General features: G+C 60.3%; 219 protein-coding genes, 3 tRNA genes, 1 pseudogene and 1 riboswitch (2 of these 224 cut by a window edge). Of the genes and pseudogenes, 157 read left to right on the top strand and 66 right to left on the bottom strand.

Going from position 1 to position 226,870, the window contains the following annotated elements:
- The 5 genes in view from ICM05_RS01570 to fepB are tightly spaced (at most 48 nt apart) and all read right to left on the bottom strand, a layout consistent with a single transcriptional unit that may run on beyond the window.
- Window positions 1-378 carry the beginning of a siderophore-interacting protein gene (locus tag ICM05_RS01570; RefSeq protein WP_188022792.1) on the bottom strand. Its footprint begins 468 nt before the window's first position, so 378 of the gene's 846 nt are visible here — the first part of the coding sequence; its start codon is at window positions 376-378; the stop codon falls past the left edge of the window.
- A 48-nt stretch (window positions 379-426) separates the two neighbouring features.
- Window positions 427-1,254: an ABC transporter ATP-binding protein gene (locus ICM05_RS01565; RefSeq protein WP_188022791.1), complete on the bottom strand. Its 828-nt coding sequence runs from the start codon at window positions 1,252-1,254 to the stop codon at window positions 427-429.
- A 15-nt stretch (window positions 1,255-1,269) separates the two neighbouring features.
- Entirely contained in the window at window positions 1,270-2,316 is a 1,047-nt protein-coding gene (locus ICM05_RS01560; RefSeq protein WP_353055782.1) for an iron chelate uptake ABC transporter family permease subunit, read from the bottom strand.
- On the bottom strand, window positions 2,313-3,353 hold the full coding sequence (locus ICM05_RS01555) for an iron ABC transporter permease (protein ID WP_188022790.1): 1,041 nt from the start codon (window positions 3,351-3,353) through the stop codon (window positions 2,313-2,315). Before ICM05_RS01555 ends, ICM05_RS01560 begins: the two co-directional genes overlap by 4 nt.
- 3 nt (window positions 3,354-3,356) lie before the next feature.
- Window positions 3,357-4,355 carry a Fe2+-enterobactin ABC transporter substrate-binding protein gene (fepB, locus tag ICM05_RS01550; protein ID WP_188022789.1) on the bottom strand — a complete coding sequence of 333 codons (999 nt, stop codon included), beginning with the start codon at window positions 4,353-4,355 and terminating at the stop codon, window positions 3,357-3,359.
- Window positions 4,356-4,499: 144 nt separating this feature from the next.
- Here fepB and ICM05_RS01545 point away from each other — a divergent pair, with 144 nt between their 5' ends.
- The 18 genes from ICM05_RS01545 to ICM05_RS01455 all read left to right on the top strand — a co-directional run bounded on the left by ICM05_RS01545 (window position 4,500) and on the right by ICM05_RS01455 (window position 30,136).
- Window positions 4,500-5,966, top strand: a complete 1,467-nt coding sequence (locus ICM05_RS01545; protein WP_188022788.1) for a helix-turn-helix domain-containing protein — start codon at window positions 4,500-4,502, stop codon at window positions 5,964-5,966.
- Window positions 5,967-6,043: 77 nt separating this feature from the next.
- A complete protein-coding gene (locus ICM05_RS01540; protein WP_188022787.1) occupies window positions 6,044-7,189 on the top strand; it encodes an ABC transporter substrate-binding protein in 1,146 nt (381 codons plus the stop codon).
- A complete protein-coding gene (locus ICM05_RS01535) occupies window positions 7,170-8,279 on the top strand; it encodes an iron ABC transporter permease (RefSeq protein ID WP_188022786.1) in 1,110 nt (369 codons plus the stop codon). The genes ICM05_RS01540 and ICM05_RS01535 overlap by 20 nt, the downstream gene beginning before the upstream one ends.
- Window positions 8,272-9,081, top strand: coding sequence for an ABC transporter ATP-binding protein (locus ICM05_RS01530; protein WP_188022785.1), 810 nt, complete (start codon window positions 8,272-8,274; stop codon window positions 9,079-9,081). The genes ICM05_RS01535 and ICM05_RS01530 overlap by 8 nt, the downstream gene beginning before the upstream one ends.
- Window positions 9,078-9,725 (top strand): hypothetical protein, encoded by a 648-nt coding sequence (locus ICM05_RS01525; protein ID WP_188022784.1) that lies wholly within the window; start codon window positions 9,078-9,080, stop codon window positions 9,723-9,725. The genes ICM05_RS01530 and ICM05_RS01525 overlap by 4 nt, the downstream gene beginning before the upstream one ends.
- A complete protein-coding gene (locus ICM05_RS12585; protein WP_215401717.1) occupies window positions 9,722-10,963 on the top strand; it encodes a hypothetical protein in 1,242 nt (413 codons plus the stop codon). Before ICM05_RS01525 ends, ICM05_RS12585 begins: the two co-directional genes overlap by 4 nt.
- 430 nt (window positions 10,964-11,393) lie before the next feature.
- A complete protein-coding gene (locus ICM05_RS01510; protein ID WP_353055781.1) occupies window positions 11,394-12,230 on the top strand; it encodes an alpha/beta fold hydrolase in 837 nt (278 codons plus the stop codon).
- 71 nt (window positions 12,231-12,301) lie between these two features.
- Window positions 12,302-13,057, top strand: a complete 756-nt coding sequence (locus tag ICM05_RS01505) for a GTP pyrophosphokinase family protein (RefSeq protein WP_188022783.1) — start codon at window positions 12,302-12,304, stop codon at window positions 13,055-13,057.
- Window positions 13,054-13,872, top strand: coding sequence for an aminoglycoside phosphotransferase family protein (locus tag ICM05_RS01500; protein ID WP_251364427.1), 819 nt, complete (start codon window positions 13,054-13,056; stop codon window positions 13,870-13,872). Before ICM05_RS01505 ends, ICM05_RS01500 begins: the two co-directional genes overlap by 4 nt.
- A gap of 39 nt (window positions 13,873-13,911) precedes the next feature.
- Entirely contained in the window at window positions 13,912-15,054 is a 1,143-nt protein-coding gene (locus ICM05_RS01495) for a hypothetical protein (RefSeq protein WP_188022782.1), read from the top strand.
- Window positions 15,055-15,459: 405 nt separating this feature from the next.
- Window positions 15,460-17,067, top strand: coding sequence for an ABC transporter substrate-binding protein (locus tag ICM05_RS01490; protein WP_188022781.1), 1,608 nt, complete (start codon window positions 15,460-15,462; stop codon window positions 17,065-17,067).
- Between the two features lie 182 nt (window positions 17,068-17,249).
- Window positions 17,250-18,176 (top strand): ABC transporter permease, encoded by a 927-nt coding sequence (locus ICM05_RS01485; protein ID WP_188022780.1) that lies wholly within the window; start codon window positions 17,250-17,252, stop codon window positions 18,174-18,176.
- Entirely contained in the window at window positions 18,169-19,122 is a 954-nt protein-coding gene (locus tag ICM05_RS01480; protein ID WP_188022779.1) for an ABC transporter permease, read from the top strand. The genes ICM05_RS01485 and ICM05_RS01480 overlap by 8 nt, the downstream gene beginning before the upstream one ends.
- Window positions 19,119-20,837, top strand: coding sequence for an ABC transporter ATP-binding protein (locus ICM05_RS01475; RefSeq protein ID WP_188022778.1), 1,719 nt, complete (start codon window positions 19,119-19,121; stop codon window positions 20,835-20,837). Before ICM05_RS01480 ends, ICM05_RS01475 begins: the two co-directional genes overlap by 4 nt.
- Before the next feature lie 221 nt (window positions 20,838-21,058).
- The gene (typA, locus tag ICM05_RS01470; RefSeq protein WP_188022777.1) at window positions 21,059-22,963 is read left to right on the top strand and encodes a translational GTPase TypA; all 1,905 of its coding nucleotides are present in this window, start codon (window positions 21,059-21,061) and stop codon (window positions 22,961-22,963) included.
- A 202-nt stretch (window positions 22,964-23,165) separates the two neighbouring features.
- A tRNA-Pro gene (locus tag ICM05_RS01465) sits at window positions 23,166-23,239 on the top strand.
- Window positions 23,240-24,110: 871 nt separating this feature from the next.
- Window positions 24,111-29,522: a DUF4011 domain-containing protein gene (locus ICM05_RS01460; protein WP_188022776.1), complete on the top strand. Its 5,412-nt coding sequence runs from the start codon at window positions 24,111-24,113 to the stop codon at window positions 29,520-29,522.
- On the top strand, window positions 29,519-30,136 hold the full coding sequence (locus ICM05_RS01455) for a hypothetical protein (protein ID WP_188022775.1): 618 nt from the start codon (window positions 29,519-29,521) through the stop codon (window positions 30,134-30,136). Before ICM05_RS01460 ends, ICM05_RS01455 begins: the two co-directional genes overlap by 4 nt.
- Window positions 30,137-31,365: 1,229 nt before the next feature.
- On the opposite strand, the gene ICM05_RS01450 is transcribed toward ICM05_RS01455, so the two are convergent.
- Together ICM05_RS01450 and ICM05_RS01445 are read right to left on the bottom strand one after the other, a co-directional pair.
- Entirely contained in the window at window positions 31,366-33,009 is a 1,644-nt protein-coding gene (locus ICM05_RS01450) for a thiamine pyrophosphate-dependent enzyme (RefSeq protein WP_188022774.1), read from the bottom strand.
- Window positions 33,010-33,108: 99 nt separating this feature from the next.
- Entirely contained in the window at window positions 33,109-34,014 is a 906-nt protein-coding gene (locus ICM05_RS01445; RefSeq protein ID WP_188022773.1) for a LysR family transcriptional regulator, read from the bottom strand.
- A gap of 122 nt (window positions 34,015-34,136) precedes the next feature.
- On the opposite strand from ICM05_RS01445, the gene ICM05_RS01440 reads away from it, so the two are divergent.
- Entirely contained in the window at window positions 34,137-35,486 is a 1,350-nt protein-coding gene (locus ICM05_RS01440; RefSeq protein WP_188022772.1) for an MFS transporter, read from the top strand.
- Window positions 35,487-35,515: 29 nt separating this feature from the next.
- Window positions 35,516-37,147 (top strand): amidohydrolase, encoded by a 1,632-nt coding sequence (locus ICM05_RS01435; RefSeq protein ID WP_188022771.1) that lies wholly within the window; start codon window positions 35,516-35,518, stop codon window positions 37,145-37,147.
- A gap of 69 nt (window positions 37,148-37,216) precedes the next feature.
- Here the strand turns inward: ICM05_RS01435 and ICM05_RS01430 are convergent, their stop codons facing one another.
- The 3 genes from ICM05_RS01430 to ICM05_RS01420 form a co-directional block, all read right to left on the bottom strand.
- On the bottom strand, window positions 37,217-39,448 hold the full coding sequence (locus ICM05_RS01430; protein ID WP_188022770.1) for a zinc-dependent metalloprotease family protein: 2,232 nt from the start codon (window positions 39,446-39,448) through the stop codon (window positions 37,217-37,219).
- Between the two features lie 153 nt (window positions 39,449-39,601).
- Window positions 39,602-39,967 carry a hypothetical protein gene (locus ICM05_RS01425; protein WP_188022769.1) on the bottom strand — a complete coding sequence of 122 codons (366 nt, stop codon included), beginning with the start codon at window positions 39,965-39,967 and terminating at the stop codon, window positions 39,602-39,604.
- Between the two features lie 100 nt (window positions 39,968-40,067).
- Window positions 40,068-41,513, bottom strand: coding sequence for a 2-isopropylmalate synthase (locus tag ICM05_RS01420; protein WP_188022768.1), 1,446 nt, complete (start codon window positions 41,511-41,513; stop codon window positions 40,068-40,070).
- 189 nt (window positions 41,514-41,702) lie between these two features.
- Between ICM05_RS01420 and ICM05_RS01415 the strand changes: the two genes are divergently transcribed.
- Window positions 41,703-42,374 (top strand): FadR/GntR family transcriptional regulator, encoded by a 672-nt coding sequence (locus ICM05_RS01415; protein WP_188022767.1) that lies wholly within the window; start codon window positions 41,703-41,705, stop codon window positions 42,372-42,374.
- Between the two features lie 73 nt (window positions 42,375-42,447).
- Here the strand turns inward: ICM05_RS01415 and ICM05_RS01410 are convergent, their stop codons facing one another.
- The 3 genes from ICM05_RS01410 to ICM05_RS01400 form a co-directional block, all read right to left on the bottom strand.
- Window positions 42,448-43,467 (bottom strand): ABC transporter permease, encoded by a 1,020-nt coding sequence (locus tag ICM05_RS01410; RefSeq protein ID WP_188022766.1) that lies wholly within the window; start codon window positions 43,465-43,467, stop codon window positions 42,448-42,450.
- 14 nt (window positions 43,468-43,481) lie between these two features.
- Window positions 43,482-44,951 (bottom strand): ATP-binding cassette domain-containing protein, encoded by a 1,470-nt coding sequence (locus tag ICM05_RS01405; RefSeq protein ID WP_188022765.1) that lies wholly within the window; start codon window positions 44,949-44,951, stop codon window positions 43,482-43,484.
- 86 nt (window positions 44,952-45,037) lie between these two features.
- Window positions 45,038-46,012, bottom strand: coding sequence for a sugar ABC transporter substrate-binding protein (locus tag ICM05_RS01400; protein ID WP_188022764.1), 975 nt, complete (start codon window positions 46,010-46,012; stop codon window positions 45,038-45,040).
- A 276-nt stretch (window positions 46,013-46,288) separates the two neighbouring features.
- Between ICM05_RS01400 and ICM05_RS01395 the strand changes: the two genes are divergently transcribed.
- On the top strand, window positions 46,289-47,413 hold the full coding sequence (locus tag ICM05_RS01395) for a class II histone deacetylase (protein ID WP_188022763.1): 1,125 nt from the start codon (window positions 46,289-46,291) through the stop codon (window positions 47,411-47,413).
- 35 nt (window positions 47,414-47,448) lie between these two features.
- Here ICM05_RS01395 and ICM05_RS01390 read toward each other — a convergent pair whose 3' ends face one another.
- From ICM05_RS01390 to ICM05_RS01370, 5 genes are all read right to left on the bottom strand, one after another.
- On the bottom strand, window positions 47,449-47,982 hold the full coding sequence (locus ICM05_RS01390) for an Lrp/AsnC family transcriptional regulator (RefSeq protein ID WP_188022762.1): 534 nt from the start codon (window positions 47,980-47,982) through the stop codon (window positions 47,449-47,451).
- Between the two features lie 296 nt (window positions 47,983-48,278).
- Window positions 48,279-49,730 carry an ABC transporter ATP-binding protein gene (locus ICM05_RS01385; RefSeq protein WP_188022761.1) on the bottom strand — a complete coding sequence of 484 codons (1,452 nt, stop codon included), beginning with the start codon at window positions 49,728-49,730 and terminating at the stop codon, window positions 48,279-48,281.
- Window positions 49,727-50,575 carry an ABC transporter permease gene (locus ICM05_RS01380; protein ID WP_188022760.1) on the bottom strand — a complete coding sequence of 283 codons (849 nt, stop codon included), beginning with the start codon at window positions 50,573-50,575 and terminating at the stop codon, window positions 49,727-49,729. The genes ICM05_RS01385 and ICM05_RS01380 overlap by 4 nt, the downstream gene beginning before the upstream one ends.
- Entirely contained in the window at window positions 50,572-51,543 is a 972-nt protein-coding gene (locus tag ICM05_RS01375) for an ABC transporter permease (RefSeq protein ID WP_251364426.1), read from the bottom strand. The genes ICM05_RS01380 and ICM05_RS01375 overlap by 4 nt, the downstream gene beginning before the upstream one ends.
- Entirely contained in the window at window positions 51,544-53,199 is a 1,656-nt protein-coding gene (locus ICM05_RS01370; protein WP_188022759.1) for an ABC transporter substrate-binding protein, read from the bottom strand.
- Between the two features lie 113 nt (window positions 53,200-53,312).
- Between ICM05_RS01370 and ICM05_RS01365 the strand changes: the two genes are divergently transcribed.
- The 3 genes from ICM05_RS01365 (at window position 53,313) to ICM05_RS12580 (ending at window position 57,280) form a co-directional block, all read left to right on the top strand.
- Window positions 53,313-53,888 (top strand): TetR/AcrR family transcriptional regulator, encoded by a 576-nt coding sequence (locus ICM05_RS01365; protein WP_188022758.1) that lies wholly within the window; start codon window positions 53,313-53,315, stop codon window positions 53,886-53,888.
- 60 nt (window positions 53,889-53,948) lie between these two features.
- The gene (locus tag ICM05_RS01360) at window positions 53,949-54,734 is read left to right on the top strand and encodes an aspartate dehydrogenase domain-containing protein (RefSeq protein WP_188022757.1); all 786 of its coding nucleotides are present in this window, start codon (window positions 53,949-53,951) and stop codon (window positions 54,732-54,734) included.
- A 521-nt stretch (window positions 54,735-55,255) separates the two neighbouring features.
- Complete coding sequence (locus ICM05_RS12580) at window positions 55,256-57,280, top strand: hypothetical protein (RefSeq protein WP_215401716.1); 2,025 nt, start codon at window positions 55,256-55,258, stop codon at window positions 57,278-57,280.
- An 85-nt stretch (window positions 57,281-57,365) separates the two neighbouring features.
- Here ICM05_RS12580 and ICM05_RS01350 read toward each other — a convergent pair whose 3' ends face one another.
- The 4 genes from ICM05_RS01350 to ICM05_RS01335 form a co-directional block, all read right to left on the bottom strand.
- Window positions 57,366-58,601 carry a DUF4192 family protein gene (locus ICM05_RS01350; protein ID WP_188022756.1) on the bottom strand — a complete coding sequence of 412 codons (1,236 nt, stop codon included), beginning with the start codon at window positions 58,599-58,601 and terminating at the stop codon, window positions 57,366-57,368.
- 118 nt (window positions 58,602-58,719) lie between these two features.
- Complete coding sequence (sufU, locus tag ICM05_RS01345) at window positions 58,720-59,193, bottom strand: Fe-S cluster assembly sulfur transfer protein SufU (RefSeq protein WP_188022755.1); 474 nt, start codon at window positions 59,191-59,193, stop codon at window positions 58,720-58,722.
- On the bottom strand, window positions 59,190-60,506 hold the full coding sequence (locus ICM05_RS01340; RefSeq protein ID WP_188022754.1) for an aminotransferase class V-fold PLP-dependent enzyme: 1,317 nt from the start codon (window positions 60,504-60,506) through the stop codon (window positions 59,190-59,192). Before ICM05_RS01340 ends, sufU begins: the two co-directional genes overlap by 4 nt.
- A gap of 63 nt (window positions 60,507-60,569) precedes the next feature.
- The gene (locus ICM05_RS01335; protein ID WP_188022753.1) at window positions 60,570-61,841 is read right to left on the bottom strand and encodes an MFS transporter; all 1,272 of its coding nucleotides are present in this window, start codon (window positions 61,839-61,841) and stop codon (window positions 60,570-60,572) included.
- A 33-nt stretch (window positions 61,842-61,874) separates the two neighbouring features.
- Between ICM05_RS01335 and rsmI the strand changes: the two genes are divergently transcribed.
- The 7 genes from rsmI to ICM05_RS01300 all read left to right on the top strand — a co-directional run bounded on the left by rsmI (window position 61,875) and on the right by ICM05_RS01300 (window position 69,346).
- Window positions 61,875-62,723 carry a 16S rRNA (cytidine(1402)-2'-O)-methyltransferase gene (rsmI, locus tag ICM05_RS01330; protein WP_188022752.1) on the top strand — a complete coding sequence of 283 codons (849 nt, stop codon included), beginning with the start codon at window positions 61,875-61,877 and terminating at the stop codon, window positions 62,721-62,723.
- Between the two features lie 85 nt (window positions 62,724-62,808).
- Window positions 62,809-63,324, top strand: coding sequence for a hypothetical protein (locus ICM05_RS01325; RefSeq protein WP_215401715.1), 516 nt, complete (start codon window positions 62,809-62,811; stop codon window positions 63,322-63,324).
- 91 nt (window positions 63,325-63,415) lie between these two features.
- On the top strand, window positions 63,416-64,441 hold the full coding sequence (locus tag ICM05_RS01320) for an FKBP-type peptidyl-prolyl cis-trans isomerase (RefSeq protein ID WP_188022751.1): 1,026 nt from the start codon (window positions 63,416-63,418) through the stop codon (window positions 64,439-64,441).
- Between the two features lie 64 nt (window positions 64,442-64,505).
- Window positions 64,506-65,594 (top strand): 1-deoxy-D-xylulose-5-phosphate reductoisomerase, encoded by a 1,089-nt coding sequence (gene dxr, locus ICM05_RS01315; RefSeq protein ID WP_188022750.1) that lies wholly within the window; start codon window positions 64,506-64,508, stop codon window positions 65,592-65,594.
- A gap of 63 nt (window positions 65,595-65,657) precedes the next feature.
- On the top strand, window positions 65,658-67,031 hold the full coding sequence (locus ICM05_RS01310) for an RIP metalloprotease (protein ID WP_188023009.1): 1,374 nt from the start codon (window positions 65,658-65,660) through the stop codon (window positions 67,029-67,031).
- Between the two features lie 57 nt (window positions 67,032-67,088).
- The gene (gene ispG / locus ICM05_RS01305) at window positions 67,089-68,219 is read left to right on the top strand and encodes a flavodoxin-dependent (E)-4-hydroxy-3-methylbut-2-enyl-diphosphate synthase (protein WP_188023008.1); all 1,131 of its coding nucleotides are present in this window, start codon (window positions 67,089-67,091) and stop codon (window positions 68,217-68,219) included.
- A gap of 77 nt (window positions 68,220-68,296) precedes the next feature.
- The gene (locus ICM05_RS01300; RefSeq protein WP_188022749.1) at window positions 68,297-69,346 is read left to right on the top strand and encodes a TIGR00730 family Rossman fold protein; all 1,050 of its coding nucleotides are present in this window, start codon (window positions 68,297-68,299) and stop codon (window positions 69,344-69,346) included.
- 3 nt (window positions 69,347-69,349) lie between these two features.
- Here ICM05_RS01300 and ICM05_RS01295 read toward each other — a convergent pair whose 3' ends face one another.
- Window positions 69,350-71,716 (bottom strand): excinuclease ABC subunit UvrA, encoded by a 2,367-nt coding sequence (locus tag ICM05_RS01295; RefSeq protein WP_188022748.1) that lies wholly within the window; start codon window positions 71,714-71,716, stop codon window positions 69,350-69,352.
- An 83-nt stretch (window positions 71,717-71,799) separates the two neighbouring features.
- On the opposite strand from ICM05_RS01295, the gene ICM05_RS01290 reads away from it, so the two are divergent.
- Entirely contained in the window at window positions 71,800-72,717 is a 918-nt protein-coding gene (locus tag ICM05_RS01290) for a type II CAAX prenyl endopeptidase Rce1 family protein (protein ID WP_370566760.1), read from the top strand.
- A gap of 27 nt (window positions 72,718-72,744) precedes the next feature.
- Here ICM05_RS01290 and aroQ read toward each other — a convergent pair whose 3' ends face one another.
- Entirely contained in the window at window positions 72,745-73,188 is a 444-nt protein-coding gene (aroQ, locus tag ICM05_RS01285) for a type II 3-dehydroquinate dehydratase (protein WP_188022747.1), read from the bottom strand.
- A gap of 86 nt (window positions 73,189-73,274) precedes the next feature.
- On the opposite strand from aroQ, the gene trmB reads away from it, so the two are divergent.
- Together trmB and ICM05_RS01275 are read left to right on the top strand one after the other, a co-directional pair.
- Window positions 73,275-74,021, top strand: a complete 747-nt coding sequence (gene trmB / locus ICM05_RS01280; RefSeq protein WP_188023006.1) for a tRNA (guanosine(46)-N7)-methyltransferase TrmB — start codon at window positions 73,275-73,277, stop codon at window positions 74,019-74,021.
- A 197-nt stretch (window positions 74,022-74,218) separates the two neighbouring features.
- Entirely contained in the window at window positions 74,219-75,580 is a 1,362-nt protein-coding gene (locus tag ICM05_RS01275) for an MFS transporter (protein ID WP_188022746.1), read from the top strand.
- Between the two features lie 227 nt (window positions 75,581-75,807).
- On the opposite strand, the gene trxA is transcribed toward ICM05_RS01275, so the two are convergent.
- Both trxA and ICM05_RS01265 read right to left on the bottom strand, forming a co-directional pair.
- Complete coding sequence (trxA, locus tag ICM05_RS01270; protein WP_188022745.1) at window positions 75,808-76,191, bottom strand: thioredoxin; 384 nt, start codon at window positions 76,189-76,191, stop codon at window positions 75,808-75,810.
- Between the two features lie 81 nt (window positions 76,192-76,272).
- Window positions 76,273-76,458 carry a hypothetical protein gene (locus ICM05_RS01265; RefSeq protein WP_188022744.1) on the bottom strand — a complete coding sequence of 62 codons (186 nt, stop codon included), beginning with the start codon at window positions 76,456-76,458 and terminating at the stop codon, window positions 76,273-76,275.
- 176 nt (window positions 76,459-76,634) lie between these two features.
- On the opposite strand from ICM05_RS01265, the gene ICM05_RS01260 reads away from it, so the two are divergent.
- Window positions 76,635-76,707: transfer RNA gene (locus tag ICM05_RS01260), tRNA-Arg, on the top strand.
- Between the two features lie 148 nt (window positions 76,708-76,855).
- On the opposite strand, the gene ICM05_RS01255 is transcribed toward ICM05_RS01260, so the two are convergent.
- The 3 genes from ICM05_RS01255 to ICM05_RS01245 all read right to left on the bottom strand — a co-directional run bounded on the left by ICM05_RS01255 (window position 76,856) and on the right by ICM05_RS01245 (window position 79,082).
- A complete protein-coding gene (locus ICM05_RS01255) occupies window positions 76,856-78,166 on the bottom strand; it encodes a site-specific integrase (protein WP_188022743.1) in 1,311 nt (436 codons plus the stop codon).
- Window positions 78,166-78,546, bottom strand: coding sequence for a hypothetical protein (locus ICM05_RS01250; protein ID WP_188022742.1), 381 nt, complete (start codon window positions 78,544-78,546; stop codon window positions 78,166-78,168). Before ICM05_RS01250 ends, ICM05_RS01255 begins: the two co-directional genes overlap by 1 nt.
- Window positions 78,547-78,629: 83 nt before the next feature.
- Complete coding sequence (locus ICM05_RS01245; RefSeq protein WP_188022741.1) at window positions 78,630-79,082, bottom strand: helix-turn-helix transcriptional regulator; 453 nt, start codon at window positions 79,080-79,082, stop codon at window positions 78,630-78,632.
- Window positions 79,083-79,178: 96 nt separating this feature from the next.
- Here ICM05_RS01245 and ICM05_RS12875 point away from each other — a divergent pair, with 96 nt between their 5' ends.
- Genes ICM05_RS12875 through ICM05_RS01230 form a run of 3 tightly spaced genes read left to right on the top strand, consistent with a single transcriptional unit; the run spans window position 79,179 to window position 80,535 of the window.
- Window positions 79,179-79,541: a helix-turn-helix transcriptional regulator gene (locus tag ICM05_RS12875; protein ID WP_188022740.1), complete on the top strand. Its 363-nt coding sequence runs from the start codon at window positions 79,179-79,181 to the stop codon at window positions 79,539-79,541.
- Entirely contained in the window at window positions 79,427-79,732 is a 306-nt protein-coding gene (locus tag ICM05_RS01235; RefSeq protein ID WP_188023039.1) for a hypothetical protein, read from the top strand. Before ICM05_RS12875 ends, ICM05_RS01235 begins: the two co-directional genes overlap by 115 nt.
- Window positions 79,733-79,743: 11 nt before the next feature.
- Window positions 79,744-80,535 (top strand): Rha family transcriptional regulator, encoded by a 792-nt coding sequence (locus ICM05_RS01230; protein WP_215401714.1) that lies wholly within the window; start codon window positions 79,744-79,746, stop codon window positions 80,533-80,535.
- 5 nt (window positions 80,536-80,540) lie between these two features.
- Here ICM05_RS01230 and ICM05_RS01225 read toward each other — a convergent pair whose 3' ends face one another.
- Window positions 80,541-81,164 carry a hypothetical protein gene (locus tag ICM05_RS01225; RefSeq protein WP_188022739.1) on the bottom strand — a complete coding sequence of 208 codons (624 nt, stop codon included), beginning with the start codon at window positions 81,162-81,164 and terminating at the stop codon, window positions 80,541-80,543.
- A gap of 119 nt (window positions 81,165-81,283) precedes the next feature.
- Here ICM05_RS01225 and ICM05_RS01220 point away from each other — a divergent pair, with 119 nt between their 5' ends.
- The 12 genes from ICM05_RS01220 to ICM05_RS01170 all read left to right on the top strand — a co-directional run bounded on the left by ICM05_RS01220 (window position 81,284) and on the right by ICM05_RS01170 (window position 88,119).
- Window positions 81,284-81,523: a hypothetical protein gene (locus ICM05_RS01220; RefSeq protein ID WP_188022738.1), complete on the top strand. Its 240-nt coding sequence runs from the start codon at window positions 81,284-81,286 to the stop codon at window positions 81,521-81,523.
- Between the two features lie 38 nt (window positions 81,524-81,561).
- A complete protein-coding gene (locus ICM05_RS12650; RefSeq protein ID WP_255498877.1) occupies window positions 81,562-81,684 on the top strand; it encodes a hypothetical protein in 123 nt (40 codons plus the stop codon).
- Window positions 81,681-82,088, top strand: a complete 408-nt coding sequence (locus tag ICM05_RS01215) for a hypothetical protein (RefSeq protein ID WP_188022737.1) — start codon at window positions 81,681-81,683, stop codon at window positions 82,086-82,088. Before ICM05_RS12650 ends, ICM05_RS01215 begins: the two co-directional genes overlap by 4 nt.
- A 285-nt stretch (window positions 82,089-82,373) precedes the next feature.
- Window positions 82,374-83,270: a PD-(D/E)XK nuclease-like domain-containing protein gene (locus ICM05_RS01210; protein ID WP_188022736.1), complete on the top strand. Its 897-nt coding sequence runs from the start codon at window positions 82,374-82,376 to the stop codon at window positions 83,268-83,270.
- Window positions 83,267-84,118 (top strand): AAA family ATPase, encoded by an 852-nt coding sequence (locus ICM05_RS01205; RefSeq protein ID WP_188022735.1) that lies wholly within the window; start codon window positions 83,267-83,269, stop codon window positions 84,116-84,118. Before ICM05_RS01210 ends, ICM05_RS01205 begins: the two co-directional genes overlap by 4 nt.
- Before the next feature lie 254 nt (window positions 84,119-84,372).
- Complete coding sequence (locus ICM05_RS01200; protein WP_188022734.1) at window positions 84,373-84,906, top strand: hypothetical protein; 534 nt, start codon at window positions 84,373-84,375, stop codon at window positions 84,904-84,906.
- Window positions 84,903-85,118 (top strand): hypothetical protein, encoded by a 216-nt coding sequence (locus tag ICM05_RS01195; protein WP_188022733.1) that lies wholly within the window; start codon window positions 84,903-84,905, stop codon window positions 85,116-85,118. The genes ICM05_RS01200 and ICM05_RS01195 overlap by 4 nt, the downstream gene beginning before the upstream one ends.
- A 133-nt stretch (window positions 85,119-85,251) precedes the next feature.
- Entirely contained in the window at window positions 85,252-85,479 is a 228-nt protein-coding gene (locus ICM05_RS01190) for a hypothetical protein (protein ID WP_188022732.1), read from the top strand.
- A gap of 886 nt (window positions 85,480-86,365) precedes the next feature.
- Window positions 86,366-86,641: a hypothetical protein gene (locus ICM05_RS01185; protein WP_188022731.1), complete on the top strand. Its 276-nt coding sequence runs from the start codon at window positions 86,366-86,368 to the stop codon at window positions 86,639-86,641.
- A complete protein-coding gene (locus ICM05_RS01180; RefSeq protein WP_188022730.1) occupies window positions 86,638-87,069 on the top strand; it encodes a hypothetical protein in 432 nt (143 codons plus the stop codon). The genes ICM05_RS01185 and ICM05_RS01180 overlap by 4 nt, the downstream gene beginning before the upstream one ends.
- Window positions 87,066-87,554 (top strand): single-stranded DNA-binding protein, encoded by a 489-nt coding sequence (locus ICM05_RS01175; RefSeq protein WP_188022729.1) that lies wholly within the window; start codon window positions 87,066-87,068, stop codon window positions 87,552-87,554. Before ICM05_RS01180 ends, ICM05_RS01175 begins: the two co-directional genes overlap by 4 nt.
- A 133-nt stretch (window positions 87,555-87,687) precedes the next feature.
- Entirely contained in the window at window positions 87,688-88,119 is a 432-nt protein-coding gene (locus tag ICM05_RS01170; RefSeq protein WP_188022728.1) for an Hsp20/alpha crystallin family protein, read from the top strand.
- A 127-nt stretch (window positions 88,120-88,246) separates the two neighbouring features.
- On the opposite strand, the gene ICM05_RS01165 is transcribed toward ICM05_RS01170, so the two are convergent.
- The gene (locus ICM05_RS01165) at window positions 88,247-88,852 is read right to left on the bottom strand and encodes a hypothetical protein (RefSeq protein WP_188022727.1); all 606 of its coding nucleotides are present in this window, start codon (window positions 88,850-88,852) and stop codon (window positions 88,247-88,249) included.
- Between the two features lie 204 nt (window positions 88,853-89,056).
- Between ICM05_RS01165 and ICM05_RS01160 the strand changes: the two genes are divergently transcribed.
- A complete protein-coding gene (locus ICM05_RS01160) occupies window positions 89,057-89,248 on the top strand; it encodes a hypothetical protein (RefSeq protein ID WP_188022726.1) in 192 nt (63 codons plus the stop codon).
- 38 nt (window positions 89,249-89,286) lie between these two features.
- Here the strand turns inward: ICM05_RS01160 and ICM05_RS12645 are convergent, their stop codons facing one another.
- Complete coding sequence (locus tag ICM05_RS12645) at window positions 89,287-89,409, bottom strand: hypothetical protein (RefSeq protein WP_255498876.1); 123 nt, start codon at window positions 89,407-89,409, stop codon at window positions 89,287-89,289.
- A gap of 30 nt (window positions 89,410-89,439) precedes the next feature.
- Here ICM05_RS12645 and ICM05_RS01155 point away from each other — a divergent pair, with 30 nt between their 5' ends.
- The 3 genes from ICM05_RS01155 (at window position 89,440) to ICM05_RS01145 (ending at window position 90,925) form a co-directional block, all read left to right on the top strand.
- The gene (locus ICM05_RS01155; protein WP_188022725.1) at window positions 89,440-89,940 is read left to right on the top strand and encodes a hypothetical protein; all 501 of its coding nucleotides are present in this window, start codon (window positions 89,440-89,442) and stop codon (window positions 89,938-89,940) included.
- 193 nt (window positions 89,941-90,133) lie between these two features.
- The gene (locus ICM05_RS01150; protein WP_188022724.1) at window positions 90,134-90,472 is read left to right on the top strand and encodes a hypothetical protein; all 339 of its coding nucleotides are present in this window, start codon (window positions 90,134-90,136) and stop codon (window positions 90,470-90,472) included.
- Between the two features lie 138 nt (window positions 90,473-90,610).
- Window positions 90,611-90,925: a hypothetical protein gene (locus tag ICM05_RS01145; protein ID WP_188022723.1), complete on the top strand. Its 315-nt coding sequence runs from the start codon at window positions 90,611-90,613 to the stop codon at window positions 90,923-90,925.
- A gap of 5 nt (window positions 90,926-90,930) precedes the next feature.
- Here ICM05_RS01145 and ICM05_RS01140 read toward each other — a convergent pair whose 3' ends face one another.
- On the bottom strand, window positions 90,931-91,119 hold the full coding sequence (locus ICM05_RS01140; RefSeq protein WP_188022722.1) for a hypothetical protein: 189 nt from the start codon (window positions 91,117-91,119) through the stop codon (window positions 90,931-90,933).
- A 291-nt stretch (window positions 91,120-91,410) separates the two neighbouring features.
- Here ICM05_RS01140 and ICM05_RS01135 point away from each other — a divergent pair, with 291 nt between their 5' ends.
- Complete coding sequence (locus ICM05_RS01135; RefSeq protein ID WP_188022721.1) at window positions 91,411-92,046, top strand: hypothetical protein; 636 nt, start codon at window positions 91,411-91,413, stop codon at window positions 92,044-92,046.
- A gap of 297 nt (window positions 92,047-92,343) precedes the next feature.
- Here the strand turns inward: ICM05_RS01135 and ICM05_RS01130 are convergent, their stop codons facing one another.
- Entirely contained in the window at window positions 92,344-92,916 is a 573-nt protein-coding gene (locus ICM05_RS01130; RefSeq protein WP_188022720.1) for a hypothetical protein, read from the bottom strand.
- 504 nt (window positions 92,917-93,420) lie between these two features.
- Between ICM05_RS01130 and ICM05_RS12640 the strand changes: the two genes are divergently transcribed.
- The 17 genes from ICM05_RS12640 (at window position 93,421) to ICM05_RS01050 (ending at window position 104,140) form a co-directional block, all read left to right on the top strand.
- A complete protein-coding gene (locus ICM05_RS12640) occupies window positions 93,421-93,555 on the top strand; it encodes a hypothetical protein (RefSeq protein WP_255498874.1) in 135 nt (44 codons plus the stop codon).
- Window positions 93,552-93,896 carry a hypothetical protein gene (locus tag ICM05_RS01125; RefSeq protein WP_188022719.1) on the top strand — a complete coding sequence of 115 codons (345 nt, stop codon included), beginning with the start codon at window positions 93,552-93,554 and terminating at the stop codon, window positions 93,894-93,896. Before ICM05_RS12640 ends, ICM05_RS01125 begins: the two co-directional genes overlap by 4 nt.
- Before the next feature lie 24 nt (window positions 93,897-93,920).
- Window positions 93,921-94,283 carry a hypothetical protein gene (locus tag ICM05_RS01120; protein ID WP_188022718.1) on the top strand — a complete coding sequence of 121 codons (363 nt, stop codon included), beginning with the start codon at window positions 93,921-93,923 and terminating at the stop codon, window positions 94,281-94,283.
- 688 nt (window positions 94,284-94,971) lie between these two features.
- Window positions 94,972-95,190, top strand: coding sequence for a hypothetical protein (locus tag ICM05_RS01115; RefSeq protein WP_188022717.1), 219 nt, complete (start codon window positions 94,972-94,974; stop codon window positions 95,188-95,190).
- The gene (locus ICM05_RS01110) at window positions 95,129-96,673 is read left to right on the top strand and encodes a terminase large subunit domain-containing protein (protein WP_188022716.1); all 1,545 of its coding nucleotides are present in this window, start codon (window positions 95,129-95,131) and stop codon (window positions 96,671-96,673) included. The genes ICM05_RS01115 and ICM05_RS01110 overlap by 62 nt, the downstream gene beginning before the upstream one ends.
- A complete protein-coding gene (locus ICM05_RS01105; protein ID WP_188022715.1) occupies window positions 96,670-98,247 on the top strand; it encodes a phage portal protein in 1,578 nt (525 codons plus the stop codon). Before ICM05_RS01110 ends, ICM05_RS01105 begins: the two co-directional genes overlap by 4 nt.
- A gap of 21 nt (window positions 98,248-98,268) precedes the next feature.
- Window positions 98,269-99,462, top strand: a complete 1,194-nt coding sequence (locus tag ICM05_RS01100; RefSeq protein WP_188022714.1) for a hypothetical protein — start codon at window positions 98,269-98,271, stop codon at window positions 99,460-99,462.
- A gap of 12 nt (window positions 99,463-99,474) precedes the next feature.
- On the top strand, window positions 99,475-99,762 hold the full coding sequence (locus ICM05_RS01095) for a hypothetical protein (RefSeq protein ID WP_188022713.1): 288 nt from the start codon (window positions 99,475-99,477) through the stop codon (window positions 99,760-99,762).
- A 186-nt stretch (window positions 99,763-99,948) separates the two neighbouring features.
- A complete protein-coding gene (locus tag ICM05_RS01090) occupies window positions 99,949-100,485 on the top strand; it encodes a hypothetical protein (RefSeq protein WP_188022712.1) in 537 nt (178 codons plus the stop codon).
- A 9-nt stretch (window positions 100,486-100,494) separates the two neighbouring features.
- On the top strand, window positions 100,495-101,397 hold the full coding sequence (locus ICM05_RS01085) for a phage major capsid protein (RefSeq protein ID WP_188022711.1): 903 nt from the start codon (window positions 100,495-100,497) through the stop codon (window positions 101,395-101,397).
- A 5-nt stretch (window positions 101,398-101,402) separates the two neighbouring features.
- Entirely contained in the window at window positions 101,403-101,645 is a 243-nt protein-coding gene (locus ICM05_RS01080) for a hypothetical protein (RefSeq protein WP_188022710.1), read from the top strand.
- A 57-nt stretch (window positions 101,646-101,702) separates the two neighbouring features.
- Window positions 101,703-102,146, top strand: a complete 444-nt coding sequence (locus ICM05_RS01075) for a Gp19/Gp15/Gp42 family protein (RefSeq protein ID WP_188022709.1) — start codon at window positions 101,703-101,705, stop codon at window positions 102,144-102,146.
- Window positions 102,134-102,478 carry a hypothetical protein gene (locus ICM05_RS01070; protein ID WP_188022708.1) on the top strand — a complete coding sequence of 115 codons (345 nt, stop codon included), beginning with the start codon at window positions 102,134-102,136 and terminating at the stop codon, window positions 102,476-102,478. The genes ICM05_RS01075 and ICM05_RS01070 overlap by 13 nt, the downstream gene beginning before the upstream one ends.
- Window positions 102,471-102,860, top strand: coding sequence for a hypothetical protein (locus ICM05_RS01065; RefSeq protein ID WP_188022707.1), 390 nt, complete (start codon window positions 102,471-102,473; stop codon window positions 102,858-102,860). The genes ICM05_RS01070 and ICM05_RS01065 overlap by 8 nt, the downstream gene beginning before the upstream one ends.
- Window positions 102,861-102,888: 28 nt before the next feature.
- Entirely contained in the window at window positions 102,889-103,095 is a 207-nt protein-coding gene (locus ICM05_RS01060) for a hypothetical protein (protein ID WP_188022706.1), read from the top strand.
- Window positions 103,085-103,651 carry a hypothetical protein gene (locus tag ICM05_RS01055; RefSeq protein WP_188022705.1) on the top strand — a complete coding sequence of 189 codons (567 nt, stop codon included), beginning with the start codon at window positions 103,085-103,087 and terminating at the stop codon, window positions 103,649-103,651. Before ICM05_RS01060 ends, ICM05_RS01055 begins: the two co-directional genes overlap by 11 nt.
- Before the next feature lie 84 nt (window positions 103,652-103,735).
- On the top strand, window positions 103,736-104,140 hold the full coding sequence (locus ICM05_RS01050) for a hypothetical protein (protein WP_188022704.1): 405 nt from the start codon (window positions 103,736-103,738) through the stop codon (window positions 104,138-104,140).
- Here the strand turns inward: ICM05_RS01050 and ICM05_RS12635 are convergent.
- A complete protein-coding gene (locus ICM05_RS12635; RefSeq protein WP_255498873.1) occupies window positions 104,137-104,262 on the bottom strand; it encodes a hypothetical protein in 126 nt (41 codons plus the stop codon). The two genes, ICM05_RS01050 and ICM05_RS12635, sit on opposite strands and share 4 nt — an antisense overlap.
- Window positions 104,263-104,491: 229 nt before the next feature.
- Between ICM05_RS12635 and ICM05_RS01045 the strand changes: the two genes are divergently transcribed.
- Window positions 104,492-104,737, top strand: coding sequence for a hypothetical protein (locus tag ICM05_RS01045; RefSeq protein ID WP_188022703.1), 246 nt, complete (start codon window positions 104,492-104,494; stop codon window positions 104,735-104,737).
- A 30-nt stretch (window positions 104,738-104,767) separates the two neighbouring features.
- Here ICM05_RS01045 and ICM05_RS01040 read toward each other — a convergent pair whose 3' ends face one another.
- Window positions 104,768-105,241: a hypothetical protein gene (locus ICM05_RS01040; RefSeq protein WP_188022702.1), complete on the bottom strand. Its 474-nt coding sequence runs from the start codon at window positions 105,239-105,241 to the stop codon at window positions 104,768-104,770.
- Window positions 105,242-105,388: 147 nt separating this feature from the next.
- Here ICM05_RS01040 and ICM05_RS01035 point away from each other — a divergent pair, with 147 nt between their 5' ends.
- From ICM05_RS01035 to ICM05_RS01000, 8 genes are all read left to right on the top strand, one after another.
- On the top strand, window positions 105,389-109,396 hold the full coding sequence (locus ICM05_RS01035; RefSeq protein WP_188022701.1) for a peptidoglycan DD-metalloendopeptidase family protein: 4,008 nt from the start codon (window positions 105,389-105,391) through the stop codon (window positions 109,394-109,396).
- Window positions 109,397-109,406: 10 nt separating this feature from the next.
- Window positions 109,407-111,548: a fibronectin type III domain-containing protein gene (locus ICM05_RS01030; RefSeq protein ID WP_188022700.1), complete on the top strand. Its 2,142-nt coding sequence runs from the start codon at window positions 109,407-109,409 to the stop codon at window positions 111,546-111,548.
- Entirely contained in the window at window positions 111,545-112,600 is a 1,056-nt protein-coding gene (locus ICM05_RS01025) for a hypothetical protein (RefSeq protein ID WP_188022699.1), read from the top strand. Before ICM05_RS01030 ends, ICM05_RS01025 begins: the two co-directional genes overlap by 4 nt.
- Window positions 112,593-113,192, top strand: coding sequence for a hypothetical protein (locus ICM05_RS01020; protein ID WP_188022698.1), 600 nt, complete (start codon window positions 112,593-112,595; stop codon window positions 113,190-113,192). Before ICM05_RS01025 ends, ICM05_RS01020 begins: the two co-directional genes overlap by 8 nt.
- A 2-nt stretch (window positions 113,193-113,194) precedes the next feature.
- Window positions 113,195-113,491 (top strand): hypothetical protein, encoded by a 297-nt coding sequence (locus tag ICM05_RS01015; protein WP_188022697.1) that lies wholly within the window; start codon window positions 113,195-113,197, stop codon window positions 113,489-113,491.
- Between the two features lie 65 nt (window positions 113,492-113,556).
- Window positions 113,557-114,282 (top strand): N-acetylmuramoyl-L-alanine amidase, encoded by a 726-nt coding sequence (locus tag ICM05_RS01010; protein ID WP_188022696.1) that lies wholly within the window; start codon window positions 113,557-113,559, stop codon window positions 114,280-114,282.
- Between the two features lie 99 nt (window positions 114,283-114,381).
- The gene (locus ICM05_RS01005; RefSeq protein ID WP_188022695.1) at window positions 114,382-114,720 is read left to right on the top strand and encodes a hypothetical protein; all 339 of its coding nucleotides are present in this window, start codon (window positions 114,382-114,384) and stop codon (window positions 114,718-114,720) included.
- A gap of 8 nt (window positions 114,721-114,728) precedes the next feature.
- The gene (locus ICM05_RS01000) at window positions 114,729-115,025 is read left to right on the top strand and encodes a hypothetical protein (RefSeq protein ID WP_188022694.1); all 297 of its coding nucleotides are present in this window, start codon (window positions 114,729-114,731) and stop codon (window positions 115,023-115,025) included.
- 56 nt (window positions 115,026-115,081) lie between these two features.
- Here the strand turns inward: ICM05_RS01000 and ICM05_RS00995 are convergent, their stop codons facing one another.
- Together ICM05_RS00995 and ICM05_RS00990 are read right to left on the bottom strand one after the other, a co-directional pair.
- Entirely contained in the window at window positions 115,082-115,279 is a 198-nt protein-coding gene (locus tag ICM05_RS00995) for a hypothetical protein (protein WP_188022693.1), read from the bottom strand.
- A 222-nt stretch (window positions 115,280-115,501) separates the two neighbouring features.
- Window positions 115,502-115,720, bottom strand: a complete 219-nt coding sequence (locus ICM05_RS00990) for a hypothetical protein (RefSeq protein WP_188022692.1) — start codon at window positions 115,718-115,720, stop codon at window positions 115,502-115,504.
- Window positions 115,721-116,278: 558 nt separating this feature from the next.
- Here ICM05_RS00990 and ICM05_RS00985 point away from each other — a divergent pair.
- Together ICM05_RS00985 and ICM05_RS00980 are read left to right on the top strand one after the other, a co-directional pair.
- Complete coding sequence (locus tag ICM05_RS00985) at window positions 116,279-116,482, top strand: cold-shock protein (protein WP_188022691.1); 204 nt, start codon at window positions 116,279-116,281, stop codon at window positions 116,480-116,482.
- Window positions 116,483-116,645: 163 nt separating this feature from the next.
- A complete protein-coding gene (locus tag ICM05_RS00980) occupies window positions 116,646-117,767 on the top strand; it encodes an acyl-CoA desaturase (RefSeq protein WP_188023004.1) in 1,122 nt (373 codons plus the stop codon).
- 372 nt (window positions 117,768-118,139) lie between these two features.
- Here ICM05_RS00980 and ICM05_RS00975 read toward each other — a convergent pair whose 3' ends face one another.
- Window positions 118,140-118,403, bottom strand: coding sequence for a GlsB/YeaQ/YmgE family stress response membrane protein (locus ICM05_RS00975; protein ID WP_188022690.1), 264 nt, complete (start codon window positions 118,401-118,403; stop codon window positions 118,140-118,142).
- Window positions 118,404-119,282: 879 nt separating this feature from the next.
- Window positions 119,283-119,780, bottom strand: coding sequence for a hypothetical protein (locus ICM05_RS00970; RefSeq protein ID WP_188022689.1), 498 nt, complete (start codon window positions 119,778-119,780; stop codon window positions 119,283-119,285).
- 74 nt (window positions 119,781-119,854) lie between these two features.
- Here ICM05_RS00970 and ICM05_RS00965 point away from each other — a divergent pair, with 74 nt between their 5' ends.
- The 3 genes from ICM05_RS00965 to ICM05_RS00955 all read left to right on the top strand — a co-directional run bounded on the left by ICM05_RS00965 (window position 119,855) and on the right by ICM05_RS00955 (window position 124,146).
- Window positions 119,855-121,180: a deoxyribodipyrimidine photo-lyase gene (locus tag ICM05_RS00965; RefSeq protein ID WP_188022688.1), complete on the top strand. Its 1,326-nt coding sequence runs from the start codon at window positions 119,855-119,857 to the stop codon at window positions 121,178-121,180.
- A 131-nt stretch (window positions 121,181-121,311) separates the two neighbouring features.
- The gene (locus ICM05_RS00960) at window positions 121,312-123,198 is read left to right on the top strand and encodes an AMP-dependent synthetase/ligase (protein ID WP_353055778.1); all 1,887 of its coding nucleotides are present in this window, start codon (window positions 121,312-121,314) and stop codon (window positions 123,196-123,198) included.
- Between the two features lie 39 nt (window positions 123,199-123,237).
- On the top strand, window positions 123,238-124,146 hold the full coding sequence (locus ICM05_RS00955) for a DUF1295 domain-containing protein (RefSeq protein WP_188022687.1): 909 nt from the start codon (window positions 123,238-123,240) through the stop codon (window positions 124,144-124,146).
- A 178-nt stretch (window positions 124,147-124,324) separates the two neighbouring features.
- On the opposite strand, the gene ICM05_RS00950 is transcribed toward ICM05_RS00955, so the two are convergent.
- The 5 genes from ICM05_RS00950 to ICM05_RS00930 all read right to left on the bottom strand — a co-directional run bounded on the left by ICM05_RS00950 (window position 124,325) and on the right by ICM05_RS00930 (window position 129,468).
- The gene (locus ICM05_RS00950; RefSeq protein ID WP_188022686.1) at window positions 124,325-125,578 is read right to left on the bottom strand and encodes an Ig-like domain-containing protein; all 1,254 of its coding nucleotides are present in this window, start codon (window positions 125,576-125,578) and stop codon (window positions 124,325-124,327) included.
- A 160-nt stretch (window positions 125,579-125,738) separates the two neighbouring features.
- Window positions 125,739-126,050, bottom strand: a complete 312-nt coding sequence (locus ICM05_RS00945; protein WP_188022685.1) for a hypothetical protein — start codon at window positions 126,048-126,050, stop codon at window positions 125,739-125,741.
- Between the two features lie 50 nt (window positions 126,051-126,100).
- A complete protein-coding gene (locus ICM05_RS00940; protein ID WP_188022684.1) occupies window positions 126,101-126,289 on the bottom strand; it encodes a hypothetical protein in 189 nt (62 codons plus the stop codon).
- A 337-nt stretch (window positions 126,290-126,626) separates the two neighbouring features.
- A complete protein-coding gene (locus tag ICM05_RS00935) occupies window positions 126,627-127,535 on the bottom strand; it encodes a DUF1295 domain-containing protein (RefSeq protein WP_188022683.1) in 909 nt (302 codons plus the stop codon).
- 40 nt (window positions 127,536-127,575) lie between these two features.
- Entirely contained in the window at window positions 127,576-129,468 is a 1,893-nt protein-coding gene (locus ICM05_RS00930) for an AMP-dependent synthetase/ligase (RefSeq protein ID WP_353055777.1), read from the bottom strand.
- A 305-nt stretch (window positions 129,469-129,773) separates the two neighbouring features.
- On the opposite strand from ICM05_RS00930, the gene ICM05_RS00925 reads away from it, so the two are divergent.
- From ICM05_RS00925 to ICM05_RS00915, 3 genes are read left to right on the top strand one after another with little or no spacing between them, the layout of a single operon-like run.
- Window positions 129,774-130,382 carry an FG-GAP repeat protein gene (locus tag ICM05_RS00925; protein WP_188022682.1) on the top strand — a complete coding sequence of 203 codons (609 nt, stop codon included), beginning with the start codon at window positions 129,774-129,776 and terminating at the stop codon, window positions 130,380-130,382.
- Window positions 130,321-131,577, top strand: a complete 1,257-nt coding sequence (locus tag ICM05_RS00920; protein WP_188022681.1) for an integrin alpha — start codon at window positions 130,321-130,323, stop codon at window positions 131,575-131,577. Before ICM05_RS00925 ends, ICM05_RS00920 begins: the two co-directional genes overlap by 62 nt.
- A complete protein-coding gene (locus tag ICM05_RS00915) occupies window positions 131,574-132,785 on the top strand; it encodes a hypothetical protein (protein WP_188022680.1) in 1,212 nt (403 codons plus the stop codon). Before ICM05_RS00920 ends, ICM05_RS00915 begins: the two co-directional genes overlap by 4 nt.
- 91 nt (window positions 132,786-132,876) lie before the next feature.
- On the opposite strand, the gene ICM05_RS12870 is transcribed toward ICM05_RS00915, so the two are convergent.
- Window positions 132,877-133,173 (bottom strand): lactococcin 972 family bacteriocin, encoded by a 297-nt coding sequence (locus tag ICM05_RS12870; protein WP_188022679.1) that lies wholly within the window; start codon window positions 133,171-133,173, stop codon window positions 132,877-132,879.
- A gap of 279 nt (window positions 133,174-133,452) precedes the next feature.
- Between ICM05_RS12870 and ICM05_RS00905 the strand changes: the two genes are divergently transcribed.
- Window positions 133,453-134,076, top strand: a complete 624-nt coding sequence (locus ICM05_RS00905) for a hypothetical protein (protein WP_188022678.1) — start codon at window positions 133,453-133,455, stop codon at window positions 134,074-134,076.
- Between the two features lie 11 nt (window positions 134,077-134,087).
- Here the strand turns inward: ICM05_RS00905 and ICM05_RS12865 are convergent, their stop codons facing one another.
- A complete protein-coding gene (locus tag ICM05_RS12865; RefSeq protein WP_353055381.1) occupies window positions 134,088-134,282 on the bottom strand; it encodes an OsmC family protein in 195 nt (64 codons plus the stop codon).
- The gene (locus ICM05_RS12860; RefSeq protein WP_353055776.1) at window positions 134,279-134,563 is read right to left on the bottom strand and encodes a hypothetical protein; all 285 of its coding nucleotides are present in this window, start codon (window positions 134,561-134,563) and stop codon (window positions 134,279-134,281) included. Before ICM05_RS12860 ends, ICM05_RS12865 begins: the two co-directional genes overlap by 4 nt.
- Window positions 134,564-134,755: 192 nt before the next feature.
- Here ICM05_RS12860 and ICM05_RS00895 point away from each other — a divergent pair, with 192 nt between their 5' ends.
- Window positions 134,756-135,202: a VOC family protein gene (locus ICM05_RS00895; protein WP_188022677.1), complete on the top strand. Its 447-nt coding sequence runs from the start codon at window positions 134,756-134,758 to the stop codon at window positions 135,200-135,202.
- Between the two features lie 120 nt (window positions 135,203-135,322).
- Here ICM05_RS00895 and ICM05_RS00890 read toward each other — a convergent pair whose 3' ends face one another.
- From ICM05_RS00890 to ICM05_RS00875, 4 genes are all read right to left on the bottom strand, one after another.
- The gene (locus ICM05_RS00890; RefSeq protein ID WP_188022676.1) at window positions 135,323-137,101 is read right to left on the bottom strand and encodes an ABC transporter substrate-binding protein; all 1,779 of its coding nucleotides are present in this window, start codon (window positions 137,099-137,101) and stop codon (window positions 135,323-135,325) included.
- Window positions 137,102-137,266: 165 nt separating this feature from the next.
- Window positions 137,267-138,403: a C45 family peptidase gene (locus ICM05_RS00885; RefSeq protein WP_188022675.1), complete on the bottom strand. Its 1,137-nt coding sequence runs from the start codon at window positions 138,401-138,403 to the stop codon at window positions 137,267-137,269.
- Window positions 138,400-139,275: a polysaccharide deacetylase gene (locus ICM05_RS00880; RefSeq protein WP_188022674.1), complete on the bottom strand. Its 876-nt coding sequence runs from the start codon at window positions 139,273-139,275 to the stop codon at window positions 138,400-138,402. Before ICM05_RS00880 ends, ICM05_RS00885 begins: the two co-directional genes overlap by 4 nt.
- 134 nt (window positions 139,276-139,409) lie before the next feature.
- On the bottom strand, window positions 139,410-139,865 hold the full coding sequence (locus tag ICM05_RS00875) for an Lrp/AsnC family transcriptional regulator (RefSeq protein ID WP_188022673.1): 456 nt from the start codon (window positions 139,863-139,865) through the stop codon (window positions 139,410-139,412).
- Between the two features lie 226 nt (window positions 139,866-140,091).
- Here ICM05_RS00875 and ICM05_RS00870 point away from each other — a divergent pair, with 226 nt between their 5' ends.
- The 5 genes from ICM05_RS00870 (at window position 140,092) to ICM05_RS00850 (ending at window position 146,293) form a co-directional block, all read left to right on the top strand.
- The gene (locus tag ICM05_RS00870; RefSeq protein ID WP_188022672.1) at window positions 140,092-141,672 is read left to right on the top strand and encodes an APC family permease; all 1,581 of its coding nucleotides are present in this window, start codon (window positions 140,092-140,094) and stop codon (window positions 141,670-141,672) included.
- Window positions 141,669-142,448, top strand: coding sequence for an SDR family NAD(P)-dependent oxidoreductase (locus ICM05_RS00865; protein ID WP_188022671.1), 780 nt, complete (start codon window positions 141,669-141,671; stop codon window positions 142,446-142,448). The genes ICM05_RS00870 and ICM05_RS00865 overlap by 4 nt, the downstream gene beginning before the upstream one ends.
- A 51-nt stretch (window positions 142,449-142,499) precedes the next feature.
- Complete coding sequence (locus ICM05_RS00860; protein ID WP_188022670.1) at window positions 142,500-143,555, top strand: aromatic ring-hydroxylating dioxygenase subunit alpha; 1,056 nt, start codon at window positions 142,500-142,502, stop codon at window positions 143,553-143,555.
- Window positions 143,533-144,519: a PDR/VanB family oxidoreductase gene (locus ICM05_RS00855; protein WP_188022669.1), complete on the top strand. Its 987-nt coding sequence runs from the start codon at window positions 143,533-143,535 to the stop codon at window positions 144,517-144,519. The genes ICM05_RS00860 and ICM05_RS00855 overlap by 23 nt, the downstream gene beginning before the upstream one ends.
- Before the next feature lie 397 nt (window positions 144,520-144,916).
- Window positions 144,917-146,293, top strand: a complete 1,377-nt coding sequence (locus tag ICM05_RS00850; RefSeq protein WP_188022668.1) for an NAD(P)-binding domain-containing protein — start codon at window positions 144,917-144,919, stop codon at window positions 146,291-146,293.
- Between the two features lie 195 nt (window positions 146,294-146,488).
- Here ICM05_RS00850 and ICM05_RS12855 read toward each other — a convergent pair.
- Window positions 146,489-146,764: pseudogene (locus ICM05_RS12855) on the bottom strand (DUF3817 domain-containing protein); the annotation flags it as partial.
- 95 nt (window positions 146,765-146,859) lie between these two features.
- On the opposite strand from ICM05_RS12855, the gene argS reads away from it, so the two are divergent.
- The 8 genes from argS to ICM05_RS00805 all read left to right on the top strand — a co-directional run bounded on the left by argS (window position 146,860) and on the right by ICM05_RS00805 (window position 158,000).
- Entirely contained in the window at window positions 146,860-148,521 is a 1,662-nt protein-coding gene (gene argS, locus ICM05_RS00840; protein ID WP_188023001.1) for an arginine--tRNA ligase, read from the top strand.
- Window positions 148,518-149,285, top strand: a complete 768-nt coding sequence (locus tag ICM05_RS00835) for an LmeA family phospholipid-binding protein (RefSeq protein ID WP_188022667.1) — start codon at window positions 148,518-148,520, stop codon at window positions 149,283-149,285. Before argS ends, ICM05_RS00835 begins: the two co-directional genes overlap by 4 nt.
- Window positions 149,286-149,508: 223 nt before the next feature.
- Window positions 149,509-150,954, top strand: a complete 1,446-nt coding sequence (locus ICM05_RS00830) for an alanine racemase (RefSeq protein ID WP_188022666.1) — start codon at window positions 149,509-149,511, stop codon at window positions 150,952-150,954.
- A gap of 29 nt (window positions 150,955-150,983) precedes the next feature.
- Window positions 150,984-152,294, top strand: a complete 1,311-nt coding sequence (locus tag ICM05_RS00825) for a homoserine dehydrogenase (protein WP_188022665.1) — start codon at window positions 150,984-150,986, stop codon at window positions 152,292-152,294.
- Window positions 152,291-153,247: a homoserine kinase gene (gene thrB, locus ICM05_RS00820; RefSeq protein WP_188022664.1), complete on the top strand. Its 957-nt coding sequence runs from the start codon at window positions 152,291-152,293 to the stop codon at window positions 153,245-153,247. Before ICM05_RS00825 ends, thrB begins: the two co-directional genes overlap by 4 nt.
- Before the next feature lie 144 nt (window positions 153,248-153,391).
- Window positions 153,392-155,425: a hypothetical protein gene (locus ICM05_RS12850; RefSeq protein WP_188022663.1), complete on the top strand. Its 2,034-nt coding sequence runs from the start codon at window positions 153,392-153,394 to the stop codon at window positions 155,423-155,425.
- A gap of 48 nt (window positions 155,426-155,473) precedes the next feature.
- Complete coding sequence (gene prfA / locus ICM05_RS00810; protein ID WP_188022662.1) at window positions 155,474-156,541, top strand: peptide chain release factor 1; 1,068 nt, start codon at window positions 155,474-155,476, stop codon at window positions 156,539-156,541.
- Window positions 156,542-156,620: 79 nt separating this feature from the next.
- Window positions 156,621-158,000: a nitrate/nitrite transporter gene (locus ICM05_RS00805; protein WP_188022661.1), complete on the top strand. Its 1,380-nt coding sequence runs from the start codon at window positions 156,621-156,623 to the stop codon at window positions 157,998-158,000.
- Here ICM05_RS00805 and ICM05_RS00800 read toward each other — a convergent pair.
- Window positions 157,997-158,440: a MarR family winged helix-turn-helix transcriptional regulator gene (locus tag ICM05_RS00800; protein WP_188022660.1), complete on the bottom strand. Its 444-nt coding sequence runs from the start codon at window positions 158,438-158,440 to the stop codon at window positions 157,997-157,999. The genes ICM05_RS00805 and ICM05_RS00800 overlap by 4 nt on opposite strands.
- A gap of 101 nt (window positions 158,441-158,541) precedes the next feature.
- On the opposite strand from ICM05_RS00800, the gene ICM05_RS00795 reads away from it, so the two are divergent.
- A complete protein-coding gene (locus tag ICM05_RS00795; RefSeq protein ID WP_188022659.1) occupies window positions 158,542-159,957 on the top strand; it encodes an MFS transporter in 1,416 nt (471 codons plus the stop codon).
- 73 nt (window positions 159,958-160,030) lie between these two features.
- Here the strand turns inward: ICM05_RS00795 and epsC are convergent, their stop codons facing one another.
- A complete protein-coding gene (gene epsC / locus ICM05_RS00790; protein WP_188022658.1) occupies window positions 160,031-160,600 on the bottom strand; it encodes a serine O-acetyltransferase EpsC in 570 nt (189 codons plus the stop codon).
- Window positions 160,601-160,724: 124 nt separating this feature from the next.
- The gene (gene cysK, locus ICM05_RS00785) at window positions 160,725-161,660 is read right to left on the bottom strand and encodes a cysteine synthase A (protein WP_188022657.1); all 936 of its coding nucleotides are present in this window, start codon (window positions 161,658-161,660) and stop codon (window positions 160,725-160,727) included.
- A gap of 134 nt (window positions 161,661-161,794) precedes the next feature.
- Here cysK and prmC point away from each other — a divergent pair, with 134 nt between their 5' ends.
- The 14 genes from prmC to ICM05_RS00715 all read left to right on the top strand — a co-directional run bounded on the left by prmC (window position 161,795) and on the right by ICM05_RS00715 (window position 174,062).
- Window positions 161,795-162,700, top strand: a complete 906-nt coding sequence (gene prmC / locus ICM05_RS00780) for a peptide chain release factor N(5)-glutamine methyltransferase (protein ID WP_188022656.1) — start codon at window positions 161,795-161,797, stop codon at window positions 162,698-162,700.
- Between the two features lie 56 nt (window positions 162,701-162,756).
- A complete protein-coding gene (locus ICM05_RS00775) occupies window positions 162,757-163,584 on the top strand; it encodes an L-threonylcarbamoyladenylate synthase (RefSeq protein ID WP_188022655.1) in 828 nt (275 codons plus the stop codon).
- A gap of 2 nt (window positions 163,585-163,586) precedes the next feature.
- Window positions 163,587-164,801, top strand: coding sequence for an MraY family glycosyltransferase (locus ICM05_RS00770; protein ID WP_188022654.1), 1,215 nt, complete (start codon window positions 163,587-163,589; stop codon window positions 164,799-164,801).
- Window positions 164,798-165,277, top strand: coding sequence for a 3-oxoacyl-ACP reductase (locus tag ICM05_RS00765; protein ID WP_353055775.1), 480 nt, complete (start codon window positions 164,798-164,800; stop codon window positions 165,275-165,277). Before ICM05_RS00770 ends, ICM05_RS00765 begins: the two co-directional genes overlap by 4 nt.
- Window positions 165,278-165,469: 192 nt before the next feature.
- Window positions 165,470-166,294, top strand: coding sequence for a F0F1 ATP synthase subunit A (atpB, locus tag ICM05_RS00760; protein WP_251364425.1), 825 nt, complete (start codon window positions 165,470-165,472; stop codon window positions 166,292-166,294).
- A gap of 53 nt (window positions 166,295-166,347) precedes the next feature.
- Complete coding sequence (atpE, locus tag ICM05_RS00755) at window positions 166,348-166,572, top strand: ATP synthase F0 subunit C (protein ID WP_025133963.1); 225 nt, start codon at window positions 166,348-166,350, stop codon at window positions 166,570-166,572.
- Window positions 166,573-166,609: 37 nt separating this feature from the next.
- On the top strand, window positions 166,610-167,158 hold the full coding sequence (locus tag ICM05_RS00750; RefSeq protein ID WP_188022653.1) for a F0F1 ATP synthase subunit B: 549 nt from the start codon (window positions 166,610-166,612) through the stop codon (window positions 167,156-167,158).
- Window positions 167,158-167,934, top strand: coding sequence for an ATP synthase F1 subunit delta (atpH, locus tag ICM05_RS00745; protein WP_188022652.1), 777 nt, complete (start codon window positions 167,158-167,160; stop codon window positions 167,932-167,934). Before ICM05_RS00750 ends, atpH begins: the two co-directional genes overlap by 1 nt.
- Window positions 167,935-167,989: 55 nt before the next feature.
- Complete coding sequence (gene atpA / locus ICM05_RS00740) at window positions 167,990-169,615, top strand: F0F1 ATP synthase subunit alpha (protein WP_188022651.1); 1,626 nt, start codon at window positions 167,990-167,992, stop codon at window positions 169,613-169,615.
- Window positions 169,616-169,693: 78 nt separating this feature from the next.
- A complete protein-coding gene (locus ICM05_RS00735) occupies window positions 169,694-170,581 on the top strand; it encodes a F0F1 ATP synthase subunit gamma (RefSeq protein WP_188022650.1) in 888 nt (295 codons plus the stop codon).
- Between the two features lie 24 nt (window positions 170,582-170,605).
- Window positions 170,606-172,063 (top strand): F0F1 ATP synthase subunit beta, encoded by a 1,458-nt coding sequence (atpD, locus tag ICM05_RS00730; protein WP_188022649.1) that lies wholly within the window; start codon window positions 170,606-170,608, stop codon window positions 172,061-172,063.
- 3 nt (window positions 172,064-172,066) lie between these two features.
- The gene (locus tag ICM05_RS00725) at window positions 172,067-172,327 is read left to right on the top strand and encodes a F0F1 ATP synthase subunit epsilon (protein ID WP_188022648.1); all 261 of its coding nucleotides are present in this window, start codon (window positions 172,067-172,069) and stop codon (window positions 172,325-172,327) included.
- Window positions 172,328-172,399: 72 nt separating this feature from the next.
- Window positions 172,400-173,173, top strand: a complete 774-nt coding sequence (locus ICM05_RS00720) for a YaaA family protein (RefSeq protein ID WP_188022647.1) — start codon at window positions 172,400-172,402, stop codon at window positions 173,171-173,173.
- 52 nt (window positions 173,174-173,225) lie between these two features.
- Window positions 173,226-174,062, top strand: a complete 837-nt coding sequence (locus ICM05_RS00715) for a protein phosphatase 2C domain-containing protein (RefSeq protein ID WP_188022646.1) — start codon at window positions 173,226-173,228, stop codon at window positions 174,060-174,062.
- Window positions 174,063-174,158: 96 nt separating this feature from the next.
- Here ICM05_RS00715 and ICM05_RS00710 read toward each other — a convergent pair whose 3' ends face one another.
- On the bottom strand, window positions 174,159-175,499 hold the full coding sequence (locus tag ICM05_RS00710) for an aminotransferase class III-fold pyridoxal phosphate-dependent enzyme (protein WP_188022645.1): 1,341 nt from the start codon (window positions 175,497-175,499) through the stop codon (window positions 174,159-174,161).
- 109 nt (window positions 175,500-175,608) lie between these two features.
- Between ICM05_RS00710 and metG the strand changes: the two genes are divergently transcribed.
- The 7 genes from metG to ICM05_RS00675 all read left to right on the top strand — a co-directional run bounded on the left by metG (window position 175,609) and on the right by ICM05_RS00675 (window position 182,758).
- A complete protein-coding gene (gene metG / locus ICM05_RS00705; RefSeq protein WP_188022644.1) occupies window positions 175,609-177,195 on the top strand; it encodes a methionine--tRNA ligase in 1,587 nt (528 codons plus the stop codon).
- Window positions 177,192-178,061: a TatD family hydrolase gene (locus ICM05_RS00700; protein ID WP_188022643.1), complete on the top strand. Its 870-nt coding sequence runs from the start codon at window positions 177,192-177,194 to the stop codon at window positions 178,059-178,061. Before metG ends, ICM05_RS00700 begins: the two co-directional genes overlap by 4 nt.
- Complete coding sequence (rsmA, locus tag ICM05_RS00695; RefSeq protein ID WP_188022642.1) at window positions 178,054-178,935, top strand: 16S rRNA (adenine(1518)-N(6)/adenine(1519)-N(6))-dimethyltransferase RsmA; 882 nt, start codon at window positions 178,054-178,056, stop codon at window positions 178,933-178,935. Before ICM05_RS00700 ends, rsmA begins: the two co-directional genes overlap by 8 nt.
- A gap of 30 nt (window positions 178,936-178,965) precedes the next feature.
- Window positions 178,966-179,895, top strand: a complete 930-nt coding sequence (locus ICM05_RS00690) for a 4-(cytidine 5'-diphospho)-2-C-methyl-D-erythritol kinase (RefSeq protein ID WP_188022641.1) — start codon at window positions 178,966-178,968, stop codon at window positions 179,893-179,895.
- A 42-nt stretch (window positions 179,896-179,937) separates the two neighbouring features.
- Complete coding sequence (locus ICM05_RS00685) at window positions 179,938-180,606, top strand: DsbA family oxidoreductase (protein ID WP_188022640.1); 669 nt, start codon at window positions 179,938-179,940, stop codon at window positions 180,604-180,606.
- Between the two features lie 29 nt (window positions 180,607-180,635).
- Window positions 180,636-180,818, top strand: a complete 183-nt coding sequence (locus ICM05_RS00680) for a hypothetical protein (protein WP_188022639.1) — start codon at window positions 180,636-180,638, stop codon at window positions 180,816-180,818.
- 86 nt (window positions 180,819-180,904) lie between these two features.
- Window positions 180,905-182,758: an ABC-F family ATP-binding cassette domain-containing protein gene (locus ICM05_RS00675; RefSeq protein ID WP_188022638.1), complete on the top strand. Its 1,854-nt coding sequence runs from the start codon at window positions 180,905-180,907 to the stop codon at window positions 182,756-182,758.
- 253 nt (window positions 182,759-183,011) lie between these two features.
- Here the strand turns inward: ICM05_RS00675 and ICM05_RS00670 are convergent, their stop codons facing one another.
- The 3 genes from ICM05_RS00670 to ICM05_RS00660 all read right to left on the bottom strand — a co-directional run bounded on the left by ICM05_RS00670 (window position 183,012) and on the right by ICM05_RS00660 (window position 186,665).
- Window positions 183,012-183,326, bottom strand: a complete 315-nt coding sequence (locus ICM05_RS00670; RefSeq protein ID WP_188022637.1) for a hypothetical protein — start codon at window positions 183,324-183,326, stop codon at window positions 183,012-183,014.
- Window positions 183,327-183,599: 273 nt separating this feature from the next.
- Window positions 183,600-185,072, bottom strand: a complete 1,473-nt coding sequence (locus ICM05_RS00665) for an amino acid permease (protein ID WP_188022636.1) — start codon at window positions 185,070-185,072, stop codon at window positions 183,600-183,602.
- Between the two features lie 78 nt (window positions 185,073-185,150).
- Window positions 185,151-186,665: an aminotransferase class I/II-fold pyridoxal phosphate-dependent enzyme gene (locus tag ICM05_RS00660; RefSeq protein ID WP_188022635.1), complete on the bottom strand. Its 1,515-nt coding sequence runs from the start codon at window positions 186,663-186,665 to the stop codon at window positions 185,151-185,153.
- A 90-nt stretch (window positions 186,666-186,755) separates the two neighbouring features.
- On the opposite strand from ICM05_RS00660, the gene ICM05_RS00655 reads away from it, so the two are divergent.
- Both ICM05_RS00655 and ICM05_RS00650 read left to right on the top strand, forming a co-directional pair.
- Entirely contained in the window at window positions 186,756-187,697 is a 942-nt protein-coding gene (locus ICM05_RS00655; RefSeq protein WP_223160264.1) for a LysR family transcriptional regulator, read from the top strand.
- Window positions 187,698-187,789: 92 nt separating this feature from the next.
- Window positions 187,790-189,457 carry an amidase gene (locus ICM05_RS00650; RefSeq protein ID WP_188022633.1) on the top strand — a complete coding sequence of 556 codons (1,668 nt, stop codon included), beginning with the start codon at window positions 187,790-187,792 and terminating at the stop codon, window positions 189,455-189,457.
- Window positions 189,458-189,565: 108 nt separating this feature from the next.
- On the opposite strand, the gene ICM05_RS00645 is transcribed toward ICM05_RS00650, so the two are convergent.
- Complete coding sequence (locus ICM05_RS00645; RefSeq protein ID WP_188022632.1) at window positions 189,566-190,102, bottom strand: MarR family winged helix-turn-helix transcriptional regulator; 537 nt, start codon at window positions 190,100-190,102, stop codon at window positions 189,566-189,568.
- Between the two features lie 77 nt (window positions 190,103-190,179).
- Here ICM05_RS00645 and ICM05_RS00640 point away from each other — a divergent pair.
- The 8 genes from ICM05_RS00640 to mfd all read left to right on the top strand — a co-directional run bounded on the left by ICM05_RS00640 (window position 190,180) and on the right by mfd (window position 199,439).
- A tRNA-Gln gene (locus ICM05_RS00640) sits at window positions 190,180-190,251 on the top strand.
- A gap of 101 nt (window positions 190,252-190,352) precedes the next feature.
- A complete protein-coding gene (gene glmU, locus ICM05_RS00635) occupies window positions 190,353-191,795 on the top strand; it encodes a bifunctional UDP-N-acetylglucosamine diphosphorylase/glucosamine-1-phosphate N-acetyltransferase GlmU (RefSeq protein WP_188022631.1) in 1,443 nt (480 codons plus the stop codon).
- A gap of 5 nt (window positions 191,796-191,800) precedes the next feature.
- Window positions 191,801-192,778 (top strand): ribose-phosphate diphosphokinase, encoded by a 978-nt coding sequence (locus tag ICM05_RS00630; protein ID WP_188022630.1) that lies wholly within the window; start codon window positions 191,801-191,803, stop codon window positions 192,776-192,778.
- 226 nt (window positions 192,779-193,004) lie between these two features.
- The gene (locus ICM05_RS00625; RefSeq protein ID WP_188022629.1) at window positions 193,005-193,460 is read left to right on the top strand and encodes a MarR family winged helix-turn-helix transcriptional regulator; all 456 of its coding nucleotides are present in this window, start codon (window positions 193,005-193,007) and stop codon (window positions 193,458-193,460) included.
- A 91-nt stretch (window positions 193,461-193,551) separates the two neighbouring features.
- The gene (locus ICM05_RS00620) at window positions 193,552-194,346 is read left to right on the top strand and encodes an SDR family NAD(P)-dependent oxidoreductase (protein ID WP_188022628.1); all 795 of its coding nucleotides are present in this window, start codon (window positions 193,552-193,554) and stop codon (window positions 194,344-194,346) included.
- 158 nt (window positions 194,347-194,504) lie between these two features.
- The gene (locus ICM05_RS00615) at window positions 194,505-195,077 is read left to right on the top strand and encodes a 50S ribosomal protein L25/general stress protein Ctc (protein WP_188022627.1); all 573 of its coding nucleotides are present in this window, start codon (window positions 194,505-194,507) and stop codon (window positions 195,075-195,077) included.
- Between the two features lie 100 nt (window positions 195,078-195,177).
- Window positions 195,178-195,807 (top strand): aminoacyl-tRNA hydrolase, encoded by a 630-nt coding sequence (pth, locus tag ICM05_RS00610; protein ID WP_188022626.1) that lies wholly within the window; start codon window positions 195,178-195,180, stop codon window positions 195,805-195,807.
- Window positions 195,804-199,439 carry a transcription-repair coupling factor gene (mfd, locus tag ICM05_RS00605; RefSeq protein WP_188022625.1) on the top strand — a complete coding sequence of 1,212 codons (3,636 nt, stop codon included), beginning with the start codon at window positions 195,804-195,806 and terminating at the stop codon, window positions 199,437-199,439. Before pth ends, mfd begins: the two co-directional genes overlap by 4 nt.
- Before the next feature lie 84 nt (window positions 199,440-199,523).
- Here the strand turns inward: mfd and ICM05_RS00600 are convergent, their stop codons facing one another.
- Window positions 199,524-200,051 (bottom strand): hypothetical protein, encoded by a 528-nt coding sequence (locus tag ICM05_RS00600; protein ID WP_188022624.1) that lies wholly within the window; start codon window positions 200,049-200,051, stop codon window positions 199,524-199,526.
- A gap of 133 nt (window positions 200,052-200,184) precedes the next feature.
- On the opposite strand from ICM05_RS00600, the gene ICM05_RS00595 reads away from it, so the two are divergent.
- Window positions 200,185-200,883 (top strand): MazG nucleotide pyrophosphohydrolase domain-containing protein, encoded by a 699-nt coding sequence (locus ICM05_RS00595; protein WP_188022623.1) that lies wholly within the window; start codon window positions 200,185-200,187, stop codon window positions 200,881-200,883.
- Here the strand turns inward: ICM05_RS00595 and ICM05_RS00590 are convergent.
- Window positions 200,873-201,724 carry a LuxR C-terminal-related transcriptional regulator gene (locus tag ICM05_RS00590; protein ID WP_188022622.1) on the bottom strand — a complete coding sequence of 284 codons (852 nt, stop codon included), beginning with the start codon at window positions 201,722-201,724 and terminating at the stop codon, window positions 200,873-200,875. The genes ICM05_RS00595 and ICM05_RS00590 overlap by 11 nt on opposite strands.
- A gap of 105 nt (window positions 201,725-201,829) precedes the next feature.
- Between ICM05_RS00590 and hisS the strand changes: the two genes are divergently transcribed.
- The 6 genes from hisS (at window position 201,830) to ICM05_RS00560 (ending at window position 208,200) form a co-directional block, all read left to right on the top strand.
- The gene (hisS, locus tag ICM05_RS00585) at window positions 201,830-203,140 is read left to right on the top strand and encodes a histidine--tRNA ligase (RefSeq protein ID WP_188022621.1); all 1,311 of its coding nucleotides are present in this window, start codon (window positions 201,830-201,832) and stop codon (window positions 203,138-203,140) included.
- Between the two features lie 123 nt (window positions 203,141-203,263).
- The gene (gene eno, locus ICM05_RS00580; RefSeq protein ID WP_215401724.1) at window positions 203,264-204,544 is read left to right on the top strand and encodes a phosphopyruvate hydratase; all 1,281 of its coding nucleotides are present in this window, start codon (window positions 203,264-203,266) and stop codon (window positions 204,542-204,544) included.
- A gap of 25 nt (window positions 204,545-204,569) precedes the next feature.
- The gene (locus ICM05_RS00575; RefSeq protein ID WP_188022619.1) at window positions 204,570-205,061 is read left to right on the top strand and encodes a septum formation initiator family protein; all 492 of its coding nucleotides are present in this window, start codon (window positions 204,570-204,572) and stop codon (window positions 205,059-205,061) included.
- A 72-nt stretch (window positions 205,062-205,133) separates the two neighbouring features.
- Window positions 205,134-205,616 (top strand): DUF501 domain-containing protein, encoded by a 483-nt coding sequence (locus ICM05_RS00570; protein WP_188022618.1) that lies wholly within the window; start codon window positions 205,134-205,136, stop codon window positions 205,614-205,616.
- A 228-nt stretch (window positions 205,617-205,844) separates the two neighbouring features.
- The gene (locus ICM05_RS00565) at window positions 205,845-207,188 is read left to right on the top strand and encodes an FAD-dependent oxidoreductase (RefSeq protein WP_188022617.1); all 1,344 of its coding nucleotides are present in this window, start codon (window positions 205,845-205,847) and stop codon (window positions 207,186-207,188) included.
- Between the two features lie 10 nt (window positions 207,189-207,198).
- Window positions 207,199-208,200, top strand: a complete 1,002-nt coding sequence (locus tag ICM05_RS00560) for a glycerophosphodiester phosphodiesterase family protein (RefSeq protein ID WP_188022616.1) — start codon at window positions 207,199-207,201, stop codon at window positions 208,198-208,200.
- Here ICM05_RS00560 and ICM05_RS00555 read toward each other — a convergent pair.
- The gene (locus tag ICM05_RS00555) at window positions 208,190-209,194 is read right to left on the bottom strand and encodes an asparaginase domain-containing protein (RefSeq protein ID WP_188022615.1); all 1,005 of its coding nucleotides are present in this window, start codon (window positions 209,192-209,194) and stop codon (window positions 208,190-208,192) included. The genes ICM05_RS00560 and ICM05_RS00555 overlap by 11 nt on opposite strands.
- Window positions 209,195-209,288: 94 nt before the next feature.
- Here ICM05_RS00555 and ICM05_RS00550 point away from each other — a divergent pair, with 94 nt between their 5' ends.
- The 11 genes from ICM05_RS00550 to ICM05_RS00500 all read left to right on the top strand — a co-directional run bounded on the left by ICM05_RS00550 (window position 209,289) and on the right by ICM05_RS00500 (window position 223,381).
- Entirely contained in the window at window positions 209,289-211,862 is a 2,574-nt protein-coding gene (locus tag ICM05_RS00550) for an ATP-dependent helicase (protein WP_188022614.1), read from the top strand.
- A 121-nt stretch (window positions 211,863-211,983) separates the two neighbouring features.
- The gene (gene sucC, locus ICM05_RS00545; protein WP_188022613.1) at window positions 211,984-213,168 is read left to right on the top strand and encodes an ADP-forming succinate--CoA ligase subunit beta; all 1,185 of its coding nucleotides are present in this window, start codon (window positions 211,984-211,986) and stop codon (window positions 213,166-213,168) included.
- 33 nt (window positions 213,169-213,201) lie between these two features.
- The gene (gene sucD, locus ICM05_RS00540) at window positions 213,202-214,110 is read left to right on the top strand and encodes a succinate--CoA ligase subunit alpha (RefSeq protein WP_188022612.1); all 909 of its coding nucleotides are present in this window, start codon (window positions 213,202-213,204) and stop codon (window positions 214,108-214,110) included.
- A 113-nt stretch (window positions 214,111-214,223) separates the two neighbouring features.
- Window positions 214,224-216,293, top strand: a complete 2,070-nt coding sequence (locus ICM05_RS00535) for a DUF6350 family protein (RefSeq protein WP_188022611.1) — start codon at window positions 214,224-214,226, stop codon at window positions 216,291-216,293.
- A 7-nt stretch (window positions 216,294-216,300) separates the two neighbouring features.
- Window positions 216,301-216,410: riboswitch (TPP riboswitch) on the top strand.
- The gene (locus ICM05_RS00530) at window positions 216,407-217,498 is read left to right on the top strand and encodes a thiamine ABC transporter substrate binding subunit (RefSeq protein WP_188022610.1); all 1,092 of its coding nucleotides are present in this window, start codon (window positions 216,407-216,409) and stop codon (window positions 217,496-217,498) included. It overlaps the preceding riboswitch by 4 nt.
- Window positions 217,495-219,192: an iron ABC transporter permease gene (locus ICM05_RS00525; protein WP_353055774.1), complete on the top strand. Its 1,698-nt coding sequence runs from the start codon at window positions 217,495-217,497 to the stop codon at window positions 219,190-219,192. The genes ICM05_RS00530 and ICM05_RS00525 overlap by 4 nt, the downstream gene beginning before the upstream one ends.
- Window positions 219,192-219,902, top strand: coding sequence for an ABC transporter ATP-binding protein (locus tag ICM05_RS00520; RefSeq protein ID WP_188022609.1), 711 nt, complete (start codon window positions 219,192-219,194; stop codon window positions 219,900-219,902). Before ICM05_RS00525 ends, ICM05_RS00520 begins: the two co-directional genes overlap by 1 nt.
- Window positions 219,899-220,462, top strand: a complete 564-nt coding sequence (locus ICM05_RS00515; protein WP_353055773.1) for a hypothetical protein — start codon at window positions 219,899-219,901, stop codon at window positions 220,460-220,462. Before ICM05_RS00520 ends, ICM05_RS00515 begins: the two co-directional genes overlap by 4 nt.
- 77 nt (window positions 220,463-220,539) lie before the next feature.
- Window positions 220,540-221,136 (top strand): phosphoribosylglycinamide formyltransferase, encoded by a 597-nt coding sequence (gene purN, locus ICM05_RS00510; protein ID WP_188022608.1) that lies wholly within the window; start codon window positions 220,540-220,542, stop codon window positions 221,134-221,136.
- A gap of 28 nt (window positions 221,137-221,164) precedes the next feature.
- Window positions 221,165-222,844, top strand: coding sequence for a bifunctional phosphoribosylaminoimidazolecarboxamide formyltransferase/IMP cyclohydrolase (gene purH / locus ICM05_RS00505; protein ID WP_188022607.1), 1,680 nt, complete (start codon window positions 221,165-221,167; stop codon window positions 222,842-222,844).
- Between the two features lie 186 nt (window positions 222,845-223,030).
- The gene (locus ICM05_RS00500; protein WP_188022606.1) at window positions 223,031-223,381 is read left to right on the top strand and encodes a hypothetical protein; all 351 of its coding nucleotides are present in this window, start codon (window positions 223,031-223,033) and stop codon (window positions 223,379-223,381) included.
- 248 nt (window positions 223,382-223,629) lie between these two features.
- Here the strand turns inward: ICM05_RS00500 and ICM05_RS00495 are convergent, their stop codons facing one another.
- Both ICM05_RS00495 and ICM05_RS00490 read right to left on the bottom strand, forming a co-directional pair.
- Window positions 223,630-224,019: an META domain-containing protein gene (locus ICM05_RS00495; RefSeq protein WP_188022605.1), complete on the bottom strand. Its 390-nt coding sequence runs from the start codon at window positions 224,017-224,019 to the stop codon at window positions 223,630-223,632.
- 102 nt (window positions 224,020-224,121) lie between these two features.
- Window positions 224,122-225,153, bottom strand: coding sequence for an agmatine/peptidylarginine deiminase (locus tag ICM05_RS00490; protein ID WP_188022604.1), 1,032 nt, complete (start codon window positions 225,151-225,153; stop codon window positions 224,122-224,124).
- 225 nt (window positions 225,154-225,378) lie between these two features.
- Between ICM05_RS00490 and ICM05_RS12575 the strand changes: the two genes are divergently transcribed.
- Both ICM05_RS12575 and ICM05_RS00480 read left to right on the top strand, forming a co-directional pair.
- Window positions 225,379-225,735, top strand: a complete 357-nt coding sequence (locus ICM05_RS12575; RefSeq protein ID WP_215401713.1) for a cupin domain-containing protein — start codon at window positions 225,379-225,381, stop codon at window positions 225,733-225,735.
- A 234-nt stretch (window positions 225,736-225,969) separates the two neighbouring features.
- On the top strand, window positions 225,970-226,870 hold the 5' portion of the coding sequence (locus ICM05_RS00480) for an APC family permease (RefSeq protein ID WP_188022603.1). Its footprint extends 602 nt past the window's final position; only the first 901 of its 1,503 coding nucleotides appear in the window; its start codon is at window positions 225,970-225,972; its stop codon lies off the right edge, out of view.

The following is a 226,870-nucleotide window of genomic DNA, read 5'->3' as shown; positions in this document are numbered from 1 at the left end:
GAACACAAAGTGCGGGCGCGGGCCGCCAAACTCGACGGTGTCTCCGATGCTGAGGCTGTCGAGCCAGCGCATCATCGGGCTCGCGCTGCCGTGACGCACGACGTCAACATCAACGGTGCGATCTTCGACGTTGAACGAGCGCACTGTGTAGACCCGGGTCTCTGAATCGAAGCGCTCGTCGAAGTAGAACCGCAGGGCGGCGTTCGGGCGCTGCCACAGGGGCTCGTCGTCAAAGTTCGGGACGGCGAGCACTACGCGGGCAAGCTGTGGGCTCACCTCGATGATTGCGCGCACGGTTGCGGTATCGAGCTGGAGCCCGCGGTTGTGATCGTCTGACTGAATTGCGGCTGACTGCTGCAGCGGTGCGGTGGACTTCATTGGATGCTCCTGTGTTGGAATACGAAACGAACGGGAAGAAAACGCGGGTCAGGCGCCCGCTGGGGTCGTGACGAGCGCACTTGCACGTCGGTCACGGGGAATCACGAGGGGCCTGCCGGTTTCCGGGTCTGGAATCACGCGGGCCTCGAGGTCAAACACCGTGTGCAGCAGCTCCGGCGTGATCGTTTCTGCTGGTGCACCGGTGGCAATGATCCGCCCCTCCCGCATGGCAATAATGTGCGTGGCATACCGTGCGGCGAGGTTGAGATCGTGCAATACGGCGACCAGGGTGCGGCCGCCAGCGTGCAACTGTGAGCAGAGATCGAGCACATCGAGCTGATGCGCGACGTCGAGGTAGGTGGTTGGCTCATCGAGCAACAACACCGGGGTGTGTTGGGCGAGTGCCATCGCGATCCAGGCGCGCTGACGTTGACCACCACTGAGCTCATCGACGAAGCGGTGAGCGTGCTCGGTCATATTGACCTCGGCGAGCGCGGCCGAAACCGCTTCCTCGTCTGAGACGCTCCACTGGCGGAGCAACGTTTGGTGCGGGTTCCGACCACGCGCGACAAGATCGCCAACGGTGAGTCCGGCGGGCGCCATTGGCGACTGCGTGAGCATGCCGATGCGGCGAGCGAGTGCTTTCGGGCGAACCGCCGCAATATCTTCACCGTGGAGTGACACGTGACCTTGGAGTGGGCGGATCATGCGAGCGAGTGACTTTAGCAGCGTTGACTTTCCGCACCCGTTTGGGCCGATGATGACCGTAAAACTGCGGTCGGGAATCGACACATCAAGGTCGGTGATGATTGGCTCGCCGGCGTAGCCGAGCGAAAGGGATGCGGCAGAGAGCGCGACGGAATCGAGAGGAATCATGAGAGTGTTTCTGGATTAGATGCGGCGGGCGAGCAGCCAGAGCAGATAGAGTCCGCCGAGCACGCTGGTGATCAAGCCGACGGGGGTGCGCATGCCGATGTTCAGGTTCTGCGTGAGGAGATCGGCTGCCACGAGCAAGAGCGATCCGATCAAGGTTGAGAGGCCGACGAAGATGCCGGGGGCGCGCGTGAGGCGGCGCGCAATCTGGCCGGCAGCAAACGCGATGAATGCGATTGGGCCCGCGGCTGCGGTGGCGAGAGCGGCAGCCAAGACCGCAACGAGCATGGCGAAGAACCGAGTGCGTTCGACACGGAGCCCCAGGCCGGCGGCCGTCTCGTCGCCCATCTCGATGAGGGTGAGGCCGCGCGCGCACACGCTCAACAGCGGGAGGCACACGCACACCGCAAGTACGGTGACGAGGGCGTGCGGCCAACCCCGACCGATGAGTGATCCGGCTCCCCACAGTTGGGCAAGGGTTGCGTCACTCACATCAGCGCGGGCGATGAGGAGCGAGGAGATTGCGCTGACAACGGCACCGACGCCAATGCCGACGAGCACCAGTCGATAGCCGCCGGTCGTGCCATTGCGACGTGACAAAGCGTAGACAATGAGTGCGGTCAAGATGCCGCCAATGATCGAGGCAACAGCGGTGGCGAACAGGCCGCCGCGGAGCACGACGATCTGGAACACTGCTGCGGTCGCCGCGCCAGCCGTGAACCCGATGATGTCGGGGGAGCCAAGCGCGTTCCGAGAGATTGATTGGAAGGTGGCGCCGCTCATCCCCAGGAGCGCGCCCACCGCTCCTGCGGTGATGACGCGGGGGAGCCTGCGACCGAACACCGAACGAGTGAGTGATGGCTTGGCATCGCCGCTGAAGAGGGTGGCGAGTTCGCCCGCAGAGAGCGGCTTGGTGCCGATCACCAGGGTTGCGGTGATGAGCAGGAGCAAGACGGCGATCGCGATGGCGCTCACCCACATGGTGCGCGGATGTATGCGAACGGAGTATCCGTTTCGACGAAGGAACGTTCCCGTCACCGGGGCGAGTGCGGTGAGGTCAGTCACAGTGCAGACACCTTTCGAGAACGGACGAGTGCGATGAAGACGGGGCCGCCGAACAGGGCGGCGGCGATACCGGTCTGCAGCTCCGCAGGAGCGACAATCCAACGGCCAAGCGTGTCTGCAACAACGAGCAACGTCGCGCCAACGAGTGTCGCGAGTGGAAGCAGAAGTCGGTGCTCATTGCCCGTTGCAAAGCGAGCGATGTGAGCGGCCCCGAGACCGATGAAGCCGATGGGGCCAACAGCAGCCGTCGCGGCGCCAGCGAGGACGACGACGGCGATGGCTGCCGCGATCCGCGCCCCGGTGACGCTGGTGCCGAGTGACGCGGCAACGTCATCTCCAAGCGCGATGGCATTGAGTGGGGCCGCGAGAAACATGGCGCAAATCACTGCGACGAGAATGAACGGCAGCACGGTGAACAAGACATCGAAGCCGCGTCCCTGGAGTGAGCCGATGGCCCAGAACCTGAAGGAGTTGAACGCGGTTTCGTCGCTGAGCATCACGACCTGCGTGAGTGAGCCGATCACAATGCTCACTGCGGTACCGGCGAGGGCGATGCGTACCGGGGTTGCTGCGCTTCCGCGCGCGGATCCCAGCGCATAGACCACCACGGCAGCGAGGGCCGCACCGATGAACGCAAACCAGAGGTAGCCCGCGGGTGCGCTCACGCCAAAGACGCTGATCGCGATGACGACGCAAAGCGCGGCGCCAGCGTTAATGCCGAGAATGCCCGGGTCAGCGAGCGGGTTTCGGGTGACCGATTGCATGAGCGCGCCAGCAAGGCCGAGCGCGGCACCGACGATGATTCCGAGGAGAATACGCGGCAGCCGTGACTGCACGACGATGAGATGTTCGCTATTGCCGGGGTCATACGACACGAGTGCCGTGAGTACCGTGCGCGCTGGGAGTGGGTGCGAGCCGACTCCGATACCGAGCACAGCGGTGGCAAGGAGCAGCGCGAGCGTGAGGGCGAACACGGCCGAAGCCCGTCGGGCAGGGGAGGCCTGCCCGACGGGAGCGGTCGCTGGTGAAAGTGCCATGGCCTACTTGGCGAAGGCGTCGACGATGAGTGCAACCGTCTGCTTGGCGCTGTAATAGTCGAGGCGGAACGACTGCGAACCCAGGCTGTACACGCGATCGTTGGCCACGGCCGCCTGGTTTGCGAGCAGCGGGTCACCCGTGAAATCAGCGACCGGGTCGCCGCCGCCCATCGCGACGATGAAGATGCTCTGAGCCTGTTCGAGGCCTGCTGCCATGTTTTCGCTGGAGAGTACGTCGACATCGCGGCCGGCCTGGCCCTCAGCGGCAAATGCGTCGTTCGCGCGCTCGTAGGTGAAACCGAGCGACGACAGGAGCTGCGCCTGCGGGCTCTCAGGCAAGAACGACCAGGCGCCCTCGGCGCCCATGTAGACGAGCGCCGTAGCGGGCTGTTCGGGGAGACTGAGCTTTGCTGCCTCGCCGGCGACCCAGCTGTCGTACTCGGCAAGACGTTCGGTCGCGTTCGTTTCGAGGCCGGTGATCTCGCCAAGCTCCGTCGTGAGGTCCTGCCAGGTGACGCTGCTGTAGTCGAGCAGCACGGTGGGAGCGATCTCCGAGAGCTGGTCGTAGGCATCGCTCGTCGCGTCGCCGCCATTCGCTGAGCCGATGATGAGATCTGGCTCAAACTGATCGATCGCGTCGATGTCGAGCGTGAGGTTGGCGTAGGCGACCTCGACACCGCGCTCGTCAGCGACGTCTGCCCACTGCGTGAAGAACCCCTTGTCGTCAGTGAGCGGGGTGACGGTTGCGGCACCCGTGGCGACGAGCGGTGCATCGATTGCGAGGAGGCTGCCCGTCAGTGACGGCGAGGTCGACACGATGCGAAGCGGAGCCTCATCAATTGTGGTGCTCCCCGCTGCGTGTTCGATGGTGCGGGGCCAGTCGCCGCTTGCGGTGTTCCCTGCGGTGGTGTCGTCGGTGGTGGTTGCCGGTGTGCCCGAGCAGCCGGCGAGGAGCAAGATAGCTCCCATCGCGGCGATGAATGTGGGCAGTCTTCTGGCCATGCTGAGTGCAGCCTTTCAAAGAAATGTACGTGATTCTGCGCGGTTCAGTTGCCCGCGATAGCATCAAAGTTAGCCTTACCTAACCTAGATCTGTTGATAGGAAACGACATCGTGTTACCCGCTCCCCAAGGGGATCCTGTTCGAATGCGTGAATCGGTGCTGTTTGTGGTGCTCGCTGGGGCGGCCCGATTCCGTACGGCTGCTGGCGAGATCGTCGTGCGTGCCGGGTGCGGAATATGGATTGCAGCCGGTGACGTGCTTGCGATTCGAGTTGGGCGTGGAGACGTGGTGCTCCCGGTGCCTGCCGTGGGAATGGGGGCGACGTCCGGGGCGCGCGTGACCGTGGAGCAGCGGATCCTGCCAGAGCTCGTGCGTGCGTTCGGCGGCTCGCTTGGGTATCTCGACGCGTCGCCATCTCCCGTTGAAGTGCACGGTGCTGACGATTTGGCCATACCCGAACTCGTGTGGCCGTCATCGCGGGACCTCCGGGCATGTGCCGAGGTGCTTGCGGCGCGCCCGGAGCTTGACGTCGCTGAGTGGCTCGCGCGCTCCGGATTGGGGTGGAGTCAGCGCAATGTACAGAGAAATTTCCTCGCTGAGACCGGCATGACATTGGCTGGCTGGCTACGTCGCTCACGGGTGGTGGCCGCTGCGAAGCTCATTCAGGAGGGGCGTTCCCTCGGATGGGTGGCACACCACGTCGGCTATCAGAGCGTTGCTGGGTTTATTCGTGCATTCACGCGTGAGGTGGGTGCGACGCCGGGGCGCTGGCGCGAAGCAATGCTGAGTGGTGAGTCGCGGGTTCATGAGGCGCGTGTGGTCTTGCCACGTGTGGTGCGCGGGCACGCGCAGGGTACCTGGGTGCGAGCGAACGGAGCTCACGTTGCCGTCTGGGCGGCGGTTGGCGGATCGCGGCTGATGGTGTGCGGTCGGAGTATTGACCTGGCCGAGGGGCAGGCGGCGGTGATCCCTGCTGGAATGCCAAACTCGCTGGAGATTCCACCAGGATCTATGGTGCTTCCGGTTGGGTTCCGATCGGGCGCGGCAGGCGGGGTGGGTGAACCACTCGTTCCCGCGCAGTTGGGGGACATTTCGGATGTTCGCGTGCTGTCGATGATGCTTGCCGCCTACACCGCCGTTGGCGCCGTCGGGGTTGACGCAGAACAGGGGTTTCGCGAAGTGCTTGCCGGCGCCACCGTGGCCGAGGTGACCGCGGGAGACGCGGTGCTCGCGCGCTTCGCCAGTATGAGCGCGCGCTCGCCGCATCTGACCAACCTGGAGCTCTCGGGTCGTTTGGGGTTGGATGAGCGCATGCTGCAGCGTGCGGTGGGTGAGCGTGCCGGGGTCTCGCTGGCGGTGTTGCGCCGACTGCTGCGCATGACCGGCGCAAGGCACATGCTCGGTTCTGGAGCGAAGCCATCTGAGGTCTCACGTGAGGTGGGGTATGCGCATCTGCCTGCCTTTACGCGTGCATTTCGGGCTGTCCACGGTGCCCCTCCCGCTGAACTTGAGGTGCAAGACCTGCGGTTTGCACGATCGGTGTGGGGACAACGTGCGCAATGGAATCCAGAGTGGGGCAACGGTGGGCAGAAGGCTCGTTATGTTAGCTAATCTGATGTTAGTTAGGCAAACCTTACTAACGTCAGATATGGTTACGACGTTCATAGTTTCGCCACCGAAAGGCACGAATGTCCTCCCTGTCCAGAACCCACTCGTTCTCCGCCAAGCTCCGACGCACTGGACTTGGCGCGCTCGCAACCGTGAGTGCTGTCACGCTCCTGCTCACCGGGTGCACCTCGGAATCTGCAAGCGAAGCGAAGTCGAAATCTGCTGACAGCGGCATCGTTCTGACAGATCAGCGAGGCGAGACTGTCGAACTTCCGGCAAATGTCGAGAAGGTGGCGTTCACGGTGATGCCAGCGCCGTCGATCTTTGCAGCGGTAGACCGCTCGTACGATCGCATCGTTGGCATCAACGAGTCGACGCTGCAGGCGAACCAGGGCGGCATGTTTGCCACGATGTTCCCTGAGTCATCGAGCACGACCACGGTTGCTGGCGCAGACTTCGTACCGAACGTTGAGACACTGCTCACGTTGCAGCCCGACGTCGTCGTGCAGTGGGGCGATCGTGGTGACGACGTCATCGCACCGATCGAGAACGCCGGCATCCCGGTCGTTGGCCTGAAGTACGGCACGCAGGAGGACCTCGAGACCTGGCTCACGCTCTTCTCAGAGATTGCGGGTAAGCCAGAGCGAGGCGAAGCACTCGTTGCCTGGCAGCACGAGCAGATCGCTGACATGCAGGAGCAGGTTGCCGCGCAGAAGTCTGAGCGTCCGCGCGCAATCATGCTCTCCGCAGCGGCAGACAGCTACTCGGCGACGACCGGCAGCGGCTACGACGGCTTCCAGTTTGACCTCGTCGGTGCTGACCTCGTCTCGCAGGACTTCGTCTCGGATACCGGACAGGTGAGCCCGGAGCAGATCCTCGAATGGAACCCCGAGGTCATCTTCCTCAGTGCGTTCGACGAGTCGACCCCCGAGCAGATCATGGCCGACTCGCGCCTCGCATCAGTCCAGGCGGTGAAGGATGGCCGCGTGTACAAGACCCCGCTCGGTGGCTACCGTTGGCAGGTTCCCGGCTCGGAGTCGCCGCTCATGTGGGAGTGGATGTTCCACCTGCTCTACCCGGAGGCGGGCAACGTTGACCTGCGCGAAGACACGATCGACGCGTTTGATGACCTCTTCGCGTATGACCTCTCGGAGGACGAGCTCGATGGCGTCCTGCGCTTCGACGACAACGTGTCGGGTGCGAACTATGACCAGTTCCGCCGCTAACTCGGCAGCTGTGACGGGCGGTGCCGGCGCGACCGGCACTGCCGCAGCGCCGGTGCCTGCTGCCCGTCGCGTGATCCGCCCCGGCTCGGTCATTGCTGCGCTCGCGGTGCTGCTCGTGCTCGCGGTACTGGTGTCGCTCTCGGTCGGCCGCTTCGCGGTGCCGGTGACGGACACCGCCCGCATTCTGCTCGGAAGTTTCCTCCCGGTCGATCAGACCTGGACCGATCAGCAGGGCACCGTTGTGCTCGACGTGCGTCTACCGCGCGTCTTGCTCGGGGCACTCGTCGGTGCGGGGCTGGCGCTGAGCGGCGCCGCGATGCAGGCGGTCTTCCGTAACCCGCTCGCGAGCGCGCAGGTGTTGGGTGTCTCATCCGGCGCTTCGCTCGGCGGGGTGCTCATGATTCTCGCAGGGCTCGGCGGTGCCTACCTCGTCGGCGGCGCATTCGTCGGAGGGCTCGTTGCGCTGGTCCTCGTACTGCTCATCGCGCGGGTGACTCCCGGGTCGCCGCTCCTCATGGTGATCCTCGCTGGCACGGTCATCGGCGCGATGTTTAACGCCTTTGTCTCGATGCTCACGTACGTCGCTGATCCGAACGGTGAGCTGCCGTCGATCGTGTTCTGGCTGATGGGCTCGCTCGCGACCGCGAGCTACGCGAAGCTCGTCCTTGCCGCGTTCCCGATCGTGATTGCTGGTGCTGTGATCCTCGCGCTGCGCTGGCGCGTCAACCTGCTTTCGATGGGCGACGAAGATGCGCGGGCTTTGGGCGCGGATCCTGCACGCACCCGCATGGTCCTCCTGGTCGCAGTGGCACTCATTACCGCGGGAGCGGTCGCCGTCACCGGTGTGATCGGCTGGGTTGGCCTCGTCGTGCCGCACTTGGTTCGCATGCTCATCGGAGTCGATAACCGCTTTGTGCTCCCCGCGAGCGCATTGCTCGGCGCCAGCTACCTCGTGCTCATCGATACGCTCTCGCGCACTATCACCACCGCCGAGATTCCCATTGGCATTCTCACGGCAATCATCGGTGCCCCGTTCTTCGTGGGGCTCCTTATAAAGAATGGAAAGCGAATGTGGGGCGGCAATGATTAGGGCAACCGGGCTCGGGTACCGCTATGGGCGCTCAGCTGACTGGACGTTCCGCGACGTCAACGTCACCATCCCCGCCGGTGAAATTCTGGCGGTGCTTGGGCCGAACGCGCGCGGCAAAACCACGCTCGTCTCGACGCTCGCAGGACTGCGGGTTCCCGCCGCTGGCGACGTCGAGCGCGAGGGCCATGTCGGATTCGTCCCGCAAAGCCACGCGAGCGCCTTCGCCTTTCCCGTGCGCGAGGTCGTACTCATGGGACGCGCGCGTCACGTGCGTGCAATGTCTACCCCTGGTAAGCATGACCGGGAGATTGCAGACGCTGCCCTGGAGCGCATCGGCATCTCACATTTGGCGGATCGCAGCTACCCGCGCTTGAGCGGCGGTGAGCGGCAGCTTGTCTTGATTGCGCGTGCGCTCGCTTCTGAGTGCAGCAGCATGGTGCTCGATGAGCCAGCGTCTGCGCTCGACCTGCGCAACCAAGGACGCGTCCTGAGCGTGCTTCGGTCGCTCGCCGATGAGGGCATGGCCATTGTGATGACCACGCACCACCCTGACCATGCGTTCCATATCGCGGAACGCTCACTCCTCATCGTGGGCCCAGATGACGTGCGCGTCGGTGCCACGGGGGAGCTGCTCACCGAAGATCTGCTGTCTGAGCTGTACGGGCTCGGCATGCAGACCGCTGACGTGATGACCCCGAGTGCGTTGCGGCGCCTCATTGTTCCAGACTTTGGCCCGGCCGTTCCCGCGGCATGGTCTGCCGCGGTGCGATCCGCGCCCACAGAAGAAGGAGTGCGAGTGTGATTATTCGCGCAGTAATGCACGAGACGCCGCCGCTGCCCGCTGCCGCGTCTGACGAGCCGGTGGCGCTTGACGTGTACCGGCTGCCTGAGACCGATCTCAGCGAGGTGACCGGCATCATCATCGCGGGCGACGCCGATCAGGTGTTTCTCGCCGAGCAACAGCAATTACTCGATGGCTTCGTAGAGCGTGGCGGGCGTGTGCTCGTGAACGGGCACGTGCAGCGGCCGTTCCTGACGGGACTCGCGACCTGGTGCAAGCTCGCGTTCGCTGGGCCGCGCGACCTGCGGCTCACTCGGCTGAACGACCATCCGGTGTGGGAAGGTGCCGACCCTGACCTGTTCCTCTTTAGCACCGGCGAGCCCGGGCCGCAGTCGCTCGAGCGGCTGCGAGAGATCGGCGTCGCTGGATTCTACGGCCGCGGCTACCCCGCCTGGCTGCCCGAGCACGCCATGATCATTCACGGCCTGGGTGAGCTCCTGGCGCCAATTGACTATGAGTATCCGCTCGGTGCCGGTCGCGTGCTCGTGCACTGCGGCAACGACCTGACTCACTTCATTTCGGCGGATCGCGGTACCGCACACATGGGAGCACAGCTTACCGCATGGCTCCGCGCGGCAGACGAGCAGAAAGAGACTGCAGCATGACCCGGCGTATCGCCTTCGTTCACGGCGGATCGCACGCTCAGCTTGCGACGCTCGCCGATCCTGCGCTCGGCATCTACAACCTGATTCCGGTACACATTCGGGATCTCGCGCGTGAGCTCGGCGACGAGGTACTCCGGGCCCGTAATGCCAAGGCAGGGGAGTCCGCTGTGGACGTGCTGTCTGGCGCAGACGCGATCCTCGTGAGCGACCGCCTGCGTCAGGATCTGCTTGCTGCGGCTGGTCCCGCGCTGCTCGAACGATTTGCGGCGGGCGTTCCCGGCGTCGTGCTCGGGGAAAACCGCGTCGGTACGTGGTTCCCGCAGTTTGTCGAACACGAGCGACCCACCATCTTCTGGTGGTGGCGCACGGGGGAGCCGCACCGCAAGCGTCGCGTAGCGCTTGACCATCCCGCGCAGCGACACTTCTCTGACCGCTCGGTCATTTGGCACTCGCACGGCGTGCTCGAGCTTCCTACTGACGCGACGAGTCTCGTTGACTTGGATCACGTCGACGGCAGCATTGACGGCTCGATCCTTGCGGTGTGGGAGCCCGCCGACGGCGCGCGTGTGCTGGTCAGCACGATGGACCCCGTCTACCACCATGGCTCAGGGTTCATGCCCGGTGCGACGCAGCTGCTCTATCGATCGTTGGCGTGGTTGGCGGATGAGGTTGCCGCGGGAGACGCTGCGAACGAATCGACCGCACCCGGGCAGGGGGAGGCAAGCCGGGAGATCACGCTGTGGGAAAACGGTCTCGCCCACACGTTTACGTTTGCTGACTGCATGCGGTACCACGGCTCGGAGTTCCCCGGTGGCGTTGCGCACGCGTTTGCTGCCCTGGGCCGCGCGATTCCCGCGCTCGAAGCGCGACTCGAATCTGGTCGTGTGGATCGCCGAGCTTTGCGGATCCGCACCCCGTTCGGTGGCCCCGGTGCGCGCGATGCATTCGAACTCATGACGCGATCCGTGACCGGCGACCGATACGAGATCGTCTCTGAACTCGCTCGGCCAGAGCGGGGAAACACCCTGCAGCGGTACGTGTTCGAGTTCAGTGTCGGCGAGGTGACAGTGACGAGCGTGATTCGTGACAGCGATATCGTCGTGCCCGAGTTCATCGAACTCACCGCGCGTCCAGGGAAGGGCGACGAAGAACTCGCACGACTCGAGGTGCTGAAACGTGAGATGCGTGACCGAATTCTCGGGCTTCCCCCGGAAGGGGTGTACGACCTCGAAGACTGAGTGCAGGCATGGCGCCCCGTGAGTTGGAGCCGTCTCGGTACGACCGCTACTGATGACACGCCGCCGGAATGCGGTCTAGCGCGCCAGATTGATGTGCGCGCATGGAAAAACACGGGAGGCCGTGACACATGCTCCAGCCTCCCGTGCTTTCCCAGAATCTGTACCTAAGATAGTGGGTTGGGTGGGGCCGTTGCGGCTCCGGATCACGGCTGGGGAGCCGCGGTCCATTGCGAAGGTGAGTCCTGTGTGGCGCATTCTGCGTGACGCGATCTGACGCCAGTTTTGAGCGCGCAGATGGCAGTTATCCGCAGGGTTCACCTTCGCCCGCTGTTGCCTGATTCGCGCCACGGGTCGCCGAATTTTTTGATCGTTGAAGAAACGATACCTCGTCCATTTACTACTTTTCAGGATCACCGGGTAGCGTGGAACGGTGATCGAGAAGCTCTCAAGCCCCATTCGTTCCACCCTCATCTCTGGCGATCAGGACTCTGCTACCGCCACTGACGCGTCGGGTGGGCCGCGCCACCGAATCGTTTTTCTGCACGGGCTCTTTGGCCGCGGCAAGAACTTCACGAAGGTAGCTCAGGCGCTCGCGCCGAATGCTGACAGCCTGCTCATTGATCTCCCGAACCACGGCGCTTCTGGCTGGACCGAACACTTTGTATTCGAAGAAATGGCCGATCTTGTCGCTGCCCACATTCTCGAGAACTTCCCAGGTGAAGGTCCCGTTGACCTTATCGGCCATTCCATGGGCGGCAAGGTTGCGATGGTGCTCGCGCTTCGTCATCCGGGGCTCATCCGTCGCCTCGTGATCATTGACATTTCGCCCGTCGGCAGGGGCGCGGATCGCGGCAACTTCCGTCACCTCTTCGATTCGCTCCTGAAAATCGACCTGGCAACGCTTCCCGATCGTCGTCACGCAGAAAAGATGCTTGAGGAATCGATTGAGTCGGCATCGGTGCGATCCTTCCTGCTCCAGAACCTGAAGCGCACCGACGACGGTTTCGCTTGGCAGCCAAACCTGGAGTTGCTCAGCAATGAGCTGCCGACGATCATGGACTTCCCTGACATGACTGGTCGCCAGTTCCGCGGACCGGTGCTGTGGATGCGCGGTGAGAAGTCGAGCTACGTCACTGACGAGGATCTGCCGGCAATGCGTGAGCTTTTCCCACGAGTGCTTCGCGTCACCGTACGTGATGCGGGCCACTGGGTGCACTCGGAGCAGCCTGACGCGGTCATTGCATCGCTCACTCGCTTCCTGCTGTAATTATTTTCGCTCGCAGCTGACTCACCGTAACTTCCGGGTGCGATGTCAGTGGTCGGTTGTAGCCTGACCTCATGAACGAACACACGCTTCCATCGGGCAGTGAGTCGCTTGCGCTCCCCACCGATCTTGTCGGTGATGAGATTTCTATCTCGCCGAGTGAGCTGCGGAGTCTGGGTGACCGTTTCCAAAAGTTCCACCTCGAGTACCGCTTTGCGTTGCAAGAGGTCGAAACGAAGCTCGACATTCTTCGCGAAGAGTTTCTGCACATGCACGAGTACCACCCGATCGAGCACGTCTCGAGTCGTGTGAAGAGCATTGATAGCCTGCTCGCCAAGGTCGAACGTCGCGGTATCAGCCCCGATATTGACACCATTCGTCGCGAGGTTCGTGACATTGCAGGCGTGCGAGTGACCTGTGCGTTCCGCCGTGACGTGTACAAGCTGTTTGATCTGCTGACCCAGCAAGACGACGTGACGGTGCTCGAGGTTGAGGACTACATCGTTGATCCGAAGCCAAACGGCTATAAGAGCCTGCACGCGATCATCTCGGTGCCGGTGTTCCTCTCCAGCGGCCGCGTTGATGTTCCCGTTGAGGTGCAGTTCCGCACGATTGCGATGGACTTCTGGGCGAGCCTTGAGCACAAGATCTATTACAAGTATCAGCGCCACGTGCCAGACGGTCTGATCGACGAGTTGCGAAGCGCAGCAGTCACTGCATCTGAGCTCGACGAACGAATGGAACGCCTGCATACAACGCTGCACGGTGTGCCGACGGAGACCACCCCGATCCGATTGCCAGACCCCGACCAGCGTGAGTATCTTGCATGAACACCTCTCCTATGAACGAACCTGACATGGCGAACGATGCCGCGGTCGGCGTGCACCTGCCAGGCGGTTCTGGCGGAGTATGGAAGATCGTGACCGCATCTGGCGAGGTGCGCGTGCATCGGCCAACCGGGGCATGGACTCCTGCGGTGCACGAACTCCTCCGCCATCTCCATGCGCGCAATGTTGTCGGTGTTCCGCAGCTCTTTGGTATTGATGCTGACGGACGTGAGGTGCTTGAGTTTCTGCCAGGCAACTCGGTCGACCCTGACGGTCAGCCCGTGTCTGACAAGGTACTTGCTGAGGCTGCTGCGTGGCTTCGTACCTTTCACGATGCCGTTATTGACTTCACTCCGACCAGCGACGTCTGGCGTCCAGGTACGCGCGCGCTTGAACCGGGTGAAATTATCTGCCACAACGATCCAGGGCTGACGAACTGGGTGGTCACCGGCGATGAGTTCAGCGGAATGATCGATTGGGACCGCGCGGCCCCTGGCCGGCCAATTGATGATGTTGCGTTCCTCTGTTGGAGTGCTATTCCGCTGATGCGTGAAGCACCGGTTGTAGACGTCGCACGCCGAATCGAGCTCGTTGCACGCTCATACGGGGGCATCGATCCGCTCAATTTGCTCGACGCGGTGAGTGATCGCATGGAACTCATTAGCGAGCGCTGGCGTGCCGGAATTGCGGCGGAGGATCCCGGAACGATCGCCCTGCGTGACTCAGGAATCATGGCAAAGCACGAAGCTCGAGTGACTGGGTTTAACGCCAGAAAACCGGGAATTCGTGAGGAGCTATCCCAGCGTTTACCCGCCTGACCGTCAGCGTTTGTTCAGCAGTATGAGTAATCTTGAAGTGTGAGTAAGGATCCGCTCGAAGAACTGTTTGGCCTGTTGGATGAAGCCGCTGAGGCTGACGCGCAGGCAAATCAGCCCGTTTCTGCACGCGAACGACTTTCGCAAGAACAGTCGGTGCGCACGCACGAACGGCAGCCAGATATTCCCCGTGCAGACGCACAGCCGAAGCAGAAGCGACGCTCGAAGCGCGGCGCTGCAGCACTGATCGCCCAGGCCCAGACCGAGGCGCCCACTGCGGCATTGCCGACCCCAGCGCCCGCTGCGCCGACGACGCCAATTGCGCGCACTGCGCCAGCTGCAGCTCCCACCGCTGCAGCTGCAGCTCCGACAGCCCCGCTGCCGACGCAGGCTGCTCGCACAGCTGCTGCGCCGGCACCTGCGGCGCCCACTGTGCCGCTCTCGACTTCAGCGGCAGCTGCTGCACCGACCGCACCGATTCGTTCGTCAGCTCCCGCAGCACCCGCAGCGGCAGCGCCTCGGGTGCGCCCCGCGGCTGCACCTCGTGTGGCGGCGCCGGCACCTGCTGCTCCCGCTCCGGCATACGCACGAAACGGTGGCAATGGTGGGAGCGCTGGCGCCAGCACCCCCACCATTGACGAAAAGCCGCAGGATGCGCGTGCGAAGTTCATGCCATGGGTAGTCGTTGGAGTGGTCGCGCTCGTTGCGATCATCGGTGCGACCTTCTTGATTGGTGGCCTGCGCGGCGGTGCCGAAGAGGTAGCGCCCGCCCCCGTTGAGAAGGTCGAGCCCGTAGCTCCGACCCCCGAGACGAACGTCACTGAGGAAGAGACGCCTGAAGAGGTTGTCGAAGAGCCGAAGACTGATGAGGCGCCCACCGTCGAGGTTGGCGCGACCTACCCGATTCCCGTTCCCCAGTGGAACGCGAGCTTCGATCTTTCTGATCGTCTCGGCTCATCGTGCGGCTACAACATCGAAGGTGAAAACCTTGTGATGTGTACTGACCTTGTTGAATCGTTCCCGGAGAGCTGCTCTGCGCTCCGCACCGGCTGGGGCATCACTCGCCTCGCCGATGGCAAGTTCGAGCTGCTCCGTCCCGAGGGAACCTGTGACGACGCAAAGGCGCTCTACGACAACGTATGGGGTCTGATGCAGGCAGCTGCCGACAGCATGAAGACTGCATAACCACTCAGTACGAGAACTCAACGGCCGGACCCAAGCGGGTCCGGCCGTTGTGTTGTTTCAGCAGGTGGGATGTCGCCGACAAAGACGTGGGTGGCCGTCAACATTCGCCCGCCAAACCCGAAACTCACAGAACCAAGAAAATTCGAAATCCACCTCACATTTTGTATAACCCTGCATGAAAAACGAAGAAATGTGCAGGAAGATTCGTGGAAACGACAGTTTCTGTCACGACTCGATCACGCTTGGAACATCACTTGTCGTCGAAATTTTTCTATTCGATACGATGAAGGAGTCAACGGCTATTGACCGCACTGCTGCGGTTTGCCTGTGGGGGAGAACCTGGACGACCTCGATCTGCCCGTCACACGCACCAGATAGCCACCCAAAACAGAAAGAGAGAAGACTGTGAAGCGATCTCGAATTAGCCTGAGCTTTATTGCTCTGGCTGCAGCAGGCGCACTTGCGCTGTCGGGCTGCTCGTCGAACAGCGGCAGCGGAGCTGCTGGCGATGGCATCATCATTGCGAACGGTACTGAGCCGCAGAACGCACTGATCCCGACCAACATCAACGAGGTTGGCGGCGGTAAGATCGCCGATAACATCTTCTCGGGCCTCATCCACTACACCGAGACCGGTGCGGTTGAGAACGATATGGCTGAGTCGATCGAGACGACTGACTCGAAGACCTTCACCATCAAGATCAAGCCTGACGCAAAGTTCAGCGATGGCACCCAGGTCAAGGCTGAGAACTTCGTCAAGGCGTGGAACTACGGTGCTGCACTCGACAACGCTCAGCTCAACAGCTACTTCTTCGAGGACATCGAAGGCTTCAGCTGGGACGAAAACGTTGCAGAGCTCTCGGGCCTGAAGGTTGTCGACGACACCACCTTCACCGTGACCCTCAACCAGCCCGCAGCTGACTTCCCGATCCGCCTTGGCTACACCGCGTTCTCGCCGCTTCCTGACGTTGCGTTCGAGGACATGGAGGCATTCGGCCAGGCTCCCATCGGCAACGGTCCCTACAAGCTTGCTTCGGACAAGGCTTGGGCTCACGATGAGCAGATCGAGCTCGTCAAGAACGAGGACTACTCGGGCACCCGCGAGGTTCAGAACAACGGCCTGACCATCAAGTTCTACTCGACCCTCGACGCAGCATACGCTGACCTGCTCGCTGGTAACCTCGACGTTCTCGATGAGATCCCCGATACCCAGTACGCAAACTACGAGGCTGACCTCGGTGACCGCGCTGTGAGCCAGCCTGCTGCGCTCAACCAGACCGTCACCATCCCCGAAACCCTCGCGCACTTCGAGGGCGAAGAGGGCAAGCTCCGCCGCCAGGCGCTCTCGATGGCGATCGATCGCGATCAGATCACCGAGAAGATCTTCGACGGCACCCGTACCCCCGCAGTTGACTTCACTTCGCCCGTCATCGACGGCTGGAGCGACTCGCTCAAGGGCAAGGAAGTTCTCGAGTTCAACCCTGAAGAGGCAAAGAAGCTGTGGGCTGAGGCCGACAAGATCTCGCCTTGGAGCGGCACCTTCGAGATTGCGTACAACGGTGACGCAAACCACCAGGCTTGGGTTGACGCAGTCACCAACGGCATCAAGAACAACCTCGGTATCGACGCAGCGGGCAAGGTTTACCCCAAGTTCGACGTCCTCCGTGAAGAGGTCACCAACCGCACCATCGGCGCGGCATTCCGTACCGGCTGGCAGGCTGACTACCCCGGTCTGTTCAACTTCCTCGGCCCGATCTTCGGCACTAACGCTGGCGCAAACGACGGCGACTTCTCGGACCCCGAGTTCGACGCGCTGCTGAAGCAGGGTTCGACCGCTGACACGGTTGAGGACGCAAACAAGGCGTTCAACCAGGCACAGGAAATCCTCCTGCAGGATCTCCCCGCAATCCCGCTCTGGTACCAGAACGTGAACGGCGGCTACAGCGAGAACGTTGACAACGTAGCCTTCGGCTGGAACTCGGTTCCCCTCTACTACGAAATCACCAAGAAGTAGCTAAGAGTTCAGGAGAGGCCCCGAATCTTCGGATTCGGGGCCTCTCTCTGATAACAGCCCCAGCCGAACTCGACTCTCGGTTTATTAGGGTATTAATCTGTAGTAACACTGAACTTACGCATCAAAATTCTTGAGAGGATGCGCATTTTGGCTTTTCCAGTCATGCCGGAGAGGAGTAGCTCATGCTGAGATACATCCTTTTCCGGCTTCTTCAGGTGATCCCAGTCTTGCTGGGCACCACATTCCTGATCTACTTCATGGTCTTCGCTATGCCGGGCGACCCGATCCTTGCAATGTTTGGCGACAAGACGCCGAACCCCGCAGTGGTCGCGCAGCTCAAAGAGCAGTACCACCTAGATCAGCCCTTCATCGTCCAGTACTTCCTGTACCTCAAGGGCGTCCTCGTCGGTGACTTTGGCATGAGCTTCTCGGGCCAGCCAATTTCTGAGGTTCTTGCGCGTACCTTCCCCGTTACGGTGAAGCTCGCGATCATCGCAATCGTTGTTGAGCTCTTCGTCGCAATCGCAGTAGGCCTGTTCTCGGGTCTGCGTAAGGGTGGCATCTTCGACAACGTGAACCTCATCATTGGCCTGCTCCTCATGAGCGTGCCGATCTTCGTGATCGCCTTCGGTGCACAGTTCTTCTTCGGTGTGAAGCTTGGGTGGTTCAGCCCCACGGTCGGTGCTGGCGCTCCATTGCAGGACCTCTTGCTTCCTGGCCTCGTTCTGGGCATCAGCTTGTACGCGACGAGCATGCGACTGACGCGTGCGTCGGTTATCGACACGCTGAACCAGGACTTCGTGCGCACCGCGTACTCGAAGGGCCTGAGCCGCGGTCGTGTTATCCCCGTACACGTGCTCCGTAACTCGATGATTCCTACCGTCACGAACACGGCTACCGACTTCGGCATCCTGATTGTCGGCGCAACGGTCACCGAGGGCATCTTCAACGTCCCTGGCGTAGGTAACGCACTGTTCCAGGCAATCATCAAGGGCGAGAACGCGACCGTGGTGTCGTTTGTGACCGTCATGGTGCTTGTCTACCTCGGTGTAAACCTGCTCGTTGACCTCCTGTACGCAGTACTTGATCCGAGGATCCGTTATGCCTGAGTCCCAGAAGCCTAATACTGAGCACTACGTCGCTCCGTTCGAAGACACCCCGGTTGCTGCCGTCGATGCGGTTCGTATCGATGCCAAGCGATCAAACCTGTGGCTCGACGCGTGGCGCGATATGCGCGGCCGCCCGATGTTCTGGATCTCGGCAGTCGTCATCCTTATCGTGGCCCTCGTTGCGCTCTTCCCGACCTGGTTCACCAGCGTCGATCCGCGCGCGTGTGATCTCGCGTTCTCGAAGAACCCCGCTGCCGCTGGACACCCGCTTGGCTTTGATGCCCAGGGTTGCGACATCTACTCGCGTGTGGTCTGGGGCGCAGGTACTTCGGTATCCGTCGGTCTGATCGTGATTCTCATCACGTTCGTGATCGGCACGTTCATGGGTGCACTCGCCGGCTTCTTCGGTGGCTGGGTTGACACCGTGCTGTCGCGTCTGGGTGACATCTTCTTCTCGATTCCCTACATCCTCGCTGCAGTCATCGTGATGACCGTCTTCGCTGACTACCGCAACGTGTGGGTGATCGCGCTCGCGATCGGTGGCTTCTCGTGGCCGGTCTCCGCTCGTATTCTGCGTGGCGAGATCCTTCGTGTGAAGAACTCGGACTTCGTGATGGCGTCAGAGTCGATCGGCCTGTCGCGGATCCGCACCCTGATGTCACACGTCCTCCCCAACGCGATCGCACCGCTCATCGTGGTGACGACGCTGTCGCTGTCGGCGGCGATCGTGGCTGAGGCTGTGCTCTCGTTCCTTGGCGTGGGTCTGCCAGCTGCAGAGTTCATGAGCTGGGGCAACGACATCAGTGCGGCGCAGCGCGATCTGCGTAACTCGCCTGAGATTCTCATGTGGCCGTCTCTCGCTCTCGCGATTACCGTGCTCGGTTTCGTGATGATGGGCGAGGTCGTCCGCGACGCGCTTGACCCGAAGGCGAGGGCTCGTCGATGAACGAAAGGACCAAGTCGCAGATGGAACCGCTGCTGAGCGTACGCGACCTGCGTATCTCGTTTGGTGCAAAGAAGAAGCAGACCGAGGTCGTGCACGGCGTTGATTTCGACGTGTACCCCGGCGAGACCGTTGCAATCGTGGGTGAGTCCGGTTCGGGCAAGTCGACGACCATGCACGCAGTCATCGACCTGCTTCCTGGCACAGGTGCCGTCACTGGCGGATCGATCAAGCTCAACGGGCGCGAGCTCGTTGGTCTGAGCCGTCGTGAGATGGAGTCGCTGCGTGGCCGAGAGATCGGTCACGTTCCGCAGGATCCCATGTCGAACCTGAACCCTGTATGGTCGGTTGGCTTCCAGGTTGAGGAAGCGATCCGCGCAAATGGCGTTGCGAAGGGCCGCAAGGCAATTCGCGAGCGTGCAGTCGAGGTGCTCGAGCAGGCTGGCCTGAAGGATGCTGACAAGCGTATGCGTCAGTACCCGCACCAGTTCTCTGGCGGCATGAAGCAGCGTGCGCTGATCGGCATTGGTATGTCGGCAAGCCCGAAGCTGCTCATCGCTGATGAGCCGACCTCGGCGCTCGACGTGACCGTCCAGCGTGTGGTGCTTGATCACCTTGAGTCGCTGACTCAGCAGCAGGGCACCGCTGTTGTCTTCATTACACACGACCTTGGCCTTGCGGCTGAGCGAGCTGAGAAGCTCATCGTGATGTACAAGGGCAACATCGTCGAGGCTGGCCCCAGCCGCGAGATTCTGCAGCGCCCGCAGCACCCCTACACGAAGCGCCTCGTCGCTGCAGCACCGAGCCTCGCATCACGTCGTATTGGTGAGGCAGATGGCACCGGTGTTGCATCCGGTGACGCCGCGTTCGACCTCGCAGCGATGGCAACCGCTCGTGCAGAGAAGCTTGAGGTTTCGAAGACGCCCGTTATTGAGGTTCGTGATCTGACGAAGATCTACAAGCTCCGTAAGGGGAACTTCGGCACCGAAGATCTCGCAGCTGTGAAGAACGCAAACTTCGTGGTGAACCGTGGCGAGACCATGGCACTCGTTGGTGAGTCGGGTTCGGGTAAGTCGACCATCGCCAAGATGGTGTTGCAGCTTGAGAAGCCGACGAGCGGTGACATCCTGATCGACGGCAAGTCGACGGCTGGCCTGCACGGTCGTGAGCTGTTCAACCTGCGCCGTCGCCTGCAGCCGGTCTTCCAGGACCCGTACGGTTCGCTCGATCCGCTGCACAACATTGGCAACACGATTCTTGAGCCGCTCAAGATTCACGGTGTTGGCGATGCTGCAAGCCGCAAGGAACGTCTGAACGAGCTGCTCGATCAGGTCGCACTGCCGCGTGAACTCGCGACGCGTTACCCGAACGAACTCTCTGGTGGCCAGCGTCAGCGCGTAGCTGTTGCCCGTGGTCTTGCGCTCAAGCCCGAGATTCTCGTCCTCGACGAGGCGGTGTCGGCGCTCGACGTGCTGGTCCAGGCGCAGATCCTCGAGCTGCTCGCTGAACTCCAGCGTGATCTTGGTCTGACCTACCTGTTCATCACTCATGACCTTGCAGTGGTTCGCCTCATTGCTGATCGTGTCTGCGTGATGCAGCAGGGTCAGATCATCGAGCAGGCGACGACCTCTGAGGTCTTTGATAACCCGCAGCACGCGTACACGCAGAACCTGCTGAACGCGATCCCCGGTCGAAGCATCGAGCTGGGCATCAACTAAGCGGAGTTTCATACAAAAGTGGCTGATGGGCGTTATACGCTCATCAGCCACTTTTGTGATCGGGGTCGCCTAGACTGAGATTGAACAAGCCTTTTCCGTGAAAAGTTCAGAAATGCTTGTGTAGAATAGTGCGTCGGCTTCTTTCAGGCTGCTGCGATCCCTCGCACGGTCATAGGCACCCGCCGCCGACCCTCCGCATGTCTCGTTAGGATCCCACCTTTATGGCTCTCGCAACACGCGAAGACCTTCGCAATGTCGCTATCGTCGCACACGTCGATCACGGCAAGACCACCCTCGTCAACGCAATGCTGACGCAGACGAACTCGTTCGATGCGCACGAAGAAGTCGGCGACCGCGTCATGGACTCGAACGATCTCGAGCGCGAAAAGGGCATCACGATCCTCGCGAAGAACACCGCGATTTCTTACGAGGGCGACCACGCAACCAACGGCCCTGTCACGATTAACGTGATCGATACCCCGGGTCACGCTGACTTCGGTGGCGAGGTTGAGCGCGCACTCTCGATGGTTGACGGCGTTGTACTGCTCGTTGACTCGGCTGAGGGCCCCATGCCCCAGACCCGCTTCGTGCTGCGTAAGGCACTTGAGGCTCGCCTGCCGGTGATCCTCGCGATCAACAAGACCGACCGTGGCGATGCTCGCATCGAGGGCGTCGAGAGCGATGCTCAGGACCTCCTCCTCGGCCTGGCTTCGGACCTCGCAGAAGATCACCCCGACATTGACATCGACTCGGTGCTCGAAGTTCCCACGGTGTACCTCTCGGGCCGTGCAGGCGTTGCTTCGCACAACCGTCCCGCAGACGGCACCCTGCCTGACAAGGAAAACCTTGAGGACCTGTTCCAGGTCATCCTCGAGCGCGTTCCTGCTCCCACCTACGATGACGAGCACGTTCTTCAGGCACACGTCACCAACCTTGACTCGTCGCCGTTCCTCGGCCGTATCGCACTGCTTCGCGTGCACCACGGCGAGATCCACAAGGGTGAGAACGTCGTCTGGATCAAGCACGACGGCACCACTCAGAACGTGCGCATCACCGAGCTCATGCTCACCAAGGCGCTCACCCGTTACCCTGCTGAGAAGGCAGGCCCCGGTGACATCGTTGCAATCGCTGGTATCGAGGACATCACCATTGGTGAGACCATCGCTGACGCGAGCAACCCGATCGCTCTCCCGACCATCACCGTCGATGAGCCCGCGATCTCGATGACCATCGGTGCAAACACCTCGCCCCTCGTTGGCAAGGTCAAGGGTCACAAGCTCACCGCTCGCATGATCAAGGATCGCCTTGACCGCGAGCTCATCGGTAACGTGTCGCTTCGCGTTCTCGACACCGAGCGTCCCGACGCTTGGGAAGTACAGGGTCGTGGCGAGCTCGCTCTCTCGATCCTCGTTGAGAACATGCGACGTGAGGGCTTCGAGCTCACCGTTGGCAAGCCCCAGGTTGTGACCAAGCAGGTCGACGGTAAGACTCACGAGCCTTACGAGCACCTCACCATCGATACTCCTGAGGAGTACCTCGGTGCAATCACCCAGCTCCTCGCTGCTCGTAAGGGCCGCATGGAGAACATGGTGAACAACGGCACCGGCTGGGTCCGTATGGAGTTCATCGTTCCGTCGCGTGGCCTCATCGGCTTCCGCTCGGAGTTCATGACCGAGACCCGCGGCACCGGTATTGCGAACGCAATTGCACACGGTTACGCAGAGTGGGCTGGCCAGATCGTTACGCGTCACAACGGCTCGATCGTTGCTGACCGTGCGGGCGTTGTTACCCCGTTCTCGATGATCAACCTCCAGGAGCGTATGTCGTTCTTCGTCGAGCCGACGCAGGAAGTCTACGAAGGCATGGTCATCGGTGAGAACTCGCGTTCGGAAGACATGGACGTGAACATCACCAAGGAGAAGAAGCTGACGAACATGCGTTCGGCATCGGCTGACAACTTCGAGTCGATGACTCCTCCCCGTCGCCTCACCCTCGAGGAGTGCCTTGAGTTCGCTCGCGAGGACGAGTGCGTCGAGGTGACCCCTGAGCACGTTCGTATCCGCAAGCTCGTACTTGATTCGACCATGCGTGCACGTACCGCTTCGCGTAACAAGAACCAGAAGTAATTCGCTTCTGCGCTTGAGCGCTTTGGCCGGCTAGCTGCCGGCTGGCACGGTGCCCGGTCTCCCGTTTGGGGGATCGGGCACCGTGCGTTTGTGGGCGAGTGCGGCGGATCGTCGCGGATCGCCCGGGTTTGCATGAAACGCGGCCTCGTTTTCGTGTTTTGGGCGTCGACCACTAAACTAAAACCTGCGTGCAAACGCAAATCGGGATGTGGCGCAGCTTGGTAGCGCACGTCGTTCGGGACGACGGGGTCGCAGGTTCAAATCCTGTCATCCCGACTGCTAACCCCCGGAACTTCATTGAAGTTCCGGGGGTTTTCTAGTTTCCTCGTCTTTCCTATCTTTAACGATTCCTTTCTTATGGAGCAGGCCGCTTCGTGAGGCCGATACGGGTCTTCTCGCAGGAACCCCTCGATCTCTTTTAAGTGAACAGTGGCGCTCGACGCGCCTCTCGCTCGCCTGCCCCCACTACAACGTCGGTTCGCCGCAAGTTGTATTGAATAGTGCAGCCGTAGCCCGCGTGCTCTTGTCGAGGAGGCATCCCAGTATGTGCACATAAGTGCAACTCATTGGGAGCCGCGGTATTTGCTGATGTTGGACAGACGCCTGGGGCGGTTCTGTGACCTTTATGCCTCGTCGTAGTTCGGAAGCCAGTTTCTCTGCGCGGCAAAGCTTGCGCGAACGGTGATCTAATGTGAGCTATTTCTACCTGGATTCGCGAAGTCGTGATTGGAAGTCTTTGTCAGATCAGGCTTCAACTCGTGGAGTTGTTCTAGAGGCATCTCGCCTGGCTAAGAGAATAGCTGCTTTGTGTGCTTGTAGAAGCGAGCAGAAAACTGCGTTACAAGCTGTGCGTGTGGCCGCTGTTGCCTAAACTTAGTCTATGAGTAGACGGGTTTCGAATTTGATGCCTAGCTGTCGGCGGCGAAGCGGATCTTGGTCGAATCGCGCCTGGTAGGTGGAACCAGCACTGCAATGACCGACCCTTTCGTTCTTCGAAATAGGATATCGAAAGAATTTGCCTAACCCCATCAGCAACACATGGGCCTACCAAAGGTTTCGCTAAGGCCCCAGTAGACTATTGCAATTGGGAATGTCGTTAGTGACCGATGGACTGGTCTCGCAGTGACGCAGAAAAAGAGGGTATTACGTGACGAGCAACAACGCTACATCAAATGCGCTAAAAACCTGGCGTGAAGGTCTTGTAGGGCTCGATCGACGTAGTCGTCTTATTCGGTTCAATCCACCGAAGTCTTCGTCGTTAACCTTTGACGTTCCAGAACCTGATGATGTATTCTCGCTGCTCCACACGGGGCGCGCATTGGATCTCGTTGGCAACTTCACCGAGGAAGCTGAGTCGGGTGATTCTCGTTCCTTGCGACCACCAGTCCGTCCAGGGGTTCTTTATGTTAACCGGCAAGACAAGGAAGTCGGTCCTGTCGCTCGCACATTGATGCGGAAAGCAAATGAAGAATTCATGGATCGCGGTTTGTCCGTACTCTATGTTGCATTCGGCATGCTTCGTTGGAAAGATATTGATAGATGGGACATGGCGAGCCCGCTTTACTTATTGCCTGTGGAGTTGGTTCCTGAGGGACCACGTGCTACGCCGAAGCTACAAATTAGCGAAAACGACCCACTCCTCAATTCTGCACTTCCGCTACGACTCGCGGAATTTGGAGTGAGCTGGCCGGATCTTGAAGACTTCGAAGACCTAAGCATCACCGCGATTCTGGAGAAATTCCGGACTGTGCTTTCGCAAGCTCCTGACTTCAAAGACTGGGAAATTAGGCCTGAGGTTCATCTTGCAACCTTTTCGTTCACTAAAGAAGCGATGTACAAGGACCTTCGGGACAACGAAGACGCAATCTCTAGCCACCCAGTGGTGCAGGCACTAGCATGTAGCGACCCGACAGCACAGACTGATTCATTTCAGTTTGAACCAATTGACCCCTCTGTAATCGATGAGATCGCGCCTGCGGATAAGCTTCCGCTAGTGCTCGATGCTGACTCTTCTCAGCGTGCTGCGATCGCTGCAGCTGTTGCAGGACGCAGCTTTGTCATGGACGGTCCGCCTGGTACCGGGAAATCGCAGACTATCGCGAACATGATCGGTGCACTGATGCATGCCGGAAAAACAGTGCTTTTCGTGTCCGAAAAAATTGCCGCGCTCGACGTCGTTCGTAACCGTCTTGAAGGGGCTGGACTGGGCAGCTATCTCTTGGAGCTTCACTCCCACAAGACCAATCGACGTGAAGTCGCAGCAGAGTTAGTGAAGACCCTCGATAATGAGGTTCTCTCGCCGAACGGCATGAACGCCACTTCGCGGGCTGCGCTTGAAGCGCGACGACGAAAGCTCACTGAATACGCATTTGCAATGAACGAGTTGCGACAGCCACTCTCAACATCTCTGCATGAAGTTCTTGGCCTGTTATCAACTTTGGTTGAGGTTCCCGCTGCTCCGGTTCCTGATCGCTCAGTACTCGAACTCGATCAGGCTGGGCTTGCAGAAATATATGAATCATTGCGTCGGTTGCAGCGGGTTTGGAGGCCTGCCGCACAAGGCGGCTCGTACCTCTGGCGAGATGTGGTTGACCCCACCTCATTAGAAACTCGGCTTTGGAACGCTAAGAGTGTACTCAACGAGCTTCAGGGTACGATGCATCTGAATTCTGACCTTCTTACATCGTTCGAATTGGACAAACCTTCTGGTGCTGGCTCTCTGGCAAGATTGCTTGCGAATTGGCACACGTCGCAACCCGAGCACGTCAAGCCTGAGTGGCTGACTCGCGTTGATTTGAGTTCACTCGAAGTGGACCGCGACGAGCTTTTGGGCCTTCTCGACTCCTACAAGACTAAGTCGGATGCAGTAGAGGCTTTGAGCGGAGTTGCTTACACTTCTTTCCCATCGAGCTCTCATATAACACTGCCCACTATCCAAGCTAAGGATCCCGTCGATCTATCACCTTTGGGAATCTCGCACCTTCGTGCACTTGCTGAGTATCTAGATCATTATGACCGAGAGTTGCAAAGCGCTCTGACGACGATTAGAGGCCTTGCTGACCTTGCAGGTTTTGGCGAGCCTGCTACTTTTACGGAGGCCGACCGGCTATTCCGTATTGCCGAGCTTCGCGCAAGCGGGATCCGAATCGAAGCCTCCTGGTTAAGTCCTGCCGGGCTACAAGCAGCAAGAACGTCTGCAGCTGAGGTACGCCTAAAAATGATGGCGTTGGAAGCGGCCGAGGCAAAAGCTCTGAGCGTGTATCGTCCGGAGGCACTTGAGGCTCCGTTGCAAGATCTACAAGACCGATTCAAAAATCTGCATAGAGGGCTTCGAAAACTTTCTGGAACATATCGAGCTGACAAAAGCGTCATTTCTTCTTTGCTAGCGGATGCTTCGCAAGTGAAGTCGGGCATTTCGCGCTTGTCAGATGCAATTGCTTGGTCAGATGCTACCAAGACTTTTAACTCTGTAGCGGTTGTGCATAGCCAGCTTCTCGGGAGCCATTGGCAAGGGCGAAGCAGCAACTGGGAGAATCTAGACCGAGCCTTTTCGATCGCTGATGAACTCATTCGGCTGTATAACGGTGAAGTGCCGCTACAAACACAGATCTATTTCAACAGTGAGAGTCCGGATAAGAACCACCAGCAGATGGCAGAGTCTGCGCGGAACACTATGGACGCCTGGAGGAATACACTTGCGTCGGCCCCCGCTCTAGCTGGAAGACCTGAGTTTTCTGTTGGACCAATTGAGCAGTCGATTCGCTGGATCCAAGCGCATCAGAATCCTGTCAAGGCAGCGATCGAGCTAGTCGAATCTGCAAATACCGTGTCTCAAAGAGACCACACTCTTTTGGGTGCCGTTGAAATCTTAAACGCCGTTGTGGATACTCAGCAATCAGCGATGCGCTTGGAGGAGTCGCGAGAGCGGTTTGAGCGCCAGTTCGGAGGACTTTTCCGCGGTACGGCGACGGATGCAGCAGATTTAGACGCTGCAGTTGCTTGGGTTCATGAAGTGCGCAATGAATCGAAATTGGGCATGCTTTCAGAATCGCAGTTGGAATCTCTGCGCGCGTCAACGCCTGTGGACGTTTTGCCTCAGTCGATTGCGAAATGGGAGAACGCACGTGATGCAGTTGCGAACGCTTTTGCCCCGACAAGACAGAATGAATTGCTTACTGAATTCGCAGAGTTTGATTCTGCATTTGGATTAATTGAGGACTTTGGCGAGGACCCTGTTGGCCAACAGGAGTGGTTCGACTATTTGAGTGTCCGGGAAGAGCTTCGCGCGTATGATCTCGACGACACTGTTAATTTCTGTATCGACCAACGTATTTCGGCGGCTGACGTTTCAAAGGTGGTGGAGCGAGCACTTCTTCGCGCTTGGGCCGATGCGCACATTCGGGAAGACAGTCGACTTCATCCATTAACATCCGTTGACCGGAGCGCGCTTGTTGAGGAATTCAGAGCACTTGACCTCGAAGTAATCTCAGCGGCCACCGGTGACATCATTCGTGCTGCAAACCTCAGGCGTCCTGCCAACTCAGCATTGGGAGAACCAGCGCTGATTAGACGCGAAGGAATGAAGCAACGACGCCATATGGCTGTTCGAAGTCTCATCTCGCAAGCCCGTACAGCTGTTCAAGCGATCAAGCCCGTATTTATGATGTCGCCACTGGCTGTATCCCAGTATCTTCCGTCAGACATACGGTTCGACGTTGTTATTTTTGATGAAGCGTCACAGGTAACTCCCGGTGACTCTATTAATTGCATCTACAGGGGACGTGCTTTCATTCTGGCGGGCGATGATAAACAGCTTCCTCCGACCCAGTTTTTCGAACGTGCCACAGAATCAGACGATGATTCTGATGTTGAATCTGATGTGGAAGATTTCCAGTCCATTCTTGAGCTGGCAAAATCTGCAGGTGCGTTCCAAAACATAGGACTCCGCTGGCACTACCGATCACGACACGAAGCACTGATTGCGTTCTCAAATTACCGGTTCTATGAAGGAAAACTGATCACCTATCCGTCGGCTCAGGAAGATGGACCGGATGTGGGCGTGGAGTTCTTCCCAGTAGATGGCACGTATCGTAGAGGAGGGGGTGCAGACAACCCGAAGGAAGCACGTGCTGTAGCCGAGCGAGTTATCCATCACTACCGAACACGACCAGGAGCCTCTCTCGGGGTTGTAACGTTCTCAGTTGCGCAGGCTACAGCTGTTTCGGCTGCTGTTGATGAGCTACGCGAACTGAACCGGGATCTGGACGGTTACTTTGACAAGAGTGATCGGCTCAATGGTTTCTTCGTGCGGTCGCTTGAATCAGTGCAGGGCGATGAACGAGACGTGATCATCTTTTCTATCGGCTATGGCCCCGATGAAGCAGGCAAAGTATCTACAAACTTTGGTGTGTTGAACAAGGAAAAGGGATGGCGTCGCCTGAACGTTGGCATCACGAGAGCCCGGCAGCGTATTGAGGTGGTTTCCTCTATGGAAGCCCACGATATTCCGGCTTCGCAAAATGAGAATGTTGAAGCACTGCGAGCCTACCTTGACTACGCAAAGCATGGCATTCCGATACTTGGAACACAGTCTTCGGCTACAGGATTGATGCCTGAATCCCCATTTGAAGAATCCGTAATCCGCGTCATCGAGTCGTGGGGATATCGAGTCGAGCCACAGGTAGGTGCGGCAGGCTTCCGAATTGACATGGCCGTGCGTCATCCCGTCAAAACCGGAGTTTTTGCATTGGGTGTTGAGTGCGACGGATACCAGTACCATTCGTCGCCGGCGGCGCGAGACCGAGATAGGCTTCGTGACCAGGTTCTCGAAGGCCTCGGCTGGACACTCCATCGAATTTGGGGAACCTCCTGGTACCGCGACAGAGCGACGGAAGAGCGTAGGCTTCGTACCGCAATCGAAGAAGCGATTGCAGAGAAGTCGGCTACCTTCGGACGTGGTCACGCTGAGATCACACGGCCAGAAGTTGAGACAGTTCCAGTGTCTGGTGGTACGAAATACGTTTGGGCGGAGCCTTACAAGCCCGCGACTCCCCAGCATCTACCTGGTTGGGTAGATGCCGGTGAGCCAGGCAGCCACATCTATATGAAGGATTTGCTATTTAATCTTGCGCGTGAAGAAGGTCCAGTCCATATGGATCTTGTTTACGAGCGGGTGCGCGAGTGGTGGTTTATTGGACGGGTGTCGGCTCGAATCAAACAAAATATTGATTTGGCCATTGAACATTCATCTGCTCACCGGGATGGCGATTTTATCGATGCTCCAAATCGCACGGAGATTAGAGTTCGCCCAATAGATAACCGACGAAAACCGGAACAAGTCCCGATCGGGGAGTTTGCGCGCGCAATTGAGCTTCTATTGAGCGACGTGGGTAGTGCTGCCCGTTTGGACGTGATTACCCATGTTGTCCGCCTTTATGGTTGGGCGCGAAACGGATCGATTCTTGAGAGCAGAATGCAAGACGCAATCAACTGGGGAATCGCAGCTGGAACCATTGCCGAAGACGGCGAAAACTTGAAAATCATTGATGAGATTAAATGATCCGGGCAGGAGAATTTGAAATGCGTGCATTTCGAGAAGATGGAAAAGCTTTAGAAATTAAGGACGATGGAACGTGGAGAATCGCGGCTAACTCAGATCCCATAGGTGAAGGCGCTTTTCGCGGATCGACGTGGGGAAGTAATTCAGCGGCAGTGAAAAGCAATGAGACAGGTAATCCAGAAGTAGGCGATAGCATTCTGGTCTGGAACAACTTTTCTCTCGGCACTCTTAATTGCGATGTAGTGTACATCTTTACCCATGACCTTCTTACCCGGGGTAAGTACATGGTCACAGAGGACTGGGTGGACGAGAGGCGATACCTAGACGAATATGCGGCTTTGAAAGCGCTGCTCGTTAAGAAATACGGGGATCCAGTTTCAGACGAGAAGTTCTGGAGCAACACTCTTTGGCAGGATAATCCAAATGAATGGGGGCTCGCGGTTGCGTCGGGACACTTGTCTTTATATGCTCGATGGGAAACTGGAGATACCCGCGTTTTCCTTTACCTCTCAGGGGAGAACTACGAGTCTTCACTGGGTATCGAGTACGTCAGTGTAAGCTTTGAAGGGCTTGAGAACAGCGTGCGCGAAACCGCTGTGCTTGACAATCTTTAACTGTGTGGAGAGACGTAAACCATCTCCAATGTGGGTATTGATGTTCGACGATTTCGAATCCCGAGATCGATTTTCGAACCTAGATCAATTGCTGACATGCTCTGGTGCGTGGCTTCCCAATCGGCTTCTGGCGTTGAGCATCTTTAGCACACGAATTTGCCTTTGGAATCCCTAGGGCATGTCTGTGGAGAATTCAAAATGGCATGAGCAGGTCTTTGCGAATTTGTCTTGAGCTAACTTTTTGAAAGTTTCCCGTGAATGTCACCCAGGGGGATCCTGTAAGAGCTGCCATTGGTATTTCGCTCAGACTTCTGGGGTACTTCTATTTATCCTCAGACTCTCTGAGTGTAAAGAAGGCTGCTGGGGGCTAAATTCAGTCATGTATAGGGCTAAGTCTTATTGCTACCGATAGAATCGCGTATATCGAGAACAAGTCACGGCACAACGTTCCTGTGTAGATTTCGCTGATGCTGAACGTCATCGAGGAAAAGCCAACTCGCACTCTGGGTCTGGCTCTAGTGATGGAGCTGGATACTCAGAGGACATGCTCTCTGCTGTCGAGCCGGCACTCTCTGAACCTGAGTTTTGTCTAAAAGCTATATGAATGCCTTGTTTGGCGGGTGACGCTGGTAAGGCAGCCCCATCAACGGTGAGCGCGCAACCATTAAGAAGCACGGCGACGTTTCTCTGAGATATGCGGTGGCTCTGCTTCCCAGCCCCAGCCTTCGAAACTACCTGCTCCGAGTCGTAACCGAGAATACGGAATTAGGTTGTCTTGGCTATGTGGAGAGGTTGGCTAGGGACGAGTGGCAAGGCCATCTCCATCTAAACCTCGCGAAACGATGAAAGTCCAGTTTTGAGGAAACGCTGTTAGCTGTTGAAAGCGTGCGGCTAGCAACGCCTATAGCAGCATATGTATATGCAGAGTGGTGATATTTAGGCTTATACCGGTGTTTGCTTAGGCAAACACCGGTATAAGAAGTCCGCCTCGCTACGTAAAATGCGCTCGCCAGCGGTGTTTCGACGCAGGTTGTGCACTGTCGTCTTTTATCGCACGACCATAGCTATGGCGGAAACTGTGGTTCTGTAATGATCCAACGCTTTTCCAGAGCTCTCGCCTCACCTGCGCGGTTATGAAACGAGGAATTTGGTTTGATAATTGAGCGTTAAGTGAGAATTAGACGGACCGTGGGGAGCCGTTCCGGTATCAGACGAGTGAAGCTGCCAGCTTACTCGGGGAGCAGCACCGCAGGGTCGACGTGTACGTGCAGCAATGCCACACGGCCAGCCGCCACTGCGGCGATTGCGCGGGTCACCGCACCCTCGATCTGGTCGTCAGTCGCGACGTCTTCGGCGTGTGCGCCATACGCCGCCGCGAGGCCAGCGAAGTCGGGGCTCGTCACCTGCGTACCGGAGACGCGGCCGGGATATTCGCGTTCCTGATGCACGCGGATCGTACCAAACTGTTGGTTGTCCATCACGACTGCGAGGAATGCGGCGCCCTCCTGGACCGCGGTAGCAAGCTCCTGGCCGTTCATGAGGAACTCCCCGTCACCCGCGAGCGCGAGCACGTTGCGGTTCGGTCGGGCGAGGGCCGCCGCGGTTGCCGCGGGAATCGAGTAGCCCATGGAGCCATTGCGGGGGCCGAGCTCCGACTGTGGGCTCGTCGTATGCACGAGTGCACCCCATGCGCCGTGGTTGCCAGCGCCCATGGTCACGATGGGGTCGGCGAACTGCGCAGCGACCTGTGAGATCACGCGGGTCATGCTTGCGTAGCCAGCGGGTGCAGCAGGGGCCTGAACTTCGCGGCTTGCGAGGTAGGCGGTGCGGAGCGAAGTGGACCAAGCCGTGCGCGACTGCGACGCGGGGACGCCGAGCGCCGAGATACCTGCAAGCGCCGCGGGTACGACCTCTGGGGTTGCGAGGTAGTGGCGGTTGACACGTCCCATGTGACCGCGCAGCGCTGCGTCACCGCTCACGATGATCGTCTGTGAGCCAGCCGCGCGGGTGATGCGGAACGAGTCGGTCGGCGTATCAGTGAGCGTGCCGCCGAGGCACACGATGAGGTCTGCCTCTTCGAGCGCCTTGGTCGCGTGGGGAGCGGTGCCGAATGCGCTCTGGCCGATGCACGCCGGCGAGGTGGTGGGGATGCGCCAGGTGCCATGCCAGTCGTTGATGACGGGCAGCTCGTGCTGCTCGGCGAAGGTGCGTACGGCGGTCGCTGACGCGTCAGACCAGCCTTCGCCTGCGAGGAACAGTAGCGGCCGCTCGGCGCCCGCGATGCTCGCCTGGAGCTCGGCGATGTGTTCGGGCGCGATTGCTCCGGTTGCCGTGGCGTACGGTTCAACGAGCTCGCCCGCGAAGCCGCTTGCGACAACGTCCTCCGGCAGGCCGACAATGACCGGGCCGGGTCGACCGCTGCGTGCCGCGTGGAACGCTTCTGCCACGACCTCGCTTGCGCGATCCGCGTTATCGAGAATCAGTACGCGCTTGGCCTGGCTCCCAAACCAGGCGCGCGGATCGAATTCCTGGAACGCTTCGCGGTCACGGTCAGGTACGGGAACCAGGCCGACGAACAGTACGAGGGGAGACGCATCCTGCCACGCGGTGTGCACGGCGACAAACGCATTCGCTGCGCCCGGTCCACGCGTGACCATTGCGACGCCAACGGAACTCGTTGCGCGGCCGTAGGCGTCGGCCATGTATGCGGCGCCACCCTCCTGGCGGCAGACCACGTTGCGAATTCCGGTGTCGCGGAGTCCGTCGAGTACCGCGAGGTAGCTTTCGCCGGGAACGGTAAAGACCCGGTCTACTCCGTGCAGTTCGAGTGAGCGAGCAATCGCCAGGCCAACATGGCCCTCGTGAGTCGACATCCTTGTCCTTCCAGTCGATCAGTGGTCACAGATTCGTGCCAACGATCAGGAGCCTAGGTGGACAAAGCTATGACAACAACGACCAAAAAGGTTGCCAGATTATGCGCTTTTGTTATGCCAAGGGAGGACGTAGTTTCGCATGAAGTGCGCGAGCCGGGTGGCGAGACCCGCGAGCTGATCGGCCGCATAGTGCTCGCGCTGCCAGCACGCATACAGGGTGATGCGCAGTTCGGCGCCATCGGCCGTGGTGACCGGCGCAACCCAGAGCGGAGCGTCAAGCACTGAGGTGGTGATCACTAGGCCCCGCCCCGAGGTGGCGAGTGCCAGGGCGGTCATGTCTGAGGCTTCAACGGTGTGGGTGCCGAGTGAGATACCGTCCCGGCGATAGGCCCGGTCAAGTTCTTGTCTGCTCATGCTCGTGCTCGGCGGCAAGATGAGGAGTTCCTTGGTGAGATCAGCGATGCGGATCGAGCCGGGGTTTCCCTTGGCGATCGGGTGATCTGGGTGCGCAGCGGCGATCACCGGGAACGAGCCAAGGGGGAGCGATGCGACCTGGTCGGAGGGCGGTGCGGGCGAAACAGCCAGATCCGCGCCCTTGAAGAGTGCGCTCTCGACTTCCGCATGGTCGACCTCCCTACAGAGGAAGATGGGGTCATCTGGCTCGAGGGACTCGATGAACGGTGCGAGCAAGCTGTCTGCGGTGGCGCGAGCGCTGGAGCACACGAGCTGTTCCAGGTGGCCTGCGCGAAGGCTTTTGGTGGCGCGTTCCGCAAGACTTGCCTGGTCGAGGAGGGTGCGGGCGATTGTCTCCAGGCGATGTGCCGACGGGGTTGGCCGGAGCCGCCCACGCTCGCGGTTGAAGAGCACGAGTCCGAGCTCGTCTTCAAGCGTGCGAATCTGACGACTCAATGCTGGCTGCGCCACATGCAGCGCATCTGCAGCTGCCATGAGGGTGCCATGATCGATGACCGCCAGGAAATAGGTCAGACGTCGCAAGTGCAGCATAACTATCGCAATTCGGTATAGAGACCATGCGTTAATGGTCGTAGACAGTATGGGGTGTAGCAGGAATTCTAGTCTGGAACACTGGCGACGTCGCCAGCGCAAGACACCCAATGGAGGGAAACATGGGGAAAACCGAGATCACCGCCGATCAGAGGCGACGCAGAGCCGTCGTAGGGGCGTTCGTTGGCACCGCAATTGAGTGGTACGACTTCTTCATCTTTGGAACCGCAGCGGCACTGGTGTTTGGGCCGGTGTTCTTCCCGGTAGCTGACCCGGCCATCGGCGTGCTGGCGAGCTTTGCCACCTTCTGGGTCGGCTTCCTCGCCCGTCCCATTGGCGGAATTCTCTTCGGTCACCTTGGCGACAAGATCGGGCGCAAGAAGGTCCTGGTGACCACCCTGTTCCTGATGGGTATTGGCACGACCGCGATTGGCCTGCTGCCTACCTACGCCCAGGTCGGCATCCTGGCACCGATCCTGCTCATTCTCCTGCGCGCAATGCAGGGTCTCGCCGTCGGCGGCGAATGGGCTGGCGCAACGGTGATGGCAACCGAGAGCGCTGAAGGTGGCAAGCGAACTGGCGCAGGCATGTGGGTACAGCAGGGTTCGCCCGCTGGCTCGATCCTCGCGACGCTCGTCTTCCTGCTCGTTGGAAACCTGCCTGACGAGGCGTTCATGAGCTGGGGCTGGCGCGTGCCGTTCCTGCTGTCGGCTGTGCTCCTCGTGGTAGCCCTCGTGATCCGCTCACGCGTGGAAGAATCGGAAGACTTCACTAAGACTCAGCAGCAGAAGCAGGTCGTGAAGGTGCCGCTGTTCGAGGTGTTCCGCGAGATGCCGGGCATCGTTATCTTCGGTATCTTCGCCAGTGCGCTCGGCATTTCTGCGGCATTCTTCCAGAACACTTTCCTGGTTTCGTGGTGGACGAACGAGCTCCAGGGCGATCGCCAGACGATTCTCCTGCTCGTATTCATCATGGCCGTTGGCCAGTTCATCTGGCAGCCGATCTCGTCGCTCATCGCGACCAAGATTGGTCGCGACCGCGTGATGTACTACGGCGTTCTACTTTCGATTGCCATCACGATTCCCTACTTCTTCGCGATCCTCAGCGGAAACATGGTGTTCCTCGTCATCACGATGTTCATCCTCATGATGGGTGGCGCGGCATACTACGCAATGCTCGCCGGCTTCCTCTCGTCGATGTTCCCACCGAACGTTCGATACACCGGCGTCGCGCTGGCGAACGGCCTCTGTGCAGTGCTCATCGGTGGCGCAACTCCCGTCATCGCCCAGGCCATTCTCACCGCCTCCGGTCCGTGGGGAGTCGCAGCGTTCTACATTGGCATTTCGGTGCTCACGATCATCGGCATTTGGGGCGCGACCCGTTCGCTTGCCCGATACCAGGCCCGCGTCGGCGCCGCGGCTGATGCAGACGACGCCAATGCAACCGACCCAGCGCAGCCTGCTGCCCGGTAACCCCTCCGCCACACTGAAAGGACATCAACATGCGCGTAGATGCGATTTATGAAAACGGACGAATTTGGACCGGTGACGCGGATCGCCCAGAGGCCACCGAACTCGGTGTCTTGCACGGCCGACTCGTGTGCGTCGGAGACGTGTCGGAGCTTGAATCCGACGTGCGGATCGACCTGGGTGGCAAACGTGTCATCCCTGGCTTGCACGACGCACACCACCACCTCGGCCTGACCGGTCGTCGACTGCTGAACGTCAACGTGCGACCTACCGAGATTTCTTCACTCGCAGAACTGTACGAGCGGATCGCGGAGCGTGCGGCCGAGACCCCCGCTGACGGTTGGGTCTTTGCAAGTGGGTATGACCAGAACTTCCTGGGTGGGGAGCATCCCACTGCTGAGGGCCTCGACCGTGTTGCCGGTGGCCGTCCCGTATTGCTCGAGCACGTATCGGGCCACATGATCGTCGCAAACACTGCGGCGTTCGAGCGCGCGGGATACCCCGGTCGCGAGAACTACCCTGAGATTCCCGGTGGTCGAGTTTTCCGCGATGCGTATGGCCTTCCCGAGGGACTGCTGCAGGAAACTGCGATGGACCCCGTACGTTCGGCCGGTGCTGCGGCTTCTCGTGATCCCGAGGTGGTTGCTGAAGCGCTCCGTCTCGCGAGCGAGCAGGCCGTGCGCTACGGCTTGACGAGTATCACCGAGCCCGGCGTTGCAATCGATGGCGCGATTGGTGCTGGCACGATTGAGATGGACCACTATCTCCGTGCGGTCGCGAACGACACAATCCTGCCGCGCATGACGGTCATGCCGTTCCACACCGCGTTGCACTCAATCGCTGAGGCCCCTGACGGCATGAAGTCGTTTGACTGGGGGATCCGCACCGGACTCGGCGATGACCGCTTGCGCATTGGACCGGTCAAGATCGTGTCTGATGGCTCACTCATCGGCCGTTCGGCGGCGGTGCACGAGTGCTACTGCGGCGAACCTGACAACTACGGCGTGCTGCAGGTTACGCCTGAAGAGCTGCACGAGGCGATCCTCGCGTACCACCGTGCAGGTTGGACGGTCGCAACCCACGCGATCGGCGACCGGGCGATCGACAACGTACTTGACGCCGTGGCAGAAGCGCAGGCGGCGGTACCGCGTGACGTGCGTCACCGCATTGAGCACTTCGCGATCGCGACCGACGAGCAGGTGGCTCGCGGTGCGGAGCTTGGACTCATCCCCGTGCCGCAGGGCGTGTTCATCTCTGACTTCGGCGATGGCATTCTCGACGCCATCGGCGAGGATCGTTCGGCCGGTACCTACCGCATGCGGTCGTTCCTCGACGCTGGCATGGTGGTGCCCGGCTCGACTGACTCGCCGGTGTCTGACGCGAATCCGTTCGTCTCGATCCACGATCTCGTGAACCGCGTGACAAGTGGTGGCAAGCCGTTTGGGCAGCACGAGTGCGTCACCGTGGAAGAAGCTGTCGTGGCCTACACCTACGGCTCGGCGTACGCGGTTGATGCTGAACACGAGCGCGGCCGAATCGTAGACGGTCAGCTTGCTGACTTCATCGCTCTGAGCGATGACATCTTCGCAATCGATCAGACGACGATCCGCGACCTCACGGTTGAGACCACCGTCATCGGCGGCAAGGTGGTGTACTCGGCGTAGCGCTGAGACCACACGCAGGAGGGCTGGTTCCAGAGCACGGAACCAGCCCTCCTGCGTGTGTACGCGCGCCTATGCCGTGCGACGTCGGCTTGCTGCGATCGTGATGGCTGAACCGAGTGCGATCAGCACTGCGGCCAATGCGCCGTAGGGTGCTGGCCCGGTTTCCGCGCCAGTGTTTGCGAGCCGTTGCTTCGTGGGGCCGCCGGTGCCTTCGACGGTCACGGTCACGGTTGCGGTGCCGTCAATCGGCTGGCCATCCACTGCCTGTCGTGCTTCGATCGTGAGTTCACCCAGATCATCGGCGCGGATCGTTGCCGACCACGCACCTGCAGCGTCAGCCTCTACCCGAGCAACGGTCTTGTCGCCAGCGATCACCTCGACGTCGGCATTCGCGATTGCGAGACCGGTGACGACGAGGTCGCCCTGGGGGATCTTGGAACCGTTCGAAGGGCTCGTGATCGAGATGTCGTGTACGGCGAACTCGCGGAGGTCGGCGGTGAGGTTGTAGTTTCCGATGCTGCCGTAGTCGGTGAATGCGTTTGCCTCGTCTGAGGTAACGGTGCTTGGGTCGTCCCAGCCCGCACCACTCACCTCAAGGAAATAGGTACCCGAGTGTAGGAAGGTGTTGACTGTCGCATTCATGCCGGTGAGTACATCGCCGTCCCACGCGAGTTCGTTCGCGGAGTCAGCCACAATGTTGCCTCCCGCATCGATCACGCGAAGCGAGCTGAATAGGTTCGGGGCGATTGCCGCTGCGGCGACGCTGGCCGACACATATCCGCCCGACGTCTCAAACGTGTAGACGTCGACGTCTTCTGCGCTGGTGATGACGTTTGCTGTTGATGCTTCGCCGGCGGACAGGTCAAATGTGGCAGCGTCTTCGAGGGTGTTGCCCACGGTGTCCGGGGTGGCATCAGCGCGGCCACGGAAGTCCCACTCCAGGGTGAGTGGTTCTCCCGGTACGTTGCACCCCTCAATGGTGTCGGCGACATAGAACACGTCGCCGCGTTTCGGGTCATCGGGGTCAGCGTCACCTGCCGGGCACATCGTTCCGGTGTAGCGGGTGCCGTTAGGTAGACGAGCCAGCGTGAAGTACTCTGCGTCCTCGTCGCGGTCGGTAATGACGAGCAAATCGTTCTCGTCGTTCGTGGAGTTCGCGTACTCACCCATTGACCAATGTCCGAGCGGTACAAAGTCAGGGGCGCCCATGATGGGACCCCAGACACCCGATGTTGGCGTGTAGTATTCTTCGTCGGCATAGCCGTCGTGTTCAAGCCCGAAGTTGTGACCGACCTCGTGACTGATAGTCTCAGCAACATTCTTTGGGTCAACTTGTGCTGGGTCATTCGAAGACATGGGCGAGGTGAATGTGAAGGCACCGGTTTCGAAGCGTGAACCTGCCCCGTACAGCTGGGCAAGGCCGACGGCACCGTCGGCCGAAGGAAGAACGTCTGTGTATGAATCGGTGATGATCGCGTGTGATCCGAAGCTGTTGTCGTCGAGCGAGGTCTTATAGAGATTTGCATCGCTCGGCCTCGTAGTCGTGACATTGACATCGAATGGGGCGTAGTCCTCTGCGACAAGTGCCCACACCTCGTGGACGAAGTCAGGGTTTCCCGTGGCCGCGCTCGCGGGTGCAAAATCGAGCGACTCGACCTCCTCGTCGTAGTTCCAGGCGGTGTCAACGAGTGTTTCACCGTCGAAATCAAGGTAGATCGTGACTGGGGCGTCGGGTCGGGAGCCATCTTCTGGGTTGCCCGGAATCTCTGCTCCACCGGGGTTGACCGAGAGCGGATTCGTCCCTGAGGTAGATTCGTCTGCCATTTCTGAGTCTGGCTCGGCCGAACGCAGGCCGGAAATTTCTTGGCCGAAATGGTGTGCGCGCTGATCGGTGAAGCGGATCGAGCCGTTCGCAGAGACATAAATGGTCCCTGCAGCCTCAAGCTGGCGGAGTTCGTCGGCGCTCTTGCCGGAGTTGTTGGCGGCGAGTACGAACTTGTCAGGCTCGATCGCCTGGGTGGAGTTTGCTCGCGGCGTCCGGGCAGGCGTTGATGGCTGCTGCTTCGGACTGGTCGACTCTTCGTTGATGCCGTCCTGCGGGGTTTCGGTGTGTCGTGCCTCATCTGTGAGCGGAACATCGGGTGTACTCTCAGTCGCGGGCGCACCCGCGGTGTCACTCCCGTTACCGGCTGGGCTGTTTCCGGATTCCGTGCTTTGCTCGACGGGCGCAGGAGCGTCTTGTTCTTCTGCGGCTGAAGCGGGAAGCACCGCTCCGCTTACCGTGAGTGCGCAGATGCCCAATAGGGCAGCAGCGCCTCGGAGAGACGCGCGGTGACTAGATTTCATTGATTCCTCGGCCTTCACGGTTTCTTCGAGTAGGACACGCCTGAGAAAACGGTATCAATTTGCTTTGCCTTTGTGAAGATACTGCCGTGGGAGGTCGCATAGGGTGGTCTACACTTCTTTGGTCTCGATGAGGTATCCGTCCACATAGACCCGCAGGTAAATAGGGCAGTTCTTGTAGTTCCACACTTCGCGGTCGTACTCGTAGCGGACGTGGTGCTTCTCATGTACACCGACCATGAGTTCGAGTACGTGTACCTGCACGTAGTGGGTGCGCATTGGCTTAGTGACGACGAGCGTGCGGTCAACGTAGACGCGTTCGATTGACTCCCAGTAGTTCAGGTCGTACGTGACCTCGTGCTGCTCCTGATATCCGACGATGATCGTGGAAGTCAGCCGCCTTGCCTCGGGGTTGCGCTGCTGACCAATGAGGTGCTGGGCGAGATTGATGTACGGCATGATCGGCTGGTAGTTCAAGGTGCCCCTTTACCCGGTGGATCGATCGCGCGAGTACGCTCGCCCCTCAGTCTATGGGTGCTGGGTATGTAATGGACTGAGGGGCGAGCCGCGAGTGAATCTAGGCGCTGACGGCACCGGCGCCAGCGAACGTCTCTTGGTGGATCCGCCAAATGTCAGCCGCGCTCACCTCGGCACCGGTCGCCTCAGTGAACCTCTGCACCGCGCGTGCCAATTGCACCTGCTCGCCGCGGGAGAGTGAGACGCCGTATTCGCTTTCGAGGAGATAGGCGATGCCTCCCTTTCCTGACTGCGAATTCACGCGGATCACTGCGTCGTAGCTCCGACCAATATCTGCGGGATCGATGGGCAGGTACGGAACGCGCCATGCGATCTCGCTCTCGGGGGCATCGGTCGCCAGTGCGCGCGCCCGGTGCTCGGCGAAGCCCTTCTTGATAGCGTCCTGATGGGTTCCGCTGAAAGCGGTGTGCACGAGCGATCCAACGTAGGGGTGGCGCTCATGAACCTCCAGTTGATTGCAATACTCAACGGTTCGACGCACTTCATCGATATCGGAGAAGTCGATCATCGGATCCACGCCCTGCGCGTGCAGGTTGAGCGCGAGCACCGCGAGATCGACATTGCCCGTGCGCTCGCCGTTGCCAAAGATGCAGCCCTCGACGCGCTGCGCCCCAGCAATTACAGCGAGCTCGGCGCAAGCGATTCCCGTCCCGCGATCGTTGTGCGGATGCACCGACAAGATCACGCTGTCGCGTCGGGCGAGGTGTTTGTGCATGTATTCGATCTGATCCGCGTACACATTCGGGGTCGCGATTTCGACGGTCGCAGGTAGGTTCAGAATCACCGGGCGCTCGGGGCGCGCGTCCCAGAGCTCGGTCATCGCGTTGCAGATGTCGAGCACGTAGTCGGGCTCGGTGAGGTTGAATACCTCTGGCGAAAACTGGAAGCGCACGTTCGGCATACCGCCCGCGAGCTCGAGCAGGTCGCGACCGGCATCCAGGATGAGTTCCTGCAAGCTCTCGCGGCTGTGCCCGAGCACGTGCTCGCGCCAGGCCGGCGCGGTCGCGGTGTAGAGGTGAATGACGACGTTATTGCGGATCCCCTGAATCGACGCCACTGTTCGCTCAATGAGGTCCCTGCGGGCGGCCGTGAAGACGACGATCGTGACGTCTTCGGGGGCGATGTCAGTGTCGGCGATCAGTCGCACGAAGTCGAAGTCTGTTTGTGACGCCGAGGGGTAGCCGACCTCGATCTCCTTGTACCCCATCGCGACCATCAGCTCGAAGAAGCGGCGCTTGCGCGCGGGATCCATCGGCTCGGCCAGCGCCTGGTTGCCATCGCGCAGATCGACCGGCACCCAGAGCGGGGCTGCGGTGAGGCGTTGGTTTGGCCAGTCGCGCTCGGTGAGTGGAACGTCGACGCGGGAAAACGCATCGGTGTACCGGTGCGATGGCATCTGTGACTGGCGCTGGGTGTTCCAGTCGGGCGCATTGGCCGGCACCGGGCCAGCGGGGGTGGAAATCGTGGGGAACGTGTTGGTGTGCATTTTTCTGAGTCCTTCGTGCGCGGATCGCCAGACCGGCCCACGGCTCAACCCCACGACGGGGAGCCGGTCTTGGCTACGCCCCGCCGTGGCGGCGAAGAAGAAGGAAACTCATGCGGGTCATGTGAACACCGTACCACAACTGCTCAGACAAGTAGACAGGTTGACAAGCTGACAAGATATGCTGGACACATGGCACAGGTAACGCGCGTCTCGCTCGCAGATCAAGCAGCCGATCTGCTCCTCGAGCGCATTCGCGGCGGTGAATGGGAGATCGGCGCAAAACTCCCGAGCGAAATGACACTCGTCCCTGAGCTTGGCGTCGGCCGGTCCACGGTGCGCGAGGCGATCCGCCAACTCGCAGGTCGCGGAATTCTTACCTCCCGCCAAGGCGCCGGTGTCTTCGTCACCGCGCTCGAAGCGCCGGAAGATCTTTCTGATGTGCTTCGGCGTTCCGATATTGCTGCCGTACTTGAGGCGCGGATCGCGATCGAAACCGAAGCTGCCGCGCTCGCCGCAGAGCGACGCACGGGCGCGGATCTCGAAGGCCTGCGTGCGGCCCTCGCCGAACGCGAGCGCGACTTCCCTGACGTGGTGAGCCTGGTCGCTGCCGACACGGCGTTCCACCGGGCCGTGATTGTTGCCTCGCACAACCCCGTGCTCGTGGAGCTCTTTGACAGTTTCGCTCCCCGGCTGCGCGACGCGATGGTGGAGATGCTTGAGCTGCCGCGCGCAGGCAGGATCGAGCAAGACGACGCCACGCACACCGCACTCGTCGACGCGATCGGAGCGGGAGATACTGTTGCCGCGGCCCAGGAAAGTCGCGACCACTTGGAGGCTCTGCAGATTCGGATAGCTGGCTGAATTCTTGTATACATACGGAAGGGTCATGCGCCACTCCAAATTGGATGTGACGCATGACCCTTTCGTGTAGGGGCTAGCTTCTTTCTGGAGCGTTGTTCGCTGGTTCTTCTGCGACCGCTCGTTTGCCAAGGTTCGCCCACGACTTGCGAATAATGCGTTGAACGGAACTGTCGAGTGCGACAGCAACAATCAGGGTCGCGCCAACAAGAATCGTCTGCAGGAATGGCGAAGCCTGCATGAATACGAGGCCCGCGCGAAGTACGCGGAAGAAGAGCAGGCCTGCCACAACGCCACTAATCCGACCAACACCGCCTTCGAATGCGACGCCACCGAGAAGAACCACAGTGAGGACCTCGAGTTCAAGGCCTGAGCCAATGTTCGGGTTCGCGGACTGCACCTTTGCGGACAAGAAAAGACCCGCGAGCGCGGCGAATGCACCGGTCGCAACGAACAAGAGGAATCGTGAGCGCTGGACGTTGACGCCCATGAGTCGTGCAGCACGCTCGTTGCCACCGATTGCTTTCACCTCCTTGCCAAACTTTGTGTGGTTCAGCACGTACCAGCCCAAAGCAATTACCAAGACCAGAGCCACAATCTGGATCGGCACAGGACCGATCTTGAAAGTGCCGATCGCCCGGAATGTCTCTGGAAGTTCCGCTCGGGGGATGGTTTTGCCCTCAGACATCAGCAAGGCGAGGCCGCCCCAGACGCTGAGCGCTCCGAGCGTCACCACGAACGAGTTCAAACGAAGATACGAAATCAGGAAACCGTTGATCGCGCCGGCAAGTGCGCCGGTAAGAATTGCGACGAGAAATCCGAGCATTGTTGAACCAGTGCTGCTCATCGTCATACCGCCGGAAATTGCGGCGGCGGAAGCAACCGATCCAACCGAAAGATCGATGGAACCAGACATGATGAGGAATGCTGCTGGGATAGCAATGAGGCCCAGCTCAGAAGCCTGAAGCAGAATGCTTTGGCCGTTCGCGAAGGAGAAGAAGTTCGGGCGAAGAATGGAGAATACAGCGATCAGTACGATCAGCGCCAGGAAGATGCCGTTTTTCGCGGCGAAGATTTTGATGCGTTCAGTGTTCATGGGTTGTCTTTCGGTCAAGCACTTGCTGCTTCGGCAAGTGCCAGAAGGGAAGCGAGAAGATCTTCGTTAAAGGTTGCTGAGCGGGGCAGCTCAGCAAGGGAATCGCCGAGCACTGTGTACGAACGGTCGCACATGCTTGCGATTTCATCGGATTCGCTTGAAGCGACGATGACGGCTGCGCCGTTCGCCGCTGCGGTTCGGGCCGCCTCCACAATGTCGAGCTTTGCGCCAACGTCGACACCCTGGGTTGGTTGAGAAAGGATGAGTAGTTTTGGTTTCGAGGGGTAGAGCCATCGAGCCAATAGGTGCTTTTGTCGGTTGCCGCCTGAGAATTGTGAGACTTCTGCGTCGGAGCCGGGGCCACGGATGTCCAAAGCTTCCCTGGCTTGGGCGTAGACGCCTGCGCCAGAAGAACCATTTACCCACCAGCCGTGTGCTTTTGTCTCGCCGTACCAGGGGAGCATCACATTGTCGAGGGCGGTCTCTGAGCCGATGAGGCCATCAGTGTCGCGATCCGGGGGGACAAAGAACACGCCCCTTCGTATGGCCTGCCTAGGTGAAGACACCCGCAGAGAAGCGCTATAGAAGTCATAGATGCACACCCCCTTTGCCCCACCGATACTGGCTGCGATATCGAATTGCTCACCGCCGGCCATTCCGAAAAGTCCGACAACCTCGCCCGCCCTTGCGGTAATCCTCCCACCAGACGTTTCGTAGCCGAGTACCTCCTTACCTGGCGCGACATGCGTGAAATCTAGGGAGCGAAGGTCTGGCACCAACGCCTCTGCAAGTTTCGCCGGAGTGAAATCATCAGTTGGACCGTCGACGACTACCGTGCCTCCGCGAAGAACGATGATGCGCGTGCAAACTTCCAAGATGTCTGGGAGTCGATGGGATACATAGAGCACCGACACACCTCGCGCGGCGAAGCTTCGGATGAGTGCATGGAGGGCATCGGTTTCCGCCTTTCCGAGCGCAGCTGTCGGTTCATCAAGTAGGAGTACCTTCATCTCGCCAGACAGCATGCCCCGGGCAAGATCAACAAGCTGGCGTTCGCCGAGACCTAGCGCTTCAACAGGCATGTCGAGCGGAAGTGAGGCGCCGACTGCTGTGAGGGCTTCTGTGGCAAGGCGTCGCTGCTCCGCCTGAGAAGGAGTCTGTCGAGCAAGGAAAAGGTTCTCCTGAATCGACATGTTCGGCGCAAGTGCAGGCTCTTGATGGATTACGGTGATGCCGAGCGCCGCTGCCTCTTTCGGGCGCAAGCTCCGTTCAATTGTTGTGCCATCCACTGAAAAGCCACCGGAGGTGGCTGGAATCACGCCGGTAGTGACATTAAAGAGAGTGCTCTTTCCGGCCCCGTTGTGACCGAGTAGTCCAACGATCTCACCGGGTGCGACAGAGAAGTTTACGTCTTCGAGTGCTCTGGTTGCACCGAAATCTACGGTGACGCCATTGTAAACAAGGCGTCGGTTTTCGTGGGTCATGTGTGCCTTAGTCCTCTTGCAGCTGAGCGAATTGCAGGGGTCAGATGCTGAAAATTGGGGGAGGCCATAGGCCACCCCCAATTCCGTTACTGGTTCTTCAGCAGGAACTGCTCCGCGTTTTCGCTAGTTACTTCAGTGACCGGTACGGTCTGGTCGCTGACCGGCTTGCCTTCTGCTGCGTCGATGAGCATCTGTGCAGTTGCGTCTGCGAGCTGGCGGGCAGGCGCAATGTAGGTGTACCGCCAGAAAGAGCCGGGCTCCATGATGATCTCGAGTTCCGCATCGGTAGCGTCGAGGTTGAGGAGGAGCATGCTTTCGTCAGTCGGCGACACACCTGAATCGGTGAGTGCCTGATAGGCGCCGAGCGCCGGATCGTTCGCGATAGCTAGCCAGACTTTGGTGTTCGGCACGGCATTGAGCTGGTTCTGAACTGCGGCGTAGCCGTCGTCGAGGCTCAGAGTCTTGTGTTCGGTAATATCGAGGTTGAGGCCTGAGCTTGCGAGTGCGTCGGAGATACCTTTGCCGCGAAGCCGGCCAAGGTCGGTATCGGGCCAGCCAAGGAAAGCAACTTCAACCTTTTCGTTGCCGTACTTTTCCTTGATCCATTCGGCGGCACGCTCGCCGGCTTCCTTGCCGTCTTTTTCGTGGTCGAGGGCAACTGCGGCCTCCACACCTTCCCAGCTGCTGCCGTATCCGACAACGGGGATGCCCGCATCATTTGCCTGAGAGGTCACAGCAACCATCGCGTCAGACTGGACTGGGTAACCCATGATCGCCTTGATATCGCCGCGTACGATCCAAGACTCCCAGTCCTGGACCTGGGTCTGAGCGTTCCACTTGGGATCGTCGGTGACGAACTCGTAGCCAGCCCCGGTGACTTTCTCCTCCATGAAGGGGAGCATGTCGTTCCAGATCTGGATGTCGAGTCCGGCAAAGCTCATCGCGACAGCGCCTTTCTCTGAGCTGGCTGATCCGCCATCAGTTGAAGAGCAGCCGCCAAGCGTGAGCGCGGCGGCAGACGTCAAAGCGATCGCGCCCAAGATTCGCTGCATTCGTTTCATAACGTGTGACTCCCTTGTCTCAGTGCGTGGGCCTCATCTTTGAAGCTCTGTGAACGCACGCCACGGTATCGACCATCCGACCATGTCAAATTCGAATAGTCAATAAAACCTTGTTTTCTTTCTTGATACGTCATCAAAACGTAATTTTGATTCGTTATGCGTGATAAAAATATGAATTTTGTTTGTGAATGATGAATGCGAGCAGCTATCGTGGGTCGAACCTCGATGGATGGCACTGACGCCACCATCAAAAGGACACTTGAGAGGAACAACGCAATGGCGCGTAAGACCGGTTATGTCTGGCATGAGTGGTATGGATGGCATGACACAGGAACTCATGCGGGAATATTCCCGTCAGGTGGATATGTGCAGCCCTACCAAAACTTCGAGAGTCCGGAATCAAAAGCTAGATTTGCAGGCCTCGTAGAGGTATCTGGACTGCTCGAGTCACTTACCCGAGTCGCCCCGCGTCAAGTCAGCGACGAAGACTTGCTGCGCGTACATACAGCAGCGCATGTCGAACGTATTCGAACACAATCCGAGGCAGGTGGAGGAGACGCTGGTGACGGGTTTTCCCCATTCGGCAAAGGAAGTTTTGAACTCGCGAAGTTCGCTGCCGGTGGCACGCTCGCAGCAGCCGAAGCGGTGCTCGACGGAGTAGTGGATAACGCCTACGCATTGGTTCGCCCGCCGGGGCATCATGCGGAGCCAGATCAAGGTCGTGGCTATTGCCTATTTGCCAATGTTCCGGTGGCAATTGAGGCCTTGCGTGCACAGGGTAAGGTGAACAAGGTCGCGATCTTTGACTACGACGTGCATCACGGAAACGGGGCGCAGAAGATCTACTGGGAGGACCCAAATGTCCTCACTATTTCGGTGCACCAGGACCGGCTTTTCCCTCAGGATTCTGGTCTCGCCGATGAACGTGGTGAGGGTCCTGGTTTTGGTACCAATCTCAATATTCCTCTGCCTGCCGGTTCTGGTGATGAAGCATATTGGCGAGTTGTGGAGAAAGTTGCGGCCCCTGCGATCAAGTCATTTGCGCCTGACATCATCATTGTTTCGAGTGGATTTGATCCTTCGGCATTCGACCCGCTTGGTCGGATGAGCGTCACTTCGAATGGCTTCCGCGGTGTCGCCGAGCGCTTGCTTGCAATTGCTGATGAGGTCTGCAGCGGGCGGATCGTCTTTTCCCATGAAGGTGGCTACTCGGCAGTGCATGTTCCATTCTGCGGAATCGCCGTCTTAGAAACGCTCAGCGGAATCAAGACCGACGTCGAGGATCCCTTCAACGAGTCGGTTGGGAATTCGCCAACGAAAACGCTCACTAGCATTCAGGAAGACGTAATCGGGCAATCTGCGGAGCTCGCAAAGCAGCTTGGTATGACCTACGGGCACTGAGACTCAACAGTAGTACGGTCGCTAGCGCACAATTGTTAGCGACCGTACTGCTGTTTCGCGGGGAAGAACGGCTCATGCGTGTGAACGCTGTCGTACACGAATGTTTCAAGACGACTGATTCCAGAAACCTTGCGGATCTTACGGTTAATGATTGAAAATAGCTCGGAATGATTTGCGGCATAAACCTCGACGAGCATGCTGAATCTGCCAGACCCGAGCACGATGTACCGCACGCCTTCAAACTGTGAAATGGTGTCTGCGATCTCATCAATGTCACCGCTTACCTCGATTTGCAGACTTGCGATCGAGTTGAGGCCAACGGCGGCAGGGCTTGGGACGCCGATCACTTGAATGACGTTGCGTTCGCGCAATCGTTTGACCCGGGCACGAGCACCTCCGGGAGTGAGACCGACTGCCTCGCTGAGATCGGCGTAGCTCATGCGACCGTCTTGCTCAAGCAATCGAACGAGCTTCAGATCAACCTGGTCGAGTCCTGACGCGGAGTCAAAAGTTGGGTCAACGTTCGACACGAGCGCTTCTGTTTTTGACGTTGGCGGTTGATTGTCCATGTTCGAAGTATTACATGCCGTGCACAGCTCATCGCGGACTCACTGAATTCGGAATGTCGTACTTCGGCTTATGGCCGTGACGGTCGTTGCTTGTGAATGATGCCTTGCCTATATCGCCGCTTGACGTTCCTTGCCGGGCTGCAGATCACGCTTAGGACGCTGCCGCGCCGGAATGCCATGCTTGCCGCATCAACACATGACCTTCCCACACGGCAGGAGCTTTCATACGCATAAAAGTCACCTTTGTCAGAACCACCCTTTTCGCGGGGTCAATCCATGGTGGCGGGGTTGGATCTTCAGCGCCCAGAGACCACCCCACCGCTCACCTGTACTTCGCGATCGCACAGTGCCTGTACGGCCTCGCGGTCGTGCGAGATAAACACAATCCCGTGGTCGTCGCGCAGCCCCGCGAGCAGCGCGAGCACGCTTGCCCGATGGTGTGGGTCCAGCGCCGAAACCGGCTCATCACACACCAGCACGTCCGGCGAAGCCGCCAGTGCCCGCGCAATCGCCACTCGCTGACGCTCACCACCGGACAACGTCTTGGGGGAGCGCTTGAGCAACCCGGGCGTCAAGCCAACGCGAGCCAGCAAAGACACCACGGTGTCAGTCGAGCCGGGTCGCAGGGAGGTGCGGATGATCCGCGCAACACTCCAGCGCGGGTCGAACGTTGCAAGTGGGTCCTGCGGAATCAATCGCACCCGCACCGGCCCACTGGGTGTTGAGACCGTGCCGCTGTCGATCTTTTCCGCGCCAGCAATGATTCGCCCGAGCGTGGTTTTGCCGGCACCGGAGGGGCCGGTGAGTCCGATGATCTCACCGCGGTGAATGTCGAGTGACGCGTTATGCAGGCCAACCGGCCGACCGTCGCGCTTTCCAAACTCACGAGTCACTCGATCGAGCGACATGAGTGGCGCGGCAGAGCCAGCTTCGGCCCCGGACACACCACCACCAGAACCTCCACCCCGAAGCTCGGGCAGCCGCAACCCCGTCATCAGCTTTGCCGCGGGCCGGGACCGCGCATCGGCCAAGACTCGGGCGGTTGGCCCGCTGTCGACGATCCGCCCCCGTGCGAGCACGGCGACGCGGTCAGCGATGCGAGCGACCGCGGCAAGGTCGTGGCTCACGATGATGAGCGCGGTTCCGGCGTCGCGCAGCCGTGCGAACTCGTCGAACACCTCGACCGCGGTGTCACTGTCGAGCGAGGCAGTGGGCTCGTCAGCAATGAGCAGCGGCGGCTTGCCAATCATTGCCGAAGCGATGAGCGCCCGCTGTCGCATGCCGCCCGAGAGCTGCGGTGATCGCAGTCCAAGCAGCGCCTCGGGCTCGGGGAGCCCCGCGCGGGAAAGCGCATCGATGATGGCGGATCGGCGATCCGCACCACGTGGCCCGCCGTGAATGGCGAGCGTCTCGCCGACCTCATGCTCGATGGTGCGCAACGGATCGAGCGACTGGAGCGCGTCCTGGAGTACGAGGCCAACCTCGCGGCCGCGGATACTGCGCCAGGTGCGCTCTGAAGCGGCTGACACATCTTGTCCGCCAATGCGGAACGCCTGCGAAGTCTGTCGCCATGCCCCGTGCCGCGGAGTGAAGCCGAGTAGGGTGCGGGTAAGGAGTGACTTGCCCGCACCAGATTCGCCGATGATTGCGAGACATTCGCCAGGGGAGACCGCGAGTGACACGTCATCCACCAGCGGTACGCCGTGCAAACGGACAGAGAGGTTTTCGATGTGGAGGGCGTGGGTCATGACGGGTTCCGTTCGGCAAGGCGACGGCCGAGTACGGTCAGCGTCGTAGCGGTGAGCACGATCGCGAGGCCGGGGAAGACTGTCATCCACCAGGCCGAGCCGAGGTAGACACGGCCGGCGTCGAGCATCGCACCCCACTCTGGCGCTGGCGGCGCTGCGCCGAGGCCAAGGAAGCCGAGCGCCGAAACCCACACGATGGCCTGGCCGACACCGAGCGTCGCCGCCGAGGCGAGCGGCCAGAGCGAGTTTGGTGCAATGTGGCGGACGAAGACCGTGAGCCGCGGGACCTCATCGAGGAGTGCCCATTCCACGTAACCGCTCGCGGCGATCTCTCGCACGCGAGCCCGAAGCATGCGCGCGTATCCGGGAATGGTGGCGATGCCGATGGCGAGGATCGCGGGCGCGGATCCGCCCCCAAACACCGCAATAAACAACAGCGCGAGCACGAGCGTTGGCATGGCGAACATGACCTCGAACAGTCGGGAGAGCGCGCGATCGAGCCAGGCTGGGCTCAGTGCAGCAGCGAAGCCAAGTGCGGCCCCGATGCCCACGCCGATTGCGGTTGCCGCGACACCGATACCCACGGAGTCGCGGGCACCGTGCACCACACGGGTGAAGATGTCTCGTCCTGACTCGTCCGTGCCAAACCAGTGTTCGAAGGATGGCGGTTGCAAGCCGGCGGCAGGGTTGATGCTAAGCGGGTCACCTGGCGCAACAATGCTCGGCCAAGCCAAGACGAAAGCAACGACGCCGAGAACGGCAAGCGCAATCCACTCGACCACAGAGAACCTGGCCTGCGGAGCCACAGCAAGTAGACGCGTCGACTGGGATTCAGCCTGGCTCATGCGATCACCTCCCGTGGACGAACGATCCACTCGGCCACATCAGCGAGGATCATCACCGCAACGTAGAACAACGCGATCACCACGACCGCGCCAACGACGACGGGCACATCCCGCACGGCTGCGGCCTCCTGCAGTAAGCGTCCAAGGCCTGGTCGCGCGAACAGTACTTCAACGACGACCGCACCGCTGAGCAGTGAGCCGTATGCCCAACCCGATAGTGCAATTGCGGGCAACGCAGCGTGCCGCAACGTGTGTGAGAAAAGTACCCGCGTCTCGGAAGCGCCGCGCGCTCGCGCAGTGGTGGCAAATGGTGAGTTCGTTGCTTCGGTGAGCGGGCCGTAGAGCACGTGCGCGAGATATCCCGCGACCGGAACGGCGAGCGTCACCGTTGGCAACACGAGCCCGCCAGGTCCGGTACCCGTTGCTGGTAGCACTTTCCAGGTCATGGCGAACGCCAAGATGAGGAGTGCCCCGAGGAAGAACTGTGGGGTGACGCTCGCAATCGTTTCGATCGCGGTGAGCACGGCGCGGATCGCCCCACCAAACCGACCCCGCGCGTTCACCGCAATGACGACGCTGACAAGCGCCAAGGCCCAGGCCAACACAAAGCTCAGTGAAGCCAGGACGAGCGTGGGTGGAACGTGTGCGGTGAGGAGATCAGCGACTGGCTGCTTGCGGGCATACGAGTCGCCAAAATCGAGGGTCGCGATCCGCCACAACTGCAGGAAGTACTGCACGAAGATCGAACGGTCGAGACCGTATTCGGCTCGCGCCTGTGCGGTGGCCTCGGCTGATGCTTGCGAGCCGGGCCCACCCATGATCGCCTCGAGGGGGTCGCCCGCCGCGCGGAGCGCGAAGAACACGATGGTCGCGGTTGCCCAAACGACGAGCACAGCCGAGAGCAGACGGCGAATCACCGCGCGAACAACACGGTGTTCGCGCGGTGAAGCTGCCAGCTGACTAGTCAATTACTGAGTGAACTCCGTGTTGATGAACGTCGGCGTACTGATGGTGCCGAGCGTGGTGACTCCCTCGACCCCGTTGGTGAGGAAGTGGTTCTGCTGATCATAGAGCGGCAGAACGGCGAATGACTCGAGCACGCGCTGCTGTGCATCTGCATAGATTGCTGCGCGCTCGGCTTCGTCCTGAGTTGCTGCGGCCCGTTCGAGGAGCGCGTCGACTTCTGGGTCTGTGATTTCTGCGAGGTTTGAGAAGTAGCCGGAGGGGGCCGGGACAGTGTTGCTTGAGTGGAAGATCGTGCGCAGCACGTCAGGTCCGACCTTCGTGTACGGTGCGCTCACGGCCTCGTACTCGTGCGCGGCAAGCTTGCCGTACCAGGTCGACAGATCGACCGGCTCGAGCACAACGTTGAAGCCGACCGCTCCTGCGTTCGCCTGGATCTGTTCGAACAGCGACTGTTCTGCCGCGGTCGACTGGTTCGTGCTGACCGGGAATCGGACGGTGAGTTCCTTGCCATCCTTGGCGCGGATCCCTGCTGCTCCGGCGGGCTTCCAGCCTGCATCGTCGAGCAGCTTGGCAGCCTTGGTCGCATCGGTCTTGAAGAGCTCGGGCAGTGAAAGGCCTGCGGGTTCAACACTCGACAGTGCCGAGTATGAGCGGGTGGCCGTGCCCTGGAAGAGGGATTCGATGCCGGGTGACGGATCCGCCGCTAAGACGAACGCCTCACGGACTCGAATGTCATCGAACGGCGCCTGCGCCGAGTTGAGCTCGATGCGGTTCGATGCGCCGGGGCGAGGCGCATCGATGTGACCGAAGTCTGCGGCCTTCGCAGCGACGATGTCTGCTGGGAGCGGGTTGTCAATGACCTGCACTTCGCCAGACGTAAGGGCAGCGTAGCGGGTTGCGGCATCGGGGATGAAGCGCCAAACGATCTTCTCGAGCTTGGCAGCGCCGTCGTGGGTTGCCTCGGGGATGGTCGAGACATAGTCGTCATTGCGCACGAGCGTGATGCTCTCCTGTGGTTCCCAGCTTGAGACCTTGAACGGACCAGTGCCTACTGGCTCAGCGCAGTTCACGTCTTTACCGCGCTCCATGCCCGCGGGCGACTGCATTGCGGTCCACTGCTGGCTGAGCGACTCGAGCAGTGCCGAGTCTGGGGACGAAAGCGTGAAGCGAACGTGAGTGGCATCGACGGCCTCAGCCTTCACAATCTTCTGTACCGCGAGGTAGCCGGTTGAGGAGCCGGTGTCTGGGTCTTGCAGGTGTGCAATGTTCGCAATGACGGCTTCCGCGTCGAACGGGGTGCCGTCGGTGAAGGTGATGCCACTCTGCAGCGTGAAGTCCCAGACGAGGCCGTCTTCGCTCGTGGTCCAGCTCTTCGCGAGCCACGGGGTGATTTTGCCATCAGCGGTGCGGCCAGTGAGCGGCTCGAGGTACTGCGTCGAGATGAGCGCCTGCGGGTAGTTGCCGCCAACGTGGGGGTCAAGGCAGGTCGGCTCCGCGTCGCCGGTCGCGTAGGTCAGGGTTGAAGTGTTGGTCGCGGTTGACGTTCCGCCTGCGCAACCTGTGAGCAGTAGCGCGGGGATCGCAATCAGGGCAACGGCGCTGGTGCGGACCGCATTGCCCGGACGGCGTGACGCAGAATGGAGAACATTGTGAAGCATTTGGTGGGCACGCTTTTCGTATTGTTGGACTGAGTGCAATTAAGTAGCTTACGGGATCCGTGAGAGAACACAAATTGGTGCGGAAATCTGATTGCTCGCTAAGCTCAAGCACTATGAGTGCACCAGTTTCTCGAGGCCGCCCGCAGGCTTCCACCCGCGAGGTTCTCGCAGAGGCGGCGTGTGAACTGTTTCTCGAACGTGGGTACGATGCCACCTCGGTTACTGATCTCGCGAAGCGTGTGGGGGTAAGCCGCTCAAGCTTTTTCAACTACTTTGATGGCAAGGGTGCAATTCTCTGGTTTGCACTCGACGAACGCATCACGCACCTGCTTGATGCCCTTGCTGATGATGCTGGCACGCTTGATGATGCACTTGGAATGTTCGGTACTGGCGCAGCCCCCGAGAGTCTGCTCATTGCGATCGTGAATGCTGACGCAATGGGGGTTGGGAATGAGCTTGCGCAGGGACGAGCGGTGCGGCAAATGCGCATCGCCGATGCGCTCGTACGCAAGCTCAGGCGTACGGGAGTCGAAGGTCGAAAGGCTGAGATTATTGGTGCCGGAATTGCCGGCGCCCTGCTAGCTGCTGTCTGGGAATGGGCGAAAAGTGGATCCGCGCGCCGTGGGCTTGATGAAGTACTGGCCGAGTCTTTGAGAATCGTGCGCGAGATATTCGCTGGAGCAATCTGATTTCTTCTCTACGGCGTACGGATTTCCGGCTAGCCTGAATGGAAACCTCAGGAGGAACCAATGAGTCTTCGCGTAGCCGTATTTGGACATGGCGCAATCGGTGGCCGCATCGCTTCCGAACTCGCCGCTGGAAAAGTTCCCGGCGCTGAACTGGCTGGAGTCATCGTGCGACGTTCGGGCTCAGGCGGTGGGCACCTCGAGATCACGCTTGACGATGCGCTCGCCGCGGGTGATCTGATCGTAGAAAGCGCAGGAATCCCCGCGGTGGAGGAGCATGGTGAGCGCATCATCGCCGCCGGAGGCGACCTTCTCCTCGTGTCTCTTGGCGCGCTCGCTGACCCAGCGCTCCGGGCGGCGCTCTACGCGGGTCCAGGCGAGCTGTATCTCAGTACCGGTGCGATTGGTGGACTCGATTTACTTGTCGCTGCGAGCCGTGATGGCGGTGTGAGTGAAGCAAGCATCACCTCTACGAAGAAATCATCAACCCTTGCTCAGCCTTGGATGAGCAATATGGAGCGCACGCGTCTCGCAACTGCGACTGAACCATTCACGCTTTTCGAGGGCAGTGTTGCAGAGGCAGTGCAGCTCTTTCCGACCTCGCTCAACGTTGCATGTGCACTCGCCACTGCCGTTGATATGTGGGACACAGTATCGGTGAGATTGGTTGCGGATCCGCAGGCCAAACTCACCCGGCACTCGATTGCAGCGCGTGGCTCAGCGGGCTCCTACTCTTTCGATATCGTCAATGAGCCGTCGCCCGCAACACCGACGACGAGCGGTGTGGTTGCGGAAGCGATGCTCGCTGGAATCCGGCGGCTTGCTGGCCAGAACGGCACATTCATTTAGGGAAAATGTTCGATTTCTTGTGAAAAGCCTGTGCGTTGCGCGACACTTCGTCTTGGTATTTGTAGAGCCTGGCGTTTAAGCTTTTCTCACAGGGGGGCATTCATTTCACTCGAAAGATGGTGAACGCCTTGAAGAACACATCAGGTCGGTTTGGGAAGAAACCGACCAATTCCGCTCTGCGCGCGACCGCAACGACACTTGCAGTCACGCTGTCATGCAGCGCATTTGGGCTTTTGGCCGCAGCAACACCCGCACAAGCGTCCGTCTATGGTGAACGACTTGTCACAACCATAGGTTCTTGGGGTGCTACGCCCGGTTTTGGCCCCGAAAACTCCAATGGACAAGTACGTGCCGGACGCGACCTGCCCAACGCATTGTTTGAAATTCCGGCAATTGATAAGACGGGTCCCATCACGTACAGCGATGCTCACCGTTCTCGCACGTACTGTCTCGCAGCAGATCAGACTGCTGTGGGCGTCGAACTCACTTGGGCTGAAGTTGGCACTCGCAAGTGTGAGAATGTGAAAACCGTCCGCCGCGGCAAGCTCAATCAGTTTGGTTTTGTTGGCGCGGTCGGCTCGAACTGGGGTAAGAAGCTCGGGGTGCTGCCGGGCAGCGATGGAATCGGTTGGACCGGCAATCAGCAGTACTTCAATATCGAAGCTGTGTCTGACCCGAAGACTGTGACTATTCAGGGACCAGTCTCCACGAGTCTGTCGCAGAAGCCGGAGATCTTTGGTCGTGGGACGATACGCGCAACGATCCAAGTGTGGAACTCGACGACTGGTGTGCTGCTTGGCACGACGACAGTGCGCGATGACGGCTATTGGTTCCTTGACGCTGGGACGGTGTTCCAATCAGGACAGACCGTCGAAATTACGGCGAAGCAAGTTGCTCGATACAGCGTCAAAGCTTCTGAAGCTCACGCCACCTTTACCGTGTCGCAGCCCGTGACGATTCGGCTACGTTCTATTAGTACCCAGAAACAGCAAGCGGTGGTCTTTGGCACGGCGACACCGAATGCAAAGGTGCATGTGCGCGCAGACTCGACGGGCGAGGAAGCCTTTATTCTGGCGGACGCCCAAGGAAAATGGCGGGATCACACCTTTACTGGTCTGCCAAGCGGCAAGACCACCTTTACGGTTGTGCAGTACATCGATACGGTGAGGCCAGTACAGGGCGGATCGGCATCGATTGGGTTCAGTATTGAGGTGCCTGCTGTCGCAGAAAAGCCGGTGTCACCTGTTGCGCCAGAGAAGCCGGTTGAGCCGGTGTCACCTGTTGCGCCAGAGAAGCCGGTTGAGCCGGTGACGCATGTTGCACCAGAGAAGCCGGTCGATCCTGTCGATCCGGTCGTCCCAGGCTCGTCCGTTGTTGAAACGTTTGATCACGATCCAGGAGATATCACCACGGAGACAAGCGAGGAAGACGAATCCAGCGTCGAAGCAGTGACTGACGATGCAGTAGAGCAGTTGCCGCTCGGCCCCTCCGCCAAAGCTGTGGAGGAAGCTCGCCTTGAAGAGGCGCGTCTCGCGGCGCTCGCCGAGCTTGAAGAGAAGCGCCTGGCCGCCGCACGGGAAGCCGAAGCGAAGCTTGCCGCTGAACAGCGCGAACTTGAACAGAAGCAGCGCGAGCTTGAGAAGCTACAGCGAGAACTTGCCGAAAAGAAGCCCGAGACCGAGCCTGATCAACCTGCCGAAAGCGAGACGAAGCAAGACGTTGAGATCGGGTCTCATGCTGCCACTCAACCGGAGCCAGATGACTCGCCCGAGACTGAGGACTCAAAGGCTGCCACTGGCGTGACGGCTGATGTTTCTGCCGAGGCAGATCGCCTTGAAGAGGCGAAACGAGTGCTTGAAGCCGAAAAGCGTGCCCTTGAAGAGCGCGCGGCTGCTGAAGCAGCCCAGCAAGAGGCGGGTGAGCAACCGCACGACACCGCACAAACCGTCGCAGAAGTCGATGTTGTGGCAGAAACGGTGCTTGTCGCTGAAACACTGCCTGCCGCCGAGCCTGTGCCCGCTGAGCCTGTGCCCGCGCAGGTCCCAGCGAACGACGTGGTCGAAGCAGTACCCGGAGTAGACAAACCCGTGTATTCGCCTGACAACACAACATTGCCGGCAGTAGGTCGCGTAGAGTTAACGGCCCCCTTGGAGCAGGCCGGTGAACGAGTCACGATAAACGTTCAACCGGCAGAGGTTCAGAATGTCGCTCCCGCTCCCCAGCCAGTCACCACGCTCGTGCGAGCTCAGGCTGAAGCCGCGCCGGTTGCCGCGCCGCATACACGCGAAACGGCACGTTCGGTGGCTTTGCCGGTGGCAGCCTCGGCCCCGACCGCTCCGAAACCCGCGGCGGTTCCGATGAAATCTGTTGTCGCAGACAAAAGTGCCGCAATCGCGAGTGTTCGAGAGTCTGAAAGCGTGAACCTGGGCGGCATATACGTGCTCGGCTTCGGCGTGCTGGCAGCGGCTGGTGCGGCCGCATGCTCGCGCGAGGTGCTACGTCGACGCAATACTGCCGTAAACCAGGAAAATGTCTCAGCCGCATAGCGTCGATCTCGCCTGAGGGTGAAAGGTGGGCAGGCACAATCCTGCCCACCTTTCATCATGAGCTATCGATTCTGGTCAGTTGAGCTCAAGCCACCCGACAGTCGCTCGCCTCAGACTCAACTGAGGCATACGACTCGCGGCCGAACAGTGGTACGTCTACGAGCTCTTGCACCATTTGACTGACCTTGTGCTCCGGCTCGATTCGAAGCGCCTCAGAAATGTGCTGAAGTGCAATTGACTGTAACCCCGACGTCCACCAAATCCAGCTACTGAGTGCGAGCACCCGCGGCCGATCAGCTTCGGCGATTGAGGGGAGTACTTCAGTCATGCGTTTTCGCAGGCTCACGAAGATGTGTGGGTGCTCACATTCAGGTGAGAAGCTCGCCAGTATGGCGAACACGGTCCATCGATGGTTATCAACATCGTGTGGTTCATCTTGGCTGCCCAAGGGTACAAAGTCGAATGAGGTGTGGCCCCCGCCACGTACGATCTCCTCCGGGGATTCTGGCCGGGTGAGTAGCGCGAGCGCGAGTGCAAACCATAGGTCAGAGTCAGCTGAGAGCCGCAGCAAACGGGCGATCATGCGCGGCGGCATTGGGGTATCAAACTGCAGAAGCGCTCTGGTGACAGCGCATACTTCGCGCATGCGGCGATGAGTCTCGGGCACTGACCCGTGCTTTGAGCCAACGGCCGGAAGCTCCTTGAGCTCGCGCCTGACTGAGGCAACCAACGCGACCTTTGACTCATTTGGTGCTGGAATATCGCCCATATCTGTGAGGCTCGGCGGCGAAGAATCGCATGACGCGCGTTGCGAACTACCTGGCCCGCCAGTGCCGGTGTTGTGCGAGGAGCCACGCAAATCGTCGCGCACTTCAATGGCTGAAAGTGGTCGACCACTGAGCGGGAGCTTCGGGTCGTCATACGCGCCCCAGCCATCGGCAGCAACGACGCACAGGTCACGCAGTACTACTCCGTCTCGCATGAGGCAACGCTGCAGGCGGTTCGCGAAACCGCGGTGCGGAGCACCCCCACTGCCAGCGAAGGTCGCCGTAGTTGAAATGACGAGAACTGGTTCAGACGTCGCGTCAAAGCGGCTGCTGAGCTCGCGAATCATGTCGCTCACCCCTTCAACATATGATCGCTCAATGGCGCCGCCGAATGACTCTGGGAGATCAAGCCGTGCTGATCGCTTTGCGCGCTTCCCGGAGAAAAAGACAATGAACAAGCAGTTTGTTGCGGTGAACCCTGTGAGCTGGGGGAGTACTCGAAGGAAATCTGCGGTGCTACTGCATCTGATGGTTTCTGAACTGTTGGATGTCATGCACTGATCATTGCGAGCTCGACGAAGTGACGATCAGTTGTGCACAACGCGTAGGCGAGAAACGACAAAATCGGCGCCCACAGAAGCCTGTGAGCGCCGATAGTCGGAAAAGCGAAACCTATACGGCTTGCTGCGCCTCAACCTTGGTGAGGTCAGCTTCGAGCGCAACCCAACCAAGCATCGCGCACTTCACACGCATGACGAACTTTGAGACGCCCTGCAGTGCAACAGCGTCGCCGAGCAGGTCTTCATCGGGTTCGCCTTCGCCGCGTGCCTGGATCATTTCGCGGAACGCAGCGATGCGGGTACGAGCCTCGTCCATGGTGAGCTTCTCGTCGCGCACGAGCTGCGCGAGAATCGACACCGAAGCCATCGAGATCGAGCAGCCCTGGCCTTCCCAGGAGAGCTGCGAGATGTGGCCGGTCTCGGGGTCGACCGCGATTGCGAGGTCGAGCTCATCGCCACAGCTCGGGTTGAACTCGTGGTGCGACGCCGTAAGCGCACCCTCAGCCGGCGTTAGCTCGCCCTTACCGATGGGTCGCTTCGAATGATCGAGAATGACCTCTTGGTACAGTCCGTCGAGCGAATTCACGCGGACACCTCCACTCCAAAGTACCGCTGAGCGCCGCGGAGCGCGTCAAGGAATCGATCGACCTCGTCCTTGGTAGTTGTCATGTGCACGCTCGCACGCGTCGATGACGCAATGCCGAACGCGCGGTGCAGGGGCTGTGCGCAATGGTGGCCGACGCGCACAACGACGCCCTCCTGATCGAGGAACTGGCCCACGTCGTGCGCGTGCAGATTCTCGACGGAAACTGCTGCGAGCGAAGTACGCTGCGCAGTTGAGTTCGATGCCGGGCCGAGCAGGCTCACGCCGGGGATTTCTTCGATGCCTGCGACGAGGTGCTCGACGAGCAGGTCCTCGGTTGCCGCGATTCGCTCCATGTCGGCAGCGACCAGGTAGTCGACAGCCGCGCCGAGTGCCACGATCTGCGAGACGGGCTGCGTGCCAGGCTCGAAGCGGAGGGGCGGCGGCATGAACTCGGCACGCTCCATGGTGACGCGGGTGATGGCGGATCCGCCAGTGCGCGACGGGGGCAGCGCTGCGAGCATTTCTGGGCGACCGTACAAGACGCCGATGCCGTTCGGGCCGAGCATCTTGTGGCCGGAGAACGCGGCGAAATCAACGCCGAGCTCTTCGAAGTTCACGGGGATGTGGGGGACCGCCTGGCAGGAGTCGAGCACGGTGACCGCACCGACCGCGCGTGCGAGCTCGACGAGCTCTGCGACGGGCGCAATGTAACCGGTGACGTTCGAGACGTGGCCAAATGCGAATACGCGAGTGCGCTCGTTGAGTGCCTCACGGGCGTCATCGACGGTCCAGGTGCCATCGGGGCGAACCGGGATGTACTTGAGCGTTGCACCGGTCTTTGCTGCAAGGCGCTGCCACGGGATGAGGTTTGCGTGGTGCTCTGCCTCGGTCACGAGGATCTCGTCACCTGCGCCGAGTGCGAAGCGCTCGCTGCCCTCGGTGAACGCGCCGAGCGCGGTGCTCGCCTCGCCCATGCCCAAGGCCACGGTGTTGAGCGCGCCGGTCGCGTTGCCGGTCCACACGATCTGTTCGGGGGTTGCTGCGCCAACGAACGCGGCAACCTTTGCACGTGCGCCCTCGAACGCCTCGGTCGCGGCACCAACGGCACCGCTCGTGCCGCGGTGAACCGCGGCATTGAGGTTCTCGAGGAAGTAACGCTCGGTATCGAGAACCTGCGTCGGACGATGCGACGTTGCTACGGAATCGAGGTACGCAGCGCCGCCCTCGCGGTCCTGCGTAACAAAGTACGGGAAGTCAGCACGGAACCCGGCGACCTCTGCTGGCGAAAAAGGCTCTCTGGACATGTTCTCCATTCTTCCATTGAACCCAACCACGGGGAAACGGTTTCTATTCCCCGCGTCACGGTCCGTAAAGACTCAGTCGTCGGCACCCGCGCGAGCGGGTGCAGGCGTTAGGAACCAGTTCACCGCGCCGAGCACCAGGCCGAACGCCCCAGCGAAGAGGGGCAGCATGAGTGAGAATCGCACCTCGCCGGTTGCCTGCAGCTCATTCTCTGAGATGGTTCCGGTGAACGCGGCAGCGAGCGACTGACCGAGGATGATGCCCGAACCGAGCATCGTCATGACCGTTGCCGAGCGACCGTGTGGGCTGCGGGCGGTGCCAAAGGTGTAGAGCGTGACGAGCAACGGGCCGACACCGATGCCCATGATGCTGAGTGCGAGGATGATCCGCGGCATTCCAGCATCGTGCGCGGTGGCGAGAATCACGCCGCCCACGGTGACAAAGATCGAGAATACGAGCCAGCGCGCACGGAGCGTGAAACGGGGCGAGAAGAGCGAGACCGCGAGGGCGAGAATGGCGGATCCGACGCCCATTGCGCCATACACGAGACCTGCGGCCTCAGGGTCGCCGTGCTCCTGCATGTATGCGGTGAGCGAGGTGAGGGTCGTACCGAAGACCAAACCAACGCTCGCGATGCCGAGCACAATCACGAGGAGGCGCGGGCGGAACAGCTCGCTGACGGGAGCGGCTGCTTCCTTTTCTGTGCTTGCGGTCGGGGCGAGCTTCGCCGAGGGATGCAGTGCGAACGCAGTGACGCAGAGCAGCGTGAGCACTGCAGCAGCAATGATCGGGGCGCCGGCGTTGAACGTCGTCGCGAGGAGACCGACGATGACAGGGCCGAACACGAAGACGACCTCATCAGCCGCCGACTCGTACGCGAGCGTGCTCGACGTGACTTTGCCCTGGCGATCAATCGGCAAGAACCGGCGAATGATCGCAACCAGGCGGGCACGCGACATGGGGGAGGTCTGTGGGCTTGTCGCGCCAACGGCAAACGCTGCGGCGAACACTGCAACGTTTGGCAGTTCGCTATATGCCACCCACACCAGCGAGACGAGGGCCGCGCTGTGCAGGACAGCGGTAATGAGGAGTACCGGGCGCTGGCCATAGCGATCCGCCGCCGCACCAATGAGTGGCCCGATCGCGGCAGAACCGATGCCGACCATTGCGGAGCCGAGACCACCAAGCTGCATCGATCCGCGCGCGGACACTACGATCGTCAGCACGCCGATCACCATCATGGCGAACGGCAGGCGCGCGATGAGCGCGAGTGGGAAGTAGGTGAAGCCGGTCTGAGCGATCAGGCCGGGCCCCTGAGACGACGAGGAAGCGTTGGTGTTGGGCATAGCCTGCCCAGACTAACAGCGTACGATGGGAGCATGATCGTCCTTGCTGCGACCCCTATTGGAAACCTCGGGGACGTCTCGCTCCGTTTGCGCGAAACCCTGTCGAATGCGCGGGTGATCGCTGCTGAAGATACGCGAAAGACCATCCAGCTCATGCGTCTGCTCGAGATCGAGAACCGGCCAGAGCTCATCGCGCTGCACGACCACAACGAGCATGAGCGCGCTGCGTCGCTCGTGGAGCGTGCCCGCACCGAGGACATCGTCCTTGTGAGTGACGCAGGTATGCCCACGGTCTCGGACCCCGGGTTCCGTGTCGTGCAGCTCGCAGCCGAACAGGGCGTCGATGTCACCGTGATCCCCGGCCCCTCGGCCGTCGTCTCGGCACTCGCAATCGCGGGCCTGCCGACTGACCGCTTCGCCTTCGAGGGCTTCCTCCCTCGCAAAGCAGGCGAGCGCGAGCGCATGATCGCCGAGCTCGCTGGCGAGCGTCGCACCCTCGTCTTCTTCGAATCACCGAACCGCATCGCCAAGTCGCTTGCCGATCTTGCAACCGGGTTTGGCGCGGATCGCCCAGCAGCGGTCTGCCGCGAACTCACGAAGATGCACGAGGAGGTCCGCCGGGGTGGGCTCGCAGAGCTCGCCACCTGGGCAGAGGACGGCGTGCGCGGCGAGATCGTACTCGTTGTCGGTGGCGCCCCCGAGATGGTCATTGATGAGGCATCCGCGCTCGACGCCGTGCTCGCACGCGCAGAAGCCGGCATGCGCCTGAAAGACGCCACCCGCGAGGTGGCGGCAGAGACCGGCCGTTCCGCCAGGGAGCTGTACGAAGCAGCGCTCGCAGCGAAGCCAGCTGGCAGCAAGCCAGGCAAGGCACGTAAGTAGTGTGAGGGGCGCGGGCTTCACACCGAGCCCGGGCTTGTCCAGACGATATCCGTACGACCAGCAGCCGTAGGAGGCACGAAGCACAATGGGACGCAATTCAAAGCAGCAGACACCCAAGGTACCCGCGGTTCCGGTTGGGCTGATCCGCACGGAGCTGTGGCGCTTTGCCATTCCCGTCCTCTGGCTCGGCATGGTGCTCGCGATCTCGTTCCTCGAAGCACCGCTGAAGTTCCAGGCAGACGGCATCACGATTCCGCTCGGTCTCGGCATTGGCCGCCTGGTATTCGCCGCGCTTAATACCGCAGAGGGCATCCTGCTGCTCGCCTACACCGTGCTCGCATTCTGGCCAGCGGCCTACCGCGCCGTTGGCGTACGTGTCTGGGTCTGGCTCGCGCTCGCCGCCGTATTCGTGTTTAAGGTGTCGGTCGTTCGCCCGCCGCTCAACGCGCGCACCGATCAGGTCATCGCAGGCGCTGAGCCAGGCCAGTCGCCGTGGCACTACATCTACATCGGTGCTGACATTGTGACCGTGCTGCTCTTGCTGCTGCTCACCGCCCTGTCCGGAAAGGCGCTCATGCAGCGCGTGACCCGGGCCGCATAGAGGTTTCTTAAGTTTCTCAGCCACTTCGCCACTCAATTACGAGAGAATAGCGAAGGCGCCCAATTCTCTACGAGTAAGGACACTCAATACTGTGAAGCGCAAACACGTCATCGTTCCCGCTGTGGTTGCGACCGCGGCACTCCTGCTGACCGGCTGCTCGTCGTCGAACGGCCCGAGCAAGGATGCACGCGGCGAAGCCTGCATCGCGGCAGGCTCCGTCAGTGACTCGATCAAGGTCAAGACGAGCGAAGATACGCCGTCGCTCGAAACCAAGACCCCGATCAAGGCCACCTCGGTAGAACGCACCGTTCTCAAGGCAGGCAAGGGCGACGTCGTTGCAGACGGCGGATCGATCAACATCTCGTTCCTCGTATACAACGGTGCTGACGGTGCGGCAATCAACGGCGCAAGCGAGACCCTCGTGCAGAACACCGCCGGCCTTTACACCGGCACCGAATGGGTAGACGACCTCATTCGCTGCGCCGTACCTGGCCAGCAGGCGGCACTCACCATGCCCGCAACCGACTTCTTCGGCGACGACCTCGCAGCAGCAGGCGCACCCGAGGGAGTGAAGAAGGACACCGCGATTGTGGTCGTCGCAGACTTCACCGCAGCGGAAGACGCCGAGCCTGACACCGGTGGCAGCTCGGACTCGCTGAGCCCCGACCAGCTGCTCAAGAAGGCAGAAGGCACCGCACAGGCAGCGCCCGAAGGCTTCCCCAAGGTCGAGCTCGCTGAAGACGGCGAACCCACCATCACCATGCCTGAGGGCGCAGCAGCTCCCACCAAGCTCGAGATCGCAACGATCATTGAGGGTGAGGGCGACGTCGTCAACCCCGGCGACACCGTGTACGTCAACTACAAGGGCGTGATCTGGAGCACCGGCGAAGAGTTCGACTCAAGCTGGAGCCGTGGCGAGCCCACCCCGTTCCCGACGACCGGCGTCATCCCCGGCTTCCAGAAGGCACTCGAGGGCCAGAAGGTCGGCTCGCAGATCATCTCGATCGTGCCGCCCTCGGAAGGCTACGGCGCAGACGGCCTCCAGCAGATGGGCCACGAGCCTGACGCGGTCATGGTCTTCGTCCTCGACATCGTCGGAGTACTTCCCGCGAAGTAGTCAGGTCTGACCCCGCCCAGGCGGGCGTCACGCAGACGAGAGACGCGCCTCATACAATTGCTGTATGAGGCGCGTCGTTATTTTGGGGTCAACTGGTTCGATCGGTGTGCAGGGGCTCGATGTCATTCGAGCGAACCCTGGCAAGTACGAGGTCGTTGGCCTCGCGGTCGGCAGCAACGTCGAGCGCATGCGCGAGCAGGCCGCAGAGTTCGGCGTGCGTCACACCGCGGTCGGCGCTGACGAAGCCGCCCAGCTGGTGCGCGATGTTGACGCCGACGTCGTGCTCAACGGCATCACCGGTTCGGTTGGCCTCGGCCCAACCCTCGCAGCGCTTGAAAGCGGCCGCACGCTCGCGCTCGCAAACAAGGAATCGCTCATCGTCGGTGGCGATCTCGTCACGAAGCTCGCGAAGCCTGGCCAGATTGTGCCCGTCGATTCAGAGCACTCTGCGATTGCGCAGGCGTTGCGCTCTGGCGAGAAGCACGAGGTGCGCCGCCTCGTGTTGACGGCCTCCGGCGGCCCGTTCCGCGGTCGCAGCCGCGCTGAGCTCGCTGACGTGACCCCCGCGCAGGCGCTCAACCACCCGACGTGGGACATGGGTCGCGTCGTCACGACAAACTCCGCCACCCTCGTGAACAAGGGTCTCGAGGTCATCGAAGCACACCTGCTCTTCGACGTGCCGTTCTCGGCTATCGACGTCGTGGTGCACCCACAGTCCATCGTGCACTCGATGGTCGAGTTCGTCGACGGCTCCACCATCGCGCAGGCGTCGCCGCCCGATATGCGCCTTCCGATCGCGCTCGGCCTCGAATGGCCGAACCGCGTACCCGGCGTTGGCGCGCCCCTCGACTGGACCAAGGCCACCTCTTGGGACTTCCAGCCCCTCGACGCAGAAGCGTTCCCCGCGGTTGACCTCGCGAAGCACGTGGGCCAGGCACGACTGACCTACCCCGCGGTGTTCAACGCGGCAAACGAGGAAGCCGTCGATGCGTTCCATGATGGGCGGATCGGTTTCCTCGACATCGTCGACACCGTGCGGGAAGTTGTCGAACAACACGAAGCACCCACAACCCTCACGATTGAGACGCTTTCTGAGGCTGAGCGTTGGGCACGTGAGCGTGCGCAGGGCGTCATTGCCGCTCGCGGGAAGTAAGCGCAGAGAAAGATCCGCGCCACTCGGCGCAGCCACAGTGTTGAGCGGTAGCCTGACACAGTGATGGACATTCTGCTGTACGTGCTCGGCATCCTCATTCTGGTTGTCGGCCTCGCCCTCTCTATTGGGCTGCACGAAATCGGACACCTGCTTCCGGCGAAGCTGTTTGGTGTGCGGGTTTCGCAGTACATGCTGGGTTTCGGCAAGACGATCTGGTCGAAGCGCAAGGGCGAGACTGAGTATGGCGTCAAGATGATTCCGCTTGGTGGGTACGTCGCGATGAGCGGCATGTACCCGCCGAAGAAGCCTGGTGAGGCGCCCCGCGACTCAACAACCGGCTTCATGAACTCAGTCGCCGAAGAGGGCGCGACTGCGGTGCGCAGCAAGGGCATTGGTGCGCTCGTCGACGATGCGCGCGAGGCGAGTGCTGAGACGATCGTTGAGGGCGAAGACCACCGCAGCTTCTACCAGCTTCCTGTCTGGAAGAAAATCGTCATCATGCTCGGCGGTCCGTTCATGAACCTCGTCATTGCATTCCTGTGCTTCACGGTGTTCCTCACCGCATTCGGCCTGCCGCAAAACACGACGACGCTCGGCAGTGTCAGTGCGTGCCTCGTGCCGGCGAATAGCTCGGCGACAGCGTGCACCGACGAGTCACCCGCCGCCCCCGCTGCCGCAGCCGGCCTGCAACCGGGCGACCGTCTGCTCGCGCTCGACGGTGTTGAGGTGACTGACTGGGCGCAGTTCCGCGACACCGTTGGTGAGTCCCCGAACCAGGCGATCGAAGTGCTCGTCGAACGCGACGGGACTGAGCAGACGTTCACGCTCGTCCCCGCTTCGAATGAGCGCACCATGACCGATGCCGAAGGCAACGTATTGAAGGACGCTGACGGCAAGGTGCGCACCGAGCTCGTTGGCATGGTCGGTGTAACGCCAGCGAGCGAGATGGTCCCGCAAAGCATCACCGAGGTGCCCGCGTACGTCGGCAACAACATCGTGCAGGTTGCGAACGTGATTGTGCGCATGCCCGAGCGCATGGTCGCCGTCTGGAACGCGGCGTTCGGGCCAGACGAGCGTGAGATCGACGGCCCCATCAGTGTCGTCGGCGTTGGCCGCCTTGCGGGCGAGGTCGTATCACTCGATGCACCGATTTCTGCCCGAGTGCAGACAATGGTCGGCCTGGTCGGCTCGCTGAACGTTGCGCTCTTCGTCTTCAACCTCGTGCCGCTCATGCCGCTCGACGGCGGCCACATTATTGGTGCGCTCTATGAGGGCGTGAAACGCCGTCTCGCAAAGCTCTTTGGCAAGCCGGATCCCGGCCCCATCGACACCGCCAAAATGGTCCCCATCACTATGGTCGTGGTGGTTGTGCTTGGCGCAATGACCGCGCTGCTCATCTACGCAGACCTCGTCAAGCCGGTCTCGCTCTTCGGTTAACACCTCAGACACAGCCCAGATCGCTAGACTAGTGGTGTGGCAGCAGTAAATTTGGGAATGCCGAAGGTCCCCGAGGTGCTCGCACCCCGGCGAAAGTCGCGCGAGATTAACGTCGGTTCGGTCAAGGTCGGCGGCAACGCACCGATCTCGGTGCAGTCGATGACTACGACGCCGACGACCAACATCAACGCAACGCTTCAGCAGATCGCTGAGCTCACCGCAGCGGGTTGTGACATTGTTCGTGTCGCGTGCCCGTCGCGCGATGACGCAGACGTGTTGCCGATCATCGCGGCGAAGAGCCAGATTCCGGTGATCGCTGATATTCACTTCCAGCCGAACTACGTGTACGCGGCGATTGACGCAGGCTGCGCAGCAGTCCGCGTGAACCCCGGCAACATTCGTAAGTTCGATGATCAGGTGGGTGAGATCGCGCGGCGCGCGAAGGCAGCGGGTACCTCGCTGCGTATCGGCGTCAACGCTGGCTCGCTCGATCGTCGTCTCCTCGAGAAGTACGGTAAGCCGACCGCAGAAGCACTCGTTGAGAGCGCTGTCTGGGAGGCTTCGCTGTTCGAAGAGCACGACTTCCATGACTTCAAGATTTCGGTCAAGCACAATGACCCCATCGTGATGGTGAAGGCCTACCGCATGCTCGCTGAGCGCGGTGACTGGCCCCTCCACCTTGGCGTGACCGAGGCCGGTCCCGCATTCCAGGGCACAATCAAGAGCGCAACCGCGTTCGGTGCACTGCTCGCTGAGGGTATTGGCGACACGATCCGCGTATCGCTCTCGGCTCCTCCCGTTGAGGAGATCAAGGTCGGACTGCAGATCCTGCAGTCGCTGAACCTGCGTGAACGCAAGCTCGAGATCGTCTCGTGCCCCTCGTGTGGTCGTGCACAGGTCGACGTCTACACGCTCGCTGAAGAGGTCACCAAGGGCCTCGAAGGCATGACCGTGCCGCTGCGCGTTGCCGTCATGGGCTGCGTCGTGAACGGCCCCGGTGAGGCGCGTGAGGCAGACCTCGGTGTCGCGTCGGGCAACGGCAAGGGTCAGATCTTTGTGAAGGGTGAGGTTATCAAGACCGTTCCCGAGTCGGAGATCGTTGCGACCCTCATCGAAGAAGCGAACCGCATCGCAGAAGAGATCGGTCACAAGACCGAGTCGGGTACGCCCGACGTCTTCCTCGGCTAATTGCTTTTCTCAGGCCCCCTCGCGCACACACTGCGAGGGGGCCTGAGTCGTACCCTGGCAGCTGCTAGGGTGCGAATATGAGTAAGCGACCATTTGCGGATCTTGGCCTCCATGCTGTTCTGAACGAGGAGATCGATCGGATCCTGACCGATGCTGGCATCGAATCCGACAAAGACTTGGTGGCGCGGATCATCGCATCCGGTCTCGGACTCGGCCAGGACGATGCGAGCCGCTTGAACCTCAAGATCTCGGCGGCTGCGCTTGAAGAAATGCGCAAGGCGTTTCGTCTCTTCTCACCGTTCGTGGACAAGCCAAAGGCGACGATCTTTGGCTCTGCCCGAACGAGTCCGACCGACCCGCTCTCGCAGCAGGCGGAGGAAGTTGCGCGCCAACTCGCAGACGCGGGATGGATGCTCGTGACCGGTGCTGGCCCCGGAATCATGGCGGCTGCAAACCTCGGTGCCGGGCTAGACAACTCGCTTGGTGTCTCGATCAGCCTGCCGTTTGAGGCGCCGTCTGAGACTGAGCGCGAAGACCTTCGCGTCACGATGAAGTATTTCTTCACCCGCAAGCTCATGCTGGTGAAAGAGTCGAGCGCGTTCGTGGCGCTGCCAGGTGGTTTCGGCACTATGGACGAAGTGTTCGAGTTGCTCACGCTGCAGCAGACCGGCAAGGCAGAGCCCGCTCCGATCGTGCTGCTTGACAGCTTCGGCGGGAACTACTGGGAGCACTTCCGAACGTTCATCATCGATGAGCTGGAAGGCGGCGGTTATACGACGCCTGGTGATCTCGACCGTGTCCTCATTACCCACTCGGCCGACGAGGCTGTTGCTGAGGTGCTGCGGTTCTGGCGCAACTACGATTCGATTCGTTGGGTCGGCGATGAACTCGTGTTGCGGGTGCGGGCGACGCCGAGCGATGCCGAGATGGAGTCGCTCAACGCGCGGTTCGGAAGCCTGTGCGCCACTGGCGGGATCGAGATCACTGAGCCGTTGCCGCCCGAGGTACGTGATGCAGATCAGCTCCACCTTCCGCGGATCAAGCTCACACTTGAACCACGAAAGGTGGGGGAGCTGCATCGCCTCATTCGAATGCTGAACGACCTGCCGTCGGCTATGAGTGCGTAGGCCCTACTTCACGTACTCGGCGAGGTGCTGCGCGGTGAGTGTCTTGCCTTCGGCGATCAGGTCGGCAGGTGAGCCCTCGAACACGATCTTGCCGCCGTGCGTGCCAGCACCGGGACCGAGATCGATGATCCAGTCTGCGTGTGCCATGACGGCCTGGTGATGCTCGATCACGATGACACTCTTGCCAGCGTCAACCAGTCGATCGAGCAGCGCGAGGAGATTCTCGACGTCTGCAAGGTGCAGGCCGGTGGTCGGCTCATCGAGCACGTAGAGGTCTGCGTCTTCGAGCATGCGGATGGCGAGTTTCAGGCGCTGACGTTCGCCGCCTGACAGCGTCGAGAGCGGCTGGCCGAGCGAGAGGTAGCCGAGGCCGACATCGACGAGACGGTCGAGGATCTTGACGGCCTTGGGAACCTTGCTCTCAGCAGCGGCGAAGAAATCTCGCGCATCGCTCATCGAGAGTTCAAAGACCTCGGCGATGTTCTTCCCGCCAAGCGTGTACTCGAGCACGTCTGCTTGGAAGCGCTTGCCTTCGCACACCTGGCACACGTTCTCGACGGTTGCCATCATGCCGAGATCGGTGACGGTAGTGCCGGTGCCCTTACACTCGGGGCACGCGCCCTCCGAGTTCGCGCTGAAGAGCGCAGGTTTAACGCCGTTCGCCTTGGCAAATGCCGTGCGTACGGGGTCGAGCAGGCCGGTGTAAGTCGCGGGATTTGAACGCTTAGAGCCCTTGATGGCACCCTGGTCGACCGCGACGACGCCCTCCTGGCCTGCGACGTAGCCGTTGATGAGTGTGCTCTTGCCAGAGCCAGCAACGCCGGTCACCACGCAGAGCACGCCGAGCGGAATGTTGACGTCGATCGACTGCAGGTTGTGGCGGTCTGCGCCACGCACCTCGAGTGCGCCAGTCGCCGAGCGCACCGAGGGCTTGAGCGCCGCACGGTCGTCGAAGTGACGGCCGGTGAGGGTGTGGGAAGCGCGGAGCTCTTCGACGGTGCCTTCGAAGCAGATTTCGCCGCCATGTGAGCCCGCACCGGGGCCGAGATCGACCACGTGATCGGCAATCTCCACCATTTCTGGTTTGTGCTCGACAACAAGTACGGTGTTGCCCTTGTCACGCAGCTTCAGGAGCAGGCCATTCATGCGCTGAATGTCGTGCGGGTGGAGGCCGATCGAGGGCTCGTCGAACACGTAGGTCGCGTCGGTGATGGGCGAGCCAAGGTGACGAATCATTTTTGTGCGCTGCGACTCGCCACCCGAGAGGGTGCCAGCTGCGCGGTCAAGGCTCAGGTAGCCGAGGCCAATTTGCACGAAGGAATCGAGCGTATCGAGAAGTTTCGCGAGGAGGGGAGCGAGCCCCGGCTCGTCAATCGTGCGCACCCACTCCGCAAGGTCAGAGATCTGCATGGCGCAGGCGTCGGCAATGCTCTTCCCGTCGATCTTGGATGAGCGTGCGCCAGCATTGAGGCGGGTGCCCTCGCACTCCGGGCACGCGCGGAAGACGATGGCGCGATCAACGAACGCGCGCACGTGCGACTGCATCGCCTCGCGGTCCTTTGACAACATCGACTTCTTGATACGGGGAATCATGCCCTCATACGTGAGGTTGGTACCGTCGACCTTGATCTTGGTGGGCTCTTTGTAAAGCAGATCATCGAGCTGCTCGGGCGTGAAATCACGGATGGGGATGTCCATCGGGAGGACTCCGCCAAACACACGGCCGTACCAGCCGTCCATGCTGAAGCCGGGCACCTTGAGTGCACCGTCGCTGAGCGACTTCGAGTCGTCATACACCTCGGTGAGGTTGAAGTCACTGACCGAGCCGCGGCCCTCGCAGTGGGGGCACATGCCGCCGACGACCTCGAAGCTGCGGCGTTCTTTCACCTTCTTGCCGCCCTTTTCGAAGGTCACCGCGCCGGCACCTGAGATTGAGGCAACGTTAAACGAGAACGCATTGGGGGAGCCCAGGTGCGGCGTACCGAGGCGCGAGAAGACGATGCGCAGCATCGCGTTCACGTCGGTTGCCGTGCCAACGGTCGAGCGTGGGTTTGCACCCATGCGTTCTTGGTCAACAATGATCGCTGTGGTGAGGCCTTCAAGCACGTCGACATCAGGTCGATCTTGGCTCGGCATGAAGCCCTGGACGAAGGCGCTGTAAGTCTCGTTCATGAGACGCTGCGACTCTGCCGCAATTGTCGCAAACACGAGTGAGCTCTTGCCTGAGCCTGAGACACCGGTAAACGCGGTGAGGCGCCGCTTCGGAAGCTCAATGCTCACGTTCTTCAGGTTGTTCTCGCGGGCGCCACTCACGATGATGCGCGTGTGGCTGTCAGCAGGGTGCAGCTGGGATTCGGTGCGATCAGTCATGGAGATAGCGTACTTCGGACCACTGACATTGTGAGGTACGAATTCACGTTTTCTTCAAGGCACTGGGATAGCCTCAAAGAGTGATCGACCCCATCGCGTCTGCCGCGCCCCGCACACTCGTGCCCAGCGTCAAGCCGTGGCACGTCATTGCTGCGGTGCTGACGGTGCTCGCTGCTCCCGCGTTCTTTGTCTTCGGCGACATTTGGGCCGGTGTCATCTTGCTCGGGCTTGGCCTCGCCGCTGCCTGGTACGCCGACCGTGGCGGCTGCGTTGACACGGCGACCGGTGCGAGTTGCTCGGTGCCGCTGCCGCGATCCGCCCCAGGTGAAGCCCGCCCGCCCAGCCTGCTGCGTGACCTTTCGCTCATTGCGATGGGACTCGGCATCATCAGGCTGATCCCGCTCGCGGCGGAGCTCGATACCTGGTCGATGGTGCGGTTCACGCTCGCGCTCGGTGGCGCGGTAGCGGTGCCGTACTTGGTCTCGCGGTTTGTCTATCGCGATCGCGCGACCGGATTCCCGTGGCGACCGGGGCTGCCCTGGGGGTGCCTGCACTGGACCTGGCTCGCGGCCGTGGTCGTGCTCGCGTGGCTGATTCTGCCGTGGTACTTCATCACGTCGGGGGTGTACGCGAACTGGCCCGTCGTCGACGATGCGAACCTCATCACGCGCCTGTTTGTCGGCGTTGGCGCGGTCGGGATCTGGGACGAACTCTTCTTCATTTGCACGGTCTTCCACGTGCTGCTGCGCCACTTCCCGGTCTGGCTCGCGAACATGCTCCAGGCGGTGGTGTTCGTGTCGTTCCTGTGGGAGCTTGGCTACCGGTCTTGGGGACCGTTGCTCACAATTCCGTTCGCGCTCGTGCAGGGAATTATTTTCGTCCGCACCCGCTCGCTCGGCTATGTGGTGACGGTGCACCTCATCTTCGACGCGATTGTGTTCGCAGTGCTGGTGCACGCGCACAATCCGGGCATGCTGAATATCTTCCCGCTCGTGGGGTAGCGGGTATTGGCGGATCAGCGCCAGTGGCTATTGGCCCGCGAGCAGCGCCGCGATCCGCCGAACAGCGAACTCGTAGCCCTGCACGCCGCAGCCCACGATCACGCATTTCGCGATGGGGGAGACGTAGGAGTGGTGACGGAACTCCTCGCGCGCGTGCACGTTTGAGATATGTACCTCTGCGACGGGCAGTTCTGCGGCGATGAGCGCGTCGAGAATCGCCACTGACGTGTGCGTGAACGCTGCCGGGTTGATGACGATTGCCTCGCAATCCGTGCGCGCGGCATGAATCGCGTCGATGATGTCGCCCTCGTGGTTTGACTGCATCGCGCGCACCTCGAGGCCGAATTCGGCAGCGGTGTTGGTGACGAGATCAACCACGTCTGCCAGGGTCTCGTGGCCGTAAATGGCAGGCTCACGCGTGCCGAGCATGTTGAGGTTCGGGCCATTCACGAGCAGGATGCGGCGAGTCATAATCCCCATGTTAGTGCGCTCGCTTTGCGGTGTCTCAGTAAGCCCGACTACCGTTGTTCTTTGTGAGTGAAGATCAGAACCAGAATGTGGCCGCAGAGAACGAACACTCGGCCCGCCACAACAACCCCGAAACGTTCCGCGATGCCCCGGTGTCGTTCGTGCGCCGTAACGGCCGGACGACCGATTCGCAGGAGCGTGCGTGGGAGGAACTGAGCCCCCGCTTCCTGCTCGACATCCCGCACGGCCCCGCAACCGCGAGCCTCGCTGAGGGTGTCACGGGCGACCCCGAAGAGCTGTATGGCCGCAAGGCTCCGCTCATCGTTGAGGTCGGCTCGGGTCAGGGTCACGCGATCCTGAACGCAGCAGAGAACAACCCTGAAACCAACTTCCTTGCGGTTGAGGTCTACACGGGTGGCCTTGCGCGCACGATGATTCGTGCTGAGCGCCTCGACCTCGACAACCTGCGCCTCGCAGAGGTCAACGCACCCGAGCTGCTCGAGCGCTACCTCCCTGAGTCGTCGGTCGACGAGGTGTGGGTCTTCTTCCCGGACCCCTGGCCCAAGACCAAGCACCACAAGCGCCGACTAATTAGCCCCGAGTTCGCTGCGATCGTGCACCGCGCGCTGAAGCCCGGCGGCATCCTGCGCACCGCGACTGACTGGCAGGAGTACGCAGACCACATGCGCGAGGTCATGGATGCAGTACCGCAGTTTGAGCGCGCGTTTGAGGGCGAATGGGCCGAGCGCTTCGACGGTCGCATCCTCACCGCCTTCGAGCAGAAGGGTCTCGACAAGGGCCGAGATATTCGCGATCTCACTTATCGCGCGGTCTGAGCGCCACTGAATTTGTGGGGGCGGATCCGCCCCAGCGAACGAAATCCCGCCCGGTCCCAGCACGTGGACCGGGCGGGATTTCGCGTCTTTTCGGGGTGCGCAGTCCCGGACCGGCGCAGTGGGTGGCGCGATCCGCCAACTATGAATGTCATTAATATGTCGGACGTGCTTGTGAAATCTGGCTTATGTTTCCAGGTATGTCCGAACCACACCAGACGACTCCAGAGTCGGTCTCGCAGCGCCTTGACGCGCTGCCCTTCACCCGTAAGCACCGCAAGATTCTTGTCGGCTCCGGCATTGGCTGGGCGCTCGACGCGATGGACGTCGGTCTCATCTCGTTCATCGTCGCCGCGCTCATCGCGCAGTGGGAGATCACCAAGGGCGAGGCTGGCCTTGTCGCCTCGATCGGCTTTGCCGGCATGGCGATCGGCGCAAGCTTCGGTGGCCTGCTCGCTGACAAGATCGGCCGCCGCCAGGTGTTCGCGATCACGCTCCTCATCTACGGTCTCGCTACCGGCGCGAGTGCGCTTGTTGGCGGCATCGGCGTTCTGCTTGTGTTCCGCTTCTTCGTGGGTCTGGGACTCGGTGCCGAGCTCCCGGTCGCATCGACGTACGTCAGTGAGTTTGCGCCGGCACGAATCCGCGGCCGCATCATCGTCATCCTCGAAGCGTTCTGGGCTGTCGGCTGGACCGCGTCGGCACTCATTGGTTACTTCGTCGTCCCCGCATCTGACAACGGCTGGCGCTGGGCCTTCGCGATCGGCGCGATTCCCGCGGTGTACGCCCTCATTGTGCGCTGGGCACTGCCTGAGTCGCCGCGCTGGCTCGCCGGCCGTGGTCGCCTCGACGAGGCTGAGAAGATCGTTGCTGACTTCGAGAAGTCGGCAGGCACCGCACGTATCGCACAGGTGGCCCCTGAGGTAGAAGAAAACCCCGCCGAGCAGATTGGTGCTCCGGGCAAGTCACGCGTTGGGGCGCTCTGGTCGAAGGAATTCCGAGGCCGCACCGCGGCGATCTGGACCGTCTGGTTCTGCGTAAACTTCGCCTACTACGGCGCATTCATCTGGATCCCGAGCATCCTCGTTGACGCCGGATTCCCGCTTGTGAAGTCGTTCGGCTTCACCCTCATCATCACCCTCGCTCAGCTGCCCGGCTATGCCGTCGCCGCATGGCTCATTGAGAAGTGGGGCCGCCGCCTCACGCTGTCGGTGTTCCTCGTTGGTTCGGCCGCCTCGGCGATTGCCTTCGGTACGGTCCACGCCGAGCCTGCGATCATCGCCTCTGGCATGGCGCTGTCGTTCTTCAACCTTGGCGCGTGGGGTGCACTGTACGCGGTCACCCCCGAGCTATACCCGACCTCACTGCGCGGCACCGGAGCTGGCTGGGCCGCAGGCGTCGGCCGTATCGCGTCGATCATCGCGCCGCTGCTCGTGCCCGTGCTGCTCGTGGCTGGCGGATCGGGCGTCACCTTCGGCGTCTTCGCTGTCTTCTTCTTCATTGCGGCCGCGGCTGCTTGGGGACTGGTGGAGCGCGGTGGTCGAGCGCTTGATGCGCGCTAGCGGATCCGCCCACACGTAACGAAGGAGGGGCAAGCACCTAGTGGTGCTTGCCCCTCCGTCTCAGTTCAACAACGCGATTAGGCGTTGCAGCTGCAGCGATCTGCCTCAGCGACGCCCGCAAGCGCCTCCTCGATGTGGCTGCCGCAGCCAGCCCAGGTCGGCTTGTTGCAGTTCTCGCAGGTTACTCGTGCGCACATGGTGTGATTCCTTAAATATTGTGTGAGTGATTAGTTGGCGGAGTCGGCGTTTGCCGCTTCCTGCTCAGCAATCTGGCGACGGACATCGTCCATGTCGAGGTCGCGAGCGCCCTGAATGAGCTGCTCAAGCTGTGGGCCAGGCAGTGCGCCGGGCTGCGCGAAGACCAGAATGCCATCACGGAAAATCATCAGCGTGGGAATCGACGTGATCTGGAACTGAGCCGCGAGCTGCTGCTCAGCCTCGGTGTCGACCTTGCCGAACACGATGTCGGCGTGAGTCTCTGAAGCCTTCTCGTAGGTCGGCGCGAAGTTGCGGCACGGGCCGCACCATTCTGCCCAGAAGTCAACGAAGAGGATGCCCTCGGCGTCGACAGCTGCCTGGAAGTTCTCAGTGGTGAGCGTTTTCGTAGCCATAATGATGATCCTTGCAGAAAGAGATAGGAAAAGTCAGTGTAAAAGCGGGTCGGCCGCTCGAAAAGTGCCCGCTGGGGAGGCTTAGCGGCCGAACAGGCGCGCGAAGAAACCGGGGCGGCTTTCCTTGGCCGCATTGATTTCGGCCTGGGTGTGCTTGCCGTTGCACCACTGTGCCGCGGGAACGCCGCGCTTGACGGACGAGATGTGCTGGCCACAGCCAGCCCAGGTGGTCTTATTGCAGGTGCGGCAGGTGGTCGCTCGACACATAGTGGGCGGATCCTTTCGGAGACGGTTCCCGCGCGGTCGCGGGTTGGTGTTCGGTGAAATTATGATACCCCCGGGGGTATTGGTTTTGTCAAGTGGGAGGTCGCGAATTGGGGGAGATTGTGCGCAGGTGGCGTGGCGGCTTCTGGAAATGCGATAGGCTCGTTTTGCAAGTGTCCGCCTCCGTAGCTCAGGGGATAGAGCATCAGTTTCCGGTACTGAGGGTCGGGGGTTCGAATCCCTCCGGGGGCACTGCAAGCAAGAGAGAAACCCCCTCAACTTCGTTGATATTCAGCGAAAGTTGAGGGGGTTTTCTTGTTTTTGGAGCAAACGTATTCTGGCGCCGAGTAGTGCTGGGACACGATTGGGACACGATGGCAAAGTTCGCCAGGCTCCCAAGTCATCCTGTTAGTTCGAGTGGGGCCTTCACTTCGATGGCTCGTTGTCGCCCTACAAGATCCAGGACTTGGTCTAACTTGTCAGGCCACATGTGCCCGTAGATGTTGAGGGTCTCGGTAGCGTCCTTGTGTCCAAGCATGAGTTGCACAATCTTCACATCGGCTCCGGCAGCGATTGAATGTGATGCGGCAGTATGCCTTAGATCGTGGATCCTAAAGCCTTCCGGGTACTCGCGAAGTGCCATTAGCTTTCGCCATGTGTGGAAGTACCAGCGCTTCCGGTCAATGACGACGCCCCGTTTGGAGAGGAAGACCCAGTCCTTGCTATCGCGTCCTGCCGTAATGCTGCCGATAAGCGCCATGATGAAGTCGGGGACAGGAACTGCGCGAGCTTGTTTACCTTTGGGGCTGCCGATGACCTTCGTGTCGTTCTCGTCTTCTGTCCAAGTGCGCACGATGTTTGCGCGCAGCCTTTCCGGTTCCAGATCGTGGATCTGTAAGGCGAGCGCTTCGCTGATCCGTGCTCCCGTGTATGCAAGGAATAGAACCAAGACAGCATCGGTTGGCCATTTTCGGAGATCATAGGCATCCCTGGCGAGCTGCTCAACCTGAGCGAAAGTTAGAACTGGAAGTTTTTCAGGCTTCATCTCAGGCTGCGGGAGTTCAACATTTGCAAGTGGGTTCGTCGTGATCCAGTGCTCCTTCAAGGCGTAGCGAATAACGCTGCCGAAAGTGGCCCGAACGATGTGGTCGATATACGTTGCTGAAGCTGGCTTAGGGGTGCGGACCGTGGCTTTGATGTGCTTGTTCTTGTCGAATGAGAACGGTGCTGTTCCTTTTTCGAGCTGTGTTACCCATTTGTCGATTTTGACGCGTGTGATGGCTCCGATCGGCAACTTCCCCCACTTGGGGATTACGTAGTTGTCGAGCTCGCGGCGATAGCGGCCACGTGTCGAACCTTTGATTCGGCGCTTGGATTCGTACCAGAGTTCGGCAACCTCCGAGAACGGGCGCTCTTTATCTGCAGGGTCAATGTAGCGACCCATGCGAATGTCGTCCTCCAATTCGGCGCGGTAGGTGTCGGCCTCGCTTTTGGTTGCAAAAAGGCGCGCCTTGGTCTTCTGCTCCATTGCGTCTTCCCAGGTGACGCGCCAGCGCTTACCACGACCAAATCGGCCAGAGCGAAACTGGTCGGGCAAGGTCTTGATTGCCTTTAGTTGAGCGGCGGATGGTGGCACTTTCATTGAGCTACCATCTGGCAGTTCGACAACTGCATCTTTTACCCACAGGTCGGTCACCCATGCTTTAGCCATTATGCGGCCTTCCTGAGTTGGTCTTGGTAATACGCCATAAATTGTCCTCGTGTGATGCCGATTTCGAGGCAGATGTGGTCGTAGTCGCCGTGGATCTTGGTTAAGTCTGCCCATTGGTTTGGGTCGGTTAGTATGCGTGCTGAAATGAGATCTGCACGGTTCTCAAAGCGCGGGTAGTGTCCGCCTGGATCGCTGTTGATGACATGTACCCATTCGTGGGTGAGCGTTGGGCGCAGCATCATCGGGTGAAGTGCCTCATCGACGATGATGAGGTTTCTGCGGGGTATCCAGATTGCGTCGTTCTTGTGGAGCTGGTGCTGGATAATTTGGACGCCTCGATCCGCGAGACGTTCTAGCGGGTCAAATGCGGGGTCGTACATGTGGTCTCCAATCTGAAATTGGGTGCACTGAGTCACCCCCGGGCGCTTAGAGGGTGCGCCCGGGGCCGCGGGTGGCTCGTCAGTTACGGGGTGTGTTCTTCGGGCTCTACGCCCTTTTTCTGGGCGGCATAAAGGCCGGCCCATTCTTCTTCTACGTTCTCGGGTATTTCTTCGGTGCTCGCATTCTGCCCGAAGCCACCGACAATCACGTTGCTTTCATGCTCGCCTGGGTAGCTGTAATCCTCTGACGAGTCTTCAGGGTGCATGGTCCCGTCACGCTCGCCGTGCTCGAGGCAAAGGCGGCTGTAGGCATCCTCGACGATGGTGTGTGGTTCCACATCAATCACTTCGCATGCTTCTGCGAACACAGAGAGTGGAATCTCAACTTTTCCGTTGAGCCACCGGTTGAATGCAGCTGGACTCCGCTGCATCTCTGTCGCCACGGCCTTCGCTGTCTTGCCCTGCGTGATGATGCGGCCCTTGAGTGCCAGCCCAACGTAGCGGGCGAACAGTTCGGAGCGATCTCGTTTGTTCATAGGGATACAGTAGCACTCATTTCGAGCAACGCAAGTGCTCATATTGATAATCGCACCATGTTGACAGTTGTCTGCTCGCGCAATTAGATTGTTCATATGAGCAATCACGTCACGGAAAGCACCGCGAAGGCGGTGCGAGAAGCCATCGGCCAATCAGGTCGATCGAAGCGTTCCATTTCTGATGAAACCGGAATTCCTTACCCAACTCTGAACCGAAAGCTTTCAGGGAAGACAGAGTTCACGTTCCGCGAACTCTTCTTGCTGTCCGATGTACTGGGCGTAGCGCCATGGACGCTGACCCCACCTGAGTTCACTCGCCCGCTGCAGCCAGCGAGGGCAGCGCGATGGCCACCATCACCAGCCTTGATGAAGTGCGCGATGGGAAACGGGCTCCTGATGGGTTTGAGGATCTACCGCCCATCATGTCGGCACCGAAGCTGGCTGAGCACCTCGAGTTAGACCCGAAGACGCTCGAGCGGTGGCGCAAGACATGGCCGAACGGCGACTGCACGGGGCCGCGGTTCTCGAAAGCCCCAGGGACGAAGCTTTACCGGTACTACCGGCGCGACGTACTCACTTGGCTCGATGAGGGCCTCATGGAAGAAGAAAAGCCCGTGGTTGCAGCCACGGGCCAGAACATAAACGCCTAGGAGGGCAATCAATGTCTGAGGTACAGACTATCAACATCATCGAGCACGCGGACGGTGAACTTCGAGTTTCATCGCTGATCGTTGCTGGTCGCACCGATACGCAGCACGCTTCAGTGCTTCGAGTCATTCGCGACAACCTGGGCGACTTCGAGGCATTCGGCTTGGTCGGATTTGAAATCGCACCAAGAGTGCCTGGCCAGCATGGCGGCGGCGACACCATTTATGCGCTACTGAACGAACAGCAGGCAACCTTGCTTGTCACGTTCATGCGCAACAGTGATGTTGTCCGTGCATTCAAGGTCGAACTCGTGAAGCAGTTCTACGCGATGCGTCAGGCGCTCGCCGCACCGGCACTGCCTGTCTCGTATGCGGACGCGCTTCGTGAACTCGCTCTTACGGTCGAGACCAAGGAGCGGCTTGAGCTGCAGGCTGAGCGGGACGCGCCGAAGGTTGCGTATGTGGAGACGTTCGTTGCTGACGGTGATCTGCGTTTGCTGCGGAACGTGGCGAAGTCGCTCGGCATGACTGAGGGGGAGTTGCGTTCTGACTTGCTTGCTCGGAAGTGGATCTATGCGGAGTACATGACACGTTGGTCTGAGTCGAAGCAGGAGAAGGAGACTGCGGCCAGGTACTCTGCTGATTCGAAGAAGACGCGATACTTCACACCTGTGCCGAACCATAACGCGCCACGTTTCAAGGGCGAGGTGATGCACACGTTGAAGATCACGCCTGCTGGTGCGGTGGCTATCGCGCGGTTGTACGGCAAGACTGCTGACCTCGTGGCTCAGGCGGTGACGGCATGAGCGACTCAGTCGGGCTGAATGCTAGCGAGACGGTGATCTTGGCTGTAGACAACCTTCTTGCCAAGCTCCGTGGAGAAGACAACATGCTCTTCAATGAAATGGAACTGCTGAACCATGCTCACCGCTTGAGCGGCAGCGAGACGCGCAGCAAATGGGTGGCCCGTCTCGGGCCGGGCGGGAGGTACCTGTTCCCTCAAGCACTCGTCTCGGATTTCGGGGAGCCACACATCGATATGTTCACCGATCCCAACAAGTTTCGCTTGCCGCTCGCCTTGAACCTCATCAACGGTGATCCTCGCGGTTACGTCGATGGCTGGCTCGTGGCCAGTGTTTACGAGCCGGTACATTCCGGGTTCGTGCCAGTGGCCTTCCCACTTGACTGTGGACTCGCTGTTTTGAACAGTAATCTGCCGTTCGATGAGCGCGTTCGCCTCTTCTGCAATGCGGTTCGCTTCTACGGCTATCTGATTGGAACGGTGAGCGGCTTCGAGCGCATCCCCCGCGATCTCGTTCGCAGCTTCTGCCTTGTCGTTCGCCTTCTTCGCACTGCGGTGGGCAGCCCAGGACGCGAGTAACGAAGCGATAGCGACTATTGCGGAGATCAGAAACCCGCCCATTTCGATGGTCATAGCTAAACCGTAGCCACTTTTCGAGGGTTTCGACCCTACCGGTGCTTTGTGCACCCAAAACCAACTTGTCGTATCCGTGCTTCGGCGCGGGCGACGTTAAGCCGAAAGGGGCGTTTGTCGTGCCCAAAATTACCGAAACGTTTTTGAAGAAGCTCGCACTCGATATGGGGTACTCGGCGCGGCGTTCGAAGCAGTATGCGCGTCATATTGTTTCTGCGCCGTGGTTCCCGGTCGTGGTTGAGACGTTCACGATGCCGTCAGTGATCACGTATTCGGATCCCACTGGTGAGGACGCGATTCACAACCTTCTCACTGCGGGGTTGATGGGGAATGTCGGGCGTGAGATTGCTGCTGGTTAGCCGATCTCACACAAGTTTCGACAGAGAAGGGGTCGCTGATGACTACCGGTTATGTGTTGTCACATCTCGCGCTTGGTGCTGCACCGGTCGTGTTCATGGTGTGCGAAAAGTATGTGCCACTCCTGCTGGTGTGGCTCGGATTCAAGGAGGAAAGCAAATGACGGTAACGCGTGATGAATGGGACGAGCAATGCTCACGGTGGCGCTGGCCTGAGGGTGAGAACCTCGTCGTTTACCCGCTCGGTGAAGGCCGTGTTCGTGTGCTTGATGAACGGACTGGCGTCACCTGGCAGGTACTGAAAGAAGAAGTGGACATCGACTCTGGTGTCCCTCAGCTGTACCGGTCAGCAGCTCGCGACTATTTCACAGCGCATGAGCCGAAGCCGTGGCACGAGGCGAAGCCTGGCGAAGTGTGGCTGCTCGAGTCAGGGGCTCTTGAAACAGCGCAGGTCGTTGATGGCTACTCGACGTTCAGACCGTGGGGTGTCGATGTGAAGAGCAACGGAAACGCACGAGGCACGATCACCGCTGGTCGTCGTATTTGGCCGGAGGCGGCTGATGCGTAGTGACGTGTGTAACAGCAACAAGCCAGTAAAGCCGCTGCGTCGGAAGGGTCACATGTGCGGGTTGTGCTTCACCCCGCACGCTAACGAGGGAAACAAGGACTGCCCGAATCGTGACGAGAACAAGCGACAGCCGAAGAAGCACGCTGCTCAGATCAGTCCATACCTGCAAGAAGGTGACGGGCGGCCTGACGGACGCACAACCGAGGATGTTGAGGCTGATGAGGTCTTGGCGTGGAACGAATCACAACACATTGACTGTCTCGTAGACGGGGGAAGGGAGGACTGGTGAGCGAGCTCATGAATCGAGAAGGCGTTGTCTACGGCATGTCCGAGGATGAATACCACGGGCATGGCGAGTTCGAGCAATTCCGTCTTGCGGAGTTCTCGTCGTCTGGTGCGAAAGCGATTCTCAAATCTGCGGCGCACTACGACTGGGAATACAACAAGGGAAACAGCAAGCGCACCCGCGCGATGGATATTGGCACGGCCACTCATGCGCTCGTGCTCGAGGGGCGTGACGTTACCGCGCCGTGGCCTGATGACATGCTGACTGCTAGCGGGAGGCGTTCCACAGGCAAGGATGCGCAGTCGTGGATCGCGGAGCAAGAAGCCGCTGGTCTGATCATCGTGAGTGAAGACGAGCTCAAAGCAATCACGACGATGGCTGACAATATTCGCCTGCACCCAGACTGCGGGCCCGCGCTCGAGCAGGCTGGAAGCCCTGAGGTGTCGTGCTTCGGGGTGTGCCCCGAGACGGGGTTGCCGCTGCGGAGCCGCTTCGACTTCATGCCAGATGATCATCATGTCGCACTGGATCTCAAGACCGCGATGGACGCTTCTCTCAAGGGGTTCACGCGCGCTATCGAAGATCGGCAGTACGACGTGCAATACGGCCACTACATGGATCTTGCTGAGATTGTCGGCATCGATCACATCAAAGACATGCTGTTCATCGCTGTCGAGAATGTGCCGCCGTACAACGTCAACGTGATCCAACTCAACCAGGACTGGAAAGACATGGGGCACGTGCGCGCGTACGCTGCACGCCGTCGACTCATCCAGTCGCTCGAGAGTGGAGTGTGGCCGGGCTACCCGGCTGGCGTTAAGACCGCTTCGCCGCCGCCGTGGGCGGTCAACCGATACCAAGACGAACTCAGTGAAGAAATGGACGCAATGCGATGAGTGACATTCTGAACCAGCAACCACAGCAGCCGACACCAGTGCAGGCAGCAAAGCGGGCAAAGCCAGCCCCGCCGACACTCGTGACACGTAAACCTTCAGGACTGCCGTCATGGCCGGTGATCCTTCTGGCTGGGCGTGAGAAGACAGGTAAGAGCTATCACGCTGCGCTCGCGTCGAGCTCGGCGCTGATCGGTCGCGCGTTCTGGCTCGGCTTCGGTGAGAAAGACCCAGACGAGTACGGCGCGATCCCAGGCGCACGATTCGAGATCGTTGAGTACGACGGAACACTGACTGGGCTGCAGCAGCTCACCAGGGCAGTGGTCGAGCAGCCACACGAAGACGGCAAACCAAACCTGATCGTTGTGGACTCTGGCACGGTCATCTGGGACACGTTGCGCGACAAAGCAACGTGGATGGCTCGTCAACGCGGATCGATCAACAAGAACACGGGTGAACCGATTGTCGGCATGGACTTGTGGAACCAGGTCACTGGCGAATGGAACAGCTTTCTGCGTGCGCTTCGAGCACACAACGGGCCAGTGATCATCACTGCCCGTATGGACACCACGACCGTGATGAACGACCGCGGGCAGCCGACAGCGGCAAAACAGGACAAGGTCAAAGGCCAACGCAACCTCGCATACGACGTTGACGCAATTATCGAAATGCCAACTCGAGGCCAGGCAACACTTACTGGCGCCCGCTCAGTGATCCACAAAATGCCAGAACGAATGGACATCGAGGACTTCGACACGAAGGGCATCGACTGGCTTTGGCGTTCTCTTGGCCTCGACCGGCATGCCGCGGCGCAGGCGGTCTACACAGAAGCGGCACCAGTTGATGAGTAGTCGCTACTTCCCGCTGCCTAGTTGCAGTGCTTGTTCAGGCTCGGGCTGGTGTGAAACCAGTTCGGGCCTTTCTCATGCGTGCAAGTGCACGACAAAACCATTGGAGGAATCTTGATTGACGAAGAGATCATGCTTGCGTTCAAAGCGGTGAAGGCTCTGCACGCGAAGGAACAGGTGAGCGGCGATCTCACGGTGTGTGCTCATTGCCGCACATCGTTCCCATGCCACACGGCACGAGCAGTAGGCGGTGTGGCATGAGCAAACGCCTATTCCCCGTGTTTGCGAGCACTACCGATAGCGGCGTGATCGCGGTAATCGAACGCAACAAGGCTGCAAAAGCTGAAGTGCGTGACCGTGCCACTGAATTCGCTAAGAAACATGGCGACCAGGACGGCAACTTCTACTACTCAACGTTCGCCGGCTACCGCTGCACCGGAATCGCCAGCAACGAGAAGCCAACAAGTGGGCGGTGGAAGAAAGCTCACCGAACCGCAAACGGCTGGATTCCATACGCGAACAATCCGTTGAATTCCGAATTTGAAGCGCTCGTGCACCAACCAGAGAAAGTCCCAGGAGTGCCCGACCTGCTGACAGGCGTTTCTGACAGCGACGGAATGATGCGTGTTGGAAACCCGACACTGATTGTCCTTGACGGTGTTGCCTACTCGGGTACCACGATCCAGGCATCAGACCTGTTCCCGGTTGAAGGCGGCTGGGCAGAGATTAAGGCATCTGAGTTCCACGCAGCGCTGGAAGACTACAACGAACGTCTCATGGGTGCGGAATGAGCGGTTTCGACTATAAGGCTGAGCTTGACGCTGTGCGTGCTCGCATCATCGCTGACACGAACCGTCGCTGTGTTGCTGCGTGGGATCGGACCCATGCCGAGACGCCTGGTGAACGGGCTGAACGTGAACCGGTAGCGAAGCCGAGTGCGTGGCGTGCGTTCATGGAAAGTATCAGCAGAGCCGTTGCGAACATCTGGCGACATCGTGAGTGACGGGAAGTTCTCGCCCGCGGTCGTTGATGTGATTTGGTCGCGTGATCACGGGTCTTGTGCGATCTGTTCACGTGGTCTGCACTTTCACGAACGTGGCCGGTCGTGGTCGATTCATCACCGTTCACCGCGCGGCATGGGCGGCACACGCCTCTCCTGGGTAGGTAAGCCCGCGAATGGTGTGGTGTTGTGCGGATCCGGTACGACCGGGTGCCACGGCAAAGTTGAGTCAGACCGGGCAACAGCGTACGAGAACGGGTGGCTTGTTCGACGTAACGGGCTGATGTACCCGATCGATGTGCCATTCCTGTACCAGGGCGACCTTGTACTACTCGACGACGAAGGCGGGATCACTCGTGTCTAGCTGCCGTTGCCGGACTCGTGCTGGCATTCAGAAGCAGCGTTTCAAGTCTCGCAAGGCCGCGTTCAATCATGCGTTACGCACTGGGCGCGGCCTTGCCCGTACTTACAAGTGCCCAGTGACTGGCTGCTGGCACATCACAACAGGAAGGAGGTAGAAGGGTGGCTTGGTTCAAAGTCGATGACAAGTTGCATGCGTCAAGGAAGCTGCTCAAGATCCCACGCAGGCATCGGCTTGCTGCCCTCGGTCTGTGGACTCTAGCGGGTTCATGGTGCGCTGATCAGGAGACGGATGGTGTCGTTCCTGACTACATGATCGAGGAATGGGGTGGTACTAGCTTGCTCGTGAAACAGCTTGTTGCGGTCGGATTGTGGGTGCAACTCGATCACAACTCGAATGCAACTGGGTCACAACTTGAATGCAACTCAGGTGCAACTCAATCGCAACTCGATTACAACTGGCAGTTCCACAATTGGGGCGAGTACCAGCCGACGAAGGCTCAATTGCAAGCGGATCGGAAGAAGAACGCGGAGAAGCTTAGGAAGTGGAGGGATCGTAACCGTGACGTAACCGAGGGTGTAACCGGGTTACAAAACGGTTCGAACCATGAGCGTAACGGTGCCCCCGACCCGGCCCGTCCCGACCCGGCCCGTCCCCCCTCAATATCTAACGACATTGAGGGGGGAGAGGCTGCGCCCCCTTCCAAGAATTGTCGAAAACATCCCTCATGGGTTCACGACGAGAACTGCCACATCTGCGGTGCTGACCGCAAAGACTTCGAAGCGTGGGAGGCGGCTGAGGCTGCACGCCCAAAGCCTGCCCGTGAGCATGTTCACCGGTGGATCCTTGGCGCGTGCAACACGTGTGAAGCAAGAGAGGAGGACGCAGCATGAACGACGAAGAAGCCATGGAGCACCTCGCTGCTGTTGAAGAGCTCGTGCGAGCTGTCGCTGACCGAGACCGGCTCGTGATTGATGCTTGCCTGTCCCATACGGCGGCATCAACGCTCGCGGTGTTGTGCGCCGAGTTGCTGCATCGTGAACGCGCGAACCTTGCCGACGCGGAAAAGGTGCTGTGGCAGACGCGGGGAGTGGAACCCGCTGGACTGTCGAAAGCGCGGGCGTGGGAGATTGCGCAAGCCTCGGTGGAACGGCGGGCAGCATGAGGATCCACGAGATCACGTTTGATTGGCCAAAGCTGCCACTCTCGCTGAACTACCGGCTGCACCGCATGGTGGAGTCGAACGAGACGAAGCGGATCCGCAAAGCCGCTGAGGCTTGGGCGCGCACGCTACCCAGCATGGAACGGTGCGTGGTCGAACTCGAATGGTTCGTGAACACACGCCATCGACGTGACGATGAGAACCCGGTCGCGACGTTGAAGCCGTTCTGTGACGGCCTCGTGGACGGCGGACTCGTGCCTGATGACACGGCGGAGTTTATGGTGAAGCTGATGCCACGCCCCACATACCGACCCAAAAAGGAAGGTGCTGGGTGCGTGGTGTTCCGTGTCACTGAGATACCGCCCGCGTTCCGGCCTGACACCGTGCAGGCCATTTTTGACCGACTCAAACAGGAAGAAGAAAACGAATGAGCAAAGCAAACTTTGTGATCGAAGGGTTCGCTGCAGAACCGAAGCAGCGAGTCTCGCAGTCAGGGAAGCAGATGCTCGACATCTCAGTCGCGCATTCGCCACGAAAGTTCAACAAGCAGACGAACCAGTGGGAAGACGTGACCGACCGTGAGGGAAACAAAGTCACGCTGTGGGCGCGCGCCACGTTCTTCGACGACATGGCAGCGTTCCTCGCAACCCAAGTCACGAAGGGAACACTGGTGCGTTTGGAAGGCGAACCACGCTTGAACGTGTACGAGGACGGCGGCGGACGCCCTGCCGCAAACATTGAGATCCAGTTCGCATCACTCGCGGTCGTGCCTTTGAAGCCGCGCCAGGACGCAGGCCACGGCGGGTTTAGCGCTGGATCAGGTGCCGGAATGAATGGTTGGGTGCAACCAGGCGTAAACGGCGCTCAAAACGGATTCCAGGACAGCGGCGGATTTGACGATCAGCAGCCGTTTTAGGGGTGAATTAGACGCTGGAAATTTAAGCAATTTTTCAGCCATCTTTATTAGCACTCTCAGGTGCAGAGTGCTAATCTGAACTCACTTGAGTCACCGAAGCTCAAGTTTCATATCGGAAGGAGATTGATTCATTATGTCCATGTCTTTTGATCCTTTTGCCGAGATGGAACGCATCGCCAACGGCATGCTCCAGCGCTCCTCAACCCGCGTAATGCCGGTTGACCTATACCGAGACAGCAACCGGTACGTGCTCAACGCCGATCTGCCCGGTATGGATCCAGGCTCCATCGATGTTGATGTAGACGGTCAGGTGCTCACAATCCGAGCGAACCGAACCACAGCGAATGTCGATGGCGTCAAATGGCTCTCCCAAGAGCGGCCATCCGGTGGCTACGTGCGCCAGTTCAGTATCGGCGAAGGGGTTGACTCCAGCGCGATCTCTGCCTCTTACGACAATGGCGTACTCAGCCTCATCATTCCAATGAGTGAGAAGGCGAAGCCCCGCAAGATCGAGGTCCAATCAAATGCGAAAGCTGATGCCGGACGAAAGGAGCTTGTATCTTAAGTAACCATTCGAATCCATATCGAACGCTCTCCTAAGGCAGTAAAGGTGGGGTCCCTGCTCGGGGCCCCACCTTTGTTTTAGCCAGTCAAGCAGAAGTAAACCGCTCTTTACTGACTGTCAACCCCGCTCAATTAGGCGGGGTTTTCTTATACCCAGAGGGGCTGGCCTTGCGATCAGCCCCTCTTAACTTGAAGCGAACAGACTTCGAACGTGACCACACAAGCGGATTGAAAAGCTTCCAACCGAATTTGTCGTAGTAGGGCCAACTTCTCTTTGGGTAGGACTTCCAACGGCACGGGCTACGAGGCGCGTAGTACGTCACTTCATACCCACGCGTCAAGCGGAATTTCTCGTGCTCATCGCCAAAGTTTGCAGGGAATGGGAACAGTGCTCCTTCGCCCGCAGCAAGCGTCATTGGAAGAGTGAAACCGCCAGCTGGTTCTACTACTGTCCCGACCTTGCCAGATGGGTTTCTGACGGATATCCCCTCTGCACGTATTCCGACATGAGTGACTAGTGTTCCTTTTCGCCCAACGTTGTATAGAGCCAAAACGTCACCGACATACACATCCTTTCCGTGGCGTGGCTCGAACCGGCGTTGCACGGTAAGCACAATCTTTGGCCTTGCTGAAACCGTGTAGAGCAGCGCGGACAGAGATACGACGAGCAGCCCGATGCTGACGAGAACTGCCTCTGACAGTTCGATCTCAACTTCGCCAATTGTGAAATCCATTCCCGAACTCTATCCAAGATTGGAGGTTGCTTTGGCGACCCTAGAAAGTTTCAGTCAGTCTCCAAATCGCAGTGAGTATCGGCCGCATGACCTGTCTCGCGAGTTTGAACGTCAGGCCGAGCTGATTGGTCCCGCTGACGAGCTCGCGGCGATGATCCCTCCTGTGTGCGCGGCATGCGGGCAAACAATTGAAAGGAAGAATCCATGACGAATGAAGAACTGATCTCGCGGGCTCGGAGAGTAGTCGAAATGGATGACTTGGAGCGGAACCGGTACGGGAAAGCGATGGCACCAGCTCAGAGTCATGCGCATTTGTTGTTGGTGCAGCTTGCGGACGCGCTAGAAGCCTTAACCGTGGCTGCTGGCGCCGCACCAGCAAAACCCAAAGACCTGTAAATGATGCACTTCTGGCTGGTGGAACCGGTAGGTGAGCCCTACTGGCTCCTGTACTTCGCAGCGTTCTTCGCGCGCACTCGACGACCAATGATGTCACCTGCAAGCCACATGACTGCACCAGCAACAAGAACAATGCCACCAATCCCAAACATCATTTCCATACGAAACACGGTAACAGGAGAACAAGAGCAATGACCGAATATCCAACACCTGAACAGGTAGAAGCCGCCGCGGAGATTATTTGGAGATGCGGTCGATGGCTGCGGCAACCCTGGGAACAGGTTCCTGAACCTGAGAAGCATCGGCAGCGGGCAGTAGCTCAAGCCGCTCTCGTGGCTGCTGCTGGTGTCGCACCACAAGCTTCGAGTGACCATGCAGCGCTTGCCAGCGAGGTCTTGAAGCTGGCAATAAAGCGTCGCAGCAAGGGTGACCAGTACGCCCGGTATCCAGAATACGTCTGCTTCTCGGATCGCTACTACGCAGAAGCTGAGGTCATGCGCCAGGCATCGGTAGCTCTCGCCGCCCCGGTGCAGGTGGATGAAGCGAAGCTCGCAGAGCTCATTGCGAAGGCAAGCATGAAATACAACCTGAGTGACCGGAGCGGTGAGAGTCACGCCTGCGGAGCACCGGACTATCGAAGTGCTTACATCGCCCACGATGTCGCTGAGTGGCTGCGAGGTGGCGCGCAGTGAGTCCGTTACCAAACACCCCGAGACGAGCTTGCGAACAATGCAAGCGGCGCATGGAACCGCGCAAGAGCGAGTCCAAGTACGGCTATCAGCGCCGCCGGTTCTGTGGCGACCGATGCGCTGACACTTGGACACGCAACAACCGTGGCGGCGAGATTTCAAAGCTCGGACGCCTCATGTGGAAAGGAGTAAGCCGATGACTGAGATTGATGTTGCCAAGCTGCGACCGCTGCTCGCAAACAGCTGCGACGAGCAAGCTCACGCCACCATGAACCGAAATCTCAACCGAGTGGTTGAGATCAACGTAAGGCTGGTCAACGACTTAGTGGCTGTGCGAGACGAGCGCGACGAAACTATCGCGTGTGCTGAGCGTGCTGAGGCAGCGATAGAACGAGTACGGGCGCTGCACAAGCCGGTGATGAAGCACTTCATTGCGTGGTGCCCTACTTGCAATGTGATCGTCGAAAGCGAGGAATGCCAGACCGTGCTTGCGCTCGCTGCTCTCGATACAAGTAAGGAGAAGAACGATGAGTGAGCCACAGCAAATTCAGCAAATCGCGATCCACGAGTTCAACAGCCAAGCGCCAGTGCTGCACCCGTGCCAGTACGGCAATCACCGGTGGGCTTGGCTCAACGCTGGCGGTCAGGCATGTGGGATTTGCGGGGTGCCGCGATGACTGTTGATATTCGAGCCGCAGCGGAAGCAGAGAGCGACCGCCGCTACGCAGAGACGCCATTCGCGCCCGAGAACGAGCTGATCGCAGACGCGTTTGTCGCCGGTGCCGTGTGGGCGCAAGCACAGCTCACACCCACACGAGAACAGATCGCAGAAGTGCTTTCACAGAGCCGCCAAGAGAAGTACCAGCCCGGCGACCGGCTGCGCGTATCAAGTCACGATCTCCAGGCAGCCGACGCGGTACTGGGGTTACTGCAGGATCTCATGGAGGGGTGGTTCGGCGTTCCAGATAGGACTAAAGGTGCGCCGTAAATGGCTCAGCCTTGATTCTGGGTGTCGAGCTGGCTCACTAACGAGTCGACTGCTGCTGCTAGAAATTGGATCGCATCATGGAGTTGCTTCGACTCATCGCTTTCATGATATTTGTTCCCCTTGAGGTGTCGGTAACGCTTGAGGTGGTTCTGCACCTCAACCAAGCTTGCTGCGGACTGGGTGGTGTCGATCAAGTTCAATCTGTCTCCTTGACAGGGGCGGCTCAGGATAGGCGGTGCCGCCGAAACAAAAGTGCGTATCCTATCACCAAGTATATCACGTTCGCAAGTTGTAAATTTTGCCCCGCCGCGTGCGGGGTTTTTCTATACCTACAGGAAGGGGAAACCCAATGCGGGAGACCGTTATTCGATGCGGAGGCGGGTGCGGGAGTGAACTCGTAACCACAGACCCGGTAAACCACCGCGCAGCCTATTTGTGTCCCAGATGCCTGGCAGCTGAGACGGGACGACCCACGAAAGGGGAACATGGAAACCACTGAACGAGCTGTAACCCGGCTCACAACAACACACACCGAGTACGAGGGTGGCCGAGCGGTAGAACGCGCACCACTGCTCTTCGAACTCTCCGAGTGCGCTTCAGCACAAGACGGACGGGGGAGCGGATCTGGTGGTGCCGGCATCCCAATCAACCTTGCCGTGATCGCATTGCAGGATCGCATTAGCGGGAAGCTGAAGCAGATGCGTGAAGCACTCAACCTGCCTCCACGCGCTGGCGTACTCGAAAGTACTGCCGAGGTGTGGGCGTGCGCGAAAGTGGAACGATCGGGTGGACGCATCGACGACCACGCGTGGGAACGCTTCGAAGCAGAGTTCCCTGACTGGGTTCGACGCATCACAGAAGAAGTGAGCCCGCCAGCCTCCACCGAGATCATCACCCCATGCCCAGAGTGCGGCGAGACGCGCGCATTCCTGCGAGGCGACACAGTAACCGCTGTGGTCGTGAAATGGTACCCGGACGAACTCGACCGAGCACCAGTAGCGAAGTGCCGTTTCTGCGATCACCAATGGGTTGGATGGGGTGCCATGAAATTCAACCTTGGTGCGGTGAATGAGGACGTGCTTTCGACACTCGGAATCGACGTAAATGCGTTCGTCGCGTAAAAGTCTGCTACGGTAGTAGCAGTTCGGACGATTGTGTCCAAAATCAGCCACTCTCTTGCAGGGTGGCTTTCGTGGTTCTAGGGGCGGCTCTGCATGTTCGGCAGACCGCCCCTAGTCATGTCTTCCGCGATGCTTCATGCTTTGTTCGGATCGGTCAGTCGTGCCGAAGGAAGAAAACGACACTCTCGCGGTGGATCGGAGAGACGTGGTGCGTTCGAAAGTCGTTGCGCGCAAACGAACGCACCACGCACCGCAGAAAAAGCTGGCAAACACCGAGGCCAAAAGGCGCCCAAGTGCTTACTGAGCGCCGAGGATCATCTTTGCTACTTCCAGCGCTGCGGCGCCATCAAGCTCTGGAAGGTTTTCCCACCTGCCCCCAGAAACTGTGACCTCAACACCTGGAACCCAGATAGTCGTGCCAATGACAGCTGACAAACCAATGTCGACAGTCATCGAGTAGGCCTGTCCGCCGTTCTCCTTGACCCAATCGTCACTGATGGCCTCGTAGCCGCCCATATTCTCAAGTGGGCTGTAATCGGGCCGCTCGGTAACCTTCGACAGGTTTACCTCGATGGAGCGTGCATTTTCTGGAGTGACTTCCTCAGGCGGAGTGTTCCAGCCGCATTGAACAGCATCTTCTGAAACGTTGTTCCAATCGTATGGAACGAACCCTTCGGTCCACGTCTCAACGAAAGGCTTAATGTCGTCGCATGACTTGATGTCAGCGAATGAGAATTCATCAGAAGAGTTGTCCTGGTTTGCTGAAGTCTGTTCTTCAGCTACTGAAGTTTCCTTGGCGTCAGTGGCGGAGCAGCCTGTCAGAAGGAGTCCAAACGTGCTAGCTGCAACAAGTATTGAAAATTTTCTCATGGCACAAGCATAGGATGCGGCATGCTGAACCCCAACTGCCTTGTGAACAAATCCAGTCGAACACCGAGACATAAACTTCCCGGCCATCGCGTCGGATCATTCTTCCCTGTGTCTGCATCATCACCAACATCAACGCCACAAGGCAATGTCGGTGGCACAATTCACACACTGGATGCCAGGCACAGGGAACCCCACCACCACGGAGGCGCACGCTATGGGCTGGAAGCACCAATGCACCTGTCCAGGCAACTTCCGAATCTGGCTCCGACAAGCACGCTCAGGCGCGATCTGGTCTTGTCGTTGCGGATCCTTCTGGGAGCTCCGCCGACGATCACTCATCCCGGGACACTCGCACTGGGAATGGACGCTCATTCACGATGAACCAGAGGATCCGCAACCAGAAGGCGCACACGCGCAGGTTGAACTATCTCACCCGGACACCGTGCGCGATGACAGCGAACGACGCTTGCCAGACATCCAGCTTGGATTTCAGAGGGAGCCATGATGAGCCGTGACACCTACGACCTCGACTACATCTGCGGAGACTGCGGACGCGACGACCACACCAGCCTCAGCGCAATGATGCACTGCAACTGTGACAGGTACGACCGCAACGGATACGAGAAGGAGACCGCATGAATAAGTATGCAGCGCGAGGCTTGGCTGAATCAGCGGAGTCTGGTCGAAAGATCCTTGTCATCACAGAGCGTGCAGCGACGATCCCATACGCGTTAAATCTTCTCTGCGACTACGACCGCAACATCAAAGCGGTAACCAGCACCAACGGGATGCAGAGCATCTCGTACCACTCCGGCGGGCGCATAGAGTTCCGGTCTTACGGCTCGAGCGGCCATCGTGGGGTGAGTGCTGACACGGTATTTCTTGATGCTGGCGTTGACCGCTTGGTGAGCGCATTAGACCTGCAAAGCCTGCGCAGCTGCGTGGCTGCCAGCCCCACAGGTGAAGTGATCCGGGCGTAAGCGTTTAGAACAGGATGGCCGACAATGTTTATCAAACCATCAACACATGCCGCTCGAAAGGGCACTAACGCAAGAGTGCTCGTGGAAACAAGCAGCTCTGTCCGACTCATGCCACATCCCGAAAACGATGATCCGTTTTTTGAAGAGGCGGCACTTCTCGCGCTCACAGAAGCAAATGAAAATGGGTTTCGGTCTGTGAGCTTTGACACCGTGCGTGAGCGCATTCGCTTCGAAGAAGCAGACTCAATCGAACTCATCGCGTTCAGTGGTGATGTGATCAGCAACATCCCTAGAACAGCGAGCATCGTGTACGCGTACGAGTGGACGTTCGATGTACACGAACCAACACAGCAGGGGATGCAGCATGAAGATCCCGCTCAACAGTAACGGGCACCGCCGACGGGAACTCCGCTCACGAGTACTGGCAGAAGAAACCCACTGCGCACTGTGTGACAAGCCCGTCGACAAGACACTCAAGTACACGCCAGGACAACACGGACCCAAGTGCTCACGCACCGACTGCCAAGGCTGCAGCCCACACCCGATGAGCCCAGAAGTCGATGAAGACATCCCACGCTCACGAGGCGGATCCCCATACCAACGAAGCAACTGCCGACTCATGCACCGCAAATGCAACAACTGGAAAGACCGCATGACCATCGCAGAAGCACGAGCCAAACTCCACGGCACCACACAAGCCCCGGCACCAAGGCCGCGACCACTCGGAAACTACTAACCCGGTACCCACCCCCTCCCACCCCCGGCACGGTTCACCCCCGGCATAGTGCCTAAATCTCCCCACATTTTTCCACACGAGCCGGACACCAAAACACTGTGCATCCTTTGAGGGAGTAAGGCGAGACGGGGATTGTATCTGCCTGTGTGAAAGCCCAGGGAGGTGACTGTTCTGTCGAAGATCACATGCCGAAAGTGTGGCAACCGATTCGAAGGTGATCGTCGCCGCAAGTACTGCAATTCCTGCCGGCAGCCACAGAAGCCGGTCGCCGTTGAAGCGCCGGCCTCCGCGCCGGTTGAACCTGCCCAAGAGTTTGGCCCGCGAAAACTCTCACTGAACATGGCGTACGAGATTGGTACTCCACTCGAACAGAGCCTCGCGCTGCGAACTCATCTTGTCGAGCTGATGGGAGATGCGAGCCCTCGTGACGCTGCAGCGCTCTCGCGGCAGATCCGCGATGTAAGCGCTGAGATCGTCGCTCTAGAGGCGAAGGAGCGTGAGGAAGCTGAAGACGCAGCAAACACGCCAGACGAAGCCTGGAACGAAGAAGCTATCTGAGATCGCCAAGCACTTGGTGCTGCCTGATGGCATCGTGACGACCGGCTGGCCTGCGGTGCGCGACCAGTGCGCAAAAATGGGTGTCTTCCATGATGAATGGCAAGCCGGACTCGGGCGAGCAATGCTCGCAAAGACCAGCGACGGAACCTACGCCGCCGGCATCGGCGGAGTAATCATCTCGATCTGTCGACAAGTAGGCAAGACCTTCACCATCGGCTCAATCATCTTCGCGCTGTGCATCATCTTCCCAAACCTCACCGTGCTCTGGACCGCGCACCACTCACGCACTTCAGATGAAACCTTCGAATCACTACAGTCCTTCGCAAAGAAACTGAAAGTCGCGCCACACATCGCGGCTATCCGACGCGCAAACGGACAACAACAGATCGTGTTCACCAACGGTTCACGCATCATGTTCGGCGCCCGCGAGAACGGATTCGGACGAGGCTTCGCAGATGTCGACATGGTCGTCATGGATGAGGCACAGATCCTCACCAACAAAGCACTCGAAGACATGGTGCCAGCAACCAGCGCCGCAAAGAACCCGCTCATCATCCTGATGGGCACCCCGCCAAGGCCAGTCGACCCCGGCGAAGCGTTCCGCACACGACGCAACGAAGCCCTCAACATCAAGAAACAGCGCCTCAGCAACGAGCCCATCGAATCCGACATGCTCTACATCGAGATGGGCGCCGACCCAGACGCAAAACTCGATGACTGGACACAGATCGCAAAAGCAAACCCGTCATTCCCACACCGCGTATCGAAGAAATCGATCCTGCGAGTGAAGAAAAACCTTGCCGACGACGACTCTTACCGTCGAGAAGGACTCGGCATATGGGACGACGACCGGGACCTCGCACGAGCCATTCCAGAAGCGCTCTGGGCGAAGACCGCTACAGACACCGCCCTCGCAGGGGCACCAACGTACGGAATCGCATTCTCCGCAAACGGCATGCGAATGGCTCTCGGTGCAGCAATTATTGACGGCGATGACGCGTTCGCGGAACTGCTTGACGCGGATGAGGGTGCGCTTGATGACGGCATGCAGGCGCTCGCTAAGTGGTTTGCGGAGACAGATAACAACGGTATTGCCAGGTGGCGTCGGTCTCGCGGCATCGTGGTTTCTGGCAGTTCGCACACGCCAACATTCGTGGAGATGTTGCGGCGGCAGAAAGTGTCTCCGAAATGGATCATCACACCGAACACGCCTCAGGTGCTTGCCGCTGCGCAGATGCTCGACAACGAACTCAAAGCCGAAACTGTCACTCACCCAGAGAAAGATCAGGAACGGCTTGACGCGTCTGCGGAGATCGTGAAGAAAGCACCTCGAGGCAAGGACGGCGCTTGGGCATGGGATTCAAGCACTTCTGATGGTGATGAGACACCGATTGAAGCAATCAGTTTCGCGCTCTATGGAGCAAGAACAAGCAAGCTGTCTGGCGCGGTGCCGGCGGCGAAGAAGGGAGGGACGATTCTGTGACTACTTCATGGATGCCTTCTATCGATGTTGGCGCTGACACGAATCTTCTGCGCACGCTGCTAGCGACGTGGAAGAAGCGACAACGCATGAACATGCGACGTTCGCTTTACTATGACGGTGAAGCAGCTCTTAAAGACTTCGGGATCTCGCTGCCACCTCAGATGCGCAACGTCTCAGCGGCTCTTGGATGGATCGGTAAGGGGACACGCGCCCTCACAAACCGCTCTGAGTTCGCAGGCTTCGTGACGACATCAGGATCTAGCGATCCACTCGACATCGGTCAACTGATGTGGGACAACCAGTTTCAGACAGAGTTCCCAGCATCGTGCATCTCGTCAGCGATGCACGGCTGCAGCTTCATCACAGTTACAAACGGCGACCTCGACGCTGGTGAACCAGACGTTCTGATGACGATGCGCAGCGCAGAAAGCTCAGCGGCGATCTGGGACAACCGCCGCCGAGCGGTTGGCGGTTTCTTGTCAATCATCGCCACCGGCGAAGACCGAAACCCCACTTCAATGGTGCTGTACACGGCAGAGCACGTTCGAGTCATCGAGCGAACTGCTGGCGCGTGGAAGAGCTATGCGATCCCTCACCATATGGGTGAGGTTCCTGCGTATCAACTTGTCCATAACTATGAACTTCGACGGCCGCTTGGAAAGTCGCGGATCTCACGAGCCGCAATGTACTTCTCTGATGCAGCACTTCGAACGATCGTGCGCTCTGAGGTGTCAGCGGAGTTTTACAGTGCACCAGAGTACTGGCTGTTTGGTTCAGCGGTTGAGAGCTTCATCGGCGATAACAAGTGGTCGGCGATCATGGGGCGCATTAAAGCAAAAGACATTGACACCGTTGCTGACGAGAAACCGCCAGAGCTTCAACGTTTCACTGGTGCCTCGCCTCAGCCGCATACTGATCAGTTGCGGATGTGGGCTGCCCAGTTCGCCGATGAGATGGACTTGGACGTACGGTTTGCTGACGCAGCGAACCCGTCATCAGCTGAGGCGATCTTTGCGGCCAAGGAGTCACTCATCACCGACACCAAGACCGCGAATCGCAGTTGGGGTTTTGGCGCAGTGCGAGCAATGAACGCTGCTATCCGTCTTCGAGATGGGCGTGATGTCGATAGCGACGAGATGCGCTCTCTACGCGCGCAGTTCACTGACCCAGTACTTGTGTCGCCAAGCGCGCGAGCAGACGCGTTCTCTAAGTTCGCAGCAAATATCCCGGGCTTTGCTGAGTCCGAGGTTGGGCTGGAATATGGCGGCCTGAGTCCCGAACAGATCTTGCGATTCCAGGCAGAACAGTCACGAGCACGTGGCGCCAACGTTCTTGACCGTGCATTGGAGCTCAACGCGCAAACTGGCGATGAAACGAATGTTGTGTTCCTGAATGAAGCAGACGAAGCAAGAGCCAAGAAAGCAAAGTTCGACGCGCTTGGCGTTGCAATTCGAGCTGGTGTTGATCCTGAGAACGCGGCTGAACAAGTAGGACTTACGGGCCTCAAATTCACTGGTGCTACGCCGGTCGCGTTGCGTCTTCCCAAAGAGGATGCAGCAGCGTTCGAACAGTAGCCATCGAGAAGGGGTGAGCTTGTGGACCACATCAGCAAGCTCACCCGCTCTCAGCAGCGTATTGCTCATCTCGCGAAAGCTGCACTTGACGATCTGTGGCGAAAGTATTCGACGCTTCCGCCACAACAGTTCCAAGATCTTCTGCTCGAGCTGTTGCCAGCTCTCGTCGACGACTACGGAAAAGCTGCTGGCTCAGCTGCCGCACAGTGGTACGAAGAGACCAGAGCCGCAGTGTTGAATAGTGAGTTTCGTTCTCGCACACAGACTGCGAACCTAGATGCGGTGCGTGGATCTGTCCGCTGGGCTGGCGGAGATCTCTTCGGGAAACGACGAGACCTCAATCTTGCACATGACAAGATGAGCGCAATCGTGCAACGGCATGTCCGTGGTGCTGGGCGGGATACGGTTCTCGACAGCATCAAGCGGGACCCGGCCAAACCACGCTGGGCCCGTCGAATGCAGGGTCGAGAAACGTGCGGCTGGTGTCGTATGCTCGCGTCGCGCGGCTTCATCTACAAGACAGAAGAAACCGCCGGAACAGCGCACGCCTGGGGCCATGACCGTTGCGACTGTGAAGCCGTGCCGGACTTCTCATTCACCGAAGAACAGTTCACCGCACAAAACGTGGAGGTCGACCATCTGTACAACCAGTACCTAGATGTACGTTCTCGGATCGACTCACTCGCGCCCACAGATGCCGAGATCGTTGCCGAGTGGGATCGATCGATGGTGAATTACCGCGAAGTTCGTAAACAGCTCTCGAAAGAACGAAACGGCGCAACCTTGGACGGGACGCTGCAGCAACGAGACTGGGATCGGCGTCGACTTGAAGTGCTTACTCGACTCGAACGTGAGTTCCCCGATGGGTACATCGGCACCAGGCGCTTGCCTCCAAGAAATCCAGCTCAGGCCCCTGCAGGCTGGCCTTCAGATCTTCCGATGCTCCGTGCGAAGGAGTGGAACCACGCTCTGTACGGCGAAAACCTGGCAGGTGGCCATCTGTATGGCTACGGCTGGATTAACGACCGCCCAGAGTTTGATGCGACGCACACGCTGGAATGGCTTGTAGCCGCGGCTGCGAAGGTGACGCGAGACGGCATGCCAGTTCAAGGAAGCAAGCGGCTCGAAGGCGTCGTTGATGGTGTCACGGTGCACGTCTCGGTCGCTGTGAGGCGAGGCGTTGCTCGCGTAACCAGTATCTTCCCGAAGACGTAGGAGCGGCGTATCATGGTGGGCATGGATCTGTTGGAAGGTGTCACCCGCGAATTTGTCGCGGCCCTTCGCGGCGCCGGAAAATCTAGTGATAGGTTGCTCTTCGAAATCGAGGACACGTTGCGCTTGACTGGCTCAGGCGGGGCGCTTCCTATGGCAATAAGTGAAGCCATCGAGCGACACGTCGTTATCTCTGAGCCAGTTCTTGATGAGCTCGAACGGTTCGGACTTGAAGCCTCTGATGCAGAAATCATCGAAGACGTTGCGGACCTTCGCAAGACGGCAGCTTTGCTTACCCATTAGGCCACTACTTACTCAACCCTGCCCCATCTCTGGTGCAGGGTTTTTCTTTGCCCAGAATCAGGGCACCTAGACCACAAGGCGATCCTCACGGGTCGCCTTTTCTGTTTCCACGGTTTCTTCCGTGGCCGTACGCGACGGTTTCGCGGTAACAGGGCGCACGGCCCGAAAACGGATCAAGGAGGCTCCATGCCGGAGCAGACGGCCCCTACTACGGGCACGGAAGAAACACAGAACGAGCAGATCGACAAGGTCGACGAGTCGAAGGAGTTCCAGGCGATCACATCGCAGGAAGGCTTCGACCGCGCGATTCAGTCACGTCTTGCTCGGGAGCGCGCAAAGTTCCCTGACTACGACAAGTTCAAGGCAGACGCCGAGAAGCTACGCGCAGTTGAGGAAGCGAACAAGACGGAAGAGCAGAAGCGCCAGGAACAGAATGCTGCACGTGATCGTGAGCTGGCAGAGCTTAAGGCGGAAAAGCTGCGTTCGGCTGTTGCTGCGGAGAAGTCGGATTCCTCGAAGGGGATCACGGTTCCAGCGAATCTGCTGACCGGATCCACTCGAGAGGAACTCGAGGCCTCAGCAGACGCGCTCATCGCATTCAAGGGCGAGGCAGTAACGCGACAGCGCGTTGTTGTCCCGCGCGAAGGTGACGCGCCAGCAAACGCTGGCGTGAACGAGGCCGATCAGGCAATTCTGACTGGCCTTTTCGGAAACAAGAACTAGGAGGCAGGCATGACTGCAACTGCACTTACCTCGGGGGCGGTAAATGTCCCCATTCAGAAGCTCGACGCATGGCTTGGCAAGGTTCAGGCTGGCTCGAGCATCGCCGCACTCTCGGGTGCAATCCCGATGAAGTTCGGCAAGGGCGAAGCAATGGTCTTCGATATTGGCGAGGCCGAGTACGTTGGCGAAGGCCAGGCCAAGGGTGGAACTGAGGTGAAGGACAAGGTTCAGAAGACCGACCCCTTCAAGTTCCACAAGACAATCCGCATGAATGAAGAAGTGCTGTGGGCTGACGAGGATCATCAGCTCGCCACGGTCGAGCAGATCCTTGCTCAGTGCCAGCCAGCGCTTTCGCGTGCGCTGGACTTCGGTGTCTTCCATGGCATCAACCCGACCGGTGGTACTGCTGTCGCGGCGATGACGCAGAAGCTGGCAGCAACCACGTCAGTCGTCACTCAGACGGTTGGCGGAAAGCCATATGAAGCGCTTGACGCGGCGGATGCACTTGTACTTGCGAACGGATTCGTGCCAAGTGATGTTGCGCTTGACCCGACTTTCGCTGCGCAGTTCTCGACGATGCGTGGCAAGAACTCGGAGCAGAAGCTCTACCCCGGGTTCAAGCTCACCACGGACGTGTCCGAGCTTGACGGACACCGAGCATCGGTAAGCCGCACCGTTGGTGCCAACAAGATTGCTGCAGTGGACACTGACATTCTTGGAGTTGTCGGCGACTTCTCGGCAGTGCGCTGGGGTATTCAGGAGCAGATCGGACTGGAACTCATCAAGTATGGCGATCCTGACGGTCTGGGTGACCTGAAGCGCTTCAACCAGGTAGCTTTCCGAGTCGAGGTCGTATACGGCTGGGGCGTTGCTGATCTTGATGCGTTCTCGCTGATCAAGAAGGGCGACTAAGCATCATGGATCTCCGAAACAGTGTTACTGGTGTTCTGGTCTCAGTGAGCGATGACACGGCAGCAGCACTCGGGCACGAATGGGTGCCTGCTGAAGAGCACAAGCCGAAGGCGGCAGCAAAGCGTGGCCGCGGAAAGACCAAGCCGGAACCTACCTCAGAGCCAGCAGCAGCTGACACAGCCGCCGATTCAGAAGAGGCAGCTGAGACTGCTGATTCAGAAGAGTCTGAGACTGGCATCGAAGAGTAACCGCATCGTGAGGGGTCGCGTTTCAAACGCGACCCCTCACTGCCTTAAGGAGATGCAATGTCTTGGGCAGAACCAAATGATCTCATCGACTCTTGGATAGGCGAGAATCCACCAACTGACACCAATAAGGTGCAGATCTGGTTGGACAAAGCTGAACGAGAGATCCGACGACAGGTGCCAGACATCCAAGCTCGCATCAACGCTGAGGCAGCAGAGGATCCTTCGCGGGAAGACCTGCTGGCTGATGCAATCGATGTCGCAGTGGAGATGGTCACTCGGGTGTTTCTGAATCCCGAACGTACGCGGTCAGTATCCGAGAACATCGGCACTGGCCCAATGTCTGAGGGACGAACAATCACTCACGGCGGCGACAACCCGGGCAAGCTGTACTTGGCAGCTGAAGAGCTCGCAAAGCTGAAGCCACAGTTCAAGCGAGGAACCGCTTTCGAGATTGACCTGATGCCAGCAAGAAGCCAAGGTGCAGACTCATGGCCGCTCTGACACGGGAAATCACCGAAACTGTTCAGCGTTACCCATACACCGGTGATGGCGAAGACACTCAAGGAAACCAAATTGAAGAGTTTGGTGATGCCGTAGAAATTGGCATCTACGCCTTTGACCCTGGTGGCTCCAAGGAACCCGGCACCGGTGGACGAGATGCTGTCGTGTCTGAGCCAACCATTTACCTACCGTTCGGCTCACCTTTCAAAGCGCATGACGAATGCGATGTGCGAGGACACCGGTACTCGGTAGAAGGCGAACCGGCTCAGTGGGTTCACCCGCGACGTGGGCCACAAGGCGATGTAGTCAAGCTGCGGAGGGTCAATGGGTGACATCTATTTTGACCCTGCAGAAGATCTGTGGGTGGCATACCTGAAACGTGAGCAGAAGGCTCCTGTTTCGACGAATGTCCCGAAAGAACGGCCTACACGCTTCATCCAGGTGGAGCGCACCGGTGGCGCTTCTGGCCTATCGATCGATCCTGCTCTGATGATGTTCCTGTGTTGGGCGGAGTCACGCGCGGCAGCTGCAGCGTTTGCTGCTGAGGTACTGCACGTCGTGCAGCGCGCCGGTCGTCCTGGTGGTATCGCCGCGAACCGAGTTCGTGTCGTGTCTTCTCCGCTGTACCGGCCAGATCCGTTGTCTGGAGCTGACCGGTATCAATTCACTATTCAGTCCCGCTTGCGCGGGAAGAACCTGACCCCCTCACCGTAGGGGGTCTTTTGTTTGAAGGGAGCGACACATGACCAAGGTTGTGATCGCAAACGGGTGGACTGACCATAACGGCCAGTACCACAAGCCAGGTGCGGTTGTCGAAGTGACGCCGAGTGTCTGGCGTGACCTCGATCATCGTGGCAAGGCGCGTCTTGCGCCTGCTGATGAGAAGTCCAAGACCGAGTCACCAAAGCCCGCAATCGCGGAGAAGGAGGCCAAGAAGAATGGCAACTAATAGCAGCAACATGCGCGAGTGGAACGCCGAAGCTTGCGGCATCTATATCGCGCCGAAGGGAACCACGCTTCCCACTGACTCGTTCGAGATCCCTGCGGACTTCCTTGAGTTCGGTCTCATCTCTGAGGGCGGCCTCGAAGAGAGCGTCGAGGTCGAGTCGAAGGAGACGAAGGCTTGGCAGGGCGCCAAGATCGTGAAGCTCCGCAACACATCGACCAAGAAGTCGCACAAGTTCGCGGCGCTCGAAGACAACATCATCGTGACCGAGAATTACTACGGCCACGGCAAGCCCGTCCTCGTCGGTGAGGAGGACAAGAAGATCGCCCGCATCGACATGCCTTCTTCGATCCCGACGATTGAGCGAGTGCTCATCATCAAGCTTGTCGACAACGCTGGCCACACGCGCATGAAGTGCATCGAGCTTGCCGCTGTTGCTGAGCGTGGAACGTATGTCGCGAACATTGAAGATGATCCTGTCTACGAGTTCACGTACACCGAGACTGGCGAGAGCTACTGGCTGTCGAACGAGCCGGAGTTCCTCGAGGCTGCGGCCTAACTAGACCGGTTGGGGTGCGTGGTGACTCCGCGCCCCAACCACACCTTCTGAGTCACACACAATCTTTTACGAAATGGAGTCACCATGACTGAGAACACCAACACCACTGCACCTGTCGCGATGATGAGCGACGCTGACCTTGATGCTGCGATTGCGGCACGCAATGCTGCGAAGGCAGAAGAGCGCGCTGCGAGCACTCGTGAGCTGTCGCCGCGCAAGCCTGACGATCATCAGCCAAAGAACGGGCACATGATCTCGTTCGAGTTCCGCGGTCAGGCCTTCGAAGTCGATGCGCGTTACGCTCGCGACATTCGCACTGGCATGCAGTTCAAGAATGGCGACATCGATGTCGCGATCTCACGCATGATCGGCAAGCAGGGCTTTGAAGACCTGCTGACCCTCATCGCTGATGAAGAAGGCTTCACCGATGGTGAAGACCTTGCCGCCTGGTTCGAGCTGTTCTTCGAGAAGGCTGGCGCAAAAAACTAATCCTGCTCGTCTCCCTGATCAAAGAGTGCCGCGACCGTGTTACCGCCGACCTGATGCGGTACTACGGCGTGCGCCTCTCTGACGTGGAGGCGGGCCGAGAAGACGCGCTCGAGGTCGCTCACATGCTTGTCCATGTGCCAGCAGGCAGTGCCGTATATGAGTGGGTTGGTGGTGCGCTCGCGATGACTGATGAAGTGGCAGCGATTCGTGAGCTCAACTTCACACTTGCTCAGGTGAACAGCTCGAAGAAGCTGACCAGGCCGGCACCGCCAGAGGGTATTCGTTCGCGCGAGCGTAAGCGCGCTCAGCTGTCGCGCAACGTGCAAGCATTCAAGAAACGGAGGGCGCAACGTGTCCAGCAAACCGCGAGTGAAGCTCAATCTGCGAGGCATCAACAAACTGTTGAAGTCAGCTCAACCAACGGTCGACAAGATCGGCCGTGAGATCGCTGCTGATGCCGATGGCAATTATGAGTACGTCTCAAACGAACACCGGTGGACTGGCCGTGGACACGTTCAAACCGCCGATGTTGAGACAGCGCGAAAAGACGCCCGCAACAACGAGCTTCTCAAAGCTCTCGGACGCAACATTCACTAAGGCATCCGAAGGAGGCCAAAGCGTATCGGATCAGTTGTAGGCAGGTGCAATGCTGGATGACTCGGCGCTCTCCCAGAAAGCTGCCGGGTCATCCTTCATATGCTGATCTGAGATTTCAGAAAGAGCTGCACCACTGAAGTTTGCGCTACCAACATGGTGTTCGCCGTTGATTGATCCCATGCATTGGATCGTGTTGTAGTCATACCAAGAGTCAGTTTTTTCCTTGGCAGCAAGGATTGCAACAACACACCCTTCTTGCAAGCTTGAGACAACGCCAGAGTTCGTCATGGCGTCTTCAACCGGGAAGTTCACTGAAACGAATTTCCGATCATCTGTACTCAAGTCGAGTACTTCGACATCGGCGGTCGTCAGCTCTTGCGCTTCTGCAGGTTGAGCTGCTTCCTGGCTGTCCGTGACAGGTTCTGGGGAAGAGCATCCAGTAAGCAGAAAAGCTGCTGACAATGTGGCAGCAGTTACCAAAAGTCGACGAGTGTTCATAGCCATAGAGCTGAGCATATCGGCTCCATAGATTTCTCCGCAGTCCTGCCGAATGGCGCGACCAGAACAGCCAACTAGCGGATGGCATTTTTCAACCACCAAACGCCTCACCTCTTTACAGATGTGGGGCGTTTTGCTGTCCCGGAGGCATTCATGGCTGCAAACGGAATCGAAGTCGCATCTGCGTATCTTTCTCTAATCGTGAAAGCGCCCGGTATCGGGAAAGAGATCAATAAGGCGGTTGGAGGGGTAGACACTTCTGCTGCTGGGAAGAGGATCGGCAAACAGATCTCTGACTCGGTCGGCGCATCATTGAAGAATCAGGTTGCGAAGAAATTCGCGGAGGCAACCGCTGCCGCATTTGATAAGCAAACCACCGCGGCCAAGAAACTTGCTGACGCAGAGCACGCCTTGGTGAAGGCACGCGCACAGCACGGAACAGCATCAGCCAAGGTCACAAGCGCCGAAGAGAAGCTCGAGAAGCTTCGTGCCAGTGGCAAGGCCAGCACTGGAGATCTTGAAAAAGCTGAGGCGGCTCTGGCGAAGGCGCAGGCTGATGCTGCCGGAACTAGCCGCTCAGTGGTTTCCGCACAGAACTCGGTTACTGAGGCTAAGCGAAATGCGACAGAAGCGTCAAAGGCATACACATCGGCGCTGGAGGCTGAGGGGTCCAAGAGCGCGCGAGCTCTCGAATGGCTCCCGCTCGCAAGCGCCCGCCTCGATGAGATCGGCAACAAATGGAAGAGTGCTGGCGCTCAGATTTCAGGCGTAGGCGACAGCATCACATCAAAGATCACTACACCTGTCCTGATCGCTGGAGGATCAGTAGCAGCACTCGTAGGCGCACTTGGATTCAAACGACTCGTTGGCATTGATACCGCCAGAGGCCAGTTCAAGGGTCTTGGCATGGACGCTGACGCGGTGATGAAGCAAGTCGATGCTGGAGTCACTAACACCTCACTGTCTATGGCAACTGGCGCTTCGCTGGCAGTCGGGATCTTGGCAACGGGATCCGTGCCACTACAGGGGTTGGAAGCTCAGCTCAAACGTGTCGCGAATGTAAGCGCCGCTTACAACGTGGAGAGCGAGCACGCCGGGTACCTACTGAACAACGTTCTCTCAAAGAACAAGGTGACCTACGGCGACCTGTCCCAGATGGTGCAGAACCAGATCCCGATCATCACTCAGCTTGCTGATCACTATGGCGTTGCGGCTGGCGAAATCGAAGGGATGGCCAACCGAGGCGAAATCTCCATTGAAGACTTCAACGCAGTCCTCGATAAGAACGCTGGAAAAGCAGCTGAATCGTACGCCGAGACATGGGCTGGTGTCACCTCAAACATCTTGTCAAACCTTGGCAAGATCGGCGCGAAGTTCATGGAGCCCACATTCGAGCTCATGAAAACCGAGGCAGCGAGCTTCCTGGACACGCTCAAATCGGAAGAATTCTCTAAGTTCGCCACAGACATCGGCAACCGGATCGCATCACTGGTGACCACAGTCGCAGGGAAAATCAAAGAACTGATCGGCTGGTGGAACGGGCTTTCTGAAGGGCAAAAGAAGTTCATCGGAGTTGCCGCCGGAGTACTTTTAGTGCTCGGCCCAGTGCTTTCAATCGTCGGAAAGATCATCACCGGCGTAGGCACTCTCATCCAGGTCACCAAACTCCTGCTGTTTCCACTGAAGGCACTACCCGCAGCGATTGGTGCGATCAAGCTTATGCAAGCAGGCTGGAACGCAGTAGCGCTCGGCGGCGCAGGCGTAACAAAAGCACTGACTGGCGCGACCAAAGGCCAGACGCTGGCCATGAAAGCTGGCGCAGTAGCCCAGAAGGTATTCAACGCTGCACTTTGGAAGAGCCCAATCACATGGGTTGTCGCAGGAATCGCTGCGCTAGTTGCCGGCCTGGTGTGGTTCTTCACCAAGACAGAACTCGGACGAAAGATCTGGGGCGAATTCACTCAGTTCTTGGGTGAAGCCTGGGACAACATCGTCAAGTTCACCACCGAGGCAGTACAAAACGTCGTGTCCTTCGTGAAGAACCACTGGGGACTTCTGCTCTCATTCATCATCGGGCCACTCGGCCTAGCCATCCAATGGGTTGTTGAACACTGGGGCGAGATCACCCAGTTCTTCACCGAAGCATGGGAAAACATCAAGATCGCGTTTACGAACGCGATCAACTTCCTCATACAGCTGTTCCTTGATTGGACGCCACTTGGCCTCATCATCAAGAACTGGGACGCAATTGCATCCTTCTTCTCTGATGTCTGGGACGAGATCACGCTGGTATTCAGCAAGGTCATCGAACTCATCACGTCATTCATCATGGAATGGACGCCGCTTGGTCTGATCATCAAGAACTGGGACTCGATCACCGCCTGGTTCAGCGAATTCTGGAACAAGATCACAACGTTCTTCTCAGACGCGCTCGCCGCAGTAGTGCAGCTGTTCCTGGACTGGACACCAATCGGGCAGATCATCCAAAACTGGGATGCAATCACCGCCTGGTTTGGTCAGTTCTGGGAAGGCGTTAAGAGCGTCTTCCAGACGGCCCTCGATTGGGTTGTGCAGATGTTCCTTGAGTGGACAGTCTTCGGGCAGATCATTCAGAACTGGGATGCGATCAAACAGTACTTCGTGGACCTGTGGACTTCGATCACTGAATGGGTGTTGCAGAAGATCACCGAGATTCAAACCATCATCGGTGTAGTCGGCACGTTCATTAGCCAGATCTGGACGAACATTTGGAACGGCATAAAGACGTTCTTTGCTGGCATCTGGAATGGCATCGTCACGCTGGTTACTTGGTACATCGAAGGCGTGAAGACGGGTATCTCAAACGGGATCAACTTCGTCAGCATGATCTGGACGAACGTCTGGAACGGGATCAAGAACACCCTCGCCAACGTGTGGAACGGCATTAAGTCGATCCTGGATGCACTGATCTCGTTCGTAAAAGACGGGCCAGTGAAAGCGTTTGAGCGTGCACGAGATGGTATTGGCAACGCTTGGAGCGCAATCCAGGATCTTTCTAAGAAGCCGGTGAAGTTCGTTGTTGAGACCGTGTTCAACGGTCTCATCGATGCGATCAACAAAATCCCTGGCGTGAACCTTCCGAAGCTCTCGCTTCCTAAGGGTTTTGCTCGTGGCGGCATCCTTCCGGGAATGTCACGCATGAGTGACGGGGATGACCAGTTGATCATGGCTCGCCGTGGCGAGGGAATGATGGTGTCCGAGGCGCTGCGTACTTCTGCAGACCGGTCGGCGTTCCTTGCAGCAAATGCTGCGGGGCGACGTGGAATCGGGTTCGCTTCGATGCTGCAAGGGCTCGCACGTGGCGGTCTGGTGCACCCGATGCCTGGCGCTGTCGTTACTGAAGAGTACGGCGGCTACCCGGGACATAGGGGCATCGACCTTGCATTGCCTCAGGGCACACCGATCCGCGCGGCCGCGTCAGGCACAGTCGACTTCTCTGGCTGGTACGGCGGCGGCGGCTGGATGGCTGGCCTGAACCACGGTCGAGGCCTGGGCACCCGCTACAAGCACATGATGTCACCGCCGATTGTGGCGGTCGGGCAGAAAGTCAAGCAGCGCCAGGTCATCGGCTACGAAGGCACCACTGGTGACTCGACCGGCCCTCACTTGCACTACGAGGTACTGAAGAACGGCGACCGGATCAATCCGCGCCCATACCTCGACGGTGCAGGGGACGCGGGAATGCTCGACATCTTCGAAGGCTTGAAAGGACTGCTCAAGGGGCAGTTCACGAAAGCCTTCCCAGGGTCGGAAATGTGGATCGATGCGGCCTGGGGGATCGGTGCTGATGGCATCGATCGAGCTATCAAATGGGGCAAATCGATGCTGCCTTGGGGCGGCGGAATTGCGCCGCTGCTGTATGACAACGGCGGGTTCCTCGACCCGGGTACGCACCTGGTGCAGAACAAGACACGACGCCCAGAACCCATTCTCACTGGATCTCAGTGGGATGACATTCGGGCAAGCCGTGACGGCGGCGGGCTGAGGTCTGGCGATCAGCTCGTGCTTCGTGTGGGCGAAGAGGAATTCGACGCATATGTCGAGCACAAGGCCGATTCGCGGATCCAGCGAGCAGGGCGACGAGATGCGGCGCGCATGCGGACGCGTCAAGGACTGAACTAGAAGGCTAGCAATGGCTGTATTCAACAAGACACTGTCAAGCGGGTACACGCTTCGTTTGACGGTTGTCGTTCAGTCTCAAAACGCGTCCGCACGCACCACCACCTACTCGTACTCGCTGCAACTGATCAAGAACAGCGGCTCGGGCAAATGGGCGAGCGGCACCGGCTACTGGTCGGTGCGCTCGCCACACTCGGCAGTTGTTTCGAGTGGGTCTATCAGCGGCTATGACTTCCGGAATTATTCAACACTCACGTTGAAGTCTGGGACTGTCACTTTCGCTGGTGATGCTCCTCGTGCATGGCGCGGCGTATTTGACGACATCGCTGGGTATGGAGAGCTCGGCGGGGGAACAGTCGACGGCACGTTGACGCCGCCGAAGCTTCCCTCGATTTCTCCGCCTGCTGCGCCTTCCACCCCAACGGTGACACGGAACTCGGACACCCAGCACTCGCTGAACTGGTCACGTAACTCGACGTACACGTCAGTGCAGGTGTGGCGTGGCACGAGCACGTCGAACATGACGCAGATCGGTACTGCATCAGGGAACGCGTTCTCCTACGTTGATAAAACCACAAAGGCGAATCAGCGGTATTACTACAAGGTTCGTGGCGTCAACGCGAATGGTACGTCTGCGTTCTCGGGAACGCCAGGCGCGGTGTATACGACACCGGCAGCACCATCTGGTGTGAGCGCGGTTCGTTCGGGCACGTCAATCGCGGTGGCAGCCTCAACCTTGCCGCCATATGCGACCTCGTACGACATCGAAGACAATGGCGCGGTAATTGCGTCCTCGGTGCAGCTACCGTGGACGCACACCGCCCCGTCGAACACGGTCTCACATCGATACCGGGTGCGAGCGAAACTTGGAAACCTCGTAAGCGGATGGTCTGCATATTCGGCAACCGTGTACGTTCCGGCACCTCCGGGCGCTCCCACGAACCTCGCCCCCAACGGTGGTTTCACCGGTGAAGGTTCAGTGCCGTTTTCGTGGCGACACAACTCGGTGGACACCTCTCCACAGTCTGCTGCGGAGCTGCGATACCGCGTTGCAGGGGGAGCGTGGATCACTGTCACCGTCGCAGACGGGACGGAAGCTGCGTACCTTGATGTGGGTCCGGGGTCTCTGGAATGGCAGGTGCGCACCAAGGGCGGGCATGCGGAGTTCGGTGCTTGGTCAGCTGTTGCTGTCACGCAAGTCATCGAGCTGCCACAGGTGACTGTGGTGACGCCTGGTGAGGTGCATGAGCGGCCAACGCTCACCGTCGTGTGGGAAACCGTGCAAGCTGACTCGCTTGCCCAGTCCTCGTGGCTTGTGGAACTTCGCTCCGGAGAAGACGTGCTCGAGACACGCTCTGGCACGGGCCCAACAACTCAGGTCGCGCTGCGCACGCGACTTCCTGACGGCGCAACTTTCCAGGTTGCCGTGCAGGTGGCTGTCGGTGCGGTGCTTTCAGAATGGTCAGTGCAGGAATTCCTTGTCGAGTTCCTGCCGCCTGCTCTGCCCTCGGTGATGTTGGGTTGGGATGACGAACGCGGCACCGGATCCATTGCGGTGGAACCTGGCGAGAGTGAAGACGTAGTTGAGCCGACCGTTTCGATGCAAGTCGAACGATCGTTCGATGGTGAAACGTGGGAACTCGTTGTTGAAGGTCTCGAACCTGTCGCGCAAGTGACAGATGCCGAGTGTCGTTCATTCGGGGAAACCATGTATCGCGTGACCGCGTACACCCAGTTCGGGGCGTCTGCGGATGTCACTGAAGTGTTGATGGCTGAATCTTGGGCGGTCTGGCTGGGCGGCGGTGAAGGTTACATGGTGACCGCTCGCCTCCCGTATGACCCAGAAGTGAGCGTGAGCGTTGCACGCGCTCGAACCAAGCACCGGTTTGAGGGGCGCCCGCTCGCGGTCGCGTACTCATCTCCCTATGTGGATCGTTCGGTCACGCATTCAGGTCGACTGCTCGACGATGACCAAGACGTTGTCACCCGGCGAGCGCTGCAGGATCTTGCGTTGGTCGCGGAACCGGTGCACCTGTATCGGGATCCAACCGGTGAACGCATGTATGGGGTGCTTGCTGGTGAGCTCGTCGTAGACCGAGAGTTTGACGGCATCTGGACGTACTCGTTTGCTGTCGAGGAAACGGAGCGGGCATGAACTTGCACGGCGTACGCCGCCCATCGTGGCGTTTCCAGCTCCTTGACCGTGACAACGCTCCCATCAGTGATGTTCCTGGTGTGAAGGGCGGCAGCTGCGAGGTTGCCGCGCTGAGTCGCCTGGGCTGGTCAGGCAGCATCGAAGTGAAAAACACCGGGCATGAGATCGATTTCATGCGACACCGGATGCGGGCAATCTACAACCCAGGCATCCCAGGGGTTGAGCCGTGGCCTGTGTGCACGTTGCTGCTGTCATCGCCTGCTGAAAAGTTCGGCGCGGACGGACTCACGTTCGATGTTGGTCTTCTCTCGCCGCTTGCAGTCGTTGACGAGGATACGACAGAGATGACATTGTCGTATCCCGCGGGGAAGAAGATCATCCCCACGGTGGTCGATTTGATCAAGTCGACGGGGGAACTCAACATCGCGGTGACCGATTCTGACGCGGTCACGCGCGGCCCAACGATGTGGCCACCTGGCACACCAAAGCTCACGATCATCAATGAGCTGCTCGAAGCTGCCGGGTACTGGTCGTTGTGGTGTGACGGGTTTGGCATGTTCCGGGTCGAGCCGTACGTGTCACCGGCAGAACGTTCACCCGCGTACGAGTTCGCTGCTGGAGCGGCTGCCGTGCATACCCCGGATTGGGGTCGCACTCAGGAGCTGTCATCAGTGCCAAACAAGTTCGTGGTCGTTGGGCAAGGCGATGACGAGAAACCAGGGCTTGTCGGCGTCGCCGTGAATGAGAACCCGGATAGCCCGTTCTCGGTGCAGAACCGTGACGGGCGAGTGATCACCGCGGTGGATGAAGGCGTGGAAGTTGCTGACCAGGCAGCCGCGAACCTGCTCGCTCAGAAGCGTCTGCTCGACCGCATGAGCCCGGTCGCAAAGCTTGACGTGACGCACGCCATCTTGCCGCTCCAACCCAACGATGTCGTACGGTTCGCACCGCTTGACCGCGAACCTGTCTCCGCGACCGTACAACGCATGTCCTGGAACTTTGAAGCCATGGCGTTGTGTGATGCGGAATGGAGGGAAGTACAAAATGTTTGACGAACTCATGATGCGAGTTGACCGGATGCGATCGGACATTGCCGGCAAGCCCGATTTCCGGTGGGGCATCGTGACTGCGGTGTCCCCGCTCGCGATCCGGCTCGACGGCGACACTGAACCGCTTGCGGGTGTCCCATCGTCGTTGTCTTGGAAACTCTTAGTCGGTGACCGGGTCTATGTATCGGTGCAGAACCGGCGCGCAACGATTGTCGGCTCAGCAAATGGTGGACTCGTATCGAAAGAACAGAAAACGCTGTGGTCAGGCGTCTACTACATGCTCGACACCCACTCAGCAAACCTGAATGAACGGGTGAGCGAGCAGCTGAACGGCATCGTACTGGCATGGAGCCGCTACGTTCCTGGAGATAAACAGTACAACGACAACTGGACGTACTTCTTTGTCCCGAAGGCACACATCGGCGTCTCTGGTGCCGGTGGTCTGCCGATGTTGATGCCCAACGCGGCAACCGCTGCAAACCCGGAAATGGTCGTGAAGTACGTGTACGTGGAAGACACCGTCATCAAAGGCCACTCGATCAACGCGACCGCCCCTCGTAACACGAGGGCACTTCGATACGTGTTTGGAGTCTGAGCATGAGCTACCTTGCGCAAGCAAAACTGAATGAAGACAGCTACATCATCGACCGGCTGAAAGCCTGCGCCGCGCAGGAACGTATCCCGAGCGTGCATGAGTGGGTGATGGCAAACCTGTGGGAGCTCACTGCTCAGCCTGGCTGGGCTGAGGCGTACGCGCAGGCGCTCGCGGGCGAAAAGATCACTGACCCGGCTGCGTGGGCGGGTGCTATCGGCGCTGACCCGGACATCATCACCGACGCGATGATCCTCGCAGCGGTTAAAGCAGTCAACGAACCAGAAACCCCCTCCGTGTAGGGGGTTTCTTCATTTCTGCGGCAGGCCAACCGGTCTGCCGTTTCGTATTTCAAAGGGAGGTGTCCATGTCGAAGTGGGCAGCAAACACCAGTGAGATCCGTGACAACGGTTTCGGCACCTCGCGTAACGGCAAGACCATCGAAGGCGCGGTACTCCACCACGGCGCAGGCACGAACGTGCTCGACTACGTCGCGAACGCGAACAGCCGCGATTCACACCCCACCTACCACGTGAGCGACGGTGGGCGTGTGACCGGCATCGTGCATCCTGATCGGCGCCCGTTCTCGACCTCGCACTCAGTGGACTCGGTCGCGGTGACGTTCGAGATCGACAACGAAAGCACAGGTGGAGACTGGCCGGTATCAGACAAGGCGCTCTCGGCGGTGATCGATGTCATCGTCGATCACGCACGCCAAAGCGGCTACAAGGTCATCGGCAAGAACACACCGGGAAAGGATCAGCCTGACCTCTTCTTCGTCGCTTGGCATCAGCAGTACGTGCAGACAGCCTGCCCTGGCCCGTACGTGCTGGGCAAGATCGACTGGATCATCCGCGAAGCGAACGCTCGACTCAACAACCATTCACAAGCGTCCAACAATGTTGGGCAGGAAGGGGACGACATGTACCTCATTCAGATCAAGGGCAAGGCAAATGCGCGTCGAGGCGGCTTGTACGCCGTCATCAAGGGCGAGGCGAAGTTCATCGGCGGTACTGCTCCTGCGGGTGTGCCGGTGTTCACTGACGAGGCGCAGATCAAGGCGCTCCAGGCTGTCATTCCTGGACTCAAGTGAGTGAGTCTGGTGTGATCGCGTTCCTTGCGGGCGCGGCGTTGAAGGTGGAGGCGTGCTGCTCTTGGGTAGCGCGCCTCTTCCGTTTCCGGGGAGGTGCTCGTGAGTGACGCTGTAGTGATTGCGCTCATCAGTGGAGCTGCTGTTGTTGCTGGTGCCGCTGGTACTGCGCTCGGTTCGTGGCTGACAGGTCGCGCGCAAGCGAAGGGCGCGAAGTCCACTGCTCGAGCAGCAATCAAAGCTTCTGAGGACACTGCGCAAGACAGGCTCATTGACCAGTTGCAAGAAGAGCTCACACGTTACCGGGAGCGCACTGACCGCAGGTTGGATGCGCTCGAAACGGAGAACCGTGGTTATCGCGCGTTCATCGGTGTGCAACGTGACCACATGGCGGAGCACAAGATTCCGCTACCACCTTGGCCTGACGGCCTGCCCCGATAGGAGATCTGATGCAAGATCAGAAAGTCCGTACGTTCGTCGCCGCGTTCGTCGGCGTACTCATCGCCCGTCTCGTGGCCGCGATCCCGGTCATCAGTGACACGTTCGCGTTCGTGGACGGCATCTTTGCCGAGGCTGGCTATGCTGGCCTGTCGACGCTCGCGCTCGTGCAAGCAGCTACCACTGCTGTCGTGATCCTGCTGTATGTGCAGCTCGCACAGTGGCTTGGCGATCGCTGGCCATCTGTGGAGAAGGTCATGCTGGGCAGTGATGCCCGACCGTCGTACGAGCCACGTTACGCACAGTAAAAGAAGCAGCCCCTCATTCCTTCGGGAGTGAGGGGCTGCTTTTCGTGTTTCACGAGCTAGTTGTCGCGGAGGTCTTCTTTGGCTTCGTTGCGAGCCTTGGTTGCGTCACGTTCAGCTTCTGCCTTTTTTACGTTGGCTTCAGCCTTCACCTCGTCGATCTTGTCCTTGGCGCGATCGACGGTGTCTTCAACTGATCGGCTTACCTTCTTTGCGGCAGCCTCGGCGGTCTCTTTTGCGTCTTCCAGAAATCCCATGAGTTTTCCTTTCGTCGTGAGGCTTCCAAATATTCCGCAAGTGCAGGCAAAAAGCAATCAAAGAATGAAGGAGCACATGAACCTCTGAGCCAGCCATGGCCGCGCACTACGAGCCGAGCAACATCGGGCAGCTGCGCTGAAAATGAAACGCAAGAACCGTTATGAACGCGAAGATTCGACAGCCTGACGCCTCATCGAGTGATGGTGGGCGTTGCTTCTTAGTTAATCGCCGTCGAAGTTTTCTTCGCGGTGTTTGCGCCGCGGGTTTGTTGTGGCTTTTATGAATAGTTGGACGAGGGAGCGTTTCTTCTCAAAATACGTGCGGCGTTCCAGCTCTCCGTTTGCGTACTGTTCGTCGAGTTCCCGGAGCGTTTCCTTTGCCGCATTCGCGTCGAAACGTGATTGCAGCTCGCCGAAGCTGTTGTCGGATCTGATTTTCATTGTTCCTCCGGTTCGTGGCAATCGGCATGCTTTTAGCGGCAAAGCGCGTAGAAGGTGCAGTTTCTCTCGGCGGTGGTGTATAGTTTTAGATTGTAATGTCGTGTTTCTGCTGAACATCTAGTTCAGGCCGACATTCCTGCAACCTCTGCATATTTGCGAGGAAGCAAGCACTTGATTGAAGTGATGATGAATCTCACTTCTAGATGTGGTTGCTCGAATTTGATTGGTCTTTTATTTTTATCCCTGCTACCACCGTGGCTTACTCAGACGTATCCTGGACCCAAGTTGATCATGACGTCTACGTTGCAAATATCAGCGGAGAATTTGCTGGCTTTGTCGCGATCGACGATGAAGACAACTTCATTGTCTATGATTCGCACAGCACTGAGCTGGCCCAAATGAGCTCCATGGTAGGGGCATTCGCATTGGTGGAATCTCTAGTCACACATCGTCTACCCGGTGCGGCAAGTTCTAAAAGCCATGCCACTCGTTTTCCCCGGCGGAACTGCCGAGGCATAACTGACCGTCTAGGTCTTCAAACAACGTAAGGAAACAATAATGGCAACAGGAACAGTGAAATGGTTCAACGCTGACAAGGGCTTCGGCTTCATTGCCCCCGATGACGGGTCCGCCGATCTCTTCGCTCATTTCAAAGCAATTAACGGAGCTGGATACCGCAGCCTTGAGGAAAACCAGAAGGTTTCCTTCGAGTCTGAGATGGGTCCGAAAGGTCCCCAGGCAGCCAACATCCAGGTTATCTAAAAGTTTCTTCGAGGCAGCGAAGTGTCAGTTCCTGGTACTTCGCTGTCAGGCAAGAACATATGGGTGACCTTGCATGTGATGTGACTTACATTTGACTAAACGGTACTTGCTGAAGCTTGAAACGCTGACTCTGCGTGAAACGCTCGGTGGCCGCCCTTAGGAAATAGGTTCATACATCTCTAACATTCTCGCTGACGATGTCAGCACACTGGGTCCTCTCCGTAAGACTTTTGCCCGAAAAGAGGATTTTCCGCATATTGCGCGCGCATATACGCGACTCTCTCAGGAGATACGGCAGCTAGGTCTGTTGTCTCGGAGCCCCTGGTTTTACATACTTACGGGATTCTCGATCTTTCTCGGTTTTCTGCTCGTGTTGGCGGCATCAATTATTCTCGGCGAGAGCTGGCTGCAACTCATTGTTGCAGCTTGTTTGGGACTGCTGTTTACTCAGGTCGCATTTTTAGCACATGAAGCGGGACATCGACAGATTCTCACTGCCGGTCCTTCCAATGATGCACTTGCCCGGGTACTCACGGCGTTTGTTGGTATTAGTTACTCGTGGTGGGACTCGAAACATAGTCGACACCACGCTAACCCAAACATGGAAGGTAAAGACCCCGACATTGAAGTCGATACCATTTCCTTCCTGCAACAAGACGCAGCCTCGGCTACCGGACTTCGCAAGTTCATAACCAAACGTCAGGGGTGGCTATTTTTCCCCCTGCTCACGCTGGAAGGTTTGAACCTCTACGGACATAGTTTCCGATATCTATTAACGGAGAAGTCGGTAAAATCTCGCTGGAGCGAGTTGAGCATGATTTTCATCCGAACCATTTTGGTTTTCGTGCCCATTTTTGTTTTTCTGCCACTCGGAATGGCGTTCGCGTTTTCTGGCATCATGCTTGCGGTGTTTGGCATCTATATGGGCGCATCTTTTGCGCCCAACCACAAGGGCATGCCCGTTATTGCGGCGGGAGAGCGTATTGACTTCTTTACAAAGCAAGTCCGCACCTCTCGTAATATCCGTGGTGGCTGGTGGGCGACAATCTTTATGGGTGGCCTAAATTATCAAATCGAGCATCATCTGTTTCCCAGTATGGCTCGGCCAAAGCTTGCGAAGGCACGGCTAATTGTTCAGCGATTCTGCTTGGAGCATGATGTGCCGTACGTGGAGACTTCACTCATCGGCTCATATGCGATTGTCATTCGATATTTGAACGAAGTTGGACTTGCTGCGCGAGACCCGTTTGAATGTCCGATGGTTGCGGAGTTTCGACGCGCTTAGAGGGTTAGAGTCCCAAATTTATAGTGTTGCTACCCCATCGGCGGACATGGCCAGAACAGTTGATTTAGGCGGTCTTACCCATCGGTCTAGCGCTGTGGGGATGTAAAGAATCGTCCTTCGCTCTTGCGCGAGTGAAGGACGATTCTTTCTAGACGACAACATTTCCTGTCAAAGGATTCCTGGATTAGGCAGCGGTTGCAGAATGCTGCTCGCTGTGATTCGGATCGCGTTCGTAATGCATCGTTACCTAACTGCTCGAACGCTTTTCGATCTCGGAGCTACATTCAAAGTCAGCTACCTTCTTGTAGATGCCCTAACAGTCGGATGCGCGTCTTACCTAGAACATCGCGTCACTCATATTCAAATCGGCGTTCAGTTCTTTTTGCGACCCGTGATGAGGCCCCAAATTAGTAGAACGATTATCGATCCGGCAATTGCAAGCGCCCAGGAAGACAGAGACCAGAACTTGTCTATGTCTGCGTTAAAGAGCAACGATCCTAGCCAACCGCCAACCATTGCGCCTATGACTCCAAGAATGAGTGTTGCGAACCATCCACCGCCTTGTTTTCCTGGGAGAATCGCTTTCGCGATCGCTCCGGCGATCAAACCCAGTAGAACGAATGCCAAGAATCCCATGATCAATCCTTTCGTTTGTTGCACAATTTCACTCCGACGGCTGGGGAATGTCAAGGCATTTTTCGACTGGCTACAAAACTTAGTACTATTGATTGCTTTTGTAAGGAATCGATCATTGCACCCGGCTGAATATCGAGATGGATGCATTTGCTACCGGACTTCACGGATGTTGAAGCTCGGAGCTGTCAGCATTGCCACGGCGCCGCTTGGGTGCTGCAGGTTCAAGAACGAGTAACGCAACTGCGCCCCGCGCTCACCCTTGTTTGGGTAGGTGCGGGGCATTTTGTGCTGATACGTTCAGCGCGATGCGCCGGTGCCACCAGTCCGCACGTCTTCAAAGACACGGGGCGTACAACCCTACTTCTGCGGTGATCTGTTCATACGTGATCCTCTGGGAACGCAACCCAACGCATAAGGACACCCTCAATGGGTGACGTGATTATTTTGGTGATGTGGTGCCGTCTCGGCGCCAAGGAAGAATGTCCACCCGCTACCTTGGCGCTGGCCCTGCCAAAGTCAACTTGAACAATGCTTGCTCCAAGTACTGTGCTTGATTGCTAAAGCCAGGCTTGGAAGCAAAAGATTTATTCATCGTGGCGGAAAGACCAAGCTGATCTGACTATGCATGATTAGTCTCTCTGTTTTTGAGTGACTACAGAGTGTGGCCGTCTCAGCAGCTATAAACAGTTGAGACGGCCACACTGAGTCCAAGAGAAATTCATGAGCTACCGATGTTTTGATGCAGCAAGAAAGGAATGGAATTTGCTTTCGCTCGCTGTAGTTAGGGAAGAAGTGTCCTACTTGCATCGATCGGATACTTGGTCATCTGAGAAGACGGGTCGTTGTTATCGTGGCTCGGGCCAATCCCCTGATCCTGCGCTAGAAACGTTCTTTAGCCCAAAGCCTTGCTAACTTTCTCAGCTTTACTCCTCGCCAACGCCACATACCCTGGAGGAGCACGAAGAACAGCGGCGCAAAAAACCCGCCAACTGTGAGTTCGTCCTTCCAAATACTCGTGTATGAACTCGCCGGCTTGATGCTAATTTCGTGGTGCCAATAACGCAAAAGTGCCAAAGGTCCAGACAAAGGTTTCCCGACATCCTGCATCGTTCTTGGCGCTGAAGCGCATGTCGCCTGACAGGAATCCTCGATCGCGATCCGCTGAGAACCGACACAGAACCTGCCCAAAAAATATATTCCGACATTTATTTGTGAGCCAGAGACAAACTCTCGTGGAAATTGCCGCCCTGCTTTGGGACGCATTTGGAGCATCGGCCTGTACAACTGCGCTGCAACAGCCGGATCATGAACTGCACCCCACGCGATATCCGCCGAGCAATCCAATAACACCACAGTACGAATACGCGTGACAAACATTCGTTCTACTCCTGACTTGTTCTGCCGCGTTGGTGCGTGGATAGGCGCCGCAGCGAGGACCGTACAATCGTGTGATGACAACCCTAGTGTGGCTCCGCGATGATCTGCGGCTGACTGACAATGCGGCTCTCAGCGCAGCTGCGGAAGATCCAGATGGAATTGTGGTGCTCTACCTTCTCGATGAGGTGTCGGAACACATTCGGCCACTCGGTGGCGCCGCAAAGTGGTGGTTGCACCATTCCCTTCATTCCCTGCAGCAATCGCTGACTCATTTTGGGATCCCACTTGTTTTGCGAAGCGGGGCTGCAGAAGAAGTTATCCCCGCTGTAGTAACTGAATGTGCAGCAGATCGAGTGTTCTGGAATCGCCGCTATGGGCCGGCCCGTGAGCATGATGCGAAACTCAAGGCTGTGCTACGACAGTCTGGAGTCGCGGCCCACTCCTACCCTGGTGACGTGCTCTTCGAGCCCTGGATAGTCACGAGCCAGTCAGGTGAGCCGTACCAGGTGTACTCAGCATTCTGGAGGACTTGTACATCGGGACGCGACCCCGCAGTACCACTTTCAGTGCCCAAACAGTTGAAAAGCTCGCAAAACCTTGCCAAGAGTGAATCTTTGGATGAATGGAGGTTAACCCCCTCGGCTCCTGACTGGGCGACCGGAATTGCCAGCCGGTGGCAACCAGGCGAATCTGCAGCTCAACAAAAGCTCGAGGAGTTCCTCGAGACCCGGGCGCAACGGTACTCTCGAAGAGACTTTCCCTCAGAAGACACGGGATCTGAGCTTTCCCCCTATTTGCGCTGGGGAGAGATAAGTCCCCGCCAGGTTTGGCACAGGACGCTACGAACTGGAGGAGATGTCGGTTTGTTCCTGGGCGAAATTGGTTGGCGTGAATTCGCGAAGCACACCGAATTTCACCTTGGTCCATTGCATAAGCGCAACCTCAACAGCCGCTTTGACGCGTTCCCTTGGCGTCTCAAAACCGACGAAGCATTCGTGGCGTGGAAGTCAGGACGCACAGGCTTTGGAATTGTTGATGCCGGAATGCAGGAACTCTGGCAAACAGGCTTCATGCACAATCGTGTGCGCATGATTACTGCTTCGTTGCTCACAAAGAACCTGGGCTTCGACTGGAGATTAGGTGAAGCGTGGTTCTGGGAAACCCTCGTTGACGCAGATGAAGCAAACAACCCATTCAACTGGCAGTGGGTGGCTGGGTGCGGTGCAGACGCGGCCCCGTACTTTCGCATCTTTAACCCCGATCTGCAACAAAAGAAGTTTGACGCAGACGGTGCGTATGTCGGTAAATGGGCTCCATATAGTTTGACCTTGCCGAAAATTATCGACTTGAAATCCACCAGAACACACGCGCTCCAGGCGTATGACGGTCTAGCTCGCTGATTGAGGAGCGCATTTTCTAGGCTGGGTTATGTTGAATTCAAACAGGGCTTGTTAGCTCGCTCGTGATGCGCTGATACTTAGCCCTGGATATATCTAACCAGGCTAACTAAAATTGCACTAAGTTGGTTACTGTGACTCACAAGAAGCCCATTGCACACACATCCACAATCGTCCGGGAAAACTTTGCCTCGACCCCAGCGGCAGTGGACATCACTCAGCTTCGCAATGTCACCGATCTCCTCACACAGCGAAACCGCGAGGCTCCTCACCACATTGCTTTCGAAGTACGCGAACCAGGCACCAATATCGATGATCCTTGGACTCCAGTGAGCACGAGCGAGTTTCTTGAGCAGGTTCAGAGTGTCGCCAAGGGGCTACTCGCAAGCGGCGTCCAACCTGGCGATGCGGTACTCATCCTGGCCCCAACGCAGTATCTTTGGGCTGTCGTGGACCAAGCCGCACTGTTTGCAGGTGCGCTCGTTGTGCCTGTGTACGATACCGCACCCATCGGGCAGCTTGCGAGTATTCTTTCGGACGCAAAACCAGTCACGGCTTTTACAGGCACACAGGAGCATCGTAAGTTGCTATTTAACGCAGCACTTGCGGCCAACATTCAGGTTCCGACAAATTGGCTCCTCGAACCCGGTAGCCCAAACTCACTCGAAGCTCTCTGCGCGCTCGGGCATTCAGTGACCGACTCAGAGCTAGAAACCCGCCGAACCGACGCCGCTTTGGATGACATTGCGACGATCGTGTATACGTCAGGAACCACAGGGGCCCCTAAAGGTGCACTTATCTCTCACCGAAATCTCGTTGGGCAAGTCCTTAATACTGCCGCCGTTTACCAGGACGTGGTGAACGAGCAAGGAAATACCGTTTTGTTTCTCCCTCTCACTCATGTACTGGGACGCGCGCTTCAGCTGATCTGCATTGCAAACGGCATGCGTATCGCTCACTTAGCCAACCCCAAAGAGGCAGTCCAAGCGCTATCAGTACTCAGACCGACATTCCTGGTCGTCGTGCCGCGAGTACTCGAAAAAATCGAGTCCGCAGTGGCTCTTGCCGCGGAGAAGAAGCATCTCCTTCGACTTTGGCGCAGGGCTCGAAACGCGGCAATTGTCCGCGCGCAATACAGCGAAGCGGGGAGGAAAACGTCTGTCTCGCTCCGTATCCGATGGGCAATCTTTGACCGACTATTCTTCTCGCGGCTCAGAGCAGTGATGGGCGGACGAATGGAGTTTCTACTCTCAGGCGCTGCAACGTTACGACCGGAACTTGCGCAACTGTTCTCCGGCATTGGCGTTCCGGTCATTGAGGGATACGGGCTCACTGAAACCACAGCACCCCTCACGGGCACCCGATCGAGTTCGCTCACTGCCGGTTCTGTTGGCACACCACTTCCTGGAAACGAAGTACGAATCGCACCAAACGGGGAAATTCTCGCTCGAGGGATCGGCGTCTTTCCCGGGTATCGAAACCCTGAAGACACTGCCGCAGCGTTCATTGATGGCTACTTTCGCACTGGTGACCTCGGCCACCTCGACGCAGACGGATCACTAACTCTGACAGGCAGACTCAAAAATGTACTCGTCACCTCAACAGGTCGGACTATTTCACCCGAAGGATGGGAACAAGTAGTCGAGCTGCATCCCCTCGTCGCTCATGCAGTACTCATCGGAAATGATCGCCCCTACCTCACGGCACTTGTTGTGATTGAGTCAGAAGCCGTTCAGGCCTGGCTTCAAGCACGAAATGAGGCCCCACTCGAGGATCTCAACTCACCTACATTCACTGCCATCGTCGACGAACGTTTACACCACGAAATCGCTACCGCCATTTCCAATGCCAACGCCGAAATGCAACCTGGTGCACGAGCTCAATCTTGGTCGCTGGTAGCGCTCGGCACAGAAAACCCAGGGGCCTTCATCACCCCGACTATGAAGCTAAAACGGCAAGCACTAATCGAAGCGAGCGGTCCCTACATTGCACGTTTGTACTCATCCGACCGCACCACATAGTCCGCATTTCATCCAACATCGACTACAGAAAGAACGACCATGACCAAGCCTCATCCGATCGCACTGACCGTAATTATTGGCGCTGTCATCGCTCTTGGCGTGCTACTTGCACTAGCCGGAAGTCAAGGCGGATGGACCCTCAGCAGCTCTGGTCCACTACCGACGATTCCTGGATTCGCGTTTGCAGTACTGCTGACCTTCCTCGTGCAGTGGTTCGCTTTCATCCCTTCGGCATTCGCACAAACAGACCGCTATTTTGATGCGACCGGTAGCATTACTTATATTGTGGTGACAACCGTGCTCGTCGTCTTGTCACCATCAGTTGACGTGCGGGACCTTCTCCTCGCGTGCGTTGTGATCGTATGGGCAGCTCGACTCGGAAGCTTCCTGTTTGCTCGCAATATTCGCTCAGGCAGGGACGACCGTTTTGATGACATCAAGACATCAAAACTTCGCTTCCTTTTGGTCTGGACACTGCAGGCGCTATGGGTGAGTCTGACCGCCGCGGCCGCTTGGATCTCGCTTGCATCATCAAGCACCGCGCCGCTTGACTGGACGACCTGGGTCGGACTGTCGCTGTGGCTGATCGGCTTCACAATTGAAGTAGTCGCAGACGTGCAAAAGAACCGTTTCAAGACTGACCCGCGTAACCATGGCCGCTTCATCAGTACGGGACTTTGGTCAGTCTCCCAACACCCAAATTACTTCGGTGAAATCATCTTGTGGATCGGAGTACTCCTTATCGCCGCTCCAGCCCTGCACGGGTGGCAGTGGGTTGCACTCTTCTCCCCTGTGTTTGTGATCTTGTTGCTCACCAAAGTGAGTGGAATCCCCACGCTTGAGAAAAAGGCAGCGGAGAAGTGGGGTGATGACCCCGAGTATCAGCGGTATCAGGCACGCACGTCAAAACTCATCATCATGCCCAGCAAAAACACACCAGCTCAGTGACGGCTCTGTTAGCATCATCCCCTTCACATGCATTTAGACAACTGATTTTCTGCGGAGAAGGTCGTTCTTCGCGGTGATGCCTGACCGTCGTACGAGCCACGCTACGGCAAGTAGAAGAACTGCGCCCCGCGCTCACCCTTGTTTGGGTGGGCGCGGGGCGCTTTTCGTGTTTGAGGGATTAGCGGCTTGATTTCTTGCGTAGGATCAGGACCGACGTGCCTGCAACAAGAAGTAGTCCAGCTGCGGCGAGCCAACCATCTTGCGTGCTGCCGGTATTCGCGAGTGCCGCATCTGCTTTAGCGGTGAGTTGTGCCGATTCTGGTTTCGTTGTTGCTTGCGGCTTCGGCTCGGGCTTCGGCTCGGGCTTCGGTTCGGGCTCTGGTTCGGGAGCCACTTTTTCTGTAACGGTGAGAGTTGCCGGAGCGGACGTTGAAGCATCGTAACTCGCATCTCCGGAGTAGCTCGCTGTCACAGTGTAAGTGCCAGTGTCGGGTGACACGGTGACCTGCGCGACTCCATCCACGACCGGGCTGATACCGACTAAGGTTGGTCCGCTGTAGAACTCAACTGAACCGGTAGGACTGTTTCCTGTGACGTGCGCGGTTTGGGTCGCATTTTCGCCCGCGCTAATCGCGGATGGAGAGATTGTGAGTGTTGTTGTCGTTACAACTTTCTCAACAGTGACCGTCGTCTCGCCCCGGGACGGTTTAGTCTTCCCGAAGACGCCACTGTATTCAGCGGTTACGGCATGCGTTCCCACCGGTAGTAGACCTGCATCAAAGGTGGTGGTTCCTGTGCTTGGTGATACGGTCCCTGTCCCGACAATCGATCCATCGATATTGAATGTGACGGCTCCTGAGAGATCTGCGCCAAGGGTGCTACTGGCAGGGCGTGCAACGAGAGTTGCGGGGGTTTCAGCATCCACCGTCACTGGCGACATTTCTACAGAGGACGCAGCCATATTGTAGCCAAACACTGCCTCACCGGGGCCGGACACCCGGTAGGCGTAGGTGTCGGAAGGTGAGGGAGAGCCCCAACTGCTTGCAACAACTGAATATGTGATTCCGGCTTGCAGTCTTACGCTGCTCGCATCATCGATTACTGTCAGGCAGTTAGAGACGTCAGCTGGGTCAAAAGATGATGAGAAAACAATTATCAGTCCGTCGATGCCATAGTTGCGTTCATCAACGAAGAAGTAGTCGCCATTTTCACTGACTTCAAGCTCAACGACTTCGAATTGCTTTGAGGTTGGGTACCAGTGCTGTATGTTATTACATTCAACGCTTCCTGGTGCCTTCGACAAGTCCGGGCTTTCTGAAGTGATTGTGTATTCAAAGCGTGAAGTGGTTGCTGCATTTGCTGGATTTGCGAATAATCCGATTCCAGCGAAAAGAATGATGGCGGCAACAATACCGCTCGTAAGACGACGCATGTCGCGATATTAACAGCTTCGCCCAGTGTAGTTTGCGCCGTTGGCGGAAAGACGTCACCAGCCTGCCAACATGACTTGCAGCCGCTAGCGAGCGTTCCCCTTGTGGAAGGGGGAGGGCATGCGTGGGAGCCAAACCATTTAATGCGTTACTAGGCCTTTGCTACATGCTGACGTGGTTGCGTGCAGCCGTTTCGGCGGGTGACTCGGTGAGGTAGTGCGTTTCGATGGGTCGGTGTTGCAGCGCCCATGACCGCCACGTCACATGAGCGGCCATCTCGAGTGATGGGAAGTATCCGAGCAGCATGCGCCGTTCTGGTCTCGGATCGTAGGTGACCGATCGGTATAGCCAAGAGTTGCCAGGGTGACCTATATATACGTGGCAGATGATCGCGATGCATTCGCGGTCGTACATGCGCCATTCGCGCTCGCCAGTGCGCCGGACTGCTTGCATTGGCCACCGAGGCATTCCCATGCGATCGAGAGTAAGCGTGACCACCGACAACCGGTGCTCGCGCGGTGCAGTTAGCCGAGCTCGCGGCTGATTGAGAGCGCCTGATTCCCCTCGCCAACCTTCGCGAGAGCGGCGTCTCGTGCGGCTTCCCACGTGTCCGCCTGTGCGGTGATTTCGACTACCTCGTAGTCTGCAATGTCACGTGCGTGCATGTCTTCCGTGATGCCGTTGAGACGAACCAGGACGCGCGCAGTAATCATGCTGTTGAGTCTACGCTCACCAAAATCGGGACACGATTGGGACACGATGGCTAAATACGATGGCCACCCGGCGCCTCCCGCGCCGTTCCAGTCGGTGTCACATAAACCCAAGGTCAGGGCAAGTAAAGTGCCATTGCATCCCACTGCCTCCCGCTAGGGCAAAATAACCCTGCTCAACTGAGGGTCGGGGGTTCGAATCCCTCCGGGGGCACGAGCAAGAACAAGAAACACCCCTCAACTTCGTTGATATTCAGCGGAAGTTGAGGGGTGTTTCTTTGTTTCGTAACTTGGAAGGCAATTGCGTTTCATCGTAACGAGCGCGAGAGCGCAATGAACTTTACTCGGAATGTTTGCTTCGCTGAGGCAATGGAATGAGCTTCGATGTGCGCGCGCGATATGCCTGGTATTCCGGTTCGTTGCCCCACTTTTCAGCTGCCTTTTTCTCAAGGGTCGGAATGCCGCTGATCTTGGTGAGGAGCAGGATGACGAACGCGGGGGAAAGGAATGCAACCCACTGCCACCCTTGCAAGACCGGAGCTGCAATCAGGAGTACGCCGATCCACAGCATGATTTCCCCAAAGTAGTTTGGGTGCTGTGAGGTTGACCAAAGACCCGTCTTGATGAAACGACCGCGGTTGTTTGGGTCGGCCTTGAACTGATTCTTTTGGACGTCTGCCACCACTTCGATGGTGAAACCGATCAGCCACAGTGATAGCCCGATCCACGTCGTCCAGTCAAGCGCCCTGGAGTTTGACGAGGCGAGCGCGATCCATGCGGCCGCTGCGGTCAAGCTCACCCAGAGTGCTTGCAGCGTCCAGACCATGAAGAACCGAAGCTTTGAGGTCTTGATCTCATCAAAACGGTCGTCCCGCCCAGAGCGAATATTGCGCGCAAAAAGGAATGTTCCGAGTCGCGCGGCCCATACGATCACGACGGCGGCGAGCAGCAGGTCGCGTGCATCTAGCGACGGCGACATGAGGATCAGCATGATCGTGATGGCAATATACGTGAGGCTGCCGGTCGCATCGAAATAGCGATCCGTCTTCGCGATCGATGCCGGGATAAAGGCGATCCACTGCAGCAGGAAAGTTACGAGCACGGCGATGGCAAACCCTGGGAAACCAGACATCGAGCCCGGTGTGGTGAACACCCAGCCGCCTTGGCTTCCGGCGAAGGCAAGCAGAGCTCCCAATGTAATGACAACGCAGATGATTGCGGTGAGTGCGATCGGATGGGGCTTGGTCATAATCGTTCTTTCTATGATCCGGTGGTGGTGAGAGCGCAGACTAGCTGGTGCTCTCAGTTGCGTACAGACTTGCGATGAGGGAGGTGCCGGCATCTAGAAGTGCCTGTCGTTTGAGCTTCATTGTGGGTGTGACGAAGAGTTCAGGCTGGCCGTGGCCGAGTGTGACAATGGACCACTTTTGTGCTTGTGTGCTAGGCAGCACGGTGGAATTCGCATGGGCAACGGCTGAAGTGATTTCGTGGCACAGATGTTCGTCGACGATGGCAGCGAAGTTTGGGGCATCGAGTGCCTCGGGTGGGACTTTGCTTCGCTCCTGAAGCCAGGTGCGGGCCGCCTCGGGATCAATCACGACCAACGCGGTGAGATAGGGGCGATCGTTTCCGATGAGTGCTGCGTGAGCGACAAGGGGGTGCAGCTCGACCACTTGTTCCCAGCCTTCAGGTGAAATAGTTCTCCCCGTTGAAGTGACGATCACGTGCTTGAGTCTGCCAGTGAGCTTCAGTGCTCCGGTCTCATCGAGTTCGCCAAGGTCGCCCGTGCGAAAGTATCCATCTACGAATGCGGCAGCGGTATCTCCGCTATCGCGATACCCGGGAAAGACGCCTATGCCGCGCGCAAGCACCTCGCCGTTTGGTGCGATTCGAACCTCGTTTCCGGGAAGGGGGGTGCCGACAGAGCCTGCCGTGAGCGCACCCGGCCGGGTGCCTGTGAGAGGAGCAGTGGTTTCTGTGAGTCCGTATCCTTCGATGACTGGAACCCCGATTCCCGTGAACAGGTGTGCGAGTTCCGGGCGCAGAGCTGCGGCTCCCGAGAGGAGAAACTTCATTCTGCCGCCCATGACGGCTCGGAGTCGGGAGTAAAAAAGACGGTCGAAGATCTTATGTTGCAAACGGAGTGTGAAGGGCGGAACCGTTCCTGCTTCACTGTGCTGCGCCCACTCGATCGCGGTGCGCCTGGCCCGGAGCCACAGCGGAAGTAGGTGCTTTTTCCGCGCAGAGTCAGCCGCAGCTGACTCAATTTTCTCGAGCACTCTCGGCACGACGACTAGGAAAGTCGGCTGGAGTACTGAGAGTGCCTGTACCGCCTCCTTCGGGTCTGAAAGATGGGCGACACGCATGCCGTTTGCGATGCAGATGAGCTGCAGCGCCCGCCCCAGGACGTGAGTGAGTGGCAAGAAGAGTACGGTATTGCCCTGCTCGTTTACTACCTCCTCGTACGCGGCCGCGGTGTTGAGGACCTGTCCAACAAGATTTCGATGAGTGATTCGTGCCCCCTTGGGAGTGCCCGTTGTCCCCGAGGTATAAACGATTGTCGCAACGTCATCCAGGCTGGCTAGTGTTCGCCGTGCTTCAAGCTCCAAATCTGAAACCGAGTGACCCAACTCAGTGAGGTTGCTCAGCGAGGATGAGTGGCCTGTCTCCAGAAGCCAGATGTTCGGCACTGCAATCCCAGCGGCATGGGCAGCGTTGATGAGCAGTTCGCGATGCACCTGTGTGTCAACAAAAGCGGCGACAGGTTTCGAATCTGTGACAATGCTCGCTAGCTGTCCGACGGGTGCAGTGTTATACACCGGAACGACGAGTGCCCCTGCGAAGAGCGCGGCCTGATCGACGACAGCCCAAAGGTACTGCGTGGGGGCCATGATGAGCACTGTCTCGCCTGGTTGTACTCCGCTAGCGAGCAATCCTTTGGCGAGACGTTGTATCTCACGTGCGAACTCACTGGTGCTTACCTGGGTCCAGGGGTGATCGATCCTTGTTCCTGGCTGGCGAACCTCGAAGGCGATGTGGTCAGGGGCCACAAGGTTTCGCTCGGTCAGGAGGTCAGTGGCATTGCGAAGTCGATCGACGTCTACCGCGGGTGGTGTCGCGGCAGAGTTCTTCGTAACGACAGTGGATGGCTGTGTAATTGCCCGCTTGGTATTCACAATCACTAACGTAACGTAGTTTTATTAGACAGGCTAGTTATATCCCAAGCTAGACGAATGCATTGAGCTCGACAGTCGATTGCAAGCGGGAGTGGCCTGTAAGCATCTGATGAATCCAGATTTGGTGACCTCAATTTCGGAAAACACCAGATCGCAGTGCAAATAATCTTCGTTCTCGATTTCGTATTTAGGTAAGCCTCACTTTATGCTTGGCATCGCCTGTGCATCTACTATGCAGTAACTGATGCCCGTGTCATGTGCGGGCCGAGAACGAAATGGACCTCATGAGACAACGACATTTGCGGGGCAAAATGAGCCCGGCACTCGCGCTCACGGTGTGCGCGGGACTCGTCGCAACCGCAGGGTTGACCACCGCGTCGGTGCTGGCAACCTCAACACCCAGTGCTGCAGCAGAAGCAGACTCGACCGAGCCTGAATTGCTCCGCGCATGGACCGGCGCCAAGAAGGGCGCCGTCGGCACCGGCCTCACCCCGGAGTCAAGCGACTTCACCGGTGACGGCAAGGACGACATCATTGCGAGTGCCTGGCTCTGGAAACGCGCACCTTTCGGCGAGATCGGCGCCGTGTACGTGATTCCGAACGGTACGGATTCGGGCCAGCTCGACGACCCGACGACCGGCATCACCCGCATCGAGGGCCCGCAGAAGACCGACATTTCGGTCGGCTTCCGCGCCTCCTGCGGCGGCGACGTGAACGGTGACGGCTTCGACGACCTCCTCATCGATGAGGGTGAAAGCTCACGTGTCTGGGTGGTCTACGGCAGCGCGACCCCAGAGAACATCTCGCTCGAGTTCCTCGGCGATCGCGGATTCATCATCGACCGCGACATTGACGTCGATGCCGGCTACGACACTCAGCTCGCTGCTGTCGGCGATCTTGACGGTGAACGGCTTCGATGACATCGGCATTCTCTCGCCGCGCGCGAACGGCGGTGCCGGCCAGGTGACTATCGTGAAGGGCCGCGACGGGATCGCGACCGTCCACACGGAAAATGATGACGAGGTGCTGATACGCCTGAATAACTCCGGCGTCAAAATGATGCGTCTCGCGTTGGCTGGCGATGTAGACGGCGATGGCACGGACGATCTCATCGTCGGCGCACCCGATGCGGCAACGGATGCTGCCGGCCGTACTTACACCGGTGTCACCTGGATGGTCTCGGGCACGAGCCGCGGTGACGTCGACCTCACCGGCGACTTCGACGGCTTCCGGGTGGAAGGACCGTCACTGGTCCGCAACCGACTCGGCATGTCGCTCGCCTCGGTCGGCGATGTGAATGGTGACGGATTCGTTGATTTCATGATCGGTGGCCCCGGCATGAGCGTGCAGGGCGGATCAGCGATCGTGCTCGGCAGCGATTCGCGCGACACCGTCTACACAGACCCCGAAGCCACCAACAAGTTCTCGGTCTACAGCGGATCAGCCGACGAGCCGACCGACCGTGGCTGGTGGATCCAAGACACCGCCACCGGAGCATCGAACCTGCTCGGTTTCTCTGTCGCCGCGGATCCCGCACGCGAAGACTATGTCGGCACGCTGGTGGTCGGTGAATTCATCAAGCACCAGGCGTTCGCACTTCTGACCACAGCGCTCAGCGAGGACAAGGTCATCGACCTTGCCCAGCTCGGCGATGACGACAAGGTCGTCTACAATGACGGCCAGAAGTACCTTGGCCGCACGATCAGCATCGTGCACCAGTTTGGCGCCGACACCTGCACGCAAATCGCGCTCGGCGGTGACGGCAAGGACGGCAACGGATCGTACAACCTCTTCACCGTGCCGTGGGCACAGGATGCAAACTGCCAGGCCAGCGAAGAACCCGGCGAGGAGCCAGGCGAAGAACCCGGCGAAGAACCTGGTGAAGGCGGCAGTAACGGCGGCGCCAATGGCGACGTTGACCAGGGCGGCGGATCCACGCCAAACGACAACACCAACAACGAAGCCGGCGGATCCGCCAATACCAACAACAACGCAAACACTGGCGCACTGAGCAACACCGGTGCTGAGCTCGGTGGCTGGCTTACGGCTGGCGCCGCACTGCTGCTGATCGGCGGAGCAGCGCTCGCTATCCAGATCCGGAGGAAGACCCGATGAGTATTTCACTACGCAAGACTGGCAAGGTCGCGGCGCTTGCCGTGACCGCGGTCCTCATCGGTGGCGCGCTCGGCGCGACCACGGTTCCGATGGCGGCGACTGCGGTCGAAGGATCCGCGCTCCCGACCTGTTCGACCACCTTCCACGACTCGTTCCAGGTGACCGCCCAGGACGGATCGAAGTACCCCACCTGGCATCCGGCGACGGCGACCGACCCGGATACCGGCGTCGAATGCTCCTTCGGCCACGAACACGGTGACGATCCAAGCACGTCGAACATCGCGGCCTGGACCGTCGAGAAATTGGGCGGATCAGCAAGCGGCATCACCTTCGGTTTCGCTGCGCACATGTCGATGATGGTCGACGGGGCTCCGCACCGCCACGAGGATCACTTCGGGCACAAGGTGTTCGTGCTGAACGACGTCAACCTCGTGCGCGAGGATCGTGAGGGATACGTCACCGCAGCCGATGGCACGCCGGTCACCTGCGACTACCTGATCTACACGCATCAGGGATCACACTCAAAAGATGCGCTGAGTAACAACCAGCACGAGATGTTGTACTCGACGAAGTGCAACGATGGCACCGAAATGGTCGTGAACACGCTCACGGGATACGGCAACGCGAACGAATACACCGCGAACTGTGACCTGCGCACGGTCACAACTGGCGGATCCGCGCTCCCCAACGGGACCGGCGGCGGCCGCGAGATTCCCGACGTGCAGTGTGTGCAGCAGACGGCTGGACAGTTCTGGGGTCCGTACGAGCTCTGGAAGTCCGACCACACGATCGCGGCCGAGAACGGTGAGGCGCTCGTACGCTTCGATCCCTGGTTCGGCGTGCGCAACCCGTCACGTGTGGGTGGCGGGAGCGAAGCGCTTGCGACCGTGTCACTCGCAGACGCAAGCTGGACAACCTGGCCCTGGAACACCGTGACTGAGGGCGTACAGAAGGAAGACCCCGCGTCGCCCTTCGATGGTGCGCAGCGCGACGTCTACGTGCAGCACTCAACGCTGAACAATGCTGGCGGATCGACCACGGTCTACACCGATGCGTACGGTCAGCGGGCTTCTTCGACGCCGTTCGACGGTGCGATCACGCAGTACGTTGGCGCGGTTTCAAACGCGGATCAGGCTGAGAGTGAGCGCGTAGCTTCGGGCTTCTCGACTGACTACGGCAGCGGCAACGGGGTGCACGCCTCGAACTAAGCTTCGACGAAAAGTGAGAGCCCCCTGCAATGTAGTCTGAGAATCATGTTGCAGGGGGCCCGCTCGTGCGCTGGAGTGTTAACGATGTCGCTTAGCTCCTATGGAAGTAGGCGGTGTTTCCTGTCTTTGTTCTCGCTACGGATGCGTGGGACCATCTTCCTCGACTGATACCCCATGCCTTTTCGGTCATTCCATACCCATTGCGTGCAGTTGACCCGTGCCGCTCACGTGGATGGTAATAGTCAGAATAAGTGGAAAGCCGGCCTACCCCATACGACCAGGTGCCTCCTTCGGCACCTCTAGTGACCGCATTTGCGGCGCTGCCGCCGGTGAGAGCAGCGCCTCCAATCGCGAGTACAAGGATCATGGCCTTCGTTTTGGTGTTCATTGCTTCACTTTCTGCGATGTGACTGCTTTAACGGAATGGCGCAGCTGGGACCTCTTCCAGGGAAGCACTGCTTTTGGTTCAGCGGTGAAAAGCCGTGAAATGTGCGCCAGTTCTCAGCGAGTATAGGTTTCCGCTTTCGGCGTGAATGGCAGGGCGAGCAACGCTTTCACCTGTCTTGGGAATGCTGTTTTTTGGCGTTCAGATTGCATCATCTGGGTGGAAGGCACGGTCTAGCTATTACTTTCTTGTAGTCACACGCACCAGACCGTGAGGAACACAATGAATGTTATGAACTATGCCAAAATGCCCGTCTTCATTGGCGTTCTTGGGATATCTGTTGCGTTCTTGGTCGGTTGTAGTTCGGTGGCTTCAAATACAGATTCAAGTGAAGTAGTCGCGCGTGATGGGACGACCTTTGAAGGGGCCTGGGCAGCGGAATTTGCAAGAGAATACGAACGCACTTCGGGTCAGGAAGTACGCGAAATTCTGAGTGATGGTCAGATTGCCGATGCTGAGCTGCAGTCGACAACAGAATCGTTTCGTTCCTGCCTAGAACAACTTGGAATAACCATTGTTGATTTCAGCAGTCCAACTGAAATCATCTACAAAGCTCCAAAGAGCCTGGGTGGTGCGGCACGTGAAGATGAACTTGTCACAGCTTGCCTGGATGAGACAGGGCAGGAGGTGGTCTCGTATCTTTACAAGGCGACCAGGGAGAACCCCACTAACAAGGACGAGCAGGAAGACTACGTCGCCTGCCTCATTCGGCTCGGAGCAGTCAGCCCAGATTTCACCGTTCGCGATTATCAATCTGCGTTACCACGTGACTGGTATACGGTGCCTGAAGAAGAGGGTGATGTGGCGCTCGATAAGTGCTACGCGGACCCGAAAGGCGCCAGATGACGAGCCGCCGCTCAGGCTACTTGCGCCTGGACGATCGTGACCTCGTGATGGACTGGCGTGTTCACTGAGCGGGCGATGAAACAGTAGTCAGCGACGCGAGCGTGAAGTTCCTCGGCGAGCTCGGGGTCGCTTTCGGCGGTGATCGTCACGGTCGGGTTAAGCGTGACGCTCTCAAACTGTCCCGCACCAGACATCTCTTCGATCATGACGCCAGTGGGTGATCTTCGTAGGCAGTTACAACCACGCCTGCCTGCGCGGCGAGGCCGAGGTACCAGAGCATGTGGCACTGCGACAGGGCTGCGATGAAGAGCTGTTCGGGGTTCCATCGATCCGCGTCCCCTCTGAATGCTGGATCAGCCGAAGCTGCGATGGGTGGGAGGCCGAACGCCGAAATATCGTGATTACGCGAGTAGCCGCGGTGCTGCTTTGTGCCTTCTCCGGTGCTACCCGTCCACTTGATGGCGATTTCGTAGTTGTGGGTGCGCATGGTGTCCTTCCTAAATCGCGATGAGCGCATCGCAGGTTGCGAGAATGTGAAGCTCGGTGGCTTTGCGGGCTAGCCCACAAGCTACGTCAATATACCGATGAGCCTGCGATCTCAGAATCGGTACCGTTAAACGCAGACGGGAAGGTGCTCATCGGAGCCCCGGCCCAGTTCCCCAGCAGTTAGGAAAGAACAATGGCGTTGAACCTCAAGCGCATGGATAACATGGACATCCTCACGAACGACCTGCCGAAGCTCGTGGAGTTTTACCACGAGACCCTCGGCCTGCCGTTCTTCCTGCCATACGAGGAAACCGATGTTCCTGAGGAACAGTGGGCTGGCATCGACTTCGGCAACGTCGTCCTCTACATCTTCCACACGACCAACACGGGCAACGTGTTCCGCCGTTCATCGGTCAACCTCGAAGACCCCGTCGGTCTCGACTCCTTCGCCTTCGAAGTTGAAGACCTTGACGCAGCAATCGCTGAGCTCGACGGCAAGGTCGATTGGGTACACGACGACGTGACTCCCTGGCACCACCCCTCTGGCGTGTGGTACCGCTACCGTCCCTTCTTCGATCCCGACGGCAACATGATCTACATCACCGAGCCCCACACCGAGCTGGCGCGCGCGGGCAAGTAACCCACGTCGGACCGCACATCGCAAGTACCCACTCGCGGTCCGCACACATTGGCCGGTGTCTGATTCTCCGTTCGGAGTCAGGCACCGGCCTTCCTTATTTCGGGTTGCATAGGGCGCGGATCACACGCCCCAGCGCAGCTCCCCGTCGGTGTACGGTGCGGGTCCGAGGCACACGTGCTCACCATCCTGTACCTGGAAGATGAGCTGCGCGTTGCCGAGCGAGGGGTCGTTGGTTTCTTCGGGGTAGGCGACCGTCGACTGTAGTCCTGCCGGGAAGTTGTAGCTGCCGTTGACCCCGCGGTAGCGGGTACTGCGCAGGGCGTCGAGGGTGCCGGTGATGTCGCTGGGATCCGCCGTCCGCTGCCACGCGGTCGCGATGATATTCACCATGTCGTATGCGAGCCCGGCCTGGGAGAGACCGGGTGCAGACCCGTACTCCGCGGTGAAGGCGGCACGGAACTCAGCGCCAAATGGGTCGCTGTAGGTGCCAGAAACCGTCGCCCACACGATGCCCTCTGCGGCTTCGCCCATCTGCTCGACGAACTCGGGAACCGACGGTGCATAGATCGTGTAGATCACTGACGGGCAGCCGCCCTCGTGCAGCGCGAGCAGGAGCCGTGACAACACTGAGGGCAGGAACTCTGAGACCACCAGCACAGTCGGCGGATCACGCAAGATGCTCGCAGCGAGTTGATCGGCCGATCCTGCGCCTTCGAGCGATGCATCGAGGGCGTCGACCCCCTGCACGTGCCATTCGCTATTCGCGAGGCGTGCGAGGGTCTCGGGGTCTGCGATCTGCCCGCTATCGGCGGTCGTTTCGATGAATCGGATTGACGGAGTACTGGCGTCGCGGCCGGCGGGCTGGTCCTGTTCGATCTTCCCGGCGAGCATACCCAAGAACCGCAACAGTCCCGGCCCATAGTTACTCTCTGGCGGCACGCACTGGAAGAGGCCTCTGAAGCGGTCGGGATCCGCGCGCAACGTCTCGAGATGACGGCTCGAAGTCATGGTGTGCAGCACCGGGATACCGGCAGCTGCGACCTCCGCGAACGCAGTCTCCTCGTGGAAGACATAGCTCATGAGCGCCGCGTGTACTTCCTGCGCGCGGACCTCGGCAAAGGCGCTCTGAATACCCGCCGGAGTGTAGATGTCGGCGTCGATGAGTACCGGCTCGATGGGGCGACCGCGTACGCCACCGCGCGCATTGACCTCGGCAACGGCAAGCAGTGCTCCATGCCGTGACTGTTCGCCGTCGTGACTCGCGGGTCCGGTCGCCGGGTGGACGAGAGCGAGGCGGATCGCCTGCGGGCGGGCGGGCGTCGCTGTGTGCGTGCCGAGGAGCAGGCTGTCTTGCAGCGACTCGGTTGCAACATCGCGCATGATGTCTGCGACATCGAGCGTCCCGAGCATCACGGGGGAGACCGGCATGGGGAGCCGCAACCAGCCCTGCTGCACGGCGAGTACTCCGGCAGCGGTGCGACTGATGGCGCCGAGCTTGCCGCGAATAGTTTCCACTTGGGTCGAAACGGTGCGGGGGCTCGTGAAAAGCGCTTCGGCGATGGCGGGGTTGGAGTGTCCTGCCGCAACGAGTGTGAGCACCTCAATCTCACGCGCGGTGAGCCGATGCGGCAGCTCGACAAGCGATGCTTCGACTAGCGTGACCGCGGTCGCTGCAGCGTACTCTGCCGTCAGCGTCACGGTGAGCCAGCGGCGGGAGGCCGGCAGCTCAAGTAGGAATCGCAACCGATCGTGCGGAGTCTGCCAGAGGCGCCGAGCGTACTTGAGGAGCTCGGTGGTGTCGACGGCCTCCTGCAGCAGCGGGCCGACGTGATCACCAATGTCCGTGGTGCCCTCGGCCTGCAACACGAACCGAAACCCACGTGCGGGTTCAGCCACCATTTCCCAACACCTCAGCTCTGAGTCTTCGCCAACAATCGGTCCCGCCAGATCGCGGGTGCCCTAACTGTAGCCGCAAGATCGAGCTATTTCTGAATCGAGATTCAGGGGGCACTGCAGAAAACGCGGGAGTCTGTCCCGGGTATTGGCGCAGACTCCCGCGGAAAATCAGGCGTCGGTAGCGCCAAGGAAATCCGAGTAATCGATTGCGGCCCACGGTGCAGAGCACGGCGTGCCCTCCGCGAGGTGCAGGGTGCGGGTTGCTGGCTCCATGATCGCCGACACGAGGGTCGCCCACTGCGCTGCGTGATCCGCGCGCTCGTCGGGATGACAGCAGATTGAACTCGGGTAATCCGTGTGGTCTGAGAGCGCGGATCGGAGCTCCGACACGGAAAGCGGTGACGGCGCGGCAACCACGGTGCGCTCGAGGCGGCCGTATCGCACGAAGCTGTCGGACATGCTCGAGGCCGCGAGGTCGTGGCCGCCGGTCGGAGTGCGTACGAAGTGGTTGGTGTGGATCACAGCGCCGTTCGACGCGATGAGCGGATGCACGGTGCGAGCGTCGCCAGGTGCGGTCTCGACGCAGAGGACTGCGCCATCAGCGCTGCCGACGATGTAGTTACCCGACGAAGCGCGCGGCACGGTCGACAGCACCTCGACGACGTCTGAGACATGCTCGGCATCGGCAACCGCGCGCACGAGCACGTGGAAGGGCACGCCTTCTGCGCCACCGTCGAGCGAGCACACGATCGTGTTGATTCCGATAGCCATGCCTGCAGCGTTGAGAGAGGTCTTGGCGAGCAGGCCAGCTTCGACGACGGTGACATAGTTGGGTGCATCGCTGCGCTCGACCTCGAGCACGATAACGCCGTCTGCGAGTACTTCGAGCCAATCCCAGTTCTGACCAACGAGCGCATTGCCGTCAGTGGTGCGATCGGGGGCGAGCGCAAAGCTCGAGCATTCGCCACGCGCCCAGGAGGCGAGCGAGCCGGCCTTCGCGGTCGCCGCGCGCCAGAGAATCTCCGTGCGGCAGTTCATCGCGAGTACGTCTTCAAACGGCAGACCGGCACCCTCAGCGATGCCGTGCAGCTCGGCGAGGAGCTCGGGGAAGTAGCGCTCGATTGCCGGCACGAACCCGAGCGCAAAGGTGACTGCGTCGCGCCAAGCGACGCCCTTTGCCGCGAACGCGCGTTCGTAGCCGTCACGAGTGCGGGCGATCTCGAGGCTGGCGAGCTCACCGTACTGGCGCGAACGCGTCGCTGCGTCGCCGGAAACGCGGTAGCGAGGGTAACGGGTCTCGGTCATGCGCGTGCCTCCTTGGCGGTGGGTGCGAGGTTGATCGCGGCGATGCGATCGGTGAAGCCCTCAGTGTTGAGTGCGAGCGGGCCGTGCTCGCGAGTGTACGTGACGATGTCGCGGGTGGGGGCGATCCACGCCCCGGTCGCGGCAAGGTGCGACAGGACGCGGTCAAGGAACGCGAGGCGTGAGGGGCGTCCCGAGAGGAATGGGTGGAACGTCACCATCGCGTGGCCGCCGAGCGCAGCGATGCCATCGATCTCGGGCAGCCAGACGTCGAGCACCTCGCGCGGGGCGCGGATTGTCTTCTCCCAGGTGTCGTTTGCGAACCAGAAGTGGGGTGCGTCGTCGAGGATCCATGAGACCGGCACCTCGACGAGATCGTGCGTCTCGTGCTGGTACGGCAAGATGTGATTCAGCAGGTTGGAGCTGTACTCGAGGCCAGCCTCGGCGAGGAAATCGAGCGAGTGCGGCGTGAATTCCCACGAGGGGGAGCGGTAGCCGGTGACATCGGCGCCGAAGCTCCGCAGTGCCGCAAGGCCATCGTGCAGTTCAGCGCGCTCTTCCTCCGGTGTGAGCGTGGTGGGGTTGGCGTGCGAATGCCCGTGGTGTGCGACCTCGTGGCCGTCGGCGATGATTGCGCGGACGGCGTCCGGGTGGCGTAGCGCGTCTTTGCCAGGGATGTAGAACGTTGCGGTGATGCCGTGCTTGCGCAGGAGCCCGAGAATGAGCGGGACGCCAACGGTAGGGCCGTAGTTCGCCTGCGAAAGCACGCCTGGCGCATTGGCATTGGCCGGATTCTCTCCGATCATGAGTTCTTCAGCGTCAAAATCGAAGCTTACGGTCGCCGCGTAGGGGGCGCCGCCAGGCCAGCACGTCATGGGGATCTCCTTTGCACCTGCGCAGGGGAAAGAGACCTGCGCGCCCTCCAGCTTTCCGGAGAATTGGTGCCAGTGACATGGGTCGAATGACGTAAAAATGCGCACGCATCGCAGGCGCGTGCGTGTCGGTGGTGCTAGCCGCGGTTCCCGTAGCCGAGCTTGTGCACGCGCACGATCGGTGCGGTCGACATTGCGGTGACGCCAGGCAGGGGCGCGATCTGGGTGTTGATGATCTCCCAGAGTTCTTCGTTGTCGCTGCAGAGTACCTCGAAGATGATGTCCGACTCGCCGAGCACACTCGAGACGTAACTCACTTTCGGAAGCGCGACGAGTGCTTGCACAATCTCGTCGTGGCTGCCGGGTGCGACCTTCAAACTCACGAGGGCGAGCTGCGTGTTGTCGGTGTCGTGCGGATCGGCAAAGGCCACGATCCGAAGTGTGCCCTGATCAGTCAGTCGTCGCATGCGGGTGCGGATCGTTGCCTCAGGCGTATCGAGGTTGCGGGCGATCTTGCGGATCGACCGTCGGCCGTCCTCTTTGAGCTCTCGAATGATGTTGCGGTCGAGAGCGTCGAGTGATTGGGCAGCCATGTAGCCAGTGTAGCGAGCCGCCAGTGTCACGCGGAGTTCAAGATATACGCAATAATACTGATCGTGAAGTTGCGCATTTCGTGATTCCATATCCAAATTACGAAGAAATGCGCAAGTTGCGCAGGGGATTCCGCACACGGTCGTGCATGCGAGCTGTTGTTCAGAGGTGAACGGCAGTTTGTGAAGGCCGCGGCGCGGCCCAGTCAGTGTCAGAGAGGACAACGACGTGAACGAACAGACAACCGGAGGCACGGCGACAGCCGAAGCCCCCGCTGGCGAAGAATACGCGCAGACCCTGCGCTGGTGGGATGGCTTCACCATCAGCCTGTCGATCCCCGCAGCGCTGTTTATCGGTATGGGATATGCAATCGGCGCGGTTGGCGGCTGGGTCACCCTCGCACTCCTTGCGACCGTCGCCATCATCGCCTGCCTGCAGAACTTCATCTACTCAGAGCTGGCAGGTATGTTTCCGCGCATCGTCGGTGGCATCGCCGCGTATGCGAATGAAGCGTGGCGAGGCCGCTCGACCATCCCCGGCCCGATCGCAGCATTCGGCTACTGGTTCGCGTGGTCGAGTTCGCTCGCCATCTACGGAATCCAAATCGGCTCACTCGTGCAAGCACAGTGGTTCCCCGACCAGACCTGGACAATCTCGACCGGACTCGCAGAGGTTGGCTTCCCGCACATGGTCGGACTCATCGTGCTCGTACTTGGTTGGGTGCTCAACATTCTTGGTATGCGCATCGCCATGTGGCTCATGTACATCACGGGCGCAATCGTACTCATCCCCATCATCGTGTTCGCTGCCGCATCATTCTTCAGCGACCAGTGGTCGGTGAGTAACCTCGAATGGGCGCTGACCGACAGCGGCTTCGGCGGCGGCCAGACCTGGATCGCCTGGATGTTTGTCCTCGCATGGTCGGTCTATGGCGTCGAAGCGGTCTCGTCGTTCACCCCCGAGTTCAAGCGCCCGGTATCTGACACCCGTCGCGCACTCCGTATCGCGGGCATCTTCGTGATCTTCGTCTACATCCTGGTCCCGCTCGGAGTCGGCGGCCTCGCAGACCGCCAGGACGTCATCAACAATCCCGTGACGTTCTACAGCGGCCTGTTCGACAAGCTGCTCCCGGGGAGTGGCGTCATTGTGACGCTCTGCCTGATCGCTGGCCTCATGCTGCTCATGATGATGACCACCGCAGACGGTGGACGTGTGCTGCAGGGCAGCGCGGAGTCTGGCCTCACGATCCGCCAACTCGGCGAACTCAACCGCTTCGGCATGCCCGCGCGCGCGATGACGTTCGACCTCGTGCTGAACATCTTCTTGATTCTCTTCATCGGCGAGGCGCTCGCCGTCATCACCGCGGGAATCATGGGCTACATCCTCTGCCACATCCTGGCGCTGTCTGGCTTCATTCTGTTGCGGATCGACAGACCCAATGCGCCACGGCCGATCACGCTCGGTATGGGATGGATCTACATTGCTGCCGTGCTCGTGGTTGTCGACGTCACTGTATGGGTGGTCGGCATGGCAAACGCCAACATCACCGGCTACGGCGGACCGCGCGAGATCTTCATCGCGATTGGCGTACTCCTGATCTCGCTCGTGCTCTACGCGATCCGTCGCGTGGTGCAGGACAAGCAGCCGTTCGTCTGGCGCAACCCGCGCACGGCCGAGGAGCTCGCCGAAGTCGAAGCCCCCGCGCGCGAGCTGGCGGACCGCGGCGAGGACGCCGTGATCGCGGATCGCGATGCCCCAATCCCTGCTGCACACCAGCCCGAACTCATCACCGAGGGAGAAACCCGATGACCCCACTCGCATCACTCAGCGATCTCAGCGATCTCACTGGCCGCACGGCCGTCGTGACCGGCGGCGCTCGCGGCATGGGCGCGGCGCACGCCGAGGCGCTTGCAGCCCGTGGCGCACGCGTGCTCATCGCAGACCTAGACGCAGAGGTGCACGACACCGCTGCCGACCTGACCGCTCGCGGTGGCGATGTCGCCGGCGTCGTGCTCGATGTCACTGCCCCAGACGCGGCAGACACCTTGCGCGCTGCGCTTGCTTCGTTCGCTGGTGGATCCGCCGCCCTCGACATCCTCGTGCACAACGCGGGCATCATGCATGACTGGCGTGAGCTCGACGTGACCGAGCCCGATGAGTTGGACCGCTATTTCCGGGTGAACGTGAAGGCGCCATACGCGATCACGCGCGGCCTCGTCGATCTGCTGCGCGCGAGTGAGCATGCCCGAGTCATCATCATCTCGTCGACCTGGGGGCAGGTGCCCGACGGGCACTCGTTCGGCTACATGATTTCGAAGTCAGCGCAGCTCGGACTCATGAAGTCGCTTGCGGCTGCCCTGCTGCCTGACGGAATTCTTGTGAATGCAGTCGCACCAGGATCGATTCACACGCGCATGATTCCCGACGAGTACTACGACGTTGAGGTCGCCTCTGTCCCGCTCGGCCGACTCGGCAAGCCTGAGGAGATCGCTGAGACGGTCGCATTCCTCGCCTCGGACAGTGCCGGATTCCTCACGGGCCAGACCCTGTCGGTCAACGGCGGCGCGCTTCGCGTCGGCATCTGACCTCGCTCACCCTTCGCTTCTCACGACACCGAAATACCTAGGAGAAATCTCATGGCGGCAACGCTTCTCACAGCTGAGACACACGAAAAGAAAACGAACCGGGACCTCGTCGAGCAGGCCATGCGCCACAGCTGGTTCCCCGTCGCTCGTTCGGCAGACCTCGTCGCTGGCGGCAAGCCGGAGGCGGCGGTGCTGCTCGGCGTGCAGCTCGTCGTCTACCGCGACGGCAACGGCAACGCGGCTGTCGCGTCGCGCCGCTGCCCGCACCGTGGCGCTGACCTCTCGATTGGTGAGGTACACGAGTCGTCGATCGGTTGTCCGTACCACGGGTGGCAGTTCTCGAGTGGTGACGGCCTCTGCGTGCGCGTTCCCTCGATCGAGGATCAGGGCAAGATTCCGCCCAAGGCTCGCCTGAAGACCTTCCCCGTCGAGGAGCGCTACGGCCTCGTCTGGACCGCGCTCGAGGACCCCATCGAGCCGCTCTACCAGCTCCCCGAGTGGGAAGCAGAAGAGTTCGTCTGGCTCCAGGCAGACCCGCTCGATTCACCCGTTGGCGTTGCGGTGACCGTCGAGAACTTCCGTGACGTCGCGCACTTCCCGTTCGTGCACAAGGTGTCGATGGGGCCGACCCCCGAGGTCGTCGAGCCGCTCAAGGTCACCCGCGACGGCAGCCACGTCTGGATGACCCGCGAGCTCAACGCTGGTACCGGCGAGTGGGCTGACGATGGTGACGCGACCATGAAGTACCACTGCGTCGCACCCGGCCTCTCGTCGATCACCTACGACTACGAGCAGTTTGGCCGTCGCGTTGTCGCGGGCTTCCCCTGCCCGATCTCGTTCGAGCACGTGAAGATCTTCTGGGGTGTTGCGAACGCCGTCGATTACTCTGGCGCGACGCTCGAGCACAACCTCCACATTGAAGAGGTCGTCTACCTCGAAGACATCCCCATCGTTGAGAACCTCCAGCCCCGCGAGGTTCCCTGGGATGCCGAGGTTGAGGAGTTCTCTGCTCCCGCCGACATCTTCACGCTGAACTACCGCCGTGCATTCCTGGATCTCGCGCGCCGCACTGAGGAGAAGTTCTATGGCAGCAACGCTGCTGAGTAGCACCCACGTCGCCCCGACCCACCGCGTCCGCGTGGAGCGGGTGCGCGACGAGGCCATGGGCATCCGCTCGTTCCAGTTCGTGCCTGTCGACGGTGTGCCGCTCTCGGGGTGGAAGCCCGGCGCGCACGTTGACGTGCATCTGCCGAGCGGAACGATCCGCCAATACTCGCTCTGCGGTGACCTCACCGACCGCGAAAGCTATCGGATCGCAGTGCTTGAGATCGTTGATGGCCGTGGCGGATCCGTCGAGGTCCATCGCGAACTCACCGAGGGCGCTGTGCTCGAGATTGGTGTTCCCCGCAACGACTTCCGACTGCAGGACGCTCCGGCGTACCTGTTCATCGCTGGCGGTATCGGTATTACGCCGATCCTCGCGATGATCAAGGAGGTTGCCGCGGCCGGCAAACCCTGGCGTCTTGTCTACGGCGCGCGCTCGGCGGCGAACTTCGCGTTCACCGAAGAGATCGACGCGCTCGCGGCGACGACCTGGGGTCGCGTGGACTACGTGCCACAGGACACCGCGGGGCATGCCGATCTGCCGACCCTCGTGAAGAACTCGGTCGGACACGGCGTGTACTGCTGCGGTCCCGGCCCGCTCATGGATGCGCTCGGCGCGGAAATGACCAAGCAGGCTCGGGGGAGCGACCTCGTGATCGAGCGGTTCACGCCGCCCGAGATCGTCGTCGCAGACGGGGCCGGCTCGTTTGAGGTAGAGCTCACCGAGAGCGGCGTGACAGTGACCGTCGAACCTGACGTGTCAATTCTCGAGGCCATTCGCGACGCTGGCGTCGACGTTCCTTCCTCGTGCGAGATGGGCATCTGCGGCACGTGCGAGACGCGCGTGATCTCAGGTGACATTGAGCACAACGACTCGCTGCTCACAGACGACGAACGCGATGCGGGCGACGTCATGATGATCTGCGTCTCACGCGCGTGCTCACCGAAGCTGGTGCTGGCTCGGTAGCGCGTGTGGCCGCGCGCGTGCGCTCACTGACGTGACGCGGTGACTTCGGTAATGGCGCCGTGACGTTCCTTATATATAGGGGTGTCACGGCGCTGTTGTGTACGCCAAAACGACAGGTGTTTTTCTACGAGCGGCGTAAGTCTTTCATGAATTGTGTATTGCGTCAATGGCGATACTCACAAAAAGTGGCTGATCAGCGCCCAGATTGCCAAAACCGTATCAACTGATACGGTGGAGAGGTTGCCAGTGTGTGATCGGTTGAGACTCCGCGAGTCTCCCTGACGCTGAGCGCTTCCCGTTTCGAACCTCCCTCGAACTTCTCGCTGTTGTTTTGAGCCGGGCGGCAGCTCGCGCTGCACTGGTGGCAGCTACGAATGAATGTGAGTGAGGTAGATAAATGCAAAGGAAGAAAGTAGCGATTATTGGCGCAGGTCCGAGCGGTATGGCTCAGATGCGCGCGTTCGAAGCAGCGGAAAAGCAGGGCGAAGTTATCCCCGAGTTCGTGTGCTTCGAAAAGCAGTCTGACTGGGGCGGTCAGTGGAACTACACCTGGCGCACCGGCGTTGACGAGTTCGGTGAGCCGGTGCACTCCAGCATGTACCGCAACCTGTGGTCGAACGGCCCGAAGGAGGGCCTCGAGTTCTCCGACTACACCTTCGACGAGCACTTCGGTCGCCCGATCTCGTCGTACCCGCCCCGCACCGTGCTGTGGGATTACATCGCAGGTCGTCTCTCGAAGACCAACCTGCGTGACCACGTGCGATTCGAAACGATCGTGCGCCACGTTTCGTGGGATGACGACACTCAGCTGTTCACAGTGCACTCCGAGCACCTGCCAACGGGAGACACCCGGGCAGAGACGTTTGACCACGTGATTGTTGCGAGCGGACACTTCTCGTTCCCGAACATGCCGGAGATTGCCGGCGTCGAGACGTTCCCCGGCATCTTGAGCCACGCGCATGACTTCCGCGGCGCAGAGGGCTTCGATGGCCTCGACGTGCTCGTTATCGGCTCGAGCTATTCCGCCGAGGACATCGGTACGCAGTGCTTCAAAATGGGCGCCAAGTCCGTCACCGCAAGCTACCGTACCCAGGCGATGGGCTACGAATGGCCCAAGGGCTTTGAAGAGCGTCCGCTCGTGCAGCGATTTGACGGATCGATCGCCCACTTTGCTGATGGATCGACGAAGCGCTTCGATGTCGTGATCTTCTGCACTGGCTACGTGCACAAGTACCCGTATCTCCCCACCGAGCTCGCGCTCTCGGGTCCGAACACGGTGTACCCGGCAGGACTCTACCGCGGTGTCGTCTGGGACAAGAACCCGAACCTGTTCTACGTCGGAGCACAGGACCAGTGGTTTACGTTCAATATGTTCGACGCGCAGGCGTGGTTCGTGCGCGACGTGATTCTTGGTCGTCGTACGCTTCCCACCGCTGAGGAGCGTGCAGAATCGATCGCAGACTGGACGAAGCGCTTCGAAGCAATCGGCGGCGACGTTGAAAGCATCGAGTTCCAGGGTTCATACGTGCGCGATCTCATTGATGCCTCTGATTACCCCGATTTCAACGTCGAAGACGCCGCTGAGATCTTCATCAGTTGGAAGGGGCACAAAGCGAAGAACATCATGGGGTACCGTGACCTGACCTACCGATCGGTCATCACCGGCACACACGCCGCAAAGCACCACACCGCGTGGATGGACGAGCTTGATGACAGTGTCGAGCGTTACCTCGCCACCGACGTGGAGCCTGCGCGCGAGGCACGCAGCGCCTAACCCACAACACACGGGCGGGCCGAGGAACAGCAGCACGCTAAAGACGACCGCGAGCAGCACAACGACGAGGCAGATTGCGAGGATCGGGCGACGCAGGATCCAAGCCTGGATGTGTTCGAAGACGCCAGCTGGCTCATCGCCGCCCTTTGCGAGGCGCCAATCGCCAGCGAGCTTGCCCTTCTTGTCAATGGTGAGCTCGAGCGGCAGCGTTGCGAACGGGATGATCGAGAGCGCAAGTGCGAGGATGCCGAGGCCCGCGTTCCACTTCTGGTTAATCCAGACGAACACCGTGACCGCGCAGTATGCGAGGAACACAAAGCCGTGGATGCCGCCCGCAACGGACACGGCCTCCTCAGTGACGCCGGTTGCGCGCAGGATGAGTGCGGCAATGAGTCCTGCCCAGGTCACCACCTCCGCGGTGGCAAAAATACGAAACAGAGCGCGGGGAGTCACAGCGACGCGAACAGACATGATGCCTAAGTTACTTGAGTATTTCTGTGGATGTTTTCAGTTCGTTTTGATCACACGGAAAGAATGGTGCGTGAGTGGCGGTAGACTGTGTGCTTGTGACGCCACAAGAACTCTCTGCAGTAATCGCCCGTATCCTCGCCGACATCGTCTCCGCTGGCGATAGCGGAATCGAGGTGACGGAAGCAGACACCCAGGTCGAGCGTCCGAAGAACCGAGATCACGGTGACTGGGCCTCGAACGCGGCAATGAAGTTTGCCAAGCGCATCGGCCAGAACCCCCGTGAACTCGCTGATCAGATCATTGCTCGCGTTGCCGAGGTAGATGGCATCGCAAAGGCTGAGGTCGCAGGCCCCGGCTTCATCAACATCACGCTCGACGCTGCGAGCGCTGGCGAGACCGCGCGTCGAGTGGTCGAGCAGGGTGCGGCATACGGCACGAGCGATACGCTCGCTGGTCAGCACATCAACCTCGAATACGTCAGTGCAAACCCCACCGGCCCCCTGCACATGGGGCACACCCGATGGGCTGCACTGGGTGACTCGACCGCCCGCGTGCTTCGTGCTGCAGGCGCAGACGTCACCACCGAGTACTACATCAACGACGCTGGTGCGCAGATGGACAAGTTCGCGCGCTCGGTGCTCGCGGCTGCCCTCGGCGAAGCAGCGCCGGAAGATGCGTACCCGGGTGAGTACATCCAGGCTCTCGGCAAGAAGGTAGCTGAGAAGGTTCCGAATCTCGCAGAGCTGCCCCGTGAAGAGGCACAGCACATCGCGCAGGAGCTCGGCTACGAGCAGCAGCTTGCAGAAATCAAAGACTCGCTGGAGCGCTTCAACGTGCACTTCGACGTCTTCTTCTCGGAGCGCACCCTGCACGCCAAGGGTGAGAACGGTGAGCCCAGCCCGATCGAGCTCGCTATCGATCGCCTGCGCGAGCAGGGCCACGTCTACGAAGACGATGGCGCTATCTGGGTTCGCACCACGACTTTCGGTGATGACAAGGACCGCGTCTTCACACGCGGCAACGGCATCTACACCTACTTCGCTGCTGACGCTGCGTACTACCTGTCGAAGAAGGATCGCGGCTTCGGTGAGAAGATCTACCTCCTTGGTGCAGATCACCACGGCTACATCGGCCGTCTGACCGCAATCGCTGGCGCTGCTGGCGACAACACCGAGACCGATGTCACCGTCCTCATCGGCCAGCTTGTGAACCTCAACGGTGCGCGTCTGTCGAAACGCGCCGGCAACATCATTGAGCTCGACGATCTGCTCGAGTGGCTCGGCAGCGACGCGCTTCGTTACTGGCTCGCACGCTACCCGGCTGATTCGCCGCTCGCGCTCGAGGGCGAAAAGCTTCGGAGCCGCACCAACGACAACCCGGTCTTCTACGTGCAGTACGCACACGCTCGTACCTGCGCAGTTGACCGCAACGCGGCAGCGGCAGGCGTCGACCGCAGCGCATTCGCACCCGAGCTGCTCACTCACGAGACCGAGACCGATCTCCTCGGCAAGCTGCAGCAGTACCCCGGTATTGTCGCGGGCGCGGCAGAGCTGCGTGAGCCGCACCGTATTGCGCGCTTCCTTGAAGAGTTCGCAGCCGCGTACCACCGCTGGTACGACCAGTGCCGCGTGCTTCCCATGGGCGAAGAGCCTGTTGAAGACCTGCACCGTACCCGCCTGTGGCTCAACGATGCTGCTGGCCAGGTGCTGCGCAACGGTCTTGACCTGCTCGGCGTGACCGCTCCCGAACGACTGTGAGCGAGCGCAAGAAGCTGAAGCGCGGTACCAAGGTAGCCATTGGCGCCGCGGTTGGCGTTGTGCTTCTTGCTGGCATCGGCGAGGGCGCGCTTCGCATGATTATTCCGGGAGTGCTTGAGGGCATCGTGCGCGATGAACTCTCACTCCCGGCTGATCAGGAAGTTGCCGTAGATCTCGGCGGATCCGCACTCTGGAACGCCATTCGCGGCGGCGTTGGCGACGTCACTGTTGCGATCGACGATGCGCCCATCGCTGAGGGAACCCCGATGAGCGCGATCGCGCACGCGGAGTTCGTGCCGTTCAACCCTGAGAAGGGTGAGATCACGGGCGGTACCGCGCAGCTCACCGTCAAGCGTGAAAACCTTGGCAGCATCATCAGCCTCGCCACCTCTGGTCTGGTTGATGACGGCCGCGTCGAAGACGGCGTGCTTGAGCTGAGTAAATCAGCGCCGGTGTTTGGCCAGGACGTCACCGTTTCTGCATCGATCCGCCTGTCAATTGACAATGGTGACCTGCACGTCGAGCCAGTGAGCGTGCAGGCAGCGGGCTTTGATTTCAATGCCGCTGAGCTGAAGCGCGCGACTGGCTCGCTCTTCGAACCCGTCATCGAACCCCAGACGATCTGTGTTGGTGAGTACCTGCCCGCAGGTATCGAGCTCACTGATCTGGAGTTCGCGAAGTCGGGCGATGTCACACTCAGCACGCGTTTTTCGCCTGACATTTTGGCGGATCCCGCAGCGCTCCAGCCGGGCACCTGCCCGTAACGCGCGCCGACTCGCGACGCGGTCGCAAGTCATATTTCAACACCATGCGAGATCGGCATCTGTCATCCCGCTAAACTAAGAAAGTTCGTTCTGAGCATCCGCTCCGTTCGCACGGCTTCAGGGGCCAATCCGGGTCCGCTCGCCAACCACCGCAGATGGTGGTGTGTGAGCGCTGGAACGAAGAAAAAATCCCCCAAGCCTTCCGAATACAAAGGAGCGAACGATGACAGAGACCGTGGTCACCCAGACCCCAGCCTTCAATGCCAACGCAATTGATGCGCGAGTGTTCCCTCCTTCTTCACGACGGGGATCGCAGTGCGAACAGCTGAAGATCGGCGAGATCCGCGCCACCGAGCTCACTGAGCAGTTCGGTTCTCCGCTCTACGTTGTTGACGAGCAGGCAGCACGTTCGAAGGCTCGCGCGGTTCGTGAAGCCCTCCAGCGTGAGGCAGAGCGCGTCGGCACCGAAGCAACCGTGTACTACGCAACCAAGGCGTTCCTCTGTGTAGAGGTCGCGAAGTGGATGATCGAAGAGGGCCTCGCCCTCGACGTCGCTTCGGGCGGCGAGCTGCTCGTCGCGCTCGCGGCTGGCGCAGATCCCGCAAAGATTGGCTTCCACGGCAATAACAAGTCCGAGGCTGAGATTGCACGCGCGGTTGAGGTTGGCGTTGGCACGATCATCCTCGATAGTGAGATCGAGATTGAACGCGTGGCAGCCGCAGCGAAGGCTGCTGGCAAGGTGCAGCGCGTACGTCTGCGCGTGAACAGCGGTGTCCATGCATCGACCCACGACTTCCTTGCGACCTCGCACGAAGACCAGAAGTTCGGCCAGCCGCTCGCTGCAGCGACCCGCATCGTTGGCCAGATTCTGACCCACGACAGCCTCGACTTCGTTGGCCTGCACTGCCACATCGGTTCGCAGATCTTCGCAACCGACGGCTTCCGTGAGTCAGCTCGGCGCCTCCTCGGAGTGTACGCCGAGCTCGCTGAGCAGGCTGGTCGTCCGATTCCTGAGCTCAACCTCGGTGGTGGCTTCGGCATCGCGTACACGAGCGAAGACGCAGACGCTGCCCCCGACGTTGCGAAGATCGCAGCCGAGCTCGCAGACATCGTCGCCGCTGGTGCCAAGGAGTACGGACTCCAGATTCCCAAGCTCGCCTTTGAACCTGGTCGATCGGTCATCGGCCAGGCAGGCGTGACGCTGTACACCGTAGGCACGACCAAGGCGGTCCAGCTCGGTGGTTCTGACGCAGAAGCAAACCCCGCCGACGTGGCCCTCGCGCCTAAGCTCGGCATCACAGGCGCACCATCAGAGCGCCTGTACGTGAGCGTTGATGGTGGCATGAGTGACAACGCTCGCCCCGCGCTCTACGGCTCGGATTATCACGTGCGGATCGCTAACCGCGTGAGCACCGCTGCCCCCGCGCTCGTGCGCGTCGTGGGCAAGCACTGTGAGTCCGGCGACATTGTTGTGCAGCGCGACGTGCTGCCTGGCGATGTGAAGCCGGGGGACACCCTGGCAGTTGCAGTGACGGGCGCTTATTGCTGGGCGCTGTCGAGCAACTACAACTATGTTCCGCGGCCGCCGGTCGTCGCAGTGCGCGACGGAGAAGCACGCATGATCGTGCGCGGTGAGACCGAAGAAGAATTGCTCGCCAAGAGCGTGTAACACCCCTTACGAATACACAGGAGTAATAAGTGAACGAGTACCGTGACCTTCGTGTCGCGCTGCTGGGCTGCGGCTCAGTAGGTGCACAGGTGGCCAGGCTTCTTCTCGAACACGGCGACGAGCTCACTGCTCGCGTCGGCGCAAAGCTGACGCTTGCAGGCATTGCCGTTCGTGACGTGAATTCGAAGCGTGACGTCGATCTTCCCATTGAGTTGTTTACGACTGACGCTGAGCGTCTCGTGCAGGGCGCCGACATCGTCGTCGAGCTCATGGGTGGTATTGAGCCTGCAAAGTCACTCATTACGCTCGCTCTGCAGGGTGGTGCTGATGTCATCACCGCAAACAAGGCACTCATCGCAGCGCACGGCAAGGAACTCTCAGCGACCGCTGAGCAGGTGGGCGCACAGTTGCTCTTTGAAGCTTCCGTTGCAGCAGCAATTCCCATTCTGCGTCCGCTGAGCGAGAGCCTTGCTGGCGACCACATCACCCGCGTCATGGGTATCGTGAACGGCTCGACCAACTACATCCTCGACCGCATGGATCGCTTCGGCGACTCGGCGGAGGCTGCAGCAAAGGTTGCGAGCGATCTTGGCTTCCTCGAAGCAGATCCAACGCTCGATGTCGAGGGCTTTGACGCTGCGCAGAAGGCGACGATCCTCGCGAGCATTGCGTTCCACACCGAAGTTCCTGAGTCGGCAGTGCACCGCGAAGGCATCACCAAGATCACCGCTGAGCAGATCGAAGCTGCAAAGCACGCTGGTCTCGTCATCAAGCTGCTCGCGATTGCAGAGCGCCTCACCGGCACCGACGGTACCGAGGGTGTCTCGGTTCGTGTGTACCCGGCGCTGTTGCGTCGCGATCACCCGCTCGCGACGGTCTATGAGGGCAAGAATGCTGTCTTCGTAGAGGCTGAAGCGGCCGGCGAACTCATGTTCTACGGTGCTGGTGCAGGTGGCGCTGAGACGGCTTCGGCTGTGCTCGGCGATCTCGTTTCGGCCGCGCGTCGTCACATCGTTGGCGGTCCCGGCATCATCAGCTCGCTGCACGCAGATCTTCCGGTGCTCCCGGTCGGCGAGGTCATCACCGCGTACCAGATCATGCTCGAGGTTCGAGACGAGCCTGGCGTGCTCGCGAAGGTCGCCACGATCCTCGCGGAAAACGGTGTCTCTGCAGCAAGTGTTGAACAGAACACCAGTAAGGGCGCGGCAGGTCACGCGGCCCTCATCATCGGCACGCACTCGGCGCGCGAGGCAGACCTCGCAGCGACCGTCGCAGCGCTTGCAAATGATTCGGCAGTAACCGAGGTACTCAGCGTACTTCGCATGGAGGGCGCAGCATGAGCGTAACCGCAGCAAACAACTCTCAGCTCTCGCTTCGCGTGCGTGTGCCCGCGACGAGCGCAAACCTTGGCCCCGGCTTTGACACGCTTGGCCTCGGTCTCGCGTACGGTGACGAACTCGTCGTCACCACGCGTGAGACACCTGGTGCCACCGTTGAGGTACACGGTGTCGGTGAGGGTGAAGTTGCCACCGACGAGTCGAACCTCGTGGTGCGCTCGGTTGCGTACGTCTTTGAGCAGGTCGGTCGCGAGATGCCAGGCCTGAACATCGTTGCGAACAACCGCATCCCCCACGGACGCGGTATGGGCTCGTCTGGCTCGGCAATCGTCGCAGGTGTAATGATCGCCGCGGGCATCCTTGAGAACGATGCGGCATCGCCACTCGTACTTACGGAAGATCAGCTGCTCGGCTTCGCAACCGCACTCGAAGGCCACCCAGACAATGTCGCGCCTGCGCTCTTCGGCGGCCTCACGATCGCGTGGACCAACGACGAAGGCCCGCGCTTCAAGCGTCTGCTCGTGCACCGTGGCGTTGCGCCGCTCGTGCTCGTGCCATCGTTCAAGATGTCGACCGAGGAAGCACGTAGCCTGCAGCCGAAGCAGGTGCCGCACGAGGACGCAGTGTTCAACGTCTCGCGATCCGCGCTCCTCATCGCAGCGCTCACGCAGAGCCCTGAACTCCTCTTCGAGGCAACTGAAGATCGCCTGCACCAGAACTACCGTGGCCCCGCAATGCCCGCGACGCGTGACCTGATTGGCGCGCTCCGTGACGCAGGATACCCCGCAGTCGTGTCAGGTGCTGGCCCATCGGTGCTCGTGCTCGCGAACGGCCCGGCTGAGCGTCTCGCTGCTGCAGATCTGGTGACGAAAGTCGCACCAGACTGGCAGGTTCTGACGCTCGCTGTCGATATTAAGGGTGCTACAGTTGAGGTGATCCCGGCAGTTCTCGCGTAATCTTCGCGTGTGTTTACGGTTTTCCCGTCAGTCCGTGGGTCGTTCATACCAGAGCGATTCTTGCTCTGAGTTTCCTCGCATGAATATGCACATTGGAGGCAGAGCCATGGGCCGCCTCCGCGAAAACGTTCCGAAAGGAAGAACGTGGAAGAGAACACCGTAGACACTGCTGTCACTGTCGAAACAACAGCAACCGAAACCACTGAGTCGGCTGAGAAGCCGGTTCGCCGCCGTGCGTCGCGTCGCGTCTCTGCAGCTGCAGGTGCAGCTGCAGAGGTCGCGCCCGCCGGCGACGCGGCACCCGCTGAGGCAGCTCCGGCTGCATCGGCAACCGACGAGGCTCCGGCCGAGCCGAAGAAGCGCGTAAGCCGTGCTCGCAAGAAGGTCGAGCCCGAAGCTCAGACCGAGGCTCCCGCCGAGCAGGCAGCACCGGCAGCGGCTCCCGCTGCAGCTGCTGATGCCGCTCCCGCAGCTGACGAGGCTCCGGCTGAGCCGAAAAAGCGCGTGAGCCGTGCCCGCAAGAAGGTCGAGCCTGAGGCTGAAGCAACGGCTGAGAAGACTGAAGCTGCGGCACCCGCGGCAAAGGCTGCGGCGAAGACCGACGCTCCTGCTGCAGAGGCAGAAGCCGCAGCAGCAGACGAGAAGCCCAAGCGCACTCGTCGCCGTGCTACCAAGGCAGAGGCTGCTACTGAAGCACCCGCAGCTGAGACTGACGCAGCGGCCGAGAAGCCTGCTGTTGAGAAGGCAGCGAAGAACGGTCGCGCCAAGCAGGCTGCGCAGCCCGCAGAAGCAGCTCCCGCTGCAGCAGAGGCAACCGAGCAGTCGGCGGCTCCTGAGGCTGAAGACAAGCCCGCAGAAGAGACCACTGGCCGGAACCGCCAGCGTCGCAACCGTAACCGCGACAACGCTGAGCAGAACGCAAACGAGTCGAATGAGAACACCGACGACTCGAAGCAGCGCCAGAACAAGAACTCGAAGAACGACAACTCGAAGAACGAGAAGAACGACAACTCGCGGTCGAGCCGCACCCGTCAGCGTGACCGCAAGCGCCGTGGCAATGACGATATCGAGCTCGAGATTGCAGAAGACGACGTACTGCTGCCGATCGCGGGTATCCTCGACATCCTCGACAACTACGCGTTCGTCCGCACCAGTGGTTACCTTCCCGGTGTCAGCGACGTGTACGTTTCGCTTGGCCAGGTCAAGAAGTACAGCCTGCGTCGCGGTGACGCAGTAGTTGGTGCGATCCGCCAGCCCCGCGATGGCGACAACGGCGGCCGCCAGAAGTACAACGCGATCGTCAAGATCGATTCGGTCAACGGACACCCGGTTGATGAAGAGGCGAAGCGCGCAGACATCACCGAGATGACTCCGGTCTTCCCGACCCAGCGCATCGCGCTCGAGGTTGGCGCAGATCGTCTGCTTAGCCGCACGATCGACGCGATCGCACCCATCGGCCTCGGTCAGCGTGCGATCATCACCGTGCCCAAGAAGCAGTCGGGCGTGCAGGTGATTTCAGAACTCGCTGCAGACATCGCAGTAGCGGCTCCCGAGGCACACCTCATGGTTGTGCTCGCAGATGCACAGCCCGAGGCAGCGACCGCGCTGCAGCGCTCGATCCGTGGCGAAGTTGTCGCTGCAACGTTCGATCGCGGTGCCGAAGACCAGGCGACCGTCGCCGAACTCGCAATCGATCGCGCACGCCGCCTCGTTGAGCTTGGCCACGACGTCGTCGTACTCGTTGACTCGCTCAACCGCCTCGCGCGCGGCTACGCACAGGCACAGCCTGCAAACCACCGCCCGGCACTCGACGTCATCGACGAGCAGACCCTGTCTCAGCTCAAGAAGCTGCTCTCGGCCGCGCGTAACCTTGAGAACGCAGGCTCACTCACGCTCATCGCGACGCTGCAGGCAAAGGCAGAGACCGCACTGGACGCAACCCTCCTGCGCGAACTTACCCCGCTTGCAAACTCGGTCATCACGCTCGCAAAGGACGCGCCCTATGGCGTCGCAATTGCGAATGCGAAGAAGTCGCACACACAGAACCTCGGTTCGATGCTGTCGGCTGAGGAGATCCGCGTTCGTGATGCGATCCGCGCAACGCTTGCCGATGAAGACGCAGATGACGTGATTGCACGTCTGCGTAAGGCGAAGACGAACTCGGCACTTACCGCCTAACACCGCGTACGCGGCGGTATCGACGGTAACCCAATACGGAGAGGCAACATGTTTGAACAGGTTGCGGGGCTTCTCGCAGAACACGAGGAGCTCCAGGAACAGCTCGCTGATCCCGCGCTGCACGCAGACGCGGTACGCGCAAAGCGAGTAAACCGACGCTACGCTGAGCTGAGCAAGATCAAGACTGCACACGAGCAGTGGATTCAGATTGCTGAAGATCTTGAGGCAGCGCGTGAGCTTGCGAAGGAAGACGACGCGTTCGCTGAGGAGGTGCCCGTACTTGAAGAGGCACTCGCAGCAGGCCAGGAGAAGGTTCGCCGCCTCCTGATCCCGCGTGATCCCGACGATGCACGCGACGTCATCCTTGAAATCAAGGGTGGCGAGGGCGGCGCTGAGTCGGCGCTCTTCGGCGCTGACCTGCTGCGCATGTACATGCACTATGCAGAGTCCAAGGGCTGGAAGACCGAGATCATCGAGGCTGACGAGAGCGATCTTGGCGGCTACAAGAACGTTCAGGTTGCTATCAAGGCGAACCCATCTGACCCCTCGCAGGGCGCATGGGCACACCTGAAGTACGAAGGCGGCGTGCACCGCGTGCAGCGTGTGCCCGTTACTGAGTCGCAGGGCCGCATCCACACCTCAACCACGGGCGTGCTCGTGTACCCCGAGGCTGACGCGCCTGAAGAGGTCGAGATGCACCAGAACGACCTCAAGATCGACGTGTACCGTTCGTCTGGCCCCGGCGGTCAGTCAGTGAACACCACTGACTCGGCAGTGCGTATTACGCACCTTCCCACCGGTATCGTCGTGGCAATGCAGAACGAGAAGTCGCAGCTGCAGAACCGTGAAGCGGCCATGCGCGTTCTGCGTGCTCGACTGCTCGCGCGTCAGCAGGAAGAAGCGGCGGCAGAAGCTTCGGCACACCGCTCGACTCAGATCCGCACCATGGATCGTTCTGAACGCATTCGCACCTACAACTACCCGGAGAACCGCATTGCGGATCACCGTACCGGCTTCAAGGCCTACAACCTTGACGCGGTGATGGATGGTGCGCTCGAGCCGATCATCGAGTCCTGCATTCGCATGGACGAGGAGCAGCGACTCGCCGATCTGTAAGTAGATTATTCCACTTCACGGCGCATGACCAGCCGTGGTACTCCTCTCGTATTCAGCTCAGAGGAGTACCATGAAGGTCATGCGCCGTTCGAATACCCTCTTACCTTGGGTGGTGTGGGGCGTAGCAGTATTTAGTTATGTCGTCGCCGTCGTCAACCGTTCGTCACTAGCCGCCCTCGGCCCCCAGGCCCAGTCGCACTTCGGCATTGACGCAACAACGCTCGCAATGTTCCCGGTGATTCAGCTCGCCGTATACGCGGGCATGCAGATTCCTGTTGGCATGCTCCTGGACCGCTTTGGATCGAGCCTCATGGTTCTCCTGGGCGGCGCATTTATGTTTATCGGCCAGACGCTGATGGCGACCGTCACCGACCTTCCCCTGGTCGTTGTCGCCCGTATTCTCGTGGGCGCAGGTGATGCGTGCGTCTTCGTGAGCGTGATGAAGATTCTGCCGGAATGGTTTGCGATCAGGCAGATTCCAACGGTGAGCCAGCTCACTGGCTTGCTCGGCCAGGCTGGCCAGCTCGTGTCGGTGATCCCGCTCGCGATTGCTGTTGATCGGTTTGGCTGGCGGTCAGGGTTCCTCGGCATCGCAGCGGTCGCACTGATCGCGATGATCTTGGTCATCGTTGTGATGCGCGACTCACCGCGCTCGCAGACCATTGGTGAGCGGATCATCGGCAAGGAACGAGTCGTCGAAGAGAACGCCCTGACGAAGGCCGCCGCGACAGGTGTCGTCGCAGCGCCGCCGGCAACGTCCATGCTCCCCGTCGTTCGTCAGCGCGTTGACCTCTTCAAGATGGTGCAGCGTTCGCGTCAGATCATTTCGCTGCCTGGTGTGCGCCTGGCATTCTGGATGCACTTCACCTCACCCTTCGCGATGAACGTGTTCGTGCTCCTCTGGGGCACCCCGTTCCTCGTCGGCGGTCTTGGCGTCGATCCTGCGACCGCGAAGGGCATGCTGAGCCTCACGATTATTGCGTCATCCTTTGCCTCGCTGGTGCTCGGCCCGGTGAGCTCGCGTTTCATGGAGCGTCGCGTCGCAATCTACACCGGTATCACGATCGCCCTCGCGGCGGTCTGGACCGCGGTCATCCTGTGGCCGGGCAACCCGCCGATCTGGCTGATCTTTGCCTTGCTCATCATCATGCCCATTGGTGGCCCAGCCTCGATGCTTGCCTTCGAGGTGCAGCGTTCGCACACGCCAAAGAGCTTCGTTGGCTTCGGCACCGGCCTGGTGAACACGGGCGGCTTCATTGCCAGCCTGATCGCGATCTACCTCATCGGCCTCGTCCTCGACCTGGAGGGCGCTGGTACGCCAGAAACTTACTCGCTTGATGCGTTCAAGCTCGCCTTCGCGGTGCAGATTCCGATCTGGCTGTTCGGCCTCGGCATGGTCTTCCTGGAGACTCGGCGCACCAAGGGCTGGATGCGCCGCCACGACCGCAAGCTTCGCTAGCGCTTGCGCGCGCTCGCGTGCGCCTCTACAAACTCTTCGAGGAGCTCAACGAGCAGCCGTGCGCGATCCGCACCCATCAGACTGAATGCGGTGTGGTACTCCTGATAGAAATAGCCGAGACTCTCGGAGAACTTGGCTTTGCCAAGCTCGGAAACGGTGAAGACATACGCCGGGCCTGTGACGCCCCGGCTCCGGGTGAGGTACTCGTGCTGCAGTGCCGCGTTCGCCTGCCGGTTGATTGTCGACTGTTCGAGGTGTAGCTCTTCAGCGATCTGCTTGAGCGTGCGGGGAATGTCGTCAATCAGCAACGCAATAATGCGGAGATCTGCTGCGCCAAGTGGGAGGTGGGCAACTGCCACGCGTCGCTCACGTTCGTAGCGTGTGGTCGCAGCGGCGAATCTCTCTGCGCTTTCTTGCAGGCCTTCTGGGGAGTGAGGCATGGCGGAGTCCCTTCGATGGTCATAGCGACAATACCAGGTGTGTAGAATACATAACCTAACCATTATGTAGCTTACATAATGGTGTGAATTCGAAAGGACTTATGTCTTCCACGCATAACATCGAGACTGAGGAAGCGTATTCAACGGCGCGTTCGCGCCTCATTATCCTGGTGCTGGGCTTCTCAAGCCTGTGCGCATCGCTCATGCAGTCACTGGTCATCCCAGTGCAGAGCCAGCTCCCTGAACTGCTACACACCTCGGCGGCAAACGCATCATGGGTGGTCACTGCGACGCTGCTTGGCGGCGCCGTTGTGATGCCCGTCGCTGGTCGCCTCGCCGACCTCATTGGCAAGCGCCCCGTGCTCATCGCAACCGCATCTCTCATGCTGCTTGGCTCGGTGCTCTGCGCGGTGAGCGATGTGTTCGGCATCGTGATCGTCGGCCGTGTGCTGCAGGGCTTTGCGATGGGGTACATTCCCGTCGCAATTAGTCTGGTGCGCGATGTGACGCCACCTCGGCTCGTCAACGGTGCCATTTCCGGCATTTCCGCGACGCTGGGTGTGGGTGGCGCCCTTGGCCTGCCGATTGCTGCGTGGATGGTGCAGTACTACAGCTGGAACATGCTGTTCTGGCTCGCAGCGACCCTCGCGGCGATTATGGTGGTCCTCGCCGCGACCCTTATTCCGGGCGTGAAGCCCGCAAAGACCGGCCGATTTGACTACATTGGTGCGATCGGACTTGCTGCTGCGCTCGTTGCGATTCTCGTTGGTGTCACCAAGGGCAACGAGTGGGGCTGGGCTTCGTTCTCAACGCTCGGGCTCATTGGTGTTGGTGTCCTGCTGCTCCTCGCGTGGGGCTTCTTTGAGCTCAAGCAGGACGAGCCGCTTGTTGACCTGCACACGACAGCAAAGCTCCCGGTGCTCTTTACCAACCTTGCGGCACTGCTTGTCGGTTTTGGCATGATGGCGCAGACCATTGTGATGCCACAACTGTTGCAGTTGCCGACGGCGACGGGGTACGGCCTTGGGCAGACGATGCTGCAGACGGGTCTCTGGATGGCACCCTCTGGCCTCATGATGCTGCTGTTCTCGCCCATCTCCAGTCGGATGCTCACGCGTTGGGGTGGCCGTCTCACGCTCATCATTGGCGCAATCGTGCTGGCCGCCGGTTATGTTTTCGGCTTCTTCTTCCTTGAGCAGCCGTGGCAGCTGACCCTCGCTGGCTGCATTGCCTGCGCCGGTGTCGGTATCGCCTACGCATCGATGCCGACGCTCATTCTCGCGAACGTGCCGCGTCACGAGGCCGCCTCGAGCGTGGGCGTGAATTCACTCATGCGCTCGATGGGCGGCGCCGTCGCTGGCGCAGTCATGGCTATCGTGTTGACGAGTCAGCTCAGCGAGCTTGGTGCGCCGACGGAGTGGGGCTTTAAGCTCTGCTTCCTCATCGGTGCTGGCGCGGCGCTTGGTGGCGCGCTCCTTACCTCGTTTGTGCCGCGCGGAAATCCTGCGCAGCACTAGGTCGGCGCGGATCCACACAGCAGCGGCCCCCGGTTCAATCGAACCGGGGGCCGCTGCTGTGTGCGGGGGATCGCTAGATCACGTAGAAATCTGCCTCGTCGGGGCGTGGCACGAGTGGCGATCCGCGCCTCGGACGTGGCTGGGCGGGAATGCCGGTGAGCGTCGTCCACGGTTCCGAAGATCGCACGACGACAGCGTTTGAGCCGATCGCGGAGTCGTGCCCGATCTCGATGTTGCCGAGGAGCTTTGCGCCAGCGCCGATCACGACCCGGTCGCCCACCGTCGGATGCCGTTTGCCGCGATCGTGCCCGGTGCCGCCGAGCGTCACGCCATGGTAGATGATGACGTCATCGCCGATGACCGCGGTCTCGCCGATGACCACACCCATGCCGTGGTCGATGAAGAGGCGGCGGCCAATCGTCGCGCCAGGGTGAATTTCGACGCCCGTGAAGAACCGCGCGACCTGCGAGATCGCGCGGGGGAGCGTGCGTGCCCCGCGGCGCCACAATCCGTGCGCGGCGCGGTGCCACCAGACTGCGTGCAACGTTGAGTACAGGAAGAAGATCGAAACTGACCCGCGCGCGGCAGGGTCGCCGACCTTTGCCGCGTTGATGTCTTCGCGAATGCGCGAGAAGAAGGTCATCGGAATCTCCTGGGAGGGTAGTGCTGTCGAACGCACGAAATCGCAAGGCCCGGTCACCTCGCGGTGTGGACCTTGCGATTCGTAGTTGAATTGCGATCGTTCGGGGCGCGGATCGCCCCTCAGATTATGCGTTCAGGTGGTCGTACAGGGGGGTCGAGAAGTAACGCTCACCGAAGTCGGGAATGATGACAACGATGGTCTTGCCTGCGTTCTCGGGGCGCTTTGCAACTTCGACAGCGGCCCAGACGGCTGCGCCGCCCGAGATGCCTGCGAGGATGCCCTCGCTCGTGCCGAGTGCGCGGCCCTTTGCGATGGCGTCTGCGAGCTCAACATCGATGACCTCGTCGTAAATCTCGCGGTCGAGAATGCCAGGGACGAAGTTCGCGCCAAGGCCCTGGATCTTGTGCGGACCAGCGGTGCCCTTGCTCAGGAGCGGCGAGTCGATCGGCTCGACGGCGACGACCTTGATCTCGGGGTTCTGTTCCTTGAGGTAGCCGCCGGTGCCCGAGATGGTGCCGCCGGTGCCGATACCTGCGACGAAGATGTCGACCTTGCCGTCGGTGTCGTTCCAGATCTCGGGGCCAGTGGTTGCGCGGTGAATCGCGGGGTTGGCGGGGTTGTCGAACTGGCGGGCAAGCACTGCGCCGGGGGTCTCAGCAGCGATTTCCTCTGCCTTTGCGACCGCGCCCTTCATGCCGAGGGGTCCCTCGGTGAGTACGATCTCTGCGCCGTATGCTGCGAGCATCTTGCGGCGCTCGATGCTCATGGTCTCGGGCATCGTGAGGATGACGCGGTAGCCACGCGCTGCACCAACGAACGCGAGAGCGATACCGGTGTTGCCACTGGTTGCCTCGACGATGGTGCCGCCTGCAGGAAGCTCGCCCGAGGCTTCGGCTGCGTCGATAATGGCGATGCCGATGCGGTCCTTGACTGAACCAGCGGGGTTGTAGAACTCAAGCTTTGCGAACACCTGAGCGCCTGCGTCCTCAGTGACGCGGTTGAGTCGCACGAGGGGAGTATTGCCAAACGCCTGGGTGATGTTCTCGTAAGTACGGGACATGTGGGTCAAACCTCTTCTGATCGATAACTCGAAGCTAACTTAACTATATCCAAAACTAATGTCATCTTTTACATCGCGTTATAGATGAGTCGAAAAGTTACAGGTGGCTCAAAGCTTGTGGGAAAGTTGTACCCATGACTGATGCCGCGGCTCCCTCCCTTGATTCCCTTTTGCGTGAGGTCGCAGACCAGCTTGCTGCGGCCGGAATCGAGCAGGCGCGCATCGACGCTGAAGTCATGCTCGCCCATGTGCTTGGTGAATCGCGCGGACGGCTGCAGGTCCTCGCGATCATGGGCAAGCGCCCGGCGCCCGAGCAGGTTGCGCGCCTGCGTGCGATGGCTGACGAGCGTGCGGATCGCGTCCCCCTCCAGCACCTCACCGGCAGGGCGCCGTTCCGCCGTATCGAGCTGTCGGTAGGCCCAGGGGTCTTTGTGCCCCGGCCTGAGACGGAAACGGTCGTTGACTGTGCCCTCGCGGAGCTCGAGCGCACCCTCGCGCTTCCCGATCGTGCCGGAGCGGAAGCGCCCATTGTGGTCGACCTCTGCACGGGGAGCGGAACGATCGCGCTCGCGATCGCGAATGAGGTGCCGGACGCCCAGGTATGGGCTGTGGAGAAAAGCGTCGAGGCGCACGCGTGGGCGACGAGAAACGTTGCTGAATGGGGCGATGGACGGGTCACCCTCGTGCAGGGAGACGTCTCCGCGCTGGATCCAGAAATCTTTGAGCCACTCATGGGGCGCGTGGACCTGCTCGTGTCGAACCCGCCGTACGTCCCCTCCGGCATGATTCCGAAAGACCCAGAGGTTCGCGACCACGACCCAGAACTCGCGCTCTACAGCGGCGAAGATGGTCTCGATCTCATCCGGGTTATCGCGCGCATTGGGCGCGGACTCGTGCATGACGGCGGATCACTCGTGCTCGAACATGCGGAACATCAGGGGGAGGCGATCCGCGCCATTCTCACCGCCGCGGGCTGGCACGATGCCGCAACCCACGAAGATCTGACCGGCCGCGACCGGACGACGCTCGCTCGGCGCTAGCGTCCCGGTTGCGGACGTGGCGCGCAGTCAGGTACGCGCGAGTAGAATGAGTAGTTATGGCTGACCTCTTTGACTGCTCCGAACCCTCACAGCTCCTGAGTGGCGTGCGTGCCGCTCGCCAGGCAATTGGGCGCGGCGAGCTCGTGGTCCTGCCGACCGACACCGTTTATGGTGTTGGCGCAGACGCGTTTTCGCCAGAGGCCGTTGAGCGTCTGCTCGCGGCAAAGGGGCGTGGTCGACAGTCGCCGCCACCCGTGCTTATCCCGAATACGGATACGCTCGCAGCACTCGCGCGCGAGGTGACCGAGCCGCTCACCGCACTCGCTGACGCGTTTTGGCCCGGTGCGCTGACGATCATTACGCACGCGAACCCCGCACTCGATTGGGACCTCGGCGATACCGGCGGCACCGTCGCGCTGCGTATTCCGGCGCGTGACCTCACGATTGAGCTGCTGCGTGAGACTGGTCCGCTCGCGGTATCGTCGGCGAACCTCACTGGAGAGCCGGCAGCAACCAACGCCGATGAAGCGAAGGCAATGCTTGGCGACTCGGTTGCTGTGTACCTCGAAGGGGGAGTGGCTGATGGGCTGTCCTCAACGATTGTTGACGCTACTGGCCTGAAGAGCGACGGAACTGGCGCAGTGCGTGTGCTCCGTGTGGGGGCAGTCTCTCCCGAGGCGATCAGCGACGTCCTTGAGCTTGCTGACGTGCAGGTGGTCATCGCGAAGAAGACGCAGCGCGTGGCTCCAGTAGCAGCCGAGGCTGCGGCCGAGACGGCCGTTGAGGCCCCTGCCGATGCTGCTGCCGAGGCTCCCGTCGTGCGCGATACTCCTGAGACGAGCGCAACCGCTGCTGTGGCAGCAGGCGAGGCGACCGAAAGCTAAACATGACCCCGTATCTTGTCGTTGCAGGCGTCGCGGTCGTCGTGACGTTTGTGATGTCGTACGTGGTGTTGCGGCTGAGCCGAAAATTCAAGCTCGCCCCTGAGATCCGTGCACGCGACGTGCACGCGACACCGACGCCACGACTTGGCGGCATCGCGATGTATATCGGTTTGCTCGCCGCATTTGGCGCAGCATATTTCCAGCCCGAGTTCTCTCAGCTCTTCACACAGACCTCTATGGTCTTTGCGCTCACTGGTGCATGCACCCTCATCGCGGTGGTTGGCGTGCTCGATGACCTACTCGAGCTTGACTGGATGGTAAAGCTTGGCGCGCAGTTCGTCGCGACAGGTCTGTTGGCTTGGAGCGGTGTGCAGATTGTGTCACTGCCATTCGGTGACACCCTCATCGTGGGGTCACCGACGATGAACTTTGTGATCACGGTCTTCCTGATGACGTTGGTGATGAACGCCGTCAACTTCATCGATGGACTTGACGGACTCGTCGCTGGCGTCGCGCTCATTGCGAGCACCGCGTTTTTCATCTACACCCGCCTGCTCAACGCACAGCAGGGGCAAGTCGATTCGATTATTTTTGCTGGCTTGATCGCGCTCGTAATCATGGGCATCTGCGCTGGTTTCCTGCCGTACAACTGGAATGGCGCCAAGATGTTCATGGGGGACACCGGCGCACTCCTCGTCGGATTGCTCATGGCAAGCTCGACCGTCGCAGTCACCGGCCAGGTGAATCCAGCCGCGCTGGACATCAAGCTCGTGATCGCGAGTTACATTCCGATCATCCTGCCGGTCGCGGTTCTCGCACTCCCGCTTGCTGACTTCACCATGGCGGTGCTCCGGCGACTCAGGGCCGGCAAGAGCCCATTTGAGGCGGATCGTAAGCATCTGCACCATCGACTGCTCGACATGGGCCACTCGCCCGTTCAGGCGGTACTCGTGTTCTACCTTGGCACCGCAGTAATCTCGATCGCCGTGCTCCTGGTGTTCACGCTGCAAAGCTATGTGATTCCGAGCATCGTCGCAGTGGTTGGCACCGTGGCCTGCCTGCTGCTGCTCATGTTCCCCGCACAACGCTTGCGGGACGGCGCGGTGCGCCGAGGCTTGATACCTTGGAAACCTAGCGCTCACAAAGCGCCTGACCATACTTCCGTCATTTCTGCGGCTCCCGCAGTGTCGATGACGAACGAAAGGACTCCAGAGTGAGCTCACCATTGCAGCCCGGTGCCGCAGAACAGGGTGCATCAGAGTACCCCATGCCGACGTCGCAGCCTATGCTGTTGCGAGGCATTCGCTGGGGCATCATCACCACGATCGCCGCAATGGTCGTGTTTGCTGGGGTTGGCTTCCTTGTCTCAGACACGCGCGGCCTCTACGGTGGCCTCATCGGCGCCGCTATTGGCGGCGTTATGCTGCTGATGACCGTCGGAAGTATCGCATTTGGCAATCGCTTCGTCGCGAGCCCCATGTATCTCCAAATCTTCTTCATGATCGTGCTTGGCGCATGGGTTGTGAAGCTCATCGGCTTCGTCGTTGCGGCGTTGCTGTTGAAGAACCAGCCCTGGCTGGATCCAAAGATGCTCTTTATCTCACTGGTCGTAACGGTGCTCGTTTCGATCGTGCTTGATGCGATCATCGTGGCGCGCGCACGCGTGCCCTATGGCGTATCACTCCCTGAGTAAGACAAAAACACCAATATTTCGCGTTTTGTTTGTGCAAAACGCGGTAAGTCCAGGCCCCGAGTTTCACCCGGGGCGAAATATTGCTAGGATATGTTCGTTCCCTGCCGGGCTTTGACGCTGTAGAGCGCGAGTCGCGGGCCGGGGCACGATCATCGTTCGAGCCGTGCGGTCAAGCCGCACCGAATCAGGAGAATGGCGCTGTTCGCTAAGGCTATGCACCTCGTTGCCCCCGGTCCTTTCAGTCTCGCAGAGGGTGGCTTCCACGGACCATCCCTGGATGACTTCTTCCCCGCAGCGGTTCTCTTCGAAGGCACTCCCTTCGAAATGAACCGCATCATGATCATTCGAATGATCATGGTTGTAGTACTGCTGGTCCTTTTCTGGCTGGGCACCCGTAACCTTCGAGTCATCCCGGGCCGCGGCCAGGGCGTACTCGAGTTCGCTCTCGACTTCGTTCGCAAGAACGTCATTGAGGAGCAGCTTGGTATCAAGGAGGGTCGCCGTTTCGCGCCCCTGCTGATGTCGATCTTCTTCTTGACGTTCGCGTTCAACGTCACGGGCATTATCCCGGGCTTCAACATCGCCGCATCGTCGGTTGTTGGTTACCCGATCTTCATGGCACTCGTCGCGTACGTTGCCTTCATTTACGCGGGTCTGAAGAAGCACCCGGGTAAGTTCCTCAAGAACTCGCTCTTCCCCGCAGGCGTGCCCAAGGTGATGTACATCCTTGTCACCCCGGTTGAGTTCCTGTCGACGTTCATCATGCGTCCGGTCACCCTTGCACTGCGACTCCTCATGAACATGCTCGTCGGCCACATGATCTTGGTTCTGCTCTTCGCAGCTACCAACTTCTTCATCCTGAATGCTGGCGGTCTTTTCCCGCTGCTGGGTGTTGGTACCTTCGCCTTCGGCTTCGCGTTCACGCTCTTCGAGCTGTTCGTTGCTGGCCTCCAGGCGTACGTCTTTACTCTGCTCACCGCTCTTTACATCCAGCTCGCGCTGGCTGACGAGCACTAATAAACCCCTGAGTTCGGCTCCCGCCGCACTCATAACGGAAGGAAACACTTAACGTGTCTGTTCTCGCTGAAATCTCGGGCAACATCGCAACCGTTGGCTACGGCCTCGCAGCAATCGGCCCCGCAATTGGTGTGGCAATCGTTGTTGGCAAGACCATCGAAAGCACCGCTCGCCAGCCTGAGCTCGCTGGCAAGCTCCAGGGCATGATGTGGATCGGTATCGCATTCACCGAGATGCTCGCGCTTATCGGTGTTGCAACCTACTTCATCTTCGCTTAATCACCCCACCTTTCCCTAGTCTCGAAAGGGAGGCAAGATGAATCAGGCAGTGCAGTTTGCTGCAGAAGGCGCGGCTCAGAACCCGCTTCTGCCCGCAACGTACGATATCGTCTGGTCGGCGATTGCGTTCATCATCATCCTCGTCGCTTTCTGGAAGGTCTTCCTCCCGAAGGTGCAGGTCATGCTTGACGCACGCGCTGAGGCTATTGAGGGCAACATCGCGAAGGCTGATGAAGCTCAGGCCCAGGCTGAGGCGGCTCTTCAGGAGTACACCGCTCAGCTTGCAAGCGCACGACAGGAAGCAGGCGACATTCGCGAGTCTGCTCGCGTCGATGCAACCAAGATTGTTGCAAAGGCCAAGGACGACGCAGTTGCTGAGGCAACCCGCGTAACCCAGGCTGCTCAGGTTCAGATCGAAGCAGAGCGCCAGAGCGCAGTCGTTTCGCTCCGCAAGGACGTTGGCTCGCTCGCAATCGACCTCGCTTCTGGCGTGGTTGGCGAGTCGCTCACTGACGACCAGAAGGCTTCGGCTCTGGTTGATCGCTTCCTCGCTGAGCTCGAGGCTTCTGAGAAGGCGGCTAACTAATGGGAAGCGCGTCACGCGAAAGCCTCGCGGCACTGCGCGCGAACCTTGGTTCGGCAGCCGATCAGGGCGTCGGAACGTCGCTGCTCGGAGCAGCTGGTGAGCTTGAAAAGGCTCCCGCTCTCGTTGCAGCACTCGTTGATGCTTCTGCTTCGGCGGATGCGAAGTCGGCGCTGGTTGCTCGCGTGTTCGCGCAGCTTCCCGCTGGCTCGCAGTCGATCCTCGGCGCCGCTTCGGCGCTTGGGTGGTCGAGCAGCGACGAGTTCGTAGCGGGCATTGAAGAGCTCGGCCTCCGCGCCGCAGCTCAGTCCTCGAACGAGATCGTAGACGAGCTGCTCGCAATTGCGGGCGTTATCGACAGCGATCACGAGCTCGAGCTCAACCTCGGTAGCAAGCTCGCTCCTGCAGCAGACAAGGTTGCGCTTCTGCGCCGCCTCGTTGAGGGCAAGGTCAGCGAAACCGCTACCGCAGTTGCAACGCATCTCGCAGCATTCCCTCGCGGTCGTCGCCTTGGTGCGGCACTCCGTGAGGCAGCGCGCATCGCGGCAGACCAGGCGGGCTTCGAGCTCGCTACGGTCACCGTCGCCGGTGCGCTCAGCTCCTCGCAGCAGTCACGACTTGCTTCGATTCTCGAAGCAACCGCAGGCCGTCCGGTAAAGGTCACCACGGTGACCGACGCGACCATCATCGGTGGTATTCGCATCCAGATGGCTGACGACATCATTGACGGCAGCGTTCAGGCACGCCTGGACGATCTTCGTCAGCGTCTCGCAGCGTAGAGCACAACATACCTAACCCGGGGGCGGCGCTTCCGGACCAGACAGAGGAAACGAAATGGCAGAACTCTCAATCAGCCCGGATGAGATCCGCGACGCGCTGAAGGATTTCGCAGCGTCGTACGAGCCGGCTCAGGCGGGTAAGACCGAGGTCGGAACGGTCATCGACGCCGCCGACGGTATTGCTCACGTCGAGGGCCTCCCCGGCGTTATGGCAAACGAGCTCATCCGCTTTGCGGATGGCACCCTGGGCCTCGCCCAGAACCTTGAAGAGAACGAGATCGGCGTTGTCGTTCTCGGTGAATTCGGCGGCATCGAAGAGGGCCAGCAGGTCACTCGTACCGGCGAAGTTCTCTCGGTACCCGTAGGCGAGGGCTACCTCGGCCGCGTGGTCAACCCGCTGGGTGAGCCCATTGACGGTCTCGGCGAGATCGCTGGCATCGAGGGCCGTCGTGCGCTCGAGCTCCAGGCTCCCGGCGTTATGCAGCGTAAGTCGGTTCACGAGCCGCTGCAGACCGGTATCAAGGCAATCGACGCGATGATCCCCGTTGGCCGTGGCCAGCGTCAGCTCATCATTGGCGACCGCCAGACCGGTAAGACCGCTATCGCGATCGACACCATCATCAACCAGAAGGCTAACTGGGAGACCGGCGACAAGTCGAAGCAGGTTCGCTGCATCTACGTCGCTATCGGCCAGAAGGGCTCGACCATCGCTTCGGTGAAGGGCGCGCTCGAGGACGCAGGCGCAATGGAGTACACCACCATTGTTGCTTCGCCCGCATCTGATCCCGCAGGCTTCAAGTACCTCGCACCGTACACCGGTTCGGCAATCGGCCAGCACTGGATGTACGACGGCAAGCACGTCCTCATCATCTTTGATGATCTGTCGAAGCAGGCTGAGGCTTACCGTGCCGTTTCGCTGCTCCTCCGTCGTCCGCCGGGGCGCGAGGCATACCCCGGTGACGTCTTCTACTTGCACTCGCGCCTGCTGGAGCGTTGTGCAAAGCTCTCGGACGAGCTCGGTGCAGGTTCGATGACCGGTCTTCCGATCATCGAGACCAAGGCGAACGACGTCTCGGCATACATCCCGACCAACGTGATCTCGATCACCGATGGCCAGATCTTCCTCCAGTCGGACCTCTTCAACGCTAACCAGCGTCCCGCAGTTGATGTGGGTATCTCGGTTTCGCGTGTTGGCGGCGACGCACAGGTGAAGTCGATCAAGAAGGTCTCGGGTACCTTGAAGCTTGAGCTCGCTCAGTATCGTGCACTCGAGGCGTTCGCAATGTTCGCTTCGGATCTCGACGCAGCAAGCCGCAAGCAGCTCGAGCGTGGCGCACGCCTCACCGAGCTCCTCAAGCAGCCCCAGTACTCGCCGTACGCTGTCGAAGAGCAGACCGTTTCGATCTGGGCTGGCACCAAGGGCTTCCTTGATGACGTCCCCGTTGAGGACATCCTCCGCTTCGAGCGCGAGTTCCTCGACTTCCTCGGCCGTAACTCGGACGCGCTTTCGAACCTCGCTTCGACCAACGTCCTCTCGGACGAAATCGTTGCAGAGCTCACCGCGAAGATCGAGAAGTTCAAGAGCGAGTTCCGCACTGCAGAGGGCAAGACCCTCGCAGAGCAGTTCAACGCCCTTGACGAGTCCGAGATCAAGCAGGAGCAGCTGGTCGTCAAGAAGTAGTTGCTGACAGGGTGGGGGCTTCGGCCCCCACCCGTCACCTCAACTTTTAGACACTAGCCTCAAGCAAACAGGAGAGACATGGGAGCGCAACTTCGGGTCTACCGGCAGCGAATTAAGTCTGCCCAGACGACCAAGAAGATCACCCGTGCGATGGAGTTGATCGCGGCTTCGCGCATTCAAAAGGCACGAGCCCGCGTTGACGCATCGAACCCCTACACCGACGCGATCACTCGCGCGGTGTCGGCGGTCGCCACGCACGCGAAGACTGATCACCCGCTGCTCACGGAGGCCGACAAGGTCACCCGCGCCGCTGTGGTGATTTTCACCTCCGACCGCGGACTCGCTGGCGCGTTCAACTCGCAGGTTCTCCGGGAAGCCGAAGAGCTCAGCGAGCTGCTTCGCTCAGAGGGCAAGGAAGTTAGCTACTACCTCGTTGGCAACAAGGCCAAGGGGTACTTCAACTTCCGCCGTCGTTCTTCGGAGCGCATCTGGGCCGGCGATACCGAGAACCCCACATTCGAGACTGCTAAGGAAATCTCTGAGGCTGTCATCGAGGCGTTCCTTCGCCCCGCAGAAGAGGGTGGCGTCCAGGAAATTCACCTGGTCTTCAACCGCTTCATCAGCATGGTGACTCAGGCACCGCAGGTTACCCGCCTGCTCCCGCTGCAGATCGTCGACGGCGTTGACGAGAGCGTAGAGGCTCAGCCTCTCTACTCGTTCGAGCCCGAGGCAGACGTCGTTCTCGACAAGCTGCTCCCTGACTACATTGAGTCGCGTATCTTCAACGCACTTCTTGAGTCGGCAGCTTCGAAGCACGCGGCAACGCAGAAGGCGATGAAGGCGGCAAGTGATAATGCGGATTCGTTGATCCGTGATTACACCCGCCTCGCGAACAACGCTCGCCAGGCTGAGATCACCCAGCAGATTTCTGAGATTGTGGGCGGCGCTGACGCGCTGTCCAACTAAGACACGCACGAAGAGAGAAGAGACATGACCGAAACCGCCGCAGTGGCGAATGAGGCCAAGGTTGTCGGGCGCATTGCTCGCGTAACCGGCCCCGTCGTCGACATCGAGTTCCCGCACGACGCGATCCCCGCCGTGTACAACGCGCTCGAGACCACCGTCGACATGGGCGAAGGCGCACAGCCTTTCACGCTCGTGCTCGAGGTTGCTCAGCACCTCGGTGACAATCTCGTTCGCGCGATTGCACTGAAGCCGACTGACGGCCTGGTCCGTGGCCAGGAAGTTGCTGACACCGGTGCACCGATCTCGGTTCCCGTTGGCGACATCACCAAGGGCAAGGTCTTCGACGTTGCTGGTAACGTCCTCAACCTGCCTGATGGCGAGACCATCGAGGTTACCGAGCGTTGGGGCATCCACCGCACTCCTCCGGCATTCGACCAGCTCGAGTCGAAGACTCAGCTCTTCGAGACCGGCATCAAGTCGATCGACCTTCTGACCCCCTACGTTCAGGGCGGCAAGATTGGTCTGTTCGGTGGTGCAGGCGTTGGTAAGACCGTCCTCATCCAGGAGATGATCCAGCGTGTGGCTCAGGACCACGGTGGTGTTTCGGTCTTCGCAGGTGTCGGCGAGCGTACCCGTGAGGGTAACGACCTGATTCACGAGATGGAAGAAGCAGGCGTCTTCGACAAGACCGCACTTGTTTTCGGCCAGATGGATGAGCCCCCCGGGACGCGTCTTCGCGTTGCGCTCTCGGCTCTGACCATGGCTGAGTACTTCCGTGATGTTCAGAAGCAGGACGTTCTCCTCTTCATCGATAACATCTTCCGCTTCACGCAGGCTGGCTCGGAGGTTTCGACCCTTCTCGGCCGTATGCCTTCGGCAGTGGGCTACCAGCCGAACCTCGCGGACGAGATGGGCATCCTCCAGGAGCGCATCACCTCGACCCGTGGTCACTCGATTACGTCGCTTCAGGCAATTTACGTGCCTGCGGATGACTACACCGACCCGGCTCCGGCAACCACCTTCGCGCACCTCGATGCAACTACCGAGCTTTCGCGTGAGATCGCATCGAAGGGTCTCTACCCCGCGATCGATCCGCTGACCTCGTCGTCGCGCATCATGGATCCCCGTTACTTGGGCGAGGATCACTACCGCGTGGCTACCACCGTCAAGCAGATCCTGCAGAAGAACAAGGAACTCCAGGAGATCATCGCCATCCTCGGTGTCGACGAGCTCTCGGAAGAAGACAAGATTACGGTTGCACGCGCACGCCGTATCCAGCAGTTCCTCTCGCAGAACACCTACATGGCGAAGAAGTTCACCGGTGTTGAGGGTTCGACCGTCCCCCTTAAGGAGACCATCGAGTCGTTCGATGCGATCGCAAAGGGCGAGTTCGACCATGTTGCAGAGCAGGCGTTCTTCAACGTCGGCGGCATCTCGGACGTCGAGGAAAACTGGGCACGTATGCAGAAGGAAATGGCTTAGTCCATGGCTGCACTCAACGTCAGCGTGGTCTCCGCTACCAGCAAGCTCTGGTCGGGAGAAGCCACCCAGGTGGTCGCGCGGACCGTCGAAGGCGAGATCGGCATCCTTGCTGGTCACGAGCCCTTCCTCGCACTGCTCGCTCAGGGTGAGGTGCGTGTGAAGACTGTTGCAGGCGAGACCATCACGGTCAACGCTGAAGACGGTTTCTTCTCGGTCGACAACGACAACGTGACCGTGGTCGCGGGTACGGCAGTTCTGGCCTAACCCTCCCACGCGGTTACCGCAGGGCCGGTTCGCTTTACGCGACCGGCCCTGCGCCATTTCTAAGGAAAATACATGAGAGTTCTTCTGCCACCGTCCGAGACGAAACGTCTTGGCGGATCGGGTCTTCCAGAGACCCTGTCATTCGCAGAGGAACTCACCGCTGCTCGGTCTTCAGTGCGAGACGCGCTCATTACGCTCAGCCGTGATGAGGACGCCGCGATCCGCGCTCTGAAGCTCGGAGTCAAGAACCGCGGTGACGCAGCGTTGAACCTCGTGCTCGACGCGGGGGAGCTATTGCCAGCGATTGAGCGCTACACGGGAGTGCTGTACGACGCACTCGACGTTGAGTCGCTCTCGCCCGAGGCACGCTCCTGGGTTGACGATCACGTGTGTGTCCAGTCAGCGCTCTATGGACTTATCGCAGCGACGGATGCGATTCCCAGCTACCGACTGTCTGCCTCAACGCGTCTGCCTGCGCTCGCGCGCCCGCTGAAGCGGGTCTGGCAAGACGCTCACGCCGAGATCTGGGACACGGACGATTACGTGCTCGATCTGCGTGCCAAAGACTACGCCGCACTCGCCCCGCTTCCTGCCGGCGCGGGTGACTCGGTGAATGTGTTGAGCCGTGCCGAAGATGGCACCGTGCGTGCACTCAATCATTTCAATAAAGCCGGTAAGGGTGCGCTCGTGCGTGCGCTTGCCGAATCGGGCGCTGAGGTTCACTCCCGTGCCGATCTACTTGCTTGGGCTGCAGCGAATGAGCTGGAGTTGAGCGAGGCGGAGACTGATCCGCACAACTCCCCACTTCAACTCGTGACGAACGTTGGCGCGCCAGGCGCTCGGTGAAGTCGGATACGCGGAGAATAGAATGACAGTCCAACCCTCAGGAGGAGAACCGGTGATCGGTCGTGGAGAGAACGCTGTAAGGCGGAGGCTTCGTGTCTCTGCGGAGAGCGAGCTCGAGGTCGAACTTTCGTGGTTCGCACTGACCGATGTCGGTCGCCGTCGCGAGACGAACCAGGACAGCTTCGTGGTGACCCCTCCCGTGTTTGCGGTTGCTGACGGCATGGGCGGTCACTCCGCTGGCGAGGTTGCGTCGGCAGCTGTCGTGAACCGGCTCGCCGAGTTGCGCGATGATTTCACTGCGACTGAACAGAGCATTGAAACCCTCCTGACGCAGGCCGTGAGTGATATTCAGGTCGACGCTGGTGACACTGACCTCGGCGCTGGTACGACCGTTACGGGTGCGCTGCTCTCGAGCGAAGAAGAGACTCCGGTCTGGCGCATCTTCAACATTGGTGATTCTCGTGTGTACCAATACTTCAAGGGCGCGCTGAGCCAGATCACCGTTGATCACTCAGTAGTCCAGCATCTGATCGATACCGGTGCGATTACTGAGGAAGAAGCAGAGACGCACCCGCACGCAAACGTCATCACGCGCGCCGTTGGCTTCAACGAGCCTCCCGTGCCCGATTACACGACGCTCGCGACGATCGCTGGCCAGCGCCTCCTCCTGTGCTCTGATGGACTCGTCAAGGAGCTAACTGACCTCGGCATTCAGTACTTCCTCGCGAATTCCTCCACCGCAGAAGATGCAGCTCATGCGCTGCTCAAGGAAGCCCTCGACAACTCAGGCCGCGACAACGTTACGGTCGTGATTATCGACGTGCACTCCGTCGGTGATGTCATTGACACCGGGAGTTTCATTCTCGACGCAGAGGCAGACGAGGCGTAATTCGGGCGCGGATCAGCGCAACGCCTACCGCCTACATAGTTCAGCGCCCCGATTCCTTTGGGAACCGGGGCGCTGAACTATTTCCGTGTGTGCGAGTTACGCAGCTGCGAGGGCCTCGTCCATAACGGTGATGACCTCTGCAATGAGCTCGTCGGTCATCTTGAGCGACGGCAGCAGGCGGATCGCCTGGTTGTAGACACCGGTCGAGAGCAGCAGAACGCCGTTCTTGGCCGCGTAGTCGACGACGTGTGCAACGAGATCAGCGTCGGGAGTCGTGGTGCCGGGCTTCGAGTACTCGATAGCGAGCATGGCACCGTGACCGCGAACGTCTGAGACAGCCTCGTACTTTTCCTGGAGGCCACGCAGGCCAGCCATGAACGAAGCCTCGATGCGCTGCGCCTCTGCGAGGAGGTTCTGCGACTCGATCTGCTCGAACACTGCAACCGCAGCTGCACAGGAAACGGGGTTGCCGCCGAAGGTGCCGCCGAGGCCGCCGGGCTGCGACTTGTCCATGATCTCTGCACGGCCGGTGACGCCAGCGAGGGGGAGACCGCCCGCGATGCCCTTTGCGGTGAGGATCAGGTCAGGCTGCACTCCGAAGTGCTGGAACGAGAACATCTTGCCCGAACGAGCGATGCCCGCCTGGACCTCATCAGCGATGAAGACGATGCCGTTCTCGCGGCACCACTCAGCGAGCGCGGGGAGGTAGCCGTCTGCGGGAACAACGAAGCCGCCCTCGCCCTGGATGGGCTCGAAGACGAGGCAAGCGAGGTCTTCCGCGCCGGCTGCCTTCTCGAGGTAAGCGATGGTGCGTGCTGCTGCCTCTGCACCGGTCAGGCCGTCGTGAAGCGGGTACGAGTTGGGAGCCTTGTAGATGTTGCCTGCGCGGGGGCCGTAACCCTGTGCGTAGGGAGCGCCCTTGTGGTTCATGCTCGAGGTGAGGAGCGTACGGCCGTGGAATGCGTGCTCAAGCACAGCAACGCCGGGGCGGCCGGTGTGCTTACGCGCGATCTTCACGCCGTTCTCGACTGCCTCGGAGCCCGAGTTCACGAGGACGGTCTTGTACTTCTCGTCTGCCGAAGCGTACTTTGCGAGGTACTCAGCGACCTGCACGTACTGCTCGTACGGGGTCATGGTGAAGAGCGTGTGGGTGACCTTACCCATCTGCTCGCGTGCCGCAGCGACGACAGCGTCGTCGGTGTGGCCGATGGTGGTGACGCCGATGCCGCCACACACGTCGATGATGCTGTTGCCATCAACGTCGATGATGATCGAGTCGTGTGCACGCTCGATGTAGACGGGGAGGAGGCTGTGAACGCCGGGCGGAACTACTTCCTGGCGACGTGCGTGCAGCTCCTGCGAACGGGGGCCGGGGATATCGGTCACGACGTTGCGCTTCTGGGGGATGGTGTTTTCCGTAACGATGGCTTCGCTCATGCGCTTAATCTTACTCCTGCGACCCGAAATTCCAGTCTGTTACGGGCGCGATCGTAAAGAACCGGTGCGTAAATGTGTGGTGTCGGACGCAGACGATAGAATGGTCGGTATGTCCAACGCTTCATCGTTCTTCTTGACGACGCCCATTTTCTACGTGAATGACGCCCCTCATATCGGGCACGCCTACACGGAGGTCGCTGCGGACGTCCTCGCTCGCTGGCACCGCCAGTCTGGCGATGACACCTGGTTCCTCACGGGTACCGATGAGCACGGTCAGAAGATCCTGCGCACGGCAACCGCAAACGGTGTTGAGCCCAAGGAGTGGGCGGATCGCCTGGTCGAGTCGGCATGGAAGCCGCTCCTCGACACGATCAACATCTCGAACGATGACTTCATTCGCACGACCGATAAGCGCCACGAAGAGGGCGTCGCAAAGTTCCTGCAGAAGCTGTACGACGACGGCCACGTCTACGCTGGCGAGTTTGAAGCGCTGTACTGCGTTGGCTGTGAAGAGTTCAAGCCTAAGAGCGAGATCGTCGACGGCGAAGGCGCATTCGAAGGCGAGAAGGTGTGTGCAATTCACTCCAAGCCGCTCGAGCTGCTTCAGGAGAAGAACTACTTCTTCAAGATGAGCGCATTCCAGGACCGCCTGCTCGCGCTCTACGAAGAGCGCCCCGACTTCGTGCAGCCTGCAAGCGCGCGCAACGAGGTCATCGCATTCGTTCAGCAAGGTCTCGAAGATCTCTCGATCTCGCGTACCTCCTTCGACTGGGGTATCCCCATTCCCTGGGACTCGTCGCACGTGACCTACGTGTGGTTCGACGCACTCCTGAACTACGTCACGGCAACCGGCTATGGCGTTGATGAGGCAGAATTCAACCGCCGCTGGCCCGCAACCCACATCGTGGGTAAAGACATTCTGCGCTTCCACGCGGTGATCTGGCCCGCAATGCTCATGGCTGCTGGCCTTGAAGTGCCCGCAAACGTGTTTGCGCACGGCTGGCTCCTCGTTGGTGGCGAGAAGATGTCGAAGTCGAAGCTCACCGGTATCGCACCGAACGAGATCACCGACACCTTTGGCGCTGACGCGTTCCGCTACTACTTCATGCGTGCGATCTCGTTCGGTCACGACGGCTCGTTCAGCTGGGAAGACCTCGACGCTCGCTATCACGCAGAGCTCGCGAACGGCTTCGGTAACCTTGCCAGCCGTACCCTCGCGATGAACCGCAAGTACTTCGGAGGCGTCGTGCCCGAGCCCGGCGCAGAAGAGGCTGCAGATATCGCGATCCGCGAGCTTGCAGCGCGCGTCGCAGGCGAAGCAGACGCTTCGATCGAGAACTTCATGATCCACGACGCACTGTCGTCGGTTTGGCAGCTGGTCGATGAGCTGAACGGCTACATCACCCTGCAGGAGCCTTGGGTGCTCGCAAAGGACGAGGCACAGCGCGACCGTCTCGGCCGCGTGCTGTACACGGTGAACGAAGGCCTGCGCGCGCTCGCAGTGCTGCTCTCGCCGGTCATCCCTGAGGCAACCACGAAGCTCTGGACCGCTCTCGGCGCAGAGGCAACCCTCGGTGCGCTCGCTGAGCAGCCGCTCCGTGAGGCAGGCACTTGGGGTCAGCTCAAGCCGGGCACCGAGCAGCACCAGCTTGCAGTTCTGTTCCCGCGTATCGAAACGGACGCAGCGGGCGAGTGAGTCAGGCTACTTCCGGTTCTCGGGGCGAGCTGCCAGCGATTCCTGAATCGCTGCCGCTCCCGGTATACGACAACCACACCCATCTCGAGTTCGAGTACGGCTTCACCGTACTCGAGCCCGAGGATGCGCTCGCACGTGCGGCTCAGGCCGGCGTGCGAGGCATCGTTCAGGTTGGCACCGACCTGGAGTCAAGCCGCTGGAGCGCCGCACTCGCGGCGCGTGATCCGCGCGTGCTTGCGGCCGTTGCGCTGCATCCCAACGAGGCGCCAGAGCTTGCTGTGAAGGGCGAGTTGTGCACGCACCTCTCTGAGATCTCGCGGCTCGCAAGTGAGCCACGCGTGCGGGCGGTCGGTGAGACCGGCCTCGACTTCTTCCGCACGGGAGAAGACGGTCGCGCCGCGCAGTACGAGTCGTTCGAAGCGCACATCGATATCGCCAAGGCGAACAAGATCGCGATGCAGATCCACGATCGCGACGCGCATGACGAGGTCGTTGCCACGCTGAAGCGTGTTGGCGCCCCCGCTGGGACGGTGTTCCACTGCTTTTCCGGTGATGCGGAGCTCGCAAAGATCTGCAACGACAACGGCTGGTACATGTCGTTCTCGGGCACGATGACATTTAAGAACGCACCAGCGCTGCGCGAGGCACTCGCGATCGCAGACCCGAAGCTTGTGCTGGTGGAGACGGATGCGCCGTTCCTCACGCCCGAGCCGTTCCGCGGCCGTCAGAATGCGCCGTATCTCATGCCGCACACGGTGCGCCGCATGGCAGAGGTTCTTGCGCAGCCGCTCGACGAGCTGTGCGCACAACTGGTAGCGAATACCGAGCGAGTCTATGGCTCGTGGGAAGAGACTGAAGATGAGTGAGCGACTGCTCGGCCCCGCTGAGGTGCGTGAACTGGCTGAACGCCTCGATGTTTCACCCACCAAGAAGCTCGGTCAGAACTTTGTGATTGACCCGAACACGGTTCGTAAGATTGTCCGCCTCGCAGGGGTAGAACCCGGCGACCGCGTGATTGAGATCGGCCCTGGCCTCGGCTCGCTGACGCTCGGCATCACCGAAGCTGGCGCTGACGTGACCGCTGTTGAGATTGATCCGCGCCTTGCTGCAGAGCTTGGCGCGACGATCCGCACCATGCAGCCCGAGGTGTTCGAAGACCCTGAGGCGCCGCGGTTCCGCGTGATCCGCAGCGATGCGCTTGATGTAACGGCTGAGACGTTTGCTGATCTGCCTCCGCTCGAGCGCCTGGTTGCGAACCTGCCGTACAACGTCTCGGTGCCGATTCTCATGCACCTGCTTGAGCTGATCCCGACCCTGCGCTCTGGCCTCGTTATGGTGCAGGCGGAAGTTGGCTACCGAATCGCCGCAAAGCCTGGCTCGAAGGAGTACGGCGCACCGAGCGCGAAAGCTGCGTGGTACGGCGACTGGGGCATTTCCGGCACCGTGAGCCGCCGGATCTTCTGGCCGGTACCCGGCGTCGATTCGGTACTGGTCGGTTACGAGAAGGCTGCTGAGCCGATGGGCACCGAGGCTGAGCGCGAGCTCACCTTCGCGCTCATCAACGCGGCCTTCGGCCAGCGTCGCAAGATGATCCGCCAATCGTTGCAGGCAGTGCTTGGCAACATGGAAGAGACCACGGCCGTCATTGAACGCGCCGGAATCGCTCCGACCACCCGCGCTGAACAACTCAGCACCGGTGATTTCCTCGCTATTGCGCGCTCGGTTACACCCGATGCGTGACATGAGCCGGTCGTGCGCTACGGTGGCCATATGTTGACCACTCAGCGACGGTCTATCACCGTACGAGCTCCGGGAAAGATTAACGTCTTCTTCCGGGTTGGCTGCCTGCAGAAGGATGGCTACCACGACGTAGCCTCGCTGTACCAGGCCGTATCACTTTTTGAAGAAGTCACCGCGACGCACGCTGATGACTTCTCGGTCACCTTTGGTGGTCCGATTGACGTGCAGGCCCTCGAGGTAGATGACTCGAACCTTGCGATCCGCGCGGCAAAATTGCTTGCCGAACGCACCGGCTACACCGGTGGCGTGAAGCTCGCAATTATCAAGCGCGTTCCCATTGCTGGCGGTATGGGCGGCGGATCCGCTGACGCGGCAGCGACTCTGCTCGCATGCGACGAACTCTGGGGCACCGGCCTTGGTCGTTCTGGCCTGCTGGAGCTTGCTGCCGAGCTTGGTGCCGACGTGCCGTTCGCGCTCGAGGGAGGCACCGCGGTCGGCACCGGTCGTGGCGACCAGCTGAGCCCCGCGCTCGCGCAGGGCAGCTTCCACTGGGTGCTCGCGCTCTCTGACCTCGGTCTCAGCACGCCTGAGGTGTACCGCATGCTCGATACCCACCGTGACGATCACCTGAGCACGCTCGGCCCGCAGCCGGAGTACGTGAAGGTGGAGACCGCCGTGCTGCAGGCGGTGCGTATCGGCGATCCCGAGTCGCTCGCAGACTCGATGCACAACGACTTGCAGGCGGCAGCGCTCCGGCTTGCACCTGAGCTCACCGAGCTGCTTGAACTCGGTGAATCGCACGGTGCCCTTGCGGGTATCGTTTCGGGTTCGGGGCCGACGATTGCGTTCCTCGCGCACGACGCGCAGTCGGCCGCCGAACTGTGCGGTGTGCTGACGCGTCGTGGGATCCGCGCGCTGACCGCCACCGGCCCCGTGCCTGGCGCTCGCGTGATCGAGTAACAACTTGGGAATAGATCGCGGCACATGCACGTTGGAACAGATGTGAGCGAAAAGATTCGTGTAGACATTTGGTCCGACATTGCATGCCCCTGGTGCTACGTAGGTAAGCACCGTTTTGAGGCGGGTGTCGCGGCTTTCCAAGCAAACAACCCTGACGTGGCGTTCGAAGTTGAATCGCACAGCTTTGAGTTGGCCCCCGATACGCCCCTCGATTTCGTTGGAAACGAGATCGACTTCCTCGTGAAGCACAAGGGCATGCCGCGTGAGTCTGTCGAGGGCATGCTCGGTCAGATGACCGGCCTCGGCAAAGACGAAGGCATTACCTTCAACTTTGGCGATATCCAGCACGTGAACACTGCCCGCGCACACCGTGCGCTGCATTTCGCGAAGGAGAACGGGCTGCAGCACGAGCTGCTCGAGCGTCTGTTCCGCGCATATTTCACCGACGGTGAAAACCTGTCGGACGTCGACGTTATTGCGCGTCTTGCGAGCGAGGTAGGCCTCGACGCAGACGGCGTGCGTGCGGCGCTGAACGACGAAGCATACGCGGAAAAGGTCGAGGCTGACATCACTCGTGCCCGTATGCTCGGCGCGAACGGCGTTCCGTTCTTCCTCATCAACCAGAAGTACGGCATCTCTGGCGCGCAGGCGGCAGACGCATTCGCCGGCGCATTCGAGCAGGTCATGCAGCTCGAGCGCGATGCTCAGTAACGTCAACACGTTCAATACAGGAGGCACCAATGAGTGACACCAAGAACTTCATCGCGGCATCCGCTACGGAAACCGCTGCGGAAGAGTCCACCGAGGCAGCAAACTTCGGCGCGGCAGGCTTCGCTGACGCTGAGACCCGCGAGATTCTCAACCTGCTCGGCACCGATGTCGAGAGCGCCGGCTCATGCTGCGGCGGATCCTGCTGCAGCTAACAATTGACGCACTGAACGTGCCGCACGAGCCGATCCTGGCTCGTGCGGCATTTTCATTGCCGCGACCGGCCTAAACTGGAGGAGCTATGGCACATCTTTTGGGGGCCGAGGCCCTACACCTCGAAGTACCGACCAAGGTTATTTTTGACTCGGTGACGCTTGGCGTCGCTGAGGGGGACCGCATCGGCATCGTCGGTCGCAATGGTGACGGTAAGTCATCGCTGCTCATGATGCTCGCTGGCCGCCGCAAGCCTGACTCGGGCCAGGTGACAATGCGTGGCGGCACGACAATCGGCGTGCTCGACCAGGCTGACCAGTTCCCGGCCGATGAGACGGTCGGTCATGCGATCGTCGGTGACCGTCCGGAGTACGAGTGGGCAGGCGATCCGCGCGCCCGCGAGGTCATTGCTGGCCTGGTGTCGGACCTGCCCTGGGAAGCTCCCATCTCCTCGCTGTCGGGTGGCCAGAGCCGCCGCGTCGCGCTTGCTCGCCTGCTCGTTGGCGATCACGAGATGCTGTTCCTTGATGAGCCGACGAACCACCTCGACGTCGAGGGCATTGCCTGGTTGGCGGATCACCTCAAGCGTCGCTGGCCCCGCGGCCAGGGTGCGCTCCTCGTCGTGACCCACGACCGCTGGTTCCTCGATGAGGTCTGCACCACGACCTGGGAGGTGCACGACCGTCTCGTCGAGCCCTTCGAAGGCGGCTACGCGGCGTACATTCTGCAGCGCGTCGAGCGTGATCGTCAGGCCGCGGTCGTCGAGCAGAAGCGCCAAAACCTCGCCCGCAAGGAGCTCGCGTGGCTCCGCCGCGGCGCCCCCGCGCGTACTGCGAAGCCGAAGTTCCGCATTGACGCGGCGAACGAACTCATCGCTGACGTTCCCGAGATCCGTGACAAGGTGTCGCTGCAGTCGATGGCGGTGAACCGCCTCGGCAAGGAGGTCGTGAACCTCCTCGACGCTGGCGTCTCCTACGACGACGTGATGACGGGCGACGAGCGCGTCATTCTGAAGGACATCGAGTGGCGACTCGCTCCCGGTGAGCGTACCGGCATTCTCGGCGTGAACGGCGCTGGTAAGTCGACCCTGCTCGGTCTGATTTCGGGCACGGTCGAGCCGACCGAAGGCACGGTGAAGCGCGGCAAGACCGTGCAGGTCGCGACGCTCACGCAGCGCCTTGATGAGTTGGCGGATCACCAGAACGAACCCGTCCGTGAAGTCATCGGGCGCCTGCGCTCGAACTTCACCGTCGGCAGCGGATCGAAGGCTCAGGAGCTTTCGCCCGGCCAGCTGCTTGAGCGCATGGGCTTCACCAACGCCCAGCTCTCGACCCCCGTCAAAGATCTGTCGGGTGGCCAGAAGCGCCGTCTGCAGCTGCTCATCATTCTGCTTGAGCAGCCGAACGTGCTCATCCTCGATGAGCCGACGAACGACCTCGACACCGACATGCTTGCCGCGATGGAGGACCTCCTCGACTCGTGGCCGGGCACCCTGCTCGTCGTTTCGCACGACCGGTACTTCCTCGAGCGCGTGACCGATCAGCAGTACGCGATCTTCGACCAGACGTTGCGTCACCTACCCGGTGGCGTCGAGCAGTACCTTGAGTTGCGCGCGGCTGAGGACGCTCGCGCTGAGGCTGGTGCTGGGGTTGCGACGTCGACGACGACGGGTGGCGGATCGGCGGCTTCCGCTGCTTCGGCCTCGGCTGAGCCCGCACTCTCTGGTGCGGAGCGTCGCGCCGCTGAGAAGGAGCTCAGCGCAATCGAGCGCAAGATGGAGCGCCTGCAGAAGGACATCGTGAAGGCCCGCGATGGCCTCGCGACCCTCGATCAGGCGAACTACTCATTGCTGAACGCTGAGATGGCAAAGATTACTGCGGTTGAGGCTGAGGTTGAGGAGCTCGAAATGCGCTGGCTCGAGCTGAGCGAGCAGCTCGGCTAGTCCTCTTTGCGGGTCAACCCCGCGAGATCGATAGTTTCTCCCGAGAAGGATAGTTTCTGCCCGCAGAAACCCCTGTTTTCGAGAGAAAGTGGTCATCTCGCGGGGTTGACTTGTCTGTGCAGCCAGCAATGTATCTAGCCCTGTGAGATAGGGCAGGCAGCCCTGTGGCCGGCCCATGCGGCTTCTTGTCGATGGCCTGTTTTGAGATGCTGTGAGCGCCGAAGTCGGTCACAGCATGCGGAATGGGGGAGCGCTACGCCTGGAGCCGTGCCTCGAGTGCAGCGGCGATCTGCTCAGCGGTAGGCGCCCCCTTGAGGCCAGCTTCGGTTGGGTAGACCCGGCAGGCGAGTTGGTCGGTGCGCCCGCCTGACTCGAAGAGATCGTCGCCATCGACGATGATGGTGGGTGAGCCAGCGAAGCTGTGCGCTGCAGCATCTTCGGGTGTGCGGATGGTCACGTCAGCCACGACGACATTATTCAGGCCGATGGCCTCGAGCGCCCTTCTCGTGTGGGCAAGTGCTGCCTCTGCGCTCGGGCAGTCGTCGATGGAGAGAACCTGAATCTTCACCCTCCGAGTGTAACCCTGCGTGGGTGAGGCAACACCGAGAAACAACACCGCCTTCTCGAGACGTTGACGCTTTCTTGGGTCGCGTTGGATGATGTGAATCTCAGTTACCTCACAGACGTATTCGTTCGGAGAAGGTCACATGCCCCTCACGGATATTCCCGCAACGCGATGGTCAGGCGAACGGCGGCTGCAAAGGTGTGGGCGGATCCGCCCCAACGCAAAACCCCCGGGCCTCATGCGAGGCGCCGGGGGCAGTGGTGAAGCGAAGCGGGATTAGCGGCTTGCGTCCGCGTCCTCGTCGTCAGCTTCAGCCGCGTCGAGCGGATGAACCTGGGTCGGGATCGCAGCGGTTAGCGGACGGTTCTCCTTGATGAGCTTGCGCTTGCGCAGCTGCCACAGGATGGTGAGCAGGAGGAACCAGAACGGCGTTGCAAGGAACGGTGCGCGGGTATCTGCGCCGTAGAGCAACGTGCCAGCGATGAAGACGAAGAACGCGAGCACGAGCCACGGGGTGACCAGGCCGAACGGCATCTTGAACTTCGAAGCGGCATGACGTTCGGGGAACTTCCGGCGGTACACGATGTAGCTCACAACAATCGAACCCCAGGTGAAGAGCACGAGGGTTGCGCACATCGATGACACGAAGGTGAATGCCTGAACGACGTTCTCGCCGGCGAAGAGCAGCGGCACAGCAGAGAAGAGGAACACCGACGTGAAGAACACGGCCTTCGACGGGACACCGCGATTGTTGACCCAGGCAAATCCGCGTGGGGCGTGACCGTCCTTCGAGAGGCCGAACAGCATGCGAGTACCGGAGTACAAACCGGAGTTCGCGCTCGATGCCGCAGAGGTGAGCACGACAAGCTGGATTGCGAAGGCAGCCATGCCAAAGCCTGCGAGCGACAGCGTCGAAACGAAGGGGCTCTTCTCAGGGTCAATCTGATCCCACGGGGTGATGCTCATGATGACACCGAGTGCGAGTACGTAGAAGAGCATGATGCGCATAACGATCGAGTTGATCGCCTTGGGTAGGTTCTTGCGGGGGTTCTCAGTCTCAGCAGCCGCGGTGCCGACGAGCTCAACGCCGATGAAGGAGAAGATACCCATCTGGAAGCCGAGCACGAAGCCGCTCGCACCCATCGGGAACATGCCGCCGTGGGTCCACAGGTTGGTGACCGACGCGGTGTTGCCTGATGGGGACTGGAAGCCCATGACGATGAGCACGATGCCGACAGCGATGAGGGCAAGAATCGCGACAATCTTGATGATCGCGAACCAGAACTCGGTCTCGCCGAAGAACTTCACTGGCTGCAGGTTGAGCAGCAAGAGCACGCCGGCGGCAATGAGTGCGGGCAGCCATGCGGGGATCGATTCGTTGAACCACTGCACGTAGGCAGTGATGGCGATGATGTCTGCGACACAGGCGATGACCCACGAGAACCAGTAGTTCCATGAGACGAAGAAGCCAGCCCACGGGCCGAGTAGATCCTTCGCGATGTCACCAAACGTGTGGTAGTGCAGGTTCGACAGCAGTAGCTCGCCCAGAGCGCGCATGATGAAGAAGACGAAGAAACCGATCACCATGTAGACGAAGATGATCGACGGGCCGCTGACGCTGATGAGCTTGCCAGAGCCGAGGAACAGGCCGGTGCCAATGGCGCCGCCGATTGCGATGAGCTGCAGGTGCCGGTTCTTCAGCCCGCGCTGCATCTCTGTTGGTTGGGTGGTCGAGTGTGAGGTATTCATGACACTCCTTTGTGTAAGTCAGAAAAAAATATAAGGAGTCTGGGGTTGCCGCAGCCAACGCAGGCAACCCCAGCTCAATCACACGACGACGCGGAATGTATCGAGTGCAGGGTCGTTTGCTCCCCGGACATAACCGGAGGCTGCGGCAGCGGTGGCGCGCAGGAAGTCCACGGCAGCCTGACTGAGGATTTCACCCGGGAGCACATTCGGTACTCCGGGGGGATACGCCGCGAGCGGGTCAGCCGAAACTCGACCAACCGCGTCCTGATAGGAAACGGTCTCTACGCTACCAAAGAATGCCTCGCCAAGCCCCATCGCGCGCTCGCAGCTGGGCGGCAGGGTGAAGGGGCGCTCTGGTTCGATCTCTGCTTCGGGGAGTGCCTGCAGCGAGTTCCAGAACCGATCAACATCGAGCGGCGACGTTGCGCCGATGAGCAGCAGCAGTGCTGACGGAGTGGAAAGCTCGCAGTAGATACGGTGATCGCTGAGCAAGAGTGAGTGTGCGTCATCGCCACGAATGCCAGCGCCGCGGGTATCGATCGCGACCTTCAATGGGTCAATCGCGATCGTGCCGGGGCTTGCCAGGATGTCTGCCGTGGCGTCGCGGTAGCGGCGATCGTTCTTGATCCGCGCGCGAATCTCGTTCGCCGATGCGACCGCGAGGCCGACGCGCTCCTGATTCATGACGATGTGGCGGCGTGCCTCATCGATCGAGGCGAGCAGCAGTGCGCTCGTGCTCGTCGACTGGTGCGAACGCACCACGCGATCGGTGAGTGACTCGAGCTTTTCAGCGAACGGGCCGTGGCCGAGCTGCAGCATTGCCGACTGCGTGAGTGAGCCGGCGGCTTTGTGCGTGCTCGAAACGACGAGGTCGGCGCCGAGGCGTGCGGCGTTGACCGGCAGCTCCGGGTGTAGGCCGAAGTGGGAGCCCCAGGACTCGTCGACGATGAGCGGGACACCGTGCTTGTGCGCAACCTCAGAGATCGCCGCGACGTCAGATACTGCGCCGAAGTAGCTCGGTGACACGATGAATACTGACGACGCCTGCGGGTTCTCGGTCAGTGCGGTGTCGACCTGCTCGGCGGTCACGCCGTGGTTCGAACCGAGGCCGGTATCAACGAAGCCGTGCACGAAGTGTGGGGTGATGCCCACGCGTGCGATGCCGTCAATCACGCTGGAGTGCATGCTGCGCTGTACCACGATGTCGGTGCCGAGGCCGCGCGCGACGCTCGTTGCGATGTGGTTGCCGCCGGAAGCGCCAGTCGTGATGAACCAGGTGCGCGATGCGCCCCAGGCCTCAGCTGCGAGATCCTGTGCTTCCATGATCGGGGTGACGCGACCGGGGGTCGTGAGGCGCCAGGTCTCCTGATCGATGCTGCTGAAGAGCATCGGGAAATCCAGCGTGAGGGCGTGTTCGCCAACGAGCGAAGCGACGCCGGGGGCATTTTCTGCCTTCGCCTGGTGGCCAGGTACGTGAATACGCTGCCAGTCCTGCTGCGCGAGCGAGCGCAGCGCGTCTGCGTAGGGGGTAACCGAGTGGCGTTCAAGGAACGCCGATCGGTCACCGGGGGTGTCTGAGTCTTGCATTGCCATGCAAGCAGATTCTCACCAATGTTCAACGTACGGAATATCAGACACCCCGAGGCCTGTGTAATACTCCGTATGTCATACGATGGATGTGTGATGAATCTTCAGCAGTTTCGCGTGCTGCTTGCGGTGCGCGACACCGGCAGCCTGACCCGCGCGGCAGAGGCGCTGCACTACGGCGTGCCCACGGTTGCCCACCATCTCCGCACGCTCGAGGCCCATCTCCAGGCGCCGCTGGTGGAGCGCACCAGGGGTGGCACGACACTCACGCCCATTGGCGAGTTCTTCGCAACGGAAATTGCTTCCGTGCTTGACCGCCTCGATGCGGCCGAGCGCGCAGTGGCGGATCGCCGCGACGCCGGCGTCGTCACCCTGCGCGTTGGCACGTTCGCCTCGATTGGCTCTCGCCTGCTGCCGCCGGCGATGGCCGAACTGCAGCGCCGAACCTCGGTGCGGATCGAGATCACCGAGGGTGAGCCGACCGAAATTGTCCGTCTGCTGCGCGCGGGTGACCTACACGCTGGCATCATCTACGACACCTCAGATGAGCCTGCCTTCGAGAGTCCCGACCTGAGCTCGGTGCCACTCCTGTCCGAGCCGTACCGCGTGCTCGTGGGCGAGGGGAGCGAGTGGGCAAAGCGTGGCATGCTCGACCTCACCGAGCTGACCGATGTCGGTTGGATGGCGAGCCGCGCTGGCGACGAGGCATCCGACCGCGTGCTCAAGCGCGTGTTCGGCGGCATCGGTCGGGAGGTGCGCGCGCTCGTTCGCACCGATGATGCGTACATGATCCACGGTCTTGTTGAATCTGGGCTCGGCCTCGCGCTCACGACGAGGGCTGCGGTCGACCTCGACTTCGACGTCGATCTGCGTGCCACCGTGCAGCCGCTCGGCGATCGCCGTGTATCGTTCGTGACACGAAGCGAAGGAGCCCCAGCCGCTGCCCAGTGGCTCGGGGAAATCATGCAGCGGATCGCGGCAGCGCGATCCGCGCACCAAGATTCGCACCCGTCCCGCGGTCCTCAGCCGCACCTGTGAGCGGATCCGAACACGCGAAAATGAACGCGATTCGCCACAGTTTCCCAATTGTGGAACACTTGTTCCAATCTCACCGTCGAGTAGGAGGCGAAATGACCAAGTTCGAGATTGTCGAAGCGTCGATCGAAGATGTGCTGGGTGCGCTCAGTGCAGGAACCACCACCAGTGTGGAGCTCGTTCGCGCATCGTTATCGCGGATTGAGGCGTACGACACCGGCGCAGACGGCCTCCATGCGGTCGTCGTCATGAACCCTGAAGCCATTGCTCAGGCAGAGGAATCTGACCGTCGCTGGGCGGCCGGTACTGCCCGCGCGCTTGAAGGTGTTCCCTTCACCGTCAAGGATTCATACATGGTGAAGGGCCTGACCGTCGCGTCAGGTTCACCTGCGTTCGAGCACCTCACCGCGCAGTGGAACGCATTCTCGGTTGAGAAGCTCCTCGAAGCAGGGGCAGTGCTCATCGGCAAGACCAACATGCCGCCCATGGCAGACGGCGGCATGCAGCGCGGCGTCTACGGACGCGCAGAGAACCCGTACAACCGTGACTACCTCGCAGCGGCATACGCGTCAGGGTCGTCGAACGGCTCCGGTGTCGCCACTGCAACGAGCATGGGCGTCTTCGGAATGGGTGAAGAGACCGTTTCGTCGGGTCGTAGCCCCGCATCGAACACCGGCCTCTGCGCGTACACGCCGTCGTGGGGCGTGCTGTCGATCCGCGGCAACTGGCCGCTGTTCCCCGCACGCGACGTCGTTGTGCCGCACACTCGCTCGATGCCAGACATGCTTCGCCTCCTCGACGTCCTCGTGCAGGACGACGAAAACACCCGCGGCGACTTCTGGCGCAACCAGTCGGCAGTTGCGCTGCCGAAGCCGAGCGAGCACCGCCCTGAGAGCTACCTTGCGCTCGCCGCAGACGCGTCGCTCGCCGGCAAGCGCTTCGCGATCCCGAAGATGTACCTTGGTAAGGATCCGAACTTCCCGATCGAGGTTCGTCCCTCAGTCATCGCGCTCTGGGAGAACGCCCGTGCGCGCTTCGAGGAGCTCGGGGCGACCGTTGTCGAGACTGATTTCCCGCTCATCGAGCGCTATGAGGGCAACCGTCCGGGCCAGGAAAATGTTGGCGAGCTCGGCGTGCTGCCCGAGGGATGGATGGACACCGAGTTCACCGACTTCCTCGCGTTTGGCTGGGATGATTTCCTCCGTGCAAACGGCGATCCTACGATCCCGAACCTCGGTGCGGTCGATCCTGACACGATCTTCCCGCAGCCTCCCGGCACGCTGCCTGACCGCTACGAGGAGGTCGAGGACTACGAAAACCGGTACCGCGCGACCGTCGCGTACGCACGTGCTGGCATCCCTGATCCGCGCACCCGCGATGACTTCGCCGACGGCCTCCGCGCGCTGGTGCAGCTGCGCGAAGATCTCTTCGAGACCTGGCTCACCGAGAACAACTTCGACGGCGTCGTGTTCCCTGCGAACGCTGATGCTGGTCGTGAGAATGCCGAGCGCGACGTCGAAGCTGCAGATCACGCGTGGTCAAACGGTGTCTTCTTCTCGAACGGCAACTATGCGATTCGCCACCTCGGTGTGCCGACCGTGACCGTCGCGATGGGTGTCATGTCTGACATCGGTGTGCCTGTCGGCCTGACCTTTGCTGGTCGCGCATATTCGGACCCCGAACTGCTCGCATACGCGGCCGCATTTGAGGCTGGCGGATCGGGATCGCTCCGTCAGGCACCTGCAGCAACCCCTGCCCTGTAATACCGGGCAACCTCAGTGGATAGAAACGGGGGCTGAACGTGGAACACCACGATCAGCCCCCGTTTTCGCGCCTGGAAATGAGAGCCAGTGCGCGTCACTACCGAGGGATCAGACGCCCTCAACAATTTTGATGGGTTCAGTGATCGGCTCATAGCGGTCAATGCTCTGGCCAAGCTTGCGGAGCAGCGCAGCGAGCCGCTCGCGCTCACCGCGTGACACGCCGCCAAGCATTTGTTCCTCAGCATTGGTGAGACGGGTCATCGCCGCGTCCACGAGCGTGAGTCCGTCGACCGTCATCTCAACGAGAACACCACGGCCGTCGTTGGGATCGGTGAGGCGGCGAACGAGCCCGCGCTCTGCCATCCGGTCAATTCGGTTGGTCATGGTGCCGCTTGACACCATGGTCGCGCGAACGAGCAGCTTCGGACTTTGGCGGAACGGCGCGCCGCTGCGCCGCAACACCGAGAGTACGTCGAACTCCCACGAGCTCAGGCCTGAGCGCTCGAATGCCTGCGCGCGAGCACGATCAAGGTGCTTCGCGACGCGAGAAAGGCGAGAAAACACCGCAAGTGGACCGAAATCGAGATCTGGGCGAGCGTCCGTCCAGGCGGAGATGATCCCTGAAACTTCGTCCTGTGCGTGCATGATCTCTATTATCGTCCCAACACGTCCCACGCGCATGTGCGTTTTCTGGCAGACTGTAACGCGTGCATTTCGCACGGTCCGCCTTAGTGTAATGGCAGCACGACAGCCTTTGGAGCTGTGAGGTTCAGGTTCGAATCCTGGAGGCGGAGCAACCAGGGGTAAACTGGTGGGTGCAGTTTGGTGTCCGGTGGGTGCTAAGCGGCTGCAAAACACGTTGAACGGCATTCCGGTTAGGGAAGGACCAATCAGTATGGCAGAGCACTCGCTCGCGGTCATTATTCTTGCAGCGGGTCAGGGCACCCGCATGAAGTCGACGCTTCCGAAGGTGCTGCACCCGATTGGCGGTCGCTCACTGATCGCGCACGTGCTCGACACCGCGGCTGGCCTTGCGCCAGAGCAGGTCATCGCTGTCGTGCGCCACGAACGTGAGCGCGTCGCGGGAGCGATTCTGGAGCACGCAGATGCAACGGTGATCGTTGACCAGGACGAGATTCCCGGCACCGGCCGCGCCGTTGAACAGGCGCTCGCGGCACTTCCCGCAGCATTCGACGGCACCGTTGTTGTGCTTTCGGGCGATGTGCCCCTGATCGACGTGGCAACGCTCGAGTCGCTCGTCGCTGGCCACCGTGCAGAGGGCCGCGAGATGACGATCCTCTCGGCGATCTTCGCGAACCCGACCGGCCTTGGCCGTATTCTCCGCGACGAGACCGGCGCAATGACCGGCATCGTTGAAGAGAAGGACGCAACCGACGCGCAGCGCAAGATCACCGAGATCAACGGTGGCATCTACGTGTTTGCGCGTCGTTCACTTGAGGCAGCCCTCGCGCAGATCGACACGAACAACGCGCAGGCTGAGAAGTACCTCACCGACGCGGCGAGCCGCATCCTTGCTGGTGGCGGTCGTGTTGATGCGGTTTCCACGCACGATCACTGGCTGATCGCCGGTGTGAATGATCGTGTGCAGCTGTCGGCCGTTGGTCGCGAGCTCAACGCTCGCACTGTTGAGGCCCACCAGCGCGCGGGCGTCACCATTCAGGATCCGACGACCACCTGGATCGATGCAGACGTGTCTATCGCGCCTGACGTCGTTGTGCGTCCGAACACCCACTTGCAGGGCGCAACAACCATCGCCACTGGTGCGCAGATTGGCCCCGACACCACGCTCGTCGATTGCGAGGTTGGCGAGGGGGCAAAGATTCGCCGCAGCGAGGCAACGCTCGCTGTGATCGGCGCTGGCGCAGAGGTTGGCCCCTTCAGCTTTATTCGCCCCGGCACTGAGCTTGGGTCGAAGGGAAAGATCGGCGCGTTCGTAGAAGTGAAGAACTCGCAGATTGGTGATGGCAGCAAGGTGCCGCACCTGAGCTACATCGGCGATACCGAGATCGGTACCGGCAGCAATGTTGGTGCCGGCACGATCGTCGCAAACTATGACGGAGTCAACAAGCATCGCACGGTCATCGGTGACGCAGTGCGTATCGGCTCTAAGAACGTGCTTATTGCACCGGTGACGGTCGAGGACGGCGTGTATACGGCGGCCGGTACAGTAGTACGTAAGGGAGTGCCTGCTGGCTCTCTCGCGATGAGTGTCTCCCCTCAGCGAAACATCGTTGGTTGGGTAGCCGAAAATAGGTCAGGTACCGCTTCCGCAGAAGCGGCGGAGCGAGCAGAACATGCGAAGGGCAGCGTAGAGTAACTCACATGAGCAAAATCGAGATGGCGGGTCAGAAGAAGCTCGTCTTGATTACGGGACGGGCATACCCCGAGCTCGCGGAGCAGGTTGCCGCAGAGCTGGGAGCCGAGCTTGTTCCCACTGACGCACGTACCTTCGCCAATGGCGAGCTGTACGCACGTTTCGATGAGAGTGTCCGCGGCGCTGACGCGTTTGTGATTCAGTCCCACACGAACCCCATCAATGAGTGGCTGATGGAGCAGCTCATTATGGTTGATGCCCTGAAGCGTGCTTCGGCAAAGCGCATCACCGTGGTGGCACCGTTCTACCCGTACTCGCGCCAGGACAAGAAGGGCCGTGGCCGCGAGCCGATTTCGGCACGTCTCGTTGCTGACCTCTTCAAGGCTGCAGGCGCGGACCGCATCATGTCGGTCGATCTTCACGCTTCGCAGATCCAGGGCTTCTTCGACGGTCCTGTCGATCACCTCTTTGCAATGCCCGTGCTGCTCGAGCACTTCAAGAAGACCATCGACCGCGATGACCTGTGCGTTGTTTCGCCCGATATGGGTCGTGTTCGTGTTGCTGACGTGTGGAGCGACAAGCTCGATGCGCCGCTCGCGATCATCCACAAGCGCCGTGATCCGCTCGTTCCGAACCAGGTCACCGTCCACGACATCGTTGGCGATGTGAAGGACAAGTGGTGCGTGGTTGTTGACGACATGATCGACACCGGTGGGACGATTGCCAAGGCTGCTGGCGCGCTGAAGGCGAATGGCGCTCGTGGCGTCACCATCGCTTGCACGCACGCAATCTTCTCGGGCAAGGCTACTGAGTACCTCTCGCAGGACTTCATCGACCAGGTTGTTGTCACCGACACCCTCCCGGTTCCCGAAGAGAAGCGCTTCGAGAAGCTCACCGTGCTTCCCATTGCTCCGTTGCTCGCTAAGGCGATTCACGAGGTCTTCGAGGATGGCTCAGTGACGTCGATGTTCGAGGGCGCTGCGTAAGGTTTCCTGAATGGCACAGACCCGGCACACCACATGGTGTGCCGGGTCTGTGTCATTTTCTGGGGCGAAATTATCGTGGCGTCGGAAGCGGTGCGTGCGCGGATCCGTTGCGCAGCATAGTTTTTTGATGTCAAAACATCTATCGGGCGAAAGTGTTTCGGTATCGAGACATTCCCGAGTGAAAATAATAGTTGCTTTTGGCAACTATCGGAGTAATCTTATGACTATGGAAACCGAATCGCGCGACCAATCAGTTCGAGAACTTCTCGAAGCTGTTGTTGCTCTCGTGCGACAGTGGACATCAGATAACACCCAGCTTGCATATGCGCGCGAGCTGGGTTTTGACGTTTCAGCGAATGATGTGCGGGCGCTGTACTCAATGGGTCTCGCTGGGGGAGAGTTGCGCCCTGCTGAGTGCGCAACGTACCTCGGTCTCACGCGACCTACCACGAGCAAGCTGCTCGCGCGGCTCGAATCGGCGGGCCTCGTGGCGCGCACCCGCTCATCTCAGGATGGCCGCTCAATCGTCGTTTCACTGACTGAAGCTGGCGCGGCAATGTATGCCGCATTGGTTGAAGCTGGTGTCGAACACGTCGCGCGTGCGACCGAAGATATGACTTCCGCAGAGATCACACGGGTCACTGCGGCTGCAAGCAACCTCGTGCAGAGGTTGCGCGAATAACCCAGGGAGCCACGTGGCTGCCTGGCGGCCCCGGCCGGGGGCAAGGAAGAACGTTCGCCACAAGCAAGCGTTATTTACTAAGGAGAAAATCATGGCTCGTACATATGTTGTGACCGGTTCGGCTTCGGGTATCGGTGCGGCTACTGCAAAGACTCTTCGCGATCGCGGTGACCGCGTGATTGGTATCGACCTCCGTGATGTTGAGGTAGAGGCTGATCTCTCAACCGCAGCAGGCCGCAAGGATGCAGCTACCCGTGCAATGGAGCTCGCAGATGGCGCCATCGACGGTGTCATTGCGTGTGCCGGCATCTCGGCTCCCATCGCAAAGACCGTTTCGATCAACTACTTCGGCGTGACTGAGCTGCTCGAACACCTCGTTCCCGCACTCAAGAAGTCAGACGCTCCCCGCGCAGCTGTTGTCTCGTCGATGGCGTCGCTCCAGGCAAACTCGGCTGAGCTTGTCGAGGCCCAGCTTGCCGGTGACGAGGCACAGGCGCTTGAGATTGCTGAGACTTATGTCGCACAGGGTCCCGAGGCTGGCTACACCACCTACCCTTCTTCGAAGCGAGCACTCGCTCGTTGGGTACGCCGTGAGTCGATCACCCCGACCTGGGCTGGCAATGGCATCGCGCTGAACGCGGTTGCTCCCGGCACCGTGATCACCCCGATGACCGAGAAGCTTCTCGCGACGCCCGAGGGTCGCGCGATGGTTGACGCAAACGTTCCGATGCCCCTGAATTACCACCAGCCTGCGCAGTCGATCGTTGACGTTCTCGTGTGGCTCACCAACGTTGAGAACACGCACATGGCTGGCCAGGTGATCTACTGCGATGGTGGCGCTGATGCATCGCTCCGCGGTGATGACATCTGGTCGTGGAACGACTAAGTTTCAAAGTCGTGTAAGATTGGTTGCTGTACTTCGGCGAGGGGCGTTCGCGCCCGTTATCGACGCGGTCACGGACCCTTCTGGGCCTGCTGCGTGTACACCACCGGCGGGTTACCGTCAGAGACACTGGGCGTTGCGCCCAAAAGGAAGGAAGTCCCATGACTGAGACGAACAAGCTTGTTGCAGAGCTCCGCGAGAAGTTCGGTAAGGGTGCTGCTCGTCAGCTCCGTGCTGCAAAGCGTACCCCCGTTGTCGTTTACGGCCACGGCACCGATCCCGTTCACGCTTCGGTTGAGACCCACCCGCTGAGCCTCATCATCCGCCAGGCGAACTCGATCATCGAGCTCGACGTGAACGGCAAGTCGACTCTCGTTCTCGTAAAGGACGTCCAGAAGGACGCAGTTACGCAGATCATCGAGCACGTTGACCTCCTCATCGTCAAGAAGGGCGAGACCGTCGACGTAGAGGTTCCCCTCCACATGGTTGGCGAGCCCTTCTCGGGCAACAGCGCTCTCCAGGACCTCAACACCATCCGCCTGAGCGTTCCCGCAACCGCTATCCCTGACGCAGTTCAGGTCAGCGTTGAGGGCCTCGAGGGTGGCGCACAGGTTCTCGCAGGCGATGTTGAGCTCCCCAAGGGCGCAACCCTCCTCGACCCCGCAGACCAGCTCGTTGCTCACGTCTCCGCTCCCCGCGGTGGCGCAGCAGCTGACGAAGAGGCTGCAGAGTAATTTCACACACCTCGGTGTGTGAGTGAACCCGTTGAGTGGGCGCAAGCCCACTCAACGGGTTCTTCTCGTATCTGAACAGACTCGATAGAGACGACGCAATATGTGGTGGAGACGCCGGAAAGTGACTGCAGACGTGGCGACAGACAACTGGCTGGTCGTAGGGCTCGGTAATCCGGGCGCGAAGTACGAGGCAACGCGACACAACGTGGGGCAGATGGCCCTCGATGTGCTCGCGAACCGTATGGGCGCAAAATTCTCTCCACACAAAACCAATTCTCGCGTGGCAGAGGGGCGACTCGTGCCGGGCGGGCCGAAGCTCATTCTTGCGAAGTCGAACGGGTACATGAACACTTCTGGCGGCCCGGTTTCGGCGCTCGCGAAGTACTTCGACATTGCGCCAGATCGACTGATCGTGCTGCACGATGAGCTCGACATTCCCTTCGATACCATCAAGCTCAAGACCGGTGGCGGTCACGGTGGCCACAATGGCCTGCGCGACATCGCGAAGGCGCTCGGTACTCCCGAGTTCACTCGCGTGCGTATTGGCATCGGTCGCCCGCCGGGACAGCAGGACGTCGCCGACTTCGTCCTTAAGCCCTTCGGCTCGTCTGAGAAGTCCTCGCTTGCGGTGCTCATTGAAGACGCGGCAGACGCCACCGAGCGCGTCATTACCGACGGCCTGCTTGCTGCACAGCAGCGGTACCACGGCGCAACCGGGGGAGCGAAGTGAGTCTCGCAGGGATTGAACGCTTCCTCGAAGTATCGCCTTCGTTTGTGCGCGCGCTTGCGGAGCACTCGACCGACGCCGAGTTTTCTGCGCTGGAGGGATTGCGGGCGCCGTTGCTCGCCGGACTCCTGCGTAAGCGCCGCGCTGCTGGCGACACCGGAGCCCTGCTGGTACTTGCCGCGACGAGCCGCGAGGCCGACTCGCTGCGGAGCGCACTGGCATCGCTCGTTCCCGAGGCGATCACTGCCGAGTTCCCCGCATGGGAAACCCTCCCGCACGAGCGACTGAGCCCGTCGGCTGAGACGGTTGGCAAGCGTTCGGAGGCCTTGCGCGTTCTGCAGTCAGCGGGCGCGGATCAGCCAGTCATTCTCGTCGCTTCAGTGCGCGCGGCGCTGCAGCCGATCTCGCCCCACCTGAGTAACGCACTGCCGATCGAGCTTCGCGCTGGCCAGGATTCCGTCGGTCTGGACATCATCGCTGCAGAACTCGTGCAGTACGCGTACACGCGCGTCGACATGGTCACCCGTCGAGGTGAGTTCGCCGTGCGCGGCGGCATCCTTGACGTCTTCCCGCCGACGGCTGAGCACGCGGTCCGCGTTGATTTCTTCGGCGATGAGGTTGATCAGATTCACCGCTTCGCAGTTTCGGATCAGCGTAGTGCAGGCGATCCGCTGCCCGGCATTGATCTGTGGCCGGCACGTGAGCTCCTGCTCACCGATGAGGTGCGCGTGCGCGCAGCTGAGCTGCTGCCGAAGTTCCCTGCCCTCTCGACACTGCTCGAGAAGATGGCGCAGGGCATTGCGGTTGAGGGCATGGAGAGCCTGCTCCCGAACCTCGTTCCCGGACTTATTCCGCTGACAGAGCTGCTGCCATCAGGCGGCGCAGTGGTGGTCGCGGCGCCGGAGCGCGTCGCGTTGCGCGCCGTGAGTCTTGCTGAGACGAACCGCGAGTTCCTTGAGGCAGCGTGGCACGCTGCAACGGCGGGCGGCGAAGCCCCGGTCGACACTGATAACTCTGGTCTACTCACCATGCAGCAGCTCCGTGCTGCATCAATCGGTCGCCCCTGGTGGACGATCTCGACCTTCATGCAAGACGAGGCAGAAGACCTCGGCGGTGCCGTCGAGAGTGATGCTGCGATTGCTGTGCACGGCGCGCTGATTCCGCGCCCGGCTCCTGGCGTCGAGCCGACCGCTGCCATGATGCAGCGTTTGAGCGAACGCCTGAGCGAAGGCTGGGGCGCGGTTGTTGCCGCGCAGGGCATTGGTCTGGTCGAGCGCGCACGTGACCTGTTGAGCGAGGCCGGTGCGGCGGCGCGGATCGTCGAGACCTTGCCAGAGGTGCTCGAGGCTGGCGTAGTCCACCTCGTGACCGGCACCGCGTGGCAGGGCTTTGAAAGCCCCGAAGCGAAGCTGCTGTTCGCAACCGAGGCAGAATTCTTCGGCCGTGCCGCCGCCACCGCCGCGGTGAACAGCCAGAAGCTGCCGCGTCGCCGTGCGAAGAACGTCGTGGACCCACTGAAGCTCGTCGCTGGCGACTTTGTCGTGCACGAGACGCACGGCATCGGCCAGTTCGTCGAACTGACGCAGCGCATGGTGCCGAGCGGCGTTGGCCGCGATGCAACGAAGGCACTGCGCGAGTACCTGGTGCTCGAATACGCGTCGTCGAAGCGTGGCATGCCGAAGGACAAGCTGTACGTCCCGACCGATCAGCTCGATCAGCTCTCGCGCTACGTCGGTGGTGAGGCACCCGCGCTCTCGAAGATGGGCGGCAGCGACTGGTCGAACGCAAAGAAGAAGGCACGCAAGGCTGTCCGCGATATCGCGGTTGAACTCGTGAAGCTCTACTCCGCGCGCATGGCAGCCCCCGGCTTCGCGTTCTCGCCTGACACTCCGTGGCAGCGCGAGCTGGAAGAAGCATTCCCCTACGCGGAGACCCTCGACCAGCTCACCACCATCGACGAGGTGAAGCGCGACATGGAGCGGTCAATCCCCATGGATCGTCTCCTCGCGGGTGACGTTGGGTTTGGTAAGACTGAGGTCGCGATCCGCGCCGCATTTAAGGCAGTGCAGGACGGTAAGCAGGTCGCAATGCTCGTCCCCACGACGCTGCTTGCGAATCAGCACTTCGAGACGTTCCAGGACCGCTTCGCCGGTTTCCCCGTGCAGTTGCGTGCGCTCAGCCGTTTCCAGACCGATGCTGAGGCGAAGGAAACCCTTGAGGGGCTCGCCGCCGGCACGGTCGACGTCGTGGTTGGTACGCATCGTCTGCTCTCGGACAAGGTCATCTACAAGGACCTTGGTTTGCTCATCATTGATGAGGAACAGCGCTTCGGTGTCGAGCACAAAGACGCGATGAAGAAGCTGAAGACGAATGTCGATATTCTCGCGATGAGTGCGACGCCGATTCCGCGAACGCTGGAGATGGCGGTGACCGGTATCCGTGAAATGTCGACGCTCGCGACTCCGCCGGAGGACCGCCATCCGATCCTCACGTTCGTTGGCCCCCGGAGCGACAAGCAGATTACCGCTGCGATTCGCCGCGAGCTGCTGCGCGAGGGCCAAGTATTTTTCGTACACAATCGCGTCTCATCGATTGGCCGCACGGCAGCGAAGATCCAGGAGCTCGTGCCGGAGGCGCGCGTCGCGATCGCGCACGGCAAGCTGTCCGAGCACCAGCTGGAGCAGGTCGTGCAGGACTTCTGGGAGCGCAAGTTTGACGTCCTGGTTTCGACGACCATCGTCGAGACCGGCCTCGATATCGCCAACGCGAACACGATCATCATCGATCAGGCAGACAAGTACGGCCTGAGTCAGCTGCACCAGTTGCGCGGCCGCGTTGGCCGTAGCCGCGAGCGTGCCTATGCCTACTTCCTGTTCGATCCCGACAAGCCGCTTACCGAGCACGCGCACGAGCGACTCGAAACGCTCGCGACGAACAACGAGCTCGGCTCGGGTATGCAGGTCGCGCTCAAGGACCTCGAGCTGCGCGGTGCCGGTAACTTGCTCGGCGGCGAACAGTCGGGTCACATCGCCGGTGTTGGCTTCGACCTCTACCTGCGTATGATCGGCGAGGCCGTGAACACGTTCAAGGGAGAAGACGTCACCGGGCCGACCGAGCTCGTGCTCGAGTTGCCTGTCGACGCGCACATTCCCGAGGACTATATCGAGAGCGAGCGCTTGCGCCTTGAGGCGTACCAGAAGTTCTCTGCGGCATCGCATCCGCAGGCTCCAGAGGAACACGTGAGCGTCGTCATGGACGAGCTCATCGACCGGTACGGCAAGCCGCCGGTTGAGGTCGAGCGCCTCGCTGCGGTCTCGAGTCTGCGGCGCCGGGCCGCACGACTCGGTCTCTCGAAGGTCATTGCCGCCGGTACGACCCTGCGCATCGAGCCCGTCGAGCTGCCCGGCTCGCGCCAGATGCGCATGCGTCGCATGTACCCCGATGGCAAGTACACCGAATCGACCAAGCTGCTCCAGATCCCGCTGCCCGGGGCAACCGCGTCTGCGCGGAGCCCGCTTGCGGGTGTCGGCCAGCGCAAGTTTGGCGACGAGCACGACATCGCTGCGTGGACGGGTCGCGTCTTTGCGACGCTGCTTGAGGCGGATCCGCCCCCTGCCGACGCGCCCGCCAAGTAAGGCGCGAGCGCCGCACGCCGGGAACGCAGGAGGCCCGGGACTGACGTGAATCAGTCCCGGGCCTCCTGCGTGTGCGCCGAAAAATTAGCCTGCGTTGCAGAGCTTCGCGAGCTGATCTGCGGCCGTCTGCAGCTTCGTGGAGTGATCGTTGACCTTCTCCGAGAGCGCGAGGCTCTGCTCCTGCGCCTTGGCTGCCTTGTCCTGGAGCTCCTGGACTGCTGCCGCGTCGGTCATGTCGAGGTTGCTCGTGTCACCAAGACCAGCGAGGATCGAGAAGTCGAACTCGCCAAAGAGGTCGGTGACGGCGCCGAACTCGGTCACGAAGTCGTCGAGGGGAGCCTTGACCTCTGCGTTGGTGATCTTGCTCTGCGCATCCTTGAGCGATGCAAGCATGGGATCGAACGCGGCCTTGATGTCGACGTCCTTGCCTGCGACAGCGTCGGTCATGAACGACTGCGACTCGGTCGCGAGGTCAGCCGATGCGTCGGTCAGTGTGACCTCGGCGATCTTGCACGCCTCGGCGACGCTCTGGCCGCCTGCACACGAGACGAGTCCGAGCGAGAGACCTACTGCTGCGACCGCGAGGGTGGTGCGACGAATCGAAAAAGTCATGAAATCAGTTCCCTTCAGCGCACGGCAGATAAGTTATGGAGCCGTACGTATTCAGCTTAGGGGGCTGGCAGATTCCAGCGACGGGACGCAAAAATATGGTTTCTTGTCTTTAGCGGAGAGATACAGTCTTTGTATGGTGACTCACTCAGAAACTCCTGCAAACGCAACAAATGTAGTTGATGCATTGCTTGCTGCATACGAGACGGTGCGGACCATGGTGGACACGGGCGGCTGCGCCTGGCACGCGGATCAGACCCACGCATCGCTCACCCCGTTCCTCATCGAGGAGACCGCCGAGTTTATCGACGCGATCGAGCGCGACCTGCCCGCGGCAGAAGTCGCCTCGGAACTCGGTGACGTGCTCTATCAAGTGCTGTTCCACTCTGTCCTCGCTGAGCGTGACGGCGAGGGCTATGACCTCGCCACGGTTGCTGCCGGCCTCAATGCGAAGCTCATCGCGCGTCACCCGCACGTCTTCGCAGATCGCGGCTACATGTCCGTCGACGAACTCAACGCTGAGTGGGAGCGCCTGAAAGAGGACGCCGCCGGTGAAGCGCGTGGCAGTCGGGGAGCGCTCGAGGGCATCCCCGCAGGCATGCCGACCCTCGCCCGCAGTGCCAAGGTCATCGAACGCCTCAAGCGTGCGGGCGCGTTGGACGCCGGCGGATCCGCGCCCAGCGAGCGCAGCGAGGCCGAGATCGGTGCAGACCTGCTCGCCCTCGTGCGTGAGGCGAACCGGGCAGGCGTCGATCCGGACCGAGCCCTGCGCATTGCGACAAACTCGTTCGCGACCGAGCGCCTCGCCGCAGCGGGGGAGAGTGTTACAGAATAAGCCCGAGCCTGCGGGCCTCAGCAACTGCGGCATGCCGGGTCGACGCGTCAAGCTTGCCCATCGCCGTATTGAGATAGCTCTTGACCGTGCTCTCAGCGAGATCGAGCGCGAGCCCAATCTCGGCGTTGGTGTGGCCGAGGGCGGCATGCGCGACGACATCGGTCTCGCGGCGGGAGAGGTGGATCGGTGCCTCACCAATCTCAGGTGGTCGACCGATCGCGGTCAACTGCGCCTCAATCGCGGCAAGCCGCGCCCGCAAGAGCGGATCCGTGACGTCTGAAGACAGTCCGCGCAGATCAGCGTGTACACGACGAAGGTCTTCCTGGACACGGCCGGGAAGTGCGAGCTGCCCAACGTCGCCTTCGCGTATCTCGCCGAGCCGCACCAAGACTCGATCTTGCACGCGGATCTCGGTAGCGAGCTCAGCGGCAACCGACGCAGCCGCCTGTACGAACGATGACGAAGGTGGTGCTTCGCCGCGGGTGCCGCCGTACAGCACCGCCCGTGCGGTCTCGCCAAGGACGACCGGCATCGCAAACAGCGTGACAATACCCTCGCCGAGAATCTGCGGGTCGTAGTCGTGCGTGATGTTGCGGGCAGCGGCGTAGTTCACCGCAAAGCGTGGACGCAACTCGCTCATTGCCCGACCGCCAAGGCCGCGCTGCAGCTGCACGCGCATGCCCTGAATGTCAGGGGTCCGGTTGCCGGTCACCGCGGTGACGGTCGTGCCACCGTCGTGTTCGTACCCACCAAAGGCGATCGGAAAGCGCGTAGCGTCAGCGAACGCCGCCACGGCGTCTTCGAGCGTGCGCTGTGCGGCGGGATCAGTGAGTCGCGTCATCGGAACTCCCAACTTACGGAGGTATTCCATGCTAGCGCCCAGGATCCCGGCGGCGGAAGACCCGCGGTGCACGGAATTAGCCGAGATCGTGAAAGAATGGCAGGCATGGCAGCACAGGTGAACCCCCCGCGCGGCATGCGCGACTTCCTCCCCACCGATAAGGCCCGACGCGAGCACGCGCTCAGCGTTATCAAGGGCGTGTATCGAGCCCACGGCTTCGACGAGATCGAAACGCCCGTGATGGAAGACTGGGCGCGCCTGCACGCCGGCCTTGGTGGCGACAACGAGAAGCTCAGCTTCTCGATCATGAAGCGCGCCATCAAGCCTGAAGCGCTCGCCGCAGCCGCAGAGGCTGGCGACCCCGATCAGCTCGCTGATCTTGGCATGCGCTTCGACCTCACTGTCCCGCTCACGCGTTTCTACGCGAGCCACCGTGCTGAGCTTCCCCCGGTGTTCCGCTCGATCCAGATCGCTCCGGTCTGGCGTGCAGAGCGCCCGCAGAAGGGTCGCTACCGGCAGTTCGTGCAGGCAGACATCGACATCATCGGTGAGGCAGGTCAGCTCGCAGAGATTGAACTCGTGACCGCAACCTCGCAGGCGCTCGCTGCGCTCGGTCTTGAAGGCTGCATCATCCGTGTGAATGATCGCCGCATCCTGTTCGGTCTGCTCGAGTTCTGTGGATTCCCGGCAGAGACGCACGATCGCGCACTCATCACGATCGACAAGCTCGACAAGATCGGCGCCACTGGCGTTGTCGAAGAGCTTCGCGAGATTGATGCAGCCGCTGCAGATCGCATCGGCGCGGTGCTGTCCGCAGTCGAGCCTGCGCTTGAGGGCGATGGTATTGCACTTTCGCGATCCGCCATCGAAGCCGTGCTTCCCGGTGTCGCAGCCAACGAACGTGCAGCATCAGGCATCGACAACCTTGCTGATCTGGGCGATGCGCTCGCTGGCGGCTTGCCTGCCGGTGTCGAGGTTCGCTTCGACCCGACACTCGTGCGCGGCATGGGCTACTACACCGGCACCATCTTCGAGGTCGCACACCCTGGCTCCGGCAGCTCGGTCGGTGGCGGCGGTCGCTACGACGGTATGGTTGGCCGCTTCCTCGGCCAGGACGTGCCGGCGGTTGGTTTCTCGATCGGCTTTGAGCGCGTGGTAGATCTCATCTCGCTGCCCGAGCCGGTTGGTCCTGAGGCGCTCGTGCTCGTCTACGACGCAGACGTGGTGTTTGCAGACCTGGTCTCGCTCAAGCGCGAGCTCGTCGCACGCGGTCACCGTGTGCGTCTTGAGAAGCGACAGAAGAACATGAAGACGCTGCTCGCGCGGGTTGTTGAAGAGGGCTTCGCGAGCATGGCAAACGTGCGCCAAGGCGTCACGAATGTCGACGAACTCGAGATCCGCTCACTCGGCGAGTAACGACTTCTCGCGAGACACCGTAAACTGTTTCCCGTGGGCCTACGCCCGCACATACTTTCCGTATCGCTCAGCACATCTGGGCGATGCACCCCACGCACCGGCACACATTACGAGGAGTACATGGTGGCATACATCGACGCAGTGATTGCGCGCGAGATTCTGGATTCGCGCGGCAACCCGACTGTTGAGGTTGAGGTTGGTCTCACCGACGATTCGGTCGGCCGCGCAGCGGTTCCGTCCGGCGCATCGACCGGTGCGTTCGAAGCATACGAACTGCGCGATGGCGACAAGGATCGCTACCTTGGCAAGGGTGTACTCAAGGCTGTTGACGCAGTATTCGAGGAGCTTTCGCCCGCAGTTGAGGGCATCCCCGCTGACGATCAGCGTCTCGTTGATGCAGCGCTCATGGAGGCAGACGGCACCGACAACAAGAGCCGCGTTGGCGCAAACGCCATCCTCGGTGTCAGCCTTGCAGTGGCACACGCTGCAGCTGACTCGGCACAGCTCCCGCTGTACCGCTACCTCGGTGGCCCGACCGCTTGCACCCTCCCCGTCCCCATGATGAACATCATCAACGGTGGCGCACACGCTGACACCGGCGTTGACATCCAGGAGTTCATGGCAGTGCCCCTCGGCGCTGAGAGCTTCTCGGAAGGCCTGCGCTGGGGCGTTGAGGTGTACCACTCGCTCAAGGCACTGCTGAAGGAGAAGGGCCTGAACACCGCACTCGGTGACGAGGGTGGCTTCGCTCCCGATCTCCCCAGCAACGCGATCGCGCTTGACCTCATCCTCGAGGCAATCAAGCGTGCAGGCTTCGAGCCTGGCCGTGACATCGCACTCGCGCTCGACGTTGCATCGACCGAGTTCTACGCAGATGGCGTCTACACCTTTGAGGGCAAGACCCGCACCGCGGCTGAGATGTCGGCGTACTACGCAGACCTCATGGCAAACTACCCCCTCGTCTCCATCGAGGACCCCCTGGCTGAGGACGACTGGGAGGGCTGGAAGACCCTCACCGACGATCTCGGTGACAAGGTGCAGCTCGTTGGCGATGATCTCTTCGTCACCAACCCCGCACGTCTTGCAGAGGGCATCGAAAAGGGCACCGCAAACTCGATCCTCGTGAAGGTCAACCAGATCGGTACCCTCACCGAAACCTTCGACGCAGTGCAGATGGCGCAGCGCGCTGGCTACACCGCTGTGATGTCGCACCGTTCGGGTGAGACCGAAGACGTGACGATTGCTGACCTCGCGGTCGCAACCGACTGCGGCCAGATCAAGACCGGTGCACCGGCTCGTTCGGACCGTGTTGCAAAGTACAACCAGCTCCTTCGCATCGAAGAAGAGCTCGGCGACGCAGCTCGTTACGCAGGCCGCGCGGCATTCCCGCGTTTCCAGGCGTAAGTAGCGCTAGATAAGGGCGAGCACGGTGAAGCGCTGGACCGCAGATTTTTCGGCTTGGGTGTCGAGTCTGCGTGTGAGCGGTGTCACCGTGCTCGCCGTTGTTGTCTTGGTGCTTGGCGCGTTGATGCTGAGCCCGAACATTTCGACGTTTGTGCAGCAGCAGCGAGAACTCTCACAGCTGCGTACAAGTGTTGAGGAGCACCGCGCAGCTGTCGAGGAGATCGACGCTGAGCGTGCACGCTGGAAGGACCCGGCGTACGTCCGTTCGCAGGCGCGAGACCGCCTGCTGTATGTGATGCCGGGGGAGACCCAGCTGAGCGTGATCGATGACGTGCTCATCCCCGCAGAGTCAGACGAAGAAACCGAGTCGACGCTCACGGAAACCGAGACGAACTGGGCGCGCGAATTCGGCGCCACGTTCCTCATCGCAGGCATGTCTGAGCACCCAGACAAGGCCGCTGCTGCTGAAGAAGCTCCCGCTGCAGAAGTGCCAGCCGCAGAAACCCCCGCCGAGTAAGGTCGCGCGCCTTACCCGACGCACCCGCGAACCTCGGTTCGCCCAAAGATTTTGAGACACAGGAGAAGCCACATGCCTCGCCCCCCTTACGAAGCTCCCACCGCTGAAGAAATCGCGATCGTCAGCGAGCAGCTCGGCCGCGAGGCACGTGGCGTTGTCGGAATCGCTGCACGTACGGCAGACGGCACGCCCGCTGTCGTTGCGACCTCGCCGCGCCTGCCTGATGGCTCGCCGTTCCCGACCTTCTACTACCTGTGCCACCCAGAGATCGTTGCGGCTGCATCGCGCCTCGAAGCTGCTGGCGTGATGAACGAGTACAACGAGATGCTTGCAGATGACGAGGAGCTGCGCGCTGCGTACCAGCGTGCGCACGAGCAGTTCGTGGCGGATCGCGACAGCATCGGTGAAGTTCCCGAAATCGCAGGCATCAGCTCCGGCGGTATGCCCGTTCGTGTGAAGTGCTTGCACGCACTGATGGGTCACGCGCTCGCTGCTGGCCCCGGTGTTAACCCCATCGGTGATCTCGCTCTTGAACGCTCGGGTATCTCGCACTAACACGCGATCGAATTCCCGCCGCAATAATTGCGGAAACGACTGTATCCGGGTATTAATTTCGCAGAATCGTCCGTTTTCCCCAGTAATTCTGAGGAATACGCTCCTCTGTGTATTTTTCCGGGTACAGTTGAATGTGTTGGGCGTATTATTGCGCCCGCTTCGTCTGGATAAATTGCCCGCGTGAGAGCGCGGGTGTGAACGTGCTCACAGCATCAAGGAGACTGCTTCGTGTCGAAGAAGATTCTGATCGTTGGCGGTGGCTACGCCGGTTTTTACACTGCATGGAAGCTCGAAGGGCTTCTGCGCGCCGGTGAAGCTGAGGTCGCGATTGTCGATCCGCTGCCGTACATGGCATACCTGCCCTTCCTCCCCGAGGTAGCGGCTGGTTCGATCGAGCCGCGTCACGCGGTTGTCGCTCGCCGTCGTCACCTGAAGAAGACTCAGGAAATCGCGGGCAAGGTTACTGCAATCTCGCACGCAACGAAGACCGCAACGATCACCCCGAACATCGGTGAAGCGTACGACTTCGAGTACGACGAGATCGTCATCACCACCGGTTCGGTGTCGCGTACCTTCCCGATCCCGGGCATCGCTGACAACGCAATCGGCATGAAGACCATCGAAGAGGCTGTCTACGTTCGCGACCGCATGGTTCGCAACTTCAACCTCGCAGCTCAGCTTCCCAAGGACTCGGCAGAGCGCGCACGCCTCCTGACCGTCACCGTCGTTGGCGGCGGTTTCGCTGGCATCGAGAGCGTTTCGGAGCTTCGCTCGTTCGCAACCTCGCTGCTGCGTCGTTTCCCCGAGATCTCGTTCGACGAGACCAAGTTCCACCTCGTTGAGGCAATGGGCCGCATCATGCCCGAGGTCACCGAGAAGCTTGCTGACTGGGTAGTCCAGGACCAGACCCGTCGCGGTGTTGACATTCACCTCAACACGCAGCTCCAGTCGGCTGAGGGCGGCCACATGCAGCTCTCGACCGGTGAGAACTACGAGTCGGACCTCATCGTCTGGACCGCAGGCGTCATGCCCCGTCCGTTCCTCCGCGGCACCGATCTTCCCATCGGCGCACGTGGTCACGTCATCGGCAGCCCCACCCTTCAGGTCACCACCGAAGAGGGCGAGATTGTCGCAGGCGCATGGACCGCAGGCGATACCTCGCAGACCCCCGACATCTCGTCGACCCCTGGCCCCGGCGGCTTCTGCGTTCCGAACGCACAGCACGCAGTTCGCCAGGGTCGCCTGCTCGCGAAGAACATCGTTGCTTCGCTCCGCGGCGAGGGCGTACGTGAGTACAACCACAAGAACGCTGGCGCAGTTGCAGGCCTCGGCATGAACACTGGCGTGTTCAAGTCGGGTGGCAACTTCGCAATGAAGGGCTACTTCGCGTGGCTCGCACACCGCTTCTACCACGGCCTCGCAATCCCGACCTGGGAGCGCAAGTGGCGTGTATTCGGTGGCTGGATCAGCCACTTCTTCCTCGGCCGTGACATCGTTTCGCTCGATGCTACGCAGGAGCCCCGTGCGATCTTCGAGGAGTTCGCAAGCCGCCCCAAGCCCGCTGCTGAGTAAGTAGTACGCCATGATGACCAGTCCGATGGTGATCGGTCATCGTGGCGCCCCCGGCTACCGCCCTGAGCACACTGAGTCATCGTATCGACTCGCCTGTGAGCTCGGGGCGGACGCCGTTGAACCAGACGTCGTCGCGACCAGCGACGGCGTCTTGGTCGTTCGCCACGAGAACGAGATCTCTGGCACCACCGATGTTGCGTCGCACCCTGAATTCGGTGACCGGAAGCGCACCAAGACCGTTGACGGTGTGCGCCTCACTGGTTGGTTTACCGAAGACTTCACCTGGGACGAGCTGCGTACGCTCCGCTGTACCGAACGGTTGCCGCGAGTGCGCTCGGCAAACCGCCGCTTCGACGGCACTGAACCACTGCTCCGGTTGCGAGATGTGTTCCGCATCGTCGATCAGGAGAGCTCTCGTCGGGGCCGATACGTCGACCTCGTGATTGAGATCAAGCACGCTGCGTACTTCCGTACCCTTGGTTACGACCTCGGAGCGCTCGTGCGCGCCGAGCTTACGGCGACCGGGTGGGCGGATCGTCTCCACCGCGTCACCGTCGAATGCTTCGAGTTGGGCGTGCTGCGTGAGCTCGCTGATCTTCGCGCTCAGGGCGCCAAGCTCGTGTTCCTCGCCGAAGCCAAGGGGACCCCCGCGGATGATCCGCATGGGAAGCCGTTCCGGTGGTACTCCTCCAACCGTGGGTTGCGGCACCTGCGTCAGCACGTCGATGGCATCAGCCTCGACAAGCGGGCGCTCCTCCAGCGTGCCGCCTTCGGCCGTGTGCGCGTGAGTTCGGTGGTGCGCCGTGCACACCGGAAGGGCCTGCTCGTCTTCACTTGGACGTTGCGGCCTGAAAACCGCTATCTGCACCGTCGCTTCACTGGCCGCGGCGGTCAGACAGCTCGGGGGCAGTGGGCGCGCGAGTATCGCCTGCTCATGCGGTCAGGGATTGATGGCGTGTTCGCCGATCATCCTGACCTCGCACTCGCTGTGCGCGAGTCGATTACTCGCTAGCGCTCATCTCACCCGCGAGGTTCACCGGCATGAGCGTCTTCACCTCAGCCGCGGCATAGCCTGCGTCAATGAGATAGCCCAGCTTCGCGACGGCAGCCTCGACCGTGAGGTCACCACCGTCGATGACGCCTGCGTTCGCAAGCTCGGAACCCACCGCATACCTACCGAGCCGCGCTGATCCTTGCGCGCACTGCGTGATCGCGACGACCGGCATCTCGTCTGTAATGGCGCGGATCGCGTCCCGCATGCCGGGGCGTGACGTCGGTGCGTTGCCCGCGCCGTAGCACTCAAGTACGAGCGCTGCCGGATCCGCGCTCACTGCCGCGGTGAGATCAGCCGGGGTGACCGCGGGCGTGAAGCGGTACGTTAGCACGCGGGCTGCCTCGCGGCCGTCGGCCTCTGGCCGGAGCGGAGGAACGCCAGCAGTGTTGGGATCGAGAGCGCGCTCTGCACGGAAGGCCTTGAACGCGTCAGCGTCTGCCTTCGTCGCGCGCACCGCTGGAAGAATCTCACCACCAAATGCGATGGTGACCGGCGCGTGACGGCCCGCTTTTGCAGCGACGCGGATCGCGAGACGTAAGTTGTCAGCAGCGTCAGTATCGTCTGCCGCATGGGGCAGCTGGCTGCCCGTCAGGACCACCGGGGTGCCGAGGTCAGAGAGCTCGAATGCGAGTCGTGATGCGGTGTAGGCGAGCGTGTCGGTGCCGTGGGTCACGACAACTCCGCGCGGCTTCATCGCGCCGACACGGGCACGAACTGCGCGCGCGATTTTTGGCGCGGTCTCGGCATCGGCGTTTGCGCTGTCGATGGCCGGCTGCAGATGATTGATGCGGATCTGAATGCCGAGCGGAGACGCAATTTCGCGCGCAAGATCTTCGAGGATCTCAGGGAAATCTGGATCGGGTGCGAGGCCAGAAGCGGTCTCCCGCATTCCGATCGTTCCGCCGGTGGCAAAGATCAGAATTGTCGGAGGTTCTTCAGGCGCGATGTGCATGCCCCCTATTCTCTCGCATTCGGGCCGGTTCGGGAGGGGTGTGTTGACTCCCTCCAACCCAATGTCAGTGGTCCCGCCTAAACTGAGAACCACAATGAGTGAATTTGAGCTGCTTGATCCGTCCGGTCTGCCGTTTGGCTCTTCTGCTGGTCAGGGGGCGAGTGCAGGCGGTGATGCGCTGCTTGACGGGTTGAACCCCGAGCAAAAGCGCGCGGTCATCGCGCGCGGCCCCGCCCTGCTCATCGTTGCGGGCGCTGGCTCGGGCAAGACGCGAGTGCTCACGCACCGCATCGCGCACCTTATTCGCGAGCGCGAAGCGTGGCCGAGCCAGATTCTCGCAATCACGTTCACAAACAAGGCGGCCGCCGAGATGCGCGAGCGCATTGAGTCCTTGCTCGGCGAGGGCGCGCAGGGCATGTGGGTCTCGACGTTCCACTCGGCATGCGTGCGTATCTTGCGGCGCGAGGCAGAGCACTTCGGGTATGTTTCTGGCTTCACCATTTACGACTCTGCAGATTCGCGCGCACTGCTCAAGCGCATCATTAAAGAGCTCGACGCAGACACCTACGGTTTCACGCCCGCAAACGCTGGCTCGAAGATTTCGCGACTGAAGAACGAGCTGTCTGACGCTCGCGCGTACGGCGCAACGGTGAACATGAGTGATCCGCGCGATCGAATTTTCACCGAGATCTTTACGGCCTACGAGAACGAGCTGCGCAAGGCGAATGCGTTCGACTTTGATGATCTCATTGGGCAGACGGTGCAGCTGTTCCGATCGCACCCTGAGATTGCTGCGATCTATCAGCGCCGCTTCCGGCACATTCTCGTTGACGAGTACCAAGATACAAACCACGCGCAGTACTCGCTCATCCGCGAGCTTACGAAGCCGGTCTCGCCCGAACTCGTGCAGCGCCTGGCGCCGCCTGCGCGCGCAGCAGAGGTCGATGGCAGCGGCCAGATCCCCGCGGCAAGCCTCACCGTCGTTGGTGATTCTGATCAGTCGATCTACGCCTTCCGTGGTGCAGACATTCGGAACATCGTCGAGTTCGAACGCGACTATCTTGGCGCAGAGGTCGTCAAGCTTGAGCAGAACTACCGCTCGACTCAGAACATCCTCTCGGCCGCAAACGCGGTCATCGGCAATAACTTCGACCGGCAAGAGAAGCGCCTCTGGACCGCAGAGGGCGATGGCCCGAAGATTATCGGTTTTACCGGGTACTCGCAGCACGACGAGGCCCGCTTCGTTGCCGATGAGATTGAGACGCTCCGCGGCGATGGCCACGCGTACGGCGACATCGCTGTCTTCTACCGCACGAACTCACAGACCCGTGCGTTGGAGGAGCTGTTCATTCGTTCTGCGATCCCGTATCGCATCCTCGGCGGCACGAAGTTCTACGAGCGCGCTGAGATTAAAGACGCGATGGCCTACCTGACGACCGTCGCGAACCCGTATGACCCGATCGCGTGGTCGCGCATGCTCGGCGCACCAAAGCGCGGTATCGGTCCGATGGCTGAGGCGCACCTCGCAAACTTCCAGGAAGACAATGGGCTGAACTTCCATGAGGCGATGCAGCACGCCGACGAGGTACCTGGCCTTGGCCCAAAGCTGCGTGGCACGATTCTGGCGCTCGCCGAACTGTTGCAGCGCGCTACGCGCATGGCGCTCGGTGGCGGGGCTACCGATAACCCAGAAGAAGAAGCGAAGCCCGCTCCCGTCGGCGACGTTCTCAAGCTCATCCTTGATGAGACGCAGATGATCGAGAAGCTACGTGCGAAGCGTGATCCGCAAGATGACGCGCGTGCAGAGAACCTGGAAGAGCTCATTGCCGTTGCGCGTGAGTTCGATGTTCAGCAGCCGGGTGCGGGGCTCCTAGCGTTCCTCACGGAAGTGAGTCTCGTGGCGGCTGCCGACGACCTTGACGATCAGAGTGGCACAGTTTCCCTCATGACGCTGCACACGGCGAAGGGCCTCGAATTCCCCGCAGTGTTCATCACCGGCGTGGAAGAAGGCCTGCTCCCGCACCAAATGTCGGTTGACGAGGTGGGCGGCATTAATGAAGAGCGTCGACTGATGTATGTCGGTATTACTCGTGCCCGAAAGCAGCTCTACATCACGCTGGCGTCGACTCGTGCGACCTTCGGTGACATCGCGGTGGCGATGCCCTCACGCTTCCTGCAAGAGATCCCTGAGGGGCTCATCGAGTGGCGCCAGTCGCCAGGAGAAGTGACCGGTCGTGGTGGTACTGAATCCCGTGCGCTGAACGCGCCGCGCGCCGCTGGCGGTGCTGCAGGATGGAGCCGATCCCGGAACGCAGACTCGAATGTTTCCTTCGGCCAGAACGGCCGTGGCGGTGCGGGTGCAGCCGCGATTTCTGAGCCAGCGAGCGGAAATATGCAGTCAGCGCTCGACAAATGGCGTGAGCGAAAAGCGCAGGCGAAGGCTGCGCAGGAGGCTGGCGGCGGGTTCCCGAATATGATCGGTGGCTCGAGCCATGACAACGGCGATCTCGTGCTTGAAATTGGCGATCGCGTCAAGCACGCGAAGTACGGTGAAGGCCGCGTTGTGAGCATGAGCGGCACCGGGTCAAAGCGCATCGCGCACGTCGATTTTCCAACGGTTGGCGAGAAAAAACTCCTCGTCAAACTCGCGCCGATCGAGAAGTTGTAGGTTTCATTTAAGTATGTGATCTGCGGGTTCATCGCTGCTAGGCTGGCCGAAGTCGAGCCTTTCGACGTCGAAGCAATGACGCCTCGAAAAGCTGTTTTTCGAACGACCTAAGGACAGTTACGTGGATCTGTATGAGTACCAGGCACGAGACCTCTTTGAGCGATATGGGGTGCCGGTACTTGCCGGTATTGTCGCCGACACCGCTGAGGAGGCTCGTGCTGCTGCTGAAAAGCTTGGCGGCGTTGTCGTCGTCAAGGCCCAGGTGAAGATCGGTGGCCGCGGTAAGGCCGGTGGCGTGAAGGTCGCACGCACCCCTGACGAAGCGTATGAGGCGGCTCAGGCCATCCTCGGCCTCGATATCAAGGGCCATCGAGTAGACCGCGTCATGGTGGCTGCTGGTGCAGACCTCGTTGAAGAGTACTACTTCTCGGTGCTGCTCGACCGCGCAAACCGGTCATACCTCGCGCTGTGCAGCGTTGAGGGTGGCATGGAAATCGAACAGCTCGCAGAGACGAAGCCGGAGGCGCTCGCTCGCGTCGAGGTATGTCCCGTTGACGGTATCAACGAGGCAAAGGCACTCGAGATCGCGCGCGCAGCAAACTTCCCTGAAGAACTCGTACCGCAGGTCGCGCAGGTGTTCGAGAAGCTCTACGCCGTGTACTCCGGCGAAGACGCAACCCTTGTTGAGGTCAATCCGCTCGTTCGCACAAGAGCTGGCGACATCATCGCGCTTGATGGCAAGGTGTCCATCGATGAGAACGCAGATTTCCGTCAGCCAGACCACGCTGGGTACGTCGACAAAGCCGCTGAGAACCCGCTCGAGTGCAAGGCAAAAGAACTCGAACTGAACTACGTCAAGCTTGACGGTGAAGTCGGCGTTATCGGTAACGGCGCTGGTCTCGTCATGTCGACGCTCGACGTCGTCGCGTACGCAGGCGAGCACCACGGCAACGTGAAACCGGCGAACTTCCTCGATATCGGCGGCGGAGCATCGGCAGAGGTCATGGCGAACGGCCTTGACGTCATCCTTGGCGACCCGCAGGTTCGTTCGGTGTTCGTCAACGTGTTCGGCGGCATTACCGCGTGCGATGCCGTTGCGAACGGCATCGTGGGCGCCCTCGAGAAGCTCGGTGACTCAGCGAACAAGCCGCTCGTGGTTCGTCTCGACGGAAACAACGTCGAAGAAGGCCGGCGCATTCTCAATGAAGCACATCACCCGCTGGTGATTCAGGCAGCGACGATGGACGAGGGCGCAGCAAAGGCTGCAGAGCTCGCCAATGCGGCCGACCTGGCCACCGCTCGCTGATCCGCCGACGAACGCACCGAAAGAGGCAACATCATGTCGATTTTTCTGAACAAAGATTCAAAGGTCATCGTCCAGGGCATCACCGGCGGCGAAGGCACGAAGCATGCGGCGCGCATGCTCAAGGCAGGCACCAACATTGTCGGCGGCGTCAACGCGCGTAAGGCTGGCACGACGGTGAAGCACACCTACGCAGAAGGCTGCGAGATTGAGCTCCAGGTCTACGGCACCGTCGCCGAAGCGATGGCCGAGACGGGTGCCGATGTTTCGGTCGCGTTTGTGCCGCCAGCGTTTATGCGCGAGGCAGCGATTGAGGCGATCGATGCGGGCATTGGCATGCTCGTGATCATCACTGAGGGAGTGCCGATTAAAGACACGGCTGAGCTCTGGGCGCATGCCAAGGCGACGGGGAGCAAGACGAAGATCATCGGCCCGAACTGCCCCGGCGTGATTACTCCTGGGGAGTCCCTCGCTGGCATTATCCCGGCAACGATTACGGGCAAGGGACCGATCGGCCTCGTCTCGAAGTCGGGCACGCTCACCTATCAGATGATGTACGAACTGCGTGATCTTGGGTTCTCGACCGCGATCGGCATCGGCGGCGATCCGATCATTGGTACGACCCACATTGACGCGCTCGCGGCGTTCGAGGCTGACCCTGAGACGGAAGCGATCGTGATGATCGGCGAGATTGGCGGCGATGCGGAAGAACGTGCCGCAGAATTCATCAAGGCCAATGTGACAAAGCCTGTCGTTGGGTACGTTGCCGGCTTCACCGCTCCCGAGGGCAAGACCATGGGGCACGCGGGCGCGATTGTCTCGGGCTCACGTGGCACCGCGCAGGCCAAGAAAGAGGCGCTGGAAGCGGCTGGCGTCAAGGTAGGCAAGACACCAACCGAAACCGCAGACCTGCTTCGCGAGGTGTTTGCAGCGGTCTCCCGCTAGTCACTTCTGATGCAGTGTGAGCCCGGGTTCTTTCATGAGCACCCGGGCTCACACGGTTTTTCGCGGCGCGTATCAGCTGTGATGTCAGAGGCCGCGGATAGACTCAACGCACAATGATGAGAAGCATCCTGACGGCCGTGGTTTCGGCGATCGAGGCATGTGCCGTAGGGCTTGCCGCGTTCGTCGTTATTGTTTTGGGCGCGCTCCTGGTCTGGTGGCAGGCGTTTGACCTCGCCGCAGATCCCGGTGTCGTCTTCGAAGGAGCCGCTTCGCTGTGGTCTCTTGCGTTCTTCGTGCCGCTTGGCTTTGACGTGCCGATTGAAACCATGGCTGCTCTTGGGCTTCCGCATGAGGCGCTTAAGGTCGTCTTCTCTATCGCGCCCCTTGGCGTCACACTTGGCGTTGTCGCGTTGGCAATTCGTGCTGGTTGGCGCTGGGCCGGTCGTGGCCTCGAAGCGGGTCTGGGCGGCATCGTGGGTAGCGGTCTCGGCATCGGAGTGTTTGCGACGGTCATGGCGCAGTTCTCGGTGAGCTCAATGTGGCCGATGGCCGGGCGTATCCTCATGCCAGTCGTCGTGTACCTCGGCAGTGTCGCGGTTGGTTCGCTCGCCTACGTGCTGACAAATCGCCCAGCGACGTGGCAGGCAATACTCCGTCGCACCGAGAAGCAGCTTGCAGAATTCAACGTGCCCAACGCGGCATCGTTCGGTGCGCGGTTCAACGAAACGATCTTCATCTCTGCGTTACTCTTTGTCGGCTTCGCCGGCCTCGCGGCCTGTGGCGTTGGCATCTCGCTCTTTGGTCAGTTTGCCGAGGCTATTGCAATCACCCAGGGGCTGCAGCTCGACGGCTGGGGCGTTGTGAGTATCTGGATCGCAGAGCTCCTGTACCTGCCGGTCGCTTGGATCTGGGGCGGCGCTTGGCTGACGGGGGCGAGTGTCGACCTCGGCGGTGGCGGCTTCTCTGCGTTTGGTAGCCCTGATGCGCTGCTCCCTGCGTTCCCGCTGTTCGCTGCGCTGCCCGAGGGCTGGGGCGCGCTTGGGCTGCTTGTGCCGCTCTGCGTGGTACTCCTCGGCGTCCTCGCTGGGCACGCGATCACCCGCCGTTTCGAGGACCGCTCACCGCTCTCGCTGCTTGGCCCCGTACTCAGCGCGTCTGTGCTGGTCGGCCTGGCGTGGGTACTGCTCTCGGTCATGGCTGCGGGCTCGCTTGGTCCAGGCACCCTCGCTCATGCCGGCCCGAACGGCTGGGCTGTGGGCGGGCTGCTTGCCGGCGAACTCGCGTTCGGTAGCGTCATTGGGCTCTATACGGCACAGGCTGGCGCTGGCCTCCTCAGCGGCCGAACTGACTCGCAGCACCAACACGCGCACCTGGGTGCCGCACTCACTGATGCAGATAGTGAAGGCGCGACGTTGCAGGCAGCGCGCGCAGAACGCAGCCGCACCCCCTGGTGGACGCTCGGTGATCGGGCGGGCCAGCCTGAGACCGGGCCGATTACGACCGAGCCCGGCGGTCTTCCTGCCGGCAACGCTGGTGAATACGCCGGCGCCGATGCCGACGCAGCCACCGGTGAGGACGCCGTGACTGCAGCGATCACGGATGTGGTCGCCGATGAGGCGCTGACAACGGCGGGTACAGCAGACCAGGCCGACGCACGAGCCACCGTGGTAGCTGGCGCCGAAGTCACTGACCCCGAAATGCGCGATACGGGTGATCTGCCAGCGCCGATCTCGCTGAGCGCATTCGCAGAGCGGCAAGCTGCCGAAGCTGCAGCAGAAGAAGCCGCAGCGGCCGAAGCCGCGTTCGCTGACATGGAATACCACGACAGCGGTGCGACGGCTCCGGGTGACGGTCACTACGAGACCGAGTCTCTCGCTACCGAAGACTTTGGCACCTCGTTCTTCGGCGGGGGAGACGATAACGCTGAGGCGTCAGCAGACCTTGAAGTGACAGATGAACCGCGCGAGACGCCACTCTATGACCGAGAAGCTGAGGCCCGCGCCGAGGCCGCTGCAGCAGCCGAACGTGAACTCGAGCGTCAGCGTGCAGCCGCAGGCCCCGCGCAAGCTGTCGCAGAGGAGGAAGCTGCGCTCGCCGCATACTCGTGGGACAGCGAGCCGGATGCGCCACAGCCCGACGAGGGATCTCATCGGGGTTGGCGGAAGGGTCCAAAGAGGCGCTAGGGTAAGAGGCGTTATCCACGGGAATCCCGACGCGCGGGGTTGAGAGGAAGCACGCGAGCTTCGACCGTTCAACCTGATCTGGTTCATACCAGCGGAGGAAGGAAGCCATAGCTATGCGCGCCTACAACCCCATCGTTCGTCGCTCGCTCACCGCATCAGTTGCGGCGCTCGCACTGATGTCACTCAGCGCCTGCTCAAGCGCACCCGACGCGAAGAGCAACGACGTCACCATCATCGTGCACGACAGCTTCGTTGACGGCCCTGAGTTTGAGGCGGCTGCGAGTGAAGCGACCGGCTACAACGTCAAGGTCGTCACTGCTGGCGATGGTGGCGAGCTCACCAACAAGCTGGTCCTCACCAAGAATGCGCCTATCGCTGACGCGTTCTTCGGCGTCGACAACACCTTCGCATCGCGCCTCGTCGAGAACGAGGTCGTCGATGCCTACGAGCCACAGGACATGCCCGCCTCAGCAGTGCAGTATGCGCTCGCGACCGATGGTGCTCCCGCCGGTAACGCAGACCGCCAGTTCGCGATGGTCGGTATCGACCGTGGCGCGACCTGCATGAACATCGACCCCGCCTGGTTTGCCGAGAAGCAGCTCGCAGAGCCAGTCACCTTCGAAGACCTCGCGAAGCCCGAGTACCAGGGCCTCACCGTGCTCATCGATCCGTTGTCGTCGTCGACCGGCGCATCGTTCCTCGCAGGTACGGTCGCAGCATTTGGTGAGGACGGCTACAACGCCTACTGGCAGAGCCTCGTCGACAATGACGCGCGCGTCGCGCAGGGCTGGGATGAGGCATACTACGGACAGTTCACTCAGGGCGGCGAAGGCACGTACCCGATTGTGTTGTCGTACAGCTCGTCACCCGCTTGGACCGTCTCTGAGGACGGCGAATCGACGACGACCAAGGCGCTCCTCGAGACCTGCTCCACCCAAGTCGAGTACGCGGGCGTGCTGAACGGCGCCGCGAACAAGGCGGGCGCTGAGGCAGTCGTTGACTACCTGCTGTCGTTCGAATTCCAGCAGCAGATTCCAGACGCAATGTACATGTACCCGGTCGATGAGACTGTCGAGATGCCTGAGGCGTGGGCGTCCTTCGCGCCGATGCCAACGGCTGAGCAGTCGCACGACCTGCTCCCCGCCGAGATCAAGGCTGGCCGCGAGACCTGGCTGAAGCAGATCAGCGCAACGCTCGGCCTGTGACCAGGAGTCCCTGGCGAGTTGCGGGGTGGGCGATCGCGGTTGCGATCCCGCTCGCCTTCCTCGCACTCTTCTTCCTCTGGCCGGTCGTCGCACTCATCGCGACGGGCCTGGTCGAGGATGGTCGGGTATCGCTCGCTGCGTTCGGTGACGCGGCGGCGGATCCGCGCACCTGGCGCGTACTCGGCAACACCCTCGGGCAGGCCGGGAGCGCTACCGCGATCGCGCTACTGCTCGGCTTGCCGGCAGCGTACGTGCTGTACCGCTTGGAGTTCCGCGGCCGTGGGCTCCTGCGTGGGTTCCTTACGGTGCCGTTTGTCCTCCCGACCGTCGTCGTCGGCATCGCGTTCACTTCGCTTTTCGGACCGGGCGGATCGCTCAACTGGCTCGGCCTCGACGGATCGTTCCTTGCGATCGTCCTCGCGCTCGTGTTCTTTAACATCACCGTCGTCGCGCGGACCGTCGGTGGCTTCTGGTCGCAGCTCGACACCCGCAGCGCCGAGGCCGCCCGCATGCTCGGCGCGAGCCCAGCACGCGCGTTTGTGACGATCACGTTGCCTGCGCTTGCGCCAGCGATTGCATCGGCTGCGGCGCTCGTGTTCCTCTTCTGTGCGACCTCGTTCGGTGTCGTCCTCATTCTCGGTGGACGCGAGTTCGCAAACATCGAGACCGAGATCTACCGGCTCACGGTGCAGTTCCTCGACCTGCGCGGAGCCGCCGTCCTCTCAATTACCCAATTCGTCATCATCGTGCTGGTGCTGTGGGTTTCGGCACGCTTGAAGCGCGCGGGCAGCCGCGCGGGCGAGCAATCGGCGAGCATCCGGCGCGAGCGGGCAGCTGCACGCAGGGCGCGGATCACCGACCTCCCCGTCATCCTCATCTTTGCGGCGACCGTGCTCTTCGTGCATCTCGCGCCGCTCCTGTCGCTGCTGCTGCGCTCACTGCGCGCACCAGACGGGAGCTGGAGCTTCGCGGGGTATGTGTCGCTCGTAAAGCCACACGAGACCTCGCCATTGCGGGGGAGCGTCTTTGATGCGATGGGGCTGTCGATCGGGATCGCGCTCATCGCGACCGCGATCGCGGTGCTGCTTGGTTCGCTCGTCGCGCTTGTGCTCTCGCGCAAGCCGCGTGCGGCCGGGCTCAAGCGGGCGATCTCGCTGTACGACGGAGCGATGATGCTCCCACTCGGCATCTCAGCTGTAACGCTTGGGTTTGGCCTGCTGCTCACGATGCACCGGCCGCTCGGCATCGGCATCGACCTGCGCACGTCGACCGTGCTCATCCCGATCGCGCAGGCGCTTGTCGCGCTGCCGCTCGTGGTGCGCACCATTTTGCCGGTGCTCAACAGCATCGATCAGCGCACGCGCGAGGCAGCAATGATGCTTGGTGCGACGCCGATGCACGTGCTTCGCACGATTGATGTGCCGTTACTTGGGCGATCCGCCGGACTTGCCGTTGGTTTCGCGTTTGCCGCATCGCTCGGTGAGTTTGGTGCGACGTCATTCCTCGTGCGTCCGGATGCCCAGACACTTCCCGTCGCGATTGCTGCCCTCGCATCGCACCCGGACCCCGCGAGCTACGCGTCGGCGCTCGCGGCCGCGGTTGTGCTCGGCGTGGTGACCGCAACGATCATGCTCCTCGCGGAGCGCATGAGATTTGATACTGTCGCCGCAGGCGGAACAGGAGGCGAGTGGTGATGCACCAACCGCACAACAGCAACACCGGCCTCGCGGTCGAACACGTCACCGTGGGCTATTCCCGCGATGTCGACGTGGTGAGCAACGCTTCGTTCACTGTGCCCGAGGGCGAAGTCATCGCGTTGCTTGGCGCGTCTGGCAGCGGCAAGTCGACCCTCCTGCGCGCGATCGCCGGGCTCGAACCCGTTCGTTCCGGGCGGATCACCTGGCACGACACCGACCTCGCCGAGGTCGCCCCGCACAAGCGCGGCTTTGGTCTCGTCTTCCAGGACGGCCAGCTGTTCACCCACCGCACGGTCGCAGAGAACGTCGCCTACGGCCTGCGTGTGCAGCGCATGCCAAAGGAAGCGCGCGAGGCGCGCGTCACCGAGCTGCTCGAACTCGTTGGCCTGCCAGACACCCATGCCCGCCGGGTGACCGAGCTGTCGGGCGGCGAGCGACAGCGGATCGCGCTCGCACGTTCCCTTGCCCCGAAACCGGGGCTCCTGCTGCTCGACGAGCCACTCTCAGCGCTCGATCGCGAACTGCGTGAGCGGCTGGCGACTGACCTGGCTGCGATGCTCCGTGCGACGCACACGACCGCGATTCTCGTCACCCACGACGAGAGCGAGGCTGACGTGATTGCCGACCGCGTGCTCCGCGTGCGCGCTGGCGCCGTCACCGAAGCGGCACCCGAGGCTGGCACTTCGGCAGCAGGGGAGCTGGCGTGAGCCACGGGCAGGCCGTGAGTGCCGCGGTAGCCGATCGGGTGCTGCGATCCGCGCACCACTCCGTGAACGCCGGAGTGATCTTCATCGATGGTCATTCGGGCGCAGGTAAGACGACGCTTGCTCGCGACCTGCGCGACGAATTCGCGACGCGCACGGGCGTCACGCCGCAGATCGTGAGTATGGACGAGTTGTATCCGGGCTGGGACGGCCTCGCAGCGGGCAGCGCGAGCGTCGCCGAGGTGATCACCGACGGCGCATATCAGCGCTACGATTGGCACACTGCCGCGTTTACGGAAACTCGGCAGCTCGCGACCGACCGCCTCGTGATCGTTGAAGGGTGCGGATCCATCACCCCCCACGCCATCGCCGCCGCAGCGGCTCGCGGCTGGGCGTATGCGCTGTGGCTCGCGCTCCCACAGGCGACCCGCAAGCATCGCGCGCTTGCCCGCGACGGTGAGATGTTCGCTCCGCACTGGGACGACTGGGCCGCACAGGAAGCAGCGCTCTTCGCCCGCACACAGCCGCTCGCAGCCGCCAACGAAGTAATCCATCCCGCGTGACCGGATGCGTGCGAGCAAATGCACTGCGACCACACAGGGCGCGGATCGCCCTAAGCCACACAAGGTAGACTGTTCCCGTGCTGAAAATCGCCGTGCTTATCTCTGGAAGTGGCAGTAACCTCAAGTCACTCATCGACGCCACCAATGATCCCGCGTACCCCGTGCAGATCGTGTGCGTCGGTGCAGACACCGATGCCGCTGGCCTGGCCTACGCGGCAGAAGCAGGGATTCCGAACTTCATCGTTCGTCCTGCCGACTTTGCGAGCCGCGCAGACTGGGGCACCGCGTTTGCTCAGGCGATCCGCGCCCACGATGCAGACCTCGTGGTGAGCGCAGGGCTCATGCGCATCCTGCCAGCGAACTTCGTCAACGAGTTCTCGCCGGCGCTCATCAACACGCACCCCGCACTGCTTCCGCTGTACCCGGGTGCGCACGCGGTGCGTGACGCGCTTGCCGCTGGTGCGACCGAGACCGGCGTCACCGTGCACATCATCGACGAAGGCGTCGACACTGGCCCCGTGCTGCGACAGGCAGCCGTGCAGATCGCTCCCGGCGAGATCGAAGTCGATCTCCACGAGCGCATCAAGCAGGTCGAACGACCACTGCTTGCCGACACCATTCGTGCAATCGCGGAGGGCGAGATTCGCCTTGCCGAGGTTGCAGCAGCCCACTAGACGCCCGTCACCGACCGTAAGGAATCACATGGCAGTTCAGAGCCAGGACCCGAGCCTCTACGAACACCGCGACCGCATTGAGGTGCGCCGCGCGCTCATCTCGGTGAGCGACAAGACCCGCCTCACCGAGCTCGCAGCAGCACTCAACGACGCTGGCGTTGAGATTGTTTCGACCGGTTCGACCGCGTCGACGATCCGCGACACCGGCATCCCCGTGACCGACGTCAAGGACGTCACCGGCTTCGCCGAGGCACTCGACGGCCGCGTGAAGACCCTGCACCCCGCTGTGCACTCGGGCCTGCTCGCTGACCTCCGTCTCGCGGATCACCGCAACCAGATGGAAGAGCTCGGCTTCAAGCCGTTCGAGCTCGTCATCGTGAACCTCTACCCGTTCGAGCAGACCGTCGCTGCAGGCAAGCCCGCAGCTGACGTCATCGAGAACGTCGACATCGGAGGCCCCGCAATGGTTCGCGCAACCGCGAAGAACCACGCGAACGCAGCCATCGTTGTCTCGCCGACCCGCTACGACGAGGTCATCGCAGCAGTCAAGGAGGGTGGCACCACCCTCGAGCTGCGTCGCTCGCTCGCAACCGAGGCGTTCATCCACACCGCAAACTACGACGGCGCGGTTGCGAACTGGTTCCTCGAGCAGGAAGAAGCCGGCTGGAACGCTGACGCTTCAGCCGCAGCAGCTGCTGACTTCATCGACGAAGAGGGCGAAGAGTCGCTCGACGCAATCTTCGAGTTCGACGAAGAGACCGGCGCAAAGGGCACCGTTGGCTTCGAGGTATTTGGCCTCCGCGAGTCGGTACTCCGCTACGGCGAGAACAGTCACCAGCGTGCAGCACTCTTCGCAGAGCACGACGGTGTTGGCATTGCACAGGCAACCCAGCTGCACGGCAAGCCCATGTCGTATAACAACTACGTTGACGCAGACGCAGCGCTTCGCGCAGCATACGATCACGAGCTGCCCGCAGTAGCGATCATCAAGCACGCGAACCCCTGTGGCATCGCGGTCTCGACTGAGGGCATCGCTGCGGCACACAAGCTTGCACACGAGTGCGACTCGGTATCGGCGTTCGGTGGCGTTATCGCTGCGAACCGCACTGTCACCAAGGAGATGGCAGAGACCGTTTCGGGTATCTTCACCGAGGTCGTCATCGCACCGGGCTTCGAGCCCGAGGCGCTTGCGATCCTCACCAAGAAGCCGAGCATCCGCCTGCTGGCGCTGCCCGCAGACTTCTCGCAGAACCCCCTCGAGATGCGCCAGGTTTCGGGCGGCTTCCTGCTGCAGGATGCTGACCGTGACTTCAAGCCCGCATCGGACTGGGAGCTCGCAACCGGCGACGCAGTCGACGCTGCAACGCTCGCTGAACTCGAGTTCGCATGGCGCGCATGCCGCGCAGTGAAGTCGAACGGCATCCTCCTCGCACAGGCTGGCGCATCGGTCGGCGTTGGCATGGGCCAGGTCAACCGCGTTGACTCGTGCCGCCTCGCAGTCGAGCGCGCAGGCGAGCGTGCCAAGGGCTCGGTTGCAGCTTCGGATGCGTTCTTCCCGTTCGCTGACGGTCTCCAGGTACTCATCGACGCGGGCGTTCGCGCGGTCGTACAGCCCGGTGGCTCGGTTCGCGACGAAGAGGTCATCGCTGCTGCGAAGGCAGCTGGCATCACCATGTACTTCACGGGTGAGCGTCACTTCTTCCACTAAGCCATGGGCTGGTGCTGAGCGCTAGCACTCAGGAATGAGGCGGTCGTCGGGGTTTCCCGGCGGCCGCCTTTGTGTGTGGCTTGTGCGTGGGCGTGCTGCGTGCGTATCACGGCTCGAGTGCATGACCACAGCAGCTACTCAGGGGTTCGGGAGGAACCCCATGCAATTTGGACATACGATGTGAGTATGGAAATTATCAGGGACATCCTTCTCGTCCTGCACATCATTGCGTTCGCTGGCGTTGTTGCTGGCACTGTTGGCCAGCTCCCCAAGGTCAAGGAAGGCACCGCTCGTATCAGCGGCGGCATCCTCCACAGCAGCCTGCTGCTCCTCATCACCGGTCTTGGTCTCGTCGGCATGTTCTATGCACGTGATCTCGAGCCGAACAACGCGAAGATCGGCGTGAAGACCCTCGTGCTTCTCGCGATCATCGTTGTGACGCTCATCAATAAGAAGAAGGAAAAGGTTTCGGGCGCCGTCATCGGCACCATCCTTGGCCTCGCTGTGGTCAACGTTGCACTGGCGGTTGCCTGGTAACCACGCACGAAATGTGCGCCGCTTGCTGGCGCGAGCAGCGCACTATCGCACCAATGCGCTGAGGGCCTGTTCTGGAGAAATCCGGGACAGGCCCTCACGCGTGTGTGGGGTGTGGCGCTGCGATCCGCCGCCATGCTCTTCCCGTATATATGCGATCTGCGCTACATCTGCGAAAAATAGGCGCAAACAGCATATTGACGGCCGATCGCATATGGACGGCAAGACCGGGGCGAACGCACCCCAGGAACTTACTGGCGCTCGAGCGAGCCCACCTCATTCAGCTGATCGTCAACGAAGACGAGCTTGCCGTCCTTCACGATGGCCGAGAGGTCAGGGGTGTTCGACAGCCAGGTGTCTACGCCCTCGCAGTACATGCGAGTCGACATCATGTCCTCGAGGGTGATGGTGCCGTCGTCGTGGAGCGTGTATTCGCCCGAGACGCGATTGCAGCCGTCGGTCCCCTGATAGGTGCCGGTGCCGCCTGACGCCTTCGCAATCTCGAGGCCCGGTGTGCCCTCACCCTCGGGGGTGCCCCAGGTGCCAGACACGTCAGTGGCGCTCGCCGAGCACGCGGTAAGCGTGAGGAGCGCAGTAGCACTTGCCGCGAGTGCGAGAGTGGTGAGCTTACGGTTCATCATGACTCAGAGCCTAGCTCGCCCACCCTCGCCTGCGCAGTAGTTCAGTGCGAATTAGTTGCAGATCCCCAGCGAGTGCAAAGAACTCGCGAGGGGGAGCGCGAGTTATGCGTTCGTTGACTTCGGCTGCTGCTGGGTGATGCAGTGAATGCCGCCGCCGCGTTCGAACAGCGGGCGGGCATCGATACCGATGACCTCGCGGCCTGGGTAGACCTCACGCAGTACGCCAAGTGCCTGGTCGTCAGCGGGATCGCCGAACGAGCACGCGAGCACGGCGCCGTTGATGACGACGTGGTTGATGTAGCTGTAGTCAACCCAGCCCTCTGCGTCCTTGAGTGTCGAGGGCGCGGGAAGATCGATGATTTCGAATCCTGCTGAGGTGTCGTCGCGGTACTTCTCCGCAGCGAGTCGGTTTGCCTGCGCGATGAGGTGGTCGGGGTGGTTCGCCGAATCCTGACGGTGCATGAGCAGTGCGTCGGGTGTGGTGAATGCCGCGAGGATGTCAGAGTGACCGCGGGTGCCGAAGGTGTCGTGGTCGCGGGTCAGGCCGCGGGGGAGCCACAGTGCCGACGTGGTGCCGATCGTGCGGTTGAGCTCCGCCTCGACCTGGGCCTTCGTGTAGCCGGGGTTGCGGTGCGGGTCGAGCTGGACGGTTTCGGTAAGTACGACGCGTCCGGTGCCATCGACCTGGATGCCGCCGCCCTCATTCACCATCTCAGAGTTGATGAGTTCTGCGCCTGCTGCCTCCGCGACGATGCGGCCGATGTGCTGGTCCTTGTCCCATTCGGCCCAATCCTGGGCACCCCAGCCGTTGAACACAAAGTTCACTGCGCCGAGCTTGCCGTTCTCGTCGAGCACGAAGCTCGGTCCGATGTCGCGCATCCATGCGTCGTTCAGCGGAGCTGCGAGCAGCGTGATCTGCGAAGACAGGTGCTTCTTCGCGATTGCGCTGTCTGACGGGTCAACAATGACCGTGACATTCTGGAACTCGCTTGCCGCGTTTGCGACTGCGGCCCACGTTGCGCGTGCTTCATCAGCTTCGACTTCGGTCTCACCGAGCGTGTATCCACTCGAGGGCCATGCCAACCAGAGGCGTTCCTGTTCGTTCCCTTCGATGGGCATCTTCCAGGTAGTCATGTGGTGTTCTCCTTGGAGTCTCGCGGCGCCACCTCAAAGTAGGCAAGCAGGCCGCTGAAAGACAGTGTAGTCATTCCAAAACGAATGTGATTCGAATGTGGCTGACGTGATGTACGAATTTCACGTTAGATTTCTCTAAACATCTACGTCATAATCTTTTATGCACGATGTGTGCGCGGTTTTCATAGACGAAACCTCATCCGCCAATGACGATGGAGAAATAGCGTGACGAAGAATGTTGCCGTTGAAGAAGTTTTTGCTCGCATCCCTGCTGCTGGTGAGCTAGGGGCGCCACTGGGAATCTCAACGACCGGGCCAACGCAGACCTGGCTTGAAGAGTTCACTTCAGATGCCGAGAAGGGGGTGCATACCGGTTTCTGGCGCTGCGATCCGGGAGTTTCTGAGTGGAACTTCGTTGACATGGGTGAGGTCATTCATGTGCTCTCCGGTTCCATGGTGGTCACGGAAGTGGGCGGTGAGCCTGTTGCTCTTGGTCCCGGTGACGTTGCATCATTCCCGGTGGGCTGGCGTGGAACGTGGGAGATTACTGAGCCGCTCGAGAAGTTCTACGTAATGCTCTAGTGAGTGCTGAGTGGAAAGCCGGGAGCCAACGTGCGTTGGTTCCCGGCTTTTCTGTGTCAATTCGGCGCGAGATTCATGCACAAATGCATGATTATTTGCGACCGTGACCGGATCGTATCCCAATTCTCTAACTCATCACTAGCCAAACAAAACATCTAGATGTAGGTTGTACCTGTGATTCCAATGGCGGAATCGCGCTCAACTGACGAGCCGTACAAGGGAGTACCAAAGACTATGTCAGAGAACAACGCTGTGGTGACGGAGCACCACGACGAGGACGCCGCGCATCTCGCGTCACTCGGTTATTCGTACGACGCGAAGTTTAAGCGAGACATGACCTTCTGGGGCAACGTCTCGCTCGGCTTCACGTACCTGTCGCCGATCGCCGGCGTCTACTCGATGTTTGCCATCTCGCTTGGCACGGCTGGCCCGCCCATGGCGTGGGCCGTCGTTATCGCCCTCATCGGACAGTTCTTCGTGGCGCTTGTGTTCGGCGAAGTCGTCTCGAACTACCCGGTCTCTGGTGGCGTGTACCCCTGGTCGCGCAGGCTCTGGGGCCGCAAGTGGGCGTGGATGAATGGTTGGATCTACGTTGTCGCACTCGTCGGCACGATCGCCGCTGTCTCGTACGGCGCTGCGCCATTCGTGAGCGCTGTGTTTGGTGCAGAAGCCACGACGCCGGCGATGGTGCTCATCGCGCTCGGTACGCTCGTCATCGCTACGCTGCTGAACTTCTCGGGCACGAAGGTGCTCAGCTGGGCGGCACTCATCGGCCTGATCGCCGAAATGATCGGCGCCCTGGTGATCGGTGGGTACCTGCTCATCTTCGGTCGCCAGTGGGACTTCTCGATCTTCTTCGACAACTTCGGCATCGGTCTCGATGCGCCAGGCGGCTACCTCGGTGCGTTCGCTGCGGCAGCGCTCATTGGTATGTACGCGTACTACGGCTTTGAGGCTAACGGTGACGTTGCAGAGGAAATCAAGAACCCGAGCTACGTGGTGCCCCGCGCAATGCGCGTGACGCTGTACATCGGTGGCTTTGCAACGATTTTGCTGACCTTCTCGCTCACCATGGCAGTACCGAACTTCCTTGCCGTAGCCGATGGTACGGTGGCGGATCCGATCGCGGTGCTGT

This window comes from Leucobacter sp. cx-42 (assembly GCF_014529985.1).
In the GTDB taxonomy this organism is placed as follows: Bacteria; Actinomycetota; Actinomycetes; order Actinomycetales; family Microbacteriaceae; genus Leucobacter.
Note: the sequence above shows the minus strand (reverse complement) of the source record. Positions and strands in the feature narration are given on the sequence as shown.

Excerpts from the sequence above, each read along its gene's own strand:
- ICM05_RS01565 (WP_188022791.1), bottom strand. The coding sequence starts at position 1,254 with ATGATTCCTCTCGATTCCGTCGCGCTCTCTGCCGCATCCCTTTCGCTC.
- ICM05_RS01555 (WP_188022790.1), bottom strand. The coding sequence starts at position 3,353 with ATGGCACTTTCACCAGCGACCGCTCCCGTCGGGCAGGCCTCCCCTGCC.
- fepB (WP_188022789.1), bottom strand. The coding sequence starts at position 4,355 with ATGGCCAGAAGACTGCCCACATTCATCGCCGCGATGGGAGCTATCTTG.
- ICM05_RS01545 (WP_188022788.1), top strand. The coding sequence starts at position 4,500 with ATGCGTGAATCGGTGCTGTTTGTGGTGCTCGCTGGGGCGGCCCGATTC.
- ICM05_RS01540 (WP_188022787.1), top strand. The coding sequence starts at position 6,044 with ATGTCCTCCCTGTCCAGAACCCACTCGTTCTCCGCCAAGCTCCGACGC.
- ICM05_RS01535 (WP_188022786.1), top strand. The coding sequence starts at position 7,170 with ATGACCAGTTCCGCCGCTAACTCGGCAGCTGTGACGGGCGGTGCCGGC.
- ICM05_RS01530 (WP_188022785.1), top strand. The coding sequence starts at position 8,272 with ATGATTAGGGCAACCGGGCTCGGGTACCGCTATGGGCGCTCAGCTGAC.
- ICM05_RS12585 (WP_215401717.1), top strand. The coding sequence starts at position 9,722 with ATGACCCGGCGTATCGCCTTCGTTCACGGCGGATCGCACGCTCAGCTT.
- ICM05_RS01505 (WP_188022783.1), top strand. The coding sequence starts at position 12,302 with ATGAACGAACACACGCTTCCATCGGGCAGTGAGTCGCTTGCGCTCCCC.
- ICM05_RS01500 (WP_251364427.1), top strand. The coding sequence starts at position 13,054 with ATGAACACCTCTCCTATGAACGAACCTGACATGGCGAACGATGCCGCG.
- ICM05_RS01485 (WP_188022780.1), top strand. The coding sequence starts at position 17,250 with ATGCTGAGATACATCCTTTTCCGGCTTCTTCAGGTGATCCCAGTCTTG.
- ICM05_RS01480 (WP_188022779.1), top strand. The coding sequence starts at position 18,169 with ATGCCTGAGTCCCAGAAGCCTAATACTGAGCACTACGTCGCTCCGTTC.
- ICM05_RS01475 (WP_188022778.1), top strand. The coding sequence starts at position 19,119 with ATGAACGAAAGGACCAAGTCGCAGATGGAACCGCTGCTGAGCGTACGC.
- typA (WP_188022777.1), top strand. The coding sequence starts at position 21,059 with ATGGCTCTCGCAACACGCGAAGACCTTCGCAATGTCGCTATCGTCGCA.
- ICM05_RS01455 (WP_188022775.1), top strand. The coding sequence starts at position 29,519 with ATGATCCGGGCAGGAGAATTTGAAATGCGTGCATTTCGAGAAGATGGA.
- ICM05_RS01450 (WP_188022774.1), bottom strand. The coding sequence starts at position 33,009 with ATGTCGACTCACGAGGGCCATGTTGGCCTGGCGATTGCTCGCTCACTC.
- ICM05_RS01445 (WP_188022773.1), bottom strand. The coding sequence starts at position 34,014 with ATGCTGCACTTGCGACGTCTGACCTATTTCCTGGCGGTCATCGATCAT.
- ICM05_RS01440 (WP_188022772.1), top strand. The coding sequence starts at position 34,137 with ATGGGGAAAACCGAGATCACCGCCGATCAGAGGCGACGCAGAGCCGTC.
- ICM05_RS01435 (WP_188022771.1), top strand. The coding sequence starts at position 35,516 with ATGCGCGTAGATGCGATTTATGAAAACGGACGAATTTGGACCGGTGAC.
- ICM05_RS01420 (WP_188022768.1), bottom strand. The coding sequence starts at position 41,513 with ATGCACACCAACACGTTCCCCACGATTTCCACCCCCGCTGGCCCGGTG.
- ICM05_RS01415 (WP_188022767.1), top strand. The coding sequence starts at position 41,703 with ATGGCACAGGTAACGCGCGTCTCGCTCGCAGATCAAGCAGCCGATCTG.
- ICM05_RS01410 (WP_188022766.1), bottom strand. The coding sequence starts at position 43,467 with ATGAACACTGAACGCATCAAAATCTTCGCCGCGAAAAACGGCATCTTC.
- ICM05_RS01405 (WP_188022765.1), bottom strand. The coding sequence starts at position 44,951 with ATGACCCACGAAAACCGACGCCTTGTTTACAATGGCGTCACCGTAGAT.
- ICM05_RS01400 (WP_188022764.1), bottom strand. The coding sequence starts at position 46,012 with ATGAAACGAATGCAGCGAATCTTGGGCGCGATCGCTTTGACGTCTGCC.
- ICM05_RS01395 (WP_188022763.1), top strand. The coding sequence starts at position 46,289 with ATGGCGCGTAAGACCGGTTATGTCTGGCATGAGTGGTATGGATGGCAT.
- ICM05_RS01390 (WP_188022762.1), bottom strand. The coding sequence starts at position 47,982 with ATGGACAATCAACCGCCAACGTCAAAAACAGAAGCGCTCGTGTCGAAC.
- ICM05_RS01385 (WP_188022761.1), bottom strand. The coding sequence starts at position 49,730 with ATGACCCACGCCCTCCACATCGAAAACCTCTCTGTCCGTTTGCACGGC.
- ICM05_RS01380 (WP_188022760.1), bottom strand. The coding sequence starts at position 50,575 with ATGAGCCAGGCTGAATCCCAGTCGACGCGTCTACTTGCTGTGGCTCCG.
- ICM05_RS01370 (WP_188022759.1), bottom strand. The coding sequence starts at position 53,199 with ATGCTTCACAATGTTCTCCATTCTGCGTCACGCCGTCCGGGCAATGCG.
- ICM05_RS01365 (WP_188022758.1), top strand. The coding sequence starts at position 53,313 with ATGAGTGCACCAGTTTCTCGAGGCCGCCCGCAGGCTTCCACCCGCGAG.
- ICM05_RS01360 (WP_188022757.1), top strand. The coding sequence starts at position 53,949 with ATGAGTCTTCGCGTAGCCGTATTTGGACATGGCGCAATCGGTGGCCGC.
- ICM05_RS01350 (WP_188022756.1), bottom strand. The coding sequence starts at position 58,601 with ATGACATCCAACAGTTCAGAAACCATCAGATGCAGTAGCACCGCAGAT.
- ICM05_RS01340 (WP_188022754.1), bottom strand. The coding sequence starts at position 60,506 with ATGGAGAACATGTCCAGAGAGCCTTTTTCGCCAGCAGAGGTCGCCGGG.
- ICM05_RS01335 (WP_188022753.1), bottom strand. The coding sequence starts at position 61,841 with ATGCCCAACACCAACGCTTCCTCGTCGTCTCAGGGGCCCGGCCTGATC.
- rsmI (WP_188022752.1), top strand. The coding sequence starts at position 61,875 with ATGATCGTCCTTGCTGCGACCCCTATTGGAAACCTCGGGGACGTCTCG.
- ICM05_RS01325 (WP_215401715.1), top strand. The coding sequence starts at position 62,809 with ATGGGACGCAATTCAAAGCAGCAGACACCCAAGGTACCCGCGGTTCCG.
- dxr (WP_188022750.1), top strand. The coding sequence starts at position 64,506 with ATGAGGCGCGTCGTTATTTTGGGGTCAACTGGTTCGATCGGTGTGCAG.
- ICM05_RS01310 (WP_188023009.1), top strand. The coding sequence starts at position 65,658 with ATGGACATTCTGCTGTACGTGCTCGGCATCCTCATTCTGGTTGTCGGC.
- ispG (WP_188023008.1), top strand. The coding sequence starts at position 67,089 with ATGCCGAAGGTCCCCGAGGTGCTCGCACCCCGGCGAAAGTCGCGCGAG.
- ICM05_RS01300 (WP_188022749.1), top strand. The coding sequence starts at position 68,297 with ATGAGTAAGCGACCATTTGCGGATCTTGGCCTCCATGCTGTTCTGAAC.
- ICM05_RS01295 (WP_188022748.1), bottom strand. The coding sequence starts at position 71,716 with ATGACTGATCGCACCGAATCCCAGCTGCACCCTGCTGACAGCCACACG.
- aroQ (WP_188022747.1), bottom strand. The coding sequence starts at position 73,188 with ATGACTCGCCGCATCCTGCTCGTGAATGGCCCGAACCTCAACATGCTC.
- ICM05_RS01275 (WP_188022746.1), top strand. The coding sequence starts at position 74,219 with ATGTCCGAACCACACCAGACGACTCCAGAGTCGGTCTCGCAGCGCCTT.
- trxA (WP_188022745.1), bottom strand. The coding sequence starts at position 76,191 with ATGGCTACGAAAACGCTCACCACTGAGAACTTCCAGGCAGCTGTCGAC.
- ICM05_RS01265 (WP_188022744.1), bottom strand. The coding sequence starts at position 76,458 with ATGTGTCGAGCGACCACCTGCCGCACCTGCAATAAGACCACCTGGGCT.
- ICM05_RS01255 (WP_188022743.1), bottom strand. The coding sequence starts at position 78,166 with ATGGCTAAAGCATGGGTGACCGACCTGTGGGTAAAAGATGCAGTTGTC.
- ICM05_RS01250 (WP_188022742.1), bottom strand. The coding sequence starts at position 78,546 with ATGTACGACCCCGCATTTGACCCGCTAGAACGTCTCGCGGATCGAGGC.
- ICM05_RS01245 (WP_188022741.1), bottom strand. The coding sequence starts at position 79,082 with ATGAACAAACGAGATCGCTCCGAACTGTTCGCCCGCTACGTTGGGCTG.
- ICM05_RS12875 (WP_188022740.1), top strand. The coding sequence starts at position 79,179 with ATGAGCAATCACGTCACGGAAAGCACCGCGAAGGCGGTGCGAGAAGCC.
- ICM05_RS01235 (WP_188023039.1), top strand. The coding sequence starts at position 79,427 with ATGGCCACCATCACCAGCCTTGATGAAGTGCGCGATGGGAAACGGGCT.
- ICM05_RS01230 (WP_215401714.1), top strand. The coding sequence starts at position 79,744 with ATGTCTGAGGTACAGACTATCAACATCATCGAGCACGCGGACGGTGAA.
- ICM05_RS01225 (WP_188022739.1), bottom strand. The coding sequence starts at position 81,164 with ATGACCATCGAAATGGGCGGGTTTCTGATCTCCGCAATAGTCGCTATC.
- ICM05_RS12650 (WP_255498877.1), top strand. The coding sequence starts at position 81,562 with ATGACTACCGGTTATGTGTTGTCACATCTCGCGCTTGGTGCTGCACCG.
- ICM05_RS01215 (WP_188022737.1), top strand. The coding sequence starts at position 81,681 with ATGACGGTAACGCGTGATGAATGGGACGAGCAATGCTCACGGTGGCGC.
- ICM05_RS01205 (WP_188022735.1), top strand. The coding sequence starts at position 83,267 with ATGAGTGACATTCTGAACCAGCAACCACAGCAGCCGACACCAGTGCAG.
- ICM05_RS01200 (WP_188022734.1), top strand. The coding sequence starts at position 84,373 with ATGAGCAAACGCCTATTCCCCGTGTTTGCGAGCACTACCGATAGCGGC.
- ICM05_RS01195 (WP_188022733.1), top strand. The coding sequence starts at position 84,903 with ATGAGCGGTTTCGACTATAAGGCTGAGCTTGACGCTGTGCGTGCTCGC.
- ICM05_RS01190 (WP_188022732.1), top strand. The coding sequence starts at position 85,252 with ATGGGCGGCACACGCCTCTCCTGGGTAGGTAAGCCCGCGAATGGTGTG.
- ICM05_RS01185 (WP_188022731.1), top strand. The coding sequence starts at position 86,366 with ATGAACGACGAAGAAGCCATGGAGCACCTCGCTGCTGTTGAAGAGCTC.
- ICM05_RS01180 (WP_188022730.1), top strand. The coding sequence starts at position 86,638 with ATGAGGATCCACGAGATCACGTTTGATTGGCCAAAGCTGCCACTCTCG.
- ICM05_RS01175 (WP_188022729.1), top strand. The coding sequence starts at position 87,066 with ATGAGCAAAGCAAACTTTGTGATCGAAGGGTTCGCTGCAGAACCGAAG.
- ICM05_RS01170 (WP_188022728.1), top strand. The coding sequence starts at position 87,688 with ATGTCCATGTCTTTTGATCCTTTTGCCGAGATGGAACGCATCGCCAAC.
- ICM05_RS01165 (WP_188022727.1), bottom strand. The coding sequence starts at position 88,852 with ATGGATTTCACAATTGGCGAAGTTGAGATCGAACTGTCAGAGGCAGTT.
- ICM05_RS01160 (WP_188022726.1), top strand. The coding sequence starts at position 89,057 with ATGACGAATGAAGAACTGATCTCGCGGGCTCGGAGAGTAGTCGAAATG.
- ICM05_RS12645 (WP_255498876.1), bottom strand. The coding sequence starts at position 89,409 with ATGGAAATGATGTTTGGGATTGGTGGCATTGTTCTTGTTGCTGGTGCA.
- ICM05_RS01155 (WP_188022725.1), top strand. The coding sequence starts at position 89,440 with ATGACCGAATATCCAACACCTGAACAGGTAGAAGCCGCCGCGGAGATT.
- ICM05_RS01150 (WP_188022724.1), top strand. The coding sequence starts at position 90,134 with ATGACTGAGATTGATGTTGCCAAGCTGCGACCGCTGCTCGCAAACAGC.
- ICM05_RS01145 (WP_188022723.1), top strand. The coding sequence starts at position 90,611 with ATGACTGTTGATATTCGAGCCGCAGCGGAAGCAGAGAGCGACCGCCGC.
- ICM05_RS01135 (WP_188022721.1), top strand. The coding sequence starts at position 91,411 with ATGGAAACCACTGAACGAGCTGTAACCCGGCTCACAACAACACACACC.
- ICM05_RS01130 (WP_188022720.1), bottom strand. The coding sequence starts at position 92,916 with ATGAGAAAATTTTCAATACTTGTTGCAGCTAGCACGTTTGGACTCCTT.
- ICM05_RS12640 (WP_255498874.1), top strand. The coding sequence starts at position 93,421 with ATGAGCCGTGACACCTACGACCTCGACTACATCTGCGGAGACTGCGGA.
- ICM05_RS01125 (WP_188022719.1), top strand. The coding sequence starts at position 93,552 with ATGAATAAGTATGCAGCGCGAGGCTTGGCTGAATCAGCGGAGTCTGGT.
- ICM05_RS01120 (WP_188022718.1), top strand. The coding sequence starts at position 93,921 with ATGTTTATCAAACCATCAACACATGCCGCTCGAAAGGGCACTAACGCA.
- ICM05_RS01115 (WP_188022717.1), top strand. The coding sequence starts at position 94,972 with ATGGCGTACGAGATTGGTACTCCACTCGAACAGAGCCTCGCGCTGCGA.
- ICM05_RS01095 (WP_188022713.1), top strand. The coding sequence starts at position 99,475 with ATGGTGGGCATGGATCTGTTGGAAGGTGTCACCCGCGAATTTGTCGCG.
- ICM05_RS01090 (WP_188022712.1), top strand. The coding sequence starts at position 99,949 with ATGCCGGAGCAGACGGCCCCTACTACGGGCACGGAAGAAACACAGAAC.
- ICM05_RS01085 (WP_188022711.1), top strand. The coding sequence starts at position 100,495 with ATGACTGCAACTGCACTTACCTCGGGGGCGGTAAATGTCCCCATTCAG.
- ICM05_RS01080 (WP_188022710.1), top strand. The coding sequence starts at position 101,403 with ATGGATCTCCGAAACAGTGTTACTGGTGTTCTGGTCTCAGTGAGCGAT.
- ICM05_RS01075 (WP_188022709.1), top strand. The coding sequence starts at position 101,703 with ATGTCTTGGGCAGAACCAAATGATCTCATCGACTCTTGGATAGGCGAG.
- ICM05_RS01070 (WP_188022708.1), top strand. The coding sequence starts at position 102,134 with ATGGCCGCTCTGACACGGGAAATCACCGAAACTGTTCAGCGTTACCCA.
- ICM05_RS01065 (WP_188022707.1), top strand. The coding sequence starts at position 102,471 with ATGGGTGACATCTATTTTGACCCTGCAGAAGATCTGTGGGTGGCATAC.
- ICM05_RS01060 (WP_188022706.1), top strand. The coding sequence starts at position 102,889 with ATGACCAAGGTTGTGATCGCAAACGGGTGGACTGACCATAACGGCCAG.
- ICM05_RS01055 (WP_188022705.1), top strand. The coding sequence starts at position 103,085 with ATGGCAACTAATAGCAGCAACATGCGCGAGTGGAACGCCGAAGCTTGC.
- ICM05_RS01050 (WP_188022704.1), top strand. The coding sequence starts at position 103,736 with ATGACTGAGAACACCAACACCACTGCACCTGTCGCGATGATGAGCGAC.
- ICM05_RS01040 (WP_188022702.1), bottom strand. The coding sequence starts at position 105,241 with ATGGCTATGAACACTCGTCGACTTTTGGTAACTGCTGCCACATTGTCA.
- ICM05_RS01035 (WP_188022701.1), top strand. The coding sequence starts at position 105,389 with ATGGCTGCAAACGGAATCGAAGTCGCATCTGCGTATCTTTCTCTAATC.
- ICM05_RS01030 (WP_188022700.1), top strand. The coding sequence starts at position 109,407 with ATGGCTGTATTCAACAAGACACTGTCAAGCGGGTACACGCTTCGTTTG.
- ICM05_RS01025 (WP_188022699.1), top strand. The coding sequence starts at position 111,545 with ATGAACTTGCACGGCGTACGCCGCCCATCGTGGCGTTTCCAGCTCCTT.
- ICM05_RS01020 (WP_188022698.1), top strand. The coding sequence starts at position 112,593 with ATGTTTGACGAACTCATGATGCGAGTTGACCGGATGCGATCGGACATT.
- ICM05_RS01015 (WP_188022697.1), top strand. The coding sequence starts at position 113,195 with ATGAGCTACCTTGCGCAAGCAAAACTGAATGAAGACAGCTACATCATC.
- ICM05_RS01010 (WP_188022696.1), top strand. The coding sequence starts at position 113,557 with ATGTCGAAGTGGGCAGCAAACACCAGTGAGATCCGTGACAACGGTTTC.
- ICM05_RS01000 (WP_188022694.1), top strand. The coding sequence starts at position 114,729 with ATGCAAGATCAGAAAGTCCGTACGTTCGTCGCCGCGTTCGTCGGCGTA.
- ICM05_RS00995 (WP_188022693.1), bottom strand. The coding sequence starts at position 115,279 with ATGGGATTTCTGGAAGACGCAAAAGAGACCGCCGAGGCTGCCGCAAAG.
- ICM05_RS00990 (WP_188022692.1), bottom strand. The coding sequence starts at position 115,720 with ATGAAAATCAGATCCGACAACAGCTTCGGCGAGCTGCAATCACGTTTC.
- ICM05_RS00985 (WP_188022691.1), top strand. The coding sequence starts at position 116,279 with ATGGCAACAGGAACAGTGAAATGGTTCAACGCTGACAAGGGCTTCGGC.
- ICM05_RS00975 (WP_188022690.1), bottom strand. The coding sequence starts at position 118,403 with ATGGGATTCTTGGCATTCGTTCTACTGGGTTTGATCGCCGGAGCGATC.
- ICM05_RS00970 (WP_188022689.1), bottom strand. The coding sequence starts at position 119,780 with ATGTTTGTCACGCGTATTCGTACTGTGGTGTTATTGGATTGCTCGGCG.
- ICM05_RS00965 (WP_188022688.1), top strand. The coding sequence starts at position 119,855 with ATGACAACCCTAGTGTGGCTCCGCGATGATCTGCGGCTGACTGACAAT.
- ICM05_RS00955 (WP_188022687.1), top strand. The coding sequence starts at position 123,238 with ATGACCAAGCCTCATCCGATCGCACTGACCGTAATTATTGGCGCTGTC.
- ICM05_RS00950 (WP_188022686.1), bottom strand. The coding sequence starts at position 125,578 with ATGCGTCGTCTTACGAGCGGTATTGTTGCCGCCATCATTCTTTTCGCT.
- ICM05_RS00945 (WP_188022685.1), bottom strand. The coding sequence starts at position 126,050 with ATGGGAATGCCTCGGTGGCCAATGCAAGCAGTCCGGCGCACTGGCGAG.
- ICM05_RS00940 (WP_188022684.1), bottom strand. The coding sequence starts at position 126,289 with ATGATTACTGCGCGCGTCCTGGTTCGTCTCAACGGCATCACGGAAGAC.
- ICM05_RS00935 (WP_188022683.1), bottom strand. The coding sequence starts at position 127,535 with ATGACCAAGCCCCATCCGATCGCACTCACCGCAATCATCTGCGTTGTC.
- ICM05_RS00925 (WP_188022682.1), top strand. The coding sequence starts at position 129,774 with ATGAGCCCGGCACTCGCGCTCACGGTGTGCGCGGGACTCGTCGCAACC.
- ICM05_RS00920 (WP_188022681.1), top strand. The coding sequence starts at position 130,321 with ATGCCGGCTACGACACTCAGCTCGCTGCTGTCGGCGATCTTGACGGTG.
- ICM05_RS00915 (WP_188022680.1), top strand. The coding sequence starts at position 131,574 with ATGAGTATTTCACTACGCAAGACTGGCAAGGTCGCGGCGCTTGCCGTG.
- ICM05_RS12870 (WP_188022679.1), bottom strand. The coding sequence starts at position 133,173 with ATGAACACCAAAACGAAGGCCATGATCCTTGTACTCGCGATTGGAGGC.
- ICM05_RS00905 (WP_188022678.1), top strand. The coding sequence starts at position 133,453 with ATGAATGTTATGAACTATGCCAAAATGCCCGTCTTCATTGGCGTTCTT.
- ICM05_RS12865 (WP_353055381.1), bottom strand. The coding sequence starts at position 134,282 with ATGATCGAAGAGATGTCTGGTGCGGGACAGTTTGAGAGCGTCACGCTT.
- ICM05_RS12860 (WP_353055776.1), bottom strand. The coding sequence starts at position 134,563 with ATGCGCACCCACAACTACGAAATCGCCATCAAGTGGACGGGTAGCACC.
- ICM05_RS00895 (WP_188022677.1), top strand. The coding sequence starts at position 134,756 with ATGGCGTTGAACCTCAAGCGCATGGATAACATGGACATCCTCACGAAC.
- ICM05_RS00890 (WP_188022676.1), bottom strand. The coding sequence starts at position 137,101 with ATGGTGGCTGAACCCGCACGTGGGTTTCGGTTCGTGTTGCAGGCCGAG.
- ICM05_RS00885 (WP_188022675.1), bottom strand. The coding sequence starts at position 138,403 with ATGACCGAGACCCGTTACCCTCGCTACCGCGTTTCCGGCGACGCAGCG.
- ICM05_RS00880 (WP_188022674.1), bottom strand. The coding sequence starts at position 139,275 with ATGACGTGCTGGCCTGGCGGCGCCCCCTACGCGGCGACCGTAAGCTTC.
- ICM05_RS00875 (WP_188022673.1), bottom strand. The coding sequence starts at position 139,865 with ATGGCTGCCCAATCACTCGACGCTCTCGACCGCAACATCATTCGAGAG.
- ICM05_RS00865 (WP_188022671.1), top strand. The coding sequence starts at position 141,669 with ATGACCCCACTCGCATCACTCAGCGATCTCAGCGATCTCACTGGCCGC.
- ICM05_RS00860 (WP_188022670.1), top strand. The coding sequence starts at position 142,500 with ATGGCGGCAACGCTTCTCACAGCTGAGACACACGAAAAGAAAACGAAC.
- ICM05_RS00855 (WP_188022669.1), top strand. The coding sequence starts at position 143,533 with ATGGCAGCAACGCTGCTGAGTAGCACCCACGTCGCCCCGACCCACCGC.
- ICM05_RS00850 (WP_188022668.1), top strand. The coding sequence starts at position 144,917 with ATGCAAAGGAAGAAAGTAGCGATTATTGGCGCAGGTCCGAGCGGTATG.
- ICM05_RS00830 (WP_188022666.1), top strand. The coding sequence starts at position 149,509 with ATGACAGAGACCGTGGTCACCCAGACCCCAGCCTTCAATGCCAACGCA.
- thrB (WP_188022664.1), top strand. The coding sequence starts at position 152,291 with ATGAGCGTAACCGCAGCAAACAACTCTCAGCTCTCGCTTCGCGTGCGT.
- prfA (WP_188022662.1), top strand. The coding sequence starts at position 155,474 with ATGTTTGAACAGGTTGCGGGGCTTCTCGCAGAACACGAGGAGCTCCAG.
- ICM05_RS00805 (WP_188022661.1), top strand. The coding sequence starts at position 156,621 with ATGCGCCGTTCGAATACCCTCTTACCTTGGGTGGTGTGGGGCGTAGCA.
- ICM05_RS00800 (WP_188022660.1), bottom strand. The coding sequence starts at position 158,440 with ATGCCTCACTCCCCAGAAGGCCTGCAAGAAAGCGCAGAGAGATTCGCC.
- ICM05_RS00795 (WP_188022659.1), top strand. The coding sequence starts at position 158,542 with ATGTCTTCCACGCATAACATCGAGACTGAGGAAGCGTATTCAACGGCG.
- epsC (WP_188022658.1), bottom strand. The coding sequence starts at position 160,600 with ATGACCTTCTTCTCGCGCATTCGCGAAGACATCAACGCGGCAAAGGTC.
- cysK (WP_188022657.1), bottom strand. The coding sequence starts at position 161,660 with ATGTCCCGTACTTACGAGAACATCACCCAGGCGTTTGGCAATACTCCC.
- prmC (WP_188022656.1), top strand. The coding sequence starts at position 161,795 with ATGACTGATGCCGCGGCTCCCTCCCTTGATTCCCTTTTGCGTGAGGTC.
- ICM05_RS00775 (WP_188022655.1), top strand. The coding sequence starts at position 162,757 with ATGGCTGACCTCTTTGACTGCTCCGAACCCTCACAGCTCCTGAGTGGC.
- ICM05_RS00770 (WP_188022654.1), top strand. The coding sequence starts at position 163,587 with ATGACCCCGTATCTTGTCGTTGCAGGCGTCGCGGTCGTCGTGACGTTT.
- atpB (WP_251364425.1), top strand. The coding sequence starts at position 165,470 with ATGGCGCTGTTCGCTAAGGCTATGCACCTCGTTGCCCCCGGTCCTTTC.
- ICM05_RS00750 (WP_188022653.1), top strand. The coding sequence starts at position 166,610 with ATGAATCAGGCAGTGCAGTTTGCTGCAGAAGGCGCGGCTCAGAACCCG.
- atpH (WP_188022652.1), top strand. The coding sequence starts at position 167,158 with ATGGGAAGCGCGTCACGCGAAAGCCTCGCGGCACTGCGCGCGAACCTT.
- atpA (WP_188022651.1), top strand. The coding sequence starts at position 167,990 with ATGGCAGAACTCTCAATCAGCCCGGATGAGATCCGCGACGCGCTGAAG.
- ICM05_RS00735 (WP_188022650.1), top strand. The coding sequence starts at position 169,694 with ATGGGAGCGCAACTTCGGGTCTACCGGCAGCGAATTAAGTCTGCCCAG.
- atpD (WP_188022649.1), top strand. The coding sequence starts at position 170,606 with ATGACCGAAACCGCCGCAGTGGCGAATGAGGCCAAGGTTGTCGGGCGC.
- ICM05_RS00725 (WP_188022648.1), top strand. The coding sequence starts at position 172,067 with ATGGCTGCACTCAACGTCAGCGTGGTCTCCGCTACCAGCAAGCTCTGG.
- ICM05_RS00720 (WP_188022647.1), top strand. The coding sequence starts at position 172,400 with ATGAGAGTTCTTCTGCCACCGTCCGAGACGAAACGTCTTGGCGGATCG.
- ICM05_RS00710 (WP_188022645.1), bottom strand. The coding sequence starts at position 175,499 with ATGAGCGAAGCCATCGTTACGGAAAACACCATCCCCCAGAAGCGCAAC.
- metG (WP_188022644.1), top strand. The coding sequence starts at position 175,609 with ATGTCCAACGCTTCATCGTTCTTCTTGACGACGCCCATTTTCTACGTG.
- rsmA (WP_188022642.1), top strand. The coding sequence starts at position 178,054 with ATGAGTGAGCGACTGCTCGGCCCCGCTGAGGTGCGTGAACTGGCTGAA.
- ICM05_RS00690 (WP_188022641.1), top strand. The coding sequence starts at position 178,966 with ATGTTGACCACTCAGCGACGGTCTATCACCGTACGAGCTCCGGGAAAG.
- ICM05_RS00680 (WP_188022639.1), top strand. The coding sequence starts at position 180,636 with ATGAGTGACACCAAGAACTTCATCGCGGCATCCGCTACGGAAACCGCT.
- ICM05_RS00675 (WP_188022638.1), top strand. The coding sequence starts at position 180,905 with ATGGCACATCTTTTGGGGGCCGAGGCCCTACACCTCGAAGTACCGACC.
- ICM05_RS00665 (WP_188022636.1), bottom strand. The coding sequence starts at position 185,072 with ATGAATACCTCACACTCGACCACCCAACCAACAGAGATGCAGCGCGGG.
- ICM05_RS00660 (WP_188022635.1), bottom strand. The coding sequence starts at position 186,665 with ATGGCAATGCAAGACTCAGACACCCCCGGTGACCGATCGGCGTTCCTT.
- ICM05_RS00655 (WP_223160264.1), top strand. The coding sequence starts at position 186,756 with ATGAATCTTCAGCAGTTTCGCGTGCTGCTTGCGGTGCGCGACACCGGC.
- ICM05_RS00650 (WP_188022633.1), top strand. The coding sequence starts at position 187,790 with ATGACCAAGTTCGAGATTGTCGAAGCGTCGATCGAAGATGTGCTGGGT.
- ICM05_RS00645 (WP_188022632.1), bottom strand. The coding sequence starts at position 190,102 with ATGCACGCACAGGACGAAGTTTCAGGGATCATCTCCGCCTGGACGGAC.
- glmU (WP_188022631.1), top strand. The coding sequence starts at position 190,353 with ATGGCAGAGCACTCGCTCGCGGTCATTATTCTTGCAGCGGGTCAGGGC.
- ICM05_RS00630 (WP_188022630.1), top strand. The coding sequence starts at position 191,801 with ATGAGCAAAATCGAGATGGCGGGTCAGAAGAAGCTCGTCTTGATTACG.
- ICM05_RS00625 (WP_188022629.1), top strand. The coding sequence starts at position 193,005 with ATGGAAACCGAATCGCGCGACCAATCAGTTCGAGAACTTCTCGAAGCT.
- ICM05_RS00620 (WP_188022628.1), top strand. The coding sequence starts at position 193,552 with ATGGCTCGTACATATGTTGTGACCGGTTCGGCTTCGGGTATCGGTGCG.
- ICM05_RS00615 (WP_188022627.1), top strand. The coding sequence starts at position 194,505 with ATGACTGAGACGAACAAGCTTGTTGCAGAGCTCCGCGAGAAGTTCGGT.
- pth (WP_188022626.1), top strand. The coding sequence starts at position 195,178 with ATGTGGTGGAGACGCCGGAAAGTGACTGCAGACGTGGCGACAGACAAC.
- ICM05_RS00600 (WP_188022624.1), bottom strand. The coding sequence starts at position 200,051 with ATGACTTTTTCGATTCGTCGCACCACCCTCGCGGTCGCAGCAGTAGGT.
- ICM05_RS00595 (WP_188022623.1), top strand. The coding sequence starts at position 200,185 with ATGGTGACTCACTCAGAAACTCCTGCAAACGCAACAAATGTAGTTGAT.
- ICM05_RS00590 (WP_188022622.1), bottom strand. The coding sequence starts at position 201,724 with ATGACGCGACTCACTGATCCCGCCGCACAGCGCACGCTCGAAGACGCC.
- hisS (WP_188022621.1), top strand. The coding sequence starts at position 201,830 with ATGGCAGCACAGGTGAACCCCCCGCGCGGCATGCGCGACTTCCTCCCC.
- ICM05_RS00570 (WP_188022618.1), top strand. The coding sequence starts at position 205,134 with ATGCCTCGCCCCCCTTACGAAGCTCCCACCGCTGAAGAAATCGCGATC.
- ICM05_RS00560 (WP_188022616.1), top strand. The coding sequence starts at position 207,199 with ATGATGACCAGTCCGATGGTGATCGGTCATCGTGGCGCCCCCGGCTAC.
- ICM05_RS00555 (WP_188022615.1), bottom strand. The coding sequence starts at position 209,194 with ATGCACATCGCGCCTGAAGAACCTCCGACAATTCTGATCTTTGCCACC.
- ICM05_RS00550 (WP_188022614.1), top strand. The coding sequence starts at position 209,289 with ATGAGTGAATTTGAGCTGCTTGATCCGTCCGGTCTGCCGTTTGGCTCT.
- sucD (WP_188022612.1), top strand. The coding sequence starts at position 213,202 with ATGTCGATTTTTCTGAACAAAGATTCAAAGGTCATCGTCCAGGGCATC.
- ICM05_RS00535 (WP_188022611.1), top strand. The coding sequence starts at position 214,224 with ATGATGAGAAGCATCCTGACGGCCGTGGTTTCGGCGATCGAGGCATGT.
- ICM05_RS00530 (WP_188022610.1), top strand. The coding sequence starts at position 216,407 with ATGCGCGCCTACAACCCCATCGTTCGTCGCTCGCTCACCGCATCAGTT.
- ICM05_RS00520 (WP_188022609.1), top strand. The coding sequence starts at position 219,192 with ATGCACCAACCGCACAACAGCAACACCGGCCTCGCGGTCGAACACGTC.
- purH (WP_188022607.1), top strand. The coding sequence starts at position 221,165 with ATGGCAGTTCAGAGCCAGGACCCGAGCCTCTACGAACACCGCGACCGC.
- ICM05_RS00500 (WP_188022606.1), top strand. The coding sequence starts at position 223,031 with ATGGAAATTATCAGGGACATCCTTCTCGTCCTGCACATCATTGCGTTC.
- ICM05_RS00495 (WP_188022605.1), bottom strand. The coding sequence starts at position 224,019 with ATGATGAACCGTAAGCTCACCACTCTCGCACTCGCGGCAAGTGCTACT.
- ICM05_RS00490 (WP_188022604.1), bottom strand. The coding sequence starts at position 225,153 with ATGACTACCTGGAAGATGCCCATCGAAGGGAACGAACAGGAACGCCTC.